The sequence below is a fragment of the Maribacter dokdonensis DSW-8 genome, from assembly GCF_001447995.1.
Lineage (GTDB): Bacteria > Bacteroidota > Bacteroidia > Flavobacteriales > Flavobacteriaceae > Maribacter > Maribacter dokdonensis.
On the sequence record NZ_LDPE01000001.1, the window covers coordinates 115344 to 346029 of the forward strand.

General features: G+C 35.3%; 213 protein-coding genes and 1 tRNA gene (2 of these 214 only partly in view). 116 read left to right on the plus strand and 98 right to left on the minus strand.

Annotated features, from left to right (window positions below):
- A protein-coding gene (gene ccsA / locus I600_RS00500) for a cytochrome c biogenesis protein (protein WP_058102565.1) crosses the window boundary here: on the plus strand, positions 1–1797 show its 3' portion. Its footprint begins 1383 nt before the window's first position; 1797 of the gene's 3180 nt are visible here — the last part of the coding sequence; its start codon lies beyond the left edge, outside the window; it ends in the stop codon at positions 1795–1797.
- Positions 1798–1874: 77 nt separating this feature from the next.
- Here the strand turns inward: ccsA and I600_RS00505 are convergent, their stop codons facing one another.
- Entirely contained in the window at positions 1875–3146 is a 1272-nt protein-coding gene (locus tag I600_RS00505) for a M14 family metallopeptidase (RefSeq protein WP_058102566.1), read from the minus strand.
- Between the two features lie 301 nt (positions 3147–3447).
- Between I600_RS00505 and I600_RS00510 the strand changes: the two genes are divergently transcribed.
- Complete coding sequence (locus tag I600_RS00510) at positions 3448–4599, plus strand: trans-sulfuration enzyme family protein (protein ID WP_058102567.1); 1152 nt, start codon at positions 3448–3450, stop codon at positions 4597–4599.
- Positions 4600–4633: 34 nt separating this feature from the next.
- Complete coding sequence (gene bshB1, locus I600_RS00515) at positions 4634–5350, plus strand: bacillithiol biosynthesis deacetylase BshB1 (RefSeq protein WP_058102568.1); 717 nt, start codon at positions 4634–4636, stop codon at positions 5348–5350.
- Here bshB1 and I600_RS00520 read toward each other — a convergent pair.
- Together I600_RS00520 and I600_RS00525 are read right to left on the minus strand one after the other, a co-directional pair.
- Positions 5347–7449: a tetratricopeptide repeat-containing sensor histidine kinase gene (locus I600_RS00520; protein ID WP_082642860.1), complete on the minus strand. Its 2103-nt coding sequence runs from the start codon at positions 7447–7449 to the stop codon at positions 5347–5349. The two genes, bshB1 and I600_RS00520, sit on opposite strands and share 4 nt — an antisense overlap.
- 208 nt (positions 7450–7657) lie before the next feature.
- On the minus strand, positions 7658–9706 hold the full coding sequence (locus tag I600_RS00525) for a tetratricopeptide repeat-containing sensor histidine kinase (protein WP_058102569.1): 2049 nt from the start codon (positions 9704–9706) through the stop codon (positions 7658–7660).
- A gap of 146 nt (positions 9707–9852) precedes the next feature.
- Here I600_RS00525 and I600_RS00530 point away from each other — a divergent pair.
- Positions 9853–9928 (plus strand) — tRNA-His (locus I600_RS00530).
- Between the two features lie 130 nt (positions 9929–10058).
- Here I600_RS00530 and I600_RS00535 read toward each other — a convergent pair.
- From I600_RS00535 to I600_RS00545, 3 genes are all read right to left on the minus strand, one after another.
- Positions 10059–11609: a M28 family metallopeptidase gene (locus I600_RS00535; RefSeq protein ID WP_058102570.1), complete on the minus strand. Its 1551-nt coding sequence runs from the start codon at positions 11607–11609 to the stop codon at positions 10059–10061.
- A 92-nt stretch (positions 11610–11701) separates the two neighbouring features.
- Positions 11702–12391 carry an SGNH/GDSL hydrolase family protein gene (locus tag I600_RS00540; protein ID WP_058102571.1) on the minus strand — a complete coding sequence of 230 codons (690 nt, stop codon included), beginning with the start codon at positions 12389–12391 and terminating at the stop codon, positions 11702–11704.
- Between the two features lie 5 nt (positions 12392–12396).
- Positions 12397–12855 carry a hypothetical protein gene (locus I600_RS00545; RefSeq protein WP_058102572.1) on the minus strand — a complete coding sequence of 153 codons (459 nt, stop codon included), beginning with the start codon at positions 12853–12855 and terminating at the stop codon, positions 12397–12399.
- Positions 12856–12969: 114 nt separating this feature from the next.
- On the opposite strand from I600_RS00545, the gene I600_RS00550 reads away from it, so the two are divergent.
- Entirely contained in the window at positions 12970–13425 is a 456-nt protein-coding gene (locus I600_RS00550; RefSeq protein ID WP_209439174.1) for a hypothetical protein, read from the plus strand.
- A 4-nt stretch (positions 13426–13429) separates the two neighbouring features.
- Here the strand turns inward: I600_RS00550 and I600_RS00555 are convergent, their stop codons facing one another.
- Positions 13430–14914 (minus strand): S10 family peptidase, encoded by a 1485-nt coding sequence (locus I600_RS00555; protein ID WP_058102573.1) that lies wholly within the window; start codon positions 14912–14914, stop codon positions 13430–13432.
- A 222-nt stretch (positions 14915–15136) separates the two neighbouring features.
- On the opposite strand from I600_RS00555, the gene I600_RS00560 reads away from it, so the two are divergent.
- From I600_RS00560 to I600_RS00570, 3 genes are all read left to right on the plus strand, one after another.
- Positions 15137–16273, plus strand: a complete 1137-nt coding sequence (locus tag I600_RS00560) for a Gfo/Idh/MocA family protein (RefSeq protein ID WP_058102574.1) — start codon at positions 15137–15139, stop codon at positions 16271–16273.
- 190 nt (positions 16274–16463) lie between these two features.
- Complete coding sequence (locus I600_RS00565; RefSeq protein ID WP_058102575.1) at positions 16464–18086, plus strand: alkaline phosphatase PhoX; 1623 nt, start codon at positions 16464–16466, stop codon at positions 18084–18086.
- 158 nt (positions 18087–18244) lie between these two features.
- Positions 18245–20002 carry a cytochrome-c peroxidase gene (locus I600_RS00570; protein WP_167342497.1) on the plus strand — a complete coding sequence of 586 codons (1758 nt, stop codon included), beginning with the start codon at positions 18245–18247 and terminating at the stop codon, positions 20000–20002.
- Here I600_RS00570 and I600_RS00575 read toward each other — a convergent pair.
- The 3 genes from I600_RS00575 to I600_RS00585 are packed head-to-tail and all read right to left on the minus strand — an operon-like array spanning position 19999 to position 22009.
- Positions 19999–20763 carry a TIGR02757 family protein gene (locus I600_RS00575; RefSeq protein ID WP_058102577.1) on the minus strand — a complete coding sequence of 255 codons (765 nt, stop codon included), beginning with the start codon at positions 20761–20763 and terminating at the stop codon, positions 19999–20001. The two genes, I600_RS00570 and I600_RS00575, sit on opposite strands and share 4 nt — an antisense overlap.
- The gene (locus I600_RS00580) at positions 20760–21317 is read right to left on the minus strand and encodes a CPBP family intramembrane glutamic endopeptidase (RefSeq protein WP_058102578.1); all 558 of its coding nucleotides are present in this window, start codon (positions 21315–21317) and stop codon (positions 20760–20762) included. Before I600_RS00580 ends, I600_RS00575 begins: the two co-directional genes overlap by 4 nt.
- An 11-nt stretch (positions 21318–21328) precedes the next feature.
- A complete protein-coding gene (locus I600_RS00585) occupies positions 21329–22009 on the minus strand; it encodes an ABC transporter ATP-binding protein (RefSeq protein ID WP_058102579.1) in 681 nt (226 codons plus the stop codon).
- 231 nt (positions 22010–22240) lie between these two features.
- On the opposite strand from I600_RS00585, the gene folE reads away from it, so the two are divergent.
- From folE to I600_RS00605, 4 genes are all read left to right on the plus strand, one after another.
- Positions 22241–22840, plus strand: coding sequence for a GTP cyclohydrolase I FolE (folE, locus tag I600_RS00590; protein ID WP_058102580.1), 600 nt, complete (start codon positions 22241–22243; stop codon positions 22838–22840).
- An 85-nt stretch (positions 22841–22925) separates the two neighbouring features.
- Entirely contained in the window at positions 22926–23225 is a 300-nt protein-coding gene (locus I600_RS00595) for a hypothetical protein (protein WP_058102581.1), read from the plus strand.
- Positions 23226–23279: 54 nt separating this feature from the next.
- On the plus strand, positions 23280–24500 hold the full coding sequence (locus I600_RS00600) for a sulfite oxidase (protein WP_058102582.1): 1221 nt from the start codon (positions 23280–23282) through the stop codon (positions 24498–24500).
- Complete coding sequence (locus I600_RS00605; RefSeq protein ID WP_058102583.1) at positions 24501–24986, plus strand: hypothetical protein; 486 nt, start codon at positions 24501–24503, stop codon at positions 24984–24986. It abuts the gene before it with no gap.
- Between the two features lie 64 nt (positions 24987–25050).
- Here I600_RS00605 and I600_RS00610 read toward each other — a convergent pair whose 3' ends face one another.
- The 8 genes from I600_RS00610 to I600_RS00650 all read right to left on the minus strand — a co-directional run bounded on the left by I600_RS00610 (position 25051) and on the right by I600_RS00650 (position 33242).
- Positions 25051–25605, minus strand: a complete 555-nt coding sequence (locus I600_RS00610; RefSeq protein ID WP_058102584.1) for a hypothetical protein — start codon at positions 25603–25605, stop codon at positions 25051–25053.
- 37 nt (positions 25606–25642) lie between these two features.
- Complete coding sequence (locus I600_RS00615; RefSeq protein WP_058102585.1) at positions 25643–28036, minus strand: TonB-dependent receptor; 2394 nt, start codon at positions 28034–28036, stop codon at positions 25643–25645.
- Positions 28037–28468: 432 nt separating this feature from the next.
- Positions 28469–28783, minus strand: a complete 315-nt coding sequence (locus I600_RS00625; protein WP_058102587.1) for a DUF6787 family protein — start codon at positions 28781–28783, stop codon at positions 28469–28471.
- 30 nt (positions 28784–28813) lie between these two features.
- A complete protein-coding gene (locus tag I600_RS00630; protein WP_058102588.1) occupies positions 28814–29278 on the minus strand; it encodes a DUF6146 family protein in 465 nt (154 codons plus the stop codon).
- Between the two features lie 64 nt (positions 29279–29342).
- The gene (locus I600_RS00635; protein WP_058102589.1) at positions 29343–29975 is read right to left on the minus strand and encodes a DUF937 domain-containing protein; all 633 of its coding nucleotides are present in this window, start codon (positions 29973–29975) and stop codon (positions 29343–29345) included.
- Between the two features lie 69 nt (positions 29976–30044).
- Entirely contained in the window at positions 30045–30995 is a 951-nt protein-coding gene (locus tag I600_RS00640) for a D-2-hydroxyacid dehydrogenase (RefSeq protein ID WP_058102590.1), read from the minus strand.
- Between the two features lie 47 nt (positions 30996–31042).
- Positions 31043–32107 (minus strand): 3-phosphoserine/phosphohydroxythreonine transaminase, encoded by a 1065-nt coding sequence (gene serC / locus I600_RS00645; protein WP_058102591.1) that lies wholly within the window; start codon positions 32105–32107, stop codon positions 31043–31045.
- Between the two features lie 64 nt (positions 32108–32171).
- A complete protein-coding gene (locus tag I600_RS00650) occupies positions 32172–33242 on the minus strand; it encodes an acyl-CoA reductase (RefSeq protein WP_058102592.1) in 1071 nt (356 codons plus the stop codon).
- 89 nt (positions 33243–33331) lie between these two features.
- Between I600_RS00650 and I600_RS00655 the strand changes: the two genes are divergently transcribed.
- Positions 33332–33682 carry a 4Fe-4S dicluster domain-containing protein gene (locus I600_RS00655; protein ID WP_058102593.1) on the plus strand — a complete coding sequence of 117 codons (351 nt, stop codon included), beginning with the start codon at positions 33332–33334 and terminating at the stop codon, positions 33680–33682.
- A 137-nt stretch (positions 33683–33819) separates the two neighbouring features.
- On the opposite strand, the gene I600_RS00660 is transcribed toward I600_RS00655, so the two are convergent.
- The 3 genes from I600_RS00660 to I600_RS00670 all read right to left on the minus strand — a co-directional run bounded on the left by I600_RS00660 (position 33820) and on the right by I600_RS00670 (position 38604).
- Positions 33820–36585 carry a TonB-dependent receptor gene (locus tag I600_RS00660; RefSeq protein WP_058104223.1) on the minus strand — a complete coding sequence of 922 codons (2766 nt, stop codon included), beginning with the start codon at positions 36583–36585 and terminating at the stop codon, positions 33820–33822.
- 369 nt (positions 36586–36954) lie between these two features.
- Positions 36955–37968, minus strand: coding sequence for a FecR family protein (locus I600_RS00665; protein ID WP_058102594.1), 1014 nt, complete (start codon positions 37966–37968; stop codon positions 36955–36957).
- A 57-nt stretch (positions 37969–38025) separates the two neighbouring features.
- Positions 38026–38604 carry an RNA polymerase sigma factor gene (locus I600_RS00670; RefSeq protein WP_058102595.1) on the minus strand — a complete coding sequence of 193 codons (579 nt, stop codon included), beginning with the start codon at positions 38602–38604 and terminating at the stop codon, positions 38026–38028.
- Positions 38605–38805: 201 nt separating this feature from the next.
- Here I600_RS00670 and ychF point away from each other — a divergent pair, with 201 nt between their 5' ends.
- Both ychF and I600_RS00680 read left to right on the plus strand, forming a co-directional pair.
- Positions 38806–39900 carry a redox-regulated ATPase YchF gene (ychF, locus tag I600_RS00675; RefSeq protein WP_058102596.1) on the plus strand — a complete coding sequence of 365 codons (1095 nt, stop codon included), beginning with the start codon at positions 38806–38808 and terminating at the stop codon, positions 39898–39900.
- Between the two features lie 108 nt (positions 39901–40008).
- Positions 40009–42015 (plus strand): fibronectin type III domain-containing protein, encoded by a 2007-nt coding sequence (locus tag I600_RS00680; protein WP_058102597.1) that lies wholly within the window; start codon positions 40009–40011, stop codon positions 42013–42015.
- Between the two features lie 50 nt (positions 42016–42065).
- On the opposite strand, the gene I600_RS00685 is transcribed toward I600_RS00680, so the two are convergent.
- Both I600_RS00685 and I600_RS00690 read right to left on the minus strand, forming a co-directional pair.
- Positions 42066–42362 (minus strand): chaperone modulator CbpM, encoded by a 297-nt coding sequence (locus tag I600_RS00685; RefSeq protein WP_058102598.1) that lies wholly within the window; start codon positions 42360–42362, stop codon positions 42066–42068.
- A 2-nt stretch (positions 42363–42364) separates the two neighbouring features.
- The gene (locus I600_RS00690; RefSeq protein WP_058102599.1) at positions 42365–43264 is read right to left on the minus strand and encodes a DnaJ C-terminal domain-containing protein; all 900 of its coding nucleotides are present in this window, start codon (positions 43262–43264) and stop codon (positions 42365–42367) included.
- Between the two features lie 238 nt (positions 43265–43502).
- Here I600_RS00690 and I600_RS00695 point away from each other — a divergent pair, with 238 nt between their 5' ends.
- From I600_RS00695 to I600_RS00710, 4 genes are all read left to right on the plus strand, one after another.
- Positions 43503–45365 carry a DNA topoisomerase IV subunit B gene (locus I600_RS00695; RefSeq protein ID WP_058102600.1) on the plus strand — a complete coding sequence of 621 codons (1863 nt, stop codon included), beginning with the start codon at positions 43503–43505 and terminating at the stop codon, positions 45363–45365.
- Between the two features lie 25 nt (positions 45366–45390).
- Positions 45391–48051, plus strand: coding sequence for a DNA gyrase/topoisomerase IV subunit A (locus tag I600_RS00700; protein WP_058102601.1), 2661 nt, complete (start codon positions 45391–45393; stop codon positions 48049–48051).
- Positions 48052–48059: 8 nt separating this feature from the next.
- Positions 48060–48488: a large-conductance mechanosensitive channel protein MscL gene (gene mscL / locus I600_RS00705; RefSeq protein WP_058102602.1), complete on the plus strand. Its 429-nt coding sequence runs from the start codon at positions 48060–48062 to the stop codon at positions 48486–48488.
- A gap of 109 nt (positions 48489–48597) precedes the next feature.
- Positions 48598–49554, plus strand: a complete 957-nt coding sequence (locus tag I600_RS00710; protein ID WP_058102603.1) for a sterol desaturase family protein — start codon at positions 48598–48600, stop codon at positions 49552–49554.
- A 92-nt stretch (positions 49555–49646) separates the two neighbouring features.
- Here the strand turns inward: I600_RS00710 and I600_RS00715 are convergent, their stop codons facing one another.
- From I600_RS00715 to I600_RS00725, 3 genes are all read right to left on the minus strand, one after another.
- Positions 49647–50459 carry a TerC family protein gene (locus I600_RS00715; RefSeq protein WP_058102604.1) on the minus strand — a complete coding sequence of 271 codons (813 nt, stop codon included), beginning with the start codon at positions 50457–50459 and terminating at the stop codon, positions 49647–49649.
- Positions 50460–50461: 2 nt separating this feature from the next.
- Positions 50462–50839: a hypothetical protein gene (locus I600_RS00720; RefSeq protein WP_058102605.1), complete on the minus strand. Its 378-nt coding sequence runs from the start codon at positions 50837–50839 to the stop codon at positions 50462–50464.
- Between the two features lie 71 nt (positions 50840–50910).
- Positions 50911–51267 (minus strand): helix-turn-helix transcriptional regulator, encoded by a 357-nt coding sequence (locus tag I600_RS00725; protein ID WP_058102606.1) that lies wholly within the window; start codon positions 51265–51267, stop codon positions 50911–50913.
- Between the two features lie 255 nt (positions 51268–51522).
- On the opposite strand from I600_RS00725, the gene I600_RS00730 reads away from it, so the two are divergent.
- The 3 genes from I600_RS00730 (at position 51523) to I600_RS00740 (ending at position 53834) form a co-directional block, all read left to right on the plus strand.
- Entirely contained in the window at positions 51523–52626 is a 1104-nt protein-coding gene (locus I600_RS00730) for a M14 family metallopeptidase (protein WP_058102607.1), read from the plus strand.
- 116 nt (positions 52627–52742) lie between these two features.
- Positions 52743–53222: an Lrp/AsnC family transcriptional regulator gene (locus I600_RS00735; RefSeq protein ID WP_027066901.1), complete on the plus strand. Its 480-nt coding sequence runs from the start codon at positions 52743–52745 to the stop codon at positions 53220–53222.
- A gap of 90 nt (positions 53223–53312) precedes the next feature.
- Positions 53313–53834: a DinB family protein gene (locus tag I600_RS00740; protein WP_058102608.1), complete on the plus strand. Its 522-nt coding sequence runs from the start codon at positions 53313–53315 to the stop codon at positions 53832–53834.
- On the opposite strand, the gene I600_RS00745 is transcribed toward I600_RS00740, so the two are convergent.
- Complete coding sequence (locus tag I600_RS00745) at positions 53831–54160, minus strand: hypothetical protein (protein WP_058102609.1); 330 nt, start codon at positions 54158–54160, stop codon at positions 53831–53833. The two genes, I600_RS00740 and I600_RS00745, sit on opposite strands and share 4 nt — an antisense overlap.
- Before the next feature lie 109 nt (positions 54161–54269).
- Complete coding sequence (aroB, locus tag I600_RS00750; protein ID WP_058102610.1) at positions 54270–55331, minus strand: 3-dehydroquinate synthase; 1062 nt, start codon at positions 55329–55331, stop codon at positions 54270–54272.
- A 110-nt stretch (positions 55332–55441) separates the two neighbouring features.
- Here aroB and I600_RS00755 point away from each other — a divergent pair, with 110 nt between their 5' ends.
- Positions 55442–56608, plus strand: a complete 1167-nt coding sequence (locus tag I600_RS00755; RefSeq protein WP_058102611.1) for a proline dehydrogenase family protein — start codon at positions 55442–55444, stop codon at positions 56606–56608.
- Positions 56609–56610: 2 nt separating this feature from the next.
- Here I600_RS00755 and I600_RS00760 read toward each other — a convergent pair whose 3' ends face one another.
- The 6 genes from I600_RS00760 to porX all read right to left on the minus strand — a co-directional run bounded on the left by I600_RS00760 (position 56611) and on the right by porX (position 61438).
- The gene (locus tag I600_RS00760) at positions 56611–56994 is read right to left on the minus strand and encodes a DUF4258 domain-containing protein (RefSeq protein ID WP_058102612.1); all 384 of its coding nucleotides are present in this window, start codon (positions 56992–56994) and stop codon (positions 56611–56613) included.
- 78 nt (positions 56995–57072) lie between these two features.
- Positions 57073–58272 (minus strand): alanine dehydrogenase, encoded by a 1200-nt coding sequence (locus I600_RS00765; protein ID WP_058102613.1) that lies wholly within the window; start codon positions 58270–58272, stop codon positions 57073–57075.
- 98 nt (positions 58273–58370) lie between these two features.
- Positions 58371–59012 (minus strand): hypothetical protein, encoded by a 642-nt coding sequence (locus I600_RS00770; protein ID WP_058102614.1) that lies wholly within the window; start codon positions 59010–59012, stop codon positions 58371–58373.
- A 103-nt stretch (positions 59013–59115) separates the two neighbouring features.
- On the minus strand, positions 59116–59247 hold the full coding sequence (locus I600_RS19530) for a hypothetical protein (RefSeq protein ID WP_262493567.1): 132 nt from the start codon (positions 59245–59247) through the stop codon (positions 59116–59118).
- A gap of 223 nt (positions 59248–59470) precedes the next feature.
- Entirely contained in the window at positions 59471–59884 is a 414-nt protein-coding gene (gene tsaE / locus I600_RS00775; RefSeq protein WP_058102615.1) for a tRNA (adenosine(37)-N6)-threonylcarbamoyltransferase complex ATPase subunit type 1 TsaE, read from the minus strand.
- 9 nt (positions 59885–59893) lie between these two features.
- On the minus strand, positions 59894–61438 hold the full coding sequence (gene porX / locus I600_RS00780) for a T9SS response regulator signal transducer PorX (protein ID WP_058102616.1): 1545 nt from the start codon (positions 61436–61438) through the stop codon (positions 59894–59896).
- Positions 61439–61524: 86 nt separating this feature from the next.
- Between porX and I600_RS00785 the strand changes: the two genes are divergently transcribed.
- From I600_RS00785 to hisIE, 22 genes are all read left to right on the plus strand, one after another.
- Positions 61525–62754, plus strand: coding sequence for an HD domain-containing protein (locus I600_RS00785; protein ID WP_058102617.1), 1230 nt, complete (start codon positions 61525–61527; stop codon positions 62752–62754).
- Positions 62755–62777: 23 nt separating this feature from the next.
- A complete protein-coding gene (gene lpxD, locus I600_RS00790; RefSeq protein ID WP_058102618.1) occupies positions 62778–63794 on the plus strand; it encodes a UDP-3-O-(3-hydroxymyristoyl)glucosamine N-acyltransferase in 1017 nt (338 codons plus the stop codon).
- Between the two features lie 2 nt (positions 63795–63796).
- Positions 63797–65197, plus strand: a complete 1401-nt coding sequence (locus tag I600_RS00795; RefSeq protein ID WP_058102619.1) for a bifunctional UDP-3-O-[3-hydroxymyristoyl] N-acetylglucosamine deacetylase/3-hydroxyacyl-ACP dehydratase — start codon at positions 63797–63799, stop codon at positions 65195–65197.
- Between the two features lies 1 nt (position 65198).
- Positions 65199–65984, plus strand: coding sequence for an acyl-ACP--UDP-N-acetylglucosamine O-acyltransferase (gene lpxA / locus I600_RS00800; protein ID WP_058102620.1), 786 nt, complete (start codon positions 65199–65201; stop codon positions 65982–65984).
- A gap of 43 nt (positions 65985–66027) precedes the next feature.
- Entirely contained in the window at positions 66028–66594 is a 567-nt protein-coding gene (gene efp / locus I600_RS00805) for an elongation factor P (protein ID WP_058102621.1), read from the plus strand.
- Between the two features lie 41 nt (positions 66595–66635).
- On the plus strand, positions 66636–67571 hold the full coding sequence (locus tag I600_RS00810) for a UDP-3-O-(3-hydroxymyristoyl)glucosamine N-acyltransferase (RefSeq protein ID WP_058102622.1): 936 nt from the start codon (positions 66636–66638) through the stop codon (positions 67569–67571).
- A gap of 75 nt (positions 67572–67646) precedes the next feature.
- The gene (sucD, locus tag I600_RS00815) at positions 67647–68519 is read left to right on the plus strand and encodes a succinate--CoA ligase subunit alpha (RefSeq protein ID WP_058102623.1); all 873 of its coding nucleotides are present in this window, start codon (positions 67647–67649) and stop codon (positions 68517–68519) included.
- 106 nt (positions 68520–68625) lie between these two features.
- The gene (gene fabG / locus I600_RS00820; protein WP_058102624.1) at positions 68626–69375 is read left to right on the plus strand and encodes a 3-oxoacyl-[acyl-carrier-protein] reductase; all 750 of its coding nucleotides are present in this window, start codon (positions 68626–68628) and stop codon (positions 69373–69375) included.
- Between the two features lie 64 nt (positions 69376–69439).
- A complete protein-coding gene (locus I600_RS00825) occupies positions 69440–71464 on the plus strand; it encodes a hypothetical protein (protein ID WP_058102625.1) in 2025 nt (674 codons plus the stop codon).
- Positions 71465–71474: 10 nt separating this feature from the next.
- A complete protein-coding gene (locus I600_RS00830) occupies positions 71475–72290 on the plus strand; it encodes a prohibitin family protein (RefSeq protein ID WP_058102626.1) in 816 nt (271 codons plus the stop codon).
- Between the two features lie 234 nt (positions 72291–72524).
- Positions 72525–73382, plus strand: coding sequence for an ATP phosphoribosyltransferase (hisG, locus tag I600_RS00835; protein ID WP_058102627.1), 858 nt, complete (start codon positions 72525–72527; stop codon positions 73380–73382).
- A 112-nt stretch (positions 73383–73494) separates the two neighbouring features.
- Positions 73495–74778 (plus strand): histidinol dehydrogenase, encoded by a 1284-nt coding sequence (gene hisD / locus I600_RS00840; RefSeq protein WP_058102628.1) that lies wholly within the window; start codon positions 73495–73497, stop codon positions 74776–74778.
- A gap of 43 nt (positions 74779–74821) precedes the next feature.
- The gene (gene hisC / locus I600_RS00845; protein WP_058104224.1) at positions 74822–75868 is read left to right on the plus strand and encodes a histidinol-phosphate transaminase; all 1047 of its coding nucleotides are present in this window, start codon (positions 74822–74824) and stop codon (positions 75866–75868) included.
- Position 75869: 1 nt separating this feature from the next.
- On the plus strand, positions 75870–77006 hold the full coding sequence (hisB, locus tag I600_RS00850; protein WP_058102629.1) for a bifunctional histidinol-phosphatase/imidazoleglycerol-phosphate dehydratase HisB: 1137 nt from the start codon (positions 75870–75872) through the stop codon (positions 77004–77006).
- A gap of 76 nt (positions 77007–77082) precedes the next feature.
- Positions 77083–77664, plus strand: coding sequence for an imidazole glycerol phosphate synthase subunit HisH (gene hisH / locus I600_RS00855; RefSeq protein WP_058102630.1), 582 nt, complete (start codon positions 77083–77085; stop codon positions 77662–77664).
- On the plus strand, positions 77664–78086 hold the full coding sequence (locus I600_RS00860; protein WP_058102631.1) for a GNAT family N-acetyltransferase: 423 nt from the start codon (positions 77664–77666) through the stop codon (positions 78084–78086). The genes hisH and I600_RS00860 overlap by 1 nt, the downstream gene beginning before the upstream one ends.
- A 70-nt stretch (positions 78087–78156) precedes the next feature.
- Positions 78157–78507, plus strand: a complete 351-nt coding sequence (locus I600_RS00865) for a four helix bundle protein (RefSeq protein WP_058102632.1) — start codon at positions 78157–78159, stop codon at positions 78505–78507.
- A gap of 108 nt (positions 78508–78615) precedes the next feature.
- Positions 78616–79347 carry a 1-(5-phosphoribosyl)-5-[(5-phosphoribosylamino)methylideneamino]imidazole-4-carboxamide isomerase gene (gene hisA / locus I600_RS00870; RefSeq protein ID WP_058102633.1) on the plus strand — a complete coding sequence of 244 codons (732 nt, stop codon included), beginning with the start codon at positions 78616–78618 and terminating at the stop codon, positions 79345–79347.
- Positions 79340–79855: a DinB family protein gene (locus I600_RS00875; RefSeq protein WP_058102634.1), complete on the plus strand. Its 516-nt coding sequence runs from the start codon at positions 79340–79342 to the stop codon at positions 79853–79855. Before hisA ends, I600_RS00875 begins: the two co-directional genes overlap by 8 nt.
- Positions 79856–79993: 138 nt before the next feature.
- Positions 79994–80749: an imidazole glycerol phosphate synthase subunit HisF gene (gene hisF, locus I600_RS00880; RefSeq protein ID WP_058102635.1), complete on the plus strand. Its 756-nt coding sequence runs from the start codon at positions 79994–79996 to the stop codon at positions 80747–80749.
- 165 nt (positions 80750–80914) lie between these two features.
- Positions 80915–81607: an aspartate/glutamate racemase family protein gene (locus I600_RS00885; RefSeq protein WP_058102636.1), complete on the plus strand. Its 693-nt coding sequence runs from the start codon at positions 80915–80917 to the stop codon at positions 81605–81607.
- Positions 81608–81702: 95 nt separating this feature from the next.
- Entirely contained in the window at positions 81703–82311 is a 609-nt protein-coding gene (gene hisIE, locus I600_RS00890) for a bifunctional phosphoribosyl-AMP cyclohydrolase/phosphoribosyl-ATP diphosphatase HisIE (RefSeq protein ID WP_058102637.1), read from the plus strand.
- A gap of 3 nt (positions 82312–82314) precedes the next feature.
- Here the strand turns inward: hisIE and I600_RS00895 are convergent, their stop codons facing one another.
- The 5 genes from I600_RS00895 to I600_RS00915 form a co-directional block, all read right to left on the minus strand.
- Positions 82315–83052, minus strand: coding sequence for a class I SAM-dependent methyltransferase (locus I600_RS00895; protein ID WP_058102638.1), 738 nt, complete (start codon positions 83050–83052; stop codon positions 82315–82317).
- Positions 83045–83464 (minus strand): GNAT family N-acetyltransferase, encoded by a 420-nt coding sequence (locus tag I600_RS00900; RefSeq protein ID WP_245188823.1) that lies wholly within the window; start codon positions 83462–83464, stop codon positions 83045–83047. The genes I600_RS00895 and I600_RS00900 overlap by 8 nt, the downstream gene beginning before the upstream one ends.
- A 43-nt stretch (positions 83465–83507) precedes the next feature.
- Positions 83508–83702 carry a hypothetical protein gene (locus I600_RS00905; RefSeq protein WP_058102640.1) on the minus strand — a complete coding sequence of 65 codons (195 nt, stop codon included), beginning with the start codon at positions 83700–83702 and terminating at the stop codon, positions 83508–83510.
- On the minus strand, positions 83699–84367 hold the full coding sequence (locus tag I600_RS00910) for a hypothetical protein (protein ID WP_157490820.1): 669 nt from the start codon (positions 84365–84367) through the stop codon (positions 83699–83701). Before I600_RS00910 ends, I600_RS00905 begins: the two co-directional genes overlap by 4 nt.
- Positions 84368–84496: 129 nt before the next feature.
- Entirely contained in the window at positions 84497–84817 is a 321-nt protein-coding gene (locus I600_RS00915; RefSeq protein ID WP_058102642.1) for a winged helix-turn-helix transcriptional regulator, read from the minus strand.
- Between the two features lie 116 nt (positions 84818–84933).
- On the opposite strand from I600_RS00915, the gene I600_RS00920 reads away from it, so the two are divergent.
- Complete coding sequence (locus tag I600_RS00920) at positions 84934–85446, plus strand: VOC family protein (protein WP_058102643.1); 513 nt, start codon at positions 84934–84936, stop codon at positions 85444–85446.
- A 108-nt stretch (positions 85447–85554) separates the two neighbouring features.
- Positions 85555–86562 carry a hypothetical protein gene (locus tag I600_RS00925; protein ID WP_058102644.1) on the plus strand — a complete coding sequence of 336 codons (1008 nt, stop codon included), beginning with the start codon at positions 85555–85557 and terminating at the stop codon, positions 86560–86562.
- A gap of 57 nt (positions 86563–86619) precedes the next feature.
- Here the strand turns inward: I600_RS00925 and I600_RS00930 are convergent, their stop codons facing one another.
- From I600_RS00930 to I600_RS00940, 3 genes are read right to left on the minus strand one after another with little or no spacing between them, the layout of a single operon-like run.
- Positions 86620–87708: a DUF4097 family beta strand repeat protein gene (locus I600_RS00930; protein ID WP_157490821.1), complete on the minus strand. Its 1089-nt coding sequence runs from the start codon at positions 87706–87708 to the stop codon at positions 86620–86622.
- The gene (locus tag I600_RS00935; protein WP_058102646.1) at positions 87692–88231 is read right to left on the minus strand and encodes a hypothetical protein; all 540 of its coding nucleotides are present in this window, start codon (positions 88229–88231) and stop codon (positions 87692–87694) included. Before I600_RS00935 ends, I600_RS00930 begins: the two co-directional genes overlap by 17 nt.
- On the minus strand, positions 88231–88773 hold the full coding sequence (locus I600_RS00940; protein WP_245188824.1) for an RNA polymerase sigma factor: 543 nt from the start codon (positions 88771–88773) through the stop codon (positions 88231–88233). The genes I600_RS00935 and I600_RS00940 overlap by 1 nt, the downstream gene beginning before the upstream one ends.
- Before the next feature lie 227 nt (positions 88774–89000).
- Between I600_RS00940 and I600_RS00945 the strand changes: the two genes are divergently transcribed.
- On the plus strand, positions 89001–91409 hold the full coding sequence (locus I600_RS00945; protein WP_082642862.1) for a TonB-dependent receptor: 2409 nt from the start codon (positions 89001–89003) through the stop codon (positions 91407–91409).
- Between the two features lie 4 nt (positions 91410–91413).
- Positions 91414–92253 carry a DUF4249 family protein gene (locus tag I600_RS00950; protein ID WP_058102647.1) on the plus strand — a complete coding sequence of 280 codons (840 nt, stop codon included), beginning with the start codon at positions 91414–91416 and terminating at the stop codon, positions 92251–92253.
- Between the two features lie 89 nt (positions 92254–92342).
- On the opposite strand, the gene I600_RS00955 is transcribed toward I600_RS00950, so the two are convergent.
- Positions 92343–93107, minus strand: a complete 765-nt coding sequence (locus I600_RS00955; protein WP_082642863.1) for a ThuA domain-containing protein — start codon at positions 93105–93107, stop codon at positions 92343–92345.
- Positions 93108–93133: 26 nt separating this feature from the next.
- A complete protein-coding gene (locus I600_RS00960; protein ID WP_209439175.1) occupies positions 93134–94417 on the minus strand; it encodes a sugar phosphate isomerase/epimerase family protein in 1284 nt (427 codons plus the stop codon).
- Positions 94418–94745: 328 nt separating this feature from the next.
- On the opposite strand from I600_RS00960, the gene I600_RS00965 reads away from it, so the two are divergent.
- On the plus strand, positions 94746–95156 hold the full coding sequence (locus I600_RS00965; protein WP_058104227.1) for a hypothetical protein: 411 nt from the start codon (positions 94746–94748) through the stop codon (positions 95154–95156).
- 140 nt (positions 95157–95296) lie between these two features.
- Here I600_RS00965 and I600_RS00970 read toward each other — a convergent pair whose 3' ends face one another.
- The 7 genes from I600_RS00970 to I600_RS01000 form a co-directional block, all read right to left on the minus strand.
- Positions 95297–95773, minus strand: coding sequence for a VOC family protein (locus tag I600_RS00970; RefSeq protein ID WP_058102650.1), 477 nt, complete (start codon positions 95771–95773; stop codon positions 95297–95299).
- Positions 95774–95847: 74 nt separating this feature from the next.
- A complete protein-coding gene (locus I600_RS00975; RefSeq protein WP_058102651.1) occupies positions 95848–96663 on the minus strand; it encodes an AraC family transcriptional regulator in 816 nt (271 codons plus the stop codon).
- Between the two features lie 136 nt (positions 96664–96799).
- Positions 96800–97180, minus strand: a complete 381-nt coding sequence (locus I600_RS00980) for a hypothetical protein (protein ID WP_157490822.1) — start codon at positions 97178–97180, stop codon at positions 96800–96802.
- A gap of 308 nt (positions 97181–97488) precedes the next feature.
- The gene (locus I600_RS00985) at positions 97489–98235 is read right to left on the minus strand and encodes a hypothetical protein (protein ID WP_058102653.1); all 747 of its coding nucleotides are present in this window, start codon (positions 98233–98235) and stop codon (positions 97489–97491) included.
- Positions 98236–98458: 223 nt separating this feature from the next.
- Positions 98459–98824, minus strand: a complete 366-nt coding sequence (locus I600_RS00990) for a hypothetical protein (protein WP_157490823.1) — start codon at positions 98822–98824, stop codon at positions 98459–98461.
- 93 nt (positions 98825–98917) lie between these two features.
- A complete protein-coding gene (locus tag I600_RS00995; RefSeq protein WP_058102655.1) occupies positions 98918–99160 on the minus strand; it encodes a hypothetical protein in 243 nt (80 codons plus the stop codon).
- A 441-nt stretch (positions 99161–99601) separates the two neighbouring features.
- Positions 99602–100351, minus strand: a complete 750-nt coding sequence (locus tag I600_RS01000) for a DUF1853 family protein (protein WP_058102656.1) — start codon at positions 100349–100351, stop codon at positions 99602–99604.
- Positions 100352–100895: 544 nt separating this feature from the next.
- Between I600_RS01000 and I600_RS01005 the strand changes: the two genes are divergently transcribed.
- Both I600_RS01005 and I600_RS01010 read left to right on the plus strand, forming a co-directional pair.
- On the plus strand, positions 100896–102047 hold the full coding sequence (locus I600_RS01005; protein WP_058102657.1) for a vWA domain-containing protein: 1152 nt from the start codon (positions 100896–100898) through the stop codon (positions 102045–102047).
- A gap of 15 nt (positions 102048–102062) precedes the next feature.
- A complete protein-coding gene (locus tag I600_RS01010; protein WP_058102658.1) occupies positions 102063–103532 on the plus strand; it encodes a MoxR family ATPase in 1470 nt (489 codons plus the stop codon).
- A 69-nt stretch (positions 103533–103601) separates the two neighbouring features.
- Here I600_RS01010 and I600_RS01015 read toward each other — a convergent pair whose 3' ends face one another.
- The 4 genes from I600_RS01015 to I600_RS01030 all read right to left on the minus strand — a co-directional run bounded on the left by I600_RS01015 (position 103602) and on the right by I600_RS01030 (position 107047).
- Positions 103602–105095, minus strand: a complete 1494-nt coding sequence (locus tag I600_RS01015) for a sensor histidine kinase (protein ID WP_058102659.1) — start codon at positions 105093–105095, stop codon at positions 103602–103604.
- The gene (locus tag I600_RS01020) at positions 105092–105793 is read right to left on the minus strand and encodes a response regulator transcription factor (protein WP_058102660.1); all 702 of its coding nucleotides are present in this window, start codon (positions 105791–105793) and stop codon (positions 105092–105094) included. Before I600_RS01020 ends, I600_RS01015 begins: the two co-directional genes overlap by 4 nt.
- A gap of 219 nt (positions 105794–106012) precedes the next feature.
- Complete coding sequence (locus I600_RS01025; protein ID WP_058102661.1) at positions 106013–106495, minus strand: hypothetical protein; 483 nt, start codon at positions 106493–106495, stop codon at positions 106013–106015.
- A 117-nt stretch (positions 106496–106612) separates the two neighbouring features.
- On the minus strand, positions 106613–107047 hold the full coding sequence (locus I600_RS01030; RefSeq protein ID WP_058102662.1) for a hypothetical protein: 435 nt from the start codon (positions 107045–107047) through the stop codon (positions 106613–106615).
- Between the two features lie 105 nt (positions 107048–107152).
- Here I600_RS01030 and I600_RS01035 point away from each other — a divergent pair, with 105 nt between their 5' ends.
- From I600_RS01035 to I600_RS01045, 3 genes are all read left to right on the plus strand, one after another.
- Entirely contained in the window at positions 107153–107938 is a 786-nt protein-coding gene (locus tag I600_RS01035; RefSeq protein WP_058102663.1) for a tRNA pseudouridine synthase A, read from the plus strand.
- Positions 107939–107973: 35 nt separating this feature from the next.
- A complete protein-coding gene (gene corA / locus I600_RS01040; RefSeq protein WP_058102664.1) occupies positions 107974–109068 on the plus strand; it encodes a magnesium/cobalt transporter CorA in 1095 nt (364 codons plus the stop codon).
- A 191-nt stretch (positions 109069–109259) separates the two neighbouring features.
- On the plus strand, positions 109260–109802 hold the full coding sequence (locus I600_RS01045; RefSeq protein ID WP_157490824.1) for a hypothetical protein: 543 nt from the start codon (positions 109260–109262) through the stop codon (positions 109800–109802).
- Positions 109803–109872: 70 nt separating this feature from the next.
- Here the strand turns inward: I600_RS01045 and cysM are convergent, their stop codons facing one another.
- A complete protein-coding gene (gene cysM / locus I600_RS01050) occupies positions 109873–110757 on the minus strand; it encodes a cysteine synthase CysM (RefSeq protein ID WP_058102666.1) in 885 nt (294 codons plus the stop codon).
- The gene (gene epsC / locus I600_RS01055) at positions 110750–111541 is read right to left on the minus strand and encodes a serine O-acetyltransferase EpsC (RefSeq protein WP_058102667.1); all 792 of its coding nucleotides are present in this window, start codon (positions 111539–111541) and stop codon (positions 110750–110752) included. The genes cysM and epsC overlap by 8 nt, the downstream gene beginning before the upstream one ends.
- A gap of 55 nt (positions 111542–111596) precedes the next feature.
- Here epsC and I600_RS01060 point away from each other — a divergent pair, with 55 nt between their 5' ends.
- Positions 111597–112322, plus strand: a complete 726-nt coding sequence (locus tag I600_RS01060; RefSeq protein ID WP_394364950.1) for a DUF2461 domain-containing protein — start codon at positions 111597–111599, stop codon at positions 112320–112322.
- Here I600_RS01060 and I600_RS01065 read toward each other — a convergent pair.
- A complete protein-coding gene (locus tag I600_RS01065; RefSeq protein ID WP_058102668.1) occupies positions 112305–112712 on the minus strand; it encodes a hypothetical protein in 408 nt (135 codons plus the stop codon). The two genes, I600_RS01060 and I600_RS01065, sit on opposite strands and share 18 nt — an antisense overlap.
- Before the next feature lie 276 nt (positions 112713–112988).
- On the opposite strand from I600_RS01065, the gene I600_RS01070 reads away from it, so the two are divergent.
- Positions 112989–113393 (plus strand): acyl-CoA thioesterase, encoded by a 405-nt coding sequence (locus I600_RS01070; RefSeq protein ID WP_058102669.1) that lies wholly within the window; start codon positions 112989–112991, stop codon positions 113391–113393.
- Here the strand turns inward: I600_RS01070 and I600_RS01075 are convergent.
- On the minus strand, positions 113390–114679 hold the full coding sequence (locus I600_RS01075) for a dipeptidase (protein WP_058102670.1): 1290 nt from the start codon (positions 114677–114679) through the stop codon (positions 113390–113392). The two genes, I600_RS01070 and I600_RS01075, sit on opposite strands and share 4 nt — an antisense overlap.
- A 143-nt stretch (positions 114680–114822) precedes the next feature.
- Here I600_RS01075 and I600_RS01080 point away from each other — a divergent pair, with 143 nt between their 5' ends.
- The 6 genes from I600_RS01080 to I600_RS01105 are packed head-to-tail and all read left to right on the plus strand — an operon-like array spanning position 114823 to position 124417.
- On the plus strand, positions 114823–116580 hold the full coding sequence (locus I600_RS01080) for a sensor histidine kinase (protein WP_058102671.1): 1758 nt from the start codon (positions 114823–114825) through the stop codon (positions 116578–116580).
- 1 nt (position 116581) lies between these two features.
- The gene (locus I600_RS01085; RefSeq protein WP_058102672.1) at positions 116582–116947 is read left to right on the plus strand and encodes a response regulator transcription factor; all 366 of its coding nucleotides are present in this window, start codon (positions 116582–116584) and stop codon (positions 116945–116947) included.
- Positions 116948–116963: 16 nt separating this feature from the next.
- On the plus strand, positions 116964–119300 hold the full coding sequence (locus I600_RS01090) for a HEAT repeat domain-containing protein (RefSeq protein WP_058102673.1): 2337 nt from the start codon (positions 116964–116966) through the stop codon (positions 119298–119300).
- The gene (locus tag I600_RS01095; protein ID WP_058102674.1) at positions 119293–120723 is read left to right on the plus strand and encodes a glycosyltransferase family 2 protein; all 1431 of its coding nucleotides are present in this window, start codon (positions 119293–119295) and stop codon (positions 120721–120723) included. The genes I600_RS01090 and I600_RS01095 overlap by 8 nt, the downstream gene beginning before the upstream one ends.
- 5 nt (positions 120724–120728) lie before the next feature.
- Positions 120729–123110 carry an LTA synthase family protein gene (locus tag I600_RS01100; protein ID WP_058102675.1) on the plus strand — a complete coding sequence of 794 codons (2382 nt, stop codon included), beginning with the start codon at positions 120729–120731 and terminating at the stop codon, positions 123108–123110.
- A 35-nt stretch (positions 123111–123145) separates the two neighbouring features.
- The gene (locus tag I600_RS01105) at positions 123146–124417 is read left to right on the plus strand and encodes a YaiO family outer membrane beta-barrel protein (RefSeq protein WP_167342499.1); all 1272 of its coding nucleotides are present in this window, start codon (positions 123146–123148) and stop codon (positions 124415–124417) included.
- Here I600_RS01105 and I600_RS01110 read toward each other — a convergent pair.
- On the minus strand, positions 124407–125699 hold the full coding sequence (locus I600_RS01110) for an interleukin-like EMT inducer domain-containing protein (RefSeq protein WP_157490825.1): 1293 nt from the start codon (positions 125697–125699) through the stop codon (positions 124407–124409). The two genes, I600_RS01105 and I600_RS01110, sit on opposite strands and share 11 nt — an antisense overlap.
- A 745-nt stretch (positions 125700–126444) precedes the next feature.
- Positions 126445–127308, minus strand: coding sequence for a sigma-70 family RNA polymerase sigma factor (locus I600_RS01115; protein ID WP_036154298.1), 864 nt, complete (start codon positions 127306–127308; stop codon positions 126445–126447).
- 172 nt (positions 127309–127480) lie between these two features.
- Here I600_RS01115 and I600_RS01120 point away from each other — a divergent pair, with 172 nt between their 5' ends.
- The 5 genes from I600_RS01120 (at position 127481) to I600_RS01140 (ending at position 134644) form a co-directional block, all read left to right on the plus strand.
- Positions 127481–127990 carry a DUF6155 family protein gene (locus tag I600_RS01120; RefSeq protein ID WP_058102678.1) on the plus strand — a complete coding sequence of 170 codons (510 nt, stop codon included), beginning with the start codon at positions 127481–127483 and terminating at the stop codon, positions 127988–127990.
- Positions 127991–127993: 3 nt separating this feature from the next.
- Positions 127994–128923, plus strand: coding sequence for a 2-hydroxyacid dehydrogenase (locus I600_RS01125; RefSeq protein ID WP_058102679.1), 930 nt, complete (start codon positions 127994–127996; stop codon positions 128921–128923).
- 98 nt (positions 128924–129021) lie between these two features.
- Complete coding sequence (locus tag I600_RS01130; RefSeq protein ID WP_058102680.1) at positions 129022–130533, plus strand: DEAD/DEAH box helicase; 1512 nt, start codon at positions 129022–129024, stop codon at positions 130531–130533.
- 166 nt (positions 130534–130699) lie between these two features.
- The gene (locus tag I600_RS01135; protein WP_058102681.1) at positions 130700–132910 is read left to right on the plus strand and encodes a hypothetical protein; all 2211 of its coding nucleotides are present in this window, start codon (positions 130700–130702) and stop codon (positions 132908–132910) included.
- Between the two features lie 486 nt (positions 132911–133396).
- Positions 133397–134644 (plus strand): glycosyltransferase, encoded by a 1248-nt coding sequence (locus I600_RS01140; RefSeq protein ID WP_058102682.1) that lies wholly within the window; start codon positions 133397–133399, stop codon positions 134642–134644.
- Positions 134645–134659: 15 nt separating this feature from the next.
- Here the strand turns inward: I600_RS01140 and I600_RS01145 are convergent, their stop codons facing one another.
- Positions 134660–136000, minus strand: coding sequence for a hypothetical protein (locus tag I600_RS01145; protein WP_058102683.1), 1341 nt, complete (start codon positions 135998–136000; stop codon positions 134660–134662).
- Between the two features lie 279 nt (positions 136001–136279).
- Positions 136280–137497, minus strand: a complete 1218-nt coding sequence (locus I600_RS01150; RefSeq protein ID WP_058102684.1) for a DUF6161 domain-containing protein — start codon at positions 137495–137497, stop codon at positions 136280–136282.
- 289 nt (positions 137498–137786) lie between these two features.
- On the opposite strand from I600_RS01150, the gene I600_RS01155 reads away from it, so the two are divergent.
- A complete protein-coding gene (locus I600_RS01155) occupies positions 137787–139628 on the plus strand; it encodes a PLP-dependent aminotransferase family protein (RefSeq protein ID WP_058102685.1) in 1842 nt (613 codons plus the stop codon).
- Positions 139629–139645: 17 nt separating this feature from the next.
- On the opposite strand, the gene I600_RS01160 is transcribed toward I600_RS01155, so the two are convergent.
- The 15 genes from I600_RS01160 to I600_RS01230 form a co-directional block, all read right to left on the minus strand.
- A complete protein-coding gene (locus tag I600_RS01160) occupies positions 139646–140626 on the minus strand; it encodes a PLP-dependent cysteine synthase family protein (RefSeq protein ID WP_058102686.1) in 981 nt (326 codons plus the stop codon).
- Positions 140627–140736: 110 nt separating this feature from the next.
- Positions 140737–141126 carry a RidA family protein gene (locus tag I600_RS01165; RefSeq protein ID WP_058102687.1) on the minus strand — a complete coding sequence of 130 codons (390 nt, stop codon included), beginning with the start codon at positions 141124–141126 and terminating at the stop codon, positions 140737–140739.
- 97 nt (positions 141127–141223) lie between these two features.
- Positions 141224–141787, minus strand: a complete 564-nt coding sequence (locus I600_RS01170) for a Crp/Fnr family transcriptional regulator (RefSeq protein WP_058102688.1) — start codon at positions 141785–141787, stop codon at positions 141224–141226.
- 95 nt (positions 141788–141882) lie between these two features.
- Positions 141883–143403 (minus strand): Dabb family protein, encoded by a 1521-nt coding sequence (locus I600_RS01175; protein WP_058104229.1) that lies wholly within the window; start codon positions 143401–143403, stop codon positions 141883–141885.
- Between the two features lie 33 nt (positions 143404–143436).
- The gene (locus tag I600_RS01180; protein WP_245188864.1) at positions 143437–143868 is read right to left on the minus strand and encodes a GlcG/HbpS family heme-binding protein; all 432 of its coding nucleotides are present in this window, start codon (positions 143866–143868) and stop codon (positions 143437–143439) included.
- 146 nt (positions 143869–144014) lie between these two features.
- A complete protein-coding gene (locus I600_RS01185; protein WP_058102690.1) occupies positions 144015–144587 on the minus strand; it encodes a Crp/Fnr family transcriptional regulator in 573 nt (190 codons plus the stop codon).
- Positions 144588–144607: 20 nt separating this feature from the next.
- The gene (thiD, locus tag I600_RS01190) at positions 144608–145420 is read right to left on the minus strand and encodes a bifunctional hydroxymethylpyrimidine kinase/phosphomethylpyrimidine kinase (RefSeq protein ID WP_058102691.1); all 813 of its coding nucleotides are present in this window, start codon (positions 145418–145420) and stop codon (positions 144608–144610) included.
- On the minus strand, positions 145408–146061 hold the full coding sequence (gene tenA / locus I600_RS01195) for a thiaminase II (RefSeq protein ID WP_058102692.1): 654 nt from the start codon (positions 146059–146061) through the stop codon (positions 145408–145410). The genes thiD and tenA overlap by 13 nt, the downstream gene beginning before the upstream one ends.
- Positions 146040–146681 (minus strand): thiamine phosphate synthase, encoded by a 642-nt coding sequence (gene thiE, locus I600_RS01200; RefSeq protein ID WP_058102693.1) that lies wholly within the window; start codon positions 146679–146681, stop codon positions 146040–146042. Before thiE ends, tenA begins: the two co-directional genes overlap by 22 nt.
- Complete coding sequence (gene thiM / locus I600_RS01205) at positions 146674–147465, minus strand: hydroxyethylthiazole kinase (RefSeq protein ID WP_058104230.1); 792 nt, start codon at positions 147463–147465, stop codon at positions 146674–146676. The genes thiE and thiM overlap by 8 nt, the downstream gene beginning before the upstream one ends.
- A gap of 190 nt (positions 147466–147655) precedes the next feature.
- The gene (locus I600_RS01210) at positions 147656–148759 is read right to left on the minus strand and encodes a polysaccharide lyase family 7 protein (RefSeq protein WP_058102694.1); all 1104 of its coding nucleotides are present in this window, start codon (positions 148757–148759) and stop codon (positions 147656–147658) included.
- Positions 148760–148850: 91 nt separating this feature from the next.
- Positions 148851–149810, minus strand: a complete 960-nt coding sequence (locus tag I600_RS01215) for an NAD(P)-dependent alcohol dehydrogenase (protein ID WP_058102695.1) — start codon at positions 149808–149810, stop codon at positions 148851–148853.
- A 21-nt stretch (positions 149811–149831) separates the two neighbouring features.
- The gene (locus I600_RS01220; protein WP_058102696.1) at positions 149832–150821 is read right to left on the minus strand and encodes a 2-hydroxyacid dehydrogenase; all 990 of its coding nucleotides are present in this window, start codon (positions 150819–150821) and stop codon (positions 149832–149834) included.
- A gap of 98 nt (positions 150822–150919) precedes the next feature.
- Positions 150920–151432, minus strand: a complete 513-nt coding sequence (locus I600_RS01225; protein ID WP_058102697.1) for an ankyrin repeat domain-containing protein — start codon at positions 151430–151432, stop codon at positions 150920–150922.
- 57 nt (positions 151433–151489) lie between these two features.
- Positions 151490–153010 (minus strand): catalase, encoded by a 1521-nt coding sequence (locus I600_RS01230; RefSeq protein WP_058102698.1) that lies wholly within the window; start codon positions 153008–153010, stop codon positions 151490–151492.
- 108 nt (positions 153011–153118) lie between these two features.
- Between I600_RS01230 and I600_RS01235 the strand changes: the two genes are divergently transcribed.
- Positions 153119–154042, plus strand: coding sequence for a hydrogen peroxide-inducible genes activator (locus I600_RS01235; RefSeq protein WP_058102699.1), 924 nt, complete (start codon positions 153119–153121; stop codon positions 154040–154042).
- Between the two features lie 96 nt (positions 154043–154138).
- Here I600_RS01235 and I600_RS01240 read toward each other — a convergent pair whose 3' ends face one another.
- The 3 genes from I600_RS01240 to I600_RS01250 form a co-directional block, all read right to left on the minus strand.
- The gene (locus I600_RS01240) at positions 154139–154714 is read right to left on the minus strand and encodes a DUF2911 domain-containing protein (RefSeq protein ID WP_209439176.1); all 576 of its coding nucleotides are present in this window, start codon (positions 154712–154714) and stop codon (positions 154139–154141) included.
- Positions 154715–154813: 99 nt separating this feature from the next.
- Positions 154814–155578, minus strand: coding sequence for an SDR family NAD(P)-dependent oxidoreductase (locus I600_RS01245; RefSeq protein WP_058102700.1), 765 nt, complete (start codon positions 155576–155578; stop codon positions 154814–154816).
- A gap of 109 nt (positions 155579–155687) precedes the next feature.
- Positions 155688–156416 (minus strand): phosphatase PAP2 family protein, encoded by a 729-nt coding sequence (locus tag I600_RS01250; RefSeq protein WP_058102701.1) that lies wholly within the window; start codon positions 156414–156416, stop codon positions 155688–155690.
- A 182-nt stretch (positions 156417–156598) separates the two neighbouring features.
- On the opposite strand from I600_RS01250, the gene I600_RS01255 reads away from it, so the two are divergent.
- Positions 156599–157441 (plus strand): 1,4-dihydroxy-2-naphthoyl-CoA synthase, encoded by an 843-nt coding sequence (locus tag I600_RS01255; RefSeq protein WP_058102702.1) that lies wholly within the window; start codon positions 156599–156601, stop codon positions 157439–157441.
- Between the two features lie 463 nt (positions 157442–157904).
- On the opposite strand, the gene I600_RS01260 is transcribed toward I600_RS01255, so the two are convergent.
- Complete coding sequence (locus I600_RS01260) at positions 157905–159239, minus strand: serine hydrolase domain-containing protein (protein ID WP_058102703.1); 1335 nt, start codon at positions 159237–159239, stop codon at positions 157905–157907.
- A 52-nt stretch (positions 159240–159291) separates the two neighbouring features.
- Positions 159292–159693 (minus strand): DUF2452 domain-containing protein, encoded by a 402-nt coding sequence (locus tag I600_RS01265; protein ID WP_058104232.1) that lies wholly within the window; start codon positions 159691–159693, stop codon positions 159292–159294.
- Positions 159694–159796: 103 nt separating this feature from the next.
- On the opposite strand from I600_RS01265, the gene I600_RS01270 reads away from it, so the two are divergent.
- Genes I600_RS01270 through I600_RS01285 form a run of 4 tightly spaced genes read left to right on the plus strand, consistent with a single transcriptional unit; the run spans position 159797 to position 163874 of the window.
- Entirely contained in the window at positions 159797–161308 is a 1512-nt protein-coding gene (locus I600_RS01270) for an FG-GAP repeat domain-containing protein (protein ID WP_082642864.1), read from the plus strand.
- A gap of 5 nt (positions 161309–161313) precedes the next feature.
- Entirely contained in the window at positions 161314–161739 is a 426-nt protein-coding gene (locus I600_RS01275; RefSeq protein ID WP_058102705.1) for a 3D domain-containing protein, read from the plus strand.
- The gene (locus I600_RS01280; protein ID WP_058102706.1) at positions 161736–162398 is read left to right on the plus strand and encodes an N-acetylmuramoyl-L-alanine amidase; all 663 of its coding nucleotides are present in this window, start codon (positions 161736–161738) and stop codon (positions 162396–162398) included. The genes I600_RS01275 and I600_RS01280 overlap by 4 nt, the downstream gene beginning before the upstream one ends.
- 12 nt (positions 162399–162410) lie before the next feature.
- Positions 162411–163874 (plus strand): M14 family metallopeptidase, encoded by a 1464-nt coding sequence (locus tag I600_RS01285; protein WP_058102707.1) that lies wholly within the window; start codon positions 162411–162413, stop codon positions 163872–163874.
- Positions 163875–163946: 72 nt separating this feature from the next.
- Here the strand turns inward: I600_RS01285 and I600_RS01290 are convergent, their stop codons facing one another.
- Together I600_RS01290 and I600_RS01295 are read right to left on the minus strand one after the other, a co-directional pair.
- Positions 163947–164777 carry an OmpA/MotB family protein gene (locus I600_RS01290; protein ID WP_058102708.1) on the minus strand — a complete coding sequence of 277 codons (831 nt, stop codon included), beginning with the start codon at positions 164775–164777 and terminating at the stop codon, positions 163947–163949.
- A 204-nt stretch (positions 164778–164981) separates the two neighbouring features.
- Entirely contained in the window at positions 164982–166073 is a 1092-nt protein-coding gene (locus I600_RS01295; RefSeq protein WP_058102709.1) for a vWA domain-containing protein, read from the minus strand.
- Between the two features lie 206 nt (positions 166074–166279).
- Here I600_RS01295 and I600_RS01300 point away from each other — a divergent pair, with 206 nt between their 5' ends.
- Genes I600_RS01300 through I600_RS01310 form a run of 3 tightly spaced genes read left to right on the plus strand, consistent with a single transcriptional unit; the run spans position 166280 to position 169004 of the window.
- Positions 166280–167290: an XdhC family protein gene (locus tag I600_RS01300; RefSeq protein ID WP_058102710.1), complete on the plus strand. Its 1011-nt coding sequence runs from the start codon at positions 166280–166282 to the stop codon at positions 167288–167290.
- A gap of 7 nt (positions 167291–167297) precedes the next feature.
- Entirely contained in the window at positions 167298–167909 is a 612-nt protein-coding gene (locus tag I600_RS01305; protein WP_167342502.1) for a nucleotidyltransferase family protein, read from the plus strand.
- Between the two features lie 3 nt (positions 167910–167912).
- Positions 167913–169004 (plus strand): amidohydrolase family protein, encoded by a 1092-nt coding sequence (locus I600_RS01310; RefSeq protein ID WP_058102712.1) that lies wholly within the window; start codon positions 167913–167915, stop codon positions 169002–169004.
- Between the two features lie 3 nt (positions 169005–169007).
- On the opposite strand, the gene I600_RS19270 is transcribed toward I600_RS01310, so the two are convergent.
- The gene (locus tag I600_RS19270) at positions 169008–169154 is read right to left on the minus strand and encodes a hypothetical protein (RefSeq protein ID WP_167342504.1); all 147 of its coding nucleotides are present in this window, start codon (positions 169152–169154) and stop codon (positions 169008–169010) included.
- Positions 169155–169297: 143 nt separating this feature from the next.
- Between I600_RS19270 and I600_RS01315 the strand changes: the two genes are divergently transcribed.
- Together I600_RS01315 and I600_RS01320 are read left to right on the plus strand one after the other, a co-directional pair.
- The gene (locus I600_RS01315; protein ID WP_058102713.1) at positions 169298–169786 is read left to right on the plus strand and encodes an RNA polymerase sigma factor; all 489 of its coding nucleotides are present in this window, start codon (positions 169298–169300) and stop codon (positions 169784–169786) included.
- A 3-nt stretch (positions 169787–169789) separates the two neighbouring features.
- Positions 169790–170389, plus strand: a complete 600-nt coding sequence (locus I600_RS01320) for a hypothetical protein (protein ID WP_058102714.1) — start codon at positions 169790–169792, stop codon at positions 170387–170389.
- Positions 170390–170394: 5 nt separating this feature from the next.
- Here I600_RS01320 and I600_RS01325 read toward each other — a convergent pair whose 3' ends face one another.
- Positions 170395–171024, minus strand: coding sequence for a GntR family transcriptional regulator (locus tag I600_RS01325; protein ID WP_058102715.1), 630 nt, complete (start codon positions 171022–171024; stop codon positions 170395–170397).
- A gap of 151 nt (positions 171025–171175) precedes the next feature.
- Here I600_RS01325 and I600_RS01330 point away from each other — a divergent pair, with 151 nt between their 5' ends.
- The 3 genes from I600_RS01330 (at position 171176) to I600_RS01340 (ending at position 174653) form a co-directional block, all read left to right on the plus strand.
- Complete coding sequence (locus I600_RS01330; protein ID WP_058102716.1) at positions 171176–171958, plus strand: hypothetical protein; 783 nt, start codon at positions 171176–171178, stop codon at positions 171956–171958.
- Positions 171959–173228: 1270 nt separating this feature from the next.
- Positions 173229–173687: a cold-shock protein gene (locus tag I600_RS01335; protein ID WP_036154395.1), complete on the plus strand. Its 459-nt coding sequence runs from the start codon at positions 173229–173231 to the stop codon at positions 173685–173687.
- An 18-nt stretch (positions 173688–173705) separates the two neighbouring features.
- Positions 173706–174653 carry an EamA family transporter gene (locus tag I600_RS01340; protein WP_058102717.1) on the plus strand — a complete coding sequence of 316 codons (948 nt, stop codon included), beginning with the start codon at positions 173706–173708 and terminating at the stop codon, positions 174651–174653.
- On the opposite strand, the gene I600_RS01345 is transcribed toward I600_RS01340, so the two are convergent.
- Positions 174634–175218, minus strand: coding sequence for a pseudouridine synthase (locus I600_RS01345; protein ID WP_058102718.1), 585 nt, complete (start codon positions 175216–175218; stop codon positions 174634–174636). The genes I600_RS01340 and I600_RS01345 overlap by 20 nt on opposite strands.
- A 120-nt stretch (positions 175219–175338) precedes the next feature.
- Here I600_RS01345 and I600_RS01350 point away from each other — a divergent pair, with 120 nt between their 5' ends.
- Positions 175339–176892: a DEAD/DEAH box helicase gene (locus I600_RS01350; RefSeq protein WP_058102719.1), complete on the plus strand. Its 1554-nt coding sequence runs from the start codon at positions 175339–175341 to the stop codon at positions 176890–176892.
- Between the two features lie 65 nt (positions 176893–176957).
- Here the strand turns inward: I600_RS01350 and I600_RS01355 are convergent, their stop codons facing one another.
- The 3 genes from I600_RS01355 to I600_RS01365 all read right to left on the minus strand — a co-directional run bounded on the left by I600_RS01355 (position 176958) and on the right by I600_RS01365 (position 179162).
- Entirely contained in the window at positions 176958–177344 is a 387-nt protein-coding gene (locus tag I600_RS01355; protein ID WP_058102720.1) for a hypothetical protein, read from the minus strand.
- Between the two features lie 62 nt (positions 177345–177406).
- A complete protein-coding gene (locus tag I600_RS01360) occupies positions 177407–177940 on the minus strand; it encodes a carboxymuconolactone decarboxylase family protein (protein WP_058102721.1) in 534 nt (177 codons plus the stop codon).
- A gap of 379 nt (positions 177941–178319) precedes the next feature.
- Entirely contained in the window at positions 178320–179162 is an 843-nt protein-coding gene (locus I600_RS01365; protein ID WP_058102722.1) for a helix-turn-helix domain-containing protein, read from the minus strand.
- A 187-nt stretch (positions 179163–179349) separates the two neighbouring features.
- Here I600_RS01365 and I600_RS01370 point away from each other — a divergent pair, with 187 nt between their 5' ends.
- Both I600_RS01370 and I600_RS01375 read left to right on the plus strand, forming a co-directional pair.
- The gene (locus I600_RS01370; RefSeq protein ID WP_058102723.1) at positions 179350–185016 is read left to right on the plus strand and encodes a BspA family leucine-rich repeat surface protein; all 5667 of its coding nucleotides are present in this window, start codon (positions 179350–179352) and stop codon (positions 185014–185016) included.
- Entirely contained in the window at positions 185013–185714 is a 702-nt protein-coding gene (locus I600_RS01375) for a hypothetical protein (RefSeq protein ID WP_058102724.1), read from the plus strand. The genes I600_RS01370 and I600_RS01375 overlap by 4 nt, the downstream gene beginning before the upstream one ends.
- A gap of 69 nt (positions 185715–185783) precedes the next feature.
- Here the strand turns inward: I600_RS01375 and I600_RS01380 are convergent, their stop codons facing one another.
- Positions 185784–188036, minus strand: coding sequence for a TonB-dependent receptor (locus I600_RS01380; RefSeq protein ID WP_394364951.1), 2253 nt, complete (start codon positions 188034–188036; stop codon positions 185784–185786).
- Positions 188037–188247: 211 nt separating this feature from the next.
- Between I600_RS01380 and I600_RS01385 the strand changes: the two genes are divergently transcribed.
- Entirely contained in the window at positions 188248–189357 is a 1110-nt protein-coding gene (locus I600_RS01385; protein ID WP_058102726.1) for an alkene reductase, read from the plus strand.
- A 54-nt stretch (positions 189358–189411) separates the two neighbouring features.
- Here I600_RS01385 and I600_RS01390 read toward each other — a convergent pair whose 3' ends face one another.
- A complete protein-coding gene (locus I600_RS01390; protein WP_058102727.1) occupies positions 189412–189699 on the minus strand; it encodes a hypothetical protein in 288 nt (95 codons plus the stop codon).
- Positions 189700–189891: 192 nt separating this feature from the next.
- On the opposite strand from I600_RS01390, the gene I600_RS01395 reads away from it, so the two are divergent.
- The 4 genes from I600_RS01395 to I600_RS01410 all read left to right on the plus strand — a co-directional run bounded on the left by I600_RS01395 (position 189892) and on the right by I600_RS01410 (position 193820).
- Positions 189892–190521: an SDR family oxidoreductase gene (locus tag I600_RS01395; protein WP_058104233.1), complete on the plus strand. Its 630-nt coding sequence runs from the start codon at positions 189892–189894 to the stop codon at positions 190519–190521.
- 243 nt (positions 190522–190764) lie between these two features.
- Positions 190765–191952 carry a PQQ-dependent sugar dehydrogenase gene (locus I600_RS01400; RefSeq protein ID WP_058102728.1) on the plus strand — a complete coding sequence of 396 codons (1188 nt, stop codon included), beginning with the start codon at positions 190765–190767 and terminating at the stop codon, positions 191950–191952.
- A 125-nt stretch (positions 191953–192077) separates the two neighbouring features.
- A complete protein-coding gene (locus I600_RS01405) occupies positions 192078–192977 on the plus strand; it encodes a sugar phosphate isomerase/epimerase family protein (protein WP_209439177.1) in 900 nt (299 codons plus the stop codon).
- 3 nt (positions 192978–192980) lie between these two features.
- Positions 192981–193820, plus strand: coding sequence for an aminotransferase class IV (locus tag I600_RS01410; protein WP_058102729.1), 840 nt, complete (start codon positions 192981–192983; stop codon positions 193818–193820).
- A 4-nt stretch (positions 193821–193824) separates the two neighbouring features.
- Here the strand turns inward: I600_RS01410 and I600_RS01415 are convergent, their stop codons facing one another.
- Positions 193825–194667: a hypothetical protein gene (locus I600_RS01415; RefSeq protein ID WP_058102730.1), complete on the minus strand. Its 843-nt coding sequence runs from the start codon at positions 194665–194667 to the stop codon at positions 193825–193827.
- 283 nt (positions 194668–194950) lie between these two features.
- On the opposite strand from I600_RS01415, the gene I600_RS01420 reads away from it, so the two are divergent.
- Positions 194951–195142: a cold-shock protein gene (locus tag I600_RS01420; protein ID WP_027067037.1), complete on the plus strand. Its 192-nt coding sequence runs from the start codon at positions 194951–194953 to the stop codon at positions 195140–195142.
- A gap of 57 nt (positions 195143–195199) precedes the next feature.
- Here the strand turns inward: I600_RS01420 and I600_RS01425 are convergent, their stop codons facing one another.
- Positions 195200–195955 carry a helix-turn-helix domain-containing protein gene (locus I600_RS01425; protein ID WP_058102731.1) on the minus strand — a complete coding sequence of 252 codons (756 nt, stop codon included), beginning with the start codon at positions 195953–195955 and terminating at the stop codon, positions 195200–195202.
- Between the two features lie 244 nt (positions 195956–196199).
- On the opposite strand from I600_RS01425, the gene I600_RS01430 reads away from it, so the two are divergent.
- The 21 genes from I600_RS01430 to I600_RS01535 all read left to right on the plus strand — a co-directional run bounded on the left by I600_RS01430 (position 196200) and on the right by I600_RS01535 (position 226209).
- Positions 196200–196595 (plus strand): type III secretion system chaperone family protein, encoded by a 396-nt coding sequence (locus I600_RS01430; protein WP_058102732.1) that lies wholly within the window; start codon positions 196200–196202, stop codon positions 196593–196595.
- A gap of 13 nt (positions 196596–196608) precedes the next feature.
- A complete protein-coding gene (locus I600_RS01435) occupies positions 196609–197322 on the plus strand; it encodes a PspA/IM30 family protein (protein WP_058104235.1) in 714 nt (237 codons plus the stop codon).
- Positions 197323–197326: 4 nt separating this feature from the next.
- A complete protein-coding gene (locus tag I600_RS01440; protein WP_058102733.1) occupies positions 197327–198031 on the plus strand; it encodes an OB-fold-containig protein in 705 nt (234 codons plus the stop codon).
- Between the two features lie 14 nt (positions 198032–198045).
- Entirely contained in the window at positions 198046–200112 is a 2067-nt protein-coding gene (locus I600_RS01445; protein ID WP_058102734.1) for a flotillin family protein, read from the plus strand.
- Between the two features lie 58 nt (positions 200113–200170).
- Complete coding sequence (locus I600_RS01450) at positions 200171–205060, plus strand: DNA repair ATPase (RefSeq protein ID WP_058102735.1); 4890 nt, start codon at positions 200171–200173, stop codon at positions 205058–205060.
- Between the two features lie 96 nt (positions 205061–205156).
- Positions 205157–205603, plus strand: a complete 447-nt coding sequence (locus I600_RS01455) for a KTSC domain-containing protein (protein ID WP_058102736.1) — start codon at positions 205157–205159, stop codon at positions 205601–205603.
- Between the two features lie 27 nt (positions 205604–205630).
- Positions 205631–206932: a DEAD/DEAH box helicase gene (locus I600_RS01460; protein ID WP_058102737.1), complete on the plus strand. Its 1302-nt coding sequence runs from the start codon at positions 205631–205633 to the stop codon at positions 206930–206932.
- 37 nt (positions 206933–206969) lie between these two features.
- Entirely contained in the window at positions 206970–208520 is a 1551-nt protein-coding gene (locus I600_RS01465; RefSeq protein ID WP_058102738.1) for an SDR family NAD(P)-dependent oxidoreductase, read from the plus strand.
- A gap of 37 nt (positions 208521–208557) precedes the next feature.
- On the plus strand, positions 208558–209493 hold the full coding sequence (locus tag I600_RS01470) for a DUF1963 domain-containing protein (RefSeq protein WP_058102739.1): 936 nt from the start codon (positions 208558–208560) through the stop codon (positions 209491–209493).
- Between the two features lie 282 nt (positions 209494–209775).
- On the plus strand, positions 209776–211662 hold the full coding sequence (locus I600_RS01475) for a hypothetical protein (protein WP_157490826.1): 1887 nt from the start codon (positions 209776–209778) through the stop codon (positions 211660–211662).
- Positions 211663–211665: 3 nt separating this feature from the next.
- Positions 211666–212499, plus strand: a complete 834-nt coding sequence (locus I600_RS01480) for a DUF2490 domain-containing protein (protein WP_082642865.1) — start codon at positions 211666–211668, stop codon at positions 212497–212499.
- A gap of 23 nt (positions 212500–212522) precedes the next feature.
- On the plus strand, positions 212523–213374 hold the full coding sequence (locus tag I600_RS01485) for an MORN repeat-containing protein (RefSeq protein ID WP_058102741.1): 852 nt from the start codon (positions 212523–212525) through the stop codon (positions 213372–213374).
- A gap of 170 nt (positions 213375–213544) precedes the next feature.
- A complete protein-coding gene (locus tag I600_RS01490; RefSeq protein ID WP_058102742.1) occupies positions 213545–216541 on the plus strand; it encodes a WD40/YVTN/BNR-like repeat-containing protein in 2997 nt (998 codons plus the stop codon).
- Between the two features lie 157 nt (positions 216542–216698).
- Complete coding sequence (locus I600_RS01495) at positions 216699–218030, plus strand: TolC family protein (protein WP_058102743.1); 1332 nt, start codon at positions 216699–216701, stop codon at positions 218028–218030.
- Between the two features lie 5 nt (positions 218031–218035).
- Entirely contained in the window at positions 218036–219253 is a 1218-nt protein-coding gene (locus I600_RS01500) for an efflux RND transporter periplasmic adaptor subunit (RefSeq protein ID WP_058102744.1), read from the plus strand.
- Positions 219254–219258: 5 nt separating this feature from the next.
- Positions 219259–220002 (plus strand): ABC transporter ATP-binding protein, encoded by a 744-nt coding sequence (locus I600_RS01505; protein ID WP_058102745.1) that lies wholly within the window; start codon positions 219259–219261, stop codon positions 220000–220002.
- 2 nt (positions 220003–220004) lie between these two features.
- Positions 220005–221225 (plus strand): ABC transporter permease, encoded by a 1221-nt coding sequence (locus tag I600_RS01510; protein WP_058102746.1) that lies wholly within the window; start codon positions 220005–220007, stop codon positions 221223–221225.
- A 6-nt stretch (positions 221226–221231) separates the two neighbouring features.
- Entirely contained in the window at positions 221232–222266 is a 1035-nt protein-coding gene (locus I600_RS01515; RefSeq protein ID WP_058102747.1) for a sensor histidine kinase, read from the plus strand.
- Between the two features lies 1 nt (position 222267).
- Positions 222268–223005 (plus strand): LytR/AlgR family response regulator transcription factor, encoded by a 738-nt coding sequence (locus I600_RS01520; protein ID WP_058102748.1) that lies wholly within the window; start codon positions 222268–222270, stop codon positions 223003–223005.
- 277 nt (positions 223006–223282) lie between these two features.
- Positions 223283–225412: a catalase gene (locus I600_RS01530; RefSeq protein WP_058102750.1), complete on the plus strand. Its 2130-nt coding sequence runs from the start codon at positions 223283–223285 to the stop codon at positions 225410–225412.
- A 158-nt stretch (positions 225413–225570) separates the two neighbouring features.
- Positions 225571–226209 (plus strand): fasciclin domain-containing protein, encoded by a 639-nt coding sequence (locus I600_RS01535; protein ID WP_058102751.1) that lies wholly within the window; start codon positions 225571–225573, stop codon positions 226207–226209.
- Positions 226210–226281: 72 nt separating this feature from the next.
- Here I600_RS01535 and I600_RS01540 read toward each other — a convergent pair whose 3' ends face one another.
- From I600_RS01540 to I600_RS01550, 3 genes are all read right to left on the minus strand, one after another.
- Positions 226282–226839 carry a DUF4494 domain-containing protein gene (locus I600_RS01540; protein ID WP_058102752.1) on the minus strand — a complete coding sequence of 186 codons (558 nt, stop codon included), beginning with the start codon at positions 226837–226839 and terminating at the stop codon, positions 226282–226284.
- Positions 226840–227001: 162 nt separating this feature from the next.
- Positions 227002–227676: a LytR/AlgR family response regulator transcription factor gene (locus tag I600_RS01545; RefSeq protein ID WP_058102753.1), complete on the minus strand. Its 675-nt coding sequence runs from the start codon at positions 227674–227676 to the stop codon at positions 227002–227004.
- Positions 227669–228736 carry a sensor histidine kinase gene (locus I600_RS01550; protein WP_058102754.1) on the minus strand — a complete coding sequence of 356 codons (1068 nt, stop codon included), beginning with the start codon at positions 228734–228736 and terminating at the stop codon, positions 227669–227671. The genes I600_RS01545 and I600_RS01550 overlap by 8 nt, the downstream gene beginning before the upstream one ends.
- 190 nt (positions 228737–228926) lie before the next feature.
- Here I600_RS01550 and I600_RS01555 point away from each other — a divergent pair, with 190 nt between their 5' ends.
- From I600_RS01555 to I600_RS01565, 3 genes are all read left to right on the plus strand, one after another.
- Complete coding sequence (locus I600_RS01555; protein WP_058102755.1) at positions 228927–229208, plus strand: EF-hand domain-containing protein; 282 nt, start codon at positions 228927–228929, stop codon at positions 229206–229208.
- Between the two features lie 211 nt (positions 229209–229419).
- The gene (locus tag I600_RS01560) at positions 229420–230172 is read left to right on the plus strand and encodes a hypothetical protein (protein WP_058102756.1); all 753 of its coding nucleotides are present in this window, start codon (positions 229420–229422) and stop codon (positions 230170–230172) included.
- Positions 230173–230194: 22 nt separating this feature from the next.
- Positions 230195–230686: the start of a YHYH protein gene (locus I600_RS01565; protein ID WP_082642866.1), read on the plus strand. The gene runs 531 nt beyond the window's last position; only the first 492 of its 1023 coding nucleotides appear in the window; its start codon is at positions 230195–230197; its stop codon lies beyond the right edge, outside the window.

A 230686-nucleotide genomic window follows, 5' to 3' on the forward strand; every position in this document is an offset into this window, starting at 1 on the left:
TCTTTAGATAAGCTTAAAATTAAAAAGAAAAAAATGTTTGGTGTTGTTACCCTTTTAATGGCATTCTCTTTTTCTTCTTTTGCCCAAGAACAACATACACCAGAAGAGGGTCACCAACAGGCGCCTAGCAAAATGCAGATCGATTCTTTGCTTGAAGCTAGTATGGTCAGTAAAGCTCATGCCGATAAGTTTGGTAAATTGGTAATACAAGATGAAGGTGGGCGTATGAAGCCTATCAATACATTTTCATCTGAACTTCTTCGTAAGCTTAGTTTAAAAGATTCTTACTTAGGATATACATCTGATCAAATTTTACTTTCAATGATGATGAATCCGGCGGTTTGGTACAATACTGAATTTATTGCCTTGGACAAAAAATCGCAAAACGATAGTATTAGAAAAATTATAGGTATTCCTTCTGGTCAGAAATACGTTAAAGCAACTGATTTCTTTGATAAAAAAGGACAGTACAAATTAGAACCTTTTTTAAGAGAAGCTACCGCTACCAACAATCCAAACAAATTTCAACAAGATTTTAAGGATGCCAATATCCGATTAAGTCTATTGAATCAGGCTTTAGGACAAGACATTGTTAAGATTTTTCCATTGTTGGACGATGAAAATAATAAATGGATTTCCGCTGTTGAATATAGGGGTGGGCAGTATGAGATTAGAGATTCTTTGTACGCGAATTTTGTAAAAAATGCAATGCCTTATTATTTAATGACACTAGGCAAAGCGCAACAAAGTGGAGACTATGCTTCTGCTGATAAATTATTGGCTGCATTTCATCAAAATCAGCTAAACCATGGTAGTGAGGTGTTGCCATCTCAACAGAAGATAGATACAGAGGTAATCTACAACAAGCTGAACATTTTTAATAGGTTGTACCAATATTATGCCTTAGTAGGTCTTTTAATGTTCTTTGTTCTAATATTTCAAATTTTCAAAGATCGTTCCATTTGGAGAGTGGCAATTTATTTTTTCAAAGGAACTATCATGTTGTTGTTCATTTGGCATACCGCTGGTCTAATATTACGTTGGTATATCTCTGGGCATGCACCTTGGAGTAACGCTTATGAAAGTATTCTATATGTAGCTTGGGCTACTATGGGAATTGGCTGGGCCTTGGGTCGTAAAAGTGACATGACTTTTGCGGCATCTGCATTTGTTACTTCAATGTTATTGTGGATAGCGCACCAAAGTTGGATCGATCCATCTATTGCCAACTTACAGCCAGTTTTGGACAGTTATTGGTTAATGATTCATGTTGCGGTAATTGTGGGTAGTTATGGTCCCTTGACCGTAGGTATGATATTAGGTCTGGTATCCTTGATTTTAATGATTTTGACTACCCAAAAGAATAAAGAACGTATGGCAATCAATATCAAAGAATTGACCATTATTAATGAACTTGCCTTAACCACAGGTCTTGTAATGCTTACCATAGGTAACTTTTTAGGTGGTCAATGGGCCAATGAAAGTTGGGGGCGTTATTGGGGTTGGGATCCAAAAGAAACTTGGGCATTGATTTCCATAATGATCTACGCCTTTGTAATACACACCAGATTAGTGCCGGGTCTTAGAGGTAAATGGACATTTAACTTTATGAGTGTTGTTGCCTTTGGTAGTATTATGATGACATATTTTGGTGTAAATTTTTACCTGGTAGGTCTACATAGTTATGCAAGTGGAGCACAGGTTATTACGCCAACATTTATATATTATTTGGTTGCTGGAGTTTTAGTACTGGGCGGAATTAGCTTTTGGAGATATAAAGTTAATTATAGTAAATAAAAATAAGTATAGTATATAGTATAAAAAGCCTCATGGAAATTTCCATGAGGCTTTTTGTTTTTAGTTACTCGTTAATTTTAATCTTTATTATCCAATAAATCCATTAATTCTTCGGCTGCTACCTTTCCTTTTTCCTTTAAAAAATCTCTAGGCGTATTATCGCCTAATTCAAAAACTATGGCCGGCATATGGTGGTTAACGTAAAAGTAATTTCTAGATACCATTGTTGGTTTTATTTCTGTTGATGGTTTTACATTGGTATGCTTCTGTGGTAGTCTATTGGTTATATTATTTATCCAGTCGAATACAATTTTGCCTTTATTACCGGTAATCGTAGAATCTATTGGATAGTAAATATCGTCCCAGGTGGAATGAAAATCTGCACCAAATACAAATTCATAACCCTCAGATTCCTTTTTTACAAGAAAGTCCCTTACGCTTTGTGTTTCGGGTTGATTGAAATCTTGCCAATCTCGGTTTAAATCAATTCCGCCCATGTTGTGTCTCCAATGGCCATTGTCTACCCCATCAGGATTCATTAACGGAACTACGAACAAGTCATAGTTATCTCTAAATTTTTGAGCCTTTGGCGAATCTCCGCTCAAAGTTTCAATAAATGATTTCATGGCAAGAAAACCGGTAACCTCTGGCGGATGTTGTCTAGAAATGACCATAACGGCTTTTTTGTGGTCTCCAGTACTCACTTCCATTAAATTCATTGCTCTTTGTTCTTTGCTTTTGCCAATTTCATAGGTTGAAATAAAGTCTTTGGTAGCTAATGAATCAATCCAATTTTTTACCCTAGTGGATCCGTAAAGTTCTTGTGCTGTAATATAAATAGGGGATTTATCTATATTTACTTTTATCTCTACCATTTCCGGTACTGCCTTTATACCAAATGAGCCAGAACCTTGGTTGATACTGGTAAAATTGGTGCTGTCCAATGGTGTAAAATGCAATCCATCTGTACTAATTTTAGGGTAGTATCTACTACGTGAATCTTGATAGGTCATTTTTATGGTTATGGTCTTTGGAGTGTTAGACCACACTTTAAATGCATACCACGGGCTCACATTAACAGGAGTATTCTCTGCAGTAATCAAAGTAGTGTAGTGATTGTTGCCATCAAAAGTAACCCCGTTTAATCTTCCGCTTTCAAAGTCGTTGCTAAAGAATACAGTTTCACTATCAAAGGTCCATACGCCTTTCCATTGCTTTTGTACTGGTTTAGATAGGGTAGATACCACAGCACTTTTACCTTGTCCTTGATATCCTTTGGCAATAGGTTCCTGATTTTTACAAGATAAAATCAACATACAGATCACTATGGTAATTATCGTTTTTTTCATAATTCTTTGGTATTCTTTAAGCCTAGTCTATTTATTTTGAAGACTAACCTACATTATTCATTATAAATCTATCAACAAAAAAGAAAAATGAACTCATGGAATATAGTTTAATTACAACTTTTCAATAATTCTTAATACTAGCATCCTTCTATTAAATTTTAATGAATATAAGTTGCTTGTGAATGATTGTAAAGGGCGAATAATGTTGCTTGGTTTTTTGTTTTATCTAATCAGGTAGGGTATGAGTTAAGGGTGTCATTACGTTCAATTTCCTTACCTTTATTTTTTATAATTTTTGCATATGAATTCGAAGATAAAAGGATTAAATACTATTTGTACCCATGTGGGTGAATTAGAAGATAAGCAGCACAAAGGCGCAGTTTCTCCACTATATATGAGTACTTCTTACGCCTATGAAGATGTTGATGTAAAACGCTATCCAAGATATTTTAATACACCCAACCAAGAAGGTCTTTGTAAAAAGATCGCAGCGTTAGAACATGCAGAATCTGCATTGATATTTGGTAGTGGAATGGCGGCTGTAAGCACCTCTCTATTAGCGTTTTTGGGTGCTGGTGATCATGTAGTGCTACAGCAGACGCTTTATGGGGGAACCTATAATTTAATCAATGAGGAGTTTTCTAAATACGGTATTGAATACTCTTTTACGTCAGGATGGAACGCCGATGCTTTTGAGGCAGAAATAAAGGCAAATACCAAAGTTATTTATATAGAAACGCCATCTAATCCTTTATTGACTATAACAGATTTAGAGGCAATAGCGGTCATGGCTAAAAAACATGGTTTAATAACCATGATTGATAATACTTTTGCTAGTCCGGTAAATCAAAACCCAATTGATTTTGGAATTGATATCGTAATTCATAGTGCAACCAAATATATGGGTGGGCATTCGGATATTTGTGCAGGGGCAGTAGCCTCAACAACAGAAAATATGGATCGCATTTTTCAATTGGCGAAGAATTTTGGAGGAAGTTTAAGTGATTATACGGTATGGTTGCTAGAAAGAAGTATGAAAACCATGGGCATACGCGTTAAAGCGCAAAATGGAAATGCTTTGGCAATGGCAATTTTTTTAGACGGATTGGAAGAGGTTGAAAAAGTATATTATCCTGGTTTACCAACACATATAGATCACGATATTGCCAAAAAACAAATGAAAGGATATGGTGGTATGTTATCATTTGAATTGAATGAAAAATTAGATTCTTCAAAGTTCCAAAAAGCTTTGAACCTTATAAAACCATCAATGAGTTTGGCAGGTGTAGAAAGCACTGTATTATCCCCAACACAAACATCACACGCCTTAATGAGTGCAGAAGTAAGGGCTGAACAAGGTATTTCTGACGGATTAATTCGATTTTCGTTAGGAATTGAGGAAATAGAAGACTTAAAGAACGATATTCAACAAGCATTGAATTCAATTAAATAAATTAATAATTAGTAGTACTAAGAAAGAATATAAAATGAAATTGGATATTTTGGTTTTTGGAGCACACCCTGATGATGCTGAACTTGGGGCAGGAGGTACCATTGCAAAAGAAATAGCACTTGGGAAAAAAGTAGGTATAGTAGATTTAACACGTGGTGAATTGGGCACAAGAGGTTCTGCTGAGATACGTGATAAGGAATCTGCCGCTGCTGCAAAAGTTTTAGGTGTAGCTGTGCGAGAAAATTTAAAGTTTAGAGATGGTTTTTTCGTTAATGATGAGGAGCATCAACTGGAAGTCATAAAAATGATACGTAAATACCAGCCTAATACCGTTTTATGCAATGCTATTGATGATAGACATATAGACCATGGTAAAGGAAGTAAGTTGGTCAGTGATGCCTGTTTTTTAAGTGGGTTGAGAAGAATAGAAACAACAGTTGGGAAGGAAAACCAAAAAGAATGGAGACCTAAACAAGTTTACCATTATATACAATGGAAAAATATTACACCAGATTTTGTGGTGGATATTAGTGGCTATATGGAAGAAAAAACCAATTCAATTCTGGCATATGCCTCTCAATTTCACGACCCTAATAGTAATGAGCCAGAAACGCCAATAAGTAGCAAAACTTTTATACAAAGCGTTAAGTATAGGGCAGAAGACTTAGGTAGATTGGTCGGTGTCGATTATGCAGAAGGATTTACAGTAGAAAGGTTGGTAGCTGTAGATTCTCTTGATAACTTGATTTAAGCAGACTCTTTATATTGTTTTTGCGGTTGTTGAACCCTTGGGATGGTAAAGTAAAAGCTTGAGCCTTTGCCCAAAGCACTGTGTACCCAAATTTTACCATTGTTTTTTTCAACCATTTCTTTACAAAGGGAAAGTCCAAGTCCGGTGCCTTTTTCATCATTTGTACCATAAGTGGTGTGGTTGGAATCTTTTTCGAACAATTTACTGATGATATCTTCGCTCATGCCCATACCATTATCCTTTACATAAATTTCACAGGTCTTGATTTTTTGAATGGCGCCTATTACAATTTGCCCGTTGTTAGGAGTAAACTTAAGGGCATTGCTCAGTAAGTTTCTTATAATAATGTCTATTTGGTTGGGATCGCACCAAATTTGACAATTGGGTTCAATTCTATTGACTATTGAAATAGATTTAGATTCGGCAATTTCGGATAACAAGGCTACATTTTCTTCTACTATGCTATCTAATTGTGTGGTAGCATGTTTGGTGACAGAACCGTTCATTTGCGTTTGACCCCACGAAAGTAAGTTGTTTAGGGTAAATGAAATAGTATCAATATCAACCTTTAGCTTGGGTACAAAATTCAAGAATTCTTCCTTGGTCATTTCCCCTTCTTTGAATAATTTCAAAAGACCTTGAAAAGCCCCAATTGGTCCTCTAAGGTCGTGACCAATTATAGAGAATAATTTGTTTTTTGTTTGGTTTAACTCATTTAAATAGGCTTGTTTCTCTTCTAAATCAGATTTTTTATTTCTTAACTCAAGATTTAATTTTTTCTGCTGTTGTTCATTTCTATGAATTATGAACATAATAATGGCAAAAATGATGAGAATAATAATGGCTACATATACAAATATCTTCTGCTTTGCCAATGCTTTTTCATTATCATCGATCAACTGTTGTTTTTGTTGATCATATTCCATTTTTGTTTTAAGCATATTCAATGCTTTTTCATTTCCGGTTTGCGTTAATGATTCGTAGGTTACCTGATAAATTTCATGATACCATAATGATTTTTCAAAATCTTTTTTCTTCTTATGTAATTGTGCTAATTTCTTAGCGCTGTTCTTAATTCCGGTTCTAAGCCCAATTTTTTTTGATAGATCAAATGCATTTAAGGCATAAGCCTCGGCAATGCTATCTTTACTTTGGTTCATGTAAGCCTCGGTCATACCAATTAAGAGGTCTATTTTGGCACGGTCATCCTCTATTTCTTTATGTAATAATTCGCTTTGTTTATACCAGTAAAGCGCCCAAGTATTCTTGTTCTTTTTTAAATAGATTTTGCCTTTAATTTCATAACAGAACGCAAGCCATTCTAAAATCTTTTCTTTTTCAAAAGTTGCAATACTTATGTTGATATTGTACATGGCATATTCAAGCTCATTCATATCTGCATAAGTAGATGCGATATTGCTTAAGGTCTCGGCCATAAAAACCGGGTTACCTACTTCTTCATGTATTGCTTTTGATTTTTGTAGAAAGACCATTGCTTGTTCATAATCTTTTTGTTCAAGATATAAATGCGCAATGTTGTCATTTACAATGGAAATGGAATTTTTATCATTGTTTTTTTCGGCTATTTCAATGGTTGCCAAGTACCATTTTAAAGCTTTTGAATAATCTCCTTTGTAACCATATTCTTTGGCCAAATCATTTAACGTTCTAATGATTAAAATAGAATTGTCATTATTTTTTTTGGCAAGCTGATAGGCTTTTTCAAAATACGTAATTGCTTGGTCTATTTTGCCTTTATCAGAATAGTAACCTCCAATGGCGTGAAGTGAGCTTATCTCACCATTTACATATTTGGATTTTTTGCTTAAGTCAAGACTTTGTTTACTTAAAATTAAAAGACTGTCAAGATTATGATAGCGATGTTCAATGGCAAGATTTATTAAATTATGAATATATAATGTATCTCTGGTATCGAAAACATTAGAATTTCTAAATTCCTTTATTTCTTGCAGTAGCGTATCTCTTTTAGTATTTTGAGCTAAGGCTTTAGGAGCTATAATGCAGGAAAATAAGAACACACCAAGCCAACCCTTTAGTAGGTTGTATTTTAAACTTGAGGTTATTCTGCTAAAATTCATAGTAATCCCTATAACTTGGTTTAAAATTAAGTTAGTAGGCTAGGGATATAGAATAAATGTTGTGAAATGCGCTTTATTGTGTGTTTTAACGTCTTAAACGTGTAGTTGGTCGATGATTTCTTAAATCAAGGATGAAATATTAACCCAAAATATGGTTTTGTTATTGCTGTTTTTGTAAACAAATTTTAATGAACTTAGAAGTTTCTTTCTATTTGATATCTATGGGAAGCTCAACAATAAACTGGCTGCCTTTGTTAGGTTCGCTTTTCACCATTATCTCTCCATTATTTTTAATAACCATAGCTTTTACAAGCCTTAGACCTAAGCCGGTACCTTTTTCTGAGTTTGTACCATAACTAGAGAAATTTTCAGAAGAACTAAAAAGCTTTTGAATATCGGTCTCTGTCATACCAACGCCTGTGTCAGACACTTCAATAACCAAGTTCTTATTTTTTATTTTAGTGGAAATCGTAATCATGCCATTATTTGGGGTAAACTTAATGGCATTGTTAATTAGGTTTCTGAAAATGATATTAAATTGTTGTAAATCGGCAAAGACACTATGGTTAGCAGCTACTTGATTATTAACAACTATGGATTTCTTTTTAATTTCATTTCTGTATAGTTGTAGGATTATATCTAGTTCTTCTTTAACTAATATACTTTTAATATTTACGGTGCTACCTTGCATTTGTGTTTTTCCCCAGTGTAAAAGGTTGTCCATGGTAAACTGCACTTGTTCAATATCTTCTTTTAACTGTGGAGCAAATTTCTCAAAGTATTCCTTTCCTTCCGGGTCTTCTAGGTAAAGACCCAATATTTCATTTAAGGATATGATCGGACTCCTTAAATCGTGTCCAACTATTGAGAATAACCGATCCTGATTGTGATTTATTTGTTTAAGCGCTTTTTGATTCTCATTTAATACTTCTGCCTGTTTGGCCAGTTTTTTATTTAATATTTTTTCTCGTCTATTGGCATTTAAAATAATGAATACTATAATAATTAACGTAAATAGAGCGGCTAATGACCATTTAATGTATTTGCGTTGTTGACTTAGTGCAAGCTCACTTTGGGCTTTGAGTTCTTCAGTTTCCTTTTCATAATTTAATCGTGCATTAAGCATAGTTAAATTTCGTGTATTCTTTTTCTTGAAATTATCATATGATAATTTTTCGGTCATCTCTAAATACTTCAAAGATTCAGCAACATCATTTTGCTGTTTTTTAATTTGATATAGAATACGATATGCTTGTTCTAAGCCGCTATCGTGATTAGATGCTTTATATAATGCTATACTTTCTAAGATGTTTTCTTCTGCCAAGGGTAGGTTGTCCTTGCTTAGATAGGTGCCAGCTTTGCCGTATATAATATCGGCTTTGCTTTTTACATCGTTAAAGTTTTTATGCAGCACCAATGCTTTTTTATAATAATCTAAAGCGATGTCAAAGTTATTTTTTGCTTGATTATAATACCCTAGTGTATATTGTGTCCAAGCCAGCCATGTTTTATTGGTTTGACTTTCAAATAACTTTAAACATTTATCTAGGTGAATTTTTGCTTCATCTAAATTGTTTAGTTTAATATTTAAATATGCTAGATTACTTAATAGCATTACATCTTTAGTAGGATCCTTTAAATTATGGGTCACTTCTAATGCCTTGTCGTAATATGCCAAAGCTTCGTTATAATTTTCCAACTTGCTAAAAATTGTGCCTAAATTCATGTTCATTCTAAACAGAAAAAACAAATCGTTTTGTTTTTCTGCAATTGAAAGTGCATGTAAAAAATTAGCATATGTGGCAGGGTAATCTTGCTTGAAAAAATTAGCCTGTCCTTGTACATTGTAAACCTTCATTTCAGTTTTTGGGTAAGTCGACAATAAGGGACTTTCAATGACCTGTAATGTATATTCTATTGATTTATTGGTATCCCCAGTATAAAGAAATAAAGTAGCTAAATTGGTCAAAGCTTCGAGCTCTCCTTGTTTGTAGTTGTTCTTTAAACTTAGTTCAAGTGCTTTTTCAGAATAAACAAGCATGGAGTCTTGCTCAATTAACCTTGAATAATAGGATAAGTAATTTAGGTTATCAATATATGCGGTATTGTCTTCAGTAAAGTCTGGACTTTCTGTTAATTTAGAAATTTTTGATTTATAAAATTGAACACTATCAATTTGAGAAAAAGAGGTAGAATAACTTAGGCATATTAATGCAATGAGTAAAAAATTATATTTATAATTTGATTTAGAACGCATTAGGGGCTAAGTAGGTTGTTTTATTTAAAACTTCAAGTTATAAATAAATTAATTAAACGTTTATTAAAATTATTTATTTCTTCAAATTTCAATTTATTATTTGTTAGAACTAAAGAAAAAAATTATCTTTGCACTCGCTTACAAATGGTGGTTGTAGCTCAGCTGGTTAGAGCATCGGTTTGTGGTACCGAGGGTCGCCGGTTCGAACCCGGTCTTCCACCCTAAAGCAGATAGAAAGTCTTGGATTTATTCCAAGACTTTTTTGTTTTAAAGGTGTTGATTGTCAGTTTTTATGCAAAAAAATAAGCCTGACACAAAGTGCCAGGCTTATTGGATTTAAATAGGCTGATGCTTAATCTACCTTTAATTTTTGCTCTCTATTGGCTATTTCCCAAGCAGTGTAAAATACTAACCTAGTTCTGTTCTCCAATAAATCATAATTGATTTTATCTGGTGTATCACTTGGTTTGTGATAGTCAGCATGCGTACCATTAAAATAAAATATGATGGGAATGTTATTTTTAGCAAAATTGTAGTGGTCACTTCTATAGTAAAAACGATTAGGGTCGTTTTCGTCATTATAGGTATAGTCCAATTCAATATTCATGAATTTCTTATTTACTTCTTCTGATAGGTTGTGTAATTCAATACTAAGCTTATCAGAACCTATTAAGTAAATATAATTTCTGTCTCCTTCACGTTTTGGGTCAATTCTACCGATCATGTCAATATTTAAATTGGCTACGGTTTGCTCTAAAGGCACAATAGGGTCAACATCAGTGTAATATTGAGATCCCAATAACCCTTTTTCTTCACCAGTGACATGTAAGAATACTATAGACCTTTTTGGTCCCTTGCCTGCATCGGCTGCATTTTTAAAGGCTTCTGCAATTTCCAAAAGGGCAACAGTACCCGATCCGTCGTCATCTGCTCCATTATTTATTTGACCATCACCACTTACGCCAATATGGTCTAAATGAGAAGATATCACTAAAAATTCATTTGGTTTTTCTGAACCTTTTATGATGGCAACAACATTCTCTGAAGAGACCTTGTCATTAGAACTTTCAAAATTCAAAGTCAATTTTTCAGTTAAAACTTTAGAATCGTTTTCTTTTTCTATTGTCGGTAAAATACTTTCTGCAAGGGTTTGGTCTATAAATAAACTGTAAAACTCAGGGGCGTCATTATTTACAACTTCCATTCTACCACTGTTGTTTTGCTTCATAGATTCAAATCTGCGTTTAAATCTGCTGAAATTGTCCTTATCGTAATATAATACTCCCTTGGCACCTTTGTCAATTGCAATTTGTATACGCTTGGTCAATGACTCTGACATATTGCTCCAAATAGATTTTTCTGAAGTGCCTGAAATAACGTAAGTACCATCTTCTTTTATGGGTTCACCAGATTTTAATAGTACAATTTTATCCGTAACATCTACATTGTCATAACTAGAGTATACCGTATCATCAATACCATAACCTATATAAACAATTTCATCATTTGAAGAATTTGCGGCAGCAAAAGTAAGTACGTGTTTCCCTATAGTAAAATCCGTATTGTTTAAGCTTAGTTTACCTATAGGTAGTTTACTTATCTCTAAAGGTACTTCTTGAAAATAGTTGCCATCTTCTTTTGCTGCAGGAATACCTAACTTTTCATATTCGGCCTTTAAGTAGGCTATTGCTTTTTTCTGACCTGGTTGTCCGGTTTCCCTACCTTCAAACTCATCCGATGCATAGATATATAAATGATCTTTTAGTTCAGCTTCGGTAATTGTTTCTGCGTAAGTAATTTCAGATGCAATTTGTGGTTCTTCAGTAGCGTTCTCTTTAATGGTTTTTTGGGAAGAATTACAAGATAAGGCCGTTGCGACCAATAAGAATAGTGTTTTTTTCATTTTATAGTGATCAAAATTTATCAAAAATAATTAAATCTTAGTTGGTTTCAATTGTTGTAATCAACAATAAGATTACCTCCTTATTAAAAGCTTTAATTTTTTAAAGCTTCAGAGATAGCCGCTTCAACTAATGGCTCCATAACCATATAGCCTTCAGCTGTTGGGTGTACTTCATCTCTGGCATATTTTTTTGGAAGTCCATTACGCTCATCAACCATTTTTGAAAAATAATCTAAATAGATATGTCCATGCGTATTGGCATATTCTTTTATCATCTCATTAAGCTTTATAATTTTTCCAGCAGGTTCTAAACCTGGCTTCCAAGGATAATCGTAGGCCGGTAGGGTAGAGGAAAGAATTACCTTAATGTCATTTGCATGCGCCATTTCTGCCATGCCTTTAATATTGTCCATAATCATTTTTAGGGTAGATGGTCCTGTATTACCTGCTATATCATTGGTGCCTGCCAATATTGTTACCACTTTTGGTTTAAGATCAATGACATCTTGTCTAAATCGTATTAACATTTGTGGCGTGGTTTGACCACTGATACCGCGATTAATATAGGGCTTGCCCTTAAAAAACTCCGGACGCGTTTTTAGCCAACCTATTGTAATGGAATTGCCCATAAACACCACCCGATTTTCGTTTTCTTTGGCTTGTTCTATTGTATCATTAGCAACTTCAAAATGATTTAGATCAGGCCAATCTTGGGCATTTACAGAGGTTAATCCTAAAATAGATAACATACACGTATACATTATTGTTTTTATTCTATTCATCTTTATTATGATTGTTGAATTTGTTCTTTTTCTTCTGCTTTTAATGGGATGTTGTTTATAATATTCGCCTTATTTGGTCTTTGCGCTGCCAAATAGGCCAATAAGCACACAGAAATGACCAATGGAAGGGCATTGGCAGTATTGTAATATGCAAACAACCCTATGAAGGCAGGGATTTCAATAAGGGCATATTTGATATGCAAAGCAGATTGATACTTTTTTAGCTTTTCTTCTAAACGACTTTCTGATTTAATATTGGAAGTCATTTTTTTGAAGACCCATTGACTGCCAAAATACCCTAACATTGCAAATACGGGTACCATGTATAAAACGACCCCTTGCCCTGCAGTACTCGTATTAAAAGAATTGATCTGTAAAAATACCCAAAGGGTAAAAATGCTTAAGCCTATTAATAGGAATAGGTGCATTATTGTAAGACTTTTGATAAAACTTTTTATTTCCATATTCTAATTTAAAATCCTAAGATAATATAAAATTGACCTATGATGAATTTGACGGGTTATTACTTGTCATTATTTAACCTAGGGCATCTATTAGAATTTTTATCTTTGCGCAGTATGAAAAAGATACTAACTATTTCTCTTCTGCTATTTTTAGCTGTCAATGCTTACGGTCAAATTGAGCAAGATAAGGTTCTTCACTACTTAGGAGGTAATTTATATGGTCTTGTGGGGGCAGGGGTTGCGAATGAAATTTCAGATGGAAACAGAACGTGGACTTTTGTTGGTGCAGTTGGTGGAAGTTTGCTTATTGGTTTGGCCAAAGAGGCCATTGATCAAAATCAATATGGAGGATGGAGCAATGAAGATTTGTTAGCTACCGTATTGGGTGGTGTAACAATTGGTGCTACAATTGATATTTTCAAAAAAAGAAAACAACGTAAAAGGGAGCAATTATTTAAAGATGCTACAAAAACTGTAGATTACCGTCATCAAATGAAATTCCCAATAAAAACAACAGAGATCAACTCGCTATTTGTATTGGGAATGTCCAGTACTGTTCTAGAAAGGTAGTTTTCTAATACTTTGCACTTTTTCCTGTTGCAATAGTACGGTTTATGAAATCACGAATATCATCATTTGCAGTTTTTAAATCTTCTCTTCGTAGGTACATCATATGACCTGAACGATATCCTTTAAAACTAAATCTATCTTTCATGCGTCCGCTTGGGTCTACTTGCCACATGGTATATTTTGCATTGAAGTAGGTGGTAGCTCCATCATAATAGCCAGATTGTACCAAAACATTTAAATATGGGTTTTGTGCCATTGCTTGTCTTAAATTATCTCTGGTGTTGTCATCGTCATTGTTCCAAGGGTGTACCGGACCGAACATATTATATTTTACATCGGTCTTAAAATTTAACTCTTCCTGTAAGTAATAGTTAATGGCAGGGGTAAAGCTATGTAGCCAAGATGTTAATTCAGAATTATAGTCTGGCTTTGTTCCAGATAGTTGTTTATCTATTCCTAAATATCTTGAATCTAAGCGTCCTACGGTATGCCCGCTTTTATCTTTTAAAAGATTTTTCCAAAAGAAAGAAGTAGGTACGGAAAGGTTGTGGTCAAGAATGTCTTTTTTGTTCAATCCTGAGTAATAAGCCATTTTATCTGCCACGGCTTCTTTTTCGGAAGCTTCTAAAAATCCTCCTTTAGCCAATGCCGGTATTAGCTTATCAATTGTATATGCTTCAGACTCCGGTAGAATTTCTAAAAGATCCTTACTCTGTAAGGCTGGTGGTAAAGCTTTGTGATGCCATGCCGCCGCAGTATAATAAGGTAGGTTTATTGCTTCGGCAACGGGTCCGGAATTGCGTATCACTTTATAATCAGCCGGTGAAACCATTATGACACCATTTAAATACATCCATTGCTGATTTTGTAAAGCCAAAGAAAGACCCATTACACGTGTGCCCCCATAACTTTCCCCGATTATATATTTTGGCGAGCGCCATCTGTTGTTTCTGGTTACAAAGGTGTTCAGCCATTCTGCCAAATATTTAATATCGGCATTTATGCCAAAGAATTTGTCGCGGTCTACTTCTTTTCCGCTTGCAGGGATAGTTCTGCTATAACCTGTGTTTACTGGATTTACATAAACGATATCCGCAATATCTAAAACTGAATGCGGATTGTCATTTACACCATAAGGTTGAACAGGATATCCTTCATCATCAATTTTTAAAACCTTTGGCCCGGTATACGCTAAATGCATCCATACCGAACCTGATCCTGGACCACCATTAAATGAAATCAATAGCGGTCTAGCAGCACGATCCTTGATGTTGTTTCTAGTATAATAGGTATAATGCAAAGAGGCTATGGGTTTTGCATTTTCGTCCCACACAGGTTGGGTCCCAGTCTGTGCGGTGTACGAAAAACTAGCGCCATTAATGGTAGCGTTATGTTGTGTTGTGATAACGGTGTCTACGGGTAATTCCCTAGACTGGCCAAAGGCAAATGCAGTGACCAAACAAATGGTAAATTGTACTATTTTTTTCATGGTTTGATAAGGTTCTGTTGTAAAACGAAAATAAGCATAATTGTGCTATTTTATTCGTTGTTCGGACCTATTGAGTTTTAAATGTCAAATCCGTAATTATGATGGTTTTAAAAATGGAATGTTTAAAATTTTTTAGCTGGTATTCATAATGTTAATACAACTTAATTAATTATGGAATTACCTGAGAATTATTTACTTTTCTAATTCATACAACTAATACTCATGAAACAACTTACAAGACGATCATTTAATGGTTTGGCTACTAAAGGCCTGTTAGGATCCGCTTTTCTAGCCAATATGCCGTTGGCAAATGCCTTTACAACTAATAAAAGTAGTAAAAAGTTGGGTGTAGCCTTGGTTGGTTTAGGGAGCTACAGTACTTATCAATTAGCACCTTCTTTATTGGATACGGAGCATTGTTATTTGGCAGGAATTGTAACCGGTACCAAAGAAAAGGAATCTGTTTGGCAAGAGAAATACAATATACCCAAAGAGAATATTTATTATTATGAGAATTTTGATACCATTGCGGATAATGACAGTATAGATGTTATTTATGTAGTATTACCCAACAGTATGCATGCGGAATTTTGTATTCGTGCGGCAAAGGCAGGTAAACATGTTATCTGTGAAAAACCAATGGCGGTAAGTGTTGCGGAATGTGATGCAATTATAAATGCGTGCAATGAACATAAGGTTAAGCTTTCTGTTGGTTATAGAATGCAAAGCGACCCTTATACCCATGAAGTCAAAAAATACATTAGGGAAAGAACTTTTGGTGATGTATTGTTTGTTTCATCTGATGCAGGATATGTCTCTAACGGTAATCCAGATCAATGGCGATTAAATAAAAAATTATCTGGTGGCGGAGCGCTCATGAACATGGGTGTGTACGCTATACAAACCAGTATTTATGGTACAGGTCAAAACCCTATTTCAGTTTCTGCACAAGAATTTAGTACTAGACCAGATTATTTTAAGGATACCGATGAGACCATTACAGCTCAGTTTAAATTTGAGAATGGTGCTGTTGCACATATGATGACTTCGCATAATGCAAATGGTAATAGATTAAAATGTCATTGTAGTAAAGGTTGGTTTAAACTTGATCCAGCCCATAGTTACGGACCAATAAGTGGTAGAACTTCTAATGGAGATGTCTTAAAGTTTCCACATAAAAGACAACAGGCTTTACAGATGGATGATTTTGCAAAGCATATTTTGTTGGACAGTAAAAACGTGGCTCCTGGTGAAATGGGAAAAAGAGATATGATAATTGTAGAGGCTATTTACAAATCGATAAGAGAAGGTGGACAAGAACAGTTATTGTCATTAGGTGATTTAGGTATTGTGGTGTAATTATTTGAAAAACAAATAGTTAAAACTTAACTTAAAGTTAAGTTCAAGATTTGATCACTTCGATTTCAAGTTAAATTTACATGTTAACCTTATCATAAGGTTTAGTTCATTTATTGCTAATTTTTAGAATACCTTACTTAAAGGTTATCTCTATAGTTTTGGAATTCATAACCTAAAAACTATATTGATAATGAAACAAACGAAAAATTTACTATTTAAAGCCCTTTTCCTTTCTTGCTTAGGATTAGCTGTAATGAGCTGTGATGGAGAAGACGGTGTAGATGGTACAAATGGTATTGACGGTGTAGACGGTGCTGATGGCGCAGACGGAGCCGATGGCGCCGATGGTGCTGACGGACAAGATTTGACTCTGGAAGAATCTATTCCATTAACTAGTTCCGTAACTCCAAACGAACTTTTCGAATTAAAAGGTGCTTTTGCAGGGTCTGCCGACCTTAATATGATCATGTCTTCTGCAGATATCTTAGAATCTGATTCTACTTTTGTTTATGGTTCTTATATGGATGGTGCTGCACTATATCCTACCGAAGATGGTAACTATGCTTTAATCAATAATCTAGAAGCAGATTACTCCATTGCAAGAATTATGTTGAATTCTGAACTTCAGCCTTTACAAGGAGATTATATAGTAAATTCTACAGCTACTGCATTTACGGCAATGTGTTCTGGATCTTCAATTACTGTTGAAGAGCACGGATTTGGTCCTTTATACCTATCTGGTGGAGAATGGGGCGGTAACGCTAAAGGTGTATTTAAAGTAAACCCTTTTAGAGCAAAAGAAGACAGGGTAGAAGTAGAAAGATTACCTGCACTGGGTGAGTGGTCAACTGAAAATGCTGTTGTTATTGGCAAAGATGCCTATTCTTCTCAAACGGTAATTTTTATGGGTGATGATCATAGTGATAATACATATCCGCAAGCTCATTTTGGAATGTACGTTGGTCAAAGAGGTGACCTTTATGGAGGAAAACTTTATGTACTTAGAGGTACAAACCCAGTAGAATCTGCTCCAGGAGAAGGTGGTCAATTATTTGAAATGGGTATGGCTCAAGACATTGAATACGATGTAGAATGGGTAGAAGTTACTGAAAGAACTATAGATGAGTTGAACCAAGAAGCTATTGACTTGGGTGCTATAGGATTTCAAAGAATTGAAGATATCGATTGGAGAAGAGGTTCTGCCGATGCTCAAAGAGAAGTATATTTTAATGCTACCGGTAGAATACGTGGTGATAATCCGGACCTTAACTTAAGAGGTACAGGTTTTGGTCGTGTATACAAACTAGTTTTAGATACTGAAGATCCAACGGCTCCTGCTAAATTAACTGTTGTAGTTGATGGTGACTTAGAAGGTGGAAAAGGTGATGGAATGCATTCTCCAGATAACATTTTGGTAACTGAGAACTATGCTTACATTCAAGAAGATCCAAACGGTTATGGTGATTTAAATGCAGATATCACAGGTTTTGCCAAAATTTGGCAATTAGACCTAAATACGGGCAACTTTGTTGAAGTTATGGAGTGTAACCAAACTTATGCTGCAAGTGTTGGTATTGGTAATACCGATAGTATGTGGGAAATAACCGGCTTGATCGATGTTACCGATATCATAGGTGCATCTGAACCAACCTTTATTGGTGGGGCTCAAGTACATGGTTGGAATTTTAGTACCACTCCTGATACAGCTGTAAGGGCAGACGGACTAAAATTTGTTGACCCAACAGCAATTAGTGAAGGCAGTGCTGCATTAGAAGGTTCAGTTTTATTCAAATTGACTGGCTTACCTAGATAAGTGATGTAATTGTACCAAGTTTAAAGGTTCCCTTCACTGGGAACCTTTTTCTATTCATATTAATTTCAAAGTGAAACATGAGAGCATTTTATTATAAATGGATTTTGATAGTATTTGTTTGTTTTTTTCTGTCCTGCAAGAATGAGGAAACAAAACCTTTGTTAGCTATAAATGCTAATGATCAATCTATGTTCAACAATGCTATAAGGGAACATTATTTTTTGGCATTGGATAGTACTTCTTATTACATGCAGCAAATAGATACCGCACAATCGCTCTCAAAGAACAAAGAACTGTTTTTAAAAAGTAGGGAATGGTATAAAAGGGTAGAGCCTATGCTTATCGCGTATGATTATGAGAATTACATCTCAATGAATGCGCCTAATTTGCTTAAGGTAGAAATAGACGACCATACCGATATTAAAAAACAAAAACCAAAGAGTTTTCAAGTATTGGAAGAGCTCCTTTATAGTGAAGAAGGATATTCCAATGAAGATTTGAATACTGTATTGGAGTATTTAAAGATTAGAATTCCGTTTGTAAGAAAAAATCATATTCTCATCACCCAAAGAGATAGACATCATTTAAAAATGATAAGAGATGCCATTGTAAATGTGGCTACTAAAGGCATTACAGGTTTTGATTCTCCAATGTTGGCAAACTCTTTGAACGAAGCTGTTTATAATTATGAAACGCTACAAACAGTTTTGGATATTTATAAAGAGGCTTTTAGGAATAATACCTTATATGTACAATGGAAAAAAGAAATTTCTTCCACCATTGATGATTTACAAAGTGCCAATTTTGACGAATTTGATCGATACTCGTTTATAAAATTGCATACCAATACGCAATTGCATCTAGTGGATAAGACTGCTAATGATTGGGGAATTGAATTAAGCCAATCAAGGGCTTTAGACCCTAAGGTGACCAATCTTTTTGACAAGAACTTTTTCAATATGAAGATGTTTTCCACACAAAGAGCACCAGATATAACTGAAGAAAGAATTGAGTTAGGAAGACAATTGTTCAATGATACGGATTTATCCGGCTCCGGTACTATAAGTTGTGCGACTTGCCATATTGCGGAAAAAGCATTTACCGACGGGCATAAAATTGCTAAAGGTATAAATGGACAAGATTTGCAACGTAATTCACCAACATTAACCTATGCCGTTTACCAACGTTCTTTGTTTTATGATGGTAGGGCAGATGGTCTTGAGGATCAAATTGTTGGAGTCACCAATAATGAAAATGAGTTTCATATAGATTTGGAAAAATTAGAAGAGAAAATTCAAGATAAATCAGTGTATAAAGTTCAATTTGATTCGCTTTACGATGGCAAAATTACCGATATGAACGTACGTAATGCCATTGCAACATATATAAGAAGTTTAGCTCCGTTCGATTCTAAATTCGATCGGAACATGAATAATCTAGAAGAAACCATGACTACCGAAGAGATTACCGGTTTTAATCTTTTTATGGGTAAAGCTGCGTGTGCCACTTGTCATTTTCCACCGGCATTTAACGGTACCGTACCACCTAAATATATGGAAAGCGAATTTGAAAATTTGGGCGTGCCCAAAAATGCAAGTTTTGAAAACCCTGTTTTAGATGATGATTGGGGGCAGTATTATCCTTATGAAGTAGAGGAGAAGAAGCATTTTTTTAAAACTTCAACAGTGCGTAATGCAGAATTAACCGGACCATATATGCACAACGGGGTGTATGAAACTTTAGAGGAAGTAGTGGAGTTTTATAATGTTGGTGGTGGTCAGGGCATGGGCTTAGATGTACCTTACCAAACATTACCACCTGACTCTTTACATCTAACGACTACAGAATCAAAGGCGATAATTGCTTTTATGAGAACACTTACCGATAAAAGATTTGAGAATGAAGCCATAAACTAGAATTTTTCAAAAACGCCTAAACCAAAAAGGGCAAAATCATATTTAACTGGATCCAAAGGGTCCAGTTTTCTTAAGCTTTTATCTAGCTCGGCTAACGCTTTTGCATCGTTTTGTTTTCTTTTTAATAATCCTAATTTTCTAGCTACATTACCTGAATGTACATCTAATGGACAAGATAATTTTGAGGTAGGTATTCCTTTCCATATGCCAAAATCTACATTGGTAGTTGCATCTCTAACCATCCAACGTAAAAACATATTTATCCTTTTGGCGGCAGAACCTTTTAAAGGATCAGATACATGCTTTGTTGTGCGTTGCTCATATGGTAACACAAAAAATATTTTCTTGAATTTTGAAATGGTGGGCTGTAGAGAATTTTTGTCTTGAAGAGTTGTGAAAATACCTTCAAGACCTTGGTGTTGAAGGTAAATATTCTTTAAGCTTTTTATAAAATATCTTAAATCATTTTCATTGAAAGTTCTATGAACAAATCCTAATAAATTATCTAAATCATCATCGGTATGGTTAAGCACAAAGTCATACGGACTTTGTCCCATTTTTTCCATTAACTTATGAGAATTATTGATGATGCTCTTTCTGTTACCCCAAGCAATGGTTGCCGTTAGAAAAGCACTGATTTCAATATCTTCTTTTTGTGTGAAAAGATGCGGAATTTGTATAGGGTCGGTTTCTAAGAATTCAGGTTTATTGTATTCAAAAACCTTTTCGTCAAGAAATATTTTTAGCTCACTTTTTGTCATTCAATAGAAATATCTAACAATTGCATAATTAGCACAGGAACCACTAAAACCATATTGTAAATGGCGTGTAGCGCCATAGACCATAACAGACCAAATTTTACCCGTATGTAGCCTAAAAGAAAACCTACACTAATTTGTGGTGCAACCAACAATGGGGAAAAAAGTAAAACCTGAGTGCTCATTTCAAAATTACTGATATGCATAAAGCCGAACGCAATTGTAAACAAATAGAAAATTGGTTTAAAAAATTTTGAATCTTTAAAAAAGACAAGCGGACCTCTAAATAACAGTTCTTCAAAGAAAGGAGCTACAATTACTGCTAAAAAGAAAATAAGTGCCACTGAGTAGTTTCCGAATAAATCATCCATGGCATGTTTGCCCATCTCAAGCTTTAGGATACTTTCTAAAACTGTAGCTGCCATTAATAATAGAATACTTGCCGTTAATGCAATAATTAAAAGCTTGAAGAGAATTCTCAATTTTTCTGATAAAGAACTTTCAGTATCTTGTGTATAGACAGGTTTTTTTATAAATGAAAGTAGTTCTTGAAGCATACGGATCTTGGTTATGCTATTATTATTTCCTTGTCTACAATTTTACCATCTACCATGGTTAATTTACGATCTGCCATTTCTGCCAATTCAGCATTGTGGGTCACAATTACAAAGGTCTGTCCAAACTTTTCACGAAGCTCAAAAAATAATTTATGCAGGTTGTCTGCACTTTCTGAATCTAAATTTCCACTAGGTTCATCAGCAAAAATTATTGAGGGGTTATTGATCAACGCACGGGCAACCGCTACCCGCTGTTGTTCTCCGCCCGATAATTCTGAAGGTTTATGATCATATCTTTGACCCAGGCCCAAAAAGTTTAATAGTTCTTTTGCTCTATCTTCAGCTTCAGATTTTGGCGTTTTTTTTATAAATGCAGGTAGGCATACATTTTCAATGGCCGTAAATTCTGGTAATAATTGGTGAAATTGAAAAATGAATCCTATATGTTCATTTCTAAATTTTGCTAAATCTTTATCATTTAGTTCCGTAGTTTCAATACCATTGATCAGTAACGTACTGTCTTTTCTATTTGATTGAACGTCTAAAGTTCCCAAAATTTGTAATAAGGTAGTTTTACCGGCACCGGAAGCACCAACTATAGATACTATTTCTCCTTTTTTAATATGGAGGTCAACTCCTTTTAATACTTCTAATTCTCCGTAATATTTATGAATGTTAGAAGCTTTTATCATGAGTTAAGTTTAGTTTAGAGTTGTGATAGTTTGAAATTCAAAATTAATGAAAAAGGGGCACGTTAAAAACTGTAATTTTCATTTAGTGATCATTTGGTCCAATGTTCTGGAGCCATTATTTAGGACTATATAGCAATATGAACTATTTATGATATTTTTACGTTTGTTGATGAAAGAAATATTAAATTTGTTCAACCTAAATTTAATTAGGTTAAACATTAAATATAAAATATGTCCCCGTATAGAAATTTAGAAGAATATAATCTTGAAATTACCGATGAAGTTAAAAGTAGGTACTCATCTATTATTGATGAAATTGGTGAAGATGTAGCAAGAGAGGGTTTAGTTAAAACACCTGAACGTGCTGCAAAAGCAATGCTATTTTTAACTCAAGGTTATAAGCAAGATGCCGTTGAAATTTTGAAAGGGGCAATGTTCAAAGAAGATTATGATGACATGGTCATTATAAAAGATATTGAGCTGTATTCCCTATGTGAGCATCATATGTTGCCATTTTTTGGTAAGGCACATATTGCTTACATACCAAATGGTCATATCGTAGGATTAAGTAAAATTCCAAGAGTGGTAGATGTTTTTGCAAGAAGGTTACAGGTACAGGAAAGGTTAACGCATGATATTTTAGAGTGTATTAATAATACTTTAAAGCCTAAGGGGGTGGCCGTTGTTATAGAAGCTTCACATATGTGTATGATGATGAGAGGTGTACAAAAGCAAAATTCTGTAACTACAACATCTGGTTTTAGAGGTCAATTTGAAAAAATTGAGACTAGAAATGAATTCTTGAAGTTAATTAGTGCTAAACTTTCCTAATTACTATCTCTTCACGTTGAGAATATTTTTTGTAAAATTTGGCATCTTTGTTGTATTCTAAAGTTAGAATAACTAATTTTTAAGTATGTCAATTTTAAAAGATAAAAAATACAAGCAACTTTTCATGGGGTTGCTATTTGATGGTATAGGTATGCTTTCTTTTGCTATACCTTTCGTCGGTGAATTTTCAGATGTGGTATGGGCTCCACTTTCTGCGTGGTTAATGACACGTATGTATAAAGGAAAAATAGGTCAAGCTGCAGGTGTTTTCACTTTTATAGAAGAAATTGTTCCTGGTTTTGATATCATACCTTCGTTTACGCTAATGTGGTTATATACATATGTGTTCAAGTCTTCTAAAAAAGGGCGTACGATTGAAGTGTAAAACCCACCTTTATTTTTATAGAAACTCTTAACTTTAACTCAAATACCATGAGTTTTGAAGAGAAGAAATTTTGTTGCAAAATCTAGTCTAAGTAGTCTTGCCGCTTTACTAGGAGTGGATATTATTTATAAGGAATTTATGCCTTTGGGCTACACACCTGTGGCGTTACAAGAATCAGACCCGTTTAAGCTATTCAATAAGGATAAAGGCATGGTCGTACTAAACGATAAGCCTTGGAATATTGAGGCTAAAGCTCATCTTTTAGATGATAGGGTAACTCCAAATAAATCTATTTTTGTTCGAAATAATGGATTGATTCCGGAAGACATAGATGTTGATACTTGGACACTTACCATAGACGGAGAGTCTGTTAAGCAGGAGAAAACATATACGTTGTCTGAGCTAAAGTCAAAATTTAATCATCATACCTATCAATTGACCTTAGAGTGTGGTGGTAATGGTAGAAGCGAATTTGATCCACCTGCAAAAGGAAATCAGTGGACTGTGGGTGCGGTGTATTGTGCAAGTTGGACAGGTGTGAGATTACGTGATGTGTTAGAAGATGTCGGTATTAAAGATGATGCTGTCTACTTTGGTTATCATTCTGCAGATTCACACCTTAGTAGAGATCCTACTAAAGAACCAATATCTAGAGGAGCGCCTATGTCAAAAGCTTTACAAGATGAAACATTGTTGGCTTTTAAAATGAACGGTGAAGAGATTCCCTTAGTACATGGTTATCCTTTACGGGTCATTGCGGGAGGATGGCCTGCCTCGGTTTCTGGAAAATGGTTACAACGTATTAGTATTAGAAATATAGTTCATGACGGTACCAAAATGACCGGAACGGCATATAGAGTGCCTTGTAAACCCGTTGCTCCTGGTGAAAAAGTCGCGGATGAAGATATGTGTATCATTGAATCTATGCCGGTAAAATCTTTAATTACCTATCCAAAATCTGGAGCTGTTTTATCAAAGAATAAAAAATTAAGTATTAGAGGTCATGCATGGGCAGGTGAACTAGAAGTTGCCAAAATGGAATACTCTATAGATTTTGGCGCTACTTGGCATCATTGTACAATTGAAAAACCTGCAAACCGATTAGCGTGGCAGCATTTCTCAGCAGATATCTCATTTCCGCAAGAGGGCTATTATGAAGTTTGGGCAAAAGCTACCGATTCCAATGGGGTTAGTCAACCTATGTTATTGCCTGGGTGGAATCCAAAAGGGTATTTAAACAATGCTTGTCACAGGATAGCCGTAAAAATCGCATAAATGAAAAATCAGAATCATAATAAGCTAAAACGCGATTTTCAGGAATTATACAGAAAGATAATATTAGCTTGCGCTGTTATTGGTATTGGTGCAATAATTTTAGTGTATTTAATAGTTGATCCAAGCTTTTCTGCATTTAAAACGGATGCACCACAAACCGAGCTGGTAACTATTCCCGAAGAGGACGATTACGATAAGATAGAAAATGGAATTCAAGTACGTACCGGTTTTATAGATGCCCCGGGAATGATGGTTACCGTTCAAAACTGTACCAACTGTCATTCCGCTAAGTTGGTAATGCAGAACCGAATGAACGAAGAACGCTGGAAATCAACTATAAAATGGATGCAGGAAACCCAAAATTTATGGGACTTGGGAGAAAATGAAGCTGTAATTATTAATTACTTGGTTACCAATTACCCACCTAAGAAATTAGGTAGGAGGGCTGTACTGACGGATATTGAATGGTATCAATTTGAAGAATAAAAAAACAAAAGCCTTTGAATTAAACATCAAAGGCTTTTAGTTTTACATGTGGTTTATATTTTTACTACTCTACCGTAACAGAAAAAGTCTGAGCAATATCTGTTTCTCCGCCTGCATCTGCTAAAGTGCCATCGTTAGGTTTTGTAGGCTCATGACGTAACGTAATAGTAATTGTTCCAGAACCGGCATCACCAGTTGTTAATTCAAATTCAATACCAACTGGGTTTCCATCTTCATCGGTATCAGAATAAGTCACTTCAGATAAAGAACCAGATAGTCCAAAGAAAAACTGGTGCTCGTCTGCTTCTTCTTCTACTTCTTCGGTAATGTCCTCTGCAGGTGTTTCCGTTTCGTTCAATAATACAATACTCCCAGTATAGGTCGTATTTGCGGATAAATTATCAGCTGTTACCACAGGAGCATTAGGTCCATCTCCATCTAAATCTTGAGATTGCAATGTTGCAGAACCATTAGCGCTAGTTAACGTAACTGTCATGGTAGTAATAATTTCTTCTTCGTTTACTACTTCTGGGGTATCGTCATCACTTGAACATGAAGTCATTACGGTTGCCATTAAACTTAGTGCTAGAACGGTTTTTAGTGTGCTGTTTCTTTTCATAGTTTTACTTGTTTTCAATTGTTAGTAATAATTATTATTAATAGTTAAAAATTAGGCGCATACTTATATTTCTGCCCATATCATCTACAAAATAACGTTGCCTATTTAGGAAGTCACGATAGTTTGTATTTAGTAAGTTGGTTGCACTTAGACCTACGGTTAAGTCATTTTTATTTTTAATTGTAAAAGATGCTTCCGTATTTATTGCCAATAGGTGATAAGCTTCGGGCGGTGTATTAATTTCCAATAATACGTTCTCTTGTTGTTGAGGAGAAAAAACCTCAATATTTTCTGGATATCTGGATTGTTCAAATACATATTGACTTTCAAGACTTATAAGAAAATTGTTCCATTTGGTATTGGTGTACGTAATGCTATTTGTAAAATTTGCAGCAGGTATATTAATTAAAGGTGTGTCTGTTTCACTATCTGTACCTTTTACCCAAGCAAACTTATGATCTGTTCTAATATTTGATGTCCAATTATTATATAAAGAAGCATCAATACCAAACAAAACTGCATTGGTCTGACGATAAGACCATACGGGGAAAGCGCCACGTATAGTAAATTCTACACCCGTAGGTTCAAGAAGTATAAAGTCTCTAATGCTATTAACAAATGGAGCAACAGAATACCCCAATTTGTTACTATTTCTTTCTAGTGAAGCTGAAAATTTAGAAGAGGTTTCACTGTTCATTCTTAAATCGCCCAATTCTATTCGTGCCGCAGAATGGTGAAGACCATCGCTAAATAATTCAGATGGGTTAGGTGCTCTTTGAGATAGGGCATAGTTAAACCGTAAATGATCTTTTCCGTTTATTTCATAATGGAAACCTAATGTTCCTGAGACGTTATGATAGTCAAAGACAGGGTTTGTTAGTAGTTGCGTACCTAAATCTTCCAATATGATATCGGCAAAATCTACATCATAACCACGTTCTTCCCAGCGAGAAGTTCTGTAGAATTTTTTAGAATCTATTCTGCTGAAATCATATCGTAGTCCGGCATCTAGCGTCCAATCGGTATCAAGTTCATAACTTCCTATTGAATACAAACCAAAATCAAATTTATCGTAATCAGGTATTAATCTTCGGACACCGGTATCTGGATTGGCAAAATTGGTTTGGAACCTTCCTAAAGCTCCAACCTTGAGATCTAGACCTTGTTTTGCATCAAATTTTATATTGGTAAGTACGGAATGTGTGGTTAAATCAAGATCTAAAGATGCTTTATCTGCATCATCGCCTACACGTATATCATATTCGAATCTTCTGTTTTTTTGAAAATCGTATTGCAGGGTCCATTTTCCAAAACCTTCAAATCTTCTATAATAATTCAGCTTTCCTAAATGGTGGCTAACTTCTTGGTATGGTTGGGAAATATCATATGTGAAATCGTTTACCACGCTTGGTGCCTTACTATTAATGGCTGTTATTAAATCATCTATATTGCCAATATGCGATGCTCTCAATATGCCAATTTCCGAATTAAAATATGAGTAGTAACCTTCCCATCCTTGTATAAAGTCTCGTTTACCTATACTAAGTGAGACCCCACTTTCTTTAATACCTGTATTTGATAATATATAATCTGGTGCTTCAAGATCCCCAAGTCTTTTAAAAGACCCTTGTCCTTTAATATAAAGGCCTGATTTATATGATTTGGTCAATGAAGATGTTATGTTACCACCACGGCCATTTGAGGCAAGATTAAGTTGGCTTTTGCCAAACAAGGAGTCAGTTCTTATTATTGGTAAAGGTTCAAGTACAATAACACCTGCGATAGCATCGCCTCCGTACTCTATAGCGGCAGCACCTTTTATAACGCTTATATTCTGATTTGCATTTACGTCTACATTAGGGGCATGCTCTTCTCCCCATTCCATATCTTGCATACGAACGTTATTGTTCAAAATTAAGATTCTACTACCGTTTAAACCTTGTATGACCGGTTTAACTATATTTCCTCCAGTATTTAAGGTTGATACTCCGGCAATCTTTTTTAATGCATCTCCTAAACTATTACCACTGCTTCGTTCGATATCTTTAACCGATAAAATATTTTCCTGAGCGGAATTTGTGTTTTTTGGTACATCACCAACAACTTTGACCTCCTTTAATTCTTCTAGGTGATGTTCTAGCCTAATTTCTGAATAGGTAGCACCAGTAATGGTCAATGTTACAAACTTTGTTGTACATTCTGGATGCGATATCTCAAGTTCTATAACTCCGTCACATAGCTCCTTAAAGCTAAATTTTCCGTTTTGTTGGGAGACCGTAGAAAAACCTTTGCCAGTTATGTTAATAGTTGCTCCACTCAACGGACTGTTGTCATGGAAATCAACTATTTCTCCTAATAATATTGAATTGCAATCTTGAGCGTAAATAATTGTGCTACATAAGATTGCGAAAACATATAAATAATTCTTCATTATATAAGTTTAGCGCTATAATAAATTGGTTGAAAAAGAATACCAATTTTAAAATTCGGAAGGGGTATTAGGCTTGGAAGGGTGGGGGACGACCAAAAGTAGTGTACCTGAAAAGCGTTTTAGGTACTGTAATTGAAAAAGGTATCAGTTTTTTTTCAGTGATAATAATTACTGAAGCAAATATGAATAAAAATGTGGCAACTAAAGTGTATTCAGCGTTTTGATTCTGAACTGCCAATTCACAAATACTACAATTTTCTATTGTATCTACTTTATTGTCTTGATGGGAATAGACATGAAAAGAAGTTACCTTGATCAGCATAAGGCAGAACAAAATAAATACTGAGAAATATGTAAATATTGACCTCTTCACAGCGCTAAAGTACTAAAAGATGTAGAACTGTTTGTTAAAGAAAACCCAACAAAAGTGTGTTAGAATAAAAATCCAAGTCCAATTCTTTTCAGCATTTTCTTCTCAAAAGACCAAAAAAATCTAAATTGACCAAATAACCACCCATAAATTACCAATAACACTTGATAGAAAGGGAAAATTAACAAAATTCGTAAAAACCAATACAGAGGGCTTCCCCACCAGGCAGTCGAAAAATTTTCTTGTTGAAGACCAATTAAATTTAGAAAAGGCTTTGCGACATATACAGATGATGATCCGGTGATGGCAAATACTATAAATATAATAACAAGTTGAAAATTACTGGTGATTCCCCAGCGTTCTTTTAATTTCTGCATGGCATGTTTTGAAAACGCCAAATATACTTTTTATATACGTGGTATAAAAGGGCCTAATCGCTGATTGTATTTTCTTTGGAAATAAATAAAATAATTATACAGCTTATAGTTTACTTCATAGCCATAATCAATTTGTCTAGAGTAATCTATTTGCATTTCATATAAATTTGGATTGTATCTAGCAGGCTGTAATAATCTTTGGTTCCATTCTAAAGCCATTATTTGATTTCTATTTTCCAAGAAATTTTGCGAATAATAACCTTCAGGTTTTGCTATTGATGCCAACCATATATTAAAACCGGGTTCTATGATAATAATTTCATATTCAGTTTCTTCACTTGAAATGGAAATGGTATCTCCTTCTACTTGGGTAAAGGCATTTTTTTCATCTTCGCTTATAGCTAGTGATGCGCTCTTTGTACCACAATTAAATAACAATGCACAAAAGGTCGCAGCTATAGTACCGTAGATAATTTTAAATATCTTCTTTTTCATAGAAATAAGATACAAAAAAAGCCGCTTGTATTTACAAGCGGCTTAACTATATGATTTCTAGGTGTTATTTACCGAAAAGACCTCCTAAAAGACCTCCAAGACCACCTTGTTTTTTATTGCTGCCCATTACCATACCGGCAACATCATCTAATATGCTTCCGTCACCATCAGCATCTAATAATGAAGTGATAAGGCTTTGGTTTTCTTGAGGTTGACCTCCCAGCATACTACCTAAAAGAGCGTTCATGCCTGTGCCATCACTTACATTACTCTGCGCAGTTTGCTTACCTAAAAAGCCCATAACTATAGGGGCTGCAATTTTTAATATTTGGGCAACCGATCCGGAATCTAAACCAGATTTTGCACTTAAAGCACTTTCTACTTGTGGTTGTTTACTTCCGAATACATGACCTAAAATACCAGCACCGTCATTCATTACACTTTCGTCTACACCGCCACTAAACAAACTTCCTAGGTTATCTAAGATTCCGCCACTATGATTACTTGATAATGCACTCATTAAACCCTGAGCACCTTCTGGTGTTGAAACGTTTTTTTTCATTGCACCAAGAATTAGTGGCATTGCCATACTTAGTACATTGGCGGTTTTGTCTTCAGGCTGATTTGTTTGCCCAGCTACACCGCTAATTAATTGTTGCCCCATTGGGCTATTTAATAAATCTAATAATCCTGCCATTGTAATGGTTAATTTAATGTTTATGCTGTAAAATACGAAAAAGAGTCAATAAAATATGCTATTGAGCTCTTAATTTAGTAAAGAAATAATTTGGTCGGCCAATTCTTGTCCAATTCTTTCTTGTGCCTCTAAAGTTGCTGCACCAATGTGTGGAGAAAGCGAAATGCTAGAGTGCATTAGAATTTTAATCTCTGGTTTTGGTTCAGATTCATAAACGTCTAAACCGGCAAAAGCAACAGTGCCGTTTTCCAAAGCATCGATCAATGCAACTTCATCTAAAACACCACCCCTTGCGGCATTGACGATACCAACACCCTGTTTCATTTTGGAGAATTCAGCTTTTCCCAGAACATAGTTCTCTTGACCGGGAATATGCAATGAAATATAGTCTGCATTCTTCAGGACATCATCTTTGTCAGTGTTCTTTAGTGTGAACGTAACATTTTGACCATCATAAAAAGTAAGCTCAATGTCTGTCTGCGCTACATCTGGATCACAGTATATAACCTTCATACCCGCGCCAATGGCAAGTTTAGCGGTAGCTTGACCAATGTTACCAAATCCGAAAATACCTAAGGTTTTACCTCTAAGTTCCGTACCCTTTGAGTAGGATTTCTTTAATCCTTTAAAGTTACTATCACCTTCTAAAGGCATATTTCTATTTGCATCATATAAAAAACGTGCGCCTCCATAAAGGTGTGCAAAAACCAATTCTGCCACAGATTCTGATGAGGCAGCTGGTGTATTTATGACATGAATATTTTTAGATTTAGCGTAATCTACATCAATATTATCCATACCAACACCACCTCTACCAATTAGTTTTAGAGTAGGACAGGCATCAATTAATTCTTTTCTGACTTTGGTAGCACTACGTACCAATAATGCGTCAATTTTATTTTCATTGATATAGTTGCTTAATTGTTCTTGAGCAACCGTCGTCGTTAAAACGTTAAATCCAGCTTTCTCCAAAGTGGTGATGCCATTTTGGGAAATTCCATCATTTGCTAATATCTTCATATGTTTTAATACAATTTTATTGTTGTGTTCGGTATCTATTACAACAATTATCCTCTTCTTTCCATTTCGCTCATGACGTCTACCAATACACCAACACTCTCTAATGATAATGCATTGTACATGCTAGCTCTATACCCTCCCACAGAACGGTGACCGTTTAAACCATTAATTCCGGCTTCTTTTAACAAACTTTCAAAAGTGGTTTTTAAGACATCATCCGTAAGGTTGAAAGTGGCGTTCATTAAAGAACGATCCTCTACATTGGCAAAGCCTTCAAAAACAGGATTTAGATCAATCTCAGAATAAAGTAATCTTGCCTTCTTTTCGTTGATTTCTTCTATAGCTGCAATACCACCAAGATTTTTTAACCATTCTAACGTTAACATAGAAGTGTAAACTGCAAATACAGGTGGAGTATTGAACATGCTATCTTTCGAAATATGTACTTGATAATCTAACATTGAAGGAATTTTTCTTGATACTTGACCTAAAATTTCTTCTTTAACGACAACCAAAGTTGTCCCTGCAGGACCCATATTCTTTTGTGCACCGGCGTATATTAAATCGAACTGAGAGAAGTCTAAACTTCTTGAGAATATATCTGAGCTCATATCACAAACAAGAGGACAGTCGGTTTTTGGAAACTTCTTGAATTGGGTACCAAAAATTGTATTGTTAGATGTAATATGTAGATAATCTAAACCGCTGGGAACTGAGTATCCTTTAGGTATGTATTTAAAATTTTCATCTTTAGATGAGCCAACTTCAACCACATCGCCAAATAATTTAGCTTCTTTAATGGCTTTATCGCTCCAAGTACCTGTATTTAAATAACCTGCTTTTTTCTCTAGTAAATTGTATGCTACCATTAAAAATTCCATACTTGCACCACCTTGAAGAAATAATGCTTTATAGCCTTTGTCTTTAAGATCTAGCAGTTCTAATGCCAATGATCTTGCATTTTCCATTACGGCAACAAAATCTTTACTTCTATGTGAAATTTCAATAAGTGAAAGTCCAGAACCATTAAAGTCCATAACAGATTCAGAAGCTTTTAAAAGTACTTCTTTTGGTAAGATACAGGGACCGGCACTAAAATTATGTTTTTTCATCTTGTGTGTAATTTAAGGTTGCAAAGGTCAGAATTTTTTGAAGATTTTTCTTTACTATCGCTATTTAATTCTTAGAAGTGTTCAATAAGAATGCTATAGTATCTATTCCGTCGGCATAGTCGTTTAGCATTGGTTTTTGGGTGTTTCCAAAAGAAATTTCATCTTCTACAAAACCAGATGAAACAATACATTGTAAGTTTTCTTTATTGTCCTTAAGCTTCTCTATTAATGTTGACTCATCTTCGTAGTACTCGTAAAACAATGAAGCTATTGGCGAACCAAAACTTTCCTCTTCTTTTAAAATCAAAAAACCATTATCCAATAATTTAAACTCGCTCATTAAATAAACTGCTTTATTGTAATCGTAGTTATTGGCGTATTTATGGTGGTTGATAATGCTATTGTACGGAAACATTGCTTTGAAAAAAGTGTCAATATTATATTCTTTTGGGAGATATATTTTAGATACGCTTCTACACCCTAAACCAAAATATCTAAAAATATCCTCTCCTAATGTTGTTAGTTCTTCTTGGGATTCCTTTCCGGATAAAACAGCCACAGAATTTCTATTTTTACGAATAATATTTGGTTTTTTACCGAAATAATACTCAAAATAACGTGCCGTATTGTTACTTCCAGTCGCAATTACAGCATCGTAATGATCAAGTTTTTCTTTGGTAAATATTACTTTATCCTTTAAAGAAGGTTCAATGTCAATTAAAAAATCAATGAGAAGTGGAATTAATTTTTGATCATTGCTTGATAGTTTTACTAAAGCTTTATTGCCGGTAATTAAAACGCATAAAAGATCGTGAAACCCTACTAAAGGAATATTGCCGGCCAAAATTAACGCTACAATCTTTTCATTGTTGATGCTAAGGTCGTAGTTACTCAGCCAGGCTTCAATATTTTCTTCAGAAAGTACTTTTCCCCATTCTTTGAAAGCATGGGTACAGTTTTCTTCCGTAAACCAGCCATTGTAATGATGTGCTCGTTCTATTTCTGATTTGAAAGAACTTACCCATTTGTCATTTAAATGATCAGAAATGGTGTTTTTGTCTATTAATTCACAAAATGTTCTTAGAAAATTTCCAAGTTTAACAAAAGCTGTTATCGTAAGGTTGCTATGGGCCATTATATTTGTATACTAAATAGGTAGGAATTACCTTTGTGCAAAAATAAGCATGCCCGTTCTTTTTTGGGCATTTTAATGTAGAAGAAATTATGGCAATTATAATAACTGATGAATGTATAAATTGTGGGGCTTGTGAACCAGAATGTCCAAACACTGCAATTTATGAAGGAGCAGATGAGTGGAGATATAGTGATGGTACATCTTTAGAGGGCAATGTTGTTTTACCTGATGGAAAAGAAGTTGACGCGGGTGAAGTACAGGAACCTATTAGTGATGAAGTGTATTATATAGCTCCAGATAAATGTACCGAGTGTATGGGCTTTCATGAAGAGCCACAGTGTGCAGCTGTATGTCCGGTAGATTGTTGTGTGCCAGATGATGACCATGTTGAAACAGAGGAGGTATTATTGGCAAAGCAACGCTTTATGCACCCTGAATAAATGAGGGGGTGATTTTTAGAATATAGCTATCATAAAAAATATATTCTGAATTAGATTTTATTATTACTTCTTGATGAAATAAAAAAAAGCTACCTAAATCAATAGGTAGCTTTTTTATTAAATAAACTAAATCAAAATCAAAACTTGTAATTTAAAGATAAGTTGAACATGGTTCCTAATTGGCTAAAGTGGTAACCATCATACGTCATTTGAGAATAACGTTGGTTGAAAGTAATTAGGTTAGATTGGTTCTGAGTCTGAGCTGGATCTGCTAAGATAGCATCCCCTGCAGCATTTTGAGAAACAAAACTCCATTCTGGTAATACGTTGAACAAGTTGTTAATGTTTAAGGCTATAGTTAATTTATCTGTAGCACTGTAATTAACTCCTAAATCCGTAACTACTTTTGGATCGAATTCTGTACCTAAATTAAAGTTACCATTTGCATCAGTACTTAAACCTTGTTGAAAGAAGCTGGTTTTACCAAATAATGTGTTATTCAATGAAAAACCGAATTTATTGATGTCATAATTAGCTCCTAAAATCCACTTTGTTCTAGGTCTTGATGTAAAGAACAAGGCTTCTTGCGTTTGGTTAACTACAGATTGACCAGAATTTGCTACTAAGGCGATATCCTTTACAGGACCGTCTAGTTCATTCTGAATTGTATAGTTACCAGATAAGTTCAAATCTAAGCTGCCTTCTCCAATTTCAATTCCTTTGTAGGCAAGTACAACATCTACACCAGAGGTTTTGGTGTCAATTGCGTTAGAAAAGAAACTTACATCGCTTAAGTTGTTGTTCGCCAATAAAACGTCTAATGCGTTAGTAGCGTCGCCACTAGGACCTATTTCATTACCTAATACAATTCTATCTTTTACTTTAATGTTGTAATAATCTAAAGTATAGCTGAATTTATTAGCGATTTTTCCTCCAAAACCTATAGTAAAGTTTGTAGATGTTTCAGCATCTAATTGAGGTATACCCAAAAGTTTTGCTTGTGTAGACACGTTGTTGATCAGACCACCAACTTGAATACCTTGACCCGGTACAAAGCTGTACTGTGCTTTTTGAGTATAAATTTGGTGTAGGGTAGGAGCTCTAAAACCAGAAGAAATAGAACCTCTCAATGTAAATGCATCACTAAACTTGTAACGAGAACTAAACTTATAGATGAACGTATTTCCAAAATCAGAATAGTTTTCCGTTCTAATAGTACCACTTAGTAAAAATGCATCAGATACATCGTAGTCTAAACTTAAATATCCACCAATGTTGTAACGATTGAATTTTCCTGAGTTTTGAGGAGATGCTCCTGCAAATGAATCTGCACCACCACCGTCATAAGAGGCAAGTTCACCTTCTATAATTTCAAAAGTTTCTGTTCTAAACTCAGCACCAACACCAATACTTACTTTGTCTGAAAGTAATCTTGAGATATCAATGTTACCAACATTATGGGAAAATCTAGTTCCTCCCGGATCAAAAGACTGCTGGCTATTTTCTCTATATAATTCTGAGCCTTCTGTAATTTCACCGTCATCAACAGAGCCATTACCATTAGCATCTATAAATACAGATGGAGAATATACAACATTTCTATTGTGGGTATTGTTTACCTTATACGTTTGTAAGTTGCCACCGGTTGTGAAGCTTGCATCAACATTCCAATCATTAATAGTTGATTTAAATCCTATTGTTGCATTATAATCACTTAATAAACCTTCAAATGTTGGTAAGTAACCATCATATCCACCGGCAGTATTTGGGTTGTCACCCGGAAAGAAATCAGCTAGATAAGGAAAATCATCAACTGTTCTCCAATATGGTGTTCTGTAGTTTGCAAAACTATTTACAGCTTTGTAGACATATGCAGCGTTACCATATAAAGTGGTGTTTTCGCTTAAGTCATAACCTAAATTTACGGAGAATTTTGCAGCAGCAGTTTCTGGAGAACCATTGATGTTACCAGCATCTGGACGTCTTGATAGGAATTCTTGTACATCTGCAATATCGGCACCAAAATCAGCAGCTTCACCAGCAGCATTAACAGTACCTGGTCTATTTGCTTGATTTACTTTAGATAAATCCAATGTATAATTTACAAAACCTTTGTCTTCACCTATGGTAGAACCATTATTGATTGCTACACCGAACATTTCACCATCACCTTCAGAAGTAATACCTGTTCTCAGCGTTGCAGAACCTTCATTTGGAGAATCCTTTAGAATAATGTTCATTACACCCGCAATAGCATCAGAACCATATTGAGCAGATGCTCCATCTCTAAGAATTTCCACTCTTTTAATCGCATCTGTAGGTATTGCCGAAATATCAGCACCGGTTTCACCACGACCTGGGGATGTTTGAGTGTATAATAATGCACTTAAGTTCTTACGCTTTCCGTTTATTAATATCAACGTTCTACTTGGTCCCATATTTCTTATCTCATAAGGATCCAATAATGAAGTTGCGTCATTTACAGGTGTCTGTACCGTATTAAAAGATGGTATTCTGTATTGTAAAGCTTTGTCAAAAGTAGCCTGACCGGTAGAGGTCAATTCTTTAACGCCAACAACATCAACAGGTAATGGTGTATCTGTATTACTTCTAGGAGCGGTTCTAGACCCAACAACAATAAATTCATCTAGGGCTACACCTTCAGATAATTGAACATTAATTACGCTTTTGCCAGCTGTAGATACTTCTTGGGAAGCAAAACCTATATAGCTAAAAACTAATTTGGTGTCATTTTCAACATTAATGGTATAATTACCATCAAAATCTGAAGTTGTTCCGTTTGTGGTTCCTTTTTCTACGATGTTCACACCTGCTAAAGGCATTCCTGAATCGTCGGTTACCTTACCTGTAATGCTATTTTGAACCTTAGTGTTCAATGTCATGGCAGATATACCGTTTGTACTGGAGTTTAGTCTTAAAACCTTAGCTCTTTGTGGTTTTTTATGATAAACTACATAGTATTTGTTTCCTAAATATTCAAAATCGAAACTAGTTTTACGTTCTAGTTTATTTATGATTTTATCTAAAACAGGGAACTTATATTCCTCAGGGTTTAAACTGGTAGTAGATACCAGAGTGGGGTTGTAAGTAAAATACACTTCGTGCTTTTCACTTATCTCGTTTAAAAACTCACTTAAAGTGATTTTTTCTTTGAGTTTTTCAGACGCCATCATGCTAATACTACTAGTACATAGTAGTGTTGCAAAAAGCAATCTCTTTATTTGTTTTGTTCTCATAAATAAATAGTTTAGTTAATAAATAGGGTTTTCTTGTACGCGTAAAATATTTCCTTTGTTAATAATTCTTGTTCCTGTAGCCTTCTCTATGGCAGCTATGCATATATTTAAATTCTGATTGGGAATACCACCGGAAATGGGTATTTCTTTTAAATGATCAGCTGAATACTGTACTTCTAGACCATATGTCAGTTCTAAATTGGTCATAACATCTTTAAGTGGAATTTCATTAAAGGCGTAAGTACCGCCTCTCCATAAAGCATATGGGGTCTCAATATTTACCCTTTTATGAAGTAATTTTTTACTCTCATTTGAAAATGAAACCATTTCGCCCGGTATCATTTTTGCCACTTCACCATTTTTAAATTCTAAATGAATAGAACCCTCATCAAGAACCACGTTTGTTTTTTGTTTTCTGGTATTCACATGAAACTGTGTGCCCAAGACTTCAACCTTAAGGTCATTGGTAATTACCCAAAACTTGGCATTTGTACTTGGTATGGGTTTAACTTTAAAATAAGCTTCACCCTTTAAGTTCAACAGGCGTGGATTATCATTGTCATATGAAATTTCTGAGTTACCATTAAGTACTACAGATGTACCATCAGGTAGCTTTAGATCAATTATTTCTCCGTAATTGGTTTTATGTACAGTGGTGGAATGTTCGTTAAAATATGTAATGCTGCTGTAGCTTATAAGGATCAAAAGTACTGCGGCAGCTGTAGAGAATAATACCGTGTTCAATGAGCGAACTTTCTTCATTTTTTTTGTTGAAGAATCGTCAATATCAATTTTATCTAAAACCTTTGATAGCGCATGATCTACATCGATGTTGCTAGGGTAGTCTTGATTGAAATTAATACCCGTAATTATAGATTTTGCATTATGAACTGTTTCTAGATGTTCTGGATTGTTTTGTATCCAAGAATTCCAATAGGAGACATCGTTATTGTTTAAGCCTTTGGCCCAGTTTTCAAAAGACGCATCGTTTAGAAAATAATGTAGATCGAATTTGTGCTTTTTGTTCATTTAGTAAGGTATTCCATTTATAAGAGATTTACTTCTTAAAAATATACCCTATTAAATTCAATTTTTTTTCAAAATATTTTTAATCTGTTGATTTTCAGATACTTTTCTTAGCTTTGATAAAGCTTTTTGAAGTACGTTTAAAACACTTTGGTAGTTCATATCCATAACTTCAGCAATATCGGAACTTTTCATTTCGCTGTAGTATTTCAAATAGAGTACCTCTTTTTGTCTAGGGGATAAATTATTAATCAGTTGGGCTAAGGTAGACGTGCATTTAAAATGCATCTCTTGGTGAATTGAAATTTCTTCGGCAGAAAAAGTAAAATTAGATTTAAATAGCTGTGCTTCAGAAATTGGAACGTTCTTTTGATTTTTTTGTAATTGTTTGATCAACCTTCTTTTGAAAGATACAAATAGGTAGGCTTTAAGATTCTTAATCTCATTTTGTTTTTCGCGTTCTTCAAATAGTTGAATGAAGAAGTTTTGCAGACAATCTTCTGTTATTTCTCTGTTGTTACTAAGCTTTAAACCGTACACGTGTAACTGAGGATAGTATTTTTTAAAAAGGAGACTAAAGCCGTTTGCTTCGCCCTTTTTAAAGAAATACCATATTGTTTCATCTGAATGAAGTTCCATATATTTTCACACGTTCTGCTGACAAAGTAAGAAATATTTCTTAAATAATGTTAAATACGCTCAATTTAAGTATCGTTTAGCTAAATAATTTGAATTATATTTAATTTAATCGTATGTAATTTAACAGATGTGTTAGATTTAAAAATGAATGAAAATTGTGTTGGTAAAAACTATATTTGCACTCTTGAAATATTATAAATTATGAAAGCAGGTATTGTAGGGTTGCCAAATGTTGGTAAATCAACACTTTTTAATTGTTTGTCCAATGCTAAGGCACAAAGCGCAAACTTTCCGTTTTGTACAATTGAACCTAATATTGGTGTGGTTAATGTCCCAGACTCAAGGTTAGAGAAGTTAGAGGAATTGGTAAACCCAGAAAGAGTGTTACCTGCAACTGTAGAAATTGTGGATATTGCCGGCTTGGTTAAAGGTGCCAGTAAAGGTGAAGGTTTAGGAAATCAGTTTTTAGGAAATATCCGTGAAACGGATGCAATTCTTCATGTATTACGTTGTTTTGACAACGATAACATAGTTCACGTAGACGGTAGTGTTGATCCAATTAGGGATAAGGAAACTATAGATATGGAACTTCAGTTGAAAGATTTGGAGACTGTAGATAAGAAATTGGAAAAAGTAAAAAGAGCCGCACGAACGGGAAACAAGGAAGCTCAAAAAGAAGAAGCTGTTCTATTAGCCATTAAGACAGGTCTAGAGGCCGGTACCTCTGTAAGGGCTATCGAAATTGAAGAGGAGTTAAGGCTAGAATTTGTGAAACCGTTACAGTTTATAACCGATAAGCCAGTGATGTATGTTTGTAATGTGGATGAAGAGGCAGCGGTTAATGGAAATGCATATGTAGAAAAGGTGAAGGAAGCAGTTGCGGCAGAAAAAGCAGAGGTTATATTCTTGGCTGTTGGCACTGAGGCTGACATTACCGAATTGGAAACATATGATGAGCGCCAAATGTTTTTAGAAGATTTGGGCTTGGAGGAACCTGGTTCGGCAAAATTAATTCGTGGAGCTTATAAGTTATTAGATTTGGAAACCTATTTTACCGCAGGGGTAAAAGAGGTTCGTGCATGGACAATTCCTATTGGTGCAACTGCTCCACAAGCAGCTGGAGTTATACATACCGATTTTGAAAAAGGTTTTATTCGTGCAGAAGTTATTGCTTATGATGACTATGTTACCTTTGGGAGTGAGTCAAAAGTAAAAGAAGCGGGTAAAATGAGAGTTGAAGGTAAAGAATACATTGTTAAAGATGGTGATGTAATGCATTTCCGTTTTAATGTGTAAGAGGCTACTGATGTTAATTGGCGATTAATTTGATTGTTAAGTCTGTTTTTTAGTTAGATAATTAGTTGATTTGTTTTCTTTGAATAAATTAAAATTTTATCTATCTAAATGCAGAAGTTTAAAAAATTATTACCGCTTTACTTTATTATTTTATGTACAATTAGTTGCTCGGATTCTGAATCGGATGATTTGGGCACAGATGAATTTGTAGAGTTAGGAATTCCGGAGTTAACTACTAATATTGTTACGAATATTACTGATAATTCAGCTGTTTCAGGGGGTGACATTTCTGATGACGGAGGTGCGGAAATTATATCTAAAGGAGTTTGTTGGAGTGTTTCTTCAACACCAACAATTGATGATTTTATAACATCTGATGGTACTGGCGCAGCAGATTTTACAAGTGTAATTGATGGGTTGGAATCAAATACCGAATATTTTGTGAGGGCTTACGCAACCAATAGTGAGGGTGTGGGCTATGGGAATGAAGTTAGCCTTAAAACTGGTATGTTCGAGCAAATTGAAAAAGTTTTTGAAGGTGATGTAGTGCTTACATCCCAAAAAGAGGTAGATGATTTTGGTGACAATAATTATACAGAAATTTCTGGTTCATTAGAAATTAGAGACTCAAATAATCCTTCAACAATTGTTGATTTATCTTCTTTAAATAGTCTAAGTAGTATTGGTGCTGATTTAATACTTTATGAAAATGAAATTTTAAAAGATTTAGGTGGATTAAATAATCTTAATGATTTTAGTGGAGATATTCAATTGTACTCAAATGATAAATTAGAAAATATTGATGCATTGTCTCAAATTTCAATAGCTAATTTCATTCATATTTTTGGCAACAAATCACTTTCAAGTTTAATTGGTTTTCATGGCTTGCAAGAAATTTCTTTGGGAATCAGCATACAGGCAACTACTTTAATAGAAAATTTAGATGGATTTAAAAATGTTAAGATAATTGAAAACAATATTTTTATTGAACAAAATGTTGGTTTGTTAGATGTTTCGGGCTTAAACGAATTGTCAACTTTGCAGGGAATGGTATTTGTTAATAATACTAATCTTAAAAGTATTGATGGGTTTAATAATTTAACACAAATTCAAAATATTCATGTAGAAAATAATGATGCTTTAATTTCAGTAAAAGGCTTTGACAATATTATAAATTTTGGAAATTTTCAAATTGTAGATAATAATGCATTGACATTGATTGAAGGGTTTAATAATGCTAAAATGCAAGTTGGTTCAATTAGTATTAATGATAATTTAAATTTAATAAGTCTTCCTTACTTTAATAAGTTAGAATCAATTCAAGGTAGTTTATCAATTTACAACAATCAAAAATTGATTGAAATTAAGGGTTTTAATACTTTAGTTAGTATTAGCTCTGGTTTTAAAGTTACAAGAAATTCAAGTATTAAAAGTATTGAAGGTTTTGAATCCTTGCAGACTATTGAAGGTAGATTTGAAATAGAATTTAATCCTGTACTTGAAATAATAGATGGTTTTAATTCTTTAAAGAGTGTTACAGGGAATTTTAGTATAGGATATAATGAAACCATTGAAAATGTATCAGGTTTTAATGCTTTGGAGCAAGTAAATTCTTTTCGATTATCAGAAACTAGTAGTCTATTAGAGGATGATACGTTTTCAGCCTTAAAGTTAATTTCTGGAAATATTTTTTTAGAAAATAATCTACAATTAGAAAATATTAATTTTTTGAATAGTATAGAATCTGTTGAAGGGGAAATCCAGATTTCCAATAATCCAAAACTAATTAGTTTAAGTGGTTTTAGTTCATTGCGGAATATAGGTTCCCGTTTTATACTTGAATTTTTAAATATAGAAAACTTAAATGGTTTAAATAATTTAGAATTTATTGGGGCAAATCTTCAAATTTATGCTAATGATAATTTAATTAATTTGGAAGGATTGGAAAGTTTAGTTAAAGTAGAAGGTTCCTTGTCAATTTACAATAACAATTTGCTTAGAAATTATTGTGGTATAAATAATTTAATTGATTTAAATCCTACAATTGATTGTTCTATTTCACAAAATGCCGCAGGTAATTGTTTTGATTTAAAAGCTGGTCAATGTGAATTTTAGAATTTGATTATCATTTTAATCTTACTATTTCATAAGTTAGGAAATAACTTTTAATTAGGCTCATATATAGTCAGCCGATCTCGTAGCATTTTTAATTCTTGCTCCAGTCGGTTGACTTTTTTTAGCATATGATTTATGGTGTCTATTCCTTCCATGTTAATACCAAGGTCATTTCTCAATCTGTAAATGCGTTCTATTTCTAATATGTGATGTGGTAACACATAACTCTTGTTGTCAATTTCCTGAACTTCAATCATCTCAAACTCTAACAAGTCGTCAATGAACTCTAAGGGAGTTTGCGTTTGTTTGCAGTATACTTCTATTTGTATATAGTTCTCTTGATCCATAATTATCTTAATTCTGATAGCTGTTTAAACAATTCTTTTTCTTTTTGAGATAAATTGGTTGGCATAGTGATCTTATAGGTAATATATAAATCTCCATGCGCACCTTTCTTTTTATAAATAGGCATACCTTTTCCTTTTAGCTTTATTTTGGTGTCGTTCTGTGTTTCTGGTTTTACTTTTAATTTTACCTTTCCGGTCAATGTTGTAATTTCAATTAAGCTACCTAAAATGGCATCATAAAGAGAAATAGATTCATTTTTATATAAATCGTTTCCTACTCTTTGAAAATCTGTGTTATTGTAAATTTCAAATGTTAGATATAAATCCCCTTTGGGACCACCATTTACGCCCTCGCCACCATAACCTGTAATCTTTATTGTTTGTCCGTCTTCGACACCCGCAGGGATAGTGATTCTAATTTTTTTGTTTCCAAGATCTAAAGTCTGCTTTTGTTCCTGTAGAATATCGGTCATATTTAAATTTAATGTAGCATTTAAATCTTGACCTTTAAATTGGGAGGTTCTTTGTCTTGTACTGCCTCCAAAGCCGCCACCACCGAACATGGATTCAAAGAAATCTGAAAAATCTTCTTGCTGCCCGCTATAATTGGTGTAAGTTCTATTTGTATTAGAATTGGAACGGCGCTGGTTTTTTTTGGCTTCTTCAAAAGCTTCGGCATGTTCCCAATCTTTACCATATTGGTCGTACTTTTTTCTTTTTTCAGGATCGCTTAAAACCTCGTTCGCTTCATTAACGCGTTGAAACTTCTCTTGTGCGGATTTATCATTAGGATTTAAATCCGGATGAAGTTTGCGGGCCAATTTGCGATACGCCTTTTTAATATCTGCTTGAGTAGCCGTTTTGTCTAATTCAAGAATTTTATAGTAGTCAATAAATTCCATAAATATTCAAATTCTTCATTAAAGATATTTAATTGACGAAAAAACTACAATGACATAGGTCAGTTATTTTTAGTTCATTTATTATGAATTTTAATGCAATAGTTTTTGACCGAATTACCATATTTGTTGATGCTATCAACAAAAGACATGAATTAATTGTTAATTACTTTAACAGTTAGCTATTTTATCTTTTGCCGAGTGGTGCTATCTTTAACGCAACTTTCATAAATTTTTTTATATGGCTCAAGAATCTCAATATACTGAAGATAACATACGCTCGCTCGATTGGAAAGAACATATCCGATTAAGACCTGGTATGTATATTGGTAAGTTAGGGGATGGGTCTTCTGCCGATGACGGAATCTATATTCTTTTAAAAGAGGTTATAGATAACTGTATAGATGAATTTGTAATGGGCGCTGGAAAGACCATTGAAATCTCCATAAAAGATAAAGTTGTAAAGGTAAGGGATTACGGTAGGGGTATACCTTTAGGTAAAGTGGTGGATGTAGTCTCTAAAATGAACACTGGTGGTAAATATGATAGTCGCGCCTTTAAAAAATCAGTGGGTCTAAACGGAGTTGGTACCAAGGCGGTTAATGCCTTATCCAGTTTTTTTGAGGTGCAATCTTCTAGGGATAATCAACTAAAGACCGCGCAGTTCAGTTCCGGGAATTTAGAAAGCGAAGTAGGTCCTGAGGAAACCAGTAAAAGGAAAGGTACCAAAGTTACCTTTATACCTGATGAGACTATTTTTAAAAATTACAAATACAGGAATGAGTATGTAGAACGTATGCTCAAAAACTATGTTTACTTGAATCCGGGGTTGACAATAGTTTATAACGGTGAAAAGTTTCATTCTGAAAACGGATTAAAAGATCTTTTAGAGGATAATAACAATGTAGAAGATATGTTGTACCCTGTTATCCACTTAAAGGGTGAAGATATAGAAGTAGCCATTACCCATAGCAAAACACAATATAGTGAGGAGTATCATTCTTTTGTAAATGGTCAGCACACTACCCATGGTGGTACGCACCAAGCAGCATTTAGAGAGGCAATCGTAAAAACTATTCGTGACTTTTATGGAAAGTCTTATGATGCATCTGATATTAGGAAATCAATAATATCCGCTATATCGATCAAAGTAATGGAGCCGGTTTTTGAAAGTCAGACAAAAACTAAATTGGGTTCTACGGATATGGGTGGAGACTTTCCTACCGTACGTACCTATATCAATGACTTTGTTGGTAAGTATTTAGATAACTATCTACATAAGAATGCAGAGACTGCAGAGAAACTTCAACGTAAGATTATGATGGCGGAGAAGGAACGTAAGGAGTTGTCCGGTATTCGTAAACTTGCACGTGACAGGGCTAAGAAAGCCAGTTTGCATAATAAGAAATTACGGGACTGTAGGGTACACTTAAGTGATATGAAACATGATCGTAGATTGGAAAGTGCCCTGTTTATTACCGAGGGTGATTCTGCATCTGGTTCCATAACAAAGTCAAGGGATGTGAATACTCAGGCCGTTTTTAGTTTAAAAGGAAAGCCTTTGAACTCTTACGGAATGTCAAAGAAGATTGTATATGAAAATGAAGAATTCAATCTTCTGCAGGCGGCATTGAATATTGAGGAATCTATTGAAGATTTACGATATAATAATATCATTATTGCCACAGATGCCGATGTAGATGGTATGCATATTCGATTATTATTGATTACCTTCTTTTTGCAATTTTTCCCGGAATTGATAAAGGAAAATCATTTGTATATTCTACAGACTCCTTTATTCAGGGTTAGAAATAAAAAGGAGACTATTTATTGTTACAGTGATGAAGAGCGTCAAAATGCGATAAATAAGTTAAGTGGTAAACCAGAAATTACCCGATTTAAAGGATTGGGTGAAATTTCACCCGATGAGTTTAGGCATTTTATTGGTGACGATATTAGATTGGAGCCCATAATGTTAGATAAAGCAATGTCCATTGAAGAATTGCTAAGTTTTTATATGGGGAAAAACACACCCGACCGACAAAAATTTATTATCAACAATCTTAAAGTAGAAGTTGATTTAATAGAAGATAAAGTAATATAAATTAAGTTAATACGATTGCTTCTGAATGGAAGAAAATGACGATTTGAACGAGGAAATTAACGACAACCTTTCCGAAGAAAATAACGAAACAACTGAACCTGCCGAGGCCCTTACACGGGTAACCGGTATGTATAAAGATTGGTTCTTGGATTATGCTTCATACGTAATTCTAGAAAGAGCTGTACCTGCAATTGAAGATGGTTTTAAGCCTGTACAGCGTAGAATCATGCATTCACTAAAGGAGTTGGATGACGGTAGGTATAATAAGGTGGCGAATGTTGTAGGTCACACTATGCAGTATCACCCACATGGTGATGCCAGTATTGCCGATGCCATGGTTCAAATAGGTCAAAAGGACCTTTTAATAGATACTCAAGGAAACTGGGGTAATATTTTGACCGGGGATAGAGCGGCTGCTTCAAGATATATTGAGGCAAGGTTATCTAAATTTGCCTTAGAGGTTATTTTTAGTCCTAAAATTACCGAGTGGCAGGCTTCTTATGATGGAAGAAAAAAAGAACCTGTAAACTTACCCGTAAAATTTCCTTTGTTATTAGCTCAAGGAGCGGAAGGTATTGCTGTTGGGCTTTCCACAAAAGTACTTTCGCATAATTTTGTAGAGCTGATTGATGCATCCATTAAGCACTTAAAAGGACAGCGATTTAAAATCTTTCCGGATTTTCAAACGGCTGGTATTATTGATGTTACCAATTACAATGATGGACTTAGGGGTGGTAAAATTCGTGTGCGTGCAAAGATTTCTCAGTTAGATAAAAATACACTGGTAATCAATGAGATACCTTATGGTACTAATACTGGTAGTTTAATAGATTCTATCTTAAAGGCCAATGAAAAGGGTAAGATAAAAATTAAAAAAATTGAGGATAACACCGCCGCGGAAGTTGAAATATTGGTGCATTTGCCCAGTGGAATTTCACCTGATAAAACAATAGATGCCCTTTATGCATTTACGGCTTGTGAATCTTCTATTTCACCATTGGGTTGTATTATTGAAGATAATAAACCCTTATTCATTGGTGTAACGGAGATGTTGAAAAGATCTACGGATTCTACGGTTGATCTTTTAAAACAAGAATTGGAAATTCAACTTGGTGAGCTAGAGGAGCAATGGCATTTTGCCTCTTTAGAGCGGATTTTTATTGAGAACCGTATTTATAGAGATATTGAGGAAGAGGAGACTTGGGAAGGGGTAATAAATGCTATAGATAAAGGGCTTGCTCCACATACAAAGCATTTAAAACGAGCCGTTACCGTAGAGGATATTACCAGGTTGACTGAAATTCGTATTAAAAGAATTTCAAAATTTGATTTAGATAAGGCGCAACAACATTTAGAGAGTCTGCAAGAGCGTATTGCGGAAGTTAAAAACCATTTGGCTAATTTGATAGAGTTTGCCATTGATTATTTTAAAAATCTAAAGGAAACTTATGGTAAGGATCGAGGTAGAAAAACCGAGATTCGTGTTTTTGACGATATAGAAGCTACCAAAGTGGTAATAAGGAATACCAAGCTTTATGTAAACAGGGAAGAAGGTTTTGTGGGTACTTCGTTAAAACGTGATGAATACGTGACGGATTGTAGTGATATAGATGATATTATTGTTATAACCAACGAGGGTAAGATGATGGTTTCAAAGGTAGATTCCAAAACTTTTGTCGGTAAGGGAATCATTCATGTCGCTGTATTTAAAAAGAAAGATAAGCGTACTACCTATAATTTAATTTACAAGGACGGTAAAGGTGGGGCTACCTATATAAAACGTTTTAATGTTACCAGTATAACACGTGATAGAATTTATGAGCTAGGTACAGGTAAGCCTGGAACACAGGTGCTATATTTTTCCGCAAACCCTAACGGTGAAGCTGAAGTTATTACCGTGTTGTTGCGTCAGGTTGGAAGCATTAAAAAATTAAAATGGGATATTGATTTTTCAGATGTTCTTATAAAAGGAAGAGCGTCCAAAGGAAATATAGTAACCAAATACTCTGTAAAACGCATAGAACTTAAAGAAAAAGGTGTTTCTACATTAAAGCCAAGAAAGATTTGGTTTGATGATGTTGTGCGTAGATTGAATGTTGATGGCAGGGGAGAATTGTTGGGGGAGTTTAAAGGTGATGATTTACTTTTGGTAATCAATCAAAAAGGTGTGGCTAAAACATTTTTGCCAGTGCTTACTTCGCATTTTGATGATGATATGATCGTACTTGAAAAATGGATACCTGAGAAGCCCATCTCAGCCATTTATTGGGAGGGTGAGAAAGAAAGATTCTACGTAAAAAGATTTTTAATAGAGAATGAAAATAAAGAGGAATTATTTATTTCAGAACATCCAAAATCATACTTGGAGCTTGTTTCTACAGATTGGAGACCAATGATTGAAATTGAATTTCCAAAGCCTAGAGGTAAAGAGGCTAAGGAAAATGAAAGTGTTGATATTGAGAATTTTATAGCTATCAAGGGAATTAAAGCTTTAGGTAATCAATTGATTACTGAAAAGGTGAAAAACATTAATAGCTTAGAGCCTTTGCCTTATGAGCCGGTTATCCCTGAAAAAACGGAAGATATTGAAGTAGTAGATGAGCAGGCAGTAGAATCTGGTACCGAAAATAAGAAATCAAAAGATGTAGATGGTGGTTCTGCAGATGAACCCACTTTATTTGATTAATTGAGTTTATGAAGAATTTTTTTGAAGAATTCAAGAATTTTGCCATCAAGGGCAATATGATAGATTTGGCTGTCGGTATTATTATTGGTACCGCATTTAATAAAGTTGTCAGTACAATTGTTTCTGCTATTATTATGCCCCCTCTCTCTTTGTTGACAGATGATGTTAATCTTTCAAATAAAAAGTGGATACTTAGGCAGGCAACGGATAGTGTAGAAGAAGTTGCCATTGGTTATGGGGAGCTTATAGAGTCACTTATAGATTTTGGAATTATTGCTTTTACCATTTTCGTAATGGTGAAGTTTATTAACAGGTTCAAGCAAAAATCTGAAGATCCTACAAATAAAGAGGTGGAAACACCAAAGAATATTGCGCTATTGTCTAGTTTGGAAAAATTGTTACAGGAGCAAAATGAGATACTTAAAAACAAGAAATAATTGTTTTGTGTTGAACAATTGAATTGTCTTATCGTAAAATAGAAAGTTAAGATTAGACATTTTTTTAGAACGGTTGGTTTTATAACTACCTTTACAAAAATTTGAATTAATGGATTTCACTAACCCGCTGGTATACGGTGCACCAGCTTTTATTGCCTTTATCTTATTAGAATTGACCTATAGCAAAACTCATGGAGATGATGATCTTTATGATTGGAAAGATTTTGCAGCTAGTAGTGCAATGGGTATTGGTTCGGCCATTATTGGTCCTTTACTTAAGGTTATTTTGTTGGTAGTTCTTTTTGAATGGGCCTATGAATTGTTCAACCCAATGGTTGATGGGGTGAGAACCAATATAATGGGGTATGAGTCCTTTGGGTATGCTTGGTACGTGTGGCTCTTATGTCAGTTGGCCGATGATTTTACGTACTACTGGTTTCATAGGGCAAATCATGAAATACGAATTTTATGGGCTGCACATATTGTACATCATTCTTCAGATAATTTTAATCTTGGTACCGCTATAAGAAATGGGTGGTTTACCTTGTTGTATAAACCTTTCTTCTATGTTTGGATGCCTATTATTGGTTTTCCGGTAGAAATGGTTGTAGTTTGTTTGGCTATAGAATCTTTCTGGCAGTTTCAATTGCATTCCCAATATGTGCCTAAAATGGGCTTTATAGAAAAAATCTTCAACACTCATACCATGCACCAAGTGCACCATGCACAGAATGTAGAGTACTTAGATAAGAATCACGGTGGATTTCTTAATTGTTTTGATAAAATGTTCGGTACCTGGAAAGAGTATGATGAAGAAATTGATGTAAAATTCGGCGTTATACATGCGCCTAATTCTAATAACCCTATTGTAATTCTTACCCATGAATTTAAAGATATATGGGCAGATGTGAAGAAGGTGAAGAAATTTAAACACAAACTAATGTATATTTTTGGTCCTCCAGGATGGAGCCATGATGGTAGTACAATGACTGTTAAGCAGCAACAAAGGCTTTTTAAGCAGCAAAAAGAACAAAACCCTGAAATGGCTTTTGACAGACCAAATTAAACACCTCAGGCGGTTTAAAATACAGTTGCAAGAAAATATAAAACCCTAATTAAACACATGTTTAATTAGGGTTTTTACGTTATTTAATTTTTCTACTGATCTTCAATTGGTGTAACGGGCTTCTTATTCTTTTTCATTCTTAGATCAAAGAATTCAACCATTAATGAAAATGCAATGGAGAAGTAAAGGTATCCTTTCGGGATGGTGCCCACTTCATTTCCAAATACAATTAGATGACTTAAATGAGCTGCTTCTGCAATTAGCATAAAACCTATTAAGATTAAAAAAGAAAGCCCTAGGATTTGAATGGAAGGGTGTCTATTTACGAATTCACCAACAGGATTGGCAAATAACATCATTATGATTACTGAGATAACTACGGCTACAATCATAAGTATTAAAGCATCGTTAGGGTTGGGAGAGATGCCGTTGGTCATTCCTATGGCAGTTAAAATAGAGTCAAATGAAAATACTATGTTTATTACGGTTATTTGCAAAATGGCATTGGTCAGGGATGTGGATCTCGCTTTCTTTACCTCCCGTTCGTCATGCCCTTTATCTTCGACCTTTTCATGGATTTCCTTAGTACTTTTGTAGAGCAGAAATAAACCTCCTAGAAAGAGTATTATTCCCTGTCCACTAATTCCTCCTGTAATCCATTCACTGTCAAACACCCAAAACGGTTTTTTCATTGAAGTAAGCAATGAGATGCCAAATAACAATACAATTCTCATAACCATGGCCAATACAAGTCCAATATTGGTAGCTTTTTTTCTTTGTGTAGGTTCTAGTTTTCCTGCGGCAATGGAGATAAAAATTATATTATCTATACCTAAAACTATTTCAAGAAATGTTAGTGTAAGTAGGGCAATCCAAGCATCTGGACTGGTGAAAATTTCAAACATGGTTAGTTGGTTTTAATTGCGGTTCCGATTTTTACTACTAATTTTTTGTTGGGGTCTTTTACAGCGCTTTTGTATTGAAAGGTGTAAGAAGAATCCGTTGTGCTAATAATTTTATAATGTATAGCTGTTTTGCTATTAATGTCTTGTAGAACAAATTCGCAGTCATTGAACCAGCGGACGGTGGCGCTGTCTATTTTGTTTTCATAATAGTCAATGCTGTAATCTTTGGTTCTTATGAATTTTCCTTCCTTAACAGTGTCTCCAACTTGATAAGTGAATTTAAAAGTGCCTGTTTTATACTTTTCGCAGTCGCGTTCTGGTTGGTAACAAGAACAAATTAAAAGGCTTGTGATAGCGGTAAAAAATATCTTTCTCATCATACTGCAAAATAAACAAATTCCCGATGATGATTCTAGTAAAAGTTAGGAATGCTGAATTTAGAATTTTACAACTATTTTTCTAGGTATGTTTTAAATGTACCGTCATTATAGAAAATAACTATTCGGTCAATATTCTTTTCGCTAGGTGGTAAGGTGGTCTGTAAGGATTTATTGTAAGTTTTGGTTGGTTCTTTTTTGTTTAGTTTAGGAAAGCTACCAATGCCGTAAAGCAACCATTGAATATCTACCTCCGCAAAGGCATCATTAATTTTCATGATAAACTCTAGGCTAGGTTTGTTTCTGCCATTCAACAAATGTGATATGCTAGATCTTTGCACCTCAATTAAATCTGCAAATGCAGAGGAGGAAAGTTCGTAATTGGTTAAAATTAACTTTAACCTTAATATGAATGAATTGCTGTCTAACATGTTTACAAAATTAATTCATACTCCATTTAATAGTAGTTAAATTATGTGTAAAATTCTTAAATCCGTTTAGAAATTTATGAAGTTTATGTTTATTTAAACAACGGTAAACTACTGATTTTTAATATAATGAAATATTATTTGTCTTTTTGATTAGAATTGTAAATTTCAATACAATTTAATTTGGTTCTTTTATCACAAACTGATTTACAATTGTAAACTGTACCTGTAGTATTTTTGTTTTTTGAAAAGTAATACATGGAAGAAATAAATTATAAGGACTATGGTGTAACCAGTATATCGGGAAGATATATTACTTATGACCATATAGATGAGTTTTTAAATTCATTACCGGTAACATTTAAAACTGAGGTAGTAGGTAGATCGGTACGCGGAGAAGCTATAAAAAGTGTTGTTTTTGGTAACGGACCTAAGCGAATTTTAATGTGGTCTCAAATGCATGGAAATGAATCAACGACAACGAAGGCTGTTTTAGATTTATTTAATTTTATGAGTCAAGAATCCATGGAAGCCTTCAAAATATGGAATGCCTGTACCATTAAGATTATTCCAATTTTAAATCCGGATGGAGCTAGAGACTTTACTAGAATAAATGCTAATGAAATCGATTTAAATAGAGACGCACAAAACTTATCGCAACCAGAGAGTAAAGTGCTAAAAAAGGTCTATGAAGATTTTACACCAGATTTCTGTTATAATCTACATGATCAGCGTACTATTTTTAATGTAGGTACTACTCATAAACCGGCTACGGTTTCTTTTTTGGCTCCAGCTTTTGATGAAGACCGTAATAACTCACCGTCTAGAAAACTGAGTATGCAATTAATAGCGGCAATGAACAGCAAATTGCAAGAAGAAATACCTGGACAGGTAGGTAGGTATGATGATGGCTTTAATGCAAATTGCGTAGGCGATGCTTTTCAAATGAAGGGAACACCTACTATATTATTTGAAGCTGGTCATTATTATAATGATTATGATAGAGATGTAACAAGGGTATACATTTTTAAAGCTTTAGTAAAGAGTTTGTTAACTATAAGGGATAATGAAATAACAGATTATACCGTTGACCAATATTTATCAATACCGGAGAATGGTAAACAGTTTGTTGATATTGGGGTGTATAATATAGATTTTGAAAATAATGGTCTTACTTCGGCTGAATTTACAACAATTCAGTATAAGGAGGTGCTAAAAAATGGTAAAGTGGATTTTGTTCCTATGGTTCATGTTTTTGATAAGGAACCTCCTGAAGTTTTTGCACATAAATCATTGAATTGCAATGATGAAAACGATGTGAAGTGGTTGAGAGAAAATGATATTTTAAAACTACTTTCTTAGATTTCATTGTTTTATTTCTTTGAAATAGTAAAATTGTTTACATTTTCAATAAAAAAAATCGAGTTTCAATGAATTTAATGTGATTATTTTTTATTTTTGGCAGAAATTTTACAACTATGGGCAAAGTCAAATTAGACGAAATAGACCACCAAATTCTGGATATGTTAATTGATAACACCAGAACACCTTTTACTGATATTGCAAAAAAACTTCTTATTTCTGCAGGTACTGTTCATGTAAGGGTTAAGAAAATGGAAGAAGCCGGTATAATAAAAGGCTCTTCACTAACTTTAGATTACGTAAAACTAGGTTATGCATTTATAGCGTATGTGGGTATTTTTCTTGAAAAAACGCACCAGACCAAATTTGTATTGGAACGTTTAAATCAAATACCAAATGTTACCATTGCACATATTACAACCGGGAAATTCAATATTTTCTGTAAGATTAGAGCAAAGGATACTACGCATGCTAAAAATATTATCTTTAAAATTGATGATATAGATGGTATCAGCAGAACCGAGACAATGATTTCGTTAGAAGAAAGCTTTAATGACAAAAAGCGTTTAATGCATACTATTTTTAACGAGTTATAAGAATATTATAGTCAACTAACTTGAAGAAAAGCCCGGTTAAATTTTTTAATTGGGCTTTTTTGGTTGTTTTTGTAAAACAAAAAATATTTTATGAAGGTAAAAGATTTAGAGAATAGCGAATTGCAATATTTTTACGGAACCTACTTAAATGCTTTAAATGGAGAAGAAGATTTAAAGTCTGCCTTAGAAAATGGCAAGAAGAACTTTCAGCAGCTAATTGAAAATTTAAACAAAGATCAGTTGTTGTATAGCTACGGGGAGGGTAAATGGACTATAGCTGAAGTCTTAGTTCACTTAATAGATTCTGAACGCGTTTTTCAATACAGGGCTTTTCGAATTTCTAGAAACGATAAAACTCCTTTACCAGGTTTTGAGCAAGATGATTACGTTTTAGAGAGTTATGCAAATCAAAGAACCAAAGAGGATATTTTACAGGAATTCCTAATAGTTAGAGAAGCATCTATTAACTTTTTCAGTCTTTTATCTAATGATGTCTTAAAAAGAACCGGTACCGCAAGCGGATTACCTTGGTCTGTAGCAGCGCTAGGCCTTGTGATTAGTGGTCATCAAAGGCATCATTTTAATATTATAAAAGAGCGATATTTAGTTTAATCTAACTCTTGTTCGTGTTCGTTTTCAAAATTTAGGTGTAAGGTATTTGTCATATCTTCTGAAGACATTATTTCTTCGGGAGTGCTTGATTCTAGCTCTTTTCCAACATTCTCCTCAAAATTTGCGATAAAATTAGAAAGGCTCTTACTAATTTTTACCAAGTATAAGGTGTCTGTTGTTTTCAGCTCAACTGCCTCAACATAATCACCATTAATATTCTTGAAGGTTATAATGTCTTCATCACCATAACCATAAGGATAAGTTTCAATTAAAAGAGCTGCTAAGTTGTGGTCTAATTTACGATAATCTATAAGTCGTCTGGTCATAACTAATTTATTTATAGCGGGTTATTATTTAACTATAACTAAACTAGTCATTAAAATTACACACATCTTTATAGAGTTGTGAAAGTAATGATTTGGGTATGTGAAGTTTTTAAAGTTTGTAGTAAGCGAAAGCTTCAGTAAATAATGTTACCGGAATTTCAACATCAAACTTAGGTTCACCAATAGATTTTAAGAGTACAAAATTGATTTTTCCATGAGAATTTTTCTTGTCATACTTCATTAAATTTAGAATATTATCAATGTCGGTATCAGAAAATTCCACTTTGTCATACCTGTTCAAAAAAGTTTTCTTTATATCCTCCATGGCTTCTTGGGGTAGGTCTAATAGTTTTTGTGATAAATAGCCTTCTAAGATCATACCAATTGCTATTGCTTCTCCATGTAGCAACATTTCTTTAGATTCGTTTTCAAGAAAATACGATTCTATGGCGTGACCCAACGTGTGTCCATAATTTAATATTTTACGTATATGTTGTTCGGTAGGGTCTTGCAAGACCACTTCATTTTTAATTTGAATTGAAGTAAGAATATGATTTTTCATATCCTCAAGGTCTTTAGCTTCTTTAAGTGAATGCCAGTAATCTTTATCTTGAATAAGACCATGTTTTAGCATTTCGGCAAACCCGCTTTTGACCTGTCTGTCTTCTAAGGTATCAAGGAAATCTGGTACCACCAATACCATTACCGGTTGGTTGATAACACCAATTTGATTCTTTAACGCGCCAAGGTCAATACCTGTTTTACCGCCTACCGAAGCATCTACCATAGATAATAGGGTAGTGGGTACATTTATGAAATCTATACCTCTTTTAAATGTAGAGGCAATAAAACCGCCCATATCGGTCAATACTCCTCCACCTAAATTTATTAGTAAACTTTTACGGTCCGCACCAAGCTCTGAAAGTGCCTCCCAAACACCAACACAGGTTTCAATGTTTTTATTTATTTCCCCAGATTCAATTTCAATTATTTCAAATGCATAGTCTCCATTTAGCTCTGCCATGAAATTTGGTAGACAGAGTTCATGGGTATTTTCATCTACCATTATAAAAATAGTAGAATATTTTTTCTCTGCTAAATGAGTATTAAGGGCAGAAAAAGCTTGTTCATTGAAATGTACTGCGTAAGAATCTGAAATAATGGAATCCATTAAAAATATAGCTTAGTTTGTTTGAAACTTGTACGCAAAATAAAGGTAAATTTTAGTCTTAAGATTATAAATTCTGTGATTATATTTGATCGTTATAGAAATTATAAGGAATGGACCAAATTTTTGAAAATACTGCAACCGCATTTGCTCTTAAAACCGATTCGGAGTTAGAACGCGCTTATTTTCTTTTTAAAATGATTTCAAACGAACCTTTGGTAAAAATGGGTTCGGTGATTACCAACTTTGCTTTTAAGGCGCATTTGCCAGTAGAAAGCTTAATTAAAGCTACAGTTTTTGACCATTTTTGTGGTGGCGTTAATGAGCGAGATTGTTTACCGGTTGTTGATAGAATGTGGGAGAAAGGCGTAAGTTCGGTATTGGACTACTCCGTAGAAGGAAAAGAAGAAGAGGATCCTTTTGATACGGCTACTGAAATTATTTTGACCATTTTGGATTTTGTAAAGGAAAAGGACGCCATACCTTATGCTGTTTTTAAGCCAACTGGTTTTGGGAGATTTGCCTTATACCAAAAAATTAGCGAGAAAAAAGAACTCACTGATAAAGAAAAAGCAGAATGGCAAAGGGTTGTCAATAGGTTTGACAAAGTCTGTAAAAAAGCGCATGACCTTGAAGTGTCTTTGCTGATCGATGGTGAGGAAAGCTGGATGCAAGATGCCGCTGATGACCTGGCTGAAGAAATGATGCGCAAGTATAATAAGAAAAAAAGGATAGTATTCAATACCCTGCAAACATACAGATGGGATCGTTTACCGTATTTAAAAGCGTTGCATGAGCGCGCTATAAAAGATGGTTTCTTGGTTGGAATGAAGGTCGTTAGGGGTGCATACATGGAGAAAGAGAATGATCGAGCAAAGGAAAAGGGCTACACTTCACCGATCTGCAAAACCAAACAAGAAACTGATGATAATTTCAATGCAACAATAGCATATATGATCGATAATATTGATGTGCTTTCCATTTTTGCAGGAACACACAATGAAGAGAGTTGTTATAAATTGATGGAGTTAATGGAAAAGAAGGGTATTGAAAAAAATAACACTCATATTTGGTTTGGTCAGTTGTATGGTATGAGCGATCATATTTCTTACAATTTGGCTGCACATGGTTATAACGTTGCCAAATATTTGCCCTTTGGACCAGTACGCGATGTAATGCCCTATTTAATTAGAAGAGCGGATGAAAATACCTCTGTAGCAGGACAAACCAGTAGGGAGCTTACCCTTTTGAAAAAAGAAAGAAAGCGCAGAAAAATGTAAGTTTATTGTAGTTGCACGTTTTCTATCGTAGCTTTTTCTCTGCAATTCTTAACGGTGAAAATATAATCTTGTTCCTTGTAATCGGACTCAATAATATAAGTTTTACAGGGAACGGATTTTGTATCACTATTTCCGAAATCCACATCACCCTCGGTTAAAATATAGGTCACTGCAGTGGAATCCAACTGTAACTCTTGGAGTTTTTGTTGGGCTTCCTCACTGTAGTACATAGATTTTGAGCGAATGTCTTTTAATGTTCTGCAATTAGGTAGGTAGCAAAAATATACACCGGTTTCTTCAGATTTCTTTTTAAGAAAAAAAGTTAGAAAAACGATTCCTATAGACATCCCCACCAAAAAATAACCTAACCTCTTAAGAAAATCCATCCTAGCTGCTTGTTGTAATAATTAAGAACGCGAAATTATGTCTTTTTAAATGGATAGAGAAAATTTTGCTTTTTTGTTTTAGAATATTAAAAAATTAATATCGCTATACTGAAGGTCAAACCATTCTCCGACCGATTTATTGGTCAAAATACCATGGTACATATATAGCCCATTTCGAAGTCCCTTATCAAAACGAAGGGAGTTTTCTAGTCCGCCGTCTTCGCCGATTTTAAGTAAATAAGGCGTGAAAATATTACTGATACTTACTGATGCCGTTTTTGGATATCTAGAGGGTATATTGGGCACGCCGTAGTGTATTACATCATATTTTTTTCTAGTAGGCTTATTGTGATCGGTAATTTCACTGGTTTCAAAACATCCGCCTGTATCTATACTTACATCAATGATTACGGCTCCCTTTTTCATATGCTCTACCATGGTGCTGGTAACTACAACGGGTGACCTATCTTTTCCTCTTGTGGCGCCAATAGCAACATCGCAGCGTTTTAAGGCCTTCAATAAATTTTTGGGTTGTATTGTAGATGTGTATACCGTTTGTTTAAGATTGGTCTGAATGTTTCTTAGCTTGGTAATAGAATTGTCAAAGACCTTTACATTTGCTCCTATACCTATTGCGGAGCGTGCTGCAAATTCACCAACGGTACCAGCACCAATAATAACAACTTCAACCGGTGGTACGCCACTAATATTACCGAACATAAGTCCGTTACCATTATTATTGGCGGCCATTAATTCTGCAGCAATCAATACCGATGAAATACCGGCAATTTCACTTAGAGAACGCACGGCCGGGTATTTCCCTTCTTCATCACGGATATATTCAAAAGCTATAGCCGTAATTCGTTTTCTTGCCAATTCCTCAAAATATTCTTTGTATTGCGTTTTAATCTGAAGTGCGGATATTATTGTAGTCTGCGGATTTATATATTCTATTTCGGTAAGGGTAGGAGGTTCTACTTTTAAAATTAACGGGCACGCAAAAACCTTTTTAGTATCCCTGGTAATTTCCCCACCAGCGGTTACATAATCCGCATCAGAAAAATGGGCTCCTTCACCTGCTCCAGATTCTATTAGAACACGATGACCGTTAGACGTTATGGCATTGACAGCATCAGGCGTTAAACATATTCTTTTTTCTTGGTACTGATTTTCCTTTGGGATGCCTATAAACAATTCACCTTTTTGGCGTAAAACCTCTAAGGTTTCCTCTTGTGGAATTAATTGGTGTTTGCTAAACGGTGATGTGGGTTCATTCATAACTAAAAAAATGCGTGGTTCAAATCACTGACTTGAAACTCAAATGTACAATTTTTAAAGAAATGAATGGGTTGTGCTTAATTAATGATATAGTGTAGTTAAAACTTAAGGTGTAGCCAACCTTGAACACGTTCTTGTAAATTTTTTAAAAAGTTCTCAATACTGCCGGTAGATAGTTTGGAATTTAAATCATCAGACAAAGAGGGCACATCATTTAGGGAGCTATCATCTTTTTTGTCACTGGTGTAGCCTTTAGCCTTTAGATCTTCTAGTTCAGCTTCCATTGCTTCTAGATCTATTCCATGAACATGCTTATCGTATAATTTAATACGAATAAAATAAACAAAGGGAATGGTAATCATACAAATAGGAATTATCCACCAGATATTATCAGTATCAATGTAGTGATCAGAATCATAGAACACTTCAAACATTTGAAATGCGTACATAGCTATTGGAATGATGATGATATGATACCACCAATCTCGTGAGGTAAGAAACCAGAAAATCAATAAATATAAAGGAACAATTTTAGATGTTAAAAACCATAGGTATGTAGATGCATCAGGAAATCCGTTTCCGTCTAAAGTAAAACCTAATATTGATACATCACCATTTGAATCATATGGTAAATAATCATATGTTTTGTATAGAAAAGGTGATATAGCAATAAAAAAAACGAGAAGAGATTCTAAAAATATCTTCTTTTTGGCTTTCTTTTTTTTTGATTTGTTGATCATTGACAAAATAGTATTACTATATGCTAACGACCGTATTTATTATTTATTATATAAAAAAAAAGAGCAATTAAATTGCTCTTTAAATTTCAAAAAAATATAGATATTATATTTTCTTAGTCAACTTCCTTTTATCAACATTTAAATCTTGATTATCAATGTTGATTACCGGTGCTGCCATTGCTAAAAGGAATACGCCTAAAGCGATTGAAGCTAAGAATGTTCTTTTGTTTTTCATTTTCAAGGGGTTTTTGGTTATACAAATATTTAGTTCTCCTACAAACGTAAGAAAAAATATACAACTAAAATGTCGTTAAACGTTAAAATTGTGACTTTTAACCGATTATTTGCACATTTTATCGAAATCCTTGTTTTTCATCGAATAAATACAATAAATCTTTAGCTTGAATGATGCTAAATTCCACAATTCTTATACCAAATGAATATTAGCGTTAAAACCCTTATTTAGAAAGAATTAGTTTTCTTGTTGTTTCGTCAATTATTTCAATAGTAATATTTTGAATATACGTAGGAAGAAGGTTCGGTATTTTTTCTGCCCACTCCATAAATATCCAGCCATTTGAAGACAAATAATCATCAAGCCCCATATCCATTGCTTCAGATTCATCATTTAGACGATAAAAATCAAAATGAAAGCCCAATAGTTCACCAGTTTCAAGTGCATACTCATTGACAAGTCCAAAAGTTGGGCTACTTACAGTATCACTGCTACCCAATTCTTTGACCAATGATTTTATTAACGTAGTTTTTCCGGCTCCCATTGGGGCATAAAATGCTAATATTTTACTTTTAGAATGTGTTACAATTTGCTTGGCAACATTAGGTAACTCACCTTCGTTATAAATGAATTCCATTTTAATAAACTATTTAGGTTCCAAAACTACAAAAGGAATAATCATTTCTTCTAAAGAAACTCCGCCATGTTGATAGGTGTTTCTATAATAACTTACATAGTGATTGTAATTATTGGGGTAGGCAAAGAAATAATCATTTTTAGCAAATATGAAAGAACTGCTCATATTTATACTTGGCAAATTAATGGTTTTTGGGTCTTTGGCTGCTAAAACCTCACTTTTTTCATACGTAAGACTTCTGCCGGTTTTATAGCGTAAATTCAGGCTTGTGTCCCTATCGCCAACAACTTTGGAAGGAGTTTTTACATTGATGGTGCCATGATCCGTGGTAATAATCAATTTCATTCCCAAGGTCTGCGCTTGCTGTATAATTTCTAACATGGGAGAATTCTTAAACCAACTGGTTGTTAATGAACGGTAAGATTTATCATTGGAAGCCAATTCTTTTATAACTTCCATTTCTGTTTTAGAATGAGAAAGCATATCCACAAAGTTGTACACAATTACGGTCAAATCATTATCCTTCTGCCCCTTAAAATTCTGACTTAAATGTTTGCCTTGTTTTAAACTACTAATCTTATGGTACTCCCATTTTAAATCAAGTCCAAGTCTCTTTAGTTGAGCATCTAAGAATTTGTCTTCAAAAAGGTTTTTTCCGCCTTCATCGGTATCGTTTTTCCACCATTCCGGATATTTCTTTTCCATATCTAACGGTGTTAACCCAGAAAATATCGCATTTCTAGCATACTGCGTTGCAGTAGGTAGAATACTATAGTAGGAATCTTCTTTTTTCTTTTTGTAAAAAGAGTTGACCGTATCTTCAAAAGCATACCATTGATCGTATCGTAAATTATCTACTACGATCAATAATGTTTTTTGATCTTTTATCTCGGGGGCGATCCATTTCTTGAATAAGGTGTGAGACATTACAGGTGCGTTCGTATCTGTAAACCAATCCTCATAATTGCGGTCTACAAATTTACCAAACTGTTGATTGGCTTCGGTTTTTTGGGATTCCAAGATTTCGAACATACCACTGTCTTCAATTTCTTCTAATTGAAGTTCCCAATAAATTAGCTTTTTATAAAGGTCGGACCATTCTTGATAAGTGCTGACCATGGATAGATCCATGGCTATTTTTCTAAATTCCTGTTGATAGTTACTAGTGGTTTTTTCAGAAACCAATCTAGAGTGGTCTAAATTCTTTTTAAGGGATAATAAAATTTGATTGGGGTTTACAGGTTTAATAAGGTAATCTGCAATTTTAGAACCTATGGCTTCTTCCATTATAAACTCCTCTTCACTTTTGGTGATCATGACCACAGGTAAAGAATTGTTTATTGTTTTAATTTCTGATAATGTTTCCAAACCGGAGATGCCTGGCATGTTTTCATCAAGAAAAACTATATCTACTCTAGTTTGTGCAAGTTCTTCTAGGGCCTCTTGTCCACTTTGACAGGTGATTACACTATAATTTTTAGATTCTAAAAAGATGATGTGTGGTTTAAGTAGATCTATTTCATCATCTACCCACAATATTTTTATTTTATTCATTGAATTATTATTTGACGATAATCAAATTATATGCTAATGCTTTTGTATAACTTTGAAATGTTAATTTCAGAAAAGACAACGTTATCTTGAAGACATCAAACAAATTGAAAATCTTTAATGATCCAATTTACGGATTTATTAGAATTCCCAATGCCCTAATATTTGACCTTATTGCCGATCCCTATTTTCAAAGGTTGAGAAGAATTTCACAAATGGGGTTGTCCTATTTAGTTTATCCGGGGGCACACCATACTAGATTCCATCATGCATTGGGTTGTATGTATTTAATGCAGAAGTCTATACAAGTGCTTCGTTTCAAAGGAGTTGAGATTTCTACAAGTGAAGAAGACGGACTTTTATGTGCCATTCTTTTACATGATATTGGTCACGGACCTTTTTCACATGCCATGGAACATAGCATTGTTGAAGGTGTTAGCCACGAGTTTATTTCACTTCAATTCATGCAAGAACTCAACGAACGATTTAACGGAAGTTTAACGGAGGCCATTTCTATCTTTACTGGAAATCATGAAAAAAAATTCTTGAACCAGCTAGTGTCTAGTCAATTAGATATGGACCGTTTAGATTATTTAAAAAGAGATAGCTTTTATACTGGTGTAGCGGAAGGTAATACCAATGCTGAACGTTTAATTACCATGTTGAATGTAGTGAACGGTAGCTTGGTCATTGAAGAAAAGGGTATCTATTCGGTTGAAAAATTCTTAATGGCACGTAGGTTCATGTACTGGCAAGTTTATCTTCATAAAACAGCAGTGGTGGCAGAACGATTACTTATCAGTATACTTAAAAGGGCACGTTTTCTAATTGAAAAAGGTGAAACATTGAATTCTAGTACTCCCTTACATTACTTTTTAACCCATCATATAGACATCAATAACTTTAATGGTGATACCTTATTAAAGTTTGCCAAGTTAGATGATATAGACATACTTGCAGCATTAAAAGATTGGCAATATTCTAATGATTTTGTTTTAAGTTCATTGTGTGCAATGATCATTAATAGAAAACTACTTCATATAAAGGTGAAAAAGGAACCTATTAGCGAAACTAAATTTTTAATGCAATTAAATAAGGTAAAAGCCGAGTATAATATTACGGATGAAGAGGCTTCGTATTTTGTGTTTAAGGGCGAGTTGAGAAATAAAGCTTACGATAGGCAACATCAGACTATCAACATTTTAAGGAAAAATGGAAAAATAACCGATGTCGCCAAATTGTCTGATCACCTAAATTTAAATGCACTTTCAAAAACGGTAACCAAATATTATATGTGTTATCCTAAAGAAGGGGTTTAACAATTTTTCTTACTTTTACGCTCATGAAATTTACAGCAGGTCAGATTGCAGGTATCTTAGAAGGAGAAGTACATGGAAATCCAGAAATAGCCGTACATAAACTTGCTAAAATAGAGGAAGGTGAAGAAGGTTCCCTTACTTTTTTAGCCAATCCTAAGTATACTTCATTCATTTATAAAACAAAAGCATCGGTAACGATAGTGAATAAAAGTTTTGTTCCTGAACAAGATTTGAACACTACATTGATTAAGGTAGAAGATGCTTACAAGTCATTTTCCAAGTTGTTGGAATACTACAATCAGGTTAAAAATAATAAGGTGGGTATTGAAGAGCCTATTTTTAAATCTGATAATGTTACTTATGGATCAGATGTATATATAGGTGCATTTGCATATTTAGGAAATAATGTGGTGTTGGGTGATAATGTGAAAATTTATCCAAATGCTTATATAGGTGATAACGTAAAGATTGGGAACAACGTTATCATTTTCGCTGGAGTAAAGGTGTATTCAGAAACTATAATTGGAAACAATTGCGTAATAAATAGTGGCGTAGTTTTGGGTGCAGACGGATTTGGTTTTGCTCCAAACGAAAACGGCGAGTTTATTAAAGTGCCACAGACCGGAAATGTAATCTTGGAGGATAACGTTGATATTGGCGCAGGTACCACCATAGATAGAGCTACATTAGGCTCTACCATTTTAAGAAAAGGGGTTAAGCTAGATAATCAAATACAAATAGCGCATAACGTTGAAATTGGAGAGCATACCGTAATTGCCGCTCAAACAGGCATTGCTGGCTCTACAAAAATTGGCAAACATTGTATGATTGGCGGACAGGTAGGTATCGTTGGTCATATTGTCATTGGCGACAATGTAAAAATACAGGCACAATCTGGTATCGGTAGAAATGTGAAAGACAATGAAGTTTTGCAAGGTTCACCAGCACTAAACTATGGTGATTTCAACAAATCATATGTTCATTTTAAGAATTTATCAAAAATAATAAGTAGAATCGACACCTTAGAAAAGAAAGATTGACGATGAGCACAACAACTATTAAACAAACAACAATTGGTAAAGAGGTAAGTCTTACGGGAGTAGGTTTACATACCGGTAGTGATGTAACCATTAAATTTGTACCCGCAGATAAAAATCACGGATACGCTTTTAAAAGAGTCGATTTGGAAGGTACTCCTATAATACCTGCAGATGCCAATTTGGTGAACAATACACAAAGAGGTACTAACTTAGAAAAGAATGGTGTTAAAATTCAGACTTCTGAGCACGTTTTGGCTGCTTTGGTAGGTTTGGAAATTGACAATGTTCTTATAGAGCTTAATGCTGCGGAGCCTCCGATTATGGATGGTTCTTCCAAGTTTTTTGTAGAAGCATTGGAAAAAGCTGGTATTGTTGAGCAAGATGCCTATAGAGAGGAGTACGTAGTTAAGGAAGTTATTTCATATAGAGACGAAAAAACGGGTAGTGAAATTACCATAATTCCTAGTGACACCTACCAAGTAACTACTATGGTGGATTTTGGCACTAAGGTCTTGGGTACCCAAAATGCAACATTAGAAAATATTTCCGATTTCAAAAAAGAAATTGCCGATGCTAGAACTTTTAGTTTTCTACATGAATTAGAGGCTTTACTTGAAAACGGACTTATTAAAGGTGGTGATTTAAATAATGCCATTGTTTATGTGGATAAGGAGATTTCGGAGGAAACAATGAAAAAGCTTGAAAAAGCTTTTAATAAAAAGAAACTTTCCGTTAAGGCAAATGGTATTCTTGACAACTTGACCTTGCATCAGCCAAACGAGGCAGCTCGTCATAAATTATTGGATGTTATTGGTGATTTAGCCTTGGCAGGTACCAGAATTAGAGGTAAGGTTATTGCAAATAAGCCTGGGCACTATGTAAATACTCAATTTGCTAAAAAAATTGCTCAAATAATAAAATTGGAGAAACGTAACAACGTACCTAAGTACGATCTAAGTTTACCTCCATTGATGGATATTCATCAAATAATGGATATGTTACCGCATAGACCGCCATTCTTGTTGATCGATCGTATTTTAGAGCTTTCCGATCAACATGTTGTAGGTATGAAAAACGTTACCATGAACGAGCCGTTTTTTGTAGGTCATTTTCCTGGAGCACCTGTAATGCCTGGTGTGTTGCAAGTAGAGGCAATGGCACAAACTGGTGGTATTTTGGTTCTAAGTACAGTGCCTGATCCAGAAAACTACTTAACACTTTTCATGAAAATTGACAAAGTTAAATTTAAAAGACAAGTGCTACCTGGAGATACATTAATATTCCATTGTAGTCTAATTACCCCGATAAGAAGGGGAATCTGCCATATGCAGGCTTATGCTTACGCTAATGATAAGTTGGTTAGTGAAGCGGAGATGATGGCTCAAATTGTAAAAAGAACATAGTATGAATCAACCTTTAGCCTATATTCATCCGGGAGCTAAAATTGCAAAGAATGTAGTTGTAGAGCCATTTACTACAATTCACAATAATGTTACTATTGGAGATGGTACCTGGATCGGGTCTAATGTAACTATCATGGAAGGTGCACGTATTGGGAAAAACTGTAATATTTTTCCTGGTGCGGTTATTTCCGCTTCTCCACAAGATTTAAAATACGAAGGGGAAGATACCACGGTAGTTATTGGTGATAATACTACCATTAGGGAGTGTGCCACTATACATAAGGGTACTTCAGACAGAATGAAAACGGTAATCGGCAAAAATTGTTTGATAATGGCGTATTGCCACGTTGCCCATGACTGTTTGGTGGGTGATAATTGTATTTTTTCTAATAATTCCACACTAGCGGGACACGTTACAATTGGTGATAATGTAATTTTGGCTGGTTTGGTTGCCGTGCATCAATTTGTATCGGTTGGTCAACATGCCTTTGTTACCGGAGGATCCTTGGTTAGAAAAGATGTGCCACCTTATGTGAAAGCGGCGAGAGAGCCTCTTTCATACGTAGGAATCAATTCTGTTGGTTTGAGAAGAAGAGGTTTCATCTCGGAAAAAATTAGGGAAATACAGAATATCTACCGTATACTTTATCAAAAAAACTACAACAATACCCAAGCGGTACAAATTATAGAAGCTGAAATGGAGGCCACTCCAGAAAGAGATGAGATATTGCAGTTTATTCGTGATTCTCAGCGTGGTATCATGAAAGGTTATTTCAGCAATAATTAAATATATTTTAAACTTAAGTTAACTACATTAATATTAAACAGTAATGGCATCTACATCAGATATACGAAAAGGACTATGCATAAGATATAATAACGATATCTATAAAATAATTGAATTTTTACATGTAAAACCAGGTAAAGGTCCTGCTTTTGTACGTACTAAATTAAAAAGTGTTTCTACAGGCAAAGTATTGGATAATACATTTTCTGCAGGTCATAAAATAGAAGATGTTCGTGTAGAAACACGTTCTTATCAATATTTATATCCAGAAGGTGAAACGTATCACTTCATGAATACTGATGATTACAATCAAATTACACTTCAAGAAAGCTCTTTAGATGCTCCTGGTCTTTTAAAAGAAGGAGAAATTGTAAAGATCATGTTCAATACAGAGGACAGCATGCCTTTATCTGTTGATATGCCGGCAAGTGTTGTTCTTGAGGTTACGTATACTGAACCTGGAGTTAAAGGTAATACAGCTACCAATGCTACAAAACCTGCAACGGTTGAAACTGGAGCGGAAGTGAATGTGCCACTTTTTATTAATGAAGGTGATAAGGTTAAAATAGATACTTCTACAGGTTCTTACATGGAACGTGTAAAGGAATAATTGCCAAAGGTAGATTCTTTATTTAGAGCTAAAAAAGTCATTTGAAATTTCCTACTACTTTTTCGTTAAAACAGATTGCAGAGATAATCTCTAGTGAATATGTTGGGCAAGATGATTTTCCTGTGTTGGGCATGAACGAGATTCATGTTGTGGAACCAGGGGATATTGTATTCGTAGACCACCCAAAGTATTATGATAAGGCTTTGGAGTCCAAGGCTACTATCATTTTAATCAATAAGCAAGTAGATTGTCCAAACGGAAAAGCATTATTGATTTCTGATGACCCATTTAGGGACTTCAATAAGCTTACCACGTTCTTTCAACCATTTGTGCCAAGCAGTCAATCAATTGCCGCAACTGCAAAAATTGGAAAGGATACTGTTATACAACCCAATACTTTTGTTGGTAACAATGTTGTAATAGGAGAGAATTGTATAATTCACTCAAACGTAACAATTTATGATAATTGCTTAATTGGTGATAATGTTACCATACATGCAGGCACTGTTTTAGGTGCTGATGCCTTTTATTATAAAAAGCGCCCAGAAGGTTTTGATAAATTAATTTCGGGCGGTAGGGTAGTACTTGAGGATAATGTTGATATTGGTGCGCTTTGTACCATTGATAGAGGCGTTTCGGGTGATACGACAATTGGTTACGGAACAAAGTTGGACAATCAAGTTCATGTAGGCCATGATACGGTTATTGGTAAAAAGTGCTTAATTGCCTCTCAAACGGGTATTGCCGGTTGTGTTATTATTGAAGATGAAGTGACTTTGTGGGGACAAGTTGGTACCAATAGTGGAATTACCATAGGTGCCAAAGCTGTAATTATGGGGCAAACAGGAGTAACAAAATCTGTAAAAGGAGGTAAGAGCTACTTTGGTACGCCAATAGAGGAATCTCGTGAAAAGCTAAAGCAATTGGCCTATTTAAAGCAGATTCCAGAAATAATTAAAAAAATAGATAAGAAATAGCTAAGTAATGCTATAAAATTCATTAACAACTTATATTTTTGTTCATAATTAAAAAAATAAATAAACTACAGTAGTATGAGCGTATTAGTAAATAAGGATTCCAAAATAATCGTACAAGGTTTCACCGGTAGTGAAGGTACTTTCCATGCAGGACAGATGATTGAGTACGGTACTAATATCGTAGGTGGTGTTACACCAGGTAAAGGTGGACAAGAGCATTTGGGAAAACCCGTTTTCAATACGGTTACCGAAGCTGTTGAAAAGGTAGGCGCGGATACTACTATAATTTTCGTTCCGCCAGCATTTGCTGCAGATGCTATAATGGAAGCTGCTGAAGCTGGTATTAAAGTTATTATTACAATTACAGAAGGTATTCCTGTTGCCGATATGGTGAAGGTAGCCAACTATATTAAAAATAAAGAATGTCGCTTGATCGGACCTAACTGTCCGGGTGTAATAACACCAGGTGAGGCAAAAGTTGGTATTATGCCAGGTTTTGTATTTAAAGAAGGTAATGTAGGTATTGTTTCCAAATCAGGAACTTTAACTTACGAAGCTGCTGACCAGGTGGTTCGCCAAGGTTTAGGAATTACTACTGCTATTGGTATTGGTGGTGATCCAATTATTGGAACTACTACTAAAGAAGCAGTTGAGTTATTGATCAATGATCCTGCTACAGAGTGTGTGGTAATGATCGGTGAGATTGGCGGACAATTAGAGGCTGATGCTGCACAGTGGTATAAAGCTAGTGGAAGTAAAAAACCAGTTGTTGGATTTATTGCAGGTGAAACTGCTCCGGCCGGTAGAACAATGGGTCATGCTGGTGCTATTGTTGGTGGTAGTGATGATACTGCCCAAGCCAAGAAAAGAATTATGAGAGAATGTGGAATTCACGTTGTAGATTCTCCAGCTGAAATTGGCTTAAAAGTTAAAGAAGTAATGGGATAAGATTCCCTCTTTATAGTATAAAATCCCGTTTATAGCGGGATTTTTTTTAGCCTATAAATGAAACAAAAGGTATATTTGATAAACATCGGTTTAAAACAACGGACTTATGAAATTATTAGAAGATAAAAACGTAATTATAACAGGGGCTAGCAGAGGAATTGGTATGGGTATAGCCCAAGTTTTTGCGGATCATGGAGCAAATGTTGCATTTACATATAGTTCTAGTGAAGCTCCTGCATTAGCGTTAGAAAAGGAATTAACAGAGAAAGGCGTTAAGGCAAAAGCCTATAAAAGTAATGCTGCCAGTTTTCAAGAAGCTGAAGAGCTGGTTGCTAAAGTACTAGAAGATTTTGATGGAAGAATTGATGTGTTGATCAACAACGCAGGTATCACTAAAGATAATCTTTTAATGCGCATGTCAGAAGCAGATTTTGATGCTGTCATAGATATCAACTTGAAATCTGTTTTTAACATGACCAAAGCCGTACAAAGAACTTTGTTGAAACAACGTAAAGGTTCTATCATTAATATGAGTAGTGTGGTTGGGGTAAAAGGTAATGCAGGTCAAACCAATTACGCTGCATCTAAGGCAGGTATGATTGGTTTTACTAAATCTGTTGCATTGGAATTAGGCTCTAGAAATATTAGATGTAACGCTATTGCACCAGGATTCATTGAAACAGAAATGACCGATAAATTGGATGAAAAAACGGTTCAAGGATGGAGAGACGGTATTCCGTTAAAACGAGGAGGTTCTACCGAGGATATTGCAAATGCATGTTTGTATTTTGCATCTGACCTTTCTAGTTATGTAACAGGTCAAGTACTTAATGTTGATGGTGGTATGCTTACCTAACACAATATTTATTCTTAGGCTTACTTTTTAAGTTCCTTTGATTAATTGAAATTTAGAAGCATTCATGGAGAGCATAACGGTACTGTATATAATTATTGCGGCAATAGCTGCACTGGGTATCGTTGTTTTTCAGTATTTGTATAAACAGAAGGCTAAAAGCAAAATTAATTTGCTTTTAGCCTTTTTACGATTTATAGGGGTTTTCGGATTGCTTCTATTATTGATAAATCCGAAGTTTTCTCAAAAAACGTATACCTTAGAAAAACCTAATCTGGTTATTCTTGCTGATAATTCTTCTTCCATTTCTGAAAATGGAGCAGAGTTAAATGAGCTAATGAGTTCAATTGGAGCTTCTGATAAAATCTCAGATCGTTTTAATGTGGCTAGTTATAAATTTGGGACAGGGTTAGAAGTTTTGGATAGTCTTTCATTTGATGAAAAGTATAGCAATTTTCATAAATCCTTATCAGCCTTAAAAAATATCTATAGTCGCGAGCAAACAATTACACTGTTGTTGTCAGACGGTAACCAGACTATTGGTGAGGACTATAGCTTTTTCAAATCTAATGAAAGCAATGCTATAAACACAGTGGTATTAGGTGATACTACTTTGTATAAAGATATTTCTGTGGGTCCCATATTGACCAATAAATATGCATTTCTAAAAAATAAATTCCCATTAGAGACTTATATTTCTTATCAGGGCAAAGTAACTGCTTCCGCAACTGTTTTGGTTAGAATGGATAACAAAGTTGTGCATAGGGAAAAGGTTGAACTCAATGCAGATGTTAATTTAAAAACAATTTCTATTCAGGTTGATGCCAATTCAGTTGGCACAAAAAATATTCGTGTGGAAGTTACGAAACTGCAAGATGAACGTAATGTCAATAATAACGTACGCAGTACTAGTATTGAAGTCATAGACGAGAAAACAAAAATAGCCTTGGTCAGTGATATTTTACATCCAGACTTAGGTGCATTAAAAAAAGCTATTGAAAGTAATGAGCAAAGAGAGGTATTTTTTTTAAAGCCAAATACGGCTAATAATTTGGAGGATATTGATTTGTTTATTTTTTATCAGCCTAATGCCAAATTTAAAAAATTGTTCGATTTTGTTAAGGATAGAAATTCTAATTCATTTGTGATTACAGGTATTCAAACGGATTATAACTTTTTGAACAGGAGTAATTTAGGTTTTGAAATTGAGAACGGATATCCTGAGCAAGAAGTATTTGGGTTATTGAACAATGGCTTCTCAAAATATGATATTGCAAATTTTGATTTAACGGATTTTCCACCTTTGCTTAGTGATGCAGGACCAGTATTAATTACTACAGCTTTTGAACCGCTGTTAGGAACACAGATTAAAGGAAAGGATATTCAACAGCCGTTACTTACTGTATTGGAACAAAACTCAAACAAAAAAGCACTTTTACTTGGAGAAAACCTTTGGAAGTGGAGGGTTCAGACATATAGAAATACCGGAGCGTTTTCTAATTTTGATGAGTTTATAGCAAATCTAGTCCGTTATTTAACCAGTTCTAAAAACAAGACCAGGTTAAATGTAGATTATGAAAAAATTTATGAAGGCAGTAATAACACTATTATTACAGCAACTTATTTTGATGAGGCCTTTTTATTTGACCCAAATGCCAAAATCAGTATAAAGGTTACCGATACAAAAACCAAAAATACTCAAACCAGCCCCATGATTTTAAAAAACGGGTATTTTGAAGCGGACTTATCCAATTTAATTTCAGGTAGTTATAGTTTTGTGGTGTCGGTTGAAAACTACCAAAAATCAGAAACTGGTTCATTTGTTATCAATGAATTTAATTTGGAAAATCAATTTGTTTCAAGCGATTATTTAAAATTGGAAAAATTGGCAACTAACTCTGGCGGTAAATTGTATTATCCTTCCCAAATAGATGAGCTAATAAGTGATTTGGAAGAAAATGACACCTACGTCCCCACGGAGAAAAGCACTGAAAATATCGTATCTTTGATTGATTTCGAAATACTACTGGCAATAATTGTATTTGCCTTTGCTTCAGAATGGTTTATAAGAAAATATAACGGATTAATTTAATTGAACACTAATGGATAAATTACCTAAAATTGCATTACCTGCAATATTTGTTTTAATAGTACTAGTAATAATGTTTTCTAAATCTACGGTCACCATTGGTTCTGGTGAAGCTGGCGTATTGTATAAAACATTTGGAGATGGTGTAGTTACAGATGAACCGCCTTTAGGTGAAGGATTTCATATTGTTGCTCCATGGAATAAAGTTTTTATTTATGAAGTTAGACAGCAAGAAGTTTTAGAAAAAATGAATGTGCTTTCTAGTAACGGACTGGATATAAAATTAGAAGCTTCCGCTTGGTTTGAGCCTATTAGAAATGATTTGGGCAAGTTGCATCAAGAAAAAGGAGAAGACTATATTCAACGTGTTTTGTTGCCTACCATAAGATCGGCAGCAAGATCTGTAGTTGGGCGTTATACGCCGGAGCAATTATATTCAAGTAAAAGAGATGCTATTCAACAAGAGATTTTTGATGAGACCAAAAAAATTGTTGAGGGAGAATATATTCAATTAAACGAAATCTTGGTGCGTGATGTAACCTTACCACCAACAATTAAAGAGGCTATTGAAAGAAAGTTACGGCAAGAACAGGAGTCATTGGAATATGAGTTTCGTTTAGTGACCGCTAGAAAAGAAGCTGAAAAAGTAACGATTGAGGCGCAAGGTAAAGCCGATGCCAATAAAATTTTAAGTGCATCCTTGACTGATAAAATTTTACAGGACAAAGGTATTGATGCAACGCTAAAGCTTTCTGAATCTCCCAATACCAAGGTGATTGTAGTTGGTGGTGGTGAATCTGGTCTTCCTTTAATTTTAGGTAATAACTAAAACACGTAGAACATTATTTTTGTTTCATTTTAAACTTTTGTTTTGCGAAATGAAAAATACCTTTTACTTTTACAACAGAATGAAAAATAGAACTACACATCATCATATTCATACACACGCTCAGGCGAGGTAGGAATGTATTGTAGTAGTACAACATATTTAAAAACCCGTTTGAGCAATCAAACGGGTTTTGTATTTAAATCTCTTTTGGTTGCCAAGCATTAAATTAAAACAATGACTAAAATTAGAATTGCTATTCAGAAATCGGGAAGACTTAATGAAGAATCCCTTCAAATTTTAAAAGACTGCGGAATTTCAATTGATAACGGCAAAGATCAATTAAAAGCATCTTCAAGAAATTTTCCAATGGAGGTTTTTTATCTAAGAAATGGTGACATCCCGCAGTACTTAAGAGATGGTGTAGTAGATATTGCTATTATCGGAGAAAATGTATTGATTGAAAAAGGAGAAGATATTTCCATTGCAGAAAAATTGGGCTTCTCTAAATGTAAAGTTTCCTTGGCCGTACCAAAATCCGTTAAATATAATTCGGTAAAGGATTTTGAGGGTAAACGTATTGCTACTTCTTACCCAAATACAGTACTTAACTATTTGAAGGATAAAGGGGTTAAGGCAGACCTGCACATTATTAACGGTTCTGTTGAAATAGCGCCCAATATTGGACTTGCAGATGCCATTTGTGATATTGTATCTAGCGGTAGTACTTTATTCAAGAATAACTTGAAAGAAGTAGAAGTAATGCTTACTAGTGAGGCGGTGTTGGCGGTTTCTCCTAAAATATCTAACGAGCGAAGAGAATTGCTTGAAAAACTACAATTCAGAATTCAATCGGTTTTACGTGCAAGAGCTTCAAAGTATGTCTTGTTGAATGCACCTAATGAAAAATTGGAAGGTATTTTAAAATTATTACCGGGCATGAGGAGTCCTACAGTTTTACCTTTAGCTGATGCGGGATGGAGTTCTGTGCATACCGTAATCAATAAAGATACTTTTTGGGAAGTGATAGATGAATTGAAAAAAGCCGGTGCAGAAGGTATCTTGGTTTGCCCAATTGAAAAGATGGTATTGTAAAATAGTAATAAGTAGTATTATTTGGAATTGATATTAGATGGTAATGTTGATTGTTCTGTTTACATTTCGTAAACCAAAAACGAACAACCATCAACGAACAACTAAATAAATAATGAACAAAATATATAATCCACAGAGAGTAGATTGGAACAACGTTTTAAAACGACCTACGCAAACCGTTGCTGATATTGAAGGTTTGGTGAATGGTATTTTTAAAGAGGTACAATTAAATGGAGACGATACTTTAAACAAGTATACCGAACAATTTGATAAGGTGGTCTTGGAAAGTATGCTTGTGTCAAAGACCGAAATTGAAGAGGCACAAAAATTGGTTTCAGATGATTTGAAAGAAGCTATAAAGCTCGCAAAAACTAATATAGAGGTATTTCATAAGGCTCAAAAAACCGAGCGTGTTGAAGTAGAAACTGCTGCGGGAGTTTCTTGCTGGCAGGAGAAAAGACCAATACAGAAGGTAGGATTGTATATTCCTGGAGGTACGGCACCTTTGTTTTCAACAATTTTAATGTTGGCCGTGCCTGCGGCTATAGCTGGCTGTAAAGAAATTGTATTATGCTCTCCACCGGATAAGGAGGGTAAACTAAATCCGGCTATTCTTTATACGGCAAATTTGTGCGGTGTTACCAAAATAGTGAAAGTAGGAGGAATACAGGCTATTGCAGGAATGACCTTTGGTACAGACACTATTCCTCAGGTGTATAAAATATTTGGACCGGGTAACCAATATGTAACCGTCGCCAAACAGATTGCCACTAAATATGGTGTAGCCATAGATATGCCGGCAGGTCCTTCAGAATTATTGGTCGTTGCAGATGATTCTGCAAACGCCGCCTTTGTAGCTTCAGATTTACTGAGTCAGGCTGAACATGGGGTGGATAGTCAGGTAATTTTGGTATCGACTTCAAAAAGTATGATCGATGCTGTTGAGAAGGAAGTAGCCCTTCAAATAGAAGAATTGCCACGGAAGGAAATCGCAAAACAGGCAATTGCAAATAGTAAATTAATATATGTTGATAATGATCAAGATGCTATTGATTTAATAAATGAATACGGACCGGAACATTACATTGTTTGTGTAGAGAATGAAGATTTCTACATTGACAACACCCAAAATGCAGGTTCAGTGTTCATAGGAAATTATACGCCTGAAAGTGCCGGGGATTATGCATCGGGTACCAATCATACTTTACCTACCAATGGTTATGCCAAGCAATATAGCGGTGTAAACTTAGATAGTTTTATGAAGAGTATGACCTTTCAAAAGATAAATGAAAAAGGTATCCAAACCATAGGCAAAGCAATTGAGCTTATGGCTGAGGCAGAAGGCTTGCAGGCTCACAAGAATGCTGTGACCTTAAGATTAAACAGTTTAAAATAATGTCATTTTGGCTATGCTCAATGACCAATTCAATGTTGAACTAATGAGTTTCAATTTAAACAATATTACAAGGGAAAATGTTAAGGGTTTAAGTCCGTATTCTTCGGCACGTGACGAATATGTGTCCGATGGTTCAGCGATGGTTTTCTTAGATGCTAATGAAAATCCGTTTAAAAACGGAGTTAATAGATATCCTGATCCACAACAACGTAGTCTAAAGACAATTTTAGCTGCACAGAAAGGAATTAAGGAAGAAAACATACTTTTAGGCAATGGTAGTGATGAAGTATTGGATCTGTTGTTCAGGGCTTTCTGTGAGCCTAAACAGGATAATATTATCACATTGCCGCCTACATACGGTATGTATAAGGTGCTTTCCGGTATCAATTTAGTCGAAAATAGAGAAGTATTACTGACTACTGCATTTCAGCCGAATATCGCAGAAATTAAAAAGGCAATTGATGAACATACAAAATTGTTGTTTATATGTTCTCCCAACAATCCTACGGGCAATAGTTTCTCTACTGAAATCATTGAAGAGCTTTTAAATTCTTTTAATGGGCTAGTGGTTATCGATGAAGCGTATATCGACTTTTCATCCGAAGAAAGCTGGACATCGAAATTAGCAGGTTATCCTAATTTAATTGTTACTCAGACCTTATCAAAAGCTTACGGCATGGCAGGTATTCGTTTGGGTTTATGTTTGGCATCTGCAGAGATTATCGCGGTAATCAATAAAATTAAACCGCCATATAATGTCAATCAGCTTACCCAAGACAAGGCTATTGAAAGAGTGTCTGACCAAAAGGCCGTGCAAACAGAAGTTGCTTCCATTCTTGAAGAACGTGAAAAACTGATCGAAACATTGAAAACCATATCTTTTGTTTCTACCATTTATCCTACCGATGCTAATTTTATTTTGGCTAAAGTTGATGATGCAACACTACGTTATACTCAATTATTGGAAAAAGGTATCGTTGTACGTAACCGAACTACGCAACCCTTATGCGAGAATACGCTTAGATTTACCGTGGGTACATCAGAAGAAAATATTATTGTAATTACCGCTTTAAGAGCACTATCAAACTAATATGAAAAAAAGAGTACTATTTATAGACCGAGACGGTACAATTATTAAAGAAACTGTAGATGAGCAGATTGATGCATTTGAGAAAATGATTTTCTATCCTAAGGCATTTACATATTTAGGTAAAATAGCGAAAGAATTGGATTATGAATTGGTCATGATTACCAACCAAGACGGCTTGGGTACAGATGTATTTCCTGAAGATACCTTTTGGCCGGTTCATAATTTCATTCTTAAATCATTCGAGAATGAGGGAGTTGTTTTTGATAAAGTTTTTCTTGACCGTACTTTCCCCCATGAAAATGCCGACACAAGAAAACCTGGCACCGGATTATTGACCGAATATTTTTCCGAGGATTATGATCTGGAGAATTCCTTTGTGATCGGTGACCGATTAACGGATATGGAATTGGCTAAAAACCTTGGTTCTAAAGGGATTTTCATTAACGATAATACGAATCTTGGCACTGGTGAAATCACAGTAAAGCGTGATGAATTAGATAGCCATATTGCTATTGAAAGTAATGATTGGGAAAAGATATATGAGTTTTTAAAGCTGAATGATAGAACGGCTGAAATTCATAGAAAGACCAATGAAACCGATATTGCCATACAATTGAACTTAGACGGTACCGGTAAAAGTGATATCAAAACCGGATTGGCATTTTTTGACCATATGCTAGATCAATTGGCTCGTCATGGGCAAATGGATTTAACCATTAAGGTTGATGGCGATTTAGAAGTTGATGAACACCATACTATTGAAGATACCGGTATTGCCTTAGGTGAAGTTTTTCATAATGCCTTAGGGAATAAATTGGGTATTGAGCGCTACGGATTCTGTTTACCAATGGATGATTGTTTGGCGCAATCCGCTATTGATTTTGGTGGCAGAAATTGGCTAGTATGGGATGCAGACTTTAAACGTGAAATGGTAGGTGATATGCCAACTGAAATGTTTCACCATTTCTTTAAGTCATTCACAGACGGAGCAAAAGCCAACTTGAATATTAAAGCTGAAGGCACCAACGAACATCATAAAATAGAAGCTATTTTCAAAGCCTTTGCAAAAAGCATTAAAATGGCAGTAAAAAGAGATGTAGAAAAGATGGTGTTACCAAGTACTAAAGGAGTTCTATAATAGTACAAAGTATTAAGTATAAAATCCTTCTAAGATTTACTTTGTACTTCATACTGAGTATTAAATACTAGTTTTAATGAAAATTGTAATCATAAATTACGGCGCCGGTAATATACAGAGCATAAAATTTGCCATCAAAAGGTTAGGTTTTGATGCTGTTTTAAGTAGCGATGCCGAGGAAATACAAAATGCCGATAAAGTAATTTTTCCGGGAGTAGGCGAGGCAAGTAGTGCCATGAAAATGCTGTTGAATAGCGGTCTGGATAGAATAATACCAACCTTAAAACAGCCTGTTTTAGGTATATGTTTAGGCATGCAATTAATGTGTAATTCATCCGAAGAGGGGAATACCAAAGGATTGGGTATTTTTGATGTTGATGTCATTAAATTTGATACTAGCGTAAAGGTTCCCCAAATTGGATGGAATCAAATAGCGAACCTAAAATCAAATTTGTTTAGCTCGATTGCCGAGAATGAGCATATTTACTTGGTTCATAGCTTTTATGCCCCATTGTGTAGCGAAACTATAGCTGAATGTTCATACGGACTCAACTATAGCGCTGCATTACAAAAAGGAAATTTTTACGGTACGCAGTTTCACCCAGAGAAATCTAGTGATGTTGGTGAGAAAATTTTAGAGAACTTTTTAAAAATGTAATGAAGCCGAATTACTTTATTTCCAAAGATAAAAGTCTATTAAATGTGGAAGCCATACAGGAGTTTATCGCAAATTCTTATTGGGGAAATAATAGGACTATTGAAGATGTAAAGACCACTATTGAACATTCGTATTGTTTTGGTATTTATACCACTGATAATGAACAAATTGGTTTTGCTAGGGTAGTAACCGACTATATCTATTTTGGTTATTTTATGGATGTCATTATCCTCGATAAATTTCAAGGTCAGGGTTACGGTAAAAAATTGGTAGCCTTTATGTTAGAAGACCCAATCATAAAAAACCTAAAAACACTTGCATTAAAAACCAAGGATGCCCATAAAATGTATGAGCGTTACGGATTTAATAAAATAGGAGATTCAGCATTGTGGATGTCTGTTGATAAACAAATTTTAGAATAGTTAGTGAAAAGTACAGAGTATTAAGTATTAAGTAAAGATTGCAAAATGCAAAGTACATAGTATTACGTGGATGAATAATTATAGAGAACTCCATATTTGGAAAAAAGTGATGCAGCTTGTTGAGGAAATTTATTTCTTATCAAAGAAATTACCGGATGATGAAAAATTTGGATTGACTTCTCAAATTAAAAGATGTAGTGTTTCTATACCATCAAACATTGCAGAGGGAGCAGGTAGAAATTCGAATAAAGAATTCGCCCATTTTCTTAGTATTGCAAATGGCTCAACCACAGAACTTGAAACACAATTAATACTAACTGTAAACTTGAAATTTTTACTAGAAACAGATATAAATAATGCCTTGGTGTTATGCCAAGAAATTAAGAACATGAATTATGCTTTACAAAAAAGCTTAAAATAATGATAGTTAACATAAGTAAGATGTATGAAATTTAGTAATAACTTATTCCTAAGGACTTAATACTTTGTACTTTTTACTTAATACTAAAGACTTAATACAACTATTAAAATGAGAATAATACCAGCCATAGATATCATAGACGGTAAGTGTGTACGCCTTTCTAAAGGGGATTATGATACCAAGAAGATATACAATGAAAACCCGTTAGAAGTTGCCAAAGAGTTTGAAGCACACGGAATAAAACACTTGCATTTAGTGGATTTAGATGGTGCAAAATCTAAGCATATTGTTAACCATAAAGTACTGGAGCAAATTGCAACCAAGACCGGACTACAGATTGATTTTGGTGGCGGATTAAAAACGGATGAAGATTTACGTATTGCTTTTGAAAGTGGTGCCAAGCAAATTACTGGTGGTAGTATTGCGGTCAAGGATGCTGAAACATTTATGGGTTGGATAGAAAAGCATGGTTCTGATAAAATAATATTGGGAGCCGATGCTATGGATGAAACAGTAGCTGTTTCGGGCTGGTTAGAAGAATCTAAAGAAGAGTTGATTCCTTTTATTCAATCGTACCAAGAAAAGGGAATTCAATACGTAATTTGTACGGATATTAGTAAAGATGGTATGTTAGAAGGTCCGTCCTTTAATTTATACTCAAAAATTATTAGTTCAACGGAATCTGGAATAAAACTGATTGCAAGCGGCGGAATATCTACTTTTGATGAGTTGCCTAAATTAGCCCAAATGGGTTGTGAAGGGACAATTATTGGAAAGGCTATTTACGAGAACAGAATTAGTTTAAAACAGTTGGAATCTTATATTTTAAGCAATGGATAAGGAATTTCAAATTATTGAAGAGCTAAAGCAAAATGCCTTGTATCGTATAGATGAAAGTACACGTATGATCAAGAAAAGCCTTGCTGATATTTCTGAAGAAGAAGTATGGCAAAAACCAAACGCTTCCTTAAATAGCATTGCAAATTTAATTCTTCATTTGTGTGGTAATATATCGCAATACGCCATATCGTCTTTAGGAGAAAATAAAGACACAAGAAATCGTGATGCAGAGTTTGCTGCTACCGGTGGTTACACCAAAGAAGAATTGCTAAATAAGTTGGATGATGTGCTAGACTCGGCAAAAAGAATCATTTTTGATGCTTCAACAGCTCAATTAGTTCAAAAACGTTCGGTACAGGGGTTTTCCTTTTCTGGAATAGGTATTATTCTCCACGTAGTAGAACACTACTCATATCATACTGGGCAAATAGCCTTTTGGGTAAAACAGCTGAAGAATAAGGACCTTGGCTTTTATGACGGTGTAGATTTGAATATAAAAAATAAGTAACTTGAGAAAGGTACAGAGTATAAAGTACAAAGTACAAAGTACAAAGTACGAAGTATTGAGGTTACAGTAATTGAGAACTTGATGTTAACAAAGAATACTTAGTACTTAATACTAAGTACTTAATACTTAAAAAAAAAAATGCTTGCAAAAAGAATAATTCCCTGTTTGGATATAAAGGACGGTAGAACGGTAAAAGGCGTGAATTTTGTTGATTTGCGTGATGCCGGTGACCCTGTTGAACTTGCTGAAATTTATAGTAAAGAAGGGGCAGATGAATTGGTCTTTTTAGACATTTCTGCAACGGAACAAAAACGCAAAACATTGGCTGATTTGGTGTACAGAGTTGCAGAAAAAGTGAATATCCCATTTACTGTAGGTGGCGGAATTTCCTCTGTAGAAGATGTAGATGTTCTATTGCAAAATGGTGCCGATAAAGTGTCTATAAACTCATCGGCAGTTAAGAATCCGCAGTTGATTAATGATTTGGTGGCTAAATTTGGTTCACAATGCATTGTGGTGGCTATAGATGCCAAACAGATAGATGGAGAATGGATCGTGCATTTAGTGGGTGGCAAAGTACCTACAGAGCGTAAGTTGTTTGAATGGGCCAAGGAAGTTGAAGAGCGCGGTGCTGGTGAAATTCTATTTACATCAATGGATAATGATGGTACTAAAGATGGTTTTGCTAATAAGGCTTTGGCTAGATTATCCACAGAATTGAATATCCCGATTATCGCATCTGGTGGTGCAGGTAATATGCAGCATTTTTCGGATACTTTTATAGAAGGAAAAGCAGATGCAGCTTTGGCGGCAAGTGTTTTTCATTTTAAGGAAATAGGGATTCAGGAACTGAAACTTGAATTACAGGAGAACGGAATTCCTGTGAGGGTTTAGTTTCAATAAGTAGTCGCTAAGTGGATAGTAGGTAGTTACAGTTTTCGGTAGTCAGAATGTCTCCTGAATTTACCTGCAGAGACAGACGCTTTAGGACACGATTTTTCAAATCGGTTAAACTGAGTGAATTGAATTAAAATAGTGGCAACAAGAAGAAGTTATACAATGAAAAAAATAGGATTAATAGGTGGTATTACTTGGCAGTCTACTCAGTTGTACTACCAATTGTTAAATACAATGGTGGCAGAAGAACTGGGCGGACAAAGTTCTTGTCACTGCATTATTGAATCTGTGAACTTTGCTGAGTTTTCTAAAAAACAAGCAGCAGGAGATTGGGATGCTTTGCATAAAGAAATGACGAATATTGCATTAAGGCTGCAAGATGCCGGAGCAGAAATTATCGTTATTTGCGCCAATACTATGCACCTAAGTGCTCAAATAATGAAGAAAAGTTTGACTGTTCCGGTGCTTCATATTGTTGAAGTAATCGGTAAGGCTATACAAGCCAAAGGTTGTAAAAAGGTTTTGTTGTTGGGTACCAGGTATACCATGGAAATGGATTTTTTCAAGGATATCCTTAGAGGTCAATTTGGTATTGAAGCTTTGGTTCCAAACAAAAATGATAGAGTTACGGTGCATAACATCATTTATAATGAACTTGCAAAAGGTATGATTAAAGATGAGTCTAGAAAAAAATATGTGGATATCATCAAAAAAGGGGAGAATGAAGGTGCACAAGCCGTAATTTTGGGCTGTACGGAAATACCATTGTTAATTTCCCAAGCAGATTGTGACATACCTGCATTTGACACAACAAAGGAGCATGCTAAAGCTGCCGTTGAGTTTGCATTAGGGTAACAGCAGACAATTTTCAAAACTGCATGTCATTTTCAGTTTACCTTACGGTTAACAAGATTTAGAAAAATTTAAAGTAAAAATAGAAGATAGTATATATGGAGTTTAAAACACCGGATTGGAATAAAACAAATGACGGATTAATACCTGCAATCATACAAGATGCACGTACTAAAAACGTATTAATGTTGGGCTACATGAATGCTGAAGCCCTTAGTAAGACCACCGAAACGGGTAAGGTTACTTTCTTTAGTAGAACTAAAAACCGATTATGGACCAAAGGTGAGGAAAGTGGTAATTTTCTAAATTTGGTATCCATTAAAAATGATTGCGATCAAGATTCTTTATTAATTTCGGTAAACCCTATAGGTCCTACATGCCACACAGGTACCGATACTTGTTGGAAAGAAAGCAATGATTCAAACTTTGGGTTCTTCTCTGAATTGGAATCAACTATTGAACAAAGGCGCACGAATGCTGATGGAGAAAAATCATATGTAGCTTCCTTATTTGCAAAAGGCATTAATAAAGTAGCCCAGAAAGTGGGAGAGGAGGCCGTTGAAACTGTAATTGAGGCCATGGATAATAATGATGAGCTTTTCTTGTACGAAAGTGCCGATCTATTGTTTCATTATCTAATGCTCTTACAAGCAAAAGGTTTTACACTAAAAGATATTGAGGCTGAATTGATGAAACGTAAAAAATAATCTTTACAACCCATATTTTTTTACCGTATATGCGCTTAAAAATGTGTTTGCTTTTATTGTAGTATGGGTTGTATTCAACTTGTTTTCTAATTCTTGTTGTAGCTTTTCAAATAAATTTTCTGTTCCAAAAGTATTTGCCATTGTTATGTAGTCGTTTTTAGAGGACAACAACACATGTGCTAAATCGGCTACTGTGATATCAAAGCGAATTGACTGTTTATACTGGCTATTTAAATGTACGTTCGTGGTATGTAGTCCAGAAAAGTTGATTTTATGATCATAGTCAGAATTCACACCTGTTTCTGTACCTACGCCAAGCAGTTTTAATATATCTGTCAAAAGAATTTCAAAATCATAAGCTATGATGAGGGAATTAACTTTTGATACCCTTATGCATTCATCTAGTATTTCTTGAGATTTTGCATAAAATAATGACCCTGCAAACGTAATGATATCAAACCTATCACTGTCAAAGTTCAGGGTTTTGGTTTCCATTAACTCATAGCTAACGCCAGTGTGTTTAATGGACTTTTTGATCATCTCCTTACTTGGGTCAACACCAACTACGGTATTGCAAAATTTGGATAGGGCTATGGCAGATTGCCCAGTACCGCAACCAATGTCTAATCCATAATTACTTTTAGGGGTAGTGGGAAGATACGTTTTTAGAATATCTTCATGTAAAGAAGGTCTATAAGCTGCGTAATGCAAGGCTGTTATTTGGTCATACTCTTTACTCATATTCAAAAGTTCTTTCCATGATTACGAAATCTATTCCTCCTTTCACATAGGTTTTATTGGTTTTGTGCATTTGGAATTTGGCGTAAAAGGTGCTTTTGTTCTGTCTGGCATTACACCAAATCTTTGTCAATTTTTTTGTGTTGGCAAAGTGCATTATTTCTTCTAATAACAAGCTTCCATAGCCTTTACCTTGGTAGTTTTCTAACGTAGCAAATTTTCGAAATTGACCTTCATCGCCATCAATAAACAAAGAAATTACTGATATAAGTTTGTGATCTATAAATAGTCCGTAATGCAGACCTTCATGGTCTTTTGGAAGCTTTACGTAGTCCAATGGTTGATTTGGCCACATAACCAAATGTCTTATAGGTAGTGTGTCTGCGGCAGAAATCTCAATTATTTTTATGGTCATTGACATGGTGTATGCTTGACCTCAAATATAACTAGGTTCTGGATTATTCAAGTACTAAACAATCTTGAACTTTTTCAATTGACACCCATTTAAAAGTTATCGGTGACCATTCACTTTTTGGGTTTGCCTTGTATGAAGCTTTGTTCTTTACGAAAACCTGATTGTTTTCAGTGAACACGTGTTGCGTGTCTATACCTTTTTTAGCGTAACGCTTTTTTGATTTTCTTCTGTTGATCATTGCACGTTTTTCTTATAACGATTACGTCCCATATTAAATATGCCAACTTTAATGCCTATACCGGCTGAAAAGCCGTTAATTCTAGAGATTCTGGTGGGTGGTAATTCTATTTTGCTGGAAAAGCGATATTTCACACCTGCTTCTAGTTGTAAGTATCTAGAGATATTAAAAAGAGCATTTATTCCCGGTTCGGCCACAAAGACTTCATCAAAATCATCTTCGGTAAGTTCCTCTTCAAAATTGTCGTCGTGTCTATATTTTGCATCCACGTAACCTACGGCACCGGCTCCAAGCAACAACGGAAAACTTAAATTAATTCTTTTCTTACTGAACAATATGGGTTCTAAATGTAACCCGCCATAAACAGCAATTAAATCTTCATATCTAGAGAGTGTATTGTTAAAGATATCTTGTTCGGAATATAAAAAATTGGCAGCAAATCCAACTTCGAACTGTTGATTGGCAACATAGGCAATTTTTAATCCCCCCAAATAAGCCCTTTCATTTTCAACTTCTCCTAAGCCCATATGAATACCAACATAGACACCATGTACTACATTGTTGCGATCGTTAAATTCAAGATATTCATCAGTTTCTTCTTGTCCGTAGCTACACATGGCGGACAGAAATAAAAACAAAAGAAGGTTAAATTGAAGTGGTTTCATTACTGTTTGATTTTTGATTGATTATCTAATAGACAACCTAAGCAACAAATAGTTGCACCAAAAACCATTATTTTTTAGATAAAACCCAAAATTCTACATTTTGTTGTATAAACATACCTCTAATTGCTTTTAAACTAGCTTATTAGAGGTGTCATTGGCTCCCCATGAGTCAAGACTAAGTAAAATAGTTTTAAGGGATTTTCCTCGTTCGGTCAAACCATATTCTACTTTTGGAGGAACAACAGGATACACTATACGTTCTACCAAGCCATGTTTTTCCAATTCGCGTACGGTTTGTGTAAACATTTTATTGGATATTCCCGGTACTTTTTTCTGTAATACTCCCGATCGCAATGCGCCATCCAATAAATGAAAAAGTACAATAGGTTTCCATTTGGTACCAATTAGATTCATCGTATGGTCTAACGGGCAATATTTTTTAGTATTCATTTAAAATTTAATTATTTGAAAATCAATATTTTACTCTTTTTGGTAACTATGGTACTTTTAGGTAAGTTATTGTCCATAAGGCAAATATAGATTTATTTTGTAGTAAAATTAGAACTATGGATAAGAATAAAGAATACCCAAAATCATTTTCGCATATTGGCATTACAGTACTGGACTTAAAGAAAGCGGTAAAATTTTACTCAGAAGTAATGGGTTGGTACGTAATTATGAAACCATCAAAAATTAAAAAAGAAAAAGAAACAGCGATTGGTTTAATGTGTATTGATGTTTTTGGTGATGATTGGGAAGAGTTTGAAATTGCACATATGTCTACCTCAGATGGTATAGGTGTAGAATTGTTCTCTTTTCCTCATGGAGTTAAAGAAGCACCGGAATTTAATCCGTTTAATACAGGATTATTTCATTTTTGCATTCAAGACCCAAATATAGAAGATTTGGTCGCTAAAATTGTGGCGCATGGAGGCAAACAGCGTATGCCTATACGTTCATACTATCCAAATGACAAACCCTATAAAATGTGTTATGTTGAAGACCCTTTTGGGATTGTTTTTGAAGTATACACGCACAGTTATGAATTAACCTATTCGTCTGGCGCGTATTCAGAATAGTCATTCTTAAAAGTTGATAAATGCGATTGCAATCTATTGATTGTCAATCGCATTTTGTATATATTTACCTTTCCCTCAGACTGTTTCATTTTAAAATAACTCACAACCATGAAATTATCTGTTCAAATCTTCCATTTATTTCTTATTAGTATTATCTGGCTTTTATTTGTTTCTCTTTCCAGTAACGACTCCCAAAATTTTGATTCTGCAGCTCTTGACGAAGCTGAGCTGAAAACAGACGGACTCTATTTTGCTGAGTTTTATGACAATATTTACCGTGGTCATTTTGAGAATTTAGAGATCAAAAGAGATGACATGATGTTTTTAACCATTTTCGATAAATATTTAAGAGCCTATGGTGGTAATTGCGATCGCTATTTACCGGCTGACAAAGTTGAAATTTTGAATCAGGTTTGTAAGACCGAGGAGGTTACAAAAAATGGCTGGGGAGATGTTGTTAGCAGAGTATGCGTAGAGTATACTTGGGTTGGTAGTGGTTTGTACGCCAAACCAGAATTATATGATGCTTATGCCGTAGTGGATCAAATCCAACGTTCAAAAGGATTGAATACCATGATGGACATGATTACCAACCCTAATAGTATGGGGAATTCTGTAGATATGATTCATAAAACTAAAGGTTTAAATAATGATATGGTAAAACTGTTTCAAATGAACGCTTGTAATGGTGAAGCCTTAAAACGGTTCGATGAAAATTTAGAATTGTTTGCAAGAAATAAAGCATCCATTAGAATGCAACAAGCCAGCAAGTATACTACCATGAAAAAAACTGGCGGACCAACTGGTGCACAAAATTTCAACAAATTAATAGATGACTTGGTATATGACCAAGCAAAGACTTGGGCATTTAATAAATACACTGCCGGTAGTATTACAAATGTGTATTCTTCCACTAAGGATAGTCAAGGCAGACCTAGAGAACTTAGCGCTAATTATAGCTATTCCGGTTTTGGTGGAAACAGTAGGGGATCTGTTCGTATTACATTTGATAACGGATTGCCAAAATGTATTTATTTTTCTGACTTTCCACAAAACTGTAAAACCCCTAACAGTAGTATTTTATCAGCTTATTCAGAAGGCAAATATGCTAATTAACTGTGTTTTAGTACGGTTTTACCATTTCATTAATCTCATGTAGTAAGGATACATGTGTTAAATTTCTTTTAATAGAACAACCCCTTTTTTACCTGAAATAGAAATATATCCTTGTCCTTTTTTACCATATTTCGCCTTTATTTCACGTAACTTTTTGCCCTTATCCAACATTTTGGAATCTACGTCATGAAATGATTTTGGCAATCTGACCAAACCTTCTTCTAAAGTTGCAGAGAAGACATGTGGAAAGTTAATAACATTGATGTGTATTTCAGATGATTCTTGCTCCAAGCTTATTTTAGACGTTGCAGAAAGGATATTCTTTACCCATAAATCTGAAATTTTTAAGTTCACATCAATATCCTTTTTAAGGCGATGTAAGCGTAGTTTACTAAATTTAAGATTGCCGTAAAGAGTACCTATCTCCTGTATATCAACTTCATCTTTATTAGAGTAAAATTCAAGGGATTCTACTTGGTGTATTTCTATGTTGCTGCCGCTGCTATTAAGTCTCATGGTATTCGCATGGTCCATATCCAAACCGCCATTGGTAATATCTATATTGGCATAATTGACATTTTTTGCCCTAAGCTTTCCATATTTCATACTTACATCCGCTTTGTTTAAATTATCGCTTATCCACATATCTCCATGCTGTACATCTGCCATTAATATACCTACCCAATCCTCAATAAAAACATCGCCAAATTTATTGATGACCTCTAGTTCAACTTTTTGGGGCACGTAAACCTTATAATCAATTTGCACATTGCTTCGGTCAAAATCGAACGGATTGGCTTTTTCAAAAAGGTTAGAGAAAAATCCGGAGTTCTTATCCGCTATTTCATAGTTAACGGATATAAATTTATCGCTATGTCTTATTACAGGTTTTATTCTATTCAAGAGCTCTTGGGCGTTTTCCCTTTTCTTATCGGTTACCGTAATATTAACAGTGATGGAGACTTCATTCTTGACCCATCCGTAGATATTGATATTACCGTATTTATTTTCCAAATGAAGCTCTCCTGCATTGGTAAAAGGGTAGGTTTTAGAGATATCCTTAGATACCTTTTCTTGTGCCAAGGCTGTAAAACCAACCAGCATCGCCAAGGCGAAAAGCTTAAGCTTTTTACAAAGTATATCCATAATCGTCTTCTTTAATTTTAGATTCGTTTAGCTGCTGCAATAGATTTTCAATGAGTTCTATACGCTTTCTATAATTGGAAACAATGGCTGCCAAAACCTGTTCATTATCTAGATTGTTCTGCATTTCAAGTTTTAGTTGCTCATATTCGGCATCAAGCTCTACCATAAATGACAGAAACTCTTCTTTATCTGCCGCTGTTAATTGATTGTTGTTTTGCACTAATTGTACTTGGTAGGTTACCAAACCTTTGTAATGCATATCTATATCCTGTAGTTCCTTAGAGACATAATGGGTTGGTGTATTGGGGCTGCCAAAGAAAGTAAGCCCAACAATTCCGGTAATTCCCAATAGAATTACTATACTGGCGGCAATACGTACCATGGGCGATTTCCAGAGTGGTACCACCTTTGGTGGATTTTCGTTTAATTGCGCTGCAATATTTGCCCACATTTTTGCACGGTCTGCCTTGTGATCATCAAAGACCGCTTTATTATCCCGTATATGTTTTTCAAATTGATCCATTACAATCCGTTTATAATTTCTACTAATTTCTTTTTTGCTCTGTGATACTGTGATTTAGAGGTAGATGTGGTTATGCCCAAAACATCACTAATCTCATTGTGATCATATCCTTCCAATAGGTAAAGGTTTATTATTTGCTTATACCCTAATGGAAGTTTTTCAATACCAGATTTCACTTTTAAAATATCCATGGCATTCACTTTTTCAATTTCCACTTCATCGGTTAGGTGGTATTCATGCTCATCCATAGAGGTAAGCGGTAGCCGCTTTGCCTTTAAATGGTTAATACTCTTATTAATGACAATACGTTTTAACCAAGCACCAAAAGAAGACTCATATTTAAACCTATCCAGGTTTTTGAAAGCATCTACAAAACTATCTTGCACAATATCTTCGGCATCTTCCTTAATTCCCAAAAACCGCATACTAACGTTGTACATGGCATCAACATAGAGCTCGTACAGTTGATACTGCGAGGTTCTATCGCCAGTCTTGCTGCGCTCAACAAGGGATCGATGCGTAAAACGAATTTCGGTTTCCAATGAATTTAGGTGGTTATTTGTACTCTAAAATTGGTTTCTATAATAAAGACAACCAATTTTTTAGATAGTTGCATTTTGTTACTATTTATTTGAAACTAATAGACTTGTAAGTTAGTACGATCCAAAGGGGCGAATGTTACCATTGTGATAAAACTTTATCTACTGTGCAACCTTTTACAAATTATGTTGTCAATTAGTAATGTTCATCAATCAATTAAACAAATAGCATGATTAAAAAACAAAAACAACAAGTGTGCATAAGGCAGCTAAAACGTATGGCAGTGCTTATGTTACTATTTGCAGGAATTCAATTACATGCCCAAGAAAATTATACCATAAGTGGTAAAATTACCGACATTGACAACGGAGAAACTCTTTTTGGGGCATCTGTTTTTTTGGAGGGTACCAGTATTGGGGTGGTTACCAATGAATACGGATTTTATTCGTTGACCGCACCAGAAGGATCTTATCGTTTACTCATTACCTACATGGGATATGGTGATGTTAAGCAAGATGTAAACCTGAACAGAAACCAAAACTTCAATTTTGAAATTTCTGAAGTTTCTACCAAGTTAGATGAAGTAGAGGTAACAGCAGAGGAATCTGAAATTGCCGTATTACGGAAACCGGAAATGAGCGTCCTCAAAATGAACATTGAAACGGTTAAGCAAATGCCCGTGGTTCTGGGTGAAGTGGATATTTTAAAATCGTTACAAATGCTACCGGGGGTAACCAATAACGGTGAAGGTACCGGCGGTTTTCACGTACGTGGTGGTGCGGGCGACCAAAACCTGGTGTTGTTGGATGAAGCTATCATTTACAATACTTCTCACATGTTCGGTTTTTTCTCGGTCTTCAATGCAGATGCCATTAAAGATGTAAAACTGTACAAGGGCGGTATACCGGCAAGGTATGGTGGGCGTGTTTCCTCAGTGTTAGATGTTAGGCAGAAAGACGGTAACAGTAAACGGTTTGCTGCAACGGGCGGCATAGGTATCATATCTAGCCGTTTGGCACTAGAAGCGCCTTTGTTTAAAGAAAAAGGTTCTTTTTTAATTGCTGGTCGTCGTTCTTATGCCGATTTGTTATTAAAAGCTGCGGGGGAAGATAATAGCGTAAGTTTTTACGATTTAAACTTAAAAACGAATTATAAGATCAATACGAACAACCGACTTTTTCTTTCTGGTTATTTTGGACGCGATGCTTTTGAGCTGGGAGAAAACTTTAGTAGTTCTTATGGGAATTCAACTGCTAATCTGCGTTGGAACCACATTTTTAACGATAAACTTTTTTCTAACCTGTCCGCTATTTATAGTAAGTATGACTATGAGCTGGGTATTACCTCTGCGGAGTTCGATTGGGTGTCGTCCATTACCAATTACAATCTAAAATATGACTTAAAGTATTACTTCAGTGATGCTTTTAAACTAGATTTTGGGGCAAGCGGTATACGTTATGAGTTTGATCCCGGTGAAATTATTCCTACGACCGAAACGTCATCTGTCAATCCATTAGTATTGGATAAGAAAAGGGCGTTGGAAACTGGAGTGTATGTAAATGCGGAACATAAATTAACGGAGAAGCTGACTGCACAATACGGTTTGCGCTACAGTGCATTTTCTAGACTTGGGGGGCAGCCCATGACGGAATATGCCAATAATCAACCAGTAGTCTATAATGAGGATCTAGGTATTTATGAACGTGGTGAAGCCATTGGCGAAACGGTCTACGAAAAGGGAGATGCCATTAAGACCTTTGGTAATTTGGAGCCTAGGGCGTCATTGGCATATACCATAAATGATAACTCTTCTTTAAAGGCTGGCTTTTCTAGGGTGGCACAATACATACATCTATTATCCAACACTTCTTCTGCTACGCCATTAGATGTTTGGACACCAAGCGGTCAGTATATAGACCCGCAATTATCCAATCAGTATGCCTTGGGCTACTTCCGTAATTTTAAGAACAAGGCGTATTCCATGGAGGCTGAGATCTATTATAAGAATACCGATAATAGAATCGATTATATAGATGGTTCTGATCTTATTGGACAGAATACCATTGAAACCGAAATATTGAAAGGGGAGTCCAGGGCATACGGACTAGAGCTTTTATTCCGTAAGAACGAGGGTAAATTTACGGGGTGGATCTCCTATACGCTATCCAAGTCAGAGCAGCGAACTCCCGGTGGTAATGCCGGTGGTTTGGGTATTAATGACGGTAATTGGTACAACACACCTTATGATAGAACGCATGATGTCTCTATATCCGGGTCATATCGATTAAACGATAAATGGAGTTTTGGTACCAATTTGGTCTTTCAAACGGGTAGGCCAGTTACGTATCCTAATGGTCAATATGAGTATGAAGGCGTTTCCATTGCTAGTTATTCCGATAGAAATTCCGATCGCCTACCTGCGTATCATCGTTTAGATCTGTCGGTCAATTATAAGCCCAACAGAAAGCCAAATGCCAAATTAAAGGGGGAGTGGGTACTTGGTATTTATAACGCCTATAACCGCAAGAATGCTGCTTCGGTATCCTTTGGGCAGAATATAGAAACAGGAGCAAATGAGGCTACTAGAACCGCCATATTCGGAATTGTACCATCCATTACCTATAACTTTAAATTTTAATACGATGAAAAATTATATAAAATCAATAATAGCCCTGTTCACCGTTATTCTTACGGGTTGTACAGATGTTATAGATGTTGACGTACAAACAGATACCTTACGTTTGGTGGTAGAGGCTTCCTTAGACTGGGAAAAAGGAACTACGGGTAATGATCAAGTGATTACGTTACGTACGTCCACACCTTTTTTTGACACTCAAAATACCAATGTTACGGGTGCGGAAGTTACTGTGACCAATAACGATACTGGAGAAGTTTTTCGTTTTACCGATCAGAATGATGGCACCTATTCCACAAGTACCTTTCAACCTCAATTGTTTGCCACCTATACTTTGGAAATTGTATATAATGGAGAACGGTATGTTGCTGAAGATACTATGAATCCTGTTCCCAATATTACCGAAATCTACCAAGATACGGAAGATGGGTTTGATGATGAAGCTATTGAACTGCATATTGTATTTACCGATTTTGAGGACGAAGGCGATAATTACCTTTTTAAGTTTGAACGACCACAAGACCTGTTACCTACTTTGGAAACAGGTGATGATGAGTTTATAAACGGGAACGAAGTGGACTGGTGGTATGAGATCGATGATGATGAGGACGAGGAAATAAAACCGTTATTATCTGGTGATGTAGTAAATATCAGCATGCACGGTATTTCTAGATCGTATTTTAACTATATGGATATTGTTATAGACCAAATTGGCGGCGTAGGTATTTTTGAAGCTACACCGGTAGATGTTCGTGGCAATTGCATTAATACGACCAACCCAGATAATTATGCCCATGGTTATTTTAGGGTAACGGAAACCAATAAGGTAAGTTATACGGTAGAGTAGAAGTCTTTTTTAAGAATAGAAAAACCAAGCGCTACAGCAATTAGTGCTTGGTTTTTTTGTTTTAAATGTAGTGTTCAATTATTTCTAAATCATTTTTGCTTTAGTGCACCTTGCGCAGCCCAATAGATTCCACCGTATAAGTGGTCTATATAATTTTGTTTTTGAAAGGCTTCTGGTTTATGACCAAGTGTTGTATAAAATGAGCGACCTCCTTCAAATAGTTGATACCAAGCTATGGGGTGATGATCGCCCATACCTTCAAGCGGTATCTCGTCATATCCTTTTTGATAATCGTAGGTTTTTTCGTTTACGGATAAGAGTACTGTGATTTTATCTGATTTTAATAATTTAAAATTGTACCACTCCTCACTCCATAACCATTTTTCCGGTAGGTGCATGTTTGAAGGGAAATTTGAATCATGATTGGTCAATACGGCAGATTGAAATTTTGGATGGTCCTTAAAAACCCCACCCACAAGAATATCAAACCACGGGTTTCTAATATCACTATCAGATGTTGAATGTACGCCTACAAAACCTTTTCCATTGTGTATGTGCTCTTTGAGAACATTAAGCTGTTCATTGCTTAAATTGTCCGTGTTTGCATTTAAAAAGACCACCACATCGTAAGACGGTAATTTTTTGGCAAGGTCTTCTGCGCTTTGCGTCCAATCAAACTTAAATTGGTGCTCTACTGACATTTTATGAAAAGCGTCTACGGCTTTAGGAATACACTCATAATGCCAGGTATCTTGTACTGTAAACAACAGCACTTTAAATTGGTCTTGGGCATAGGTCATTTGATGGGAAGTTAAAATGATGAAACATGTTAATTGTAAAAATCTAGTTTTCATAAGTTGTGTAAGTTGACGGTGAGTTGTTATAAAATGTTGAAATAAAGAAAGTTCCAGGCGGCATTAATGCTATACCACACTGGGTAATTGAAAGCTTCAACTTCCGCTATGGTATATTTAAGTCCGGCTGTTTCCGCGTATTTAAAGTATAGTTCAAAATCCATTTCACCACTCTGTCCTAATTCCTCATAATCTTTTACATGCCAGCTTATAAAACGGTGCTTGTATTTTTTGAAATAGTCAATGGGGTCAACTTTAGAAAAATGCATCCAATACAGGTCTGCTTGAAAACCAACATATGCCGGATCGGTGTTTTCCAACAAATAATCATAAACAACCTTGTTTTCTATTGTTTTAAATTCATCGGAGTGATTGTGGTAGGCAAACGTTATTCCTCTTTCTGTGCACAGCTTACCAATAGCATTATAGTACTCGGTATACTTTTTTAATTCTGCTAGGGTTTTAATGTCTTTAATTTGATTGTTTGATATGGTTAGGTATTCAACACCTGCCTGTTTATGATCAGCTATACAATTTTTCCACCATTGCATGGCGTTTTTCCAAGCTTGATCTTCGTTTTTGGGCAGGTCGTAAAAGGTCATGGACCCGGTAAACTTCAAGTTGTTTTCTTCCACCAAACTTTTAAAAGCTAAGGGAGATAGTCCATAGAAAGAGCGGTCTTTATATACAAAGGTTTCAATATAACTAAAGCCCATTCTATCAAGATGTTTTAAGGTCTCTTTTGGGTTGTTCTGCATTTGTTCATGAACCGAAACCAGCTGAATTCCAATATTCTTGTTTTTTGGATTTTTCTTGATATAACGTGTTTGCCAAAGTATTAGGTTCTGTGGGTCTTTGCCTATTAAATGTACATCGGTCTGATTCTTAAAATCAAAAGTAACTGTCATGGTTTCTTTGCCCGTAAAGTCGCGATCTTTCATGATCCAATCTTTTTCACTGGTAAATTCGCCTTTACCCAAAAACATATCGCCCTGTGCACTTTTTCCCAAGGCAAAAATGGAATCGGTCTTGGTATCATAACCAATAAGTTCAGTAAGCGTATGGTTGTAGATATCTCCTTCCTTTTGAAACACATCTACAGACATGGCAGTATGATCCATTGTAGGATAGTTGTTCATTTTAATATGCGGTATGCTGGCAACGCTATCTGTGGTATGATCTAAAGAACTGACCCAGAACCCTAAATATTGCTGTAACCTATCTGCTTGTTCTGCAATGGGCATCTGTGAAAAAACAGTATTTGTTCCTATTAAAATGAAGAGTAAAAAAATACTAATCGTAAATTTCATAATACTAGTATGATCCATCATAACTTTATATTTATGATGGTAAAAATAGAGGAGTTGATGGTCTATGACTATAATTAATCAAGCAATGAATAGTACTGATGTTGCACTTAGGTTACTATTTTGCAAACACTATTCAATTTAGGTTTTGCCACATATGTGCTATACAATGCATAATTTGTAATAATATGCAGCTAGATTAACATGTACCTTAGAACTGATTTAAGCATAAAATTGAGATAGCTTTTTTACTGGATTTTGATACCGAATGTTTCTGAGGTATTCTAAAAAAACAGATATTCTAATTATAAATTTTAAACTAAAACAACGTATGAAAAATTTACTTTTTGCCTCATGGGTTATAATGTGCTTTTCAACTTTTGGCTATGCACAATCACCAGACAAGAAAGTTTCGGAAAAGGAAGACACGGAGAAAATGCTTTTGACCATTTTCTTAAAACACGATCAGTCTATGAATTTAAGTGAAATAGAAGGCATAAGAACCAAGCAAGGCTTTTATGAAAGTTTTCCTCCGGAAGGTGTTTCGGTGGTCAATTGGTATGTTGTTATGGGTATTGGGCAAATGGTGGTATTAGAATTGCCCGCTTCTAAACTACGGGACGTGAACTTGACGATAGAAAAAACGGCTTGGAAAGCTTTTAAATCTGAAATTTACCCTACATACAATTTGTACCCGCTAATAGAAGGGAAGTTGGAGAATAAGTCTAAAGTGAGTTATTAAGACTATTCGTTTATTTAACTCTTTTATAAGGCTCCGCCAAGTATCTATTCCATTTTAGAATAACTTGTAGTGGACCAGTAAGAGTTTGAATAAACAAATAAAAAACCAAGCGCTACAGCAATTAGTGCTTGGTTTGTCATTTAGTTTGGTGAATGCAGACCCATTTTATTGCCTTCAGAGTCCAGGAATATAGCATAATAACCGCTTTCGTCTGCATGAAGCGATTTCGGCACCATAATTTCGCCACCATTGATTTCGACTTTGTCGAGTATAGCTTGTAAGTTATCACCACCATTTAAATAAATGGTTATTCCGTTTGCAGATGGGGTATAGCCTTCCGCCTTCATGATAACACCAGTGACCATTTGATTTTCATAGGGGAATATACCCATTTGCATTTCCGGGAATTCCATTTTTTCTATTTCTATGTCCAAAATAGCTTTGTAAAAATTAACCGCCCTTGTAATATCCGTAGCCGGAATTTCAAAAATGGAAATAAAACTTTTCATATCGCTTTTGTTTTCAGTTGCGTGCGTATTCATTGCTTTATCTTGAGCATTACACTCAATTCCCCAAAAAGAAAATAATACCGCACTTAATAGTATTGCCTTTTTCATTTGTAGTGTTTACAGGTAAAATACAAATATGAAATAGTATTCAACTAAAAAATTGTAAAAATGCGACACGCAGGCTATTTATAGAACAAGGTAGAGAGTACCATTTGTTCATTGCTTAAGAATGCTGTGGGACTAATGCCGGTAAACTCCTTAAAATCCTTATTAAAATGGGCTTGGTCAAAATAGTCGCTTTCATAGGCAATTTTAGTAAGGCTGTCCGTTTCTTTGTTCAGTAGCATTTTTAATGCCGATTGCAATCGTATGACCTTGCCCAATTGTTTGGGACTAACGCCAATCTGCTTTTTAAAATTTCTTTCCAATTGTCTTCTTTTGGACAAATCTTCTTTGAGAATGGTGGTAATAGTCGCAGTACCGTTTGAGGTTAAAAGGGCATCTACGGTTTGCTTTACAATAGTATCAATGGTGGATTGTTCATGCAACCTTTCTAAAAGGAATTTTTCAATAACTACAATGCGTTGTTTTGTGTCTTCTGCATTAATAATGCTGCGCTCCAGTTCATTGACAATTGAAGCATCAAAAAGTGAGGTTAGCGGGGTTTCTTTATTTGCCAATTGCTCAATGGGTGTAGTAACAAAATTGGCAAAGCCATAAGGGTAGAAACGTATGGCAAAAGTGTTTACATAGCCCGTAGGTTCAATAAAAAAGGGTGCAATAGTTTGCCCAAGTACCATGGCACGTGGTTGTAGTATAAATTCATCTTGCGAAGTATAGCGTTTAATATCATCGCCAAGAATAAACGCCATTTCAATGCAACCATCTGGTACTATGCGCTGTCTTTCTGAACTATATTTAGCAGGAATTTCCAAAGTCCAATAACAACTTACCAAAGCTTCCAGATCTTGATGTGGTTGAAATGTTTGGTAGTTCATTATTTTATGATAGCTCGTAAATCTTTGTTTGGCATCATTTTGTGCTTATGTCCGCAAGTATTTCTCCATAAAACGATTTTTTTTAAGGCATGGATTTCCGATTAGGAATTTTACCATCAATAATCAAAGCACGATGTTACCTATTGTTTTTTTCTTGTTTCATGAACAGTTCTGAAATCCACTTGAAATTGGTCAAAATTATGATTCCAACCAAAACATTTAATCCGGAAGTAATCCAACGATTATAGTCCAAATATTGATTAAGTACGGCGTCTTCCGTTTGGGCAATACCGAGTACGGAAATTTGATTTTTGAAAGCCAAATAACAGAAGGTTAAGAGCTGAGAAATGTTGTCAACTATCATAAAAAGCCCAATTATTATTAAAGCAAACTTAAAAATTCCCTTTGCGTTTACATCTTTTGTGACTATTACTTTATTGTCAAATCCTTTGTCAATTCTAAAAACTTTAATCAAGGTATCCGTTTTAAATAACAAGAGAAATGTAATTAGTCCCATGGTAACGAATTGGATAAGACTGAAAATAAAATTAAATGAATCGAAGCCCCAAGAAACAGAATAAGTAGGTATTAACTGAAATAAAAAATTAATAAAGCAATAAATGCCAAAAATTTTGATCACAACTCTAAATAGGTCGGTTTTCATCATATAATTAGGTGTTTTAATATGCACTACCCTGTATAATAGTCAGCTACGATTTTGTATGCGTTAATTTCCGATTTAGTAATAGCATTTGCAATTCCAAGTATATTTGGACGTAGCCGAATCCGTCGTAATTGCGGTTATACAATATAGACAACTGTTTTTTATATGTTATGTTCATATCCGATTTCGTCTAAATCAGATTTTAGTTGTTCCAAATCATCTAATTCCGGATTTAATCTAAGAACCAATTCCTTAGTTATTGTATCTCCATTATAAATTTTTTCTACAAGTTCTAACTTAAGTTTGTTCTCCTCAAAATTTTCTTCGTAATATTCTTCTGCCCAATTCTTATAAGTCATAGGTTTACCATCTAATAGTTCAAGCAAATCACTTGAGCCATCTTTGTAGTCATCTTCGGGTAAATTAACCTTGCCAGTTTTCCAGTTCTTGTCGGTGTTTGTTTGCCAAATACAAAAAGTCGTTCCGATACTTTTTACAGGTTCTCCGAATATAAATTCATTGAATACCATTGGTAAATCATTAACAACTTCTTTTGAGATTTCCTGGATTAGTTCGGTTTTGTTTTCTTTTTTTGAGTCGAGGAGTTTTTCTATAACAGACTTTTTCTCTTCAATTTTGACATTTTTCCATCCGTTCATTTCACTTTCGTGAGCAAATCCATTTATACAGGTGCCATTGTTGCTAAATAAAATCAACATTTGATCGCCCTGTCCATTTCGCATTTCGCAACATTCTTCTGTTTCACTCCAAACTTTCTGATATGAATAATACCTGTATTCCCATTCTGGACATATTATTGCTTCCAATGCAGAAATTGACTTGCAAATACTTTTAAGTTCTCTAGGGTTCGGTAAAAGATTCAAGTTCTGAGTAGAAATTTTATTCATTGGTAGAAATTTGTATTGAGTTTTTTGGTTACGCTTTAGCTATGAAAAGTAAGGAAGTATACTAGCGTTTACTTTCCGCCACGCACATAGCGAAATCTTTTTGTTTTGTTTTTTCTTTTTTCTAGTCAAAGCGAAATACAACAGATTTAGCGACATTATTAAAATAAACGAACCTCACAAATAAGACACAAGACCGCATTAATTATAGGCTTTGTTAGCTCAATTATTTTGTTTTTTCCACATAACATTTAGTTGCGATTCCATTTTCGTCTAATATCACCCATAAATATTTGATGTATTCCGGGTCAATGTTCCATTCATATTTTTCACGCACTAAATATTTTAATTTTTTCTCTGTTTCAATTTCAGGTTTTCCGAGCACTTCAATCACGCTGATTTTATCAAGTCCGATTAGAGTGTCGCTTTTTATTAAGTCTGAAACCATTTTTTCTCTATATTCCGTTATTTGCCAATCCACTCCATTTTTATTCCATTCGGCAGAGTCAAATTTAATTTCATTTTTACAGCCTATAAAGAAAACCATTATTGAAATCCAAATTACGATTTTTAATGTCGTGAAGATTTTCATAATTAGAGCTAACGGCTTCGGCTAAGCGTAGTTCGGGGGTAAGGAAACTATTTGTTTCCGTCTGAGCACGAAGCTAAAGCTTTTGGTTTAGTTTTATTTTTTCTTGTCCAAAGCTAAATCCCAAAGATTTAGCGACATTATAAATATACACAGACCTTTCGGTTTAGCCCAAAAGCCCGTATTACGTTTAGGCATTGTTACCAACTGTTTTTCTTGCATCCGAGTAAGTTTTATTATTTTATTCAATTCGATTAGGAAGTCCATCCGTAACGATTGCGTTTGAGTAAGGTCCATTAGCGCAACCAAAATCAGAAGTCCATCTTTTTTTAATTTCATTCGAGTTTGATTTTTTTTAAGTTATCCATAAAGGTGAAGTTCCCGCTAGGCATATTGTTACAATGTTTATAAGTGTAAATAACTTAAAAAGTTTCTTACTAGTTATTCCCAAAAATATTGTCACAATTAATAATATTCCACAAATTAATGCAGTTGGGATAGAAAAATAAATCCACAAAATTGCTTTTCCATAACTTGATTCTACATCATGAAAATTAAAGTACATAATTAGCAATATTGTTATGCTTGTGAATGTACTTATTGAATTAAAAACTTTCATTAGTTGTTGTTCCTAAATTTTTCAAATAGTTGGTAACAATTGTATATGCACACAATTGCACATATTTTACCTATAAAAGTAATCTAATTCCCACTCACATTAAAAAAGACCTATCAACAATTATTAACAGGCATTTGTGTGTTTAAACTAAGAAGTTTTGCTTACCACCATACCACAAAGAACTTCTCAAACGTGTTGTTTTTCTTCATCCAAACCATGGGTGCACTGTTGTTTTTTAGGCGTTCTGTAATAGCTATAATAATTTCTTTGTGTGAGCGCCATGCTACGTTGTCTGTAGGGTGCAAAACCCATTCGCTTTTGGTGGGGATATAGAATGTATGTGGTGTAAAGTCAGCCGTATGAAATGCTGCCAAGCGTAACCAATAGCCTATAATACAATTTTTGTTTAACGGTGCAATGGATAATGTGTAACTTGAATAAGGTTGAAATAACTGGGCTTTATAGCAAACTTGCTGCGTCATGTTTCCGGTATCAATTCCTTTTTCCAACAATGCGGAGCGCCCAATAAGCGTGTGAATCAATGAAAATTGGTTGTTTTTTATCTTTTCTAGCTTGGCATAAAAGGCATCGCGTCGGTTAGGACCTACGAGTTGGTGTATGGGTTCTTTAATATTGGTGTCGATCAGATAGAATTTATAGGTCAATTCTATGTGAATTAGCTGCTTTGTAGCGGTTTCCTGAACAATAAAATCTATTTCACCAATAGTTCGTTTTTCCTCTCGTATGGGCAAATTGTGCAGGAGAACATCATACGCATTACTTGCCTCTAATAACTGATTGCACACAAATTCCATTTGATGTCCCAAACGCAATTTTTCCGGTATTTCACTAACCACAAAACTGTCTACCGCCACCTCAGGAAACTGAAACTGAGAAACGCCAAATTGCACACCTTCCCAAAGCGGTGGAGTGCTTAAAAAGCCTTGTATCTGTTTGATGGTTGTTGCTTGTTGGTCGATGGTTTACCTTTTTAGTTGTTGGTGCTCGGTTGTCCGTTGTTTGTAAATAGTGTTGCTAAATACCGGTAACTGAGCGTAGCCGAAGTTACTTTTTAAAACGCTACGCGCAAAACGTTGCATGTTAAACGCTATACGCTATACGCTATACGCTTTGCGCCGGTCGCTTTTCGCTACGCGCTGTGCACATATAGCTTATCTGCATAATAATTGAATCTTGAGTTCTCGAAACAAATAGATTGTTTCCTCGCTAAAAAGCTCCTCGCAAATATAAATTCTTTTATGCCAAGCGCTAATCGCCGTAAGCTATTCGCTTTTCGTCAGCAACTATCCTAAAGAAAAAAGCGAACAGCGTATTGCGTTCGGTGACCAGCGAACAACGAACAACCATCAACCAACAACCAACAACGAACAACCAAATAAGTTAACATTTCCCAAAAGCCGTGGGCATCCAAGGTAAAAGTGTTAATTTTATAGTATGGCTATGAATGAAAGAAAAGGGTTTCGCTTTGAAACGTACGAAGCACCCGAACAATCGATTTTTGATAAGCTTTTTGATATTTTTCAGGAGCTGATCACACATACTTCTGGCGATTTTGACGAAGCCATAGACTGGTTACGTGAGCTGGACAAGGAATATGAACTGACTACCGAAGACTACACCATTGACGATTTTATTGAAGATCTAAAGGCGAAAGGGTATATACGCGAAGAGTTTAAGGATGGCGGTGGTGACGGTGAAGATGGGGAAGAAGGTTCTGGCGGCGGAGATATTTCCATAACCGCAAAAATGGAGCGTATTATTCGTCAGCGTGCATTGGACCAAATTTTTGGAAAGTTAAAACGTAGTGGTGCAGGTAACCATAAAACAGGTAAATCCGGACAAGGAGATGAGCACACGGGCGACCTGAGGGAATACCGTTACGGCGATGGTCTAGAAAACATATCTATGACCGAGAGTCTTAAAAATGCCCAAATTAATCATGGTGTAGGTAGTTTTCAATTGAGCGAAAATGATCTGGTAGTAGAAGATACCCAGCATAAAGCACAAATGAGCACCATTCTTATGATTGATATTAGCCATAGTATGATCCTGTATGGCGAAGACCGTATTACGCCCGCCAAAAAGGTGGCTATGGCATTGGCAGAATTGATTACCACCAGATACCCAAAAGACACATTGGATATTTTGGTTTTTGGTAATGATGCCTGGCCCATACCCATCAAAGATTTACCGTACTTAAAAGTAGGTCCGTATCACACTAATACCGTTGCCGGATTACAACTGGCCATGGATATGCTACGCAGAAAGCGTAATACCAATAAACAGATTTTTATGATCACCGATGGTAAGCCAAGTTGTTTGCGCATGCCAGACGGTACGTATTATAAAAACAGTGTGGGGCTAGATGATTTTATTGTGGAAAAATGCTACAACATGGCACGCCAAGCACGTAAGTTGCATATACCCATTACCACATTTATGATTGCCCAAGATCCATATCTCATGCAGTTTATTCGCCATTTTACGGAAGCCAACAAGGGCAAGGCATTTTTCACAGGATTAAAAGGGTTGGGTGAAATGATATTTGAAGATTACGAAGCAAACAGAAAAAAAAGATTGAAATAAGACCAAAGGAATACTATGAAATTAGATTATAAAAATATACATACGTTGGGGGCCTTAAAAGCTGCCGGATACCAAACCAAAAGTGTAAAAGATGAGTTGCGAGACAACCTTATTGATAAAATAAAAAAGGGAGAAGATGCCTTTACCGGTGTTTGGGGCTATGAAGATTCGGTTATTCCGGAATTGGAGCGTGCCATACTATCTAGACATAACATTAATTTATTGGGACTTCGTGGTCAGGCAAAAACACGTTTGGCGCATTTAATGATAAATCTGTTAGATGAATATATTCCCGTTGTAGCAGGTTCTGAAATCAATGACGACCCCATGAAACCCATGTCTAGATTTGCCATGGAACTGATCAAAGAAAAAGGGGACGATACCCCAATTTCATGGTTGCATAAAAGTGAGCGTTTTGCAGAAAAATTGGCAACGCCAGATGTTACGGTGGCAGATTTAATTGGTGATGTGGATCCTATAAAAGCGGCAAACCTAAAATTATCTTATGCAGATGATAGGGTAATTCACTTCGGGATGATTCCACGTGCCAATCGCTGCATATTCGTAATCAACGAGTTACCCGATCTACAAGCTCGTATTCAGGTATCTTTGTTCAATATTCTGGAAGAAGGTGATATCCAGATCAGGGGATTTAAATTGAGATTGCCTTTGGATATTCAGTTCGTATTCACGGCAAACCCGGAAGATTACACCAATAGAGGTAGTATTGTAACTCCACTAAAAGATAGAATTGGGTCGCAAATATTAACCCATTATCCTGATGATATTGAAATAGCCAGAAAAATTACGGAACAAGAAGCCAGGCTTGATGCCCGCCAAACCGATGCTGTTTATGTTCCGGATCTTGCAAAAGACCTTTTGGAGCAAGTGATTTTTGAAGCTCGGGACAGTGAGTATGTAGATGCCAAAAGTGGGGTGAGTGCCCGTACGAGTATTACGGCTTTTGAAAACTTATTGAGTACCGCAGAGCGCAGGTCTTTATTGAACGGTGGTGATCATACCATGGTACGTTTAAGTGATTTCTTAGGAATTGTACCTGCCATTACGGGGAAAATAGAATTGGTATATGAAGGAGAGCAGGAGGGAGCGGATGTTGTTGCTGGTATCCTGATAGATGATGCGGTAAAAACATTGTTTCCGAAGTATTTTCCAAAAATCAATAAGCTAGAACGAAAAGATGAAGAAACGGTTTATGATGAACTGTTGCACTGGTTTTTTCAAGGAGAAGGTTTTGAATTGATGGACGATTTTACCGATGAGGAATACAAACGTGCATTGGATAGTATTCCTGCATTAAATCAGCTGTTGAAAGATCATCAGCCAGATTTTGATGCAAAAGATGCCTATTTCTTAAAAGAGTTGTTATTATGGGGATTGGTTTCCTACAAAAAATTGAACAAACAACGCTTTACAGACGGGTATGAGTTTAAAGACCTGTACAGTAGTTTTTTAAAAGGAATTTAAAATTCCATATAAAATAGAAAAGCCCGTTCAAACTTGAACGGGCTTTCTCTTTTTCATAGCAATTTAAACTCATTGCAATTGATAAGCGGGCAATTTAAAAATAAAGGAACTGCCTTCATATGGTTTACTGAGTACCACAATAGTGGTGTCATGTAAGTCCATAATCTTTTTAACAATGGCAAGGCCTAAACCTAACCCTTGTTTTTTGGTGGTTTTATCTACCTGTTTATATCGATCAAATATAAATGGTTGGTCATTTATAGGTATGCCGTTACCGGTATCGGTAATATTGATTTCTATTTGTTTGCCCATTTTTACAAGGCTCAAAGTGACTTTTCCATGAGGCTCCGTGTACTTAATTGCATTCTCTATTAAATTCTGCAATGCCCTTTCTACCAAACCAATATCCGCATAGACCATATAATTCTCCTCTGGATTGTCCAATTCTAAATGCAATTGCTTCTGTTCTGCCAATAACCTGAACTTTGCAATAAGATCGTGTGAAAGTTCTGTGATAGAGAAAGGTTCTTTTATTGGGGTCACTTGTTCTGCTTCTAATTTAGAATACTCGAACAGTTGATTGATCAAGTCGGATAACTTATCAATGTTAGCATGGGTTATTTGTAAGTACTCGTCTTTTTGATCCTCTGTCAATGAATCTTTCTTGATCTGTAACGTCTCTATATATCCTTTTAAAACGGCAAGCGGAGTACGTAAGTCATGTGATACATTGGCAATCAACTCTCTTCGTAAATTATCTACGGATTTTATTTTCTCCATATTCTCTACTATGGAGTCTGCCATTTTATTAAAGGAAAGTGCTACCACTTCAATATCGGATTCTTCAGGATTTTCTATTCTAATATCTAGATCGCCTTCTTGAAATTTACGAACGGTTTGTGTAATCAACCTTAAATTTTTGGTCAAGAACCAAATACTTAGAACTCCAATTAAAGCCGAAAAAAGCATGGTCAGAAAAATGGCACCAATGCTCAGTTTTGTAAAATACGAGCCAAAAAGGTTGTCACTTATAAGGGCCAATTGCTTTCCGGCAACAATAATATAGATATAGCCTTCATGACCATCTATTGAAAATGGAGCTGCAGAAAAAATGTTTTGCTCATTGGGGTTCAAAGGATCGTCGCCCAAAATAAATTCTTGTCCTTTTGATGCAATGTATTTATTAATCGGTTCTAAGGAAACCGATTTCATTGGTTCGTTATCGTTATGTTCCAATACTACGGAATACAGAATGTCACCGGCATTGTTCAAAAGATATATTTCTATACCGCGATTAACGGCCATCATATCATGCATTAAATCACCAAAGAGCGCTTTGTTTACACTACCGTCTTCAAGAAAAGGGGCATCGTTCTGAAATTTTTCCTGGATGACATGTTCTGCAACGTTAGCATTAATGCGCTGGGTAATGGCTTCATTGTAGTTAAGCGTAAGATACCCTGTGATAAAAATATAAGAGGCACCCATTAAAACAATTAGGAAAATAAAAGCGATCCATAATTTTTTGACCAGTTTAGGGGTCAAGGTCTTTTCATTCTTCATAATGCCATTATCTCTTCATTAAACTTGTAACCAACGCCCCATGTTGTTAAAATATAGGTTGGGTTAGCCATATCAGATTCTATTTTGGCGCGTAATCTGTTGATATGGGAGTTTACCGTATGCTCGTATCCTTCAAAATTATAGCCCCAGATCATATTCAATAATTCTGTTCTGGTATAGTTTCTACCAGGATTAGAGGCCATTAAGACCAATAGCTCAAATTCCTTAGGCGAAAGTTCGATTTTATAATCATCCACAACGACCTTACGTTTGTCAATATCTATGGTTAAACCCTCCGCTGATATTATGGAAGTATCTTCTTGTTTTTTACCGGTGTCGTTAGTTCTCCTTAAAACAGCTTTTATCCGTGCCAATAATTCCCTTATGCTAAAAGGTTTGGTCATATAATCATCTGCGCCTATTTCCAAGCCCAGAACCCGATCAATTTCCTCTGACTTTGCGGTAAGCATGATTACAGGTGTATTTTTGGTAGCCCGTAGTCTTCTACAAACTTCAACACCATCTAAGCTTGGCAAGGTCAAATCTAAAAGTATGAGCTCATAATCATTTTGCAAAGCCAGCTGAAGTCCTTCATCGCCATCCATAGCCATGGTTGTTTCATAGCTGACATCAGACAAATGAAGTTCTAACAACTTAATGATTTCGGGGTCATCCTCTATAATTAGTATACGTTTCATATGGAGTAACGAATTAAGATAAAAAGTATCACAGAAAAATCACATTACGCAGAAAAGTACCGTATCTACTGTAATGGTTTGGGTGTTGAGTCGTGTAATCCAATAATAATTACAAAGAAGTTGAATAAATCCGATTAACCGAATCCATAAGGCGATGTGTGACAGCAAAAAAAAAGCCCCAATAAAAATTATCGAGGCTAATATATCTAGAATTTTATATTATTTCCAGTGATCTACATGCTGGTTCATATCATCGAACAAATAGGTACCCACAATTTCTTTTCTGTACACTACAGCCAAAAAGGTAACTAATAATAATACGGTGTATAGCAATAATATAACAAAGCCCAGGGGCAAAAACGTACTTGGAATAAGATGATTTTCAAAATCCGAATAACTGAATAATATGATAATGGTTTCTACCAATTTATAGAGATAGACCAAAGAAATAAGATACAACACGTATTCTAAAGTGCGCATTGGCGGGTCACTTAGTTCGTTTTCACTGATTTTAAACCATAGTACATACAGAAAGACCAAATGGATTATGGATAATAAAGGGAAAATGTAGTTGTCAATCTTAAAGAAATAAAACTTGTTGGTGTACAAGCCGTAAAAACTAAAAATGTTCAATAGAAACAATACGGCAACCGATACGATTAAAGTACGTTTCCAGGTCAATATTCCTTTAATAGAATTCATAAAACTAAGTTTAAATGGTCTTAGGGGAACCATAGTTTCGTTTCAAGAACGGGTATGTTTTTCGTTTATTTTAAACAATTCGATGAACGGTTAACTTTGTTGATTAAGTTACTGACCTTAAGCTAACCACCTCTTCATGATACTATATTTTATAAATAAAAGTAACATAAAACTGATTGCAAAAATAATCAAAGGCATTTGCATGCTAGTTTGTCCTACGACATCACTTATATTACTGTAGAAATAAAAATATAGTATTTGAATAGTCGTTGCAATAATGGATATTAAACCTAATTTAAAAGCCATAATTTTTCTAAGAAGAAGAAATAGTGATGCTGTAGTTCCGGCAAAAACATCAACACCAAATACGATCAGCAACCAAAAAGGACGGTTCTCATAGATATATCGTTCATCATCTGTCAACACGTTATAAATTTCATCTGTAACAAAACATTCGCTTAAAAAAGATAGAATTCCAGTGATGCTATAAAAAAGGGCAAAAACAGCAACTGCCCAGAAAATTCTTGGAGGATTTACTGTTGAATTGATCATAGAGGGAACCTAAGTGTTTGTTACTTAGACCAATTTAATAAAAACCCAATGATTAACAACAAGCAACTGTATAGTTCATGCTAAATTGTAATTACTTTTGTAGCTATGAAAAAACAGCAGTTTTGCTATTTGGTACGATTACAATATTTAGGTTTTCGATATAACGGTTGGCAAGAGCAACCAAAAATGCGGACTATTACGGGTATGTTAAACAAAACCTATGCTTTCTTATACCCAGATAAGCATTTTAAAATATTAGGTGCCGGTAGAACAGATGCAAAGGTTTCTTCATTAGACGGTGCTTTTGAATTGTTCGTGGATGATGAAATTAAAGACTTCAATGGTTTTGTTATTGATTTCAATAAAAACCTACCACCGGATATTAGATTACTTTCCATATCAGCCGTTGAACCAAATTTTAATATTATTAAGGATAGTAAAACAAAGGAATATTGTTATTTCTTTTCCTTTGGAACCAAAAATCACCCATTTAGTGCCCCGTTCATTACAAACTATATGCATGACCTTAATTTAGATGTAATGAAAGAAGGTTCCACATTATTCACTGGGACTCATGACTTCTCTGTATATACTGCAGAATTAAAGGCGAATGCCAAAACCATAAGAAAAATTGATTCTTGCCATATTGAACCTAACACTATGTTGACCGCTAATTTTTTTCCAGAGCAGAGTTATGTTTTAAGAATTAAGGGCAAGGGTTTTATGCGATATCAAATTAGAATGATCATGGGTGCATTGGTACAATTGGGCAAAGGGGAACTGTCACTTGATGATATTAGAGCTTCTTTGCTTTCAGATGCTAATATGGTCTTAAAAACTATTGCACCTGGTTCCGGTTTAATTCTTAATGAACTGACCTTTACGAATTAGTTGTTTGTTTAATATATTTATAAAAAATACTATATATGGCCACAAATAAGAAGCTCAACTTCCCAAAGCGAAAAAAGAAAAAATCGCGCCAGCAGAATAAGCTAGGGAAAGCTCCAGGAACTATAAGTTACATGGGAGATAAGGAGCGTGGAGATAGTGTTATTTATAGTACTACCTATAATGCCGATGGTTATGAGACCAAAGAGTTTACGGATTTAGAAGCATTTTTTGCGGAAAAAAGAACAGATCAAACTTCTTGGATCAATGTAGTTGGTATATCTGATGAGCCCTTTATTGAAAAATTAGGTAAGCATTTTAACCTAAACCCTTTGGTGTTAGAAGATATCGTAAATACCGAACAACGACCCAAAGTAGATGAATATGACGACTATATTTTTGGCATATTTAGAATGTTATATATCTCTGAGGAAGAAGAAATTGTAGGGGAACATATTGCCTTGGTCTTATTGGAGAATACCGTATTGGTATTTCAAGAGGTTAAAGCTGATGTGTTTAACGGGCTAAGAGAACGTATAACCGGTAAGTTAGGGCGCATTAGGACCAGAGGTGCAGATTACCTGTTTTTTGCACTTTTAGATGCTATTGTGGATAATTATTTTTTAGCCATTGAAAACCTGAACAACAGAATTGAAATTCTAGAGGAAGAAGTTTATTCTAATCCAGAACCGGTGGTGGCAAAGAATATTCAACTACTTAAAAAGGAAGTGCTTAAGATCAGAAGATGGATTTTTCCGGTAAAGGAGCTAATAAGCCGACTTATAGATTCTGAAAATCCGTTGATTACAAAGGATACGAAACTGTTCTTACGAGACGTATTGGACCATGCCATTGAAATAAACGAAAGTTTACAGATTTATAGAGAAATGTCTATGAGTTTAATGGAAATGTACATGAGTAATATGAGTAATAAAATGAACGAGGTAATGAAAGTATTGACCATTATGGCCTCGATATTTATACCATTGACTTTTATTGCCGGTATCTACGGAATGAACTTTGACCATATGCCAGAACTGCATTATAAGTATGGTTACTACGTTGTTTGGATCGTAATGATACTTCTATTTATAGGTATGATGTTCTATTTTAAAAAGAAGAAGTGGTTATAAACCTGCGTCTATTGCCTTTATAAAGTACTGAATTACCTATAGCATACGTATTCCATTAAAGAAATATGCTTATGGGTCATTGGTAGCTTAGCGTTTCATATATCTTGCCCTTGTTCAATGTATTGGACAAATAAGGTTTTGACATTTTTTTAAAGTGATCAAAATGTAGTAGTAACATTTAATATGTATATATGAAAACTAAGAATATTTATATGTCTTTAGCGGGAATCCTTTTAATGACAGGAACGCTAATGGCGCAAGAGAAGAATCAAGAAGTATTAGATACTAAAATATCTAAATCTTATACGGTGAACAACGGAAAAAAGTTGATTAAAAACACCGTAGAGATTACCACAAAACGATTGAACACTGTTGAAAGTGCTAAAGAAGATGAGGGCAAAATAGATCAGGATAGGGTAGTGGACAGTGTAGCCACAATTATTAAAACAGTTCAAATAGATAATGACGAAGACGATGCTTTCGATGAAAAAATAGTGTTTAGTTATGAAGCTAAAACTCCTGAAGATTTTGTTTTGGTTTCAAAGAACAATGAATTGGTGGTAGCCATGAATGAGGGTGACAATCTAAAAATCGTAGAGAACATCAATTTGAAAAGCAAAAAAATGATGAACGATAAAACCACTTATATTTTTACCAACGAACACGGTGAAAATTTAGAATTTTTGGTGGAAGAATATAGTAGACCCAATGAAACTGCTATGTTAGAAAAGTAATTCACTATAACAATGAATAGAAAAGAGCCGCATTTGCGGCTCTTTTTTTATATTAATCTTTATTGTTTAACTAATCAAAAAGGCTAGATGATAAATACCGATCACCACGATCACAAACGATAGATACAATAATACCTTCTTCTATTTCTTGAGCTAATCGTAAGGCAACGGTAGCTGCGCCACCACTACTCATCCCAGAAAAAATACCTTCTTCCCTGGCTAATTTTCTTGCCATTTCCTTGGCTTCTATCTCATTGACCTCCATAATACGATCTACCTTTTTAGCATCAAAGATCTTAGGTAAATATTCCGTAGGCCATTTTCTAATACCAGGTATGCTGGCGTTGTCACTTGGTTGTACTCCTACAATTTGTATATCCTTATTTTGTTCTTTTAAGTACGTAGAAGTTCCCATGATGGTACCCGTTGTACCCATGGCAGATACAAAGTGGGTGATTTTACCTTGGGTATCGTTCCAAATTTCAGGTCCCGTTGTTTTATAATGTGCTTTCCAGTTATCTGGATTGCCAAATTGGTTCATCATTTTATAACCTTCATTGGCTACTTTATTTTCAGCATAATCGCGAGCTCCTTCAATTCCTACATCAGAAGAAGTTAGGGTTACTTTTGCGCCATAAGCTCTCATGGTCTGCACACGTTCTTTCGTAGAATTCTCGGGCATTACCAATTCTATATCCAATCCGTATACTCCGGCAATCATAGCCAAGGCAATACCGGTGTTACCGCTAGTAGCTTCAATCAGCTTATCATTTGCTGTAAAATCACCATTATCGTAACCTGTTTTGATCATGTTATACGCGGCACGGTCCTTAACGCTTCCACCAGGGTTATGACCCTCCATCTTAAAATACACGGATACGTTAGGGTTGGTATTTAAAACCCTTGATTTTACCAAAGGCGTATTACCAATGAGCGATAATAAAGAATTAGACATGGGGTATTGTTTTTATTTTAATTTCTGGGGTGTGGAAAACAGTGGAATGTGCGGGTACAGACGCCGTTATCCATGCGTTACCACCAATAATACTGTTGGCACCTATTACGGTATCTCCGCCTAAAATAGTGGCATTGGCATATATGGTGACATTATTTTCTATTGTTGGATGCCGTTTGGTCTTCTGTAAATTTTTAGCCACAAAAAGACCGCCCAAGGTAACCCCTTGGTATATTTTAACATCGTTCTTAATTATTGCAGTTTCACCTATGACCACACCTGTGCCGTGATCTATATGGAACGACTTTCCTATTTGCGCACCAGGATTAATATCTACTCCGGTTTGTCTATGGGCATATTCCGTCATTAATCTTGGTACCAATGGAAATCCTGTTTTATACAATTCGTGTGCCAACCTATATACGGATATGGCATAAAAGCCAGGATATGCCATGTACACCTCTTCAATAGATAATGAGGCAGGATCACAATTAACGGTAGCCTCTGCGTCCAAATTTAGACTTTCTAACACTAAGGGTAATTTTTCAACATAGTTCTCCCAAACCTTTTTACAGGGTTTTTCACTTTCCCAGCAAGCTAGATCAACTAGTTCATCAAATTGTTTCTCCAATTCATCCAAGCTGTCCGCTACCGGTGTTTCAATATCGAACAGGGTATAAAAAAGTAAGTCGGTAAACTTTTCAGTATTTCTTTTTAATCGAAATCTTAAGTTTGGTTGCTTCTTGTGGGTATTAATCTTTTCGATAATAGATCGATGGTCCATGAGTTTGCATTAGTTCATCAAAATTAACCAAATAACTAAAAGTACTTCTCATCTAATGGTTAACTTTAGCTTAAAATCACAAGAGTTAGGTCGTATGTTAGAAACGAATATTACAAAAAGCACTTTACAATATTTAAATGCACTTAAAGAAAACAATAATAGAGAGTGGTTTACGGAACATAAATCCACCTTTCAAAAAGAACAAGAACAGGTAAAAAGCTTTTTTAATCATGTACTACAATTATTGAATGCCCACGATGAAATTGAAAAATTAAAAATATTTAGAATTTATAGGGATGTTCGTTTTTCCAAGAACAAGACTCCTTATAAAACGCATTTTTCTGCCTCATTTGCTAGAGCTGGTAAGCATAGGCGTGGTGGCTACTATGTGCAAGTTGCGCCGGGCAATAGTTTTATAGCCACCGGTTTTTGGGCACCAGAGAAGAATGACCTTTTACGCATAAGAAAGGAGTGGGAGTTAGATATTTCTGAATTGGTCGCCATTATCGAAGACAATTCGTTTAAAAACATATGGGGTCCATTGGTAGGTGATGAGCTTAAGACAGCACCTAAGGGATTTGATAAAGAAGACCCTAACATTGCATTTATTCGTAAAAAACAATTCATTTTTACCAAAAGCTTTACCGATGCAGAGGTACTGTCAGACGATTTTGCCAAGCAAATAGACCAAGCGTTTAAAACTATAAGACCTTATTTTGACCTTATGAGCAGTATATTGACCACCAATTTAAATGGGGAATCACTATTGGACGAGCTCTAACTTTTCAAAATATTGAATTTGATCCTGTATTCTTTTAATCACCATATTCATCATTCGCTTATTCAATGCAGATGAATTTTGAATATAAATTTCATATTCATCGACAGTAAATTGGCCAATGATCATACCTTTTAAAGAATTTCTAAACTTAATGTCTTTTTGAATGGCCTTGGTAACATAGTCCAAACGTTTTTCAAGTTTTAGCTCGTAAAACGTATTTTTCATTTTCTTGATATAATTCTGAAAAGAGGCTAGGAATAAATCATTCTGTAATTTTAATATGGGACGTAATGTAAGATTTTGAAATCGTTCATCATCACTCATATTTGGTACTATTCTGGCAGATGGAATTAAAGGTCGAATTGACTGCAATTTCTGTGTCCTGTCCATTATGTATAGATTTTACTTAAAGGTACGTATAAGATAAAATCCATATACAAGGGGTATAATAAGTTTTTAACCTCTTATGAACAATAACCACAGTATTAAATAAGTACCCCTAAAATTTTGTTTATCATAATTCTGTCAAGCAACAATTATTAATATGAAACTTATTAATTGCTCTCTATTTACAATTGATAAATCGTACCTCTAAAATGGGCTAAATTGTAGTTTTACTAAATTAACAACTAACTTTGCAGTGTAAATTTTGCTAAAAAATAGACTATGAGATTTCATACAAGAAAATTAGTTAAACCAGGCGATTTAAATTCTAACGGCACTTTATTTGGTGGTAGATTATTAGCTTGGATCGATGAAGAAGCAGCCCTTTACGCCATTATTCAATTGGAAAACGGTAAAGTGGTTACCAAGTATATGTCAGAAATCAATTTCATGAGCGCTGCCGTTAAAGGTGACGTTATTGAAATAGGTATAGAGGTGGTAAAGTTCGGTAAAACATCATTGACCTTAAACTGCGAGGTACGTAATAAGATGAATCATGAAACTATTGTTACCGTAGATAATATCATTATGGTCAACCTAGGTGAAAACGGAAAACCTACACCACATGGTAAGACCAAAATAGAGTTTGTAAAAGATCGCTTAGCGGCATTGGGTGAAGTTGATTAACTTTCACCCAATTCTTTTGCTATTCGCTGTACGTCATCAAGTACTCGCAATAGGTTTCCTCCCCATAATTTTTCTATTTCTTCTTGGGTATAGCCTCTATTTACAAGTTCTAGGGTTACGTTGAAGGTTTCAGAAGCATCGTTCCAGCCTTCAATTCCACCGCCGCCATCAAAGTCAGAGCTAATACCCACGTGGTCAATTCCTATTAATTTTACCATATAATCTATATGGTCTACGAAATCACTAACATTTACCGCTTCTGGTGCATCGCTTTTAGTTTCTGCAATTTCTTTGCCTATTTTTAAAACCTTAGGGTAGTTGTCCATGAATGCCGCCTTTTCAACATCGGATAAACTGGAAAACTTAGAACGCTCATACCAAGCTATATCCAAGGAATCTGCTACTTGCTGGTAAATTGATTTCATGAATGCTGCCCTTGCTTCATGCTTTTCCGTATTTAGATATGAACTAAAGGCAACCGTTTGTACTACACCACCATTTTCTTTCATCATAAGCAATTGCTCGTCATCCAAATTTCTGCTATGTCCACATAAGGCTCTTGCCGATGAATGTGAGGCTATTATAGGAGCTTTTGACAAGGAAATCATTTGCTTTATAGCTTCTTTTGATGGGTGAGATACATCTATCATTATACCTAACCTGTTCATTTCGGCAACTGCCTCTTTCCCCAAATCACTTAAACCATTATGCAACCATTCATCATCAGCTTCACCTGTATTGGAGTCAGAAAACTGACTATGACCATTATGCGCCAATGAAATATAACGTGCGCCTAAATCATGGTAAACCTTAAATTGGTCCATATCTAGTCCGATCGGGTATGCATTTTCAACACCGATCATGGCAACCTTTTTACCACTTTCTACAATTCTTTTTACATCTGCAGAATTTAATGCCAATTCAATTTGATCCGGTGCAATTTCTTCGCACAACTTATGGATAGCCTCAAATTTTGACATGGCATTTTCTTTGGCCTTGGCATAACCTTCATCTGTAAGTGTATCTTGACCTGTGTAAACAATAAGCCAAGTAACATCCAAACCGCCTTCTTCCATCTTGGGTAAATTGATTTGGGTATCTAGCCTCTGACTATAATTTACACTGTCTGTGAAGTTTTTGATGTTGATGTCATTATGGGTATCAATAGTAATGACTTCTTCATGAATTCGTTGGGCTTTTTCAAGCGTGGTTTCTTCTTTTTTCTCCTTTTTTTCTGCGCAGGATACTATCGATAAAACGCAAATTAAATAGATAAACTGTTTCATAGGGTTGGTTTATGACCTACAATTTAAGTGTATTCACAACAAATAACCAGCCTTAGAGAACATTTTATTGTCTGCATAATGGTTATAGCGCATTTTTAGGGAATTATAAGTTACAACCCAAACTAATTAAAGAAAACCTATTTATGGCAATTTCAAAAACTAAGGATTTACTTGGTCAATTGGTACAACTGGAAAAAACAGTAAGTGAATTTTCTTTTGAGGAGCTAAATGCCAATGAAGCTAAGGTGTTAAAAAACTCTTTTGACACGTTTAGATCTAGTTTAGAAAATCATATTTATTCTCCCAATACTACTTCCTCTATGGTTGAAGAAACCAAGGCTAGTGATATGAGAGAGCAAGAGAGCGCTCAAAACCAATTTATTGCTCATATAAGCCATGAGATCAGAACACCTTTAAACAGCATTATTGGGTTTGCAAATTTGCTGAACGAAGAAAATTTGACCAAAAGCCAACACAAAAAAGTAGATGCCATACAATTTGCCTCCAATACACTTTTAAAATTGATCAATGAGGTACTGGATTATTCTAAAATATCTTCAGGTAATACCAATTTCGAGTCTGTAGATTTCAATCTGCATAGCTTGTTGAATGATGTTATGTTCTTGTGCGAAACCTTAATTGTTGATCGTGATATAGAGTTATTGGTAGAAATTGACGAAAACGTACCTAAGATAATTAAAGGAGACCCTTCTAAACTATCTCAGGTGCTTCTTAACCTTTTAGGGAACTCGGTAAAATTTGTACATAAAGGCTTTATTAAGCTTGAAGTTTTTGCATCTAAGACTTTCAATGATGGTTGTGAACTTGAATTTTCCGTAGCAGATACCGGTATTGGTATTTCTCAGGAGAAAATAAAGACCATTTTCAATAGCTACACTCAAGCTGAAAATGACACCTCTAGTAAATATGGTGGTACGGGACTTGGTTTAACGATTACAAAAGAGATTATTGAAAAACTACAGGGCAATATTGAAATAGATAGTACTGTAGATAGCGGTACAACGGTAACTTTTAGGGTTCCTTATCCTTTAGGTAATAATATCCATACCAGCAAAAACACCAATAATGATAGCACATTAGAAGGTAAAAGGGTGTTGGCAGGAACCAAAATTATGGTTTTTGAAGACAACCAAATGAATCAGCGCTTAATTGTAGAGCAGCTGACCAAATGGGGCTGTAAGGTATATTCCAATCTAAGCTTGCCAAAATCATTGAAAACTTTAGAATCCAAAGATATAGACCTCATTTTAATGGATCTTAAAATGCCCGGACAGAACGGCTTTGAAGTGTCTAAAATCATTAGAGAGCATAGCAATACCAAGGTGAATACTATTCCTATAGTTGCATTTAGTGCAGATTTCACTGAGCAGGACAGTAAAGACTGTAAGGCAATTGGTATAAATGATTTTTTACTGAAACCGTACACATTAGAACAATTAATGAAGACCATAATAGACAATAAGAATATTAAACTTGAACAAGCAGAGTATTCTGCATTACTTCAAAAGCCAATGATAGAACCTAAAGAAACAACTGTTGTAGACCTTAACCATCTTTTAAAAGAGTGTTTTGGTGAGATAGATATGCTAAATGAACTGGTGAAGTTGTTCAAATTAAACGCCATAGAATTTATAGGTAACGTAAAAATTCATTTAAAAACCGAAAATTTAAAAGAGATAGCGTTATCCGCACATAAATTAAAGGCTGGTTTTGCCATGGTTAAAGCTGATGGTATGAGAAAGCTTATTGTAGACCTAGAGGCAAGCTGTAAAGGACATCAACCTGAAAAGGTAAAAGAGTTATATGAAATATTCTTAACCGATTATCCTTTGTTGGAGGAGAATTTGGATATGGATTTAAAAGCCCTAAACAAAAAATAATATGGGTAAACGTGTACTCTTGGCAGATGATGATCAACTGTTGGCCTCGCTTTTAAATTTTAGGCTAAAAAAAGGCGGTTATGCGGTTCATCATTCCGTCAATGGAAAAGAGGTGAAGGAATATCTGAAAAATGATATGCCCGATATTATCGTGAGCGATATTATGATGCCCTATTTTTCAGGTATTGAGCTTATAGATTATGTTAGAAACGACCTTAAATCAAATACGCCTATCATCATTATTTCATCAGCAGGCAATGAACAGAACGTTCTTACCGCTTTTGAATTAGGAGCAAATGATTTTATTACAAAACCAGTTAGTCCAACAGAATTATTAGTACGCATAGCTAGAGAGATAAATAAATAATTTTAAATAATAACATTTGTTAATTCCCCCAAGACAAATAAAAATTTCGCTGATTACAGCCCCAGAATTCAATTTAGAATATCTCTGGTGGCTCACCATATTGTTTTTGGTGTTATCGGTAATTTACTTTGTTGGGGTATTTCTAATCAGAAATAACATTACTGCCAATAACAAGCGTACCAAAGAAAAGAAGGTAGAATTTTCCCCTATGATCAATGAATTTTTATTCTATGATGATTCTAATTCTAAAGAGGAAAAAATGAACTATCTAAATTTAAAAGTACAGATAAGGGAATTGATCAAGAATAAATTCGATAGACATGTATTGACCGAAGTTTTACTTGATTTGCGCAAAGACCTATCTGGACAATCCCAAGATGTTTTAATCCATTTATACAAAGATTTAGGGCTGCATCATGATGCTTATGAAAAATTGGGCAGTAGCAAATGGCAAGTGGTTTCAAGCGGAATTTTGGAACTGACGACCATGGAGGTGGATGAAGCCTATGGCTTGATCATTAAATTCATTAACCATAGACAAAGTACTGTACGTAAACAGGCAGAAATTGCTGTGGTCAACCTAAAAGAAGAAGGTATTAAATACTTTCTTGACAATACAAAATATAAAATTGCAGAATGGCAACAGTTAAAATTGTTAGATGTACTTAGGCACAAACCAAATTACACACCACCACAATTTGGGCTTTGGTTAACCTCTACCAATACTCATGTAGTGTTGTTCTCTTTACGACTTATAAAATATTATAGTCAAAACGATGCTGAACAGTCAATCATAACACTGTTAAAACATAAAAAGAAAGAAATACAGGCAGAGGCAATAGAGTGCATTAAAGAGTTTCATTTTGTTAGCGCCTTACCCACATTAATTATGGTGTACCCTAAGGCAAGCCATGATATAAAAATTGCAATATTAGATGCCATAGGTGAATTGGGGTCGGCTTCAGAGGTGCCCTTTCTAGAAAAGTTAAAAGCTACAGAACGTCATTTCAATATTAAGGGCAAAGTTATCGGCACTTTGAACAAGATCAATCCTGAAAGTGTATTGCCTACAAAGAATATTTCTCAAGTAGATTTTTATGAGCCAGAGTTTGAGACAGTAGAAGAAGTGATTGAAGATAAAGTGATTGAACCACTAATAGAACCTTCCTCTCCCATAGAAACGGAAGAAGTTATTGAGAATACTGATTCAATTGAGGCTGAAATTGAAGGGGAAGAAGATTTACCGGTTATAGAAAATAAATTTATAGAAAATACAGCGGTAGAGGCATCTTCAGATATTTCTACAGAACCTACAGCGAGCGTTACCGAACAACCAATGTCAAAACCAGAAGTTGAGGGGCAAATAAGTGAATTGGATCTTTCTTTCTTACCTCATGTTATGGGTGAAGATCAAGCTAATGTAAGTGTTTTGAATGATGACGTAACTGAATTAGGTGATGAGGAGACAAAGGAAACGGTTTTAGAGATTGAAAACGAAGAATTTACGTTTAACTTTTTACCGTTGGTGATAGATGATGTTGTTGCACAGGAAGATGTTGCCTTTGAGGAGCCCGATGCTTTGGAACCTATGTTCGTTTTAGAAAACGAAGCGTTAAACCAAGTGGGTAAGGTCACTGAAACTTTAGACAGTGAAGAAGATTTCGATGAAGAAATGAGTATTGATTGGACATCCATCATAACAGAAAACGACAAAAACAACTTAGAAGACGCTTCAGTTGAACCTATATTAGAAATAAAGAACGGTACCGTTAATTTTTCGGCCAATTTTATGCCTGAGGAAGAATTGGAGACCATGGTGATTTTGGAAAACATTTCGGAACTCGGAGATTGCCGTGAACTAGGTTTATTGTATGATATCATTGAGGAAAATACTTCTGAATTGGTTATTGAAAGAGCTAATGAGCTTATTGAAAAATTCTCCTATCAATCCCCACGACCAAATGATCTGTTAAGCGAGGACAGTAATTTGGCTATGAGCGTGTTTACCGATATTTATCACCAAGCAGATCATGAAACCAAACTTATGTTGATTCATGAAATTAAAATTGTGGGCGATGAAAAAGAATTCCGATTACTGAAGAGTATTATTGATTCTACGTCTAACGATTTGTCCAAAGAGGCAAATGATGCATTGAATGCGATTAAAATCCGCTTAGCATTGTCCAAAGAAGAGCAGTTAGAAGGCGTAAAAAACTCCATTTTCGATGTTAATTTTGAATTGGAAATAACAGAGAAAGCAAAAAACAACGTAGCACAAAAAGAAAGCGGTTCTACCTTATTTGACCAATTATGTTCCATGTCCAACTCTTTATATAATAAGAAAAATGGATAGTGAATTATTCGGTGTTGTTTTGGAATACATCAATTTTGTATTCTTTGTATTCACGTTAATACTCTTTATTCTATTTTCCTTAATGGCGTATTTCTCAACAAGAAATTCATTGCATTATAGAAATAAGAACAGCTTCACCGATATTTCAAAAATTATGGCATCTCCTTTGGCGCCAACAATTACCATTATAGCTCCTGCTTATAATGAGGGTCTTACCATTGTAGAGAATATACGATCCTTGTTATCATTACAATATGTAAACTATGATGTAATGGTTGTTAATGATGGTAGTAAAGATGATACTTTACAGAAATTAATAGATTCTTACGACCTTGAAAAGATCGATGTAGAAATGGATCCCGACTGGAAATCAAAACCGGTTCGTGGAATATATAAATCTAAGAATAGGGCTTTTGAAAAGCTGACCGTTGTTGATAAAATGAACGGAGGCAAGTCTGATGCCCTTAATACCGGTGTAGCACTTTCTACGAGCAAATATGTAGGTTGTATAGATGTTGATTGCCTTTTACAGCCAGATGCTTTATTGCATGTGGTTAAATCATTCTTTCAACGTTCCAAGAAAAGGGTCATAGCTGTTGGTGGTGTTATACGTGTGGCTAATTCATGTATTATTCAAGGCGGACAGTTAGAGGAAATAAGATTACCCAGTAATTGGCTGGCAAGATTCCAATTATTGGAATATACACGATCTTTTATTCTGGGAAGAATGGCTTGGGGTAGAATTGATAGTTTGCTTATTATTTCTGGTGCATTTGGTTTTTTTGAACGTGAAATTGCTTTGGCTGTTGGCGGTTATGATACGGATACCGTTGGTGAGGATATGGAAATCGTCTTTAAAATGCGCCGTTACATGCATGATAGAAGGGAACCGTATACAATAGAGTATATTCCCGATCCTCTGTGCTGGACAGAAGTTCCAGAAGATCTCAACATTCTTGTAAACCAAAGAGATCGTTGGGCCAGGGGCAATTTAGAAACGTTGTTCAAGCATAAGGATATGTTGTTCAATTCAAAGTATGGTAGATTGGGATTGTTAAGCTATCCGTACTGGTTTTTTTATGAGTGGCTTTCTCCATTATTGGAGTTTTTTGGTTTTTTCACCATTATCCTTTTTGCCTATTTGGGTATTTTAAATTGGGAATTCTTTTTCATGATTACGTTGGCCATTTTTCTGTTTTCGATCATGATTTCCTTTTACGCCATTCTTTGGGATGTGTATTCCTATAACCAATATAGAAAAACAAAAGATATTCTTATTCTCATGGGGCTGGCCATTTTAGAACCTTTCATTTTTCACCCAATTGTGGTATATGCTGCGGTTAGGGGCAATTATAAAAAACTATTTAAGATTAAATCTGGCTGGGGGTCCCAAGTTAGAAAAGGTTTTGCAAAAGCAACATAATAGCAATGAACACAAGTAAAATAGATAGATATACCTTAAAGCAGTATACGCGGCTTATGATATCCTTTTTTGGATGTCTGCTGGTATTAACGCTTTTTCAATATGGTATGCTATACTATAAAGGTGTTATAGATGCTATTATTTCCATTAGTTTTCTTAAAGCTGTTGTACATCAAATTGGCTTTACCGCTTTAATGGGTATTGTTATGGTTTTTCCTTTTAATTTTTGGGAAAATCTACGCTCCAGATATGGGTTTAACCTGGTATTCGTTCTTTTGGGCTTAGTGCTGATATTTGAGGCAGTTCTTATTGCATACTATTGTTCTACTTTGGTGCCTTTAGGGTCAGATTTACTAGGATATAGCTATGCAGATGTAAAGATAACCCTTGCCAATTCTGGCGGATTCATGATTTCGGTTTACCTACTTTTTGCCGTTGCTTTTTTAATTGGTCTTTTTTGGGTTTTATATAAGGTTACTTCTAAATTTTATCATAGGATCAGTAGAATGTACCCTTTTACCATTGTGTTGTTTAGCCTGTTCATGGCTTCTTTGTTTACAGATGGAAAGCCCATTAACCAGAACAAAGTTCAATATTTAGCGGTTAACATATACAATACCAGTACAGAAGATAATTCATATACCTCTAAAGAAGAATACCCATTGGTTCAAGGTCCGATCATTGAAAATGTTCTTGGTGATTACTTTGAATTAAAAGAAGAGAAACCAAATATCGTATTTATTATGGTAGAAGGTCTGGGTAGGGATTTCGTTGGTGAAGGTGCCGAGTTTGGCGGATTTACCCCATTTTTAGATTCATTGACCACCAAATCCTTGTACTGGGAAAATTTCTTGAGCAATACCGGGAGAACTTTTGGGGTTTTACCTTCTTTATTGGGTTCGTTGCCTTTTGGTAAAAGCGGATTTATGGAGCTAGAAGAATATCCTAATAAACTTACGATGTTCAGTGTTCTAAAAAATAATGGCTACCATACTTCTTTTTATCAAGGTACTAATAGTTCCTTTGATAAGGTTGACCGATTTCTAAATAGTGAGAATGTTGATTTTATACTGGATAAATCGGGATTTGGAATTCAATACCAGCAACAGGCTGAAGATGCCGCTGGTTCATCATGGGGATATCCGGACAAGGAATTGTTCAAAAAAAGTATCAGTTTAGAAAGAAACGAAGATCAACCAAGACTAGAAGTGTATATGACCATTAGTACACATGAGCCATTTATACCGCCCAACCAAGATTTTTTTGAAACCAAAGTGAATCAGATTTTAAAGAATGGTGATTTTGGTTCCAGGGAGACAAAAATCATTGAAAAAAACAATAATGTTTTTGCCACACTGTTATATACAGACGATGCTATACAATGGTTTATGGAATCCTATAAATCTCAGCCAAATTATGAGAATACCATTTTTGTGATTACCGGTGATCATAGGCTTATACCTATTCCGCAGAGAAACAGTATCAGTCGTTTTCATGTGCCATTGATCATGTATAGCCCAATGCTAAAAAAAACACGTAAAATGAGTTCTATCTCATCACATTTTGATGTCACTCCGTCTATTCTAGCGTTGTTGGATAATGCATACGAAATGAAAATGCCTAAGAAAGTAGCATGGATGGGTGATGCGCTAGACATGGAAACAGCATTTAGATCCACTAAGAACATACCTTTAATGCGTAACAAAAATGAATTGAAAGAGTATATAAGTAAAGAAAAATTATATACCAACGGTGATATTATGGAGCTGGATGAAAATATGGATATCAGTTCTACCTTTGGCGGTAGTGGGGTTGAAAAATCATTGGAGCGCTTTAAGTCCGTGAACCATTATGTCACTACAGAAAATAAGATCATACCAGATAGTTTGACCATATTTTCTGTTCAAACGGAAAAATTTACACCGGCAGAAATTACGTGGATCAACAGTATTTATGATGGAAGCAATTTTGACCGTTCCTTTTTTAAGGCACGGGATTTAGCTTTTAACAAAAAGTGGGATGATGCACTTTTATTATGCCGTTACATTCTGTCTGAATCTCCCAGCCATATAGACACTAAGATTTTATCGGGACGGTTACACATTTGGAAAGGTAATTATGAGGAGTCGGTAAAGATTTTAAAGGAATGTATTGCCATGAACCCCAATTATATAGATTCCTACGCCGCACTTTTTGATGTGTATTTCTGGTATGACAAACATGCGGAAGGTTTGGCCTTGGTAGATATTGTTCAAGAAAACAGTGCTAGTGCCAATGAAATTTCCAATAAAATAGCAAGGGCTAAAACAAGCGCAAGAAAGGCTGGAATTAAAAATCATGAAACTTCAAAAGATACTACCAATAGCACTTTGGCATCTATAGAATAATGAATAAGAGTTGGCTACATGTTACATCTTTAATCATGCTATTGCTTGTTACGCAAGCAAAAGGGCAAGATACACCGTATAGTAACCCTTCTTTTGAAAGTGCTTATGCTTTGGCGTATGAGGGCAAAACAAATACTGCCCACAATATATTGTACACTTTGATCAATGAACCGGAAACAGAGGAGGAAACTTCTATTCTATGGGCAAGAACCTTAAGTTGGCGAGGCCATTATGATGGTGCCAGATCTACGTTCAATACCATACTGTCTAAGAACAAGAATAACAGAGCAGTGTGGTTAGGGGCTATAAAGAACGAACTTTATGCCAAAAACTATCATACTGCACTTGGTCTTGCCAATAAGGCTTTACTGCATAAATCTAATGACCCTGAGCTACAAAGATTACGAGCTATTGCCATAGACGGGATAAATGGCATTGTTTATAGTGATAAAGCTTGGTATAATGTAGACAGTAAAATAGCAAGGAGTTCATCAAAACCAAAAAAAGAAACTGCTAAGGTTGCCGAGAGGGATACCTTGCAAAATGTACATAAAACACCGGTTACTGAAGAACAGCTTAAAAACACGGTTTCGGTAAACAGTTCGGTTACTTTTTACGATAAGCGTTTTGATCCTATTACAACCTCTAGTATTTCTTACAACAGGCAAACACCTTACGGAGTGATCATTCCTAGAATAAACAACAGCAATAGGCTAGGCAAAAACGGAATTCAATTAGATGTAGACCTTTATCCAAAAATTACCAAGGGTGTTTATGCCTATTTAAATTATGGTTATTCGGAATCTGATTTGTATCCAAACCATAAAATGGGTGGGGATGTCTACTATAATCATAAAAGTGGTATTGAATTTTCTGCAGGTGGTAGATTCATAAATTTTGCGACCAAGGATGTAAAATCTATAACCAATTCATTGGGGTATTATACTGGTAACTACTATTTTTCATTGCGATCGTACATTACGCCAGAAGCCGATAATTTAACCAATGTATCGGGGAATCTATTAATCCGCAAGTATCTAAAGGATGCTGAAAACTTTATGGGTATAAATGTAGGTGTAGGGTTTTCACCAGAGCTACGTCAATTTACTTCTGGTGACCAATTACTGGCAGAAACCCTATTGTATATAGAATCTCAACGATTAAGTTTTGAGTATCAGTTTACAAGTAAGAATAATTTGAGCGCTTATAGAACCAATGTTGGGGTTTTGAGACAAGAACAATCTTTTGACCCCGGTAGTTATTTCTATTCCATTTCAGCGGGGCTCACCTATGAGTTTAATTTTTAGAACCCATATCGGTAATCCATTTATCGGCATACATGCCATATACTAAGCCCAGTTCATTATCATATACATATTGTTCATCTTTACCGCTGTCAAAATTTACGTTGAAGACAAACACTTTAATTCCTGCATCTCTTAACGATAACATTAATTTCTTCTGACTGGAGATTATTCTACGTGATACCGCAGCGTATTTTACATCGTTCACCTTTAAGAAATTAATTTTGTCTCCCTTAATAGCCAATAAGGGTTCTTGGGAGATCATGGTATGTATACCGTTTTCAGATGCTTTTTCTACGGCCATAACACTGAACAATTCCATAATTAGTCGGTCCTTATCAATAAAAGCATTGGCAAAGGCTAGTGGGTCGTTTACTTTATCAGTTATTAAAGTAGCATCTGGGTGTTGCTTAAACCAAGTATTTATGCCTTCCATATCTAAGGTGGTATAATCCCCATAGATTTTCTGTTTCATAAATTGGGCATGTGTAGGGGGCAAGGTACCTGTATAATCCGTAAAGCGTGCCCACATGCTCCAATCATGTGCCGCTACTAATTTGCCGTCAGAGGTTTCTATAATATCCAGCTCAAAAAACCTGAATCCTTTTTTATAGTTTTCATCTAGGGCGTGTTTAGAATTGGTAGACTTTACACCATTGATTTCACCACCTGCGTGGGCAATGTAACGATCAATATTGTCTTCAAATTCATAGACCTCTCTTGGAAAATATATGGTAGTGTCCAATATTGGTGAAGCAATACGTATTTGCTTGGTAATGGAATTATCATCTATTTGCTCAAAAATTTGCCCATCTATATAATGCATAATATATGCTTGTCTTCCTTTTAATGTACTTAACTGGGGTAGCCCTAAATTGCTAAGTTCCTTCTGGTAGTCTTCTAATTTTGCGTCTGCGGAATCATGTGCCAATATGGCTATGCTAGCTTTGGCATTCATCATTTCAGTAAGTACTTTAATAAAATCTAGTACATCTTGATCACTACCGTAGGTGTCAAAAGACTTAAATTCTATTTTATGATCGCCTTGCAAGTGTACTATGGTCAGACCTCGTTCAATGGTTTCGGTTTGTGAACCATAGGTGAAGGTACTACGTTGGTGTGTATTAAAACTGTGGCTGTTGAGTATAAGTTCTACATTGGTGAAATCATCTACGTAAGCAGTATGCTCTTTTACAGCATGTGCATTTACTTGGTTACCTATTAAAAAAGTTACCAATATCGTATATAGTACACTTTTTGTTTTACTGCCGGGGAAACACATCATTATATGTATTGTTTTATGTTACTAAAGGTAAAAGATTATACCATACTTAAAGGATTACTATAAAAACGCAAATATCACCAAGGTATTGTTACTTGTTATCTTGCTGAAAATCAATCTTTTGCATTAATAAAAATTAAAATATTTCTTAACAATGGCTTAAAACATATATGAAAGTTAGTATTACGGATGGGTATTAAAAAGTGTCAAATTTGAGGGAAATACCGATTAAGTACCTAAAAATAGGAAGAACTACATTGGTCGCACCCCTAATAAAACACAGGGTTGAAGGGTATTTTTATGTTTAACAACATATTTAGGTAGTTTTTACAACATATTTAAATTGGTTCACCACATTTTATTGTGACAATCTTAACATCATTATATATTTACTATCAAGATATGAAAACCCAAATTAAGATTAACTTTTAAACCTACAATATGCTTTACGACACCTACGGTGAAGAATACCTTATTTTTCTTCAAGATTTAAATGAGATTTTAAGTATCAACGAATTAGCTGAGTTGGATTACATGTAAAATCTACCAAACCAAAACACCAATAAAATTTAAACCTATGGCACATCAAAACCAAGATTTCTCGTCCTATCAAAATTTCATCCAGGATTTAAATAGTATTCTGGTAAATTTTAATATCAATAAACTATCCTATTCTTAGGATGATAAAAAAGCAAAAAGAAAGCGCCCGTATAAAACGGGCGCTTTCTTTTTTAAAACAAAATTATATTTAGCCTAAATAGGTCTTAAGTAACTTGCTTCTAGAGGCATGTCTTAATTTACGAATTGCCTTTTCTCTAATTTGTCTAACACGTTCCCTTGTCAAATCAAAGGTTTGTCCGATCTCTGCCAAGGTCATGGACTGTTGATCACCAATACCGTAATATAGCTTTACTACATCTGCTTCTCTTGGAGATAGGGTGTCTAAAGCTCTATTGATTTCAGTGTTCAATGATTGCTGCAATAAGATGTTATCCGGTCTTGGAGATTCTCCTGAACGTAATACATCATACAGATTAGAATCTTCGCCTTCACGTAACGGAGCATCCATAGATACGTGTCTTCCAGAATTTTTCAATGATTGCTTTACTTCAGAAACGGTCATTTCCAATTCTTTGGCAATCTCTTCTGGAGACGGTGGGCGCTCATGTGCCTGCTCTAAATAAGAAAATGTCTTTTTTATCTTGTTAATGGAACCAATTTTGTTCAATGGTAAACGAACAACTCTAGATTGTTCTGCCAAAGCTTGCAATATGGATTGTCTGATCCACCAAACGGCATAGGATATAAACTTAAATCCTCTTGTTTCATCAAATCTTTTTGCTGCTTTAACTAAGCCTAAGTTACCTTCGTTAATTAGATCAGGTAATTTTAGACCCTGATTTTGGTATTGTTTTGCTACGGAAACCACAAATCTTAAGTTGGCCGTGGTCAATTTTTCCAAAGCTGCTTGACTACCTTCTCGAATCTTCTGCGCTAGTTCTACCTCTTCATTCGCTGTAATCAAATCAATTTTACTGATATCTTGCAAGTATTTATCCAGTGATTTCGATTCACGATTCGTTACCTGCTTGATAATCTTTAGTTGCCTCATATGTGTGTATGGAATTTAGAAGTTGTACAAGTTTACAGTATAGCATTTTTTATCGTAATAACCTAATGAATAACATCATAGTTCTACACCATTTATTAGCTTTAACAAAGATTTAAGGATTTATGACGTTACATTGGTAAAGCGTATTTTTGATGTCTTACAGCACATATTTATGAGTAAAAGGGCATTAAAAACACACCTATCCAAATCACCGAAAAAAGCGCTGGAAGAGCAGATATTGGAGTTGTACGAGAAATTTCCGGCGGTGAAGACTTACTATGACTTTGCCTTTAACCCTAAAGAGGATAAATTGGTGCAAGATGCCAAGGCAAAAATCTCAAACGAGTACTTCCCTTTAAAGAGAAAGCGCCCACGGGCAAGACGATCGGTAGCCCAAAAATTCATCAAACATTTTATTAAGTTAGGGGTAGACCCTCACCTTATTGCTGATGTCATGTGCTATAATCTTGAAATTGCACAGACGTTTTCAATGGAGAAAAATGTGCCCGACTCCTTTTTCAAGAGCATGTTGAATTCATTTAATGAGGTAGTTCACTTTACAAGCGTTCAAGGAATCTTTACTGATTTTAAAGAGCGTATTCTTAAAATTTATACGGAAACCCAAAACCAAAAATGGCCTTATGAAGAAGAATTTTCTAAAGCCTTGGATATAATTGATTAGCATATGGCAATAGTTATCATAAGACAAGACAATAAGATAGATCTATGGAAGAATGCATTGCTTAAAGAGAATAGCTCACTTAAGGTGTACAGCTATCTAGAAGAGCACCCAAAGGAAGATATAACCATGGCCTGTATTTGGAAACATCCAAAAGGTGCTCTGGCAGATTACCCAAACTTAAAATGTATTGCCTCTGCAGGGGCAGGGGTAGACTATATTTTTGAAGATGATACCAGACCTAAGAATATTCCCATTACACGTATTGTAGATCCTTATTTGGCCAGTGACATGTCTGAACATGTTCTGAGTGTACTATTGGCGCATCTTAAAAATTTGAACGCATATAAATTAGATCAGATAGACCATGTTTGGCAACCTAAGGATTACAAAAGAATTAAGGACGTTACCGTTGGCATTTTAGGTCTTGGCGAATTGGGCGCACTTACTGCCAAAGACCTCACTTCCGTTGGGTTTAAGGTACAAGGGTGGAGCAGAAGCAAAAAAGACATACAGGGCGTAAAAACTTTTGCAGGTCCGGAGGAAAAGGATTCTTTTTTAATGACTAGTGATATTTTGGTGTGCCTGCTACCGCTAACTCCGGCAACCGAAGGTATTTTAAATAAAGAATTGTTATCAAAACTTCCTCAAGATGCTTATGTTATTAATGTTGCCCGAGGGGGACACTTGGTAGATGAGGATCTTTTGGCACTTTTAGACGAGCAACATTTATCAGGGGCTTGTTTAGATGTATACCATACTGAACCCTTACCTAAAGACCATCCGTTTTGGAGCCATAAAAAAATACACATGACCCCTCATTACGCCAGTGTATCGGACACCGGTTCGGTTATTCCACAAATTGTAGAAAACTACAAAAGGTTAGATTCCGGCGAAAAATTGCAGAATCTGGTAGATATGAACAAGGGATATTAATATTGTGTTTTAAAGTTTTTTATTTCCTATACCCATAAAATTCTTATAATTTTATAAGGTTTTTGCATTATTAATCTAAATAAACGCCTACAAACCTTTTGAAGTTACATAAAGAGACCGCTGAGAAGACCCTGTACGATTATCAAGAGGAAGATCTACATACTATTTTTAAGTATCTAGAAGAGAACGGTGATAATTCTAACCTGCTGTACCAACTGCCTACCGGTGGTGGAAAGACCGTGGTGTTTTCTGAAATAGCCAAGCGCTACATAGCCAAGACCAATAAGAAAGTCATTGTACTAACCCATCGTATAGAACTTAGTCAACAAACCTCTAGAATGTTGAAAGGGTTTGGGGTAAAGAATAAAATAATTAATAGCGAGGTCAAAGAGTGGCAGGATCAAGATGAGTTCATGTGTTTTGTTGCCATGGTGGAAACGCTGAACAATAGACTTCAGGAAGAGAAGGTAGAGATCAATAACATTGGTTTGGTCATTATTGATGAGGCGCATTACAATTCTTTCCGCAAACTCTTTAAGTACTTTGAGAACTCTGTTATACTTGGGGTAACGGCAACGCCTTTAAGCTCCAATATTAAGCTGCCCATGAAAGACAACTATAAAAAGTTGATCGTGGGCGAGTCTATAGAATCCTTGATTCAGAAAAAATTCTTGGCTAAGGCCAACATGTACAATTATGACGTTAGCTTACAGACCCTAAAATTGGGTATTAGTGGAGATTATACAGTAAAATCGTCCGATGAGCTTTACGGAAACCATAGCATGTTGAACAAGCTTGTTTCCGCTTACAATGAAATTGCCAAGGGCACCAAAACCTTAATTTTCAACAACGGTATCAATACTTCTAGGTACGTTTGTGAAACCTTTAAAAAAGCAGGGTATAACATTCGTCATTTAGATAATAAGAATAATGCTGCAGAGCGAAAAGAGATTCTAAAATGGTTTAAAGAAACCCCTGATGCCATTTTGACTTCAGTAAGTATTTTGACCACCGGTTTTGATGAACCTAGTGTGGAGACCATTATTTTGAACCGTGCTACACGTTCATTGACCCTTTATTTTCAAATGATCGGTCGTGGTTCTAGATATCTGCCAAACAAACAGGAATTCAATGTTATAGATATGGGTAATAATGTTGCCCGTTTTGGACTTTGGAACGCTGGTATAGATTGGCAGGAAATTTTCCATTTTCCAGATTTCTATTTGGAGAATATTAAAAATGATGAGGAAATTGAGCGTGAATTCGTGTATGAAATGCCGCCGGACCTAAGGGCGGAGTTTGCAAAATCGACCGACATTGATTTTGACATTAAGGCGGAATACAAAAAGAGTTTTGCCAACGGTGAAAAATCTAAACTGGTGTTGGAAAAGAGTATTGAGCAACATGCCAAAATATGTGTAGAAAACTCAGAAGACGTTTTTGATGCCCGTATTCTTGCGAAAAAATTAAAGGAAGAAATTCAATATCGTGTACGCCAATATTCGTATTGTATTATGAACAATACCAAAAATTACAAGGAGTGGTTAGAGGAAGATTATGAGCGTAAACTACGTTCTAAAATCTCTAAACTTTTTGCGGCTAAAATGTAGGGGTAAAGACTAGGTTAGGCATTATGATTTAGAATAGGCGTAGTTGCCAATTCTGTATTTAGGTGCACCGTATTTTACGGGATATTGAAAAATGTAGGGTTCGTTACCTATTTACATAGAAGTTGGTTAATTTCAAGAGCTAGAACCACCAGAACGCTCTCAACTAATGAAAAATCGCTTATTATCACTCACCTTACTTCTAACCATTTTATTTTACGGCATTGCAGGCTATCACTTTTTAACCGGTTGGCATCCTATTGTCATGATGTTCATTGCCATTATTTTGGGGCTCGTGATCAACATTTTGGTATATGGCACCTTAAATGTTCTAGGTAAAAGTTTAAAGCAAATTTCTCTTCACTCTATAACCGCTGTTCTTAGCGCAGTTATTGTTTTTATCATTTTAAAATGTATTGGGTTCGGTTGGCCTACCTTGTTTTATACTTGCATCATAGTTTTAGGCATACTTTTATGTATTGCGCTATATCAATTTCAATTGAAAAGAAACCTTCTAAATGGTGCCTTTTTATTGATGCTTTTAGGCGGCACCGGTTATGTATTGTTCGCTCTGGCAAATTCCGGGTCGGACCCTTATGAGAAAGAAGTGCCATTGGCTTTTGCACATGACAACTCCTTTCCGCCAAAACCGGTTCCCATACAGAACCCTGCTGCACCTGGTGCGTTCACGGTACAAACGTTTACCTATGGTAGCGGAACGGATGCACAACGAGAGGAATTTTCAACCGGCGTAAAGTTTAAAACGACTACTGTTGATGGTTCCCTGTTAATTCCCGATTGGAAGGATAAAAAGAAAAAATGGCGCGAGCGCTATTGGGGTTTTGGTGCAGAGAATTTTCCATTGAACGGCAGGGTGTATATGCCAGAAGGTGAGGGACCTTTCCCCATTACCCTAATTGTACATGGTAATCATAGTATGATAGATTACTCCGATGATGGTTATGGTTATTTGGGGAATTTATTAGCGAGTAGGGGAATTATAGCGGTATCCGTAGATGAGAACTTTTTAAACGGTCATTGGTCTGGCGATTTTAGGGGAAAAGAAATGCCTGCGCGCGCATGGTTATTATTAAAGCACTTGGAGCAATGGAGAACTTGGAACAATCAAGAGGGTCATGAGCTATCGCAAAAGGTAGATTTGGACAATATCATGCTCGTTGGGCATTCCCGTGGCGGAGAGGCGGTTTCTATTGCTGCAGCGTATAATCCGTTACCCTATTTTCCTGATCAGGCTTTGGAAAAATTCAATTTCAATTTTGGAATTAAAGGGGTAGTGGCACTTGCTCCAACGGATTATAGATATGATCGTAAGATCATACTGAACAATATAAATTTCTTAAGTATACAGGGCTCTTATGATGCTGATGAAGTGAGCTTTTGGGGTATGAGACCCTACCGTCGGTTACAGTACACAGATTCTATTTCCAGGTTTAAGGCCGGGGTGTATATTCACCATGCCAATCACGGTCAATTCAACTCCACTTGGGGAAATTCGGATTTTGGAGCACCGTCTAAATGGTTGTTGAATTTAAATCCGCTTTTAAAGGAGGTACAGCAACAAGAAGCTGCCAAGGTATTTATCAGCTCCTTTGCAGAGGCTACGTTGAAGAATAGGGAAGAATACCACGCCATATTCAAAAATGTTTCCGTTGCCAAACAATGGCTTCCGGTAGAGCATTACCTTACTTCTTTTGAATCCTCTAATTTTCATACTATTGCTGATTTTGAGGCCGATATTGATATAACTACGGCAAAAGATAGCGCAAAGATAATAGCCACGAATATGGCACTTTGGAAAGAACAAAACCTACCTACACGTGATGAAGGTAGCCAAGAGAACAATGCCGTTATCCTGGGATGGGATTATGAAAATGCCACTAATAGTTCCGATAAAGCAAGGTATGAAATCTTGCTTTCTGCAGCTGATTCCATCCCTTTTAGAAATACCACAAGTCTGCAGTTTACCCTAGGTGCGGGCAATCACGAATGGTTGGATTTCAATTTGACCGATGAGCAAAAAGAAGCAAAAGAAGATGCTGAAGAACGTGAAGTGCCACAGTTGGATTTCTCCATACAGCTTACCGATAAAGCGGGACAAACAAGCATGGTAAAAGTGAGCGATATCAAAGGCATAACCAAACCTTTAAAAACCCGCTTTACCAAATTCGGATTCTTGGATAAGGAAATGATCGGTGAAGATTGGGAGGTGCAATTACAGACCTTTTATATTCCCCTGAAAGCTTTTTCAGAAGCAAATTCAACACTTAAGGTCGATGAGATCACTACGATCAGTTTTATTTTCGACCAAACGGATTATGGGGTAGTGGTGCTAGATGAAATAGGGGTTTCGGGTGATTAGTTGTTGGTTGTTGGTTGTTGGTTGATGGTTGATGGTTGACGGTTGATGGTTGACGGTTGATGGTTGATGGTTGATGGAAATTTAGCTTTGCTAAATTTCATAGAACAAAAAGTCTATACTCTATTTTCTATTTTCTCAATTCTTACTTAACACATTGTAAAATCAAACTACTTAATACTTAATACTTCGTACTTCGTACTTTGTACCTGTCAGTCAGTTCGAGTGAATTTCGAGGCACGAGAAATTAGTATCGAGAACTATTTCGTGTACCAAAGGTTCTAGATACCTGCCCGCCGGCAGGCAGGCACCTTTCTTGTTTCCGCTATGCTTCAACTAAAAAGCCACTCGAACTGACAATAGTACTTTATTGATAATCCGTAACATACAATCAACAGATTACCACGTCGCGAAAAGCTCCTTGCAATGAAGTAATAAACTTGCCAACCAACAACCATTTCCCGTACTTTGTAATTAATACTTCGGACTTTGTACGTAAAAAAACATCCCAAAACCCTTCTCGTAATCGCATTGGTATGGCCAGAACCTGCTTCTACTGCGGCCGGTGTTCGTATGATGCAACTGTTACAGGTTTTTAAAAACCAAGGGTACCGAATTACGATCGCTTCTGCGGCTTCAAAATCAGAATATTCGGCGGATATGGTAGCGCTTGGAAATGAAACTGCGGAGATCAAGATGAACGATAGTTCTTTTGATGTTTTTGTAAAAGAGTTAAATCCTGATGTGGTGCTGTTTGATCGGTTTTTGACCGAAGAGCAATTTGGGTGGCGTGTTGCTGAAAACTGTCCGCAAGCACTTCGTGTGTTGGATACGGAAGATTTAAATTCCCTTCGTCATGTGCGCGAGCAGTGTTTTAAAAAAGAAATTCCATTTACTACTGAAGCTTGGTTAGCTGATGATAAGACCAAACGGGAAATTGCCAGTATATATCGCTGTGATCTGTCCCTGATCATTTCCAGCTATGAAATGGAACTATTGACCGAAGTACTCAAAATAGATAAAAGTCTATTGTTGTTACTCCCTTTTATGGTCAATGAAATAGGAAACGATACCGCTTGGAAAATATTTGAACAGCGACAAGATTTTATTTTCATTGGCGGAGGCAAGCACGCCCCGAATATAGATGCCGTAAAATGTTTAAAATCCATTATATGGCCATTGGTGCACAAACAATTGCCCGAAGCAACTATGCATATTTATGGTGCTTATTTGCCACAGCAGCTATTAGAGATGCACAACCCAAAAGAGAAGTTTCTAGTACATGGTAGAGCGGATAATGTAGATGATGTAATGCAAAACGCCAAAGTATGTTTGGCTCCATTACGTTTTGGAGCGGGTATCAAAGGAAAATTACTCTCGGCCATGCAAAACGGCACACCCAGCGTAACCACCACTTTGGGCGCTGAAGGCATGCATGGTATTCTGGATTGGAACGGTTATATAGAAAACGACCACAGTGCTTTTGTAGAAGCTGCAGTTCGCTTATATACTAAAAAAGAAGCATGGCAAACCGCACAAGATCAAGCCAAAACTTTGGTCAATACCTTATACAATAAAACAAGTCTAGAAAGTATACTTTCAAACAGCATAGAACAGCTTCAAAAAAATATAACCACACACCGTAAACAGAATTTCATAGGTAGCTTACTACAACACCAAACCATGACCGCTACCAAGTTTATGAGTAAATGGATTGAGGAGAAGAATAAAGTGTAATATTTAAATTTGAATCTAATTTTTTACACTAATTATTTCTTTATCTAAAAGAAAATCTGGATTATGTTCTTCATATTTGGCATCAATATATTCTAAATAACTATATTCATGTAAATAGAATGAACTTCTCTGGTAATTAAGATTATTAATTTTTAAATTAGGATATCTATTTAAAATTTCCTCAGGTAATTCGTAATTATAACCGTAATAATATTTTCCTTGGTTTAAATTCCAGTTAACTTCTACATAGTCTACATCTTTAGTTCCTACAGAAGATTGAAAGTGGTGACTTTGTCTGTTGAAACTATTAGATGAAGGTCCATTGTATTGAAAATTATTTATAGCATCATTAGTAACATCTACATTCCAATAGTCAATATCCGCCAATTGAAATCCAACGGGTCTATCACCATATTTTAAATATAGATAATCAAAATTATCATTTGTGTAATTTAATGTAGTTATATATTTATCGAGAGTATTTAAATATCCTAAGTTGATAATGTTTGAGGTTATTTTGTCATTATCAAAGGGTAACATTAAGTTTAAAAGATAGCCGCCTCCTTCATTGTAAGCTTGATTTTCTTCAAAACCAACAATATTACAGAAGTATTCGCCCCCATCAGGTAAGTATAACGGCACAATTTCGTCATAACTTTGTAATTCTGAACTATTAAAACTTATAGTTGCACCATCGGTTAGGTCATTCAAAAATTTATATTTTGCATCTCCATTAGTATCATAAATAGAAAATAAATAACGATTATCTTGATAAAGTGGAATGTTCTCAAATTCGATATTCGTAACATGATTTACTGTGGTTTCACTAAAACCGCCTGATAAAGTAGATCCATATTTATTTGATAAAGTATAGGAAGCTGGAGAACTTAAATTGTTAGCATTAATTTTTAGTTCACCTATAACTTCTCCCCTTGATGTAAAATCTACTGGAGTACTAGATACTAAATTCCATAAAGAACCGTCTCTTACAGAAGAATATGTTGATATACTTATATATGTATTTCCTTCATAATTCCGAACATTAATTAAACTGATATTATTATCATGAATAGCGGTAGTCATAGGCTTTTCAAAATGTACAGAAGCTCCATTGTCTATTTGAATATAGTCTAAAACATCACCGTTATTGGCATCATTTACAACTAACCAAGATTCGCTGTTTTCAGAATAATAATTATTATCTACGTTTAAAGTAAAATATGTTTCAATTTCAATAGGTTCTTCTTCTATGGGATTTTCTGATTCCGGTTCTGACATAACATCTTCTGATGAATCTGAGGAACAAGAAATAACAATAAATATAACTGGAAGTAATATTAGAATGATTTTTTTCATAATTACTAAACGAAGCTTTGATTAATATATTGGTTTGCTATAAATCTTAAATATGTTATAGACATTCATGGATTATGACATATAGAATACCTCCTGCTACAACACCAAACCATGAGTACCACCAAGTTTATGAGTAAATGGATTGAGGAGAAAAATAGGGGTAGTGCGTGGAATTTAGTTTTGGCTCAAATATGATTAGTTGTGTGGTTTAGTACTTAATTTTTCTAAGTAGGCGAGAACCAACAATTATTTATAGCCATTATTGCGTTTTCGTACTTTTTATTCAATAAATTTTTTAGTTATTATGTTAATCGGAGAATTTGGTGTCGAATCCTCCTTTATAAATCCGTTTGTTGAAATTCTAAAAATAGAAGGTAAAATCAAATCTCTATCAGTTTCCTTTAATGTGTTTTCTTCTCTTTCAAAAGCTAAATAAGTTTGAATCATAGTTTCCCTTTCCTTGGCATCTGAAAGTAAATGTAAATTACTTAAAAACACCTTTACAATTAGTCTGATAAACCAAATTATTAGTGTCATACAAACTATAAAAAAACCATAAACCCATAGTTGCAAAGCACCTGTTTCTGTTAAAATTTTTCTTCCAGTTCCGTTTACATCTGTTAAGTCTAAATTGATAATATATTTCCCTAAAGAAATTATTCCAATAAATGTTAAAATCATTAAAATTCCTACAATAGCACCAAAAATGTAACTATTACTTTTATGCGATTTAGCTTTATCGGACCAATAGGTTACCGCACTTTTTACAGCTAATTTCTTTTCGTAGAATTCTTCCGATTCAGTCATTTTTGATTTGTGACGGTCAAACTCATCGTCAAATCTTTTCGCAACATCTTCTTTTTGTACTGTAAAATTTGATTCCCAATTTTCATTTTGGTCTATAATAACCTTATTTAGAGATTTGTTCTCCTCTCGAATATCAAGCAGTTCTTTAAGAATTTCGTCTTTTTGTTGTATTATTTCACCATAAAAAGATAGATATTGATTTTTTTCTGTTTCAAAATCAGGTTGGATACCAATATCAAATAAGTAAGCAGAGAATTCGCCATCTCTGTGATTGTTATTGTTATTTGAAACACCTTTTATTTTGTTTTGAAAAAAGGAAAAGGAACCAAGTGTTAAAGAACTATTATCATTATGTTGCTTGAGAAGCCAAATACCTTCTTTACTTTTTGAAGCTAGTAATCCTTGTGTTTTGTAAGTTGATTCAATGAAGTTTTTTAGCTCATCGATTAAATCTTCTCCAGTAAATTCGTCGTTACGATTTTGATTGAACTTACTTGTAATATTATTTTTAAGTGTATATGTATAAGTATGTACAATATTTCCTGGATTCCCAATGGCATTATAGAATTCAAGCTCTTTATTCGTCCATTGTGTTATTTTTTCATAGTTTTTGAAAGAATGCTTTGCACCAATATCTATGGATAGATTTTTAGGAAAGTCCTCTTTTAAATATTGATTCATATTAGACATAGTACTTCTCGTTAATTAAATTTAGGTTTTTTCGAGTATGAAACACAACGTACAGTTAAAAGGAGTTTAATTCCTTTTAGCGATTATAATTATTATGTTTTCGGGGAGGGAAAGCTAAGTTCTATATTTCAACTATTGTACGCAAGTACTTACAAAACGAGTTATGCAGAGTTATTAACGAAAATGATGTGCTAAAACTGTTAACTGATACTACATACTGATACTGCCAACAGAACACCAAACACTACTAATAATTACGTAATTTCGAGCTTTAAATAAATTGCTAAGAATGGAAGTGAATAAAATGCTAGCGTATATTACAAAGGTCATTGAACATATGCCACAAGATTGGTTAAACTTAACCACGCATAGGTTGGATATTTACAATGAAAAACTGGCTAAAGTCCAGTTTTTAGACCAGTTTATCCACCTAGCAAAAGAAGGGAATTCCAGCACTGCGGCATTGAGCAATTTACCTACGGCGTATGACTACATTCGTCTCGGTCATTCATTGTCCTGTGTTTTAGAATGGGCCATTGGGAATATCAACGGGTTGCCGGCCGAACAGGTAATCAGTTTTCAGTCCAAGACGGCACCTATTTTAGCCATTTTAAGAACAAACCTTTTAGCGCACAGAAATACGCTTATCACATACACCAAAGAGCTCCCAAGTGCATTTGATATTGATGTGCTAAAAAACATCTACGGTTTTTCATTTGACCTGAAAAAAGTGGATAGTCCCGCTGATGTGGAATCGTTCAATGGCAGTACCATTTTTATCTCACAGCAACATGATAGTTCAGCAATAAGCGTATCATCACATATAGACTTTTACATTAATATGTATGACGAGTTGGGAAGTGTATTGCTTATCAATGGTGCAGAAAATATACATTACATTTCAGATATTCAGCATTTTAGACGTAGGGAAACCGTTGCCATGACACCTCATAATTGCTTGAACGCCTTACGGTCTTTGGTGCTACCGGCTGAAAATTCGGTAATAAATAATACGACGGAGCATAAAGCTGCCGTGTTGGATCTGATACGAGAGGTGAGTGGTAGTGAGACCACACCATTGGTAGCATCGAGCGGCTTATCCGTTCAATATGCGATTCTAATGGGCTTGGTGCACGACGCCTTGGAAAACCATAAGGACAAAGCCATTAAAATTGTGGTTCCACCAAATTGCTATGGTGGCACCAATGATCAAGCAAGGCGCGTTGCCGCTTGCAGCGATGCCATAGAAATAGTGGATTTACTGGTAGATGGTGATAATGATATGGTGCAAAGCATTGATCATGTTTTGGAACAAATAGCCGCCGAAGATGCCGTACCTTATATTATTGCGGAAATACCAACGAATCCGAGAGTTGAAGTTCCCGACCTTCAAAAACTAAGGGCTGTATTAAGTGCCAAACGAAAAACTGATACCGGGAGCCAGGCTATTGATCCCGTATTTATTTTGGACCAAACGTTTTGCCCAAATGTCCATTTTTTAGGAGATGATGCTATTTTGTCAACCGTTAGAACCATTTCATTTGCCAGTGGTTCTAAATTTCCAAGTGGTGGTAAGTGTACCGCCGGATATTGTATAGCGAATAAAAAAGCGGAAGCTTTGATCGAGAAAATACAGTTGCACTTAGCCCTTTGTGATAATGAGGCTACGGATTTGCAATATGAAATTTTAGCAAAACAGATGCCGTCTATGATGCAGCGAATTCATGATGCCTATATCAATACACGAGATTTTGTTTCCTTTATAGAACAAACATTGCCTACGGCTAAAATCAATTTTGTTTCCGAAGCATTGGCAAAGGAAGGTTTTACGCCATCGGTCTTTTCTTTGGACCTACCTACAAAAGGGAATACTCCAGAAGAAAAGGAGGCGTACAAAAGAAAGATGAACGCCCTGTTGATCGATTTAATGATTACCGAAATACCCGATGAAAGTAAGTATTGCGTAAGCTATGGACAATTGAAAGGGTGTTATTGGACCATACCGGCAACATCAACTCAGGGTACCACTAAAGAGGACGATAAGGATTATATCGCCCGTGTGTCGCTTTCCCCTAATATGGACTTAGAACGCCATAAAGAGGTTTTCTTAAAGTTCGTGGAACAAATGTAAAAATGGCTAGGGTAGGGCTATTCTATATAGCCCTGCTTGCGCATCCAATCATCATTGAACATTTTACCAACATACCTGCTACCATGGTCATGAAATAAAACCACCACAACATCATCTTTGGTAAAGTGTTCCTTTAACTGCAAAACGCCTTTAATGGCAGAACCGGCAGAATTGCCCAAGAACATACCTTCTTCCTTTGCCAAACGCTGGGTGTATACCGCACCGTCTTTATCGGTTACTTTGGTAAATCCGTCAATAATATCAAAATCTACGTTTTTGGGTAGAATGTCTTCGCCAATACCTTCGGTTACGTAAGGGTAGATTTCTTTCTCATCAAAAATTCCCGTTTCGTGGTATTTTTTGAATACGCTACCATAGGTATCTATACCCCAAACTTTTATGTTGGGATTCTGTTCTTTTAAATACTTGCCCACACCGGAAATTGTGCCGCCGGTACCCACACCAACTACAAAATGGGTAATCTTACCATCGGTCTGTTTCCAAATTTCAGGTCCGGTGCTTTCGTAGTGTGCCTTGGCATTACTAGGGTTGTCATACTGATTTACATACCAACTATTAGGCGTTTCTTTCGCCAATCTTTTGGAAACCGAATAATAAGAGCGTGGATCATCTGGCTCAACAGCAGTAGGGCACACGACCACTTCTGCACCTACGGCACGTAAAATGTCGCACTTTTCTTTGGACTGTTTATCCGCCAAAACAAAAATACATTTGTAGCCTTTTACAATGGCAGCCAATGCCAAACCCATACCTGTATTGCCAGATGTACCTTCAATAATGGTGCCGCCAGGTTGCAATCTTCCATCCGCTTCAGCATCTTCAATCATCTTTAAGGCCATACGATCCTTAACCGAGTTACCAGGGTTAAACGTCTCATATTTAGCCAATACCAAACAAGGCAATTCTGCCGTAAGTGTATTGATCTTTACAAGGGGCGTATTACCAATTGTTCCCAATATATTTTCTGCGTATTCCATAGCTGCTATTAAATTCTTTCAAAAGTATAAAACGAGAATGACGAAAGCAATTTTGTTGCAGATACATCAAAAATTAAATGAAGCTTTTGTTTTTGGTTTGATAACGATAACTACCGCACCACAGTAACCTCTAACTCAACTTTTAAGGTTTCAAATAGGCTTTTAACTTCCAAAACGGTACTGGTCTGTTTGATTTCATGCTTTTTTATCCAGTCTTGAAATATATCGAAAGAGGCAAAGAATTCATCTGATGACGTGGTGTAAATATTTAAGCGTACAATATTCTTGCATGCATACCCAGCTTCAGAAATGACCTTTTCTAAATTGCTTATGGTGTCTGTAAGTTGGTTTCTCATATTGCCGGTACTAGATATACCTGCAGCGTCTATAGCTGTTTGACCGGAGATGTACAAAGTTGCTTCGGGCTTTACGACTTCAACCGCTTGAACATAACTTCTTTCATTCTGCCATTCCCAGGGATTAATTATTCTTCGTTCCATGCTATTTTATATTTGATGTTCATTTTTACACTACAAATATTTGAATTAAAGCACTGTTGAAGTGTGACATACATCACAATTATAAAACTAGGAAAGGCTAAGAGGATAATCTGCTAAGTGTTTCTCGTGATACACCCAAATAAGAAGCTAACAAGGTTTTTGGTACGCGTTGAAATAATGCCGGATGTGTTTTGAGCAATTGTTCATACCTACCTTTTGCGTCTGATGTTAGAAAAGATACAATTCTATTTTGCGAGGCGATATGACCTAAATTTGATTTCATTAAAAAGAAACGCTCCATTTTTGGAAATGCCAATGACAAGGCATGGTAATTTTCAAGGGGTAAAGCGTATACACTGGTGGGTTCAATTGTCTGTAATGCCATGGAAGCATTGGTTTGCATGAAATAGGCGGAAAAATCACTTTCCCACCAATCTTCCATAGCAAATGAAATAATATGTTCTTTACCATCTTGGTTTACTAACACCAATTTTAGGAGTCCGGAGACAATAAAATAACAATGATTTACTTTTTCTCCCTGCCGGATAAGAAAATCCTTTTTACCATAATTTTCGAATGAGAAGTATGAAAGCACTTCTACAAATTCATGATCGGTAAGAGGCACTAGTTTTTGAATATGTTGTTTTAACTTCTCTTCCATTGGTTATGAACCAAAGGTCGATATAATTAAAAAACAAAGCAATTACATGTTACCGTACTTATAATCAAGTTATTCACGGTGTTTTTGGTGATGGACTATTCCTCTGTCCAATAATCCATTACCAAAACATCGGCAATGATAGGTCCTACTTTGGCTACCAAATCTAAGTGGGCTTTATGAAAAAGGTATATTTCCCTACCGTGTTCATCGTTAAATGTCAGCGTGAAGGTATGTGTAAAACCTTTGCTGGCGCCTTCTTCACTATCATTTATTCCCCATTCCAATGCCGTAATCTGTGGAATTTGGTCTTTAAGGGCTACAAAAGCTTGTTCCGCTTCTTTAATCTTATCATTGGTAGCATCAGATTTATATTTTAAATGAACCACGTGCCTCAGTTTTTTATGTTCTCTATTTATTTTAGGTAGTACATTGTAGGTCACCAATTTATGTAAATCGAACCGAAACGAACCTGCAATAAGAAAATCCTTTTCGCCAATGGAGTGCGACCTTAAACCGTAATAAATGGAATACCCCGTTTTCAAATAGTTCATAGGGCTAAGGACCCCTTCCTTATTCAACTTTAGCAATTGTATAGCCTCATCATCTCTAGTGCCTACCGCCAATACCGCTTCATCAGTATTGACCGAAATGACTTCTATTCTTGTTTGTCCAGATAGTTTGGTGCTCTCGTCATCCTTCAGAACAAAATGTGGTACTAATGCACCCTTCTTATCGACCTTGAAAACACTTACACCGTCACCATGGTACACAAAATCTTTTCTTTTTATAAAATTGCCCCTTTTGTAGTACTTATGATGTCTGTGACCTACAATTACATAATGCCGATCTTCTAAGGTAACCCCGGTAACTGGGTAAGTGCCCGTAAGGTAACGATCTGTTTTGTTGTCACTTATATTATTTAGATTCTTGAACGTACCGTCTTCATACACCCTAAAACTGCTAACGCCATTATCTTGAAAACCACCGGTATATAAATAGGTTTTACCTTTTACTTGGTGCACATACATGCCAATAATACCATCTGTATGTACCGTTTCATCATCTTTCATTGACTGTACGTGGGTAAGCGCTCCATTTTCCTGAATTTGAAAACAACTTAGACCGGGATTTTCCTCTAGTCCGCCAACAAACAAATAAGAAGCATTTTTCATATGTACTACCTGTAAGGTAATGGCAGTGCCCAAATAGGTATCTTCTGTATCTTTGGTCAATGCTGTACGTTCTAAAGATCCAGAATCCAATATTTTAAAGCTTTCAATTACATTACCATGTTTGTTGGCTACAAATAAAAAGTCATTGTTTTTTATACGGGTAGCTACCATACCCCGTGCCGGACCTTTTTTCATATGCAGTTCATGGTCGCTTATGGGAGAAAGAATTCCGTCTTCATTTAATCCATACACATCTATATTGCCCACACCGCCGGCAAATACATAATGTTTACCGCCTTTCTCATAGCAAGTAACAGAAACAGTGTTTTCACCAGAAATGGCTTTAAAATCCTTTCTGTACAGCATTAAATCATCCGTAGACTGTGCATTGCCTATCTGCGCTATCGCGAAAATTGCAGCAAGCACATATTTAAATGTATTCATGATTTTCTTGTTGTTCATCGTCATTATGTATGCTTAATTTAAAACGTATTTGGCACCTGCAATGGCAATTTCCCTGTCTTGATCTATAGTACCGCCACTAACACCAATTGCCCCAATGATTTCTCCTTGCTTATTTTTAATAGGATAGCCACCGGGAAAAGTCATGAGTCCGTCATTAGAATGTTCAATATTATAAATAATACCGCCAGGTTGTGTCAGTTCGCCCAGTTCACCGGTATCCATATTAAAATACCTTGCCGTTTTTGCCTTTTTGATTGCTACATCAATACTTCCTAAAAAAGATTGGTCCATTCTTATAAACGCCTTTAGGTTAGCACCGGCATCTACCACGGCTATATTTACAAGTACGCCATCGGCTTCCGCTTTTGACTTTGCTTCAAGTAACACTTCCAAAGCTTCATTATGGGTAATGTTATAGGTTACTTGCGCATAAGCGTCATCCATTAATATTAATAATACCAATGTAAGTATCAGTCGGTTTACTTTTAGTAATTGTTTCATACCTCTCTATGCTGTTTTGCTTTACAAAAATTGAAAACAGTACCGAGAATAAAGTTGAACTTGTTCAACTATGGTTAATTTAATGAAATTTAAAGCTGCTTTTTTATTTTACTTAGAAATTCATGTGTGATGCCGAGATAGCTAGAAGTCTGCCGATCCGTTAATTTAGAAGCAATTTCCGGGTAGGTAGATATGAAGAGAAGATATCTTTCTTTTGCCGTTAAGCTATGGTTTTGCACCAACCTGCGCTGCCATGCCACGACGGACTTCTGAAACATGATGCGAAACAATTTTTCTGCAGACGGTATTGCCGCGTATAGTTGTTCCTTGTTCTTCCTGTTAATAATTAGCACTTGACTATCCTCTAAAGCCTGAATGTTCAATTCTGAAGGTTTGTTGTTCATAAAACTATCTATGTCCATAAGCCACCAATCTTTTGCGGCGAAGAACATGGTGTTTTCATTACCTTTTTTGTCCAGGGTAAACGTTCTAAAACAACCTTCTAGCACAAAACCTTCAAACTTGCAGATTTCACCTTGTTGTAATATGAAATCTTTTTTATCAATAGTCTTTAGATGAAAATAGCTGCAAAATTCTTGTTCTTCATCTTTTGATAAATGAATAATTTTATTGACATGCGCTATTAAAGGGTCGAAAATCATTGATGGTCTTATATTCTGAGTTACATTCCAAAATGATTAATAGGACCATTGCCATGACCCAAGATTTTATCTTTACCCGCGGCAATAGCTTGGTTTACGTAATTACACCCTTTTGTAATTGCTTCATCCATAGTAAATCCTAAACTTAAATAAGCTGCAATGCTTGAAGAAAGACTACAACCGGTACCATGTATATTAGTAGTGTTTACCCTTGGGTTGGTGATGATTTTTACTGTTTTGGTCTCATGAACATAAAAAACATCGGTCATAATAAAAGAATCATTATCCACATGACCACCTTTCAACAAAACGGAGACTTGAAACTGTTCACCAATTTTTTGTGCCATAGCTTTCATGTTGTCCACATTGATTTTTTCATTGATCAATAATTCCGCTTCGGGTATGTTAGGCGTAATCAAGCTCACCTTTGGTAGAAAATCCTTTAAACATTCAATAGCATCGTCCGCAATTAATTTATGACCGGATGTACTCACCATAACAGGGTCTAATACAATATTAGTTGCTTTATACTCGGTCAATTTAGTTTCTACCATATTGATTACCTCGCAAGAATGGAGCATGCCAATTTTAATGGCGCCAAAATAAATATCACTCAATACGGCATCTAGTTGTTTTTCCAAATGTGCAATGGGTATAGCGTGTATATCTGTTACACCTTGCGTATTCTGAGCCGTAGTGGCCGTTATTACCGTTGCCGCAAATGCACCGCAGGCGCTAATACTTTTAATATCTGCCTGTATACCTGCACAACCGCCAGAATCGCTCCCAGCGATACTTAACACACTATTATAGGTTCTATTTAAATCTTCCATGCTTCTTTATTATAGGCGCTATCCCAAAACATCCATTCCAATTTAGATGCTTTTATAAAAGCTGTTTTCATTTTTTGTAAAACTTCTTCTGAAGCATTTTCCGCATACCTATTGGTAATTGCTACCGCATTATTGACCGAGGTTGCAAATTCTTCCCCGCCATAGGTATCTATCCAATCTTGATATGGATTATCTGCTTTATTGGTTTGGTTTTCTTGAATGTAATCCCCAATTTCTTTGTAAATGGTAAAGCAGGGGAGCACGGCTGCCAACGCTTCTTCTAAAGAATGGTTTGCTACCATACGTGTTAAATAACTAGTGTACAATTCACAAGTAGGCGAGGGCTCATGTGTTAACCGATTATCTTTCAAGAAAATTTGATGAAGCGCATTTTCAACATGAATAATGCCGGTTGCCGAATCCAGAAAAAACTGTGTGTCGTTTTCATGCTGACACTTAACACCCACTGTAGCAAGTACTTTTTTATACTCCGCCAAATACATGGCATCTTGATTGATATAAAATTGAAATACATCCGATGATAGCGTGCCGTTCATCAGTTCTTTGATAAAGGGCTGTTGTTTTATTGCTTCTAGAATAAAATCTGTTTCTTGTCTTACTAGTGTGTACCAGTCTTGCATACTATTTGTTTTAATTCTTTTGTTGCCGTTAGTGGTTCAACTGCTTTTGAAATTGCGGAAACTACGGCAATACCATCGGCACCGTTGCTTATAATCTCCGCTGTATTATTTTTGTTGATACCACCAATACAGACCATAGGTTTATTATATATTTTTCGTATTGATCTAAGACCCGAAAGACCTAAGGGTTTCGCTAGATCTGTAGTTTTCGTATCCGTTGAAAAAATAGGGGAGATGCCAATATAATCAGCGGCTTGGGCATTATCCTTTATAGCTTCTTCCAAAGTACTTACCGATAGTCCGATAATGGAACTTTTTCCTAGTAGACGTCTGGCAACGTTAAATGGCATATCGGTTTGTCCAATGTGAACTCCGTCTGCATTCACTGCCAGTGCAATGTCTATACGGTCATTAATGATCAATGGAATGTTATTAGCCACACACAATTCTTTTGCATGAACGGCACGTTTGTAAAATGTAGCCGTGTCGCAGGTCTTCTCACGTAATTGTACCAATGTTACACCGCCCTTTAAAGCAGCTTCTAGAATAGCAAAAAAGGAATTATCGTCCCTAATACTATCATCGGTAACATACATTAAAGCATAATCTATTTTAGGCATTCGTCTTAACTTTTGCCACTAAAACTTCAGGGGAAAGCTCATATAGACTATCATAAAAATTCATTTGAAAGCTGCCCGGACCGGCACTCTTATCATTTGCCATATCACCTGCAACGCCCATTATGGCCATTGCAGCAACTGCAGCTAAATGTGTATTTTCCTCAACACCCAAACAAGCACCTACCATAGCGGTTGCTGTACAGCCCATTCCGGTAATTTTTGCCATTAGCGGGCTTCCATTTTCTATTTTACTAATAGTATCTGCAGTGATGATGTAATCTATAGCACCACTGATCACTACGGTATTATTAAGTTGCTTGGCAAGTAGGGTAGCACCTTCAATGGCATCTTGGTTATCCATAGTACTATCCACACCCTTAGTGGAATTGGTCAATTTAGCCAAGGCCATTATCTCCGAGGCATTTCCACGAATTACATTGGGTATTGCTGTCTCTATGATCTTCTGTGCCACTTCCGTTCTGTATGCAGATGCACCAACGCCAACCGGGTCGAAAACAAAAGGGGTATTGGTCGCTTTGGCTTGTGCTGCAGCCATTAGCATACTTTCTACCCATTTTTCGCTCAGTGTTCCCATATTGATAACCAGTGAAGAAGAAATAGCAACAATATCCTTGACCTCTTCTTTAGCGTGAGCCATTACAGGAGATGCACCAACAGCCAATAAAGCATTGGCAGTATTGTTCATGACTACATAATTGGTAATGTTATGAACTAAAGGACTCTTACTTCTTATTTCTTGTAATATCTCGGAAATACTGCTCATTGAATAATTATAATCGGTTATTTTGGTGAGCAACTAAGTTCGCTAAATTCAAAAAAATAGAAAACAATAATGTATTAGTATTGTGTAAAGTTATTAACGTTAGTTTCTTAATAATGATTTAAATAGCTTAAGCAAACAGTTTTTTGAACAATATACGTCTACATTTCAATGGCTGATATGGTAGCCACCTTTACTTTGATTTGTAATCATCGTTTTTAGAAAAATACCCTTCGTTTGATACTGCGGCATCGCTAACTTCTATACTAGCCGTTTTGAACCAAACTTCTGCATAATTGCCATCGGCATATTGCTTTTGAATATCGCCACCATGGGTTTCTGCACCAGAACACCAGTTCATGTTTTCATCTGGAGATTTTCCGTTGGTTTGATTATAAGCGCCCAATTTAAAAAAGCAGCCTTCACCAGCGTATGCCTCTTTGCGTTCAACACCATCTTGACCAATAGGGAAGAACAATTTCTTGGTTTGCTCAGGTATATCCGCCTGTGTTGGGTATTCCGATTCCAGTAAATTTTTGGTATACGTTTTGGTTTCATGTCCGTCACTCATAAACTTTAAGCTCATGATACCGTCTTTTACAATAACCTCATAGCTGAATTCTTCACCTAGCGCTATGCCATCTTCAGGTTCCGCAGGATAAGTATCCACAGTTTCACCAACTACCGAAAAATCATTGCCCCAAACAGCAGTAGAGTAGTCCCACCTCTTAGAATTATCATCACCAGCGGTATTGATTTCATAATGCCAAAATACAGAGCCTTTGTTATGACCTGGGTATTTTTTGTAAAAGATTTTCAATGGCTCGTTTTCAAAGGCATCTGCGCTATGAATCTGACCCACAACTACCGCGTGGGTTGCTGCCACACGGGCATCTCCCGTAGATGACACGTTTATTACTTTAAGAGTTGCCGTCAACTTATCATTTGCCGTTTTTGGGTACCATTTTTTAATTTGCGCCAGTTCGGTCCTGGTATTATTGGAAGAGCCATGGGTATTGCCACCATTGGGTGCTTTAAAAACTACCCAATCATCTTTGCCATCATTGGCAACGTAAAAGAAATCTTTGTTTTCAAAGTTATTGGCTACTCCCGCATTTGAACCATCGCCCAAAATTAATTTCCAATCATCAAAGAACGGAATTACCTCACTTGCGTAAACCGTTTCTTCTGGATCATTCTCAATAGGAGCATCATTTGTTTTCTTGGTTGTGTTCTTACAATTAGTAAAACAAAAAATTGTTACTAACGATGCCAAGGCAATTATATGTTTTTTCATTTTCTTACGATATAAAGCGATAAGATAGGAATAGTTTAAACAATTAATAAATTATAGGACATTTTCTATTGAGATAACGGATATTAACCTTCTATTCATGAATATCTTGCCAAACCATTACCACTTTACCTCGTGTACGCATTTTTTCAATATGTGCTATTGCTTCTGGTATCTGGGTATACGGATATGACTTTTCTATGTGGACCTTGATGCGCTCTTCATTAATAAGTGAAGCCAAAACTTTCAAATCTTTAGTATTCGCTTCAGCCGTAAATTGGGTCAATGGGAACTTACTGAAAGCTTTTTTCAATAAAACGGCAAACATATGTCCTATAGTAGTAAAACCGACCATAACACCTCTTTTGCCCATTCGTGTATAATCGGAATGCGTTAGGTTGCCATGAACATCAATGACTACATCATAATCTCCTTTATGCTGGTGAATATCTTCCTTATCATACCCAATGATATAATCTGCACCAATTGATTTTACAAAGTCCGAATTTCTGGCAGAACATACAGCCGTAACATGTGCTCCGTATGCCTTGGCAATTTGTACCGCAAAATGACCCACACCACCAGATGCCCCATTAATCAATACAGATTCTCCATTTTTTATGTTACCATGCGTAATTATTGCCTGATAAGCTGTTAGACCGGCAATGGGAACACCTGCCATGGTAGTGAATTTTGCATGCTCTGGCATTTTAGCACAAACATTGGCCGGAACACAAGCAAATTCTGCAAAAGCACCACCACCTAACATTTCACCAAATACATTGTCTCCAATTTTAAAATGCTGCACGCCAGAACCAATTTCTTCTATAATTCCTGCAAAATCAGCACCTAATATAGCATCCTTGGGTTTAAAAAGTCCGAACGAAAATCTAGCAAAAAAGGGCTTTCCCCGTAGAATATGCCAATCCGCCGGGTTAGCGGAATTCGCCATTACCTTTACCAAAATATGATTGGTTTTAACTACCGGTTTAGCAACTTCTTCCATTTGAAGAATCTCCGGACCGCCATATTTATACTTGGTAAATGCCTTCATATCCTCTAAAATTGAAATTAGTTACTTTACCTCGTTCTCTAACTCGCTACCTGTCTCAAATGATTTAATATTGTTTAAGGTGATCGTAGTTATTTGATCCATTGCTTCTTTTGTAAAATATGCCTGATGCGATGTAATCAACACATTAGGGAAACTTAATAGTCTCAATATCATATCATCTTGAATGATATGTTCTGAATGATCCTCAAAAAACAGATTTTCTTCCTGCTCATAAACATCGATTCCCAAATACCCTATTTTTCTATCTTTAAGTCCGGCAATGGCATCTTCCGTTTTGATCAGGGCACCTCTACTGGTGTTGATGATCATAACACCATCTTTCATTTTAGCAATAGATGCTTTATTGATGATATGCTTGGTATGTTTGTTTAAAGGACAGTGCAACGATATAATATCCGATTTTTGAAATACTTCTTCAAGCGGTAAAAATTCTACCCCTGCAGCTACCAGTTCTTCATTTTCAGCAATGTCATATGCAATGAGCTTACTTCCAAAACCTTTTAATAATTTACCGAATGTTGCTCCAATTTTTCCCGTTCCAATAATACCTATGGTTTTATTGCTCAGGTTGAAACCAATAAGGTTCTTTAATGAAAAGTTGCCTTCCCTGACCCGGTTGTAAGCTTTGTGCGTTTTACGGTTAAGGGTCAATATTAAAGCCAAGGCATGCTCTGCAACCGCTTCTGGCGAATAGGCAGGTACCCTTACTACCTTTATGCCTTCTTTCTCCGCAGCTTCTAAATCTACATTGTTGTAGCCAGCGCAGCGTAGTGCTATTAGTTCTATACCGTTGGCGGATAATATTTTAATAGTTTCTTCATTGACTATATCGTTTACAAAAACACATACCACATTGCAATCTGCCGAAAGTTTAGCAGTATCTGGATTTAAAGCGGTTTCATAAAATGAAAAATTATAGTCATAATCCGCATTATACTTTTCAAAATACTCTTGGTCATAAGATTTGGTACTGAATACAGCAATGTTCATTAAGATAGTTTTGATGATGAATAGTATCTTAAAGTTAACTATACTAGTTTAGTAATCCAATCCTATTTCACGAGTTTTTAGAATGGTATTGTTACTATCTATTTTAATAGTTCGGCTATTTCATTATTGCCCTGCATTTTTGCATGTGATAAGGCCGTATTACCACGGTTATCCTTAATTGTTGCGTCAGCGCCATTTTTTAGCAAATAATTGACAATATCTTTATGACCAAAGGTGCTGGCATAAATTAACGCCGTTGCATCATTATAGTTTTGCTGATTGACCTTGGCTCCGCTGTCAATAAGCATTTTAGCTATTTCAAAATTACCTTTAAAACAAACACCCATTAATGCCGTATTGCCAGATGTATCTTTAGCATTTACATCGCAACCTTTCTCCAATAGAAATGAAACAACCTCTTTTTGGTTGTTATATGCTGATAATATTAAAGGGGTAAACCCCTTACTATCAACGGCATTTATTGACTCCTTATTTTGATTGTAAAGATTGCGTAATGTTTCTACATCTCCAGTTCTAGAAGCCTCAAAAATGTTTTGAGCGTTACCTGTAAGTGTACTTATCATAATAGTTAGTATTAGTAAATTCTTCATTATTTTCTGTATTGGAAAAGAGGATGCATAATAGCACCCTCTTTTTAGTATAAATATTTAATGCATGAAATCTTTCTGTAAAAAACCTAGTGCTTTTGCTAAAGCCATTCCAAAATTCCTATCTGCTTGATAGAAATGACCAATCATGGTTTTTTGAATGTTTTTATCTGTTACAGCACTTAAATCGCCACTTAAGTTTTTAATTAAATTTTCTTGCTGTTGTTTAGATAGCGTTCTATAAAAATCCCCAGCTTGGGCAAAATCATTGGTTTTAGAGATTTTCTTTTGTGTAATAGTTACATTGCTAAGTGTAGTTTCTGATTGCTTGTATTGGGGATCTTCTGCTAAAGCCGCTTTTGAACTTGGTTGATAGTTCACATCCGGATTTTCAAATCTTTTATTTCCTGCACTGTTCCAACTATCAGAATTATAGTTGTTAGGTTCTTCTAAAGGCTTGTTGACTTCCAATTGTAAAAAATTAGGACCAAGACGATGTCTTTGTGTATCAAAATAAGAGAACAATCTACCTTGTAACAATTTATCCTCAGAAGGTTCTACACCTGGAATTAAAGCACCTGGAGAGAAAGCAATACTTTCTACCTGCTCAAAAAAGTTTACCGGGTTCTCATTTAAAGTCATGGTACCAATTTTAATTTTTTCAATTTTATCGGCTGGCCAGTCTTTAGTTGCATCTAAGGGCCAAAAGTCGAAAGAATGCATATCTTCTGGCTTAATTAACTGCACATACAAATCCCATTGAGGATAATTTTTATCGTCAATATCCTTTCTTAAGCTCATGGTAGCATGTTGCCAATCTTTCCCTTGTTGTTCAGCGGCTTCTTCAATAGTCAAGTTTTTTTCACCTTGTTTAGAAACCCACGAATATTTTACGTAAGTAACATCTCCTTCGGCATTTATCCATTTATAACCGTGCACACTGCTACCGTTCATGTATTGGTATCCTTTTGGAATACCTAAATCCGTATATAATCTTGTAAGCATATGTGTAGATTCTGGTACATGCGAAAAGAAATCGAAAAATCTGTTAGGATCCTGTTTATTGGTTACAGGCGAAGGTTTTAAAGAGTGTACCATGTCCGGGAATTTAATGGCGTCCCTGATAAAGAAAATTGGCAAATTGTTACCTACGATATCATAATTTCCCTGTTCCGTATAAAACTTAACGGCAAAACCTCTTGGGTCTCTTGCAGTTTCAGGAGAACCTTTTCCATGTATTACGGTAGAGAAACGAACGGCAAGGTCTGTCTTTTTGCCAACTTGTGAAAATAATACCGCTTTTGTGAACTCGGACATATCTTTAGTAGCTTCAAAATAACCCGACGCTCCTGCGCCTCTAGGATGTACCACTCGTTCTGGAATTCTTTCCCTATCAAACGCTGCCAGTTTTTCTACCAAATAAATATCCTCCAATAAAACGGGTCCATATTCACCTACGGTTTTGGAATTCTGATTATCGCCAACTGGAACACCACCATTTGTAGTTATTGTGTTGTTAGACTGGGCCAAACCTACACCTACCAAGGCTAGGGTGATAAGCGTCACTAATCTTTTTTTCATTCTTTATAGATTTATGTTATAATGATGAAGCAAAATTCAATTAGAAGCGCTTATCAATCAAATTAATACTCTATATACTTGTATTGCTAAAATTAATATGCCACCTAAATGACCTTGCAACAATTAGAATATGTGATTGCACTAGACGCTTATAGACATTTTGTTACGGCCGCAGAAAAGTGTTTTGTTACCCAACCTACCATAACCATACAGGTTAAAAAATTAGAGGATGAAATAGGATTTTTAATTTTTGACAAGAGTAAGTTCCCTCTAAAGCCTACCAGTTTAGGGGAAATGTTCATATTGAAGGCGAAGATGATATTGAAAGAAGCCCGTGAACTTAAAAATATGGTGAATATTGAGTTGAACAGTATTGAAGGAGAATTCCGTTTAGCTGTATTGCCCACAATTTCATCTTATTTGATCCCATTAATTTCCGGACCATTTTCAAAAAAATATCCCAACACAAGATTGTTGATTGAAGAAATGGAAAGTGACCAAATTATAAGGTCTTTACACAATAAGGAAATAGATATAGGTCTATTGGTAACACCATTGAACGATGCCCACCTAAGGGAAATAAAACTATACAATGAGCCTTTTGTGTTTTATGGGCAGCCTGGTTTTATAGATAAGGATAAGAACAAAATATCTGTTGAGGAAATAGAAGGGTTAACTAATTTATGGTTACTGGAGAAAGGACATTGTTTTAGAAATCAGGTTCTAAATATTTGTGGGCATACCAATACTAACGGAAACATTCAGTTTAAAAGCGGTTCTATTGAAGCTTTAAAGAAAATGGTAGATAATTATGGAGGATTTACATTAGTGCCTGAAATGGCCATTAGCACTAATGATAATGGCCATGTACTTCATTTTCAAAAACCTAAACCGGTTAGGGAAGTAAGTCTAGTTGTTCAACAAACTTTTTCAAAAGAGGTGTTATTAGATGCACTTAGACATGAGATTTTAGATAAAACTCCTAAAGAATTTGAAAAGAACCAACGCTTTATAAAGATTAATTGGCGTTAGGAACAACTAAACATACGCTCTAAAATTTTTATAAAACGTCAAACTGGCAACACAGTAGATTCCTCTGTTAATAGAAGTTCAACAATTTTAATTGTTCTAATAACCAATAGGAATTTCAACCCTGTTCATATCCCAAGCAATATACATTAGAGCAACACCTTGTTCTGAGTCTTCAAATTGAATGGAAAATTCTTCTACGGGTTGATCATTTTGTAAGACATGTGCATCAACTCTTAGAACATCATTTTTATCATCATAGCTATAGTGTCCCCATTGATCAACATCTCTATTAAATATAATGGTCCATATCTCTTCGGTAGGTATAGCATACATAGTATACGTTCCTTCCCTAAGTAATTTACCATCTATTTTAACATCTTGATAAACCTTTATCTCAGTTGCCTCATTAGCACCAAGTCGCCATATTTCATTGTATTTGACCATACCACCAAAAACTTGGCGACCTTTCTTTTGGGGTCTACTATAATCTATTTTTAGAATAGGGCTGTCAGGTAAATTTCGCTCTGGAGCAAATTTTATATCATGGGCAAAATGATCAGGTAAATACGCCCTGTCTAACGGACTTTTATCTAAGCCCCTAAAACTTTGGGCAAAACTAACTGAAGTAACTAGGCTAAGGCCGGCGATAAGTAGTGTAATTTTTTTCATCATAATTACATGTTTATAAAAATAGATTAGCATTTAAATTTAATGATAATTAAAATGAAAACTAGACTATTCGCTAGGTATCTACCTAAGAATCAACATTGCTTATAACATCAATCCCCCGGTCGCTTCAATACGTTGACCGTTGATCCAACCTGCATCTTCTGTGCACAAGAAGGCTACAATACCTCCTATGTCTTCAGGTTCACCAACCCGACCTAAAGCCGTATTACTACTAATTTTCTGACGTCTTTCCTCATTATCTTTATTTGCGCCACCACCAAAGTCTGTACCAACGGCACCAGGAGCCACTACATTTGCCCTTATTTTTTTTGAACTCAACTCTTTTGCCAAAAACCTTGTAAATACATCAATACCACCTTTCATACTTGCATACGCAGAAGAACCCGGTATGGTAACACGTACCAACCCAGAGGATATATTTATAATACCGCCACCATCATTTAATTGGTCTACGGCATGTTGGGTTAAAAAATAAACACCTTTTAAGTGAATGTTCATCATAGCATCAAAATCTGCTTCGGTGGTTTCTAAAAAAGGCTTGTAAATTCCCGTTCCGGCATTATTTATCAAATAATCAAATTTAGCTGAGCGATAATTTTCATTTAAGTACATGCTAATTCTCTTAAAGAAACTTGAGAAATTTGACGTATCGCTTGTATCCAATTGGAACGCAACAGCTTTTTGACCTAATTTTTCAATTTCTTTGACAACTGCTTCTGCCGCATCTTTTTTAGAGTGGTAGGTCAAAATTATATCTAATCCTTTTTCGGCGATCTTTAACGCAATATTCTTACCAATTCCACGGCTACCACCCGTAACCAAGGCAATTTTTGAAGATGATTTCATGATGTACAATGTCTATAATTTATGAAGTTTTTAGTGTAACTAAAATACAGATACCGTTTTTTCAATAGTACTTCAGCTACGTTATTTTTTTATTAAAGTTGATCTTTACTTAAGTTTTGGGGTCGCGTTTAAATAATTGAATTAGATCAAATACCAAAACACAGAAAACAACCCAGATAAAACCAGCAATGAATCCGCCCGCAATATCGGATGGAAAGTGCACCCCTAAATAAATTCGACTAATACCAATACTTAATATTACCGTTAACAATACTATCACCAATAAGTATTTAAACACTTTTTGAATGTCGAATTTGATCACCAAAAAAATGAGAAAGCCATAGAAAGCCATTGCACTCATGGCATGTCCGCTAGGATAACTTAAGGTTTCCACAGAGACCAAATGTTCTATTCCCGGTCTAGCTCTATCAATAAATCGTTTTAACATCATATTTGAAACTGTTGCCAATGCTAACACCAAAGTTGCCTGTACAATATATTTCCAACGTTTAAAGACCAAAAGGGAGACTAACAAAAAAATGGATAATACAATTAAATAGCCATAAGTATCGCCAACATTGGTCATAAATTTAAAGTAGTTGGTTAAGCTAGGTGTACGTCTAGAAACAATGTAATCCGTTATTGCAGTATCATAATTGGCAAGCATTTCGGTCTTTAATGTCTCTGTTAATTCTACAAATACATTTATGCCGCCTACAACTATAACAAGGGCAATAATTACAGTTATCACATAAGGTAACGTTGTATTGTATTGGTTGAGTTTATTTTCTAGAAATTCTCGTAGCGATTTTATAAATGTAAAAAGGGATTGTTTCATGAAACGATCTATTTAATTCGATGTAAACTTAGCCGATATGGGTCAATATCAGTGTTTCAAACAAATTGATAAATAACTCGTTTGAGTTAAACTCATTTTTTAAAGGGGTATGGGGTCATACAGATTTGGACGAGTATATCCTGAAACCTTATCTTTATGCGATAATAGAATTGTTAGAAATTATGAAATCACCCGATTGGAAAACTGCCATAGAATTTGATGATATTACTTATAAAAAATGTGACGGCGTAGCACGTATTGCTTTCAATAGGCCTAATGTACGCAATGCCTTTAGACCACATACCACAAGTGAACTTATAAAAGCATTTTATGATGCACAGGAAGATACATCTATAGGAGTGGTGCTACTTTCCGCGGAAGGTCCTTCAACTAAAGACGGAATATGGTCTTTTTGTAGCGGTGGCGACCAAAAGGCTAGGGGAGAGAAAGGATATGTTGGGCAAGATGGGCAGCACCGTTTGAATATTCTTGAAGTTCAACGAATGATTCGTTTTATGCCCAAAGTGGTGATCTGTGTTGTACCGGGTTGGGCCGTTGGTGGCGGACATAGCCTTCACGTAGTTTGTGATATGACCTTGGCCAGTAAAGAACATGCTATTTTTAAACAAACTGATGCTGATGTTACCAGCTTTGATGGTGGATACGGTTCTGCATATTTGGCAAAAATGGTGGGACAGAAAAAGGCACGTGAAATTTTCTTTTTAGGTAGAAACTATTCCGCACAAGATGCGTTTGACATGGGTATGGTCAATGCCGTTATACCTCATGATGAGTTAGAGGATACTGCTTTTCAATGGGCACAAGAAGTATTGGAGAAATCTCCAACTTCCATTAAAATGCTAAAGTTCTCCATGAACTTAACTGATGATGGTATGGTAGGCCAACAAGTATTTGCCGGTGAAGCAACAAGATTGGCTTATATGACCGAAGAAGCAAAAGAAGGTAGAAATGCATTTCTAGAAAAGCGTAAACCTGATTTTGGCAAGGATAATTGGCTACCGTAGGTTGGTTGTCCGTTGATGGTTGTCCGTTGATGGTTGTCCGTTGATGGTTGTCCGTTGATGGTTGTTTTAAAAAAGTTCATTTTTCCAAAAGAAAGAATGAACTTTTTTAGGCTAACGGCTAAAAGTGGTTGTTCAAACGCGAAGCGTTTAGCTATCATAAAGCAGTACTTAATACTCAGTACTTTTTACTTAATACTTTTTTCTGAACACTTAAAACTGATACTGCCAACGGAACACTTAAAAGAAAAACCATCCTAAACTAAAAAGAGTCCAACCCTTTGAAGATCAGACTCTTTTACGAGAACACTATATGAAAATGAAAAAATTTATTTCGTTTTTAACAACACTGTAAAGATATATATGTTCTTCAGTTCATAGAAACTATTGTTGTCATGTAAGAGCAATCTGTTGTGTGTTTCTTGAGAATTGTGGTGTTGCTTAAATTATTTAAAGCTAATGTGTATTATTGAATAGACCTTATGATTTCCTTTAACAATGTATTGAACTGTTCGTCAGATTGTTCTTCCAGTCCGGTACGCACTACAACTAAATCTTTAGAGGGTATTATGAATATGCGCTGACCTTGAAATCCGTTTACGGAGAACAGGTCTTTAGATATATCTGGATATTTTCCATTTGCATTCAACCAAAAATGTGCGCCGTAGACTCCATCAGAATTTACGGTAGGGGTAGAAACATAATCCACCCAAGATTCCGAGAAAATACGTTCCCCGTTCCAATCCCCTTTATTTAAATATAGTAGCCCAAACTTAGCCCAATCTCTGGTTGTTGCCCACGCATAGGATGATAGTATGTAATTACCCATTAAGTCTGTCTCTAACAACATTGAATTCATACCAATTTTATCGATCAATTCCTGATAAGGAAAATCTAGATATTCTTGGTGGGTTTCAAATTGTTCGCGCAATATCCCTGACAAAAGATTGGTGGTACCGGAAGAGTAGTTCCAAATTTCGGTCGGGGCCGCGATTACGTTTTTATTACGCTGTGCCAAAGTCATATCCGAATCTAAAAAAAGCATGCGGGTAACGTCTGATATTTTAAAATAATTTTCTTCCCAAGCCAAACCACTCTGCATGCGTAATAAATGATCTATAGTAATATTACTTTTCAGATTTTTCATACGAATCTCATTGCCAAATGGTTTATAATCCATCTTCATTTCCCCTTGATACTCTAAAATACCATAAAGTGTAGCTAATATACTTTTAGTCATAGACCACCCCAATATTTTGGTATCCTCCGTAAATCCTCTAATATAGCGTTCACCTATGATTTGGTTTTTATGAACCACCAATAGAGACCTTGTTCTTTGTTCAGGATCTTTAAAAGCATTTTCAAATGCGACCTCTAATTTATCATAATCAACATTCGCTAAAATGGTATCTTTTACACCGTTATTACCAAAAGGAAACGGTAGTGTATCTTTTACGAAAAACCTGTTGGGGATGATATCAAAATTATGCTTCTCATATTCATCATTGGTCAAGACGACACCTAAACCCTCCTTGAAAACCGCTTTTCTTGGCATAAGTCCATAAACACTTGCCGTAGCGGAATTATCCTCAGTGTAAACCTCACAATCAGATAACTTGATCAAAGGCATTTCGTGATCGTTTAATATTACATCCACGGGTTCTCTATCCGCAATAAATACACTGGATGCCATACTTTTTGATGCGTAACCGGAAATGAGGTTCAGCTTTGGGTAATTAAAATAAATTGCGGCAATAATGCCTACCAAGGCAATTCCTAAAAGTAATTTTAACTTTCTCATTATTGTTTGATGGTTTTTATCTGATTGAAAATCAGAATTCTTAAATGGCAACTTACAATTTTTGCCAAGTTTTATCTGCAGATAACCTAAAACTTCCTAAATAGTCAAAACTGCATTCTTGGGGCAAAATCAATGATAGAAAGGTACTCTGGTCTTTAGCACGGTACAAGTGATACTCCTTACCTACAATGGGTTCAAAACTAAACTTAGCATTGTAGACCAAATTGTTATATTCAAAATCGGTCATTAATTTATCATAAGCTTTCTGCAAAGCTTCATACTGTGCTTTAAATTGGTTATTAGCACCTACAATATGGGTGTTTTTCCATGAAGTAACATCGGGTGGTGTAATTCTTGGGGCCGCTACACCACTTGCAAATGGCAGTAGTTTTCCATGATATTCTTGAGCATCTTCATCAAAGACGACATTATCCGGTTTTTTTTCTTTTTTCATATCAACAAATTTAAAGAAAAGCATTCATGTATATTGCAAGGTTTTATGGGTATAGGTATCTTCCATATTCTATTAAAGTCACTATTCGAAATCATTATAATTGATGAATTTAAAATTATGTTTTTACTGTATTTTATTTATGGTCTTTATTTCATGCAATACAGAGAAACCTTCAAGGGAGGAAGCCCTTTTTACTGGTTATTGTGCTAGTTGTCATATTGCTCCAGATATACAATCTTTACCCAAAGATATCTGGAAAAATGAAGTGTTACCCGAAATGGGAGCCAGAATGGGCATATTCACCAAAGGAAAACACCCTTATTACAAGTTGCCTTTTCATGAACAAATTGCTGTAATCAAAACTGGCGTTTACCCTTCAAAACCTTTAATTCCGTTAGAAGACTGGAAACTACTAAAGGAATATATAATTGAATTGGCTCCAGATAGTCTTCTAAGTAATGTTCATAAAACTGAAAGTAAACCACTAGTTACATTCACGGCTTTCCCTATAAGTTTAGATAGCGTAAAGGGCAGTATGATTACATATTTGGATATCGATAGTAAAAAAAACAGAATAATTACAGGTAGCCGTCAAGGAGAATTAAATACATATGATTTAAATACCAAGACCTTTCAGCTTTTAGGAGATTTCGATTCCGCAATAATCAATGCCAGAATTTTAAATGATAGTGTGTATGTCACTAGTATGGGGAAAATGGACCCCAATGAAATACCACGTGGCGCAGCTGTTTTAAGAAAAGGCAATGAAACAGCGGTATTACAGGATTCTCTCCATAGACCAGTACACACCCTATATTTAGACCTTGATAAAAATGGTACTGAGGAAATTGTTATAAGCGAGTTTGGAGACTTAAAGGGAAAATTAACCTTGTTGAAGAAAAATGATTTTGGGTTTTACGAAGAACAAGTGCTATTAGGTTTGCCAGGTGCGTTAAGGGTAATACCTAAAGATATGAACAACGATGGCAAAGAGGATTTGGTAGTGTTGTTTGCACAAGGTGATGAATCGGTCTATATATTATACCAACAAGAAAATTTAAAATTCGAAGCTGAAAAGGTACTACGGTTTAGTCCGGTCTATGGATCTAGCTGGATGGAGCTTATTGATTATAATAAAGACGGATTTGAGGATATCATCACCGTAAATGGAGACAATGCAGACAAATCTTTTGTAAACAAACCATATCACGGTATGCGAATTCATATAAATGATGGGCAGAACAACTTTAAAGAATCATATTTTCATCCATTAAACGGTGCTACAAGGGTTATTGCCAATGATTTTGATCAAGACGGGGACATTGATTTCGCTTTGTTGGCTACTTTCCCCGATTTTGATAATCACCCTGATTATAATTTCATATATCTGGAAAATAAGGAAAGTACTTCCTATACGTTTTCCCAAGAGCATTTAACCGACACCAAATTAGGAAGGTGGTTTTTAATGGATGCCGAAGATATTGATGATGATGGAGATATTGACATCGTACTTAGTGCCCTTAGTTTTTCATTTACACCAGCCCCGGAATACTTAGAAGAAGCATGGAAAGAAAGTTATACGGATCTACTAATTTTAAAAAATAAGCTACATTAGTAACTATGTTGAAAAGAGGGGTCGTTTTATTTTTTGCCATTTTGGTGCTAAGTTGTCAAGAAGAAGTGGTAATAGATAAATACGATTGGGTGCCTATGGAAGTTACGGCAACGGCCTATAATTCAATACCCAACCAAACATCATACGAACACCCTGCAATAACGGCATGGGGCGACTCCATAAAACCAGGAAAAAAATGGATAGCCGTCTCTAGAGATCTTTTAAAAAAAGGGCTTTCTTATAATACTCTGGTAAAGATAGATACCTTTGAAGGCATTTATATTGTAAAAGATAAAATGCATTCTAGATGGCGTAACCGTATAGATATTTATATGGGTGAAAATATTGAAAAAGCCAAGGAGTGGGGAAGAAGAAAAATTACTATATCATACGCTGTTGAAAAGGACAGCACGGAAAGCATCATTAAATGAAAAAGTATCTTTTTTACATCGTTTTAATAGGTTTATTTTCATGTTCTTCATCTAAAACTATTGTAGAACGACCAATTACTTTTAATGAGGAAAGGAAGGTGTTAACCTTGGAATACTTGCAAAACAGATACGGATTAGAGCAAGATTCCCCTGAGATCGACCCTAAAATGATCGTATTGCATTGGACGGTTATTCCAACATTTGAAAAGTCTTTTGCTGCTTTTGATCCCGTATCATTACCTAATTGGAGACCTGATATTAAAAATGTGAGCGGTTTAAATGTATCTTCACAGTTTATGATAGATAGGGATGGCACCATATATCAATTAATGCCAGAAACAACCATGGCACGCCATGTAATTGGGTTAAACCATTGTGCTATTGGAGTTGAGAACGTTGGTGGTACAGATGATTTGCCCCTGACCAAAGCACAGCTAAAGTCTAACATTTGGCTTGTTAGATACTTAAAGGGTAAATATGACATTGACTATCTAATTGGTCATTATGAGTATACGCTCTTTGAAAATCATCCGCTATGGTTAGAACAAGATGAAGGATATAGAACTAAAAAGACCGATCCTGGTAAAGCCTTCATGAACGATGTTAGAAAAGCTGTCAAAGATTTGAACTTTAAAAAATTACCTACTAATCATAATTAATATAATTATAGAATGAAACACCTATTATTAGCCGCATTGTTTTTATGCTCTTGTTCGGTCATTTGCCAAACCGACAACATTACCTCCCAATTGTATGATACCTATGAGAATTACAAAGAAGGTTCTATTGGAAAGAGACGCATTAAACGAGCAGATATTCAACCATTGATAGACAATTTTACGGTAAACGATAAATTTAAGGTTCAAACCGTAGGAAAGTCGATCGGCGGAAAAAAGTTAAGTTTAATTAGTATTGGCTCTGGGGAAACCAATGTATTTCTTTGGTCTCAAATGCATGGTGACGAACCTACAGCGACACAGGCTATATTTGATATTCTGAATTTTTTTGACAGTGCAGATTTCAAAAAAGAAAAAGAGGCGATTCTCTCTAATTTAACCATTCATTTTTTACCCATGCTGAACCCAGATGGGGCAGAACTTTTTCAAAGACGTAATCTTTTGGGTATAGATATCAATAGAGATGCCCTACGATTGCAATCGCCCGAATCTAAAACCTTAAAAAGGGTGAGAGACAGTTTAAATGCCGATTTCGGATTCAACCTACATGATCAAAGCACGTACTATAATGCGGAACGAACAGAAAAGCCTGCTACCATTTCTTATTTAGCACCGGCTTATAATTATGAAAAGGATATTAATGAAACCCGTGGCAATGCCATGAAAATTATTGTATTCATGAATAATATTCTTCAAAAGTATGCCCCGGGACAAGTAGGCAGATATAATGATGATTTTGAGCCACGTGCTTTTGGAGATAATATTCAAAAATGGGGGACAAGTACCATTTTAATAGAGTCTGGCGGTTACCCCAATGATATTGAAAAACAGGAAATTAGGAAGCTAAATTACACTTCAATTTTATCGGCCATATATACGATTGCAAAAAAATCTTACGAAACCATTGCCATTGAGAAATATGAGGAAATTCCCGAAAATGACAGAAAGTTGTTTGATCTTAAAATAACAGGAGCAAGTTATAACCTAATGGGTAATACCTACGTTTTGGACCTAGGTATCAATCAAATTGAAGTAGATTACCCGGATCACAATTCATTTTGGTATAGTAGCAGAATATTAGACCAAGGTGATCTTTCTACATATTATGGTTATGAAACCTTAGATGCTGCTGGGTATACCATAAAACAAGCAAAAGTATATCCAAGGACTTTAAATTCTATTGAAGATGTAAAGGCTTTGAATTTCAATGATATTTTAAAACAGGGATTTGGTTATGTGCGTTTATCAACGTTTCCTGCAAAGCGCATTAATTCGCCATTTCCAGTGCACTTGATTGGTGCAAAATACAATGTTCCTGAATTGAACTTATCACCCGGAATAAATCCTACGTTCTTTTTGGAAAAAAATGGAGTTACGGAATATGCGGTCATTAACGGATTTTTGGTCAACTTAAAAAAGACCGATATCAATGTACCCAATAGTATGATTTTTAGATAAAGGTCATACCATTAATGGAATAAAAAAAGGGAAGCATTTGCTTCCCTTTTTTACATATATAGATTTTGTGCTTTACATAGCATCTTCTGCATCTAAAAGTGCAAAAAACTTATCTAAGTTTGGCAAAATAACAATCTTAGTTCTTCTGTTCATTGCCATGTGCTCTTTAGTATCGTTCTCTACCAATGGTAAGTAGCTACTTCTACCAGAAGCAATTAATTGAGAAGGATCTACGTCATATTCTTTCTGTAATTTACGTACGATTGAAGTTGCACGCTTTACACTTAAATCCCAGTTATCTGTAACCATAGGAGTGTTAATGGTTCTAGAATCTGTATGACCTTCTACCATAACTTCCATACTTGGCTCTGACTTAATAACATCCGCCAATTTTTTAAGAATATTGTCAGCTTTGTTACTTACTCTATAACTAGCTGTATTGAACAATAACTCATCAGAAATATTGATCATAACCACAGTTTTATCAATACTAACATCAATATCTTCTCCCTCTTCAGAGATAGACTGCTTTAATTTGTAAGAAACAGCTAAGTTCATTGAATCTTGTAATGTTTTAGCACCAGCTAATTTTGCAGGGTCAACATTTTTCAATGTATTTCTCATTTTAGCCTTTGTGTTGTTGCTCATTACAGCTACATCGTCCACACTTGTGAACTGGCTATCGTTCATTTCCTTTAAAGAGTTTATTTTATTATTGTACTCTTCAACACGAGCTTCAATACGTGTCATTTGAGCTTGCAACTCTTCTTTTTCTACTTGTGTTTTCTGTAGGGTACTTTGGGTTTGAGATAAGTTATCTTCTAATGCAACATATTTCTTTTTTGAAACACATGAAGTTAAAAGCGCTACAGATACTATAGTAACTAAGGATAATCTTTTCATTTTGTTCTTTTTAATTAATATTAGTTTAATCGTTTTTATATACGGCTTAAACAGAATTACGGATGTTTAAATTTTTAACTCAATCCGTTTTTCCCTGTAAAACACGTCTACAACAAAATGATTATCAATATGTTGTTCATTTCGGTTAAGAGCAAAAAAAAGAAGCATTTACATGCTTCTTTTTACTTTTTGTAGGTGTTATATCTATTCGCAACCTCCGGTAAATCCGTTTGCACTAAACTTGGTTTGTACCGCTCCCTGTCTAGATCCTGTATTGATCTGTATAGCTAAGTTATTTTCACCGCTACCATCTCTTTTAGGGCTACAATATTCGAATAAATAGAAACTATTGGCTCTTTCAGAAACCTTTTCGGAGATATCTCTAAATGTTGTTTCCAGCTCATCTTTATTGGTAGCAAAAACACTAGCCGTTTTACCAACAGCTGTTAGAACTTCAGTGTCAATTTCAGCACCAAGCCCAATACTAAAGAATGAAATATTCGCATTTGCCTCATTAACTTTTTTCAGGGCAGCACTTTCTGTATAACGTGATGCTTGATCGGTACCATCAGTAAATATCACAACTGATGCAGCTCCGATTTTACCATCAGCCGTAGAAACCTTTACTAAGTCCGATGCAATATCGGTCGATTTGATAACGGCTCCATATAAGTCTGTAGAAGGGTCATTACTGATATCATCTGTTATACCCTCAATGGCATCTTTTAATTCAGTTTTTGAAGGAGTAAGCTCATTTAATAAATGTAATTCATCCTCACCATCAAACCAGTAGATAGCCATTTTTACAGATTCTTGTGTAGTGGCAGGCATTACAGCGTCAACAAAACTAGTTGAAGCTAATTTTAGCTCTTCTAGACTACTGCTCAATACACTATTACTTAAATCAAGTACCAATAAGGTATTGTTCGAGAAAATTTGTGAATTTGGAGAAATACGTGCCGATGATTCTGACGTTGAAATGGTATTAAAACAATCATCATTTCTACCTTGCTCATAAATAGTGAACTGGTCTGCCGTTAACCCAGGTACTGGGTTTCCATTGGTATCGGATACTTTAAAAAATACTGAAACTTTACCTGGCAATGTGGTATATTGATCTTGTATGGATAATACGAGCTCACCTTCTTCCAAACCTAAACATTCATCAACTTCCGTTCCTTCTCCCAGTCCGTCTCCAGTGTTCAAAATCATGCTTACATCATCATCTGCGTTACCACAAGAAACAAGTAGGGTAACCATAAAAAACACACTAAAGGTTTTTAAAAAATTTTTCATATTCAATTATTACGGGTTCAACTAGCAGAACGCACAAAGTTTATTTAAATTATAGCGAATAATAAAATTAATGTTAAAGATTGTTAAAGCTAACCTACTTAAAGCCTTTAAATTCTACAAGACCTATATTTTGTTAGGCTTAAGCACATAACGCTTCATAATATAAATTATAATTTCACTACATTAGAAGATGTAAAATGCACTGAATGACCCACGAGTTCAAAAGGATATTTAACGAGTATAGACAAGCCAAAGCTTCTGGTTTAAAATGTGTTTTGGCCACAGTAGTAGATTTAGACGGTTCTTCTTATCGTAGACCCGGTGTTCGTATGCTTATACGCGAAGACCATGTTATGATCGGTGCGGTAAGTGGTGGTTGTGTTGAGAAAGAAGTGTTGTTTCAGGCACAATCGGTATTTAAAAACAATTGTGCAAAACTAATGACGTATGATGGCAGGTATAGATTAGGCTGTGAAGGAATACTTTATTTGTTGTTGGAACCATTTGAGCCAAACGAAACTTGTTTGCATGCATTTGACCAGGTAATCAAGGATAGAAAATCATTTCAATTAGTTACATCTTACAAAAGAACTTATGGAGAACTTAAAGGATACGGTACTTTTATCACCATAAATGCTACTAATTATGCATTTAACATGCTAACCGAAAGGCAAACAGAAGCGCTGCATTTTTCTCAGGTTATGGCTCCTTGCCAACGACTTTTGTTAATTGGTGGTGAACATGACGCCGTTAAGCTTTCCCAATTTGGTTTAGGCATGGGCTGGGAGGTAAGTGTTGCCGTTACCCCTAAAGAAGATAAAACCATAGAGGATTTTCCAGGTATTGATTCCATATTAATCTATGAACCAGAGGATTTTCCAGTAGATATCATAGATAGCAATACTGCCGTATTACTAATGACCCATAGCTATGTAAAAGATTTGAAATACCTAATATCTTTAAAAAACTGTAATCCTGCGTATTTGGGAGTATTGGGACCGGCAAGGCGAAGAGAAAATCTATTATCGGAATTATTGGAACATGACATGGATATCGACATCAGTTTTGTTGAACGTATTCATGGTCCTGCAGGGTTGAATATAGGTGCCGAAACACCACAGGAAATAGCAATATCGATTTTAGCGGAAATTTTAACGGTAATCAGAAAAACCGAACCTATGATGCTAAAAGATAAGTTGAAAGAAATTCATCATTAACATGGCTATGAAGATTGCTGTATTGATTATGGCCGCAGGTGCCTCAAGAAGAATGGAAGGCATTAAACAACTTATGCCCTGGAAAGACTCTAATTTTCTAGTTGAAACTATAAGAACTGTTCAAAAATCTGATGCCACAAGTGTTAACGTTGTTCTAGGATCCAATGCGGATCTTATCGCATCTACCTGTCAATTAACTGAAATGAATATAAACGTATTCACCAACACCCATTGGGATAAGGGTTTAGGTAATAGTATTGCATACGGTGTTCAATCATTACTAAAGCAGCATGAACCATATAATGGTATTTTAATTTGTTTGGCTGATCAGCCCTTACTTGAACATCAACATTTAAACAATTTAATTGACCAATTTGAAAAAAACACTTCTAAAATTATAGCTACGGATTATAATGCAAAAGCAGGTGTTCCTGTATTGTTCCCTACATTGCACTTTAAGGCATTGTCTCAACTAGATGGTGATTTTGGAGCAAAAGACTATTTGAATAAACATACCAACAACATCATCTCTTTAAATGCAGCAAGGCAAATAAAAGATATTGATACCACTAGAGAATACGAACAGTTAATGGCAGAAGCCAAAAAAACACATATTTAGCAAATGACCCAACTTAAGAGCACCATTTTAATTACTATTTTGGCCGTAGTTACATCACCTAGTTTTGCCCAAGAAATGGGCTTTGAAGAATACAATCCAACATCTACATTAGTTGTACCGGGAACAGAGATTACAAAAGCAAAATTCCCGTTCATTGATGTTCATAGCCATCAAAGAGATATGTCCGTAGAAGCCTTAAATGGTTTAATTACCCACATGGATGCCATGAACGAAGCCATAATGGTGAACCTAAGTGGTAGATCGGGCAAAAGCTTAAAAGAAAAAATCGATAATATCAATAAAAGTTATCCCAATAGATTTGTAGTATTTGCCAATGTTGATTTTGAAGGAGCAAAAGATATGGCATGGGGCGAACAAGCTGCAGCTCAATTAGAACAAGACATAAAGAATGGCGCTAAAGGACTAAAAATATTTAAAAGCTTAGGACTGAGAAATAAAGATGCCAATGGCAACCGATTGGCCATTGACGACCCGCGCTTAGATCCCATTTGGGCCAAATGTGCCCAAATGGGCGTTCCAGTATTAATTCACGCGGCTGATCCCAAATCTTTTTGGGATGATATGGATGCAGATAATGAGCGTTGGCTAGAGCTAAAAACCCATCCTAGAAGAAAACGTACGGCAACAGATCCCGCCCCATTTGAACAGATTATTCAAGAACAGCACAATGTATTTAAAAAACACCCTAACACTAAATTTATTAATGCCCACATGGGTTGGCACGCAAATAACTTAGAAAAACTAGGTGAATTATTAGATGAAATGCCAAACATGAATGTTGGGATATCTGCTGTAATTGCCGAGTTAGGAAGACAGCCACAACATGCAAGAGCTTTTTTTATCAAATATCAAGACAGGGTATTATTTGGAAAAGACAGTTGGAAGCCCGAAGAATTCCCGACCTATTTTAGGGTGCTTGAAAGCAATGACGAGTATTTTCCCTACTACAAGAAATACCATGCTTTTTGGGCAATGTACGGATTAAACTTACCCGATGAAGTGTTAAGGAAATTGTACTACCAAAACGCTCTAAACCTTATTCCTGGTTTAGATACTTCTTTGTTCGAAGAGTAAAACCTACACCTTTTTGAGTTCAACGGTTTCTTCTACCACAGGAATATCATCTACATTTTGAAAAATGCCACATGAAACTTGTTTCTTGACCAAGCTTTGTGTGCTTTTTCTTTTTGTCAATGCTTCTATCTCAGGATTTAAAAACTGCATATCACGTATTTTTTAATAAAACGCACATATGTACCTCATGTTGTATGCGTTAGAATTAATTTACCCTAATTTAAAAAAGAATTTACCTGAAAGTGTGACAAATGAGAAAATCAACATACTAATGGGGAAATAAGTTTTAAGAGATGCAGAAAGAAGCGGTCTTCACAAATTTAATACGAGAACATCAAGGACTTTTGTATAAGGTGACTTCAATTTATACTGATAATAAGGAAGACCAAGAAGATCTTTTTCAAGAAGTGGTATTTCAACTTTGGAAATATTTTGATTCGTTTCGTAATGATGCCAAAATAACAACTTGGATGTATCGCGTGGCAATGAATACATCTATCACATTTATAAAAAAGAAAAAGAGACGACCAGATTCCGTTTCAGTTGCTGAAGTCTTTATTAACGAATCTGACACCCATAATGAAGTTTTTGAAGAACGATTACGGTTACTTTATCAGCATCTAAAACACCTGAATACATTAGAAAAGGGACTCATTTTTCTATTGCTAGAAGGCAAAAGTTATAATGAAATAGCACAGATTACGGGCTTGAGTGCAAGTAATGTGGGTACAAAAATATCTCGAGTAAAGAAAAAGTTAAAAACGAACATGACAAATAAATAAATCATGGAAATAGAAGAACTACAATCCGCTTGGACAAAAATGAGTGATGAATTAGATCAACAAAAAAAATTAACGAACAAAATCATATTAGACATGACAAAACAGAAATATCAGAACAAATTCACTACCATTACCAAATATGAATCTTTAGGCGCATTGGTATGTTTCGCAATCGCATTATTTGTAATCTTTAACTTTAACAAATTAGATACTTGGTATTTGCAGGCATGTGGGGCATTTACGCTCTTGTTTTTAATTGTATTGCCGGTTTCTGTGTTATCAACCCTTAAAAAAATCAAGAATATCGATATTCTAAATGGATCTTACAAAGAGAATCTTAAAGTTTACGTGCATACAAAAAATAGATTGCTCAGGTTGCAACAGATCGGAATTGTGGTTGGTTTTATTGGCTTGTTTTTCATTGTGCCGGTAACCTCAAAAATAATTTCCAACAAGAACGTTTTTCTACATAGTTTAAAAACGGAACAAATTATTACTTTGACTATAACATTAGTTGCTATGGCTTTTTTCTGTAATTGGGCATACAAAGGGTATAAAAAGATTACAAGATCTGCACAAGAGCTTTTACAGGATTTGGAGTAATCAAATTATTCGGTAAGCTTCTTTTGAATATAATTTAAAATCAGCATCCAATTCATTTTTAGTAGGAGAGAGGCGGTTGGCACATTATCATCGGCAATGGCAGAAATAATGGCTTCATGCTGATTGTCAGATTTATTATAAAAAAAATCGTCATTGGTGAAAGCATGCTCATAGAAAAAAAGACGAGTTTTGAGGTCATTTAGTATTTTGAGCGCTAACTCGTTTTTGTATCCTTTGGTAAGTAATCTATGAAATTCCAAATCGGCTTGAATTCTATCAAGGGCATTGGTGGCATTTTCAAAAACTTCTTGTTGTGCTTTCAATTTAATTATATGCTCTTCATTAAACTCTGAGTTTTCAATAGCCATAACCTCTAAATTGGCTACCAATTCATAGAGATCTTCAGCTTCCTCTACATCTAGTTCAGCTATAATAAACCCTCTATTTGGCACAGCTTTAATTATCCTTGACTGCTGTAATTGTGTAAGTGCTTCACGTATTGGGGTTACACTCACTTTTAAATGTCTTGACAAGGCTGCTAAATTGATTGTTTTTCCGGTCTTAAGATTACCTGTAATCATTTCGGAAAGTAAATAATCTCGTACTTGGTCCCTTAAATTCATTCTAACAATCATGTATCAAATATAATATATCGTATACGATTAAAACTAATGTTTAGTTTCATTATTGCCATTCATTACACTTACTAGCTGCTAATGTGTAACATAGCCATACTATACAGACTATTTTTTCGTTTTATCCACACAACCCTACAATTAAACAAACATGAAAAATCTAACATCTTATTTAAAAAAAGGAATTCTACTTACGGGAGTATTGTGCATGGCATATAGCTGTAGTGATGACGACACTACCGCCCAGGATGTAACACTATCCCAAACAGAACTTAAAGCAGTTCTAGAAACCGATGAAATTATTGGTGATATTGATCTTGCTTTATTTGAGCTATCTTCTAACGACAGCAGTACCGGCAAAACTTCAAATAATGATTGCTACAGTGCAGTATATTCAGACACGGGCTATGTTGCAACATTCAATAATTGTGTATTGAACGGAACTGATAATGTTAATGGCACTTTAAACGTTACTTATGACCAACAAGGAGAAACAGGCTCTTTTACAGCTAGTTATGTTGACTTTTATGTAGGAGAAATTAAAATAAATGGAACCAGATCATTCACGTTCAGCACAAATTCAGATGATAGCGCTATAACTTTTGAGGTTACTAGCGATATGACGGTAGAAATGGAAGATGGTTCTATAATTGCTGACAGCGGAACCAAATCTACCACTATTGCATTCAACGATAGTAGTACGTATAGTATTGAAGGTAATTGGACCGTAGTTTTTGAAGGTAATACCTATAATGTAAACGTAAACAGTGCATTAACAAGTGAATTATCTTGTGCTTATGTTTCTAGCGGAGATATGGATGTTTCTAAAAACGGACTCTCAGTAAATGTACATTTTGGTGATGGCACTTGTGATGATATTGCAACACTTACATACCCTAATGGAGTAGAGGAAGAAATTACTTTAGAGGATTAAATAAAATAATGAAAATGAAAAGGGATAAGACTTTTAGGTCTTATCCCTTTTTTTTTAGCTAACTCAAAAAATTCTTAATGTGTAAACTGTCTACTTGCTACCCATTGCACTCTTTTACTGGTCTTAAAGCTTGAAAAGAATGTGTTTCTCCTTGTTTCCGTTGGTGTATTTCTGATAAAAGTTCTCATGATGTTCGTTTTTAGATCTGGTGATTAGTCAGATTGATTAATGATCGATTGTTTTTTGATTTGATGTGTGATGATATTAATGTGTAAACTGTCTACTTGCTACCCATTGTACTCTTTTACTGTTCTTAAAGCTTGAAAAGAATGTGTTTCTTCTTGTTTCCGTTGGTGTATTTCTGATAAAAGTTCTCATGATGTTCGTTTTTAGATCTGGTGATTAGTCAGATGGATTAATGATCGATTTTTTTTTGATTTGATTTGATGTGTGATGAGCGTTAATGTGTAAACTGTCTACTTGCTACCCATTGCACTCTTTTACTGGTCTTAAAGCTTGAAAAGAATGTGTTTCTTCTTGTTTCCGTTGGTGTATTTCTGATAAAAGTTCTCATGATGTTCGTTTTTAAATCTGGTGATTAGTCAGATTGATTAATGATCGATTGTTTTTTGATTTGATGTGTGATGAATATTAATGAGTAAACTGTCTACTTGCTACCCATTGTACGCGCTTACTATTTCTAAAAGCGGTTAAAAAAACATTTCGTCTAGATTCGGTTGGTGTATTTTTAATAAAAGTTCTCATGATATATTGTTTTTAATTGATGAATAATAATTCTGTTATACTTACAAGACGACCATAAATATATTTTGTTACAGTACTATGCATAAAAAGGTACTATTTTTAACAAATTAAACTTCTACAAATTATTTAATAACTTGATTTACAATATTTTATATTATTTCGTAAAAATTAAATTTTAACAAAAAATAGAATAAAATAAAATAACGGTGTATTAGAATTAAGAATTATAAGGTTCTAAAATGTAAAAAGAACTGGCGTAATGTATCTTAATATTGAAATTAATCTTAAGTCTTTCAAAACTTTGATAGTTTGAGAGCTACGAATGCTAAATAATTGAAATACAAATCATATCTTTGTAGAACTTTAGAGGGATGCAACTAATATCTGCAATGACCTTACAACAAATGACATCGTAGTTAACCCATAAGCTTTCCTTCGGTTATCAACGTCACTACGTATTTCAACCCCTTTACAGTAAAATCTATTATTATCATTAAAATTACGAATGGCAAAATCGCAACAAACATTTAATAAAACTGAAAAAGAAAAAAAACGCTTAAAGAAGCGTGAAGAGAAGAAGAAAAAAATGCTAGCCCGTAAAGCGGCAGCAAAAGAAAATGGTACTTCGGGTATTCCTCTTGCTTATGTAGATTTCAATGGAAATTTGGTAGACACTCCGCCAGATCCAGCAATGAAGGTTGAAATAGAAGCAGAAGACATTGTATTAGGTATACCAAAGAAAGAAGAAGGTGATGTTGAAGAATTTGATCCGGTAAGAAACGGTAAAGTTTCTTTCTTTGATACCACTAAAGGATTTGGTTTCATTATCGATGCTGAAAACAACGAGAAATATTTTGTTCACGTTAGCGGATTGATTGATGAAATCATGGAAAACGACAAGGTTTCTTACGAGTTAGAAAAAGGCATGAAAGGCATGAACGCCGTTCGTGTTAAAAAAATCTAACATTCTCAATAACATTCAATGGCAAAAATGCAGCGTAATACCTTATTGGTGATTCTGTCATTTTTTGCCATTTATTTTATTTGGGGCTCTACCTATTTATGGAATAAAATTGCCGTAACTGAACTACCTGCATTTATGCTTGCAGGAATTAGATTTGTTACTGCCGGTAGTTTAATTTTTATCATCTCAAAATTTTTGGGTTTACCCTTAAAAATTTCCAAACAAGAATTCAAAAATACTTTCATAGCAGGTTTTCTATTTCTAACTTTTGGAAATGGGGTAGTAGTATGGGCATTAAAGTTCGTAGATAGCGGGTTTGCAGCGTTAGAAGTTTCTGCCCAACCCTTGGTGGTATTATTAATGATGCGGATAATACAGGGTAAAAAAATACAACCTATGTCTATCATTGGTGTTATTTTGGGCATTATAGGTGTATTCTTATTGGTAGGTCAAAAAGAGATCATAGCTCAAGAAGGTGCTGTACTAGGAATGACACTAATTTTTATCTGTATGCTAAGCTGGTCTTACGGTAGTTTGTTTGTTGGTAAGGCCGTACTACCTAAAAATTTCTTTGTAAATACCGGGTATCAAATGCTAACTAGTGGTCTTTCATTAATGATTATAAGTACATTCCTGGGTGAAAAATGGTCTTCACCACTTACCTGGAGTACTCCGGTAATCTGGTCCATGCTACTTTTAATAATCTTTGGTAGTATTATTACATTTACTGCATTTAATTACTTGTTAAGAATTGTTTCCCCAGACAAGGTGGCTACATCAACTTATGTTAACCCCATTGTTGCAATGATACTTGGTTGGTATTTCTTGAACGAGAATATCACCTTGCAATCAGCCATAGCCTCTGTAGTTTTATTAACGGGAGTATACTTTATAAATACCAAAAAAAGTTTGACCATTCTATCTCGCTTTTCAGGTAAGCGAATTCCTAAGAAGATAGTAGAGTAGGGGTAATCTTTAAAACTTGGGACGGTTTCATTTGACATAAAGAGATATCACCTATTCTTATACGTACCAAACGTACCGTAGGGAAACCTACCGCAGAAGTCATTTTTCGTATTTGTCTGTATTTACCTTCCTTGATCACCATACTGATCCATGATGTTGGTCTATGTCTACCAATGCGCAAAGCAGCACTTGCTTCTGGTAATATTGGTTCTTCTTTTAAGTAATCCACATCACACGGTAAAGTTTCATACTTTTTACCGAATAACCCTATGACCACACCTTTAGATAATTTATCTATAGCGTCAGTTGTTACTAAACCATCCAATTGCACCAAATACTGTTTTTCTATTCCTGATCTATTGATGTCATCACTCCATTTTCCATCTGTGGTCATCAGTAACAAACCTTCAGACTTCTCATCAAGCCTACCCACAGGCATTGTTCCTTCAGGAAAATCAGAAAGTTCACTTAAAAAGCGTTTTTTTCGAAGTTGACGGTCTTCTCCAGAAGTTAATTGACTTAACATGCCAAAAGGTTTATAAACCTTAAAGTGGAAATGTTCCATTAAATTTCTGCCTTACAATTAATATTAGTTACAAATGGTCGCAAAAGATACCCTTTTTAACCCATGAATTAGTAATAAACTAGCGAGATTGTTACCTTTGCACACTCCAGAGAAGATTTTATGCAAGAGACAGTTTTTGAACTACAGGACAGAAAGACAGATAAAGAACTTTACAGCTACCAACAAGGAGCAATTCAACAAATATTTGACAAGTTCGATTCAGAACGAGATGATTACCACCTTCTATACCAATTACCAACGGGTGGTGGTAAAACCGTAATTTTCTCAGAAATTGTTCGCCAGTACCTTAAGAACCATAACAAGAAGGTTTTGGTTATGACTCACCGTATAGAGTTATGTAACCAAACTTCTACCATGCTTACAAGTTTTGGTGTTGTAAACAAGGTTGTGAACAGTAAGGCAAACCTTGATGACCAAGAGCGTTATAGCTGTTATGTTGCCATGGTTGAAACACTGAACAATAGGTTGAACGATGATCAGTTGGATATTTCTGATGTTGGTTTGGTCATTATTGATGAGGCTCACTATAATTCTTTCACCAAACTATTTAAGTTCTTTGAAAATTCGTTCGTACTTGGAGTAACGGCAACTCCGTTAAGTTCTAACAAGGATTTGCCAATGAACAAGAACTATGATGAACTTATACCTGGTGAAACCATAGAAAATCTTATTGCCAATGACTTTTTGGCAAGAGCAGAAGTGTTTCATTATGACATGGGACTAACTTCATTGGAAATTGGTTCTAACGGTGACTATACCGTTAAGTCATCTGCGGATCTTTATACAAGCCCGGCAATGTTGAGCAAGCTTTTAGAAGCTTACACCAAACATTCAAAAGGTAAAAAGACCTTAATTTTCAATAACGGTATTGAAACCTCCATACAAGTTTACCATACCTTTCAAGCTGCAGGTTTAAATATTATGCACCTTGATAATACCGCAACAAAAAAGCAGCGAAAACAAATTTTAAAATGGTTTAAAGAAACACCGGATGCCATATTAACTTCGGTTAGTATTTTAACAACTGGTTTTGATGAACCTACGATTGATACTATTATATTGAACAGGGCTACAAAATCTCTTACGCTTTACTATCAAATGATCGGTAGGGGATCTAGGGTCTTGAACAATAAATCCAAATTCACCGTAATCGACTTAGGTAACAACCTATATCGTTTTGGACCTTGGGGCGCAGATTTAGATTGGGGTGCAATTTTTAAATCGCCCAATTTCTACATGGATCGCATACGTGATGATGAAGATATTGAGAGCGATTTTAAACTTGAACTTTCAGATGAAGTCAAAGCTGAGTTCAAAAACTCCAAAGAAACCTATTTTGATATTAAGGAAACTTACGAAACTGCAACATTTGCAGGGGAATCTTCTAAAGTAGTTCTTGAACGATCTATAGCTCAACACGCATACATTTGTATTGAAAACAGTGAAGATGTCTATGATGCCATAGCATTGGCAAAGCTATTAAAAGAAGATATTGATAATAGAATTCACGTTTACGGAAAATGTATTAGCAAAAGCACCTATAACTTTTTAAGTTGGCTAAAAGATGATTATCAAAAGAAACTAAATGCTTATTTACGTGAGAATTTTGATTCTGTTTTTGAAGATATACATGGTCACCCGCCAGAAGATTAAAATAATAACTTATAAAAAAAAGGGCTATTCGTAAGAATAGCCCTTTTTCATTACAAAACTTAACCTTATTCTACGATAAGACTATACTGTGGCGTTGGATTTAAAGGGCAGAAATATACATATTCACCTTTTTCTAATTTAGTTTCTTTAGAATGACCAACCGTGTTGTTCTTAACCGCTGCAGTTACATATGCAGTTTGAATGTGGTTCTCTGGTTTTGAAGCATCTTTTCCTTTTTTTACTAAAACCAAACCTACATCTTTACCCACATTATTGTTGGCAACGTCAAAAATATAAGTGCCTTCGCTAACAGTGATAGATTTTTGGGTGAATTCCCCTGTTGTTTGCTCTAAGGCAATTTTCTTAACTGGCTGCTTCATCATTTTGTCTTGTGCATTTGCGTTGAATGAAAATGCCAATACGATAACTAAAATTGATAATACTCTTTTCATGTTTTTAAAATTTAGTGTGGGTTTCCCCGTTTTAATGATTAATAATTATTATTTGTAATTGTTTATAAAGATGGTGCTACAGGAAAATCAACCGGAACCTGTGTAGTACTGTGTATATAGTTGGAAATTGTTTTATCACCAACCAATGATATTGTATCTATTAAATTGGCTTTTGTATAACCTGCCGCAAAATAATCGTTCAATACGTCCTCATCAGTGCGGCCTCTATTTTCAGTAATATTCTTCGCTAATTTTGCAAGTGCATTTAATTTAGTATCAAAAGAGGCTTTTCCTGCTCTAAGCTCTAAAATTTGTTCATCTGTAAAACCGTTCATTTTACCAATGGCTGTATGTGCCGATAAACAGTAAATACAATTGTTAACTTGGCTTACCGCTAAATTGACAACTTCTTTCTCCTTAGCTGATAATGAAGTTTTGGCATTTGCAAAATTCAAGTAGTTTTCTAATGCGGTATCGCTATTGGCATATGTGGCATATAAATTAGGAACAAAGCCTAATGCTTTTTCCAAATTATCGAAAATACCTTGATTTTTCTCGCTTACTTCTTCTCTTGTTGGTACATTAAATGTGCTCATATTATATTTTTTTTAAAATTGAATTTATTATGTTATTAATCTTGTACAAAGGTAAATTGGTGAAGTAGTTATGGTCATGCTTGAAATTCCCATTGACATGTCAATTTTTCCCTCAAAGCAATGAATTGAATACTCGGGCCAGTTTTGAGGAATTATCAGAATCACAATAATAGTCCGATAAATGATTGTGCTTACAATGCTCTTTCACATTGATTGCATTAGACGCGTCTATCCTTTTAGATGTAAATATTTCTATTAAATTAAAAATTGATTTGTGTTTTAAGTTCATGTCTTTACTGTTTTAATTCTACAGTACAAAGATCATCTTTAAGTGAAACTTAAAACGGGCTATTTTACCCTAGTAGTTGTCAATTTTTCCCTAAACGGCTTTTGTCAGTTGTTTCTTAAATTGAGAAGGAGAGAGGCTTGTCAATTTTTTAAATAGCCTACTTAGATGAGATGCATCTTCAAAACCAATTTCATAAGCAATTTCCTTTGCTGTTTTATCGGTATAAATAAGTAGTCTTTTAGCCTCAAGAACTATGCGTTCATGTATTATTTGTAAAGGAGTAGTATTGAATTTTGCAAAGGTATTTGAAAGGGTCTTAGGAGATTTAAATAACTTATCCGCGTAAAAAGAGACAGAATGCTCCTCTTTAAAATGGGCTTCTACCAACAAATTATATGACCTTAGCAAATCTAGCTTTACATCACTGGCAGCACTTCCAAATCCTTCTTTTGCCTTAAGCAGCCTTGTGCTCATTATCATAAAACGAGCCATAAGCATTCGTAGCATTTCGGCTTGTATCGTATCTTCCGTATTTAATTCATCCACAAAAACCTCATGAAGGGTATTAAACTTTCGTTGTTCATTTTCTCCTAAATCTATTAATGGAAAATGTGCATTGCTAAAAAATAACAACCCAGCACAACTTACTTCTTGGTCATGGTCTTTAATGCAATAAAACTCTCTATTGAACTGATAAACAATTAAATCTTTACCCTCAACAAAATGAATAAATTGAATTGGTGTCAACGCAAGCAGACTATGTTCTGAAATAATATATGGTATGCCATCTACCTCAATAGTGGCTTTATTACTTGTAGTTCTAATAAAAATATAGAGTCCGGCTTGTTTTGGTTTTTCGTAATTCTCCAACAAAGCTTCGTTACCAATTTTTAGTAATCCGCCAGTACTAAAATCCTTAAAAACTTCTTGCATGAAGTCTTGGTCTTAAAAAAGGTTGATACATTACAATCCTCTATATTATTCTGCTTGTAGAAATTCAAATAAGACGACCGATCTTATAAAATCCTCATGAGGGAATAATATTACAATTAGTCGAATAATTCTTTCAAAACAAACTTATAGTATTAGATTTAACCAATCAACTATAACAACCAAATACATGCGAACTTTACTCAGTTGCATTCTTTTTTTATGCATTACAATTGCCTACTCACAAAACGAATTAATAACTACGTGGAAAACAGATAACCCAGGTGTTTCTGATGAGAATCAGATTACGATACCATCATATTATGGAAATTATGGAGAAATCACTATAGCGTGGGGTGATGGCACTATTGATACTTATTCTAATAGTTATAATTTAATTCATACTTATGCAAATCCTGGCACATATAGTGTAGAAATTACTGGTAATTTTCCAGGCTTTTATTTCAAGGATTGGGGAGATAAACAGAAAATAATCTCTGTTGATCAATGGGGAGATATTGAATGGATAGCGGCTCAAGAGGCATTTAGTGGTTGTGAAAATTTAGATGTTATAGCAAATGATAGTCCAAACCTTTCCAAAGTCACTTCAACAAACCAAATGTTTAGCGGCTGCTATTCATTGGTTGGTACTCCAGCATTTAACAATTGGGATGTTTCAACGATTACAAATATGGACAGCATGTTTAGTTCATGTTCTATTTTTAATTCTCCAATTGGAAACTGGGATGTGAGTAATGTTGAAAATATGCCAGCAATGTTTGTAAACGCTACTTCCTTTAATGAAGATATTGGAAATTGGGATGTAAGTAACGTGAAAATAATGTGGGCGATGTTTTCTGGATGCCATTCTTTTAATCAAAATATCAACAATTGGAATGTTTCAAATGTTATAAGCATGGGCTGGATGTTTACAAATGCGAGAGCTTTTAATCAACCTTTAAGTAGTTGGGATGTATCTAAAGTCATAAGCATGGACCTAATGTTCGATAATGCATTGGCTTTTAATCAAAATATTTCTAATTGGGATGTTAGCAATGTTACGAACATGCGTTATATGTTTAAAAATGCAAAGTCCTTTAATCAACCCGTTGGAGACTGGGATGTAAGCTCAGTTTCCAACATGGAATCCATGTTTGCAAATGCAGAAATATTTAACCAACCCTTGAATACTTGGGAGATGACGAATGTCATAAATTCATCAAAAATGTTCTATTATGCCTATAATTTTAGACAAGATATTTCTTCTTGGGATGTTAGTGCTGTAACTGATATGTCTGGTATGTTTAATGGAGCGACAACCTTCAATTTACCCATTAATAACTGGGATGTGTCTAGTGTAACGGATATGACTAAAATGTTCAATTATGCATATTCTTTTAATCAAAATTTGAGTAATTGGAATGTTAGTAATGTAACCGCAATGGATAACATGTTTCATGGAGCTAATTCTTTTAAACAAGATATTTCTACATGGAACATTAGAAATGTTACTAGTATGGCTGATATGTTTTTGGATATTGGTATGTCAAAAATAGTATATGACAATATTCTTAATGCTTGGTCAGCATTACCACAATTACAAAATAATGTGATTTTTAATGCTGGAAATAGTGAATATTGTTCTGGCTCAACTGGCAAAGATGAATTAATAAATAATTATAACTGGACTATTATTGATAGTGGAGAAGTTTGTTTTTCACCAAACCAATTTGTTACAAAATGGAAAACAGATAATCTTGGTACTTCAGCAGATAATCAAATAACTATTCCAACATACCCTTATGAAATTTACAATTATAGCGTAAATTGGGGTGATGGAAACATTGATACTAATATTAATGGTGATATAACACATACCTACGATACCCCAGGCACATACTATGTTTCCATTAGCGGTATCTTTCCTAGAATTTATTTTAATGAAAATGGTGATAATGATAAAATTTTGACCATTAATCAGTGGGGTTCCAATCAATGGTCATCTATGGAATCGGCTTTTGCAAATTGCTCAAACTTATCGGTGGCAGCCAATGATGTTCCAAATCTAACCAATGTAACTAGTTTAAGTCGAATGTTTTATTATTGTAGCTATGGGTTTGATAATTCAAGAACTCGTATGTTCTCTAACTTTAATGGTATTAAAAATTTTAATGATTGGAATGTTAGTAATATTATCGATATCTCCTATATGTTCGATAAGTCTGCATTTAATCAAGATATTTCGCAATGGGATGTTAGTGGTGTAGTAAATATGTCTCATACGTTCTATAGTACTCCTTTCAATTTTGATATTAGTAAATGGGATGTAGGTAATGTAACTAATATGTCGGGAATGTTTGGTTCCAGTAATTTTAATCAAGATGTAACCAGTTGGAATGTTAGCAATGTTACAAACATGGATTTTTTATTTAACAGCACATATTTTGATCAAGACATTTCTTCTTGGAACGTTAGTAATGTTATAACTATGCGGCACATGCTAAGTCAATCCAGCTTTAATCAGGATGTATCTTCTTGGGATATAAGCAATGTTTTTGACATGTCAAATATTTTTGACGATAATGACCTTTCAAGAGATAATTATGATAATATTTTAATTGGTTGGAGTCAGTTACCAACTTTACAAACTGGCACCATTTTAGGGGCAAAAGATGTTCAGTATTGTTCTAGCAAAGATGCTAGAAAACTTTTAATAGAAAATTTTAACTGGAACATTTTTGACCAAGGTGAAAATTGTGAAATAGAACGACCATTTATAACTAGCTGGAAAACAGATAACCCAGGAGCTTCTGATAATAATCAAATTACTATTCCAACAAATCCTTATGAAGTTTATAATTATAATGTTGATTGGGGAGATGGAACAAAGGATGTGGGTGTAACAGAAGATATAACTCATTCTTATGAAGTGCCAGGCACGTATCAAGTATCTATTACAGGTAGGTTTCCCCAAATTTTCTTTAATAACAGTGACGAAGATTATCCTTATCAAGTCCCAAGAAAAACTGCTGATCCTAAAAAAATTATTTCAATTGACCAATGGGGTACAGTACGTTGGAATAGTATGAGTTTCGCTTTTGCCGGTTGTTCTAATTTAGATGTTTTAGCATCAGATGTACCTGACTTTTCAAAGGGTATAGAATTTTCGCATATGTTTTATAATTGTTCATCACTTATTGGAAATGAAAGCATGGAATTATGGGATTTAAGTAACACCATTATGTCTGCAAACGCAATGTTTTCAGGAGCTTCATTATTTAACCAATCTATCGACAATTGGGACGTAAGCAATATTAGATATTTGAACGATATGTTTAAAAATGCAACATCCTTTAATCAAAACTTAGAAAATTGGAACATAAGTAAAGTTGAAAATATGGATGCGATGTTCAATGGTTCAGGTATATCTATTGCCAACTATGATAAAATACTGAATGCATGGAGCACTTTACCTTCCTTGATCAACAATGTAAAATTTGGGGCAGCAGATACCAATTTCTGCAATAGTATAGAAGCCAGAAATGAACTTATAAACACCTATGGTTGGCAAATCATAGATTCTGGTAATGATTGCTCCGGCACATATTTCATAACTACCTGGAAAACTGATAACCCTGGAGTTTCTGAAGATAATCAAATAATTATACCAACATTTCCTGGTCAAACCTATGACTATACGGTAGATTGGGGCGATGGTACTATTGAATCAAATTTTACAGGAGACGCTACACATACTTATTTAACCCCTGGAATATTTCAAGTTTCTATTTCGGGAGAGTTTCCAAGAATTTATTTTGAAGGAAATTTTGGAAATGATAGTAATGGCGATTTTATAGTTAATGATATTGATGATAACGATAAAATATTAAGTGTTGATCAATGGGGGGACATAAAATGGAATTCTATGGAAGCTGCTTTTTATGGCTGTAGTAATTTAGATGTTGTTGCAATTGACACACCAGATCTTTCAAATGTTCAATCTATGAACGAAATGTTCTTATTCTGTACTTCACTGAAAGGAACGCCTTCTTTTAATAATTGGGATTTAGATAATGTAACTTCCCTAGCAAGTTTATTCTTTCAAGCTGATAAATTCAACCAAGATATTGGGTCATGGGACACATCAAATGTTACTAATATGAATGGAATATTTCTAATGGCCAGTTCCTTTAATCAAAATATCAACGGGTGGGATACTAGCAATGTTACTAATCTTGGAACTGCCTTTCATGAGGCAACCTCCTTTAATCAGCCATTAAACAACTGGGATGTTAGCGCTGTAAGGCAATTTAATTCATGTTTTGGAAGCACAAATTTTAATCAACCATTAAATAATTGGAACCCCATAAGTGCCTACGAAATGACAAATATGTTTGCAGATAATCCAGTATTCAATCAGAATATCAACTCTTGGAATGTGAGCTCAGTTACTAATTTTGGTGGTATGTTTGGAAATGCAACTGCTTTTGACCAACCACTAAATGACTGGAATGTTAGTGCTGCTGAATTCTTAGGTGGAATGTTTTCTAATGCCACTAGCTTTAACCAACCACTCAATGATTGGGATGTTTCAAGTGTAAAGGAAATGGTGAATATGTTTGCAGGGGCTTCAAAATTTAATCAAAATATTACTTCTTGGGATACCTCCTCAGTAACGGATATTAGTGGAATGTTTAGCGGTGCAGAAATGTTCAATCAAAACCTTAGTATGTGGAATGTAGCTAAAGTTACAGATATGTATTACATGTTTGCCTATGCTTCTTCCTTTAACCAAGATTTGGGTGGCTGGAATGTTTCAAACGTTACTAATATGGAGTTAATGTTTTTGGATACAGGATTGTCTTTAGAAAACTATGACAGCACACTTATTGGTTGGTCCAACTTATCTTTATTACAAAACAATGTAAATTTTAATGCCAGCTCTAGTCAATACTGTGAATCCGAGCAGGCTAGGCAAATGATTATAGACACGTATGGTTGGACTATCACCGATGGCGGAAAAGCCTCTTTCTGCAACGAAGACAATGATTTTGACGGAATTTTAGATCATAAAGATTCTTGTTTAGATACAAGACCAAATGTTATAGTGAACGATAATGGTTGCGAAATAATAGCAGCAGATGCCATTTTGGTTTATGGGGCTACACCAACTTGTCCGGGAGAAGCAAATGGAAGTATTTCTATTTCGAGTGAGTTAACTGATTATATTTTTAATATAGCTGTTGAAGGTCCAGTTTCAACAGACTATAATGAGGTATCGTTAAATGAGAATATAAAAGTAGCTAATCTTACCACTGGTTTGTATATGGTCACTATTTCTATTCCAGATATATCGTATTCTCAAACCTATGGCATTCAAATCAACGAAGTCGGCTCAATCTCTGGAAAGCGAGAAAGTTTAAATACCTCTGCTAAAACGGCAACTTACAATGTGGAGGGCAGCTATACTTATATTGTTGATATAAATGGAGAACTAAAAAACTTCAGCTTTACATCTAACGGAAAAAATGAAATTCAATTATCGGATTTATCTGAATTCAATGCTATTTCTATTAAAGGAGAAAGTGACTGCCAAGGGATGGTTACCGATTCATTTGGCTTTTCAGATGGTATAATAATGTTTCCAACAATTACTTCGGGAGAAGTGTTTATCCAAGGGTATGAAGAATCAAGTACCGTGTTGGTTTATGACTTATCGGGTAAGCTAGTAATAAGTAAAACTTTTTCAGGGCAAGACTCAAATGCAATCGACTTACAAAATTTAGAAAATGGAATGTACCCTATAGTCATTCAATCAAAAAAAGGTTCAAAAACATTTAAGATTATAAAGCAATGATATATAAAACTTTAAAATATTTCACTAGTCTTTTATTACTATTTGTATGCTTAAATTCCTGCGATAAAAGCACTCCTGAAGAGACGGAAAAACAGATAGACAAAGAGGTTCCTACTAAGGTAACAGGCACTTTACCTGTTAATGGGGAGCCTTGTTCAGAATTTGAGCTTATACCTAATAATGATACCAAAGTCTCTATTTTATTTAAGTGGAACGCTGCGCAAAATACTGTAAATTATACCTTAGAAGTTTTATTAAACAACCAGCAAGCGGTAAGCTCCACTGTTGGTGGACTGGAAGCTACGGTTAGCTTAGATAGAGGCAAAACCTATACTTGGACAGTGACTTCTAAAAATGAATTTGGCACTACGGAAAGTGATACGTATTCTTTTACTACCCCTGGTTTAGCCGAAGTTAATTATGCACCTTATGCCGCAGAAATCAGTACTGATTTTAATACTCTAACGCAGTTGTTAACCATTAGTTGGATTGGAACAGATGAGGATAATGACCTTTTAACCTACGATGTAACTATAACCGAAAATGAATCAGAAATAATTGAAGAGTCTGACATAACGGATAATAGCATATCTGGAATTGAATATAATTCTGGCACCGAATATTATATTAAAGTTATTTCTAAAGATAGTACAGGTAGTTTTTCTGTTTCTGAAATAACCGCTAATTCTCCTGAATAGTTTTCTAATTAAACAAAAGAGCTCTGATAATAAAATCAGAGCTCTTTTAAGCTTGCTACTAAAACTTCTTTAAAACCTCACAGAAACCTTTCCTCTTAGGTAAAACGGAGTACCAGGAGTAAAATGAATTTCCTCTACAGATGCAGTTTCATTAAACAATCTACTTTCTGTAGCAAATTGGGTCTCGTTCCATTCTGTATCAAATAAATTCTCTATTATCAGACCCAATGTCCAGTTTTTTATATGATAGTTAAGGTTCATATCGGTTACAAAGTAACCTTCAGCTACAATGCTATTGTCTTCATTTGCTGCTCTATCTCCTAAGTAACGATAGTTTAAAGCACCAGAGAATTTTCCTAAATCTGTTACCGATAAACCACCTACTGAAGTAAAATCCGGAGCAAGAGGTATATAATCTTCCCCATCAAGTTCTTCAGTGCTTCTAGCGTAGGTATAATTGATATCATTATAAAGATACAGCCAATCTAACACCTGGTAACGAGCGCCTAGTTCAACACCTAACCTACGAGTCTTGCCACTTGGCTCAACAATACCAGCGTCACCTACATAAACAAATTCCTGATCTAATAACAGCCCCCATAAGGTAGCGTTCAGCACAAGTTTATCTGTAGGTTTAATAATAGTACCTAAATCTGCACCGTAAGCGGTTGGCAATATATCCCTACCTTCATTTGCAGTGACTACTCGAGTATCATTAGAATGAAATCCAAGACCCGTTTTCAAAAACACTTGCCAATTTCTATTTACAGTATACAATGTATTTAGTTTTGGACTCACTTTTGCCTTACTTTCGCTTTTATTGTCATAAAGCTCGCTTAGTTTGTTTTCATAATCGAAGTTGAAATAATCTAAGCGTACAGAAGGATTAAAAGTCCAATTACCTGTTTTGTATTCTCCGTCAACAAATCCGTAAAAATTGGTTTCATCTACATCGCCAAAAGCAAACTGCTCAAGGGTGGTTTTTCTGTTTAATGTATGTGACAGAGTTACATCATCTACATTGTCATACCTAAACCCACCACCTGCAGAATACTTAAAAGTATCATCTTTACCCACAGCAATGTTAATCTGTTCAAAAATAGTTTCGGCACCCATAATGGTTCTATCTTCAAATTGACGAATTTGATCTCCGTTGACCGGATCATCCAAAAAGAATGTAAAATTCGAAAACAACTCAAAATCATATTTACTTACAAAAGCCCTTGTTTTCAAAAACTGGTCTTCACCTAAGAATTTAACATGGTTCAAGATTAAGTTGGTTCTACTGGTTTGCCCACCCTCAGTATCATCAATTGCACCAAATCTACCTATTAGGTTTTGATCTACCGCTCTTTGAGGTATTTGACCAGAAGCATCCCATTTACTTTGAAAATGCGAAGCGGTAAAAGTCAATTCTTCATTTCCTATATCCTTATAATTATAGCGTCCTAGAATATTAATTCTATTAAAGTTTTGAGGAGAATCAAAAGGTCCGTCCGTAAGATATACTTCAGAAGCTAAATAAGCATTGCTTTTACTACTTTCCAGAACTTTAAAAAGTCCAACAAATCTATTGGTATTGAACTGTCCGGATTCATAAGAAACCATACTTTGATCTATACTTTTCTTCAGACTTAAATCAACATACCCGGCAGTATTAAAATTTCCTTTATCGGCATAATACAAACCTTTTCCAAAATTTATATTATCAATGGTTTCAGGAATAACGAAGTGTAGATCGGCATAACCTTGCCCATGCGCATGCGAAACCATGTTTACCGGCATACCATCAACGCTGATGGCCACATCCGTTCCATGATCTATGTCAAATCCTCTTAAAAATATTTGCTCGGCCTTACCACCACCTGCATGCTGTCCTATTAATAATCCAGGAACTTTACGTAAAATCTCTTGTGAAGATTTAACCGGATCGTTCTGTACATCAATGTTCACTATTCTGCTCATAGCATCAACTTTTGATACTACTACCACCTGATCCAAATTTATGCTAGACTCCTCTAAAGCAATTTGCACTCCTTCATTAACATGTTGGGGCTGTATGACCAATACATAAGTTTTATATCCTAGGTTAGAAAAGTAAACCGAATCGTTCACTGTTGTTGAAGGAAGTGAGAATGATCCTGATAAATTGGTATGGCTATGTTGCCCGGTCGTCTGATTAAAAATACCAACATTTTCTAATGCAAGTCCTTCTTTATCCGTTACTTTTCCCTTTAGGTTTTGTGCTGTCGCACTGGATGTTACACCAAATATCATAAATAGGCTCAACAGTTTTAAAGCCCTTTTACTGCTAGAATTCATAAAGTTGTTTTTAGAAAGATTGTTTTCAATGATACTTACGACAAAAAACAAGGAAGGTTTTAGTTAATTATAGAAAGGCAAAAATAATGGTTATATAAAGCTCTGTAACCTAATTACGCTTAATGACATTTTTTTTACGATAAGAGTCAACTTTTTCTATGAATAAAACAAAACTTTGAGGAGGATTTAAACACTACTAGAAATTAGTTTTATGAAAAAACAAGCATTGTTAACACCATACAATAAGAATATAGCATTAGAAAATAGAATTGTTATGGCTCCTATGACCAGAAGCAGGGCCACAAATGAAGAAAACAAACCAACAGAGGATTTACATGTGCCGTATTATAAACAAAGGGCATCTGCCGGATTGATTATTACAGAAGGCTCACAAGTTTCTAAACAGGCGGTTGGCTATGTGAATACGCCTGGCATCTACTCTCAAGAGCAGGTAGAGGCATGGGGCAAAGTCACTAAAGAAGTTAATGATAATGGAGGAAAGATTTTTATTCAGTTATGGCATGTAGGGCGTATGTCTCACCCAGATTTTCACGATGGCGATTTACCTTTAGCACCTTCTGCAATTAACCCCAATGCAAAAAGCTACACCCCTAATGGTTTTAAAGATACCGTAACCCCTAAAGCAATGAGCATTGATGAAATAAAACAAACGGTCAGTGACTTTAAAAATGCTGCTAAAAATGCAATAGTTGCAGGTTTTGATGGTGTAGAAATACATTCATCTAATGGATACTTGTTTCATCAATTTTTTAACGGTACATCTAATCATAGAACAGATGAATATGGAGGAAACATTGAAAATAGAACTCGGTTCTTTTTTGAAGTTTTGGATGCCATTAAAGAAGTGGTGCCCCAACAAAAAATAGGAGCAAGATTTAATCCTTCTTTAGATGGCCTGTTTGGTATTACAATGGACGAGGAAACCATACCAACTTTTGAATACATCATAAAAAGGTTAAATGATTATGATCTAGCCTACATTCATTTGTCCGAGCCCTTTACAGATGTTTCTAACATACCCTATGCAGTACAGCATATTGCCGCGCATTTTAGACCATTGTACACCGGTACATTAATGATAAACTCTAATTTTGACAGGGAATCTGGCAACAAAATAATTGAGGACGGCAATGCCGATTTGGTTGCCTTTGGCAAACTATTTATATCTAACCCAGATTTGGTAGAGCGATTCAAGAATAATTATGAATTAGCCGAATGGAATGAAGATACATTTTACACACCGGGTAAAGAAGGATATCTTGATTACCCAACATACAAGGAAAGTAACATCACTGTTTAGAAAACAAATTAGCCCCATAACAAAAAAAGCAGCCTAAACGGCTGCTTTTCTTTTTTAAACTATATGGTCCGTATTTTGTTCTAAATCTTCATTTTCCGCACCTCCCTGGCTGTACAATTGGTTCTCTTCATCTTTTAAAGAATTTTCAGATTTGCTTTGCGGAAGTTTCCTCCCTGGCACATCTAAATCCTTACCAGCAAAATCGACTTTTCGGTCTCTATCCGTGAGCTGACTATCATCGCCATTATCCGTTCTTGTGTTTTTAGTTTTTTCTCCTAGAGCCTGTAAATCATCCGTGGTAACATCAGAATTATAGGTTGACTTTTTATCTTCAGTTTTCATATATAACATTTTAATAATTGAAATGGTAATCTACTACTTACATCCACTATTTATTAGCACAAATGCTTTTTATCCTTGCTTTATTATTTAACAGGTATTTTAATATAGACTGTGGGTATTGCATCAATATTTTTGGTTAACGAATTAATACAAATAGGGCATTTTAATCACCTTGCAAGAAAACAAATTGAAATGGAAAATGTATTAGTTGCCGGTGCTAACGGTACTACTGGAAAGAAAATAGTTACACTTTTAAAAAACTCTCAATATTTTGAACCTATTGCAATGGTCAGGAAAAAAGAACAGCAGGAGCAATTTGAGAAAGAGAATATTAAAACGGTTTTGGGTGATTTGGAAAAAGATGTATCACACACCGTAAAAGATATGGACAAAGTCATTTTTGCTGCAGGTTCAGGAGGAAAAAAAGTAGTTGAAGTTGACCAAGAAGGTGCTAAAAATTTAATTGACGCCTCAAAAAACGCGAACATTAAGAAATTTGTAATGCTAAGTTCTATGGGAGCAGATAATCCTGAACAGGCCGAAGATCTAAAGGATTATTTAAAAGCGAAACACAATGCTGATGAATATCTAAAATCTGCCAATATAATGCATACCATAGTAAGACCAGGTTCGTTAACCAATGATGCTGGTACAGGTAAAATTGAATTGCAGGATAAATTGAACAAAAAAGGATCGATAACAAGAGATGATGTTGCGCAAACTCTAGTAAGATCATTACATGATGATGCGGCCATTAACAGAACTTTTGAAATTATAGAGGGCGATACGCTAATTTCTAAAGCAATGGATGCCAATTCATAAAAAAAATAAGTAGGTGGTTGTAAAAAGTCAATCTTAATTCTTTTAAGGTTGGCTTTTTTATTGGCACCGCCAAAGGATATAATACCCCGAAGCTTGCCTCGAATTTAAAAGTTTGATTCCTTTAAGTAGCTCATGGGCTTGCCCTGAGGAGTTTTACTCTTAATAACCTTTATACAAACCATGCAAACATTATATAACTTGAAGAGGTTACGTATCTTCGTATAAAAACCAAATATTCTGAACATGAAAAAAACGTTTTTAAAAAGTATAGCAGTACTGGCTATATTGCTTTCCATACAGTCTTGTAAAGAAAACAAAAAAGAAAACACCACCACTACCAATAATGAGGTGGAACTTGACAGTACAGATCTAGCCTTGTTAGAACTAAATTTGCCAGAAGGGTTTCAAATTGAAGTTTATGCCAGGGGAGTAGATGGTGCAAGATCAATGGCTATGGGTAATAATGGCACTTTGTTTGTTGGTACCAGAACAGAAAATACCGTCTACGCCATACAAGATACCAACGGTGATTTTAAAGCTGACAATATTATGGTTTTAGATACCATGGAAGTACCAAATGGTATAGCCATGAGAAATGGCGACCTATATGTAGCACAGGTAGGTAGTTTGTGGAAATATCCCAATATAGAAAATCAACTAGGAAATACGCTTGAAAAAGAGTTGATCTATGATGACTACCCAACAGAATTTCATCACGGATGGAAGTATATTGCCTTTGGTCCAGATGACAAATTATATGTACCAGTTGGTGCTCCTTGTAATATTTGTAATCGTACCGAAGAAGATGAGCGTTTTGCGACAATAACCAGAATGGACCCTGATGGAAGCAATCGTGAAATTTATGCCAGAGGAGTAAGGAATTCAGTTGGTTTTACTTGGCACCCCGATACAAAACAAATGTGGTTTACAGATAACGGACGTGATATGCTAGGTGATGATATACCGCCATGCGAATTAAATACCGTTACCGAAGCCGGGCAACATTTTGGATACCCTTTTTGCCACGGGGGCATTGTTAAAGATCCTGAATTCGGAGATTTACACCCTTGTTCAGATTTTGTTGATCCCGCCTTACAACTAGATGCACATGTGGCTCCATTAGGAATCAAATTTTACACTGGCAATATGTTTCCTGCTGACTACAAAGGAAAAGCATTTATTGCAGAACATGGTTCTTGGAACAGAAGCAAAAAAGTTGGATATAGAATCATGATGGTCGATATTGAAGATGGCGAAGCAGTAAACAGTGAGCCGTTTATAGATGGGTGGTTAGATGAAGCTGAACAAAAAGCAACAGGCAGACCGGTAGACTTATTACTTTTAAAAGATGGTTCAATGTTGATTTCAGACGATTACGGAGATGCTATTTATCGTGTTTCATATAATGAGACCGCATTGGCCAATAACTAAATCCTATAGAGGTTTTCATATAAAAAGCAGTCGTTTTCGGCTGCTTTTTAATTTTACACATACCTTATTTTGCTACCTATGTATTATATTTATATTATAGGTCCATACCAATAAAACATCATACCATGAATAGTTTAAGTTCGCGTAGAACATTTTTAAAGCAAACAGGGGTTTTATCCGTTAGCTCCATACTTCCGTTATCCGTTCTTCCGGTACATTACAAGTATAAAATGGGACTACAATTATTCACTATTAGAGATGCCATGGCCAAAGATCCTTTAGGAAGCATAAAATATGCTAGGTCCTTAGGTTATGAAGATGGAGAAATTTATGGGTACAACGGTGATAATGACACGTATTATGGCATAAAATCAAAAGAGTTTAAAAAGCAGCTAGATAGTTTGGATTTTACTATTTCTAGTGGTCATTATGATTTTTCCAGTCGCTTTAACGAACCTATTGATGTTTTAAAAAAATATGTGGACCAGTGCATTATTGGTTCTAAAAATTTAAACAGCAAATACATTACCTGGCCTTGGCTAGCCCCGGAATATAGAACTATCGAAAATTTTAAAGTACTGACAGATAAGTTAAACATCATAGGTGAACAAGTAACCAATGCAGGTTTACAATTTGCGTATCATAACCACGATTTTGAATTTACGGACCATAATGGTGAACAGGGCTATGATATTATCCTATCCGGTACAGACCCAAATTTGGTGAAATTACAAATGGATATGTATTGGGTAGAACATTCATCAAATAAAAGTATCCATGAATTGATCAAAGAAAATCAAGGTAGATATGTCATGTGGCATATTAAGGATATGGACAAAGTAACGCGTGACTATTCTGAAATGGGTAACGGTTCTATTGATTACAAGAATATATTATCATCCATAGAACAGAAAGATTTACAATACTATTATATTGAGCAAGGTGGTAATTTTGCAAAAAATTCAATGCAAAGTATTACAGACAGTGCCATATATTTTAAAAAACATCTGCAACGCTACCTTTAATCAATGGCATATCCAAACAAGGTTTATTTAAACGGAAATATTGTAGATGCAGAGGAAGCAAAAATATCTGTATTCGACCGCGGATTTATTTTTGGTGACGGATTGTACGAAGTTATGGTACAGATCAATGGCTCTTTCTTCTACGAGAAAGAACATTTAGAACGGCTACAATACGGTTTACAAGCAATCAACATAGATTTTGATACAGCCATTCTTAAAAAAGAAATACCCAAATTATTACATGCCGCCCAGCTGACAGCTATTGACTGTATGTTGTATATACAGATTACTAGGGGAGTAGCTCCAAGGCAACACTCTTTTCCGCAACAATGTCAACTTACTGTAATGATGTATGCCATACCAAAAGTATTACCTGTTATCAATGAAATTAATGCTAAGGTAATAACCAGAAAAGATTTTAGATGGTCTCGTTGCGATATTAAAATGACCTCCCTTTTAGGCAATGTTATGCTTAATGAAGAAGCTATGCAGCATGAATGCTACGAAACTATTTTACATAGAAACGGAGTTTATACAGAAGCCTCGCATAGCAATGTATTCTTTGTTAAAGAAGGCGTGGTTTATACACATAAGGCAAATGAACATATTCTTAACGGAATTACTAGGATAGTGGTCATTGAACTTTGTAATTCGCTAGGCATACCTTTAAAAGAAGAAGCTATTTCAGTTGAAGAAATTGAACATATTGATGAAGCCTTCTTAACAGGAACCAGCACCCAAATAGCCTCAATTCAACAGATTGATGATAAATTACTATACTTAGAAAATGAAAAAGGCCCCATTACAAAAAAACTGCAAGAGGCCTTTTTAAAACTTAAGTAGCTAATTATTTTACTTGAAAATAATCGAAGAACTGATTGGTATCCTTTATTTCCATTAGACCAAGTATATAACATACCTCGCTTAAATCCGAAAAATCAAGACCACCCTCATCTACGCTTTCATTTAAATATCTTCCATCTTTTCCATTATACTGATTGCCAAGTCGTATTGCCGTATTCCAAATGTTGGTTAATTTTTCATCATTGATTTTAGTCTCCCAAGCTACTTTACCATCTGATTTTAAACCAGGTGTACCATTGCCTACAGCATTGCCATCAGCAATTTTGTGATAATCCGTAACCGTTTGTGTGTATTTAAGCTTTGTAGGTTCTGTTACAGATTCGTTCCAATCACTATGCTGTACCACATGAATATGTTCTTTTATTTTAATTGACGGATTTTGATTTGATATTTGCTTTAACCAATCTGCCGTGAAATCTGACTGACCTGCTTCGGCTACCCAAACATCGCCGCCATTTTTAATAGTCTTTACCACTAATTTTGCAACTTTAGCTACAGATGCTTCCCATTCTTTATCAGCATCTGTCCAGTTATTTTTAAATGCCATTTTCATTAATTCGTTTGGCGGAACGTAAAGTCCTTCTTGAATACCATAAGAACCAGCAACAGCATAGTAATTTAAATGCTTATAATCCGGGTGTTTCAAAAGAGTAGCCAAACCTGCAGCTGTATGTAAATCATCAATATCCGTCTTGCAATCTAACTGTACCAATAATAAATCTTTAGAGATATCATAATTTGGTTTTTGGGCTGTCAAACAAAAGCTAAATAATAAAATGCACGTAATACCTGATATGGCTTTCTTAAAGTCAAATGTGTTTTTCATGTTGTTGAATACTATGAGTTGATTTTTTTGTTGTTTCTACTAATGTATCAATATTTATAATAGCATAATTGATGATTTTCTCATAAATCATGAACTAAACAACATCAGACATAATCAATAAAGATGTTCAATTTAGTTTTACAGAGAGTAAATGTTTCATTTTGAGCACAAAACTCATAAAGTATTCACAAAAAAAGAATATAAGTGATCAATAACCGCTCATTGTCAACTATTGGCGTCATCTTTGTTCACTAATAAGTATTATAAATTAAATTACATTACAATGAGTAAAGGAACAGTAAAATTTTTCAACGACACAAAAGGTTTCGGTTTTATCACTGAAGAAGGAGTTGAGAAAGATCACTTTGTACACATTTCTGGGTTGATCGACGAAATTCGCGAAGGCGATGAAGTTGAATTTGAACTTAAAGAAGGTAACAAAGGTTTAAACGCAGTGAACGTTAAAGTTATCTAAGACATATATACATTCAAGTTTAAGAAAAAGCCCTCTACTATTAGAGGGCTTTTTTTATTATCGCTCATTTTTAAGTCTATCAAAATCTTTCTCTAATTGAAATAATTTTTCTTCTATATTAAAATTGGTCTCTGGCAGTCTATGATAGAAAACGTATCGTACACGCCACATTTCCTTAATTTCCTTTAATTGGAGTACTACATCATCCACATTTTTATGATCTGCCCGCAACACAAAACTATCATTGGTAATAAACAATCTCCTTAAAATGATTTCCTTTTCCGTTACCGTAAAAACCAAGGTGCCATTATTAAGTTTTGAATATACCGCTGGCGGCACCCATTCCCCAATAGCAATATCCTTAGGGAACATTCCTAGTTCATTTCTACTCATTTCTAAATTTTGAACGGTGTATGCCCTAAATTTTTTATCTGGATTTATAGGTAATGATAAAAAAGGGAGGTCTTGTATGTAAGAATCCTTGCTGAAATACTTTATATAATCGGTCTGATTCACAGCTGTAATACAAGGTACTTTAATAAAGAATTCTTGCTCACCAAGGTCTTGCTCAACAGTTAAATTACCTTTGAACTTTAATAAATTATTTACCGTTAATTCGGTTGTTAGCAAGTCATCTATAGGAATGCTAAAATAATTAGCAATTTTTATCAATGTTTCTAGTTTTGGCTCACTTCTCCCTTCTTCATAAGCACCCAAAGTACCTCGTTTTAAGTCGAATAGCTCTGCAAATGCTTGCTGACTAAGACTTTTTAAACTTCTGATTTTCCTAATATTTTTACCGAAATACGACATTATTTTGCTAATTAAATTTGCAAATGATAAATATTTATTTATATTTGTCTAACAAAATTAGCAATAAATATTTGAATTGCTATTATTTTGAGCTATTAATTTTTGTTTAACCAATTTTAAAAACTCAATATCATGTTCGTCGTAGTTATTTACATTTTAGCGCTCCTATTATCAATTTAGGATTACGCACCAATATTATTTTGTATTATTGAATTTAAGAATCCACTTACAAAAACCAACACAAATGAAAAACCACTTTAATATAACCAGAGATTACCTGCTTGAATTGAATTTTAATATTGTAAAGGAGAATAGGGCAGACGGAATTATGGTTGTTGAGAAAGAAGATTCTGGAATAAAAAATTTGATTTTGGGAGTATCGCCTCCAATTTTGATTATGGAACAGTTTATATTCTCCGTTCACAATCAATCTGAAAAAATCTTTAAAAGCTTACTTCAGAAGAATAGAGATATCATTCACGGCGCTTTTGTTTTGGATGAAACTGCAAACCGCGTCATATTCAGGGACACCTTACAAATTGAGAATATGGATTTGAACGAGTTTGAAGCCAGTCTTAATTCATTAAGCTTACTTATGAGTGAATACTCGGACAAAATCATTGAATTTTCTAAATATTAAAAACAATAAAATCATGAATATATTTAAAAGACTATTTAAAATAGGAGAGGCTGAAACCAATTCGGCTATTGACAAAATGGAAGACCCCATTAAGATGACGGAACAAGGCATTAGGGACATGAAATTAGACTTAGAAAAAAGTTTAGAGGCTCTTGCACAAGTAAAAGCACTTGCCATACGTTCTAAGAACGATCAAGACGTTTATAAGAACAAAGCCAAGGAATATCAAGATAAAGCTATTATCATTCTAAAGAAGGCCAATAGCAAAGAATTGGACGCTGCCGAAGCGGACAGACTTGCAAAAGAAGCTCTAATGCAGAAAGAGAACAATGAGAAACAATTAGAGGCTACCAAGGTAGAAACTGAAAAGTTTGAGGCTAATGTAAGTCAAATGCAAGGCAACGTTGAAGCGCTAAAGGCGAATATAAATAATTGGGAAAACGAACTTAAAACGTTAAAAGCGCGTGTTAAAGTGAGTAATGCTACCAAAAATTTAAATAAGCAAATGGCAGAGCTAGACAGTAGTGGCACGGTTTCTATGCTTGAGCGTATGAAAGAAAAAATAGCGCAAGAAGAGGCCTTGGCCGAAGCGTATGGTGATATTGCCAATGCTAGTAAATCTATTGATGAAGAACTAGATAAAGCTGCAGATACCACTGAAGCTGCTGCAGAAGACGAACTTCAAAAATTAAAAGAACAATTAGGGTTCACAAAAACCAAAAAATAAGAATTTGAATCAACTAACCGACATATTATTTTCTGAAGTAAACATTACGCTGACCGTACTGTTGATACTTCTAATTGTCTACTGGATCATTACCATGATCGGTGGTCTTGATTATGACCTTGATGTAGATATAGAGGTAGATGCAGATATAGATTTTGATGCCGGTATTGAAGGCGGAAATCTAGATTTTGAGGACATTTCAAATGCAGAGGTCAATAAAGACGATGTTATAGGTAAGAAACGTAAACCCTTAAAAAAGTGGCAAATATTTCTCATTTATTTCAACTTTGTTGGCTTGCCCTTCATGTTCACCTTTACCTTCTGGATTTTCGTTTGGTGGTTTTCTACCACCATACTAACAACACTTACAGGTACCTATGAAAACTACATTGGTTTTATCATAATGATTGCGGTTCTTATTCCTGCTTTGTTTATCAATAAAATTCTTACCACACCGTTTAAAGGATTTTTTAAGCAATTGAATAAGGATGGTGACGCCCCAGTGGATTTTTTGGGGAGACAAGCAATTATGTTATCCAGTATTAGTGAAGATAAACTGGGTAATGCAGAAGTAAAAGCAGATGGCAACAGTCATTCTATTTACGTAAAATCGTTAGACCGTAAACCTTTGCCCTATGGCAGTTCTGTACTTATTATTAAAAGATCTGCGGATCACACACACTTTTTAGTTCAATCTTATAATCAATAAATCTTAAATCATTTATGGAATCCATCTTTTCAATTATTGGTATAGGTCTAGGAGTTCTTCTTTTCCTTATCATCGTTTATTTTGCAATTATTGCCATGTTCTACAAAAAGGTTCATCAAGGTCAAGCCTTGGTAAGAACTGGTTTTGGTGGCACAAAGGTAGCCACCGATAAAGGTCTTTATGTGGTTCCTGTTTTTCACCGTGTAGAGGTAATGGATATCTCGGTAAAGAAAATTCAAATAGAAAGACTGGCTACAGAAGGTCTTATCTGTAAGGATAATATGCGTGCAGATATTAAAGTGGCGTTCTTTGTTAGGGTAAACAATGAGGTTGACCTTATTAAAAAGGTAGCACAGACTATTGGTGTACAAAGAGCATCTAGACAAGAGACGCTTGAAGAACTTTTTGAAGCCAAATTCTCTGAAGCTTTAAAAACCGTGGGTAAAAAATTCGATTTTATTCAATTGTATGAAGCCCGTAGGGAGTTTAGAGATGAAATTGTAGATATTATTGGTATTGACCTAAACGGCTATACTTTGGAGGATTGTGCCATTGATTACTTGGAACAAACTGCTGTTGCCCATTTAAAGGCCGATAATATTTTAGATGCTGAAGGTATCAAAAAAATTACCGATCTAACCGCTGCACAAAACATTAAAGCGAATCTTATTAAGCGCGATGAGGAGAAAATAATCCGTAAACAAGATGTTGAAGCTCGTGAGGCTATTCTTGAGCTGGACAAGCAATTAGCGGAAAAAGAAGAGCAACAAAAAAGAGAAATCTCTAACATAAAGTCTCGCGAAGAAGCAGAAACTTTAAAAGTAGCCGAAGAAGAGCGTTTAAAGTCTGAAACCGCACGTATTGCAACACAAGAAAAGGTAAAGGTTGCCGAAGAGAATATGGAGCGACAAATTATTGTAGCGTTGAAAAATAAACAACGTACAGATGCTGTTGAAACCGAAAGAGTTGAAAAAGACCGTTTATTAGAGGCTACGGAAAGAGAGCGAGTTGTTACCCTGGCTCAAATAGAGAAAGAGAAAGTAGTAGAAGTTGAGAAAAAGAATATTCAAGATGTTATTCGTGATCGTGTTACCCTAGAAAAAGGAGTAGTGGAAGAGCAGGAGAACATGAAAGACATTGAAGCTTTCAAGACTGCAGATCGTGAAAAACAAGTTAAGATTACCATTGCTGAAGCTAATGCACAAGAAGATTTGATCAAAACGATCAAAGCGGCCGAGGCTCAAAAAGAAGCAGCTAAGCAAAAAGCGGAGGAAATCAATATTGAAGCCCTAGCACATAAAGAAGCTAGTGAGAAAGAAGCAGAAGCACGTAAGATTTTGGCTGAAGCACAAGCTAAAGAAGAAGCTACCGTTGGTATGTCTGAAGCACAAGTAATGCATGCCAAGGCAGATGCCTATGAGCGTGAAGGTGTTGTTCAGGCGCTTATCATTGAGAAAAAGGCAAAAGCAGAGGCTGCAGGTATTGAGGCCAAAGCGGAAGCAAAACGTAAAGATGGTTTAGCGGAAGCAGATGTAATTAAAGAGAAAGCGTTAGCAGATGCTGCCGGTATAGAAGAAAAAGCGAATGCCATGAAGAAATTAGATGGTGTTGGTAAAGAGCATGAAGAGTTCAAGCTGCGTTTAGACAAAGAATTACAAATTGACCTGGCTCAAATTAATATCCAGAAAGATATTGCCGATGCTCAAGCACAAGTTATTGGAGATGCATTGAAAGCTGCCAAAATTGATATCGTTGGTGGTGAAACAATGTTCTTTGACCAGATTATCGGGCAAATTACCAAAGGTAAAGGTTATGACAGGCTCGTTGCTAATAGTACCAACATTCAAGATGTAAAAGATGCTATTTTAGGTAGTGATGACGTAAAGGGCAACCTTTTGGAAAAGGTGAAAGAATTTGCTGATAAATATGGTATTTCTTCAGATGATCTTAAGAATTTAACCATTGCAAATTTATTGATGGACCTAAAATCCAAGTCCAGCGATAATGATGAGCAAACCTTGTTCAGCAATTTATTCAACCTTGCCAAAGGTTTAGGAATGAGTGATAAGAAATTGCGTTAACACCAAAGCATATTACTTCAACTAAATTAATAATGTAATATAAAGCCTAAGAATTTTTATGGCAGAGCATACCCAAACAGACACTACGGAAGAGCATGTATTGGACGGTGGCACATATGATGTTATCAAAAATAGATTACAGAAGCAAAAAGAGCTGTTACAAAACAAGTTAATTGACCTTAACAATGACAGAAAAACAGTTTTTGGTTCATTGGAGACCAAGCTTATTGCTAATGACCGCATCAATACGGAGAACAACTGTATTGCGCGTGATATTGTTTCTTTTGGCAATACGTGTCTGTTTGGTTATAATGTTCATTTTGGGCTAAGGACGGACATCAACATTAAAGATGTTTTTAGTTGTTATCACTTTGAGGATAATAGCTTTAAGGCAATAGCCCTTGGTCTTTTAGAGGATGATACTTTTAAGACAGATTTCACTAATCTGTACAAATATTACAGAAATACTATATTCTCCAATTTTGCCATCATTGGTAATTATCTGCATATGGTCTTTCGTTTAAGCGATAGCCCTACAGATATAAAAACCTTTAAATGGTTATTGGTCAACAACACCTTAAAATATGTTGACAATAGAAGTGAACATGAATATAAATTTCCTGTTCAGCAAGAATTTAAGTGGCAAGAGGCAAGTAGAGACATGCATCGCTATGGTGTGCACTCACATGTTTCTATTAAAGATCGTGTATTTGTTGAAACCATTGGTGGTGATTTAACCATAAAAATTGAAGATAACACCGAAGAAGGCAAAGGTATTTTTGATGAACCTGTTGAGTATGTAGACCAGACTTTAGATGATGGTCAGTATCGTTTTGGAGATTTAGGAAACTTGTTGGTTCTAGAAATAAAACCATTTCAAGAGTCGCCTCGTTATTTTGTCTTTAACGATAAAATGAAAGAGGTACAGAAAATAGAATCTGTAAAAGATGCCTGTATTCTTCTTCCCGATGATCAAGGAATCATTTTCCCAACCGGATATTATTTACAAACCGGAGAATATCACATTTTTGACAATGCTATACCGAATGTAAAATTTCAGCAACGCATTGTATCGCCTAATGGTGAAGATTTTCTTTACGTGTTTTATGCAGCTAATGAAGGACTCTATAATCTAATGTCCTTCAACATCATTAGTCAAGTTATAAAAACACCAATAATTTGTAACGGATTTACCATTTTAGAAAATGGTGAACTATGCTATTTTAAGACAGAGCAGGAGCAGACCAAACACCACGTGGTACAAATATGGCAAACACCTTATTTGAAAGGTGATTATATGCCATCGCAACATGAAGATACTTTGTTGTACAAAATTGGCAATAAGGACATTGTGCGGGCAATGGCTGAAGTAAACAGCTTAATTACCTTGCTGAACAAAAATGACAACTATGCGGGTCTTTATAGTGATATCGCCAAGTTTTCAAAAGATATTATAGATGCATATTACTGGTTGCCAGAACCGGAAACGCATCAGCTTAATGTTCCTATAGAGGAAATCAATAAAGCGTCCAATGCCGCTATAGATGAATTCGAAAAGGTTGTACAGCTTCGTAAAAATGCTCAAAATCAATCTAAGGAAATTCAAAAAAACTCATCGGAACTATTCAATAAAATTAAGAGTACATCTTTTAAAAGTATTGATGAATTCGTAGCACTTTTAACGCGTTTACGATCCACTAGGGGTGAGGTCATTTCGCTAAAAGATGTTAGATATATTGACCTGGAATTTCTTAAATCATTAGAAGAAGAAATTGAAGCTCAAACTAAAAAAATATCTGAGCGCTGCGTACAGTTTTTATTGAATCCGAATGCCCTACAACCTTACCATAAAGCTTTAGAAGAAAAAAAGAGTTTTATAGATACCGTTGAAAAGGTAATAGAAGCCAAGAAAAAGGAAGAGGAAATCAATGAAATCAGTACCGATCTTGAAATGTTGATTGATATTGTTTCAAATTTAGAGATAGAGGATACTGCACATTCCACTAAAATAATAGATGATATATCGTTGATTTTTTCCACGATAAATGAGCTAAAGGCGGCTTTAAAGAACAAAAGAAATTCTTTGGGCATATCTGAAGCAAAGGCAGAATTTGCCGCTCAATTAAACTTGATTGATCAAAGTATCATCAATTATATTGATATGGCAACCACTCCTGAAAAGTGCGATGAATATCAAACCAAAACATCTATTCAACTCGAGGAGCTTGAGGGCAAATTCACGGATTTTGAAGAATTTATTGAAATCATCATTGAAAAAAGAGAAGAGGTATATGCCGCTTTTGATACCCGAAAAAATTCCTTAATTGAAAAGCGAAATAAGAAGTCAAGCGCATTGACCAATGCTTCTAAACGTATTTTAAAAGGAGTTCAAAAGAAGGCACAGAGTTTTAATACTGCGGTTGAAATCAATGGGTATTTTGCATCGGACCTAATGATCAATAAGCTTCGTGACATCATTACCCAACTGCAAGAGTTAGATGATAGTGGCAAAGCTGAAGAGATAGAGACCCAACTTAAAACTGCCCGAGAGGATGCACTTAGAAAGTTAAAGGATAAACTTGACCTTTATGAAGATGGCGACAGTGTCATTAGGTTAGGAAAGCACAAATTTGGTGTTAACAAGCAGCAATTGGATTTAACCATTGTTTTTCATGACAATAAACTAAATTATCATTTAACGGGGACCGATTTCTACAAACAACTGGATAATGAAGAGTTTGTAAACAATAGGCATTTATGGAACCAAGAGTATGTATCTGAAACCGATGAAATCTATAGAGGTGCCTACTTAGCCTATAAATTGTTTTCCAACTTTAGCGAAGATGAATTACTATCGCTAAATGATGAAGAATTATTGAAGGTTGTTCAAGAACAGAGTAGAAATGACTATTCTGAAGGTTATGTAAAAGGTGTTCATGATGTAGATGCATCAAGATTATTAAAGTTATTGGTTCATAAGCATCATGAATTAGGTTTGCTTACTTACCGACCAGAAATAAGAGGATATGCCCAATTTTTCTGGAACAGTTTAAATGAAGAGGTGAAAAACGAGTTGGATAAAAGTCTAAAAACAGCAGGTGAGGTTCTACAGTACTTTCCAACATCTAACGAATATGCTTCTGTCGTTGAAAAAATACAGGGTTTAGTAGCTCAATTTGGAGAAAATACTTCGCTTTACGACTCATTGCTGAGTGAAGATATTGCTTCCTATATATTTGAAGAACTTAAATCTGATTCTGAGTTTGTTTACAGCAGTGTGGCAATACAATTGAAAGAAGACTTTATAAAATTCTTAAAATCACAACAGGCAGATTTAAAATTTAAAAAGAGCATTGAAGATACGGTTAGTTTAGAGGACAAAGTTCGTTTGGCTAAACAATGGGTGGCCGCATTCTTAAAAACCAAAGAAAAAGAAAGCCAAGGAATAGACCTTAAAAGATATACGCATGAAATTGTTGGGGCTTTATTGTTCAGAGATGAATCTGCTTCAAAAATTAAATCTGTTTCACCTAATGAAACCATTAAGGAGTTAAGAGGCTCTCATACCACTATAAACAATGGTACGTATATCTTTAATTACCATGATTTTATTTCTAGAATGAGATTGTTCGTAACCAGTGAGGTTCCGTCATTTCAAAAATTTAAAAAGACCAAACTAGAAATAACGGAGCAACTAAAAAACGATTTAAAACTAGAAGAGTTTAAACCTAGGGTTCTTACTTCTTTTGTGCGTAATAAGTTGATCGACCAAGTGTATTTCCCCATTTTCGGTAATAACCTAGCAAAACAACTAGGCACGGTAGGAGCCAATAAACGTACCGATAGAATGGGTATGTTGCTTTTAATATCTCCACCTGGTTACGGAAAAACCACGTTAATGGAATATATAGCCAACAGATTGGGCTTAATATTCGTAAAAATTAACGGTCCGGCAATTGGTCATGAAGTTACCAATGTAGACCCCGCATCTGCAAATAATAGTGCGGCAAGGGAAGAACTAAAAAAGCTAAACTTGGCTTTTGAAATGGGAAATAATGTTATGTTATATCTAGATGACATTCAACACTGTAATCCTGAGTTTCTTCAGAAATTTATTTCCTTATCAGATGGTACCCGTAAAATAGAAGGGGTTTATGGCAATGAACCAAAAACTTATGATTTAAGGGGCAAAAAGTTCTGTGTGATTATGGCGGGTAACCCTTATACCGAGAGTGGAGAGAAATTTAAGATTCCAGATATGTTGGCAAACCGTGCAGATATTTATAACCTTGGTGATATTATTGGAGAAACCGAACATCTGTTCAGATTGAGTTTAATTGAAAACTCGCTCACTGCAAACCCCATTTTACAACAATTGGCAAGCAAGGAGTTTGAAGATGTCTATACCTTGGTCAACCAAATAGAATCTAAAACGGATGAAGGTCAACTAAAAGGAAACCATTCCAGTCAAGAGGTTGAGGAATATAAAAAAGTATTGGAAAAGGTTCTTAAGGTTAGAGATGTGCTCTTAAAGGTTAATGCCACCTATATTAAAAGTGCAGCTATGCAAGATGAATACCGAACCGAACCTGCTTTTAAACTACAAGGTTCCTATAGGGATATGAACAAACTTGTTGCCCAAATTGTTCCAATAATGAACGATAAGGAATTAAACACCTTATTACGATCTCATTATGAAAATGAAGCACAGACACTTACCGGGTCAGCAGAGGCTAATTTATTGAAGTACAACGAATTAATCGGACAGCTTTCTATAGATGAAAATGAAAGATGGTCTGCCATAAAAGAGCAGTTTGTAAAGAATAATAAAATCAAAGGTTTTGGCAATGCCAACGAAATGGCTCAGGTTTTATCGCAAATGATGGAGTTTTCAGAAAATCTTGCCGGTATTAAGTCGGTATTGCAAAACGGACTTAAAAAAGATTAGTTGAATTAAAACCCTTCTATTTTTCGTTATTTCAAGATCTTATAGGTGTTCACATAAAAATAAGACGTAGTTTCGCAGCCGCAAAAAAGCTATGTTATGAAACGTATCAACGAATACAAAAAACTTTTTGGGGTAGAGAAGGAAATTGAACTTAAAGCCTTAAAAACCAAGTACAGAAACTTGGTTAAAGAATGGCATCCAGATAAATTTCAAGAGGGTGATGAAAAGAGGGAAGAGGCAGAAGTGCAAAGCCGTAGAATTATTGACGGCTACCATTTTCTAGTAAGTATTGCTCCAGAAACTAAAGAAGCCAATAAAGAAGCTTACGAAGAAAGCATTACTTCTGGCATTGCAGATTTTCAACATAACGGTCTTGTTTTAGAAGTTACTTTTGTTGATGGTGCTACGTACGAATATTTTGGAGTTACAAAACCTATCTTCCAAAAGATGATCAATGCCAACAAATTAAACAGATTTGCCAAAAGAAGTATTTTTCCAAATTACTTATATAGAAAATCTAAACGAGATCTTCAAGAAGCATAATATCATATTTTTAAAGGGTTATAACGCATGAAAAATCAAAAGGATATTTTATCAAAATTGAATATCAAGGCGCTAAACCCTATGCAAGAATTGGCGTTAGAAACCATTTCTGCGTCAGACAACACCATATTACTTTCACCCACGGGTACTGGTAAAACCTTGGCGTTTCTATTACCGGTGCTTGACCTTTTAGACCCAAACAATCCTGAAGTGCAAGTGCTCATTTTAGTGCCCTCTCGTGAGCTGGCCATACAAATAGAGCAAGTGCTGCGTGATATGGGTACCGGTTTTAAGGTAAATGCCATTTATGGCGGTAGGGCAATGTCGAAGGACAAGATTGAACTAAAACATACACCTGCCATTTTAATTGGCACACCTGGTAGAATTTTAGATCATTTTATGGCAGATCGTTTTACCAAAGACCATATTAATACGCTTGTACTTGATGAGTTTGATAAATCGCTCGAAGTTGGTTTTGAAGAGCAAATGACAGAAATTCTGCTTGAGTTGCCAAACCTTAAAAAGCGCATTCTTACCTCTGCGACCGAAGGCGTTAAAATCCCAAAATTTGTGGGTATGGAAAATCCAAGAAGAATTAATTTTCTGAAAAAAGAAATTCCATCACAGTTAACCATTAGCACTGTTGTTTCCAAAGAAAAAGACAAACTGAACACTTTGGTTCAGTTACTTGAATTTATTGGTGAAGAACCTGGCATTATTTTCTGTAATTACAAGGATAGTATTGAAAGTGTAAGCGTTTTTTTAAGCGAACAAGGTATTTTGCACGAATGCTTTTCTGGTGGTATGGAACAACGAGATCGCGAACGTGCGCTTATTAAATTCAGAAATGGCAGTAGCAGAATTCTAGTGGCAACTGATCTTGCCGCTAGGGGCATTGACATTACCGAACTAAAATTCATTGTTCATTACGAATTACCGCATCGTATAGAAGAGTTTACCCACCGTAATGGTAGAACTGCGCGTGTAAATGAATTGGGAACAGCCTATATTTTAAAATGGGATAAGGAAAAATTACCCGAGTTTATTGAAGCATCGACCTCAATTAAAATCAATTCCTCAAAAAGATTAGGTGATCCGATTTGGGAAACCTTATTTATTTCTGGCGGAAGAAAAGATAAAATATCCAAAGGTGATATTGCGGGACTTTTCTTTAAGCAAGGCGACTTAAATAGAGACCAATTGGGAGATATAGAACTAAAGCAAGATTGCGCTTTTGTTGCTGTACCTAAAAGTCTATCAAAAGAACTTGTGAATAAATTGAACAATACTCGATTAAAAAAGAAGAAAGTACGCATTACCGTACTTTAAGCATTGTTAGTATTTTTGCCCTTATTAAGGTAGTATCATGAAGGAAGAACAGCAGTATAAAGAAACAGAAATCGACTTAAACGAGATTGAAAGTTGTATTGATATTTTAAATCGTTTGGTAAACGACACCAACCAGATTTTTGAAATTCCAGAAGATAGACGTATTGCCTTAATTAAAGCTGCCGGTCAATTATCTCGCCCTAGCAAACAAGAATTTGCTAAACGGGTAAAGGATGCCAAACGAAATGAAAAAAGAAAGCAGGCTGTTCGTGACAAACATGCCCGTAAAGAAACCGGAATTCGTAGTGCGCGTGAAGCCCATGTCTTTGTTGCGCCAAAATTACTACCTGCAGCCGAATTGGCCAGTAAAGATTTGCCGGAGCTTACTACCCCTCGCAATTGTTATGTGTGTAAGGCCGAGTTTACAAAGCTTCACCATTTTTATGATACCATGTGTACAGATTGTGGCGATTTCAACTATGCAAAAAGATTTCAGACTGCAAATGTTAAAGGTCAGGTAGCGGTGATTACCGGTTCACGTTTAAAAATTGGTTATCATATTACTTTAATGTTACTTCGTGGAGGTGCAACGGTCATTGCTACCACACGTTTTCCTGTAGATTCTGCATTACGTTTTTCCAAAGAGGAAGATTTTATGGAGTGGGGGCACCGACTTAAAATTCATGGTCTAGACTTGCGCCATATACCCAGTGTAGAGATCTTCTGTAATTTTGTAGAACAGCAATATGACAAACTGGATATCTTGATCAATAATGCTGCGCAAACAGTGCGTAGACCAGCAGGATTCTACCATCACTTAATGGAGAACGAAGAGCGTGAATTCTCATCCTTACCAAAATTTGCTCAAATGGTTTTAAGCGACCATGAAAGCTGTTTGGAAGAGCTTAAAACATTCAGCTTAAAAGCATCACCAAATCAAAACATGCCGGTTACATGGCACGGACCAGAACCCGGTATTGGTTTAAGAGCCTCTGCTCAACTATCACAAATACCGTATAGTTTTGACAATGCATTGGTTGCCCAGGAGGTTTTCCCTACTGGCGAATTAGATGCCGATCTTCAACAAGTAGATTTACGTAAAACCAATAGTTGGCGACTAAAATTAGGGGAGATAGAAACTACTGAAATGATCGAGGTTCAATTGGTCAACTCCGTTGCACCTTTTGTACTGTGCAATCGTTTGGCAGAAATGATGAAAAAAGAAAACACCGGGCAAAAACATATTATCAACGTTACGGCCATGGAAGGTAAATTCCACCGTTTCTTTAAGGAATCGCGCCATCCGCATACCAATATGGCGAAGGCCGCATTGAATATGTTAACGCATACGGCAGCTGGCGAACTTGCAAAAGATGGTATCTTTATGAACGCTGTGGATACTGGCTGGGTTACCGATGAGGATCCAGCGGAATTAGCGAAAAAGAAACAAGAAGTACACGATTTTCAGCCTCCGCTAGATATTGTTGATGGTGCAGCCAGAGTTATGGATCCATTATTTGACGGGATAAATACAGGTAAACATTGGTGTGGCAAATTTTTAAAGGATTACTTCCCAATTGATTGGTAGACAACTACTTTTATCTTTTTGAAAAACCTGTCTTTAAATGAGTAAAAGAAATAATAGCTACCTTTATTTAGTTATTATTTTATATTCCATTATGGGTAACAGTCAAGACAACTTGTCAAAGATCAAAAATGAAATACTAAACTCTGATTTTAATGTTCCTTATAGCTGTAAAATAGAACTTAGTGAATTGATTCAACCTACTGTGGGTGTAAAAACAATAGCTAAAGATGATAGGGATATCAATATAGGTTCATCAAAAATTGGAGGTAAACCAGATTTACCCATTAACTTCAATTGGCCCAAAATGGACAATGAGTTTCTAACTTTTTGTGCTCAATATAACTTAGAGGAAATCAATATTTATGATGTCTCTAACAAATTACCAGCTAGCGGAATAATTTATGTTTTTATTTATATTGATAAAGAATGGCCAGGTTTCCTAAACAAGAAAAATTCTTATAAAGTTATTTTTCAAGAAAACACAGACGAATTAATTAGAACAGAATTTCCCTTGAATTACTTCGGTGAAGGAATTTTTGAACCCTCCAAGATTGAATATTTTGAATCGTATACCATGCCTGATGATGAGAGTACTATCTTGAAAAATTTTCAAGATAGTTATGAAGATTTTCATGATTTCTATCATTCTACCTACGAATATATACAACATTTAACTGAGTTAGATATAGATAGTTTTCATCAAGTATTAGGTTATGATCGTTCAATTCAATCTAGTGTAACATATAGTTTTGCAGAAATTGAATTAGAAATTACTACACAAGATGAATGGAATACTAAAAAGTCTGAAATTTTAGAGTTATCTAAAAAATACCAATTACTTCTACAACTTGAAACTGATGGCAATAACTTAGATAAGTTTGGTGGCAGTTCTACTATTTACTTCGGAATGGACCCTAAAGATCTAAAAATGAAAAATTTCGATAACGTTATTATGGCTTTTCAGGGTACTTAATATCCAAATTCGGATAAAACAGTACATTAGCATTGATAGGAATTTATGGTTCAGGTCTTTTTTTTACATACTTTTTCTTAATGTTATTGAGACTTCCGTAATTTTTATAGCTTTTATTGCTTCATTCTGAATAGATCAAAAACTTTTAATAAAAAGTTAAAAATCATACGGTTCTAATTTACTAGTCTGAATCTATTTTCGTTTTTTTGCGGCATGATTAGGCTAACTATCAACCCATTACTATTATTTATTGTATGCTGTTGTTTCAGTATAACAAATTTGTTGAATGCCCAAGAGGTCAAAAATTACAACGGACCGTTACAAATTGGCAAATACAACGGTAAGGCAACCTACACGTATAAAATTGTTGATAACGACACAGTACTGGAAGGCGACTTTTTAGTATTACGCTCCAATCTTCAAGAGCTTTTACAAAAGCAAGATTACTCTTTTCAATTTAAAGGTAGCTTTGTAGATGGTACGGCCAATGGTCCTTGGAAATTTCAATTTGGGGAATTCAACTCCAAAAGCCAATCTGAAGTTATTGATTATCAATACCGTGTGTTGGTAAGCGGTGTTCAAAAAACTTCTACGGGAAAAATAAAGATGGGCAAACCAAATGGTGAGTGGACCATTTTAGAAGAGCAGATCGAAGATTCCGAAATTTCAGAAACCTTATTTAAAAGTGTCATTACTTTTGATGACGGGGTGCCACAGCAAAATTTCAGTATCAACAATGAAGATTACACCTTGGTTGGTAGGTTTTTAAGGGATGGTGTAGCACATGATGAGTGGTCATTATTTCCCACTAACGGAATTGACCAATCTGAAAGCTGGTTTTTTAAAGATGGTCTATTACAGTCTATACGTGTAGATGATGATAATGAACATAAGACCATAACCGCATTTAAAGATTATTCCGGCGAAACGAAAACTATAAATTTAGATGCCTCTTATATTGCTGCACTTGATATTCAGTTTTCTCAAGAAGATGTCAATACACTTCATCAAAATAATCTACCTAAGTTATTAAAACAAAATGCTTTGCGCTATCAAGAAATAGACGATATTTTATCAGCGTTGGGTAAATCTGATTTTCTTCCAGAGTTTAAGGTAAAGGTGCCTTATTACCCATTAGATTCATTAGAAAGAGATGATATTGATAGTACGGTGGCATATTATAAAAAAGCGAGGGAATTAAGTGAATCCATCCTACATAACTCACAATTGAATATTTTAAAGCTGTCAGATGAAACTACAGCATTTCAATACAACACGGTACTTCAAATAAAGAAGGATTTTTTAACGCCTATTCAAGAAATGGTACACTATGATTCTTTATCCATTTTAGAATATACTTCACGTAAACAATTATTGGATCACGTATTTGCAGAGGATTTACCCAGACCTAAAATGACCATTGCTATTGAGATGGATAGTATTACTTCTACAAAAGAGTATACAATACCTACTTCAACTGTACCTTCCTCTGATGCTGCTAGTATTTCTTATATTAAAACCATTGCCAAAATGGGATATGATGGTATACAGGCCATTGCAAACGAAGTAAAAGAAACCCTTGCTCAGGAAAAAAGACAGAATGAACTGGCTAATCTTGAAGAGGAAATTATTGTTCAAAACGATTCCTTAGTGATGTTCATTGATTCTATGGGAACCAGCCTTCCTGTAAACTATTTAGCCGCCTTACGTCAATTAAAGTCTTTTGCGAGCGCTACGCTGAACGATTATTCTAAAGTAAAATCTGCCCAAAACAGAATAACCGCGGCTAGAAGTACGCTTACCTGTTTAAAGAATTTAAATGAATTATCCGTTACAGTATCCAAAATGCCCACATTTAAAAGTACCATACAAGATTCATATACCAATCGTATTTGGAATCCGTTTATGGCAACCTTAATGGATGAAGACATTAAAAAGAGAATAACATCTGCTTATACTAAAATTCTGGAACCCTATTTCTTAAAGCAAATAGAACAATCGCTCACATGTGAAAACACCTTCAATTTAAATGAGCATATTAACGCCACTTACCATACGGTAATAATGCTAAAGGATAAGGATACCAAAAAGCTGGAACGTAAACTGAAAAAAGAAAAGGACCCTTCAGTAATTTTAGAAATGTTGAATGTACAAAACACAAAGCAATAGTCTATGAAATCGTTTGGTACATACATCATAAAAGGGTTGTTTTTGTTTTGCTTTCTAACAGCATTCCATGGTATTTCACAAAAACAGGAGCCAGAGGTGTTACCCGAGTATTCTAAGTATAAGGACCTTACTACTAAAACCTGGATCAATACTTACGGAAACATACGTATTGGCAAACGCTTGTTTTGGGATGCCCAAACACACCTAAGACTTGAAGAAACAGAAGCTACACCTTTTGTAGGTCAGGTAGCCCAAGTCTATAACAGACATGCTATAGGGTATATACATTCTAAATATTTCAATGTACGTTTAGGTGGTGTGCTCCGATTGAATTTTAATACCGATGAAGCTTCAACTGATCGTAATTTAGTGCCTGAATGGCGTATTTGGCATCAGTATCAATTTGCACAGGCTTTGGAAAGTATGATGATTTATCACCGTATTCGTATAGAGCATAGATGGACCCAAGGTTTTGCCGAGAATAGCGAGTATATTTTTAGAAATAGATGGCGTTACATGTTCAGAATGAAAATTCCATTGAACAATCATAAGTTAAAACCAAAAACATTGTACGTAGCTCCAGAGGCAGAATTGATCATGCAAAGTGGAAAAGCGGTAGTAGCCAGCCCTATGGAAGATTTACGACTTACAACTACCTTAGGATATATACTAACACCTAGGTTGACCGTGGCTGCGGGTGCCATGTATTCCCAAGGCCAAGATTTAGCCAATGGTGGATTTTTTAAACATAGTTGGGCCATGCGTTTTCATGTATACTTCTCTCCAGATTTTAGAAAGGTTAAGAACAAACTTCCAGAAATTCATTTAACGGACTAGATAGGTACCGCAATTAAAAGAGTATGAAGAAAAAGGATATTACACTTTACGGCTTACTTGCTATACTTACTGTATTGGTAATTTATTTTGGCATAAAGTCAAATTCGCTTCAAAATGAAATCGGTGAGAGTAGCAAGGCAAAAGAAGAACTAGATGTATTGGTTACTGGCAATAAAGAGTTAATGGCCATTGATTCCGTACTCATTGAAGGTGATTATAACAAGGCTATTGCTTCATACAATTCTACGCTAGAAAATCATGAAGAACTGAATTCTGTTATTCCTTTAAGAATTGCACTTGCAGAAAAACTTATGCAGAATGACAGCAAAGCAAAACTTAAAATAAGCGAAACTGACCTTTTAAAAGATTCCGTTACCGTCAGCCCAATTAGTCAAACGGAAATTAGAAGTATTGACTCCTTAAGTTTTGCACTGGAAAAAGCACGTGTACAATTGAACAATATGCGTAAGCAATTGAACAATAAATCCTTTGGTGAATATCTTAGTTTTAGCACAAAGAAGGGAACTGCATTGCATTATGTAGGTCAAGTAAAAAACAACAAGGCCAATGGCTCAGGTATTGCTCTTTTGGAAACGGGCAGTAGGTATGAAGGGCAATGGAAAGACAATGCTCGTGAGGGATACGGTACATTTTACTGGCCAGATGGCGAATATTACATTGGCAGCTATGAAAATGATATGCGTAGTGGAGAAGGTACCTATTTTTGGCCCAATGGAGATAAATACAAAGGTCAATGGAAAGATGACAAACGAAACGGAAAGGGAATTTTTCATTCAAAAGAAGGCTCCGTTATCAGTGGTATCTGGGAAAACGATAAACTTAAAGATTCAGGCAAAAAAGAAAAGAAACAATAAGTTTCTGATTTTACCCGCTTAATAGTTTTAGGTAAAATAGCCATTGCTTACCATATGAATCTCAATTTATCCGTTGGATACTATCAAAATCATAAAAATTACATTAGCGGTATGTTTTGCGTTTAGGTTTAAGTAACTTTAGGTTTTAACCAACCTATCTGTACACTACAATGAATACGCTATTTCGTTACCTTACTTCCGTATCGTTTATTTTACTTACCACAACACTTTTATCCCAAGACTTTTCTGCACTGGAATATAGAACTATTGGTCCACAAAGAGGTGGTCGTGTAACTACGGTTACAGGTACACCCATGTTACCAGGTACCTTCTATTTAGGTGCATCCGGTGCTGGTGTATGGAAAACCGATGATTACGGTACAACTTGGAACAATATATCCGATGGATTTTTCGATACTCCCTCCATAGGTGCCATTGAAGTTGCGCTAAACGACCCTAATATTATATATGTTGGTACAGGTTCTGATGGATTAAGAAGTAATATTATCAGTGGAAAAGGCATGTACAAATCAATAGACGGTGGTAAAACCTGGAGTCATATCGGACTTGAAAATGCAGGACAGATCGGAGCGGTAGAAATTGACCCTACCAATAGTAATGTGGTTTGGGTGGCCGCTATTGGTAATGCATTCAAGGCAAATGAAGAGCGTGGTATATACAAAACAGTGGATGGTGGAACTACTTGGACAAAAATGTTGCATATATCCAATACTACAGGATTTGCCGATCTAGAATTGTTACCGGGCAATCCTAATGTGGTTTACGCTGCCGCATGGAAAGCACAACGAACTCCGTGGACCATCATCTCTGGTGGTGAAAATAAAGAAGGCGGTATTTATAAATCGGTCAATGGAGGTAAGGACTGGATAAAACTGGAAGAGGGACTGCCACAGGGTTTGATCGGCAAAATAGATTTAGCCGTATCCCCCGTAGATTCAAGTATTCTGTATGCAGTAATTGAAGCTCCTGGTGATGAGGGCGGAGTATACAAATCTATTGATCAGGGTAAAAGTTTTGTACAGACATCAAGCAATAAAGGTCTTGTAAATAGACCTTTTTATTACACTAATATTGAACTAGACCCTACAAACCCTGATATTGTCTATTCCAATGCCAATCCGCTTTTGAAATCTAAAGATGGTGGAAAATCATGGACAATGATGTCCGTACCACATGGTGACAATCATGATATATGGTTGAACCCTAACAATCCAGATTTGTTGATTCAATGTAATGACGGCGGTGCCAATGTTTCTCATAATGGAGGTAAAACCTGGTCTTCTCAATTTAATCAACCTACCGCAGAAATCTATCAAGTTGCTGTGGATGATCAATATCCATATTGGATCTATGGCGCGCAACAAGATAACACAACGATAGCCATACCTAGTTCTGCTCCAAGTGCCACAGCTGTACAAGGAAGCTCACAGACCATGATAGATGTAGGTGGTTGTGAAACCGGACCCACTATTCCTAAACCTGGCAATCACAATATTGTTTACAATAACTGTAAAGGTCGTTTTAGTGTTTATAATAAGATTACGGGAGTTGGTAGAGAATACTCTATTGGAGCATCCAACATCTATGGGCATAATCCTAAAGACCTAAAATATAGATTTCAAAGGGTAGCACCAATTCATGTTTCACCACATGATCCAGATGTTGTTTATATGGGCTCACAGTTTGTACATAAGACCAGAAATGACGGGGTTATTTGGGAAACCATCTCGCCAGATTTAACCGCTTTTGAGGCCGACAAACAAGTAAACTCGGGGAGCCCGATCACTAGGGATATCACAGGTGAAGAATATTACAGCACCTTATATTCTATTAGGGAATCTAAAATAAAAGAAGGATTGATTTGGACAGGCTCCAACGACGGCGTAGTTTCTTTAACGCAAGATGGCGGACAAACTTGGACGAATGTAACGCCTAAGAAAATGCTAAAAGGGGGTAGAGTGGAATCTATTGAGCCATCTCAATTTAATCCCGGGAAAGCGTATATCTCCGTTGACAGACATTTGTTGGGGGATACTACTCCATATTTCTATAAAACCGAAGATTATGGTAAAACTTGGGAGTTGTTGACCAACGGAATTCCGTCTGACTATACCAGCAAAGTATTACGCGAAGACTCTGTTCAAGAAGGGCTATTGTTTGCAGGTACTGAATATGGAATGTTCGTATCAATGAACGATGGCAAAGATTGGAAGCCGTTTCAACAGAACTTGCCCGTAACACCAATTACCGATATTACTATTTATAGAGGCGATTTAGTTTTAAGCACCATGGGTCGCGGCTTTTGGGTATTGGACAACATCACCACTTTAAGAAATAATGCAATATCATCGTTAAAAGATACTCCTGTATTATTTCAACCGGATAATACAATCAGATACCGAACACCTAGAAGATCAAAAGGATTTCCTGATTATTCTTCAACTGGGGTACTTATTGATTACTACTTACCAAAAGATGGTAAAAACAATGTACAATTAGAAATATTGGATGCCAGCAAACAAACTATCGCCACTATTAGCAGTGATTCCACTAAAACAAAATCCACAAAAGAAGAAGTGGACAATATGAGTTTAAGCATGTCTTTCAGTTATTTTGATAATACGTTGAATACTAAAAAAGGCATTAACAGATTTCAATGGGATATGCGCCAAAAAGGAGCATGGAGTGATAAGGACTCTAGAAGTTACAAAAATGGACCTATGGTGCCACCAGGTAATTATACTGTAAAATTAACGGTTGATGATAAATCATTTGAGCAGCCATTTGAAATTTTAGTGGACCCACGATTAGCCGATGAAGGTATTGACGAAAAAATTATTGCAACGCATTTAGCTTTTGAAAATAAAGTATTGGACTTATTGACCGAAGCCAGAAAATTTCAATCGGAATTAGAGGCTGAAATCAAAAAAAGTAAAGGGGACAGAAAAGAGTCTTTGGAGAGCGTATTAAAAGCCATTAAGAATGATGAAGGAGCGTATCCACAGCAGATGTTAATACCACAAATAGCATATTTATCATATATCGTTGGGGGTGCAGATAAAATACCCGGTAACGAAGAAGTTGAACGCCTAAAAGATTTAGAACAACAATTACAGGCAGTTAAACAAAAGGCTCAACTTAACTAATTACATATTGGCAATTGTTGAAGTATTCGGCGATTGCCAAAAAATTCGTCGATAAAATTTTACTTTCCGTATAAACAAAAAGGGTAGACTTCTATTCCTTTTTAGTAAAGAAGTATAAAGTTTCACTTTTGAGGTGTTAATTAAAAACGCACCTTAAATGAAACAATTTATAATCATAGCTAGCATTTTATTTGCTCACTTTGGTTTTGCTCAAGATGTTGAAACAAATTCCTCATCAAAAATATGGTCTTTAGAAGACTGTATTGAATATGCCATTGAAAACAATATTACCGTAAAAGATGCTGATTTGAACACAAGTATTTCTGAGGTAGATTATAGCGCGGCAAAATCAGCAAAACTTCCTAATCTTTTTGGTAGTGCTTCTCAAAATTTTTCTAGCGGTACATCTATAGACCCTATTACCAGCGACTATGTTTCTGATCAGATCCATAGTACCAATTTAGGTATCAATAGTTCTGTAACACTTTTTCAAGGAAATCAGTTAACCAATCAAGTAAAACAGAATAAGCTTTTAATAGAACAGAATAGCTTATTGGCGCAAGAAGCAAAAAACAACATTGTTATCAGTATTCTTGAATCATACTTACAAACCTTATTCAGTAAGGAAGGTATTACCATTGCCGAAAATAATTTAGATGCATCTGAAAAAGAAGTGCTAAGGGCTAAATCTAGATTAGATGCGGGTACTATTGCCTTAAGTGATTATACCGAGGCGCAAAGTCAGGCAGCAACCAACAAATACAATGTTATTGCCGCAAAAAATGATTACGAGCTTAATATTATTGATCTAAAGCAATTACTGGAACTATCTCCTTTAGAGGACTTAGAAATTGAAACAGTTGATGAAAATCAAGATTTACTTCACCTTGAATTAAATAGAGAAGCTATTTATACCAATGCGCTTTCATACCTGCCAGAAGTAGAAGCCAGTAACACCAATATTCTGATCAACGAAAAAGAGTTGGAAATCGCCAAAGGTGGTTACTTACCTACATTATCGTTAACAGGAAGTCTTGGTTCCGGATATACCAGTATTAGCGACAATACTTTCTATGATCAATTGGATGTCAACTTCAACCAAAGATTGGGCTTAAGCTTAAATATTCCAATTTTTAATAGAAACCAGACAAAGTCTGCTGTACAAACGGCAACTTTTAATATTGAAAAAGCGGAAATACAAAAGCAAACGGTAGAAAAAGAGGTCATTAAAAAGGTGGAAACCGCATACCAGAACGCACTTTCTTCACAAGAACAATTGGTAGCTGCAGAGGCATCACAACAAGCCGCTGAACAATCTTATAATCTTGCACAGAAGAAATACGAGTTGGGAGATTTAAGTACTACGGATCTTGTAATTAGCCAAAACACTTACACCAATGCCCAACAGAATTACCTACAATCAAAATATCTAAACATTCTATACCATCAATTATTACAATTCTATCAAGGAAACGAAATTAAACTTTAATCAAAATGAAAAATAAAAATAAAATCATAATAGGCGGTATTGCATTAGTGATCGTAGCCCTTGTAGCTTACAGTTTTATGAAAGGCGACGACAGTACTGCTATTGAGGCAAAAACAGTTTTGGCCAAAAAAGGAGATGTAACCACTATGGTAACGGCTACAGGTACCATAGAACCCATTAACCAGGTTGATGTAGGTACACAAGTATCTGGTGTGGTAGAGAAAATATATGTGGATTACAATAGCGAAGTCAAAGAAGGGCAACTTATTGCCGAATTGGATAAGACCAACCTTAAAGCGGCTACCGTGCAAGCTCAAGCATCATATGACAACGCAGTTAGTAACCGTAATTATTTACAGACCATTTATGAAAGACAAAAAACATTATATGACAATCAGGTCATCAGTAAGTCTGATTTTGATGATGCCGTTTACAATTATGAAACTGCAAAAGGTACGGTTACACAGCGTTTATCCGACTTACAACAGGCGAGAACAAATTTAGGTTATGCCAATATTTACTCACCAATAGATGGAGTTGTACTTTCAAGAGATATTGAAGAAGGACAAACGGTAGCGGCAAGTTATAGTACACCTACATTATTTACCATAGCACAAGATTTAAAGGAGATGCAAGTTGAGGCAGATGTTGATGAGGCTGATATAGGAGTGGTAGAAGAGGGGCAGCGTGTAAGCTTTACTGTTGATGCATACCAAGGCCAAGAATTTGAAGGCACGGTTACACAAGTAAGATTAGACCCAACCATTACTTCAAATGTAGTTACATATACCGTGGTGATAAAAGCGGATAATCCTGACTTAAGATTAAAACCCGGACTTACGGCTACGATTTCCATTTACACCTTAGAGTTAAAAGATGTGCTATCGGTAGAAGCTAAGGCCATCAATTTTAAACCCACGCCACCTGAAATGATGGCTTATAATGAACAGGAAAACTTAGCTATGGAAAGACCTCAAGGTGGACCTATGAATTCTGATGAAGGCTCTACAAAGGTATGGGTGATGGAATCTAATGGCGCTATTTCGCCTAAGGAAGTGACCTTAGGGGCAAGTGATGGGGTAAACGTACAAGTTTTAAATGGTATTAATGAGGGTGATAAATTGGTGTACAGCTTAAAATCTGAATCCACAATAGCTGGGCCACCGGCCGGAAACTCAGAAGAAAGTCCGTTTATGCCAAAACCACCAGGAGGTAAAAGATAAAGATCATGAGCAAGGAAATTATAAAAATTCAGGATTTAAAGCGCGAGTTTACCATGGGTAATGAAACCGTTCATGCCTTAAGAGGTATTTCATTTACCATAAAAGAAGGTGAGTTCGTTACCATAATGGGATCTAGTGGCTCTGGCAAGAGTACTATGTTGAACATTTTAGGTTGTTTGGATCAACCCACCTCAGGAACATATGAGATAGATGGTGTGAGCATGAAAGATTTAAGCAGAAACCAATTAGCGACCATCAGAAACGAAAAAATAGGATTTATTTTTCAATCCTATAATTTACTGGCAAGAACATCTGCCATAGAAAATGTTGAGTTACCGCTACTCTATAATAGCGCCGTAAGTAATGAAGAGCGTAGAGAACGTGCCATACATGCACTGCAAATGGTTGGTCTAGGCGAAAGGTTATATCACACACCATCTCAACTCTCCGGGGGGCAGCAACAACGTGTTGCCATTGCCAGATCTCTGGTAAACAATCCTGTTATGATATTGGCAGATGAAGCTACCGGTAACCTAGATACTAGAACGTCTTACGAAATCATGTCTTTATTCCAAGAGTTGAACAGTCAAGGCATTACAATAACCTTTGTTACCCATGAGCCAGATATTGCGACCTTTAGCAATAGAACCATTGTTTTAAAAGATGGAAATATTATTCAGGATTACAAGAATAACAGCATTCAATCAGCTGCTGCCGAACTGGCTAAACTACCACAACAAGATCATTGATTATGAGAATATTAAATCTACTTAAAATCGCATATAAAGCTATTGTTCTAAACAAAGTTAGAACTTTACTTACCATGTTGGGGATTATTATAGGTGTAGCATCCGTAATAGCCATGCTCGCTATAGGTGAGGGCTCAAAAGAAAGTATTAGAAGCACTATTTCTAGTATGGGGTCCAACATGATAACCATACGCCCCGGAACCGATGATAGGGGACCAGCAAGGGGTAGTGGAGGAGATGTACAGACCTTAACACTTAAAAATTATGATGTCATAAAAGAGAAATCTACATTATTAAGTTACATTACTCCCGTAGTGAACGGTGGCGGACAAGTCATTAGTGGCGCTAACAACTGGCCAAGTACCATTTATGGTGTAAATCCAGAATATTTGGACATTAAAGTGGTGGGGTTACAAAGCGGAAGCATGTTTACGGATGCGGAAGTGAAATCAGCTTCAAAGGTTGTGGTGTTGGGACAAACCGTAGTTGACAATGTTTTTCCAGATGGTCAAGATCCAGTAGGGCAAATGATACGTTTTGATAATATTCCGTTCAAAGTTATTGGTGTTTTAGAGGAAAAAGGTGAAAATACTTTTGGGCAAGACCAAGATGATGTTGTTATAGCCCCATACACCACGGTACAAAAAAGAATTTTGGCAATAGATTATCTGAATCAGATTATGGCATCTGCGGTTAGTGAAGATGATGCACCCGATGCGGTGATAGAGGTAACGGATATTCTTCGTAACGAACACAAGTTAATGGATAATGAAGATGATGATTTTTCCGTACGTTCAATGGAAGAATTGATATCTACTTTTAGCTCCACCAGTGAAATGCTTACCGTATTATTAGTGGCAGTAGCAAGTATATCCTTATTGATCGGTGGTATTGGTATCATGAATATCATGTATGTTTCCGTGAAAGAAAGAACCAAGGAAATTGGACTTCGTATGGCTGTAGGTGGCAAGGGATCGGATATTCTCATGCAATTTTTAATAGAAGCTGTATTAATTAGCATTACTGGAGGAATCATTGGTGTAATCTTAGGCCTTGGAGCTACTGTTTTTATAGAAAAGTTCTTACATTGGCCCACGAGTGTTGCTATGTATTCCATAATAATATCATTTGCAGTTTGTGCAGTTACCGGTATTTTCTTTGGTTGGTACCCGGCAAGAAAGGCTTCTGCTTTAGACCCGATTACAGCATTACGCTACGAATAATAAGTTATGTATAAGAATAAAAATATTATAATTGCCCAGCACCTTCTCATTTGGTTGGTGCTGTTCAGTATACCCTTTGCGTTATCGTACGGACAAAATTTAGAAACTGGCAGACTTATTGCCCATTTTCTAATTCCTGTATTATTCTATGCAATCATATTTTATCTCAATTTTTTTATTCTGATCGATAAGTTTCTATTTGCAAAAAAAACACTGATTTTCGTAGTTCTTAATATTATTATCATTGGATTTTTTATGTTGGCCAAAGAGTTTATTGAAGATAACTTTTTCAGTATGCTTATAAAGAATCGTCCGCCGGAAAATGAAAGAGTAGGTCCACCATTTAAATTGTTCATCTATATACAAATGTTGACTTATGCGGCACCGCTACTTTTTTCCATTGCCATTAAGACCACTAAAAGATGGGTAAGAACAGAGGCGGAACGTAAAGAAGCGGATAATTTTAAGTTACAGACAGAGTTACAGCACTTGCGATACCAATTACAGCCGCATTTTTTCTTTAATTCATTGAACAACATTTATTCTTTAGTAGATATTTCTCCTGATAAAGCCAAGTCTACCATTCATAGTTTAGGTAAGCTTATGCGCTACCTACTTTATGAAACCAATACCGAGATGGTACCACTTTCTAAAGAAATAGAATTCATGAGAAAGTATATTGAATTAATGAAATTACGGTTGACCGATAAGACAACAGTGGAATCTAGTTTCCCTATAAGTGAACCACAAATAAATATAGCTCCTTTGTTATTTATTTCCCTAATAGAGAACGCTTTTAAACATGGGGTTTCTGCAAATAAGGTAAGTGTCATCTCAATAGATATGATTACGCAAGATAGCAGTGTAATTTTTCAAGTGGAAAATTATAACTTTCCAAAAGAGGAAACTGATAAAAGTGGTTCTGGTATTGGGCTACCTAACTTGGAAAAGAGGTTACATTTGCTCTACCCAAATAAACATGAGTTTGTTCAGGAAATCAAAGATGGTATTTATTCGGTGTACCTAAAAATTATAACGTAAAATGGAAGCAGTTGAAATTACTTGCATGATTGTTGACGATGAACCTATGGCGGTTAATCTTGTGGAAAGTTATGTTGATAAAACACCTTATTTAACCCTTAAAAAGAAATGCAATAGCGCAATTGAGGCCATGCAATTTTTGAATACGGAAAAAGTAAATTTACTTTTTTTAGATATTCAGATGCCCGATTTAACGGGACTGGAATTCTCCAAAATGCTTTCAAAAGAAACTAGGGTCATTTTTACAACAGCTTTTGATCAATACGCCTTGGAAGGTTTTAAAGTTGAGGCCTTGGATTATTTATTGAAACCTTTTGACTATGCCGAGTTTTTGACCGCTGCGAACAAAGCTTTAGATTGGTTTACTTTGGTCAAAAGAAAGACAACTACTACTAAAGTATCTGAAGCAAAGGAATTTCTATTTGTAAAATCAGAATACAAACAACTGCGTATTAAGCTCGCAGACGTACTTTATTTTGAAGGGTTAAAAGATTATATTAAAATATGGCTAAAAGATAACCCTAAGCCTATACTTACTTTAATGAGTCTTAAAAGTCTAGAAGAAGATTTACCATCTTCCCAATTTATGCGGGTTCATAGATCTTTTATAGTTGCCCTTAAATATGTTGAAGTAATAGAGCGTAGCCAAATTATCATTAACAAACAACGTATTACAGTATCGGAACAGTACAAACCTAAGTTTTTAGAATATATCAACAATAACTCCTTGAATTCTTAAAGCAATAGATTTTTTGCTTTTAATTATATGGAGTTTATCAAAATCATAAACTCCACAATACGTTCCCTTTTCTCTTCCTTCTAATTGAGTATGTTTTCGCTTGCCTACTCTTAAATGAACAGTGTTTAAAAGTGCTGCATGATAATTGATTGTTACTACTTCCATATTATTCGGTGATATGGTATGTTTTGATTTGAGCCCATTTTAAATTTTTCACAGCTAATAATTACAATAGGTTAGCAATAATTTTAGCGCTCTTAACAAAACACACTATCCCATGGAAAAAGATAATAAGGAGACTTCTAAAATTAAGGACTTAGAAAATTTCAAAAAAGATATGACAGGTAAGCCCCTTACTACAAATCAAGGGCTTAAAGTAAACGACACCAATAACAGTCTAAAGTCAGGCGAACGAGGATCAACCTTGTTAGAAGATTTTCTTTTACGAGAGAAAATTACAAATTTTGACCATGAGCGTATACCGGAGCGAATTGTACATGCCCGCGGTAGTGCTGCACATGGTTATTTTGAATTATATGAAAGTATAGAAGAGTATAGTAAAGCCGGTATTTTTACGGATACTAAACGTAAAACACCCGTATTCGTACGTTTTTCTACAGTTGCTGGATCAAAGGGATCACCTGATTTAGCCAGAGATGTAAGAGGGTTTGCCGTAAAATTCTATACACCAGAGGGCACGTGGGACCTTGTTGGAAACAATATGCCTATATTCTTTATTCAAGATGCCATGAAGTTTCCCGATCTAATACATTCGGTTAAACCAGAGCCTAATAAAGAGATTCCACAAGCTGCATCTGCTCACGATACATTCTACGACTTTGTCTCACTGACTACAGAAACGTTGCACAATCATATTTGGGCAATGAGCGATAGAGCTATTCCTAGAAGCTTGCGAATGATGGAAGGGTTCGGTATTCATACTTTTAGATTGATCAATGATAAAGGGGAGGCGCATTTTGTAAAATTTCATTGGAAACCAATGTTAGGGGTGCATTCTGTAACATGGGAAGAAGCCGTAAAAATTAACGGTGCCGATCCAGATTTTCATAGAAGGGATTTATGGGATGCCATTGAAGCAGGGCAGTATCCAGAATGGGAATTAGGTCTACAAATTATTCCAGAAGCAGATGAGCATAAATATGACTTTGACCTTTTAGACCCCACTAAATTGATACCAGAGGAAATGGTACCGGTAAAAATTATTGGTAAAATGACCTTAAACAGAAATCCTGATAACTTTTTCGCAGAAACGGAGCAAGTAGCATTTTTACCCGGACACATAGTACCGGGAATCGATTTTACAAACGATCCATTATTACAGGGGCGATTATTCTCATATAGAGACACACAATTATCCCGATTAGGCAGCCCAAATTTTCATCAAATTCCCATTAACAGACCTGTAGCGGACACACATAACAATCAACGTGATGCCCACATGCAAATGGAAATTCCAAAAGGACAAACGGCTTATTTTCCAAATAGTTTAAGTGGTGGTTGTCCTTATCTATCCAAAATGGCAGAGGGAGCATTTCATTCTTACGAAGAACGAATTGATGCCAAAAAAATAAGAACACGTAGTGAAAGTTTTAGCGATCATTTTTCTCAACCAGCGCTATTTTATAGAAGCTTGGCAGATTGGGAAAAAGAACACGTTGCAGCTGCATATACTTTTGAATTGGGCAAATGTAACCATGAACATATTAAAGAACGTATGTTATGGTTGATAGCACAAATAGATACAGAACTTGCCAACAAGGTAGGGGAAGGACTGGGAATGGAAATTCCAAAAGAAATAGAGCAACCAATAAATCAAGCAATTGGTGCTGATGCCGATGTGAAAAAGCACCAACCAGGAAAAAAGAAAATCTATTTAGAAAAATCTAAAGCCCTTAGCATGGCGCACACCAAATTCGATAGCATTGCCACAAGACAAATTGCAATTTTAGCCGCAGATGGTTTTAGCATGAGCGATTATTCTCCAATTAAAGAAGCATTGGAAAAAGAAGGTGCTATGTTAAAAATTGTTGCTCCACATGGTGGTACCATAAAATGCGATAAAGGAAAGGAACATAAAGTAGATGCAGCAATTGCAACAACAGAAAGTGTTCTTTTCGATGCCATTTACATTCCAGGTGGTGAAAAGTCCGTTAGTACCATAATTGAAAATGGAAAATATATAAAATTCATAAATGAAACTTTCAAATACTGCAAGGCAATTGCAGCAGATAAGGAAGGTGAAAATGTATTAGATCATACGTTCGTAGCTAACTTTAAAGAAGATGGCGCCGTACATATCAACGATTCAACAGATAAGTTCATTAAAAGTATTGCCAAACATAGAAACTGGGATAGAAGGGAACATTCTGATAAAGTTCCGGTATAAATAAAAAAGCTCGGGGGCATTTTGCGCCGAGCTTTTAATCTAATTAATTAAAGCCCTTCAGGGCAAGCCCATGAGGCATTCAAAAGAAACAAACCTTTAAATTCAAGGCAAGCCTAGGGGTATTATACCCTTTGGCGATGCCAATAAATTCAAAAATTATGAAAACTAGAAATATTAAAAATTTTGCACTAATGACATTTGCGGTATTGGCATTTGCATCTTGTAACGATCAAAAGAAAAAAGATGCCGATAAAAAAGCCATGGAAGAAAAAGTAGCCATGGAGGAGGCTGAAATGAAAGCTGAAGAAACAAGAATGCAGGAAGAAGCCAAAAAGAAAGAAATGATGGCAACAAGTATTGCAGCGGTTGCCAGTAAAAATGAAGAGCTAAGCACATTGGTATCTGCGCTTAAAGCGGCAGATTTAGACCAAATGTTATCAGAACCTGGTAGCTATACCGTATTTGCCCCATCTAATAATGCATTTGAAAAGCTTCCTAAAAAAATGTCGATTGCAGAATTGGGTAAACCGGAGAACAAAGAAATGTTGACTCAAGTATTACAATACCACGTTGTTTCTGGTGTAATTACTAGCGACAAGCTTGTAGAGGCTATTAACGGAGCCAACGGAAAATATACCTTTACAACCGTTGGAGGTAAAGATTTGACCGCAAGCTTAAAGGGTGATAAAATCAACTTAAAGGATGAAAAAGGTAATAGAACAGAAATTGTTTTAGGTAATGTAGAAGCTTCCAATGGGGTAGTACACGTTATTAATGATGTGCTAATAATGAAGTAATCAGTATACACTTTCTATTAACAAAAAGGAGGACTTCGTTAGTCCTCCTTTTTATATTTTAAATAGAAATTTCTATTCTTCTCTTGATAGTACATCGCTAAGTTCTAACTCCTCATTCATAGTATTATCTACGGGTACAGAGTCTTTTACCGTATTAAATTTTTCAACACGTTCCATATCATCCTCTTCGCCAGAAAAGTAAGGAAACACGTCCATAATAGGTGATTCTGATATGGAAGGAACAGAATATTCACCCATAGTATCTTTCATAACACTAATGGTATTGTCATATGCTTCTTTTACATCATTGGCCTGAATTAAAAGGTACATATTGGTCTTGCGCTCTTTACCACTTTCTTCGTCAAAAGCAATTAATGATACTTTTGATTTGAACCATCTGTCCGAATTTTCAAAGGGATGAATTTCAGCAAAATTGGCAACCTTAATATTCGTAATCTTTATTTCTTCCGTATCGCTTAGGTAAGCGGACATTTCTTCCGTAATTCTACTTTCTGCTTCGGTATAAGAAATTGCATCTACCAAAAATGGCTCGGTTTTCACCTTTAACATTCCAGATGCATCATCTAATTTTCTATATTTTATTTTACACTCGTACCACGTTGCACTCATATCTTATATTTTTTTTGGGGTGCTAAATATACTTCTTAGTCATAGTTTGCAACCTTAAAAAAAGCAATAGATATTCACAATTTCAAAATGACGGGTATAGATGATTAGTACTTAAGTACTTATAAAAAAATGATGTAAAAAGAAAATTAATTGAGTTGTGCGCTAAAATAATTCTTGTTTTACATGGTCATAATAAGAATCGCTCACCGGAATAATCACATCGGATAATTGCAAGTCTCTACCTTTTAATCCGGTGACATAATTTCTATTGACAATGTACGATCTATGCACTCTCATAAATAGACTGCTAGGCAACTCTTGTTCTAATGCCTTTAAACGCTGATTGCTGATTATTTTTTTAGTTTTCAGGTGAAAAGTTACATACTCACTATCACTTACTACAAAAAGGATATCGTAATACTTAACTTTATGAAGATCATACCCAGATTTAATGGTTATGGAATCCAATTTATCAATAGTGGTATTGGATTGTACCTTGTTGACCGCAGTAACAAAGCGTTCAAAGGTTATTGGTTTCAACAAGTAATCTACAGCATTTAATTCGTATCCTTCTAAAGCATAGTGAGAATAAGCCGTCGTAAAAATAACTTTGGTTTTAGACCCGAGCATTTTGGCAAAGTCCGTTCCTTTTATTTCTGGCATTTGAATGTCCAAAAACAATAGATCAACTTGTTTTTCCTTCATTATGCTCAAAGCTTCTAATGGATTCTCAGCTTCACCAACTAAATTTAAAAACTCTAATTTATCAATATAAGTTATTAACAAAGACCTAGCCAACTCTTCATCATCTACAACTATACAGTTTATACTATTCATGTAATCTAAGTTTTAAATTCACCTTAAACGCCTTAGAAGTTTCATTGATCACTAATTCATGTCGATCAGGATATAAGATAGCCAAACGCTTTTTCACATTTTCTATGCCAATACCGCCAACATCATCTTTTACAACAACATGCTCTGGTTTTGAATTTTCCAGCTCAAAATCAATACCATTAGTAAATGAAGTAATTTTTAAGTTGATAAATGTGCCTTCAATCTTTTCAATATTACTATGTTTTAAGGCGTTTTCCAAAAAAGGAATCAGCAACATGGGTACAATGGGCACATTTTGATCTTCAATAGAAAACGTAGTGGAAATAGGGTAGGTTTTACTACTCTTTAGGGAGAACAGTTTTATATAATTCTCAATATAATCTATCTCTTTGTATAACGGTACAATTTCTTGTTCGCATTCATATAGCACATAACGCAACATGTCTGATAAATAGCTAATGCTTTTTTGGGTTCTACCGGCATCAATTGCAGATAGTGCATAAATATTGTTCAAGGCATTAAATAGAAAATGAGGATTGATCTGTGATTTTAATAGCTTAAGCTCTGTTTGTAATGCTTCATTTTTATTGATGATAATTTCCTCTTCTTTACGTTGTGCAAACAAGAATATTTCTACAAGTGTTGCAATGATATAGGCAATTGTAATTAAAAGCAGATTAATAAAAAAACGTGAAGGTGGTCTACGTAATTCTTGCAAAGGTCTGCCGCCGTCAAACCTTGGTCCGGGTCTTGGTCCGGGCAAAGTACCCATATTCGGTTCGTTAACCATTCCTCCAGACCAAGGTATTACATTGGTCAAAATTAAGGTCAAGCCAACTACAACTGTAATGGATGCTATTGCAAATAAAATGTACTTTCTCCTTAATAAAAGGTATGGCACCGTTAAATAAATCAGTACAGCAATTACTATTATTTGAAAAATAAGTACCATACCGTTTTCCAGTACGAACTGAAAATCACTACCACTAAAGATCCATGCGGTAGACCAAACCAAAAGCCATAAGGCTACATGAAATACAATATTCTTATGTCTGTTCATGGTACAAATAAAAGGAATAAATTTTCAACCCAACCTTAAAAACAGTGCTATAAACCGCTGCTAATTAAACGTTCATTGTATATAGAATACCTTTCGCTTAAAAGTAAACGGCAAACACTTAAAACAACCATTCCGCATTAAAGATTCTTACATCTTTGCTAACGAATATTAGTTATAAAATTAAATATATATGAAACGTATTACATTAAAAACAGGATTGTTATTTGCCTTATTAGTAGCTTTTGGAACAGTAGCAGTTAACGCACAATCTAAAGGTGAAAGAAGAGAGCCCCCAACATATGCCAAACTTTTAGAAGAAATGGATGCAGATGAAGATGGCCAGCTTTCTAAAGAAGAAGTAAAAGGTCCATTAAAGGATAACTTTTCTGAAATAGATACCAATGAAGATGGTTTTATTTCTAAAGAGGAATTTGATGAGGCTCCAAAACCTAAAGGAAGACCTAGAAATTAATTTCTACACAGTTTATTTTAAATATTGATTCAATAAAACACCCCAGGGCAAGCCCATGAGGAATTCAAAGGAATCACAGTTTTAAATTTAAGGCAAGCCTCGGGGTATTATACCCTTTGGCGGTGCCAATAAAATTTGTTGAAGTTAGCCCAAAGCTTCATGGTCCGCCATGAAGCTTTATTTATCATCAATAAGATAAGCATATAAACAAATGGTCTTATTCAGAAAGGTTAGAAGTAGATTGATAAAATTAGAGAAATTCAAGACCTATTTAATCTACGCATTAGGCGAAATTCTACTTATAGTCATAGGTCTTCTAATTGCATGGAAGATCAATGATATCAACGAATCCAGAAAAAATAGAATTGTAGAAGTTAAAATCTACAAAAGTCTAAGTCAAGAACTGAATACAAATTTAGGTGTATTGGATAGTGCCATTGCAGACTATACCAAGAATATACAAACCTTGCAAAACACCATAAATTATTTGGGTATGGAACCTGCGGAATTAACTGCCGATGCCAAGTCAATGATCGTAAATCTAAATTACCATAAGACCATTGTTAGGGATGAAGCCATAAACTCAATTAATGCAACCAATAAATTTGAATTTATTGAAAGTGATTCGCTCAAAAAACTGATTGCCGCTTATCCCAATGAACTTGACAACTTTAACAATCAACAAATCAAGATTGAAAATATTATAAACGAGCGCCTAAAACCTATCATAGAAAAGCATATTTCATTAATTGAAATTTTACCAGAAGACAGCTATAATTATCAGCGTATGAAAAACTACGGCAACCGATCAAATTATCCGGATTTACTGGTAAGCAGAGAATATCAAAACAGTGTCATTGACAGGTTGTTACAAACCAAAGGACAACTTTCTATTGCCAAAAATTTAAGGAATAAGACAAAAATTATTGCTACAAAACTAAATCAAGAACTGAACAGGTCTTAGAGCCAAGCGAAACTAAAACCATATGATATATAAAACTGAACATTTATGCCTATCGGCCCTTCTTATTTCATTTGTTGTAATTGGTTTTACCAGTTGCAGCAATACTACTGATGATACAGACATTTCTGAGAATGGTATTGCAACTGATACCACGGGGGACAGCACGATTATTGCAAACGTAGAAGCTTCTTTCTTTTATACTGAAGATGGTTCTGTAAGTATAACCACAGTTCCTTGTACGTTATCTGATGGTACCGAAACAGATTGTTATCAAATTGTAACTACCAGTTTACCGGGAGATCATGAAATGGGACCTTGGTGCCCCGACAATATTAGTGATAGCGCGGAAGCAGGAGGAATTTGGTTAGAAAGTGGAGAAGTATACGATGTTGATGGTGCCTTTGTTGCGAATTTAGCTGAATTCTACAATGATGATAATTGGATGATGTATGATGAAAACGGAGATATTTATATCACCGATACCGAAGACGATTGTATAAATGCGGCAAACCCA

Coding starts and splice junctions, on each gene's coding strand:
- I600_RS00985 (WP_058102653.1), bottom strand. CDS start 98,235: ATGAATAAAATTTCTACTCAGAACTTGAATCTTTTACCGAACCCTAGA.
- I600_RS01365 (WP_058102722.1), bottom strand. CDS start 179,162: ATGCAAGAAGTTTTTAAGGATTTTAGTACTGGCGGATTACTAAAAATT.
- I600_RS01470 (WP_058102739.1), top strand. CDS start 208,558: ATGAGTAAAAGAAATAATAGCTACCTTTATTTAGTTATTATTTTATAT.
- I600_RS00970 (WP_058102650.1), bottom strand. CDS start 95,773: ATGAAAAAGGCAATACTATTAAGTGCGGTATTATTTTCTTTTTGGGGA.
- I600_RS00745 (WP_058102609.1), bottom strand. CDS start 54,160: ATGACCAGACGACTTATAGATTATCGTAAATTAGACCACAACTTAGCA.
- I600_RS01215 (WP_058102695.1), bottom strand. CDS start 149,810: ATGAAGGCATTTACCAAGTATAAATATGGCGGTCCGGAGATTCTTCAA.
- I600_RS00525 (WP_058102569.1), bottom strand. CDS start 9,706: ATGCGTTCTAAATCAAATTATAAATATAATTTTTTACTCATTGCATTA.
- I600_RS01385 (WP_058102726.1), top strand. CDS start 188,248: ATGAAAAAACAAGCATTGTTAACACCATACAATAAGAATATAGCATTA.
- I600_RS01005 (WP_058102657.1), top strand. CDS start 100,896: ATGGCTATGAATGAAAGAAAAGGGTTTCGCTTTGAAACGTACGAAGCA.
- fabG (WP_058102624.1), top strand. CDS start 68,626: ATGAAATTATTAGAAGATAAAAACGTAATTATAACAGGGGCTAGCAGA.
- I600_RS00695 (WP_058102600.1), top strand. CDS start 43,503: ATGGCTCAAGAATCTCAATATACTGAAGATAACATACGCTCGCTCGAT.
- I600_RS00995 (WP_058102655.1), bottom strand. CDS start 99,160: ATGAAATTAAAAAAAGATGGACTTCTGATTTTGGTTGCGCTAATGGAC.
- I600_RS01380 (WP_394364951.1), bottom strand. CDS start 188,036: ATGAATTCTAGCAGTAAAAGGGCTTTAAAACTGTTGAGCCTATTTATG.
- efp (WP_058102621.1), top strand. CDS start 66,028: ATGGCATCTACATCAGATATACGAAAAGGACTATGCATAAGATATAAT.
- I600_RS01450 (WP_058102735.1), top strand. CDS start 200,171: ATGGCAGAGCATACCCAAACAGACACTACGGAAGAGCATGTATTGGAC.
- I600_RS01300 (WP_058102710.1), top strand. CDS start 166,280: ATGACCCACGAGTTCAAAAGGATATTTAACGAGTATAGACAAGCCAAA.
- I600_RS00580 (WP_058102578.1), bottom strand. CDS start 21,317: ATGCTTCAAGAACTACTTTCATTTATAAAAAAACCTGTCTATACACAA.
- hisD (WP_058102628.1), top strand. CDS start 73,495: ATGAACAAAATATATAATCCACAGAGAGTAGATTGGAACAACGTTTTA.
- I600_RS00975 (WP_058102651.1), bottom strand. CDS start 96,663: ATGAACTACCAAACATTTCAACCACATCAAGATCTGGAAGCTTTGGTA.
- I600_RS00520 (WP_082642860.1), bottom strand. CDS start 7,449: ATGAATTTTAGCAGAATAACCTCAAGTTTAAAATACAACCTACTAAAG.
- I600_RS01015 (WP_058102659.1), bottom strand. CDS start 105,095: ATGAAGAATGAAAAGACCTTGACCCCTAAACTGGTCAAAAAATTATGG.
- cysM (WP_058102666.1), bottom strand. CDS start 110,757: ATGTCTAATTCTTTATTATCGCTCATTGGTAATACGCCTTTGGTAAAA.
- corA (WP_058102664.1), top strand. CDS start 107,974: ATGGCCACAAATAAGAAGCTCAACTTCCCAAAGCGAAAAAAGAAAAAA.
- I600_RS01290 (WP_058102708.1), bottom strand. CDS start 164,777: ATGAAAAGATTATCCTTAGTTACTATAGTATCTGTAGCGCTTTTAACT.
- I600_RS01180 (WP_245188864.1), bottom strand. CDS start 143,868: ATGGATGACGCTTATGCGCAAGTAACCTATAACATTACCCATAATGAA.
- I600_RS00715 (WP_058102604.1), bottom strand. CDS start 50,459: ATGTTTGAAATTTTCACCAGTCCAGATGCTTGGATTGCCCTACTTACA.
- I600_RS01465 (WP_058102738.1), top strand. CDS start 206,970: ATGAAGGAAGAACAGCAGTATAAAGAAACAGAAATCGACTTAAACGAG.
- I600_RS01235 (WP_058102699.1), top strand. CDS start 153,119: ATGACCTTGCAACAATTAGAATATGTGATTGCACTAGACGCTTATAGA.
- I600_RS01095 (WP_058102674.1), top strand. CDS start 119,293: ATGGATAGTGAATTATTCGGTGTTGTTTTGGAATACATCAATTTTGTA.
- I600_RS01120 (WP_058102678.1), top strand. CDS start 127,481: ATGAGTAAAAGGGCATTAAAAACACACCTATCCAAATCACCGAAAAAA.
- I600_RS01520 (WP_058102748.1), top strand. CDS start 222,268: ATGGAAGCAGTTGAAATTACTTGCATGATTGTTGACGATGAACCTATG.
- I600_RS01330 (WP_058102716.1), top strand. CDS start 171,176: ATGAAAAATCTAACATCTTATTTAAAAAAAGGAATTCTACTTACGGGA.
- mscL (WP_058102602.1), top strand. CDS start 48,060: ATGAAGAATTTTTTTGAAGAATTCAAGAATTTTGCCATCAAGGGCAAT.
- I600_RS00945 (WP_082642862.1), top strand. CDS start 89,001: ATGATTAAAAAACAAAAACAACAAGTGTGCATAAGGCAGCTAAAACGT.
- I600_RS01425 (WP_058102731.1), bottom strand. CDS start 195,955: ATGTCGTATTTCGGTAAAAATATTAGGAAAATCAGAAGTTTAAAAAGT.
- I600_RS00680 (WP_058102597.1), top strand. CDS start 40,009: ATGCAGAAGTTTAAAAAATTATTACCGCTTTACTTTATTATTTTATGT.
- I600_RS01160 (WP_058102686.1), bottom strand. CDS start 140,626: ATGGAATACGCAGAAAATATATTGGGAACAATTGGTAATACGCCCCTT.
- I600_RS01085 (WP_058102672.1), top strand. CDS start 116,582: ATGGGTAAACGTGTACTCTTGGCAGATGATGATCAACTGTTGGCCTCG.
- I600_RS01045 (WP_157490824.1), top strand. CDS start 109,260: ATGAAAACTAAGAATATTTATATGTCTTTAGCGGGAATCCTTTTAATG.
- I600_RS00875 (WP_058102634.1), top strand. CDS start 79,340: ATGGATAAGGAATTTCAAATTATTGAAGAGCTAAAGCAAAATGCCTTG.
- I600_RS01320 (WP_058102714.1), top strand. CDS start 169,790: ATGGAAATAGAAGAACTACAATCCGCTTGGACAAAAATGAGTGATGAA.
- aroB (WP_058102610.1), bottom strand. CDS start 55,331: ATGGATTCCATTATTTCAGATTCTTACGCAGTACATTTCAATGAACAA.
- I600_RS00535 (WP_058102570.1), bottom strand. CDS start 11,609: ATGAAAAAAACACTATTCTTATTGGTCGCAACGGCCTTATCTTGTAAT.
- I600_RS00935 (WP_058102646.1), bottom strand. CDS start 88,231: ATGGATCAATTTGAAAAACATATACGGGATAATAAAGCGGTCTTTGAT.
- I600_RS00925 (WP_058102644.1), top strand. CDS start 85,555: ATGAAATTATCTGTTCAAATCTTCCATTTATTTCTTATTAGTATTATC.
- I600_RS01035 (WP_058102663.1), top strand. CDS start 107,153: ATGAAAAAACAGCAGTTTTGCTATTTGGTACGATTACAATATTTAGGT.
- I600_RS00740 (WP_058102608.1), top strand. CDS start 53,313: ATGAAGGTAAAAGATTTAGAGAATAGCGAATTGCAATATTTTTACGGA.
- I600_RS01405 (WP_209439177.1), top strand. CDS start 192,078: ATGAATAGTTTAAGTTCGCGTAGAACATTTTTAAAGCAAACAGGGGTT.
- hisC (WP_058104224.1), top strand. CDS start 74,822: ATGAGTTTCAATTTAAACAATATTACAAGGGAAAATGTTAAGGGTTTA.
- I600_RS01390 (WP_058102727.1), bottom strand. CDS start 189,699: ATGAAAACTGAAGATAAAAAGTCAACCTATAATTCTGATGTTACCACG.
- I600_RS00615 (WP_058102585.1), bottom strand. CDS start 28,036: ATGAAGAATTATTTATATGTTTTCGCAATCTTATGTAGCACAATTATT.
- sucD (WP_058102623.1), top strand. CDS start 67,647: ATGAGCGTATTAGTAAATAAGGATTCCAAAATAATCGTACAAGGTTTC.
- I600_RS00665 (WP_058102594.1), bottom strand. CDS start 37,968: ATGAACAAAAAGCACAAATTCGATCTACATTATTTTCTAAACGATGCG.
- I600_RS00640 (WP_058102590.1), bottom strand. CDS start 30,995: ATGAAGATATTAGCAAATGATGGAATTTCCCAAAATGGCATCACCACT.
- I600_RS01245 (WP_058102700.1), bottom strand. CDS start 155,578: ATGAAATCATCTTCAAAAATTGCCTTGGTTACGGGTGGTAGCCGTGGA.
- I600_RS00760 (WP_058102612.1), bottom strand. CDS start 56,994: ATGGATTTTCTTAAGAGGTTAGGTTATTTTTTGGTGGGGATGTCTATA.
- I600_RS01315 (WP_058102713.1), top strand. CDS start 169,298: ATGCAGAAAGAAGCGGTCTTCACAAATTTAATACGAGAACATCAAGGA.
- I600_RS00825 (WP_058102625.1), top strand. CDS start 69,440: ATGGAGAGCATAACGGTACTGTATATAATTATTGCGGCAATAGCTGCA.
- I600_RS00980 (WP_157490822.1), bottom strand. CDS start 97,180: ATGGGACTAATTACATTTCTCTTGTTATTTAAAACGGATACCTTGATT.
- I600_RS00540 (WP_058102571.1), bottom strand. CDS start 12,391: ATGAATAGAATAAAAACAATAATGTATACGTGTATGTTATCTATTTTA.
- I600_RS01270 (WP_082642864.1), top strand. CDS start 159,797: ATGAATTTAAAATTATGTTTTTACTGTATTTTATTTATGGTCTTTATT.
- I600_RS00895 (WP_058102638.1), bottom strand. CDS start 83,052: ATGAGTAAAGAGTATGACCAAATAACAGCCTTGCATTACGCAGCTTAT.
- I600_RS00730 (WP_058102607.1), top strand. CDS start 51,523: ATGGAAGAAATAAATTATAAGGACTATGGTGTAACCAGTATATCGGGA.
- I600_RS01225 (WP_058102697.1), bottom strand. CDS start 151,432: ATGAAGAATTTACTAATACTAACTATTATGATAAGTACACTTACAGGT.
- I600_RS01415 (WP_058102730.1), bottom strand. CDS start 194,667: ATGAAAAACACATTTGACTTTAAGAAAGCCATATCAGGTATTACGTGC.
- I600_RS00830 (WP_058102626.1), top strand. CDS start 71,475: ATGGATAAATTACCTAAAATTGCATTACCTGCAATATTTGTTTTAATA.
- I600_RS00720 (WP_058102605.1), bottom strand. CDS start 50,839: ATGATGAGAAAGATATTTTTTACCGCTATCACAAGCCTTTTAATTTGT.
- hisB (WP_058102629.1), top strand. CDS start 75,870: ATGAAAAAAAGAGTACTATTTATAGACCGAGACGGTACAATTATTAAA.
- I600_RS01125 (WP_058102679.1), top strand. CDS start 127,994: ATGGCAATAGTTATCATAAGACAAGACAATAAGATAGATCTATGGAAG.
- I600_RS00565 (WP_058102575.1), top strand. CDS start 16,464: ATGAAACAAACGAAAAATTTACTATTTAAAGCCCTTTTCCTTTCTTGC.
- I600_RS01145 (WP_058102683.1), bottom strand. CDS start 136,000: ATGAAAAAAATCATTCTAATATTACTTCCAGTTATATTTATTGTTATT.
- I600_RS01530 (WP_058102750.1), top strand. CDS start 223,283: ATGGAAAAAGATAATAAGGAGACTTCTAAAATTAAGGACTTAGAAAAT.
- I600_RS00700 (WP_058102601.1), top strand. CDS start 45,391: ATGGAAGAAAATGACGATTTGAACGAGGAAATTAACGACAACCTTTCC.
- I600_RS01075 (WP_058102670.1), bottom strand. CDS start 114,679: ATGAAACAGTTTATCTATTTAATTTGCGTTTTATCGATAGTATCCTGC.
- I600_RS00910 (WP_157490820.1), bottom strand. CDS start 84,367: ATGAAACCACTTCAATTTAACCTTCTTTTGTTTTTATTTCTGTCCGCC.
- I600_RS01020 (WP_058102660.1), bottom strand. CDS start 105,793: ATGAAACGTATACTAATTATAGAGGATGACCCCGAAATCATTAAGTTG.
- I600_RS19530 (WP_262493567.1), bottom strand. CDS start 59,247: ATGAAAAACAAAAGAACATTCTTAGCTTCAATCGCTTTAGGCGTATTC.
- I600_RS00920 (WP_058102643.1), top strand. CDS start 84,934: ATGGATAAGAATAAAGAATACCCAAAATCATTTTCGCATATTGGCATT.
- I600_RS01505 (WP_058102745.1), top strand. CDS start 219,259: ATGAGCAAGGAAATTATAAAAATTCAGGATTTAAAGCGCGAGTTTACC.
- I600_RS01175 (WP_058104229.1), bottom strand. CDS start 143,403: ATGAATACATTTAAATATGTGCTTGCTGCAATTTTCGCGATAGCGCAG.
- porX (WP_058102616.1), bottom strand. CDS start 61,438: ATGAATAAAATAAAAATATTGTGGGTAGATGATGAAATAGATCTACTT.
- I600_RS01515 (WP_058102747.1), top strand. CDS start 221,232: ATGTATAAGAATAAAAATATTATAATTGCCCAGCACCTTCTCATTTGG.
- I600_RS00605 (WP_058102583.1), top strand. CDS start 24,501: ATGAAAAATCAGAATCATAATAAGCTAAAACGCGATTTTCAGGAATTA.
- I600_RS00610 (WP_058102584.1), bottom strand. CDS start 25,605: ATGAAAAGAAACAGCACACTAAAAACCGTTCTAGCACTAAGTTTAATG.
- I600_RS00560 (WP_058102574.1), top strand. CDS start 15,137: ATGAAACAACTTACAAGACGATCATTTAATGGTTTGGCTACTAAAGGC.
- I600_RS01360 (WP_058102721.1), bottom strand. CDS start 177,940: ATGAGCACATTTAATGTACCAACAAGAGAAGAAGTAAGCGAGAAAAAT.
- I600_RS00770 (WP_058102614.1), bottom strand. CDS start 59,012: ATGATCAACAAATCAAAAAAAAAGAAAGCCAAAAAGAAGATATTTTTA.
- I600_RS01535 (WP_058102751.1), top strand. CDS start 225,571: ATGAAAACTAGAAATATTAAAAATTTTGCACTAATGACATTTGCGGTA.
- I600_RS01060 (WP_394364950.1), top strand. CDS start 111,597: ATGGTTAACTTTAGCTTAAAATCACAAGAGTTAGGTCGTATGTTAGAA.
- I600_RS00905 (WP_058102640.1), bottom strand. CDS start 83,702: ATGATCAACAGAAGAAAATCAAAAAAGCGTTACGCTAAAAAAGGTATA.
- I600_RS01375 (WP_058102724.1), top strand. CDS start 185,013: ATGATATATAAAACTTTAAAATATTTCACTAGTCTTTTATTACTATTT.
- I600_RS00625 (WP_058102587.1), bottom strand. CDS start 28,783: ATGCAGAAATTAAAAGAACGCTGGGGAATCACCAGTAATTTTCAACTT.
- I600_RS01110 (WP_157490825.1), bottom strand. CDS start 125,699: ATGATGTGTTTCCCCGGCAGTAAAACAAAAAGTGTACTATATACGATA.
- I600_RS00685 (WP_058102598.1), bottom strand. CDS start 42,362: ATGGATCAAGAGAACTATATACAAATAGAAGTATACTGCAAACAAACG.
- hisF (WP_058102635.1), top strand. CDS start 79,994: ATGCTTGCAAAAAGAATAATTCCCTGTTTGGATATAAAGGACGGTAGA.
- I600_RS01010 (WP_058102658.1), top strand. CDS start 102,063: ATGAAATTAGATTATAAAAATATACATACGTTGGGGGCCTTAAAAGCT.
- I600_RS01420 (WP_027067037.1), top strand. CDS start 194,951: ATGAGTAAAGGAACAGTAAAATTTTTCAACGACACAAAAGGTTTCGGT.
- I600_RS00710 (WP_058102603.1), top strand. CDS start 48,598: ATGGATTTCACTAACCCGCTGGTATACGGTGCACCAGCTTTTATTGCC.
- I600_RS01305 (WP_167342502.1), top strand. CDS start 167,298: ATGAAGATTGCTGTATTGATTATGGCCGCAGGTGCCTCAAGAAGAATG.
- I600_RS01230 (WP_058102698.1), bottom strand. CDS start 153,010: ATGAAAAAAAGATTAGTGACGCTTATCACCCTAGCCTTGGTAGGTGTA.
- I600_RS01080 (WP_058102671.1), top strand. CDS start 114,823: ATGGCAATTTCAAAAACTAAGGATTTACTTGGTCAATTGGTACAACTG.
- bshB1 (WP_058102568.1), top strand. CDS start 4,634: ATGAAATTGGATATTTTGGTTTTTGGAGCACACCCTGATGATGCTGAA.
- I600_RS00650 (WP_058102592.1), bottom strand. CDS start 33,242: ATGGCCCATAGCAACCTTACGATAACAGCTTTTGTTAAACTTGGAAAT.
- tenA (WP_058102692.1), bottom strand. CDS start 146,061: ATGCAAGACTGGTACACACTAGTAAGACAAGAAACAGATTTTATTCTA.
- I600_RS01105 (WP_167342499.1), top strand. CDS start 123,146: ATGCTATTGCTTGTTACGCAAGCAAAAGGGCAAGATACACCGTATAGT.
- I600_RS01170 (WP_058102688.1), bottom strand. CDS start 141,787: ATGGAAGAGAAGTTAAAACAACATATTCAAAAACTAGTGCCTCTTACC.
- I600_RS01025 (WP_058102661.1), bottom strand. CDS start 106,495: ATGAATTCTATTAAAGGAATATTGACCTGGAAACGTACTTTAATCGTA.
- lpxA (WP_058102620.1), top strand. CDS start 65,199: ATGAATCAACCTTTAGCCTATATTCATCCGGGAGCTAAAATTGCAAAG.
- epsC (WP_058102667.1), bottom strand. CDS start 111,541: ATGGACCATCGATCTATTATCGAAAAGATTAATACCCACAAGAAGCAA.
- I600_RS01335 (WP_036154395.1), top strand. CDS start 173,229: ATGGCAAAATCGCAACAAACATTTAATAAAACTGAAAAAGAAAAAAAA.
- I600_RS00670 (WP_058102595.1), bottom strand. CDS start 38,604: ATGGAACTTCATTCAGATGAAACAATATGGTATTTCTTTAAAAAGGGC.
- I600_RS01250 (WP_058102701.1), bottom strand. CDS start 156,416: ATGAAACAATCCCTTTTTACATTTATAAAATCGCTACGAGAATTTCTA.
- I600_RS00765 (WP_058102613.1), bottom strand. CDS start 58,272: ATGAATGAACCCACATCACCGTTTAGCAAACACCAATTAATTCCACAA.
- I600_RS00900 (WP_245188823.1), bottom strand. CDS start 83,464: ATGACCATAAAAATAATTGAGATTTCTGCCGCAGACACACTACCTATA.
- I600_RS00735 (WP_027066901.1), top strand. CDS start 52,743: ATGGGCAAAGTCAAATTAGACGAAATAGACCACCAAATTCTGGATATG.
- I600_RS19270 (WP_167342504.1), bottom strand. CDS start 169,154: ATGCAGTTTTTAAATCCTGAGATAGAAGCATTGACAAAAAGAAAAAGC.
- I600_RS01490 (WP_058102742.1), top strand. CDS start 213,545: ATGAATACGCTATTTCGTTACCTTACTTCCGTATCGTTTATTTTACTT.
- I600_RS01355 (WP_058102720.1), bottom strand. CDS start 177,344: ATGAAAAGAGTATTATCAATTTTAGTTATCGTATTGGCATTTTCATTC.
- hisH (WP_058102630.1), top strand. CDS start 77,083: ATGAAAATTGTAATCATAAATTACGGCGCCGGTAATATACAGAGCATA.
- I600_RS01275 (WP_058102705.1), top strand. CDS start 161,314: ATGTTGAAAAGAGGGGTCGTTTTATTTTTTGCCATTTTGGTGCTAAGT.
- I600_RS01240 (WP_209439176.1), bottom strand. CDS start 154,714: ATGATGAAAAAAATTACACTACTTATCGCCGGCCTTAGCCTAGTTACT.
- thiD (WP_058102691.1), bottom strand. CDS start 145,420: ATGGAAGATTTAAATAGAACCTATAATAGTGTGTTAAGTATCGCTGGG.
- I600_RS01560 (WP_058102756.1), top strand. CDS start 229,420: ATGGTCTTATTCAGAAAGGTTAGAAGTAGATTGATAAAATTAGAGAAA.
- thiM (WP_058104230.1), bottom strand. CDS start 147,465: ATGAGCAGTATTTCCGAGATATTACAAGAAATAAGAAGTAAGAGTCCT.
- I600_RS00505 (WP_058102566.1), bottom strand. CDS start 3,146: ATGAAAAAAACGATAATTACCATAGTGATCTGTATGTTGATTTTATCT.
- I600_RS01285 (WP_058102707.1), top strand. CDS start 162,411: ATGAAACACCTATTATTAGCCGCATTGTTTTTATGCTCTTGTTCGGTC.
- I600_RS01325 (WP_058102715.1), bottom strand. CDS start 171,024: ATGATTGTTAGAATGAATTTAAGGGACCAAGTACGAGATTATTTACTT.
- I600_RS01220 (WP_058102696.1), bottom strand. CDS start 150,821: ATGAACATTGCTGTATTCAGTACCAAATCTTATGACCAAGAGTATTTT.
- I600_RS01135 (WP_058102681.1), top strand. CDS start 130,700: ATGAAAAATCGCTTATTATCACTCACCTTACTTCTAACCATTTTATTT.
- I600_RS01460 (WP_058102737.1), top strand. CDS start 205,631: ATGAAAAATCAAAAGGATATTTTATCAAAATTGAATATCAAGGCGCTA.
- I600_RS01540 (WP_058102752.1), bottom strand. CDS start 226,839: ATGAGTGCAACGTGGTACGAGTGTAAAATAAAATATAGAAAATTAGAT.
- I600_RS01030 (WP_058102662.1), bottom strand. CDS start 107,047: ATGATCAATTCAACAGTAAATCCTCCAAGAATTTTCTGGGCAGTTGCT.
- I600_RS00585 (WP_058102579.1), bottom strand. CDS start 22,009: ATGATAAAAGCTTCTAACATTCATAAATATTACGGAGAATTAGAAGTA.
- I600_RS00960 (WP_209439175.1), bottom strand. CDS start 94,417: ATGAAATTTACGATTAGTATTTTTTTACTCTTCATTTTAATAGGAACA.
- I600_RS00690 (WP_058102599.1), bottom strand. CDS start 43,264: ATGGAATTTATTGACTACTATAAAATTCTTGAATTAGACAAAACGGCT.
- serC (WP_058102591.1), bottom strand. CDS start 32,107: ATGAAAAAACATAATTTTAGTGCCGGTCCCTGTATCTTACCAAAAGAA.
- I600_RS01455 (WP_058102736.1), top strand. CDS start 205,157: ATGAAACGTATCAACGAATACAAAAAACTTTTTGGGGTAGAGAAGGAA.
- I600_RS00860 (WP_058102631.1), top strand. CDS start 77,664: ATGAAGCCGAATTACTTTATTTCCAAAGATAAAAGTCTATTAAATGTG.
- hisA (WP_058102633.1), top strand. CDS start 78,616: ATGAGAATAATACCAGCCATAGATATCATAGACGGTAAGTGTGTACGC.
- I600_RS01210 (WP_058102694.1), bottom strand. CDS start 148,759: ATGAAAAAACATATAATTGCCTTGGCATCGTTAGTAACAATTTTTTGT.
- I600_RS00990 (WP_157490823.1), bottom strand. CDS start 98,824: ATGAAAATCTTCACGACATTAAAAATCGTAATTTGGATTTCAATAATG.
- I600_RS01265 (WP_058104232.1), bottom strand. CDS start 159,693: ATGAAAAAAGAAAAAAAACCGGATAATGTCGTCTTTGATGAAGATGCT.
- I600_RS01480 (WP_082642865.1), top strand. CDS start 211,666: ATGAAATCGTTTGGTACATACATCATAAAAGGGTTGTTTTTGTTTTGC.
- I600_RS00510 (WP_058102567.1), top strand. CDS start 3,448: ATGAATTCGAAGATAAAAGGATTAAATACTATTTGTACCCATGTGGGT.
- I600_RS01410 (WP_058102729.1), top strand. CDS start 192,981: ATGGCATATCCAAACAAGGTTTATTTAAACGGAAATATTGTAGATGCA.
- I600_RS00755 (WP_058102611.1), top strand. CDS start 55,442: ATGGACCAAATTTTTGAAAATACTGCAACCGCATTTGCTCTTAAAACC.
- I600_RS00930 (WP_157490821.1), bottom strand. CDS start 87,708: ATGGATATACTTTGTAAAAAGCTTAAGCTTTTCGCCTTGGCGATGCTG.
- I600_RS01255 (WP_058102702.1), top strand. CDS start 156,599: ATGAAATCACCCGATTGGAAAACTGCCATAGAATTTGATGATATTACT.
- I600_RS00915 (WP_058102642.1), bottom strand. CDS start 84,817: ATGAATACTAAAAAATATTGCCCGTTAGACCATACGATGAATCTAATT.
- I600_RS01100 (WP_058102675.1), top strand. CDS start 120,729: ATGAACACAAGTAAAATAGATAGATATACCTTAAAGCAGTATACGCGG.
- I600_RS00635 (WP_058102589.1), bottom strand. CDS start 29,975: ATGGCAGGATTATTAGATTTATTAAATAGCCCAATGGGGCAACAATTA.
- I600_RS00950 (WP_058102647.1), top strand. CDS start 91,414: ATGAAAAATTATATAAAATCAATAATAGCCCTGTTCACCGTTATTCTT.
- I600_RS00655 (WP_058102593.1), top strand. CDS start 33,332: ATGGCAATTATAATAACTGATGAATGTATAAATTGTGGGGCTTGTGAA.
- I600_RS00955 (WP_082642863.1), bottom strand. CDS start 93,107: ATGAAAACTAGATTTTTACAATTAACATGTTTCATCATTTTAACTTCC.
- I600_RS00660 (WP_058104223.1), bottom strand. CDS start 36,585: ATGACATTGAACACTAAGGTTCAAAATAGCATTACAGGTAAGGTAACC.
- I600_RS01400 (WP_058102728.1), top strand. CDS start 190,765: ATGAAAAAAACGTTTTTAAAAAGTATAGCAGTACTGGCTATATTGCTT.
- I600_RS00595 (WP_058102581.1), top strand. CDS start 22,926: ATGTCAATTTTAAAAGATAAAAAATACAAGCAACTTTTCATGGGGTTG.
- I600_RS00550 (WP_209439174.1), top strand. CDS start 12,970: ATGAAAAAGATACTAACTATTTCTCTTCTGCTATTTTTAGCTGTCAAT.
- hisG (WP_058102627.1), top strand. CDS start 72,525: ATGACTAAAATTAGAATTGCTATTCAGAAATCGGGAAGACTTAATGAA.
- folE (WP_058102580.1), top strand. CDS start 22,241: ATGTCCCCGTATAGAAATTTAGAAGAATATAATCTTGAAATTACCGAT.
- I600_RS00865 (WP_058102632.1), top strand. CDS start 78,157: ATGAATAATTATAGAGAACTCCATATTTGGAAAAAAGTGATGCAGCTT.
- I600_RS01485 (WP_058102741.1), top strand. CDS start 212,523: ATGAAGAAAAAGGATATTACACTTTACGGCTTACTTGCTATACTTACT.
- I600_RS01155 (WP_058102685.1), top strand. CDS start 137,787: ATGGAAGTGAATAAAATGCTAGCGTATATTACAAAGGTCATTGAACAT.
- I600_RS01430 (WP_058102732.1), top strand. CDS start 196,200: ATGAAAAACCACTTTAATATAACCAGAGATTACCTGCTTGAATTGAAT.
- I600_RS00630 (WP_058102588.1), bottom strand. CDS start 29,278: ATGAAAAAGAAGATATTTAAAATTATCTACGGTACTATAGCTGCGACC.
- I600_RS01340 (WP_058102717.1), top strand. CDS start 173,706: ATGGCAAAAATGCAGCGTAATACCTTATTGGTGATTCTGTCATTTTTT.
- I600_RS00885 (WP_058102636.1), top strand. CDS start 80,915: ATGAAAAAAATAGGATTAATAGGTGGTATTACTTGGCAGTCTACTCAG.
- I600_RS01070 (WP_058102669.1), top strand. CDS start 112,989: ATGAGATTTCATACAAGAAAATTAGTTAAACCAGGCGATTTAAATTCT.
- hisIE (WP_058102637.1), top strand. CDS start 81,703: ATGGAGTTTAAAACACCGGATTGGAATAAAACAAATGACGGATTAATA.
- I600_RS00795 (WP_058102619.1), top strand. CDS start 63,797: ATGAGCACAACAACTATTAAACAAACAACAATTGGTAAAGAGGTAAGT.
- I600_RS01280 (WP_058102706.1), top strand. CDS start 161,736: ATGAAAAAGTATCTTTTTTACATCGTTTTAATAGGTTTATTTTCATGT.
- I600_RS01495 (WP_058102743.1), top strand. CDS start 216,699: ATGAAACAATTTATAATCATAGCTAGCATTTTATTTGCTCACTTTGGT.
- I600_RS01555 (WP_058102755.1), top strand. CDS start 228,927: ATGAAACGTATTACATTAAAAACAGGATTGTTATTTGCCTTATTAGTA.
- ychF (WP_058102596.1), top strand. CDS start 38,806: ATGAAAGCAGGTATTGTAGGGTTGCCAAATGTTGGTAAATCAACACTT.
- I600_RS01115 (WP_036154298.1), bottom strand. CDS start 127,308: ATGAGGCAACTAAAGATTATCAAGCAGGTAACGAATCGTGAATCGAAA.
- tsaE (WP_058102615.1), bottom strand. CDS start 59,884: ATGGAATTCATTTATAACGAAGGTGAGTTACCTAATGTTGCCAAGCAA.
- I600_RS01345 (WP_058102718.1), bottom strand. CDS start 175,218: ATGGAACATTTCCACTTTAAGGTTTATAAACCTTTTGGCATGTTAAGT.
- thiE (WP_058102693.1), bottom strand. CDS start 146,681: ATGCCTAAAATAGATTATGCTTTAATGTATGTTACCGATGATAGTATT.
- I600_RS01185 (WP_058102690.1), bottom strand. CDS start 144,587: ATGATTTTCGACCCTTTAATAGCGCATGTCAATAAAATTATTCATTTA.
- I600_RS01260 (WP_058102703.1), bottom strand. CDS start 159,239: ATGAGAAAGTTAAAATTACTTTTAGGAATTGCCTTGGTAGGCATTATT.
- lpxD (WP_058102618.1), top strand. CDS start 62,778: ATGAAATTTACAGCAGGTCAGATTGCAGGTATCTTAGAAGGAGAAGTA.
- I600_RS01550 (WP_058102754.1), bottom strand. CDS start 228,736: ATGAACAGACATAAGAATATTGTATTTCATGTAGCCTTATGGCTTTTG.
- I600_RS01295 (WP_058102709.1), bottom strand. CDS start 166,073: ATGAAAAATTTTTTAAAAACCTTTAGTGTGTTTTTTATGGTTACCCTA.
- I600_RS01350 (WP_058102719.1), top strand. CDS start 175,339: ATGCAAGAGACAGTTTTTGAACTACAGGACAGAAAGACAGATAAAGAA.
- I600_RS00965 (WP_058104227.1), top strand. CDS start 94,746: ATGAAAAATTTACTTTTTGCCTCATGGGTTATAATGTGCTTTTCAACT.
- I600_RS01310 (WP_058102712.1), top strand. CDS start 167,913: ATGACCCAACTTAAGAGCACCATTTTAATTACTATTTTGGCCGTAGTT.
- I600_RS01395 (WP_058104233.1), top strand. CDS start 189,892: ATGGAAAATGTATTAGTTGCCGGTGCTAACGGTACTACTGGAAAGAAA.
- I600_RS01065 (WP_058102668.1), bottom strand. CDS start 112,712: ATGGACAGGACACAGAAATTGCAGTCAATTCGACCTTTAATTCCATCT.
- I600_RS01165 (WP_058102687.1), bottom strand. CDS start 141,126: ATGGAACGAAGAATAATTAATCCCTGGGAATGGCAGAATGAAAGAAGT.
- I600_RS00545 (WP_058102572.1), bottom strand. CDS start 12,855: ATGGAAATAAAAAGTTTTATCAAAAGTCTTACAATAATGCACCTATTC.
- I600_RS01545 (WP_058102753.1), bottom strand. CDS start 227,676: ATGAATAGTATAAACTGTATAGTTGTAGATGATGAAGAGTTGGCTAGG.
- I600_RS01510 (WP_058102746.1), top strand. CDS start 220,005: ATGAGAATATTAAATCTACTTAAAATCGCATATAAAGCTATTGTTCTA.
- I600_RS01500 (WP_058102744.1), top strand. CDS start 218,036: ATGAAAAATAAAAATAAAATCATAATAGGCGGTATTGCATTAGTGATC.
- I600_RS00575 (WP_058102577.1), bottom strand. CDS start 20,763: ATGACAAAAAGTGAGCTAAAAATATTTCTTGACGAAAAGGTTTTTGAA.
- I600_RS00725 (WP_058102606.1), bottom strand. CDS start 51,267: ATGTTAGACAGCAATTCATTCATATTAAGGTTAAAGTTAATTTTAACC.
- I600_RS01370 (WP_058102723.1), top strand. CDS start 179,350: ATGCGAACTTTACTCAGTTGCATTCTTTTTTTATGCATTACAATTGCC.
- I600_RS01150 (WP_058102684.1), bottom strand. CDS start 137,497: ATGTCTAATATGAATCAATATTTAAAAGAGGACTTTCCTAAAAATCTA.
- I600_RS01435 (WP_058104235.1), top strand. CDS start 196,609: ATGAATATATTTAAAAGACTATTTAAAATAGGAGAGGCTGAAACCAAT.
- I600_RS00555 (WP_058102573.1), bottom strand. CDS start 14,914: ATGAAAAAAATAGTACAATTTACCATTTGTTTGGTCACTGCATTTGCC.
- I600_RS01445 (WP_058102734.1), top strand. CDS start 198,046: ATGGAATCCATCTTTTCAATTATTGGTATAGGTCTAGGAGTTCTTCTT.